This window comes from Chryseobacterium sp. G0201 (assembly GCF_003815655.1).
Lineage (GTDB): Bacteria > Bacteroidota > Bacteroidia > Flavobacteriales > Weeksellaceae > Chryseobacterium.
Genome location: NZ_CP033917.1, coordinates 3,460,285 through 3,690,970 on the forward strand (window position 1 = coordinate 3,460,285; position 230,686 = coordinate 3,690,970).

Below are 230,686 nucleotides of genomic sequence, written 5' to 3' on the forward strand. Positions count from 1 at the left end.
TAAAAGAAAGACAGCCAAATTCCGCAAATAGAGAATCTTTTACTTCGAAAGATGTTATGTATTTGATCATGCCTGACCGTTTTGCCAATGGTGATGAAAAAAATGATTCAAGCCCGAATTTAACAGAAAAGGCCAACAGAAATCTTCCAAACGGTCGACATGGCGGGGATTTGCGAGGAATCATCAACAATCTTGACTATATTCAAAACTTAGGAGCAACATCAGTTTGGTTAACTCCTGTGAATGAAGACAACGAAAAAGTTTATTCCTATCACGGTTACGCTCAAACCGATTTATATAAGATCGACGGTCGTTACGGAACCAACGAAGAATACAAAGAACTTTCCCAAAAATTAAATAAAAGGAACATGATGTTGGTGATGGATTATGTCACCAATCACTGGGGAATTTCACATTGGATGATCAAAGATCTGCCCACAAAAGATTGGATTCACTGGTTTAATGATGGCGAAAATGGTTTCAAACGCTCTAATTATAAAACAACAACGCAGTTTGATACAAACGCTTCTGAGGTCGACAAAAAATTGGCATTAGACGGTTGGTTTGATACAACAATGCCCGATATTAATCAAAAAAATCCTTTGGTTTTAAAATATTTAACCCAAAACGCAATCTGGTGGATAGAATATGCGGAATTGGGAGGTTTCCGTGTAGATACTTATCCTTACAACGATAAAGAAGCGATGGCAAAATGGGCAAAAGCGATCACCGATGAATATCCGAAATTCAATATTGTCGGAGAAACTTGGCTGAATACTGCAGCCTATATTTCAGCTTGGCAAAAGGGTTCAAAAACAGGAGAAGCAGCAAATTATAACTCAAATCTTCCGTCTGTGATGGATTTTATGCTGTATGGAGATATGCCGAAAGCTTTGAAAGAAAAAGAAGGCTGGGACAGCGGAATGAATCGAATTTACAACAGTTTAGCAAGCGATTTCCTTTATCCTGACATTAATAATGTGATGGTTTTCTTTGAAAATCATGATACAGAAAGATGGAACGAGATTTTTAATAATGATCCAAAAGCTTATAAACTTGGTTTAACATTGATTTCAACCGTTCGCGGAATTCCGCAAATTTATTATGGTTCTGAAGTTGGGATGCGTGGCGACAAAAATAAAGGTGGCGATGCCGATATTCGCAGAGATTTTCCGGGTGGCTGGAAATCGGATCAACAAAATGCTTTGAATCCTTCAACTCAAACTGCTGAACAAAAGGAATTTTATCAGTTCACACAGAAGTTATTAAATTGGAGAAAAGGAAAAGAAGTTATTCATTCCGGAAAAACTAAAAATTTCGTTCCTCAGAATAATGTTTTTGTGTACTTTAGATATAATGAAAAAGAAAATGTGATGATTGTTTTAAATAATAATGAAAAAGAGGAAAAATTAGATTTAAAGCATTTTGCAGAATCTTTAAAAGGAGTTTCAAAAGGTAAAGATGTGATTTCTGATAAAGAAATTTCGTTACAAAACAGCTTAACGATACCTGCGAAAACCTCTATGATCATTGAATTAAAGTAAAACACTAAAAACACAAATATTTACACGAATTTCCACAAATAATTAATGTAATTCGTGTAAAAATTGGTGCTCTTTGCGTTAAAAATAAAATTTTAAAAGATCAAAATTTAAATATGAAAAAAACTACAATATTCTTCACTTTAATCTTATTTGTATTGAGCTTTACAACAATTTCCGCTCAATCAAAATTTGAAAAAGAAAAAACAGAAATAGGAACAATGCTAGACGGCTTCAATATCGCTGCAGCAAAAGCTGATTTTGCGACTTATTTCAATTATTTCGCAGACGAATCTACATTCATAGGAACAGATGCAACTGAAGTTTGGGATAAAAAAGCGTTCATGGTTTGGGCAAAACCTTATTTCGACAAAAAGAAAACCTGGAATTTCACTTCATTAAAAAGAAACATTTATTTCAGCAAAGATGGAAAATTAGCTTGGTTTGATGAGGTATTAGATACTCAAATGAAGATCTGCCGCGGTTCCGGAGTTGTAGAAAAAATAAATGGAGCTTGGAAAGTGAAACAGTATGTACTTTCAATGACAATTCCAAACGATGTATCTGATAAAGTGATAGCTGAAAAGACTGCGATTGAAGATGTTCTTATTCAACAATTAAAAACACAGAAATGAGAGGAATTCAAACTGATACAAAATTTACAAAAAGAGTAAAACCAAATCTTTCCATGCCTCAAATTATCAATATGAGTATGGGATTTTTGGGAATTCAGATGGCTTTCGGCTTACAGAACGGAAACGCGAGCAGGATTTTGGCCAATTTAGGAGCTGATGTTCACGAATTATCTTGGTTCTGGCTAGTTGCGCCATTTACAGGACTGATCGTTCAGCCAATCATCGGTCACATGGGCGACAATACTTGGAGTCCATTAGGAAGAAGAAAACCATATTTTCTAATTGGTGCAATTTTATGTGCGATCGGGTTGGTATTGCTTCCTAATGCAGCAACGGTAACTCATATGTTTGCTGCAAATGCGCTTTTATTGGCGGTTGTTTTCCTTGCGATGATGGATGCTTCCGTGAATATTGCGATGGAACCTTTCAGAGCTTTGGTAGGTGATATGCTTCCGAAACATCAGGGAACATTAGGATTTTCAATTCAGACTATTTTAATTGGAATAGGGGCGGTTGTAGGTTCGTATGTTCCTAGTTTATTGACAAAATTAGGAGTCTCAAATGAAGCTCCAGAGGGTTTTGTGGGAGATAATGTGATCTATTCTTTCTATGTTGGAGCCGGATTACTGATCATAACGATACTTTACACAATTATTACAACTAAAGAATATTCTCCGAAAGAATTTGCAGAGTTTGAGGACGGAAAAGAAGTCGTAGAAGAAAAATCTAAATTCAGCGATATTTTTAAGGATTTTGCCAATATTCCTACTCAAATGAAAAAATTAGGAATCGTTCAGTTCTTCTCTTGGTTTGCTTTGTTTACGATGTGGGTTTTTACGACAAGTGCTTTGGCGACTCATCATTTCGGACTTTCTCCTGAAGATACTCATTCAAAAGCCTTTAATAATGCAGGAGATTTGACGGGTGAATTGTTCGGGATGTACAATCTTTGGGCGATTCCATTTGCTTTTTTATTAACTCCATTTGCAAAATGGATCGGGAAAAAACAAACCCACGCTCTTGCATTAGCTTGTGGCGGATTAGGATTAATTTCAATGTATTTCATTAAAGATGTCAATCATTTGTGGATGTCAATGATAGGACTAGGTTTTGCGTGGGCTAGTATTTTAGCAATGCCTTATGCGATGTTGATAGAAGTTATTCCACAAAGAAAAATGGGAGTTTACATGGGGATCTTCAACTTTTTTATTGTAATTCCTCAAATCATCAACGGACTTTTTGGAGGCCCGATTGTAAGTAATATTTTTGGAAATCAGGCAATGGATTATGTTGTCGTTGGAGGAGTTTGTATGTTGATTGGAGCATTGGTGACTATGATTTTCATTAAATCAGAAGATGAAACGCCACAGGAAATTAAAGAGGAAATTCAGCAGGTACATTTTTAATTATTTTATTTAAAGTGAAATTCTAAAATAAAAGAAGCCTTTTAAAACAACAAAAGCGGATTTGAAATAATCCGCTTTTTAATTTACTATAATCAGATGGGCTTTAGCCAAAACTTTATAATCTTAACAACTTAATTTTATCATTAATTTCAATTAAACTAATTCTTCAATTTTCGCAACTGTTTTTGCTAAATTTTCATCCTTCAATTGAGGAACCATCAATCCCTGAGATTGGAAAACTTCCACATCAGTAATTCCGATGAAAGCGAATAACGTTTTTAGATAATGCTCCATATTTTCGATCAATCCGTTTTCATAAACGCCGCCGATTGCAAAATTTAAATATAATTTTTTGCCATGAATAAGGCCTTTTGGAGTTCCGTCAGCGTAAGAGAATGTTTTTCCGCCAACCGCAATACTGTCGATCCATGATTTTAACGTTGATGGAAAAGTGAAGTTGTAAAAAGGAACACCAATCACGATAATGTCAGCTTCCTCAAGTTGTTTCAATGATTCTTCCGAATATTTTCCTGCTTCTTTTTCTTGCTCACTTTTTTCTTCGTCCGGAACTCTTGAAGCGCTAAAATGATGAATTTCCAAATGCGGAATCGGGTTTGCTGCCAAATCACGGGTTACCACTTTACTGCCAGGATTTTTTTCTAACAATTGATTGATAACAGCCTGAGAAAGTTTGTTGCTTATAGAATTTTCTCCGCTGATACTGGTTTGGATATTTAAAATATTTGCCATTTTGTTTTAACTTTTTTTTGTTTTTTATTACTGACAAAATTATTGTAAATTTACTTTCCAAAGTATAGTAGTTACCTAAAGGAAAGTGAAAAAAATGGAAAAACAACACAATCATAAAGACTGTATGCAGGCTCTGAAGCCTGTCCGCGATACCTTAGATGTTATCAATGGCAAGTGGAAACTGCAGATCATCATCTCTTTAAATCACGGAAATAAACGTTTCACAGAGATTGAAAGAAGTATTCCTAAGCTGACTTCCAAAGTTTTAGCCAAAGAATTAAGGGAACTCGAACAAAACGGCTTGGTCGAAAGAATAGTCAAAGACACTTATCCCGTAAGTATTGAATATTTCCCTACAGAACATACAAAAACACTTCATCCCGTGGTAGAATCGTTAAAAGACTGGGGTGAAAATCATCGTAAACATATTTTCGGAAGCCCAACGGAAGCGGAGAAAAGTGAATAGAAAATATTACTCATTTTTCGGGAGCTGTTTCCCGCTTTCCGTTGCAATCTTTTTTTTCAAAAAAGGATTTTCTCTTCAATCGGGGCTAGGGTATTTGTCACTATCACTAGTTTTTGTCATTGCGAGGAGCGTAGCAACGAAGCAATCTCATTAAGAAATAGATATTCTCGATATTAATAAAAACTCTATGCGTTTAAACAAGCATCCGAAAGTATCTTCATTTTTCTTATCCTACGTCAACATTTCTCAAGTCTGTACACCGTAAATTTGTACCATAAATAATCACAATATGAAAACAGTATATCATAAAGCAGATACAAGAGGTCACGCAGATCACGGTTGGTTAAATTCTTACCATACCTTCAGTTTTGCGAACTATCAAAATAGAGAAAGAAGTAACTTTGGCGTTTTAAGAGTATTGAATGACGACACCGTTTCTCAGGGAATGGGTTTCGGAACACATCCTCATAAAAATATGGAAATCATTTCCATTCCGTTAGAAGGAGATTTGGAGCACAAAGATTCTATGGGAACGACTGCTGTAATCAAAAAAGGTGAAATTCAGGTGATGAGCGCCGGAACCGGCGTTATGCACAGCGAATACAACAAAAATAAAGATGAAGCCGTAAAATTCTTACAAATCTGGATTTTCCCAACAGAAGAAAATGTTGAACCAAGATACGACCAGAAAAGCATCAAAGAAGGCGAAAAAATCAATGGATTCCAACAGATTTTATCTCCAAACAAAAATGACGACGGCGTTTGGATTCATCAGGATGCATGGTTTAATTTAGCCAATTTTACGAAAGGAAACGGCAAAAATTATACGCTTAACAAAAAAGGAAACGGCGTTTATGCTTTTGTATTAAAAGGAAGCGCAAAAGTTGGTGACAGAATTTTAAATGAAAGAGATGGTTTAGGAATCTGGGATACTCAAAGCTTTAATATCGAAGCTGTCGAAGACACAGAAATCCTTTTAATGGAAGTCCCAATGGAATTACCGTCTTATCTTAAATAATAACTAAATTTGCAAACTTTAAAACAGATAAAAATATAATGAAAATTTTAGCAGTAGCAGGAAGTAATTCTGATGCATCAATCAATAGACAATTGGTAACGTACGCCACAACATTATTCGAAAACGCAGAAGTGGAAATTGTTGATATGAACGATTTTGCAATGCCAATTTATAAACATCAAAGAGAAGTGGAAAGCGGAATTCCGCAACAGGCAGTAGATTTTGCAGCAAAAATTGATGGTGCAGATGTACTTTTGGTTGCTCTTGCTGAGCATAACGGAACCTATTCTACAGCATTTAAAAATGTGTTCGACTGGACTTCAAGAATCAAACCAAGAACAGTTTGGAACGAAGTTCCGATGTTGTTGATGGCTACAGCTCCGGGAGGAAGAGGTGGATTAGGTGTTCTGGAAGCAGCAGAAAAACGTTTTCCGTCGCATGGAGGTAACATCGTTGATACATTTACACTTCCTTTCTTTAATGATAATTTTGACAAAGTGGCTCAAAAAATTTCAAATGAAGAGAAAGACAACGAATTAAGAGAAAAAATTCAGAAGATTTCGGCTATTGAATCGATCCTTGAAAAATAGGTTTGAATATTAATTTAAAATTAATATCTTTGCAAAAAGAAAAAAGATGAAAATTCAGTCCACTTTCAAAGAATGTTTCTCCATAAAAGGAAAAACTGTGGGCACTGAAATTCTGAGATAAAATAACGGCCGATAATCTACCAAGATTGTCGGCTTTTTTATTTTCTAAAATTGATATAAAAAGTATATAAATAAAAGACAAAAAGACATCGGACGTCAGATACCAGACTAATGGTCTGAAATCTGAAATCTAACATCTAATATCTAAATAAAACATGAGCAACACGTACAAATCAGCAGGAGTAGACAAAGAAGAAGGATACAAAACCGTTGACAAGATCAAAAAAGCGGTTGGGGAAACTCACAATTCAAATGTATTGAATCATTTGGGAAGTTTTGGGGCTTTCTATGAAATCGGAGGATACAAAAATCCTGTTTTGGTTTCAGGAACTGATGGAGTAGGAACGAAGCTGAAAGTAGCTTTAGATTCTAAAAAATACGATTCTATCGGAGTAGATTGTTTTGCAATGTGTGCGAATGACATCCTTTGTCACGGTGCAAAACCATTGTTCTTTTTAGATTATTTGGCTTGCGGAAAATTGGATTCTGAGATCGCTGCTGAGATCGTTTTAGGAATGGTAGCAGCTTGTAAAGACAATAACTGCGCATTGATCGGTGGTGAAACTGCTGAAATGCCGGGGATGTACCAGCCTGGAGATTATGATGTTGCAGGATTTTGCGTAGGAATTGTTGAAAAAGATCAGATTATTGACGGTTCTAAAATCAAACCGGGTAACAAAATTATTGCGCTACCAAGTTCAGGATTCCACTCAAACGGATTCTCTTTGGTAAGAAAAGTATTCCCGAATTTCGAAGAAGAATTTGAAGGAAAACCTTTATACGAAACACTTTTAGTTCCAACTAGATTATATTACAAAGATATTCACAAGGTGATTGAAGAAGTTCAGGTTGCAGGTATCGCTCACATTACGGGTGGTGGATTGTACGAAAACATTCCAAGAATTATCGGTGATGGACTTTGTGCTTCAATCGATGCTTCAAAAATCAAAATCCCAAGTATTATGTTGGAATTGGAAAAAAGAGGTGGAGTAGCTCGTGAAGAGATGTTCGGAACATTCAACATGGGTGTCGGAATGATCGTTGTAGTTGATGCAGAACACGCAGAAAAAGTATTACACCTTCTAGACGATGCTTACGAAATCGGAGAAATTACAGAAGGAAGCGAAAAAATTGATTTAAAATTCTAAAAAGACATCAGGTTTAAGATATCAGACGCCAAACTTTTAGTCTAAAATCTAGTATCTAACCTCTAAATTAATGAAAAACATAGTTATACTTGTTTCTGGTTCAGGTTCCAATCTTCAGAGAATCATTGATACCATTGATAATGGAGAAATCCAGAATGCAAAAGTATCTTTAGTGATTGCCGACAGAGAATGTTACGGATTGGAAAGAGCGCAAAATCATAACATAGAAAATGTTCTGATTCCGAGAGGAAAAAACTTCAGTAGCGAATTGAGTAAAATTATCCCTGAAAATACCGATTTAATCGTATTGGCAGGATTTTTATCAATCTTAAAACCTGAGTTTTGTGAAAAATGGAGCGGAAAAATAATCAATATCCATCCGGCTTTACTCCCAAAATACGGAGGAAAAGGAATGTGGGGACATCATGTTCACAATGCTGTTATTGAAGCTAAGGAAAAAGAAAGTGGAGCAACCGTACATTTTGTAACTCCGGGAATCGATGAAGGAGAAGCAATTCTTCAAAAATCATTCCCAGTAACAGAAGATGATACTCCCGAAACGGTAGCGGAAAAAGTTCATTTAGTTGAATATGAAATTTTCCCAATAGCGATCAATAAAGTATTAGGAAACTAATCAGTCCTTTGCTGAGTGAAATGCCTTTGCGAACTTAAAAACATTCAGCATTAATAAAAAAACTTAGCGCTCTTTGCGTTAAAAATAATATCCAGTTTGTCATTCCGTAGGAATCTAAGCATAGTTGAGATGCTTCCAGCATGACAAACAGAACGTAAAAAACACATTTAGATTTTAAATATTTCGAAAAAAAAGCAAAAAATCTAAGTAAAATAAAGTAAAATCGGAGGTGAAAGACCCGGTTTACAGTTTGAAATAGCTGTGAAAAGTAAAAAATTGAAAGTAAAATGAGTAAAAAGAGAGTTTTAATCAGTGTTTCTGACAAAGGCGGATTGATCGAATTTGCACAGTTTTTGGAAGCCCAGAATTACGAATTAATTTCTACAGGAGGGACATTCAAACATTTGAAAGATGCTGGTTTAAATCCAATTCAGATTGATGAGGTTACTAATTTCCCTGAAATGTTGGACGGTAGAGTAAAAACTTTACACCCGAAAGTTCACGGAGGTTTGTTGGCTGTTCGTTCAAGTGAAGAACACATGAAGACGGTTAAAGAACATGGAATTGATTTGATCGACATGGTTATCGTAAACCTTTATCCTTTCTTTGAAAATGTTAACAAAGACATTTCATTACATGAAAAGGTAGAGTTTATCGATATCGGAGGTCCGTCAATGCTTCGTTCAGCAGCTAAGAATTTTGATTCTGTAACGGTTATTACTGATGTTGAAGATTACGCAGCAGTAAAAATTGAAATGGAACAAAACGGTGATACGTACATCGAAACACGTAAAAAATTAGCGGGTAAAGTATTCAATCTTACTTCGGCTTATGATGCTGCTATTTCAAGAATACTTTTAGATGAAGATTATCCAACTTATCTTAATGCATCTTACAAAAAAGTTTCTGACCTTAGATATGGTGAAAACCCACATCAGACGGCTGCTTACTATGTTTCTACTTTCGAGAACGGAGCAATGAAAGATTTCGAACAATTGGGAGGTAAAGAATTGTCTTTCAATAATCTTCGTGATATGGATCTTTGCTGGAAAGTGGTAAACGAATTCAAAGAAGAAATGGCTTGTTGTGCAGTGAAGCATTCTACACCTTGTGGAGTTGCGATCGGAACTTCAGCATTGGAAACGTACCAAAAAACTTTTGAGTGTGATCCTATTTCTATCTTTGGCGGAATTGTTGCTACCAACTACAAGGTTGACGCTGCAACAGCTGAAGAATTAAACAAAACTTTCTTGGAAATCGTTATGGCTCCTGATTTTGATGAGGATGCTTTAGAAATTTTAAGAAAAAAGAAAAATTTAAGAATTATAAAAATCGTTAACCCTGTTTCTGACAAGCAAACTTGGGTGAAGGTTGATGGCGGAATCTTAGTTCAGGACAACGACAGTATCTTCTCTGATGATATTAAAGTGGTTACTGAAACCCAGCCGACAGAAGAGCAGAAGAAAGCGTTGCTTTTCTCTCAGAGAGTAGTGAAATACGTTAAATCAAACGCAATTGTTGTTTCAAACGGAATTCAGGCTTTCGGAATTGGTGGCGGACAGGTGAACAGAATCTGGGCGACTCAACAGGCAATTGAAAGAGCGAAAGGAAAATTCACAGGAGATCTAGTTTTAGCTTCTGATGCGTTTTTCCCTTTCCGTGACGTGGTTGATTTCTGCGCTCAGGAAGGCATCACAGCTATTATCCAGCCGGGAGGAAGTGTAAAAGACCAAGACAGCATCGAAGCAGCAAATGAGCATGGCATTCCGATGATGTTTACTGGTGTTAGACATTTTTTCCATTAATTAAAATAGAATTAAAATTATATTTTGAGATTGTTTTTTTAACATTCAAAATTATATATTTGTAATATTATAGACTAGTTAATTAAATAAAGTATGAGAATATTAATCATAGGTGAAGGTGGAAGAGAGTCTGCTTTGGCAGCTAAACTTCAAAATGACTCAAGAGTTTCTAAAATGTTTTTTGCAAACGGAAACGCTACTACCGATGTAATAGGGAAAAATGTTCATTTATCAGAGATTAAAGAACTTAGAGATTTTGCCATTAAAGAAAAAGTAGATCTTACGATCGTAGGTCCTGAAGCTCCGCTTGTAGCAGGGTTGAAGGATGAGTTTAAGAAGCACGATCTTAAAGTTTTTGGTCCGAATCAAAAAGTAGCAAGTCTTGAAGGAAGTAAGGCTTTCTCTAAAAAATTCATGCAGACCTATGATATCAAGACAGCAAAAGCTGTCGTATTTGATTCATATAACGAAGCTAAAGAATATGTACAAACTCAGGAATATCCTCTAGTGATCAAGGCTAGTGGTTTGGCAGGTGGAAAAGGTGTTGTAATTTGCGACACGTTGGAAGAAGCTGAAGCTACGATCCACGATTTCATGATCAGAAGAATCTATGGAGACGCAGGTATCCGTTTGGTTATTGAAGAATTTTTAGAAGGTTTTGAAGCTTCTATTATCGCATTCTCAAACGGTGAAAAACTATTCCCTTGTATTGCTGCAAAAGATTACAAAAAAGCTGGAAACGGTGATACAGGACCGAACACAGGAGGTATGGGATCTGTGGCACCAAGCCCGGAATTTACAGCAGAACACGCTGCAGATTTCGAACAAAATATTTTAGAACCTACTGTAAAAGGTCTTAAAGCTGAAGGTTTCAGTTTCAAAGGAATTATCTTCTTCGGATTGATGGTAACTAAGAAAGGAACTTACCTTCTTGAGTACAACATGAGATTCGGTGATCCTGAAACTCAGGTATTGATGGCTTTAATGGAAAACAATCTGTTAGACGTTATCAACGACTGTATGGAAGGAAAAGACATCGAACTTAAATTTAAAGACGAAAAAGCAGTTTGTCTTGTAATGTGTTCAGGAGGTTATCCTAGAAATATTGAAACAGGTTTTGAGATCGTAGGCGAAGATAAAGTAAAACACAGTCAGCTGTTATATGCAGGAGCTATCAAAAAAGGCGACAAAGTCGTTTCCAATGGTGGTAGAGTACTCAACATTGTGGCTACAGGAGCAACTTACGATGATGCCCGCAAGAAAGTATACGAAGATGCAGGACATGTACACTTCGATTACAGTTTCTACAGAGAAGACATCGGGAAGTTTTAATAAAAATCAAAAAAAAGATTTGGAACATTTCCAAGTCTTTTTTTGTAAAACGTTTCATCAATAGGATCGGGCTGAATAAGCAAGATCTAAAGACACTTAAGGTGAGCCCTGAAGGGGCGAAACTATAATAGCTCCGGGTGAAACCCGGATAAAAATCATTTATCAATCATCATTTATCAATTATAAAATGAATAACGGTATTATCATATTAGATTTCGGATCTCAGTACAACCAGCTTATCGGAAGAAGAATCCGTGAGATGGGTGTATATTCTGAAATTTTACCTTTCAATACGCCATTAGAAACTATTTTAGAAAAGCAGCCGAGAGGAATTATTCTTTCCGGCGGTCCCAGTTCTGTGAATGCAGAAAATGCTCATTTAGTTGAAAAAGAATTATACGAGCAGGGAATTCCCGTGTTGGGAATTTGCTACGGAATGCAGTTAACAGCACACCTTTTAGGCGGAAAAGTAAATAAAGGTGAAAAAGGAGAGTACGGAAAAGCTCATTTAGATATCATTAAAGAAAGTTCTTTGTTAAAAGGGGTAACTCAAAACTCTGTAGTTTGGATGAGTCACTTTGATGAGGTTGGAGAATTGCCGACAGGTTTTGAACTGAATGCAAAATCTGGTGTAATTGCTTCTATTTCTAATGAAGATAAGAAAATCTATTGCGTACAGTTCCACCCTGAGGTTTCTCACACTGAGGAAGGAGGTAAAATGTTGGAAAATTTCGTTTTCAGCATCTGTAATGCAGGGAAAAACTGGAAACTGACCAACTATATCGAAAAAACAGTTGCAGAAATCCGTGAAACAGTAGGTGACAATAAAGTAATCCTTGGTCTTTCAGGAGGAGTAGATTCTTCTGTAGCAGCTGTTTTAATTCACAAAGCGATCGGTGATCAGTTGCAATGTATCTTTGTTGATACAGGTTTATTGAGAAAGAATGAAGACGTAAAAGTAATGGAAAATTACGGCGAGCATTTTAATATGAATATTAAATTGGTTGACGCTTCAGAAAGATTCTTATCTAAATTAGCCGGAGTTGACGATCCTGAACAAAAAAGAAAGATCATCGGAAACGAATTTATTCATGTTTTTGATGAAGAGTCTCATAAAATCGAAGGTGCTAAATTTTTAGCTCAAGGAACAATTTACCCTGACGTTATCGAAAGTCAGTCGGTAAACGGACCTTCAGCAGTGATTAAGTCTCACCACAATGTTGGCGGACTTCCGGAAGAAATGGAATTTGAGCTGTTGGAGCCTTTGAGAGAGCTTTTCAAGGATGAAGTAAGAAAGGTTGGGGAAGAATTAGGTATTCCTCATCATTTGGTACACAGGCACCCTTTCCCTGGTCCAGGTTTAGGAATCAGAATTTTGGGAGCTGTAGATGCTGAAAAAGTAAAAATTCTTCAGGAAGCTGATGATATTTTCATCGAAGAATTATATAAAAATGATCTTTACGAGAAAGTTTCTCAGGCATTCGTAGTTTTACTTCCTGTAAAATCTGTTGGAGTGATGGGTGATGAAAGAACATATGAGTATACTGCGGTTGTTCGTTCTGCCAACACCATCGACTTTATGACAGCAACGTGGAGCAGACTTCCTTACGAGTTTTTAGATACTGTTTCAAGCAGAATCATCAACGAAGTAAGAGGGATCAACAGAGTAGCTTACGATATTTCAAGCAAACCACCTGCAACGATTGAGTGGGAATAATTTTGACTTGAATTTTAAATATAAATCCTGCCTTTGGGCGGGATTTTTTTGTTTTTTAGCTTAATTATTTTTGAGGAGCAATTTGAATAAGTCGAACAGTATTATTTATTATTTGAAGCTTTTTGACTTCGTCGAATTGTGCTTTTAATATTTTTATAAGGAGCAATTTCCTGCTTTCCGCTGTATCTTTTTGGTTACGGTCTCCGCTTCGCTCCGACCGCAACCAAAAAGGATGTCGCTCCAATCAGGGCTAGGGTGTTTGTCGCTTTTCAATTTATCTAATCAATTCAATACTCTGTTTGTCATCCTGGAAGGATCTCTACATAGTATTAGCGATGTCATACTGAACGGAGTCGAAGCACCCAAACCATTGCTATAATTGGGTTTTAAAATAATACGGAAAAATTATTGTCTAAATCTATACGATATGAAAAATGTTGCGGTAACAAGAATAAAAAGGAAAAGTTAAACAGCTTTATTACTAGTTTTTTCATAATAATTAAACTTTACGAAAACTTTTATCAATTATTTTTTCCTTAAATTTAGGTAAAATTACATTAAATGCAAATAGAAACACGTCCCCTGACTGTTCAGGATTATGAAGAACTTGTCGTAACAATGAAGCGTGCTTATCCTCAAATGTCAGAATCTATATGGTCAAAAAAAAGTATAGAAAAACTGACAAGAATATTTCCTAAAGGTCAAATCTGTATCACCGTAGATGGAAAATTGGCTGCCGTTGCACTTTCCATTATCGTTAATTATAATGACTTTGGAGATGAACATACTTACAGTGATATCACAGGAAATTATACTTTCAATACCCATTTATCAACAGGAGATGTTTTGTATGGAATAGAAGTCTTTGTTGACCCGGAATATCGTGAATTACGTTTGGGAAGAAGGCTGTATGATGCCCGAAAAGAGCTTTGCGAATTACTTAATCTAAAATCCATTATTTTGGGTGGAAGAATTCCGAACTACCATAAATACAGCCACGAACTTTCGGCTAGAGATTACATCCGAAAGGTAAGAGATAAAGAGATCTATGATCCGGTTTTGTCTTTTCAGTTATCAAATAATTTTCTACCGATCAGAGTCTTGAAAAAGTATCTTCCGGAAGATGAATCCTCAAGAGAAAATGCCGTATTGCTACAATGGAATAATGTATATTACAGCAAAAAACCAAATACGATGCAGGACAGCATCATTCGTCTGGGGTTGGTTCAGTGGCAGATGAGACATTTCAAAGATATTAATGCTTTTTATGAGCAGGTTGAATTTTTTGTAAATGTGATGGGAGATTATAAGTCTGATTTCGTTCTGTTCCCTGAACTTTTCAACACGCCTTTATTAGCTCCTTTCAATAAACTTTCGGAAAGAGACAGTATGATTGAGTTGGCAAAATTATCAGAAGAGATCAAGAATAAAATATCAGAATTAGCGATCAGTTATAATGTAAATATCATTTCCGGAAGTATGCCGGTTTTTGAAAATAATGACCTTTATAATGTGAGTTATCTTCTTCACCGAGACGGAAGGATTGATGAGTACCGAAAAATTCATATTACTCCGAACGAAAGAAAATATTACGGTATGAAAGGTGGAAATGAAATAAGAGTTTTCGATACCGACTGCGGAAAAATAGGTCTAGTAATCTGTTACGATGTAGAGTTTCCTGAACTTCCGAGAATCTTGGCAGATCAGGGTATGAAGATCTTGTTTGTACCTTATCTTACCGATACACAGAATGCTTATATCAGAGTTCGCCATTGTGCGGCTGCAAGAGCAATAGAAAATGAATGTTATGTTGCGATTGCGGGTTGTGTAGGTAATCTTCCTGGGGTTAATAATATGGACATCCAGTTCGGGCAGGCTGCCGTGTTTACGCCTTCAGATTTTGCTTTTCCATCCAATGCTGTTAAAGGGGAGGCAACACCCAATACCGAAATGACATTGATCGTTGACGTGGATTTAAATTTACTGAAAGATCTTCATTACAACGGCTCTGTTCAGGTTATGAAAGACAGAAGAACTGATCTTTATGAAACCTATCTTAAGTAATCTATTTTAGCTTAAAATATAATGATCCTACTTTTTAAAAGTGGGATTTTTTATGTTTAAAATGTGACAAACTTCTTGATATCAATACAAAAAAATAAGCTCCCATTTCTGAGAGCCTATTTTATTTTAAAGATAATTTAAATATTATTCTTTGATGAATTTCTTTTGGGCAGTACCCTTAATATCTTCGATGTCTATTACGTAAACTCCGTTGATCAAATTACTTACATTGATCTTGTTGTTTAAGATAATTCCCGCCGATACTACTTGTCCTGCTGCATTGTAGATCTTATAATTAGATCTTGAACTTGTATTTTTTACATTCAATACAGTTTTTACCGGGTTAGGATAAATCATGATATCCGTCTGGTTTGTTGCATTAGGAACAGCTTGTTTCGAAATTCTCACGGTATAATCTTCAACTTCTCCGTTTGCAAAACTTGTACAGTTTACAGGAATACCGTCTCTCTGCATTGCTACTCTCATTACTACATATTTGTAATCTGTTAAGCTAACGAATGCATCAGTTGGTACACTGAACGTTCCTTTAACAGGAGTTGTTGTACTTGGAGCTGAAGCAAGGATTCTTTCATTAATATCGAAAGTTCCGTTTCTGTCGAAGTCGATCCAAACAGCAATACCTTCATTGTTGTTAGTACCTAACCAAGATTTTTCAATAGCAATCTCGTTTCCTGTAGATCCTTGAATTAATTCAATGAATTTAGTAGGAACATTTGTATAATCTGTATAAGTAGATCCTACTGAAGTATTTTCCATTAATGGCTTACCATTCGGCTTCACAGTTACTTTTGAAATAAATTCATTAGCAGCACTTGTAGAAGACATTGGGCAGTAAGTTATCGTTGGTGTTGTAAATAAGTATGGCTGAGTGAAAGTACCAGGAGTTCCACTACAGATATTTGCAACCTGCATTTCATACTTAGTTAATTCTAATAACCCTGTCAATGTAAGAGTATTCGTTGAAACTGATACATTTGTCCAGCTCGGAATACCTACTTTTCTATATCTTAAGATATAAGTTGCTCCCGGGAACGGATCCCAAACCACAACTGCTGTAGTAGGAGTAAGGTTAGTGATCGTTAATCCTGGAGGAGCTATATCACATGTTCTCTCAGTCGTAAATACTTTAGGGTTAGACCAAGGGTTAAGTGTAGTAGTTCCGTCACATTTGTTAGCGATCTGTACTTCATATGAAGTATAAACATCAAGGTTTTGAAGTGTATATGTATTTGCAGGAGCTAATGGTAAAGCTATTTCAGCATTTGGCCATCCTGTAGTACCTACTTTTCTCCATCTTAATGTATATGATGAACTAGCCGCAAGCGGAGCCCAAGTAATTAATGCTGAAGTTGTAGTAATATTACTTATTGTAACATTTGGTGGAGTAGGATCACATTTTGTTGTAAACTGATTATGTGAGAATACACCAGGTGTAGCATTACAAACTGCTGCTACTTCTACTTCGTACAATGTTGCAGATAGTAAGTTGGTTAAGTTATAAGTGTTATTTGCTGTAGTTACGGCAGCTACACTCGCTGTAGACCAAGGTGCTGTAGAACCAACAGGTCTATACCTGATGCTATAACTAGCACCACCGATATCCTGAGGCCAAGTAATAGTTGCAGAATTATAAGTGATAGAAGCAGGTGTTACTGTTACTACTGGTGTTGCATTACTACAGACACGTATTACAATATTGTCAACAGCAGCAGGAGGATTGGTACCGCCGCCGCCGTCATTTCTCCATTCGAATACAAGACGCATTGTAGTACCTGCAAAAGTGCTGATATTTAAGTTTGTATTAGAATATGACTGCCAAGTAGTTTGTTGATTATAATTAGTTCCTAACTGAACTCTTCCTGCACCGGCAGTAATTTGAGTACCGGCAACTGGCATATAAGATGCTGGAACCAACCAAACTCTTAAATAATCCCAAGTACTTTCTCCAACAGCTTTCCAATCAAATGATAAGGTAGCAATTGAAGTTCCGGCAGGAACAGTAACATCTCTGTAAGCATGAACCGTACTTGCTGCACCAGAAATAGTATAAGCATTGGTAACACCGTTATCATTTGAGATATAGATAGATTTTCCAGTGTTTCCTGTAGCAGTACCGTAGAACCATTTGTTAATCTGAGTTCCACTTGTAAATCCTAAATCATTACTGATTGTGAAATCCTGAAGATAAGGAATAGTTGCTGGTATCTGTGTTGTTGTGAAACTTGGACCGGCAACCCAAAGACTGCGATCTGTAGGGCTACAAACAGAACGTACCCACCAGTAATAAGTTGTATTCGGTGTTAATGGAGTTAAGTTTGTCGTCGTTGTAGCAGATGCTCCTGTAGGTGCTGTAGCAGCAACAGGCGGAACACTTGATGTACTTAAATAATATTGATATCCACTTGCAGGAACCTGAGTAGGAGCCGTCCAGTTAATTGTAGCATTCGTTGCTCCAACTGTTGGTACAGTCATTCCGGTAGGTACAAAACAAGTAGGAATAAACAAGTTGATATTGTCAATAGCAGCTGGAGGATTGGTACCGCCACCGCCATCATTTTTCCATTCAAATACTAAACGCATTGTTGTACCTGCAAAGCTGGTTAATGTTACGTTTGTATTAAGATAAGTCTGCCAAGCAGTTTGATTACTAAACTCACCACCAACTTGGATTCTTCCTGTTCCGGCAGTAATTGTAGTTCCGGCAACAGGCATGAAAGTTGAAGGAACCATCCAAACTTTTATGAAATCCCATCCAGTTTCACCTAGTGATTTCCAATCGAATGCTAAAGTAGCAATCGTTGTTCCGGCAGGTATCGTAATATCTCTGTAAGCGTGTACTACACTTGCAGCACCTGAAATTGTGTAAGCATTAGTTACACCATTATCGTTAGAGATATAAACTGAATTAGCAGCATTACCTGTTGCAGATCCATAAGTCCATTTATTTGTTTGACCAGTACTTGTAAATCCTAAGTCATTCGTAGTGTTGAAATTCTGAGTATATGGAAGTGTTGTAGGTATTTGCCCTGTTGTAAAGCTAGGACCGGCAACCCAAATACTGTTATCAGTAGAACTACAAACAGAACGTACCCACCAGTAATAAGTTGTATTCGGTGTTAAAGGAGTTAAGTTTGTCGTCGTTGTAGCAGAAGTTCCTGTAGGTGCTGTTGCAGCAACAGGTGGGGTACTTGATGTACTTAAATAATAAGCATATCCATTTCCAGGAACCTGAGTTGGAGCTGTCCAGCTAATAGTAGCATTTGTTGCTGCTACAGTAGGCACAGTCATTCCTGTAGGTACAAAACAAGTTGGAATAAATAAGTTGATATTATCAACAGCAGCTGGAGGAGTAGTACCGCCACCGCCATCATTTTTCCATTCAAATACTAAACGCATTGTTGCGCCTGCAAAGCTGGTTAATGTTACGTTTGTATTAAGATAAGTCTGCCAAGCAGTTTGGTTACTAAATTCACCACCAACCTGGATTCTTCCTGTTCCGGCAGTAATTTGAGTTCCGGCAACAGGCATAAAAGTTGTAGGAACCATCCAAACTTTTAAGAAATCCCATCCGCTTTCTCCTAAAGATTTCCAGTCGAATGCTAAGGTAGCAATAGTTGTACCCGCAGGAACTGTAATGTCTCTGTAAGCATGTACTACACTGGCAGCACCTGAGATTGTATAATCATTGGCAACTCCATTATTATTTGAAATATAAATAGAGTTTCCTGCATTACCTGTAGCTGAACCATAAGCCCATTTATTGGTCTGTCCGGCACTTGTAAATCCTAGATCGTTACTCGTATTGAAGTTTTGAGTATATGGGATCGTAGTTGGGATCTGTCCTGTTGTAAAACTTGCACCGGCCACCCAAATACTATTGTCAGTAGGGCTACATACAGAACGTACCCACCAGTAATAAGTAGTATTAGGAGTTAGAGGATTTAAGTTTGCAGTTGTTGTTGCAACACCTCCTGTAGGAAGCGTAGCAGAAGTAGGAGGAACACTTGATGTACTTAAATAATAAGCATATCCATTTGCAGGAACCTGAGTTGGAGCCGTCCATGAAATTGTAGCTGTCGTAGCAGTAATTGCAGACGGAGCTGTTGGTGTAGGCACAAAACAAGTTGGAATAAACAAGTTAATGTTGTCAATCGCAGCCGGAGGGTTGGTACCGCCGCCACCATCATTTCTCCACTCGAATAACAGACGCATTGTGCCTCCGGCAAAACTACTTATGTTAAGATTCGTGTTAAGATACGTTTGCCAAGCAGTCTGGTTGCTAAATTCACCACCAATCTGGATTCTTCCTGATCCTGCAGTCGTTAAAGTACCTGGTGTAGGAGTGTAGGTAGTGGGTACCATCCAAACCTTTAAATAATCCCAGCTTCCTTCACCCAAAGATTTCCAGTCAAATGTAATCGTAGCCGTAGTAGATCCTGCAGGAATTGTTATATCTCTATAAGCCTGGACTGTACTTGCTGCACCTCCAATGGTGTAAGCATTAGTAACTCCATTATCATTAGAGATATAAAGAGAATTTGCTGCATTACCTGTCGCAGAACCATAAGACCATTTGTTTGGCTGAGTTCCGTTGGTTAAGGTAAGATCATTTGCTGTCGAGAAATTTTGTGTGTAGGGGAGTGTTGCAGGTGCCTGTCCATAGGCTTTCGACAGGAAGCCTACATTAATCAGACACAGAAGAAGTACTAAAAAAGTAGAAAGTTTCTTCATAAGTTATTGTTATTAATATTAATTATGCAAATCTAAATGGTTTTTTACGAATAATAGTATATAAGACAATGTTTTTTATAAAAATTGTATAAAGAATCCATAGAGATTTTAGGACTGAAAGTTGTTAAATAATTAAATGTTGAAAGATTAACGCTCTATGTTTAATTTTAGTATTTAATTTAAAGTTAAAGTCTCATAAAAAGGCGTTTTTTATCTTTATAAAAAGTGTTTTTAATAAATTTTATTAATATTTTGTCCAGAAATATATTTTCAAAATTGAAATTAATAATAGTATTAGCAATCTCAATAATTCTTTTCAGTAAGGTCGTTGGTGAAATCTTTAATATTCGAGAAGTACTTTTAATACCCAATCCTTCCTTGGTAAGGCTGACGATTTGTGAATTAATATTTTTCTGATAAGCATGATAAGTATAATAATCTAAAAACCTTTTCTTACAATTTTTACAGAAATACTGCTGCTTTTTTGTTTTTGTAGTTCCATTTTTTATAATATTTCCGGAATAACAGTGACTACAAATTCCAGTATCACTAACTCTGAAACATCTAGTATGATCCTCAATCATTTAAATATGTTTTTTTCGACAAAAATAAACCAGAGTAGAAATTTATCTACTCTGGTTTTGGAATTTATTGTTTTAAATTTTATTTGAATTTCAATGAGTTCGTTTTTGAAATTGCTTTAATCACTAACTTTGGAACATTACCCTATTTTAAGGAATGGTTATTTTCTGGTTTATTTTTTCTATTTTTTCAATCATACAATGGGGGGCAAAGCCATTCATATAATCTACAGTATAATCTTCAATGATATAATTATCTCCTAATTTTTCTTGGAGGCTGTCAATTAACATTTTTTCTATTTTGTAACCAGAATCAAAGTAATAAAACCTAATTAGATTGGTTTCCGCCAATTTTAGATTTACGATTAGTTTAAGAGAAGGTTTTTTGCTTTCTTCTTTCTCGAAACAAAATATAGAATATTTATTTTCACCAAGTTTTTCAACAATGATTTTATTGATATTTAATTTACCATCTAATGAATATTCTTTAAAATCCGTAAAATTAATTTCACCTTTATTGGCTGAAGAATTAAATTTGTAGAAAGCAAGTTTATTTTCTTGATGCACAAAGAGTTTGCCATCTATATTATTATATAATTGCATTGTATAAGACGAATCTTTTGAATTATAATAATAGATTAAATCACCAAATTCTTTCCTTTGTTTTTTATTATACGTTGTAATTTTTAACTTGTAATCAAAAGTATATGATTGCTGAGCTTGAATAGTAAAAACTATCAATAATAAAAAAGAAAGTAATATTTTTTTTAGCATATTTTTTATCTTAAAAACCGTTACTGTCACTATCATAATGTAATGTCACTAACTTTGGAACATTCTCAATCTTTGAAATATTATCATTTATTTACACTAAATGTTTTTGAGCTTTTATTAAATATTTGAAAATTTTGAGCCTTTATATTATAAAGCAAAATTTTATATTTACCATTACTATAAAGCTTAGAAATTCTTCCTGGGTGATTATTAAGTAAATAATTTTCATTATAACTTCGCTTTTGCCAGTAAGTATTCAAGATTTTATCAATTTCAGAAGGGCTAATTTCAGATTCTATCCAATTATCAGATTCTTCTCCTTCATTTTTATAAGATGAATATATATATATTGTTTACTGTCATATTCAAAGAAGAAATTATTATCAACGATGTTCCAGTTAATGATTTTTTTTGGTAATGAAATTGAAAAATTTGTTGTGTAGTACACCTCATGATCTGCTGTAGCATTCACTTTATTTATATACTTAAAATTATTTTGGTTATTATTATAATCGAAAACTACATAATTATTATTTAGATTATTTTTAGGAACATCTATATATGATGTACATGAATTTAATAAAATGACTATAAAGATTAGATATTTCATATTATTTATTTATTTTTTCTACTGCTTTTTTAAATGTAGAGAAATCTATTTTAATAATCGAGCCTGTTGTGTTATAAAATCCTATTGTAGGTGTATATGTAGCTTGATAAGGAGCGCCTCCTCTTTGACCGATTGGCAATGTTACAGGAATTTCTGACACGCCTAAAATCCGTGATTGTAAAACAACAAAAGCGTATTCGTAAAAATATTGCAATATTATAAAAACAAAACCCACCGCAATTGCGATGGGTTAGTTTTATCTACTCAAAGTCACAGGCTTTGCGTAACGGGCATTACCACGTTATTATTTAATTCTAAATAATTCTAACATTTTGATCTTACCATTAATTTTTGTTACAATATACCAACTACCTATATATCCAACATCTGATTTAATTTTATCACTGATGTATTCTGATTTACCTGCTCTCAAATATTCATCAATTTTTTGAATATTTTCTACATCATATTTACTGACTTCAAACCCTTCGTCCTTTTCAATTAAATTATCATTGCTATCATCAGTATAATGTTTTAAACCATAGTAATTATTTTCAGTTTTCAAAATAGTCTTTGTTCTGCGTGGTATGTATATGTTATCACTGATATAATTAATAATTAAAAAATCTTTATCATTGGAAGTTTTTTTTAACATTTTTAGAGTATTATCTCTGTAGAAATTAAAATGCTCATAATAAGCAATACACTGATCATAAATATTATCAATAATCCATTCTTCAGTTTTTTTGTTTCGAAGTTCTTCACTTTCTTTATGACAATTTTGAATATCCTTATCACTAATTTTAAAAAAAGAAATAATTTCAGATTCTAAATTTTGATTATTCTGTGCTTTACAAGAAGTAACAAGAAGTAAAAAAATACCTATTAAAAAGAGTCTCATTTTTTTTGTTTTTTGGCGTTATTATAATAATTAAATCTATTCGATAAAGGTTTCCCACATCCTATACAATCCAGATAAGCATCATATGGGTCACCTGGCTTCATGTCAAAACGTATATTTTTTCCGTAATTATTATAATAAACACTGTTTCCTGTACTGTCGATTAGTATTGTTCTATGATCGACTCCATTAGCAATTTTATTATTTAAATTAACTCCATAGGAAACTCTTAGAGGTAATCCATTTTCTGCTCTGACCATATTCTCAATATGACTCGCATAGATTTCTCCTGCACTTATTGTTGGATCAGTCCAAGTTCCAAATAATACATATTTAGAGGGATCCATCTTATGTGCCAATTCATGTCCAAGGTTTACAAAAAAAGGAGATTCCTGATATCCATTTGTTTGTGGCAACTTGTTTGATATTTTTGGATCTAATCTTATTGGATCGGAGTTTTGTTTACCAGCATTAAATTCTCCTTTTGCGTACGTAAGATTTACATCATGTTTATCATTGTCAAAATAAGATACTAAATCTTTACCAGTATCTCCACCCTTTTCTAATGCTTGAAGCCCCATTATAATTTCTGTTACATTGTCAGATAGATTTATGCTTTTATCTATCGCTACCCATTTTCCGTTTACTTGGTGTTGTGTTTGTCCGTTTGAATAACGGTATTGGTTATCTCCATCTGTAATAGAAATCCACATTCCATCAGGATCAATAAATCTTATTGGGTTGTTTATTGCATAATTATAAGGTGAAAAATTATGTCCCTTTTCGCTTAAAGGATCGACAACTCCCCATCGTCCTAAGTCGGGCATATAGAATCTCGCTCCGTAATCATACATTCCATTTTCCTGCAATTCCTTTCCGTTGTACTTATATTGATATGGATTCTGAGTAGTCAAAGTATAATTATGCAACAATCAAAAAGGATAATAATTATTTACTTCTACGATTTCACCGGGCTTCCAGTAATCTATACAATTTGGCGGATTCATAGGATCCCACGGACCATCACATTCCTGCACATGGTATTGTCGAGGTTGTATCAACCCATCTTTATTGGTATCCGAATAGCTTAATCTCACGTTTCCTAAATGATCTGTATAATTGTAAATATAGGAATTATTAGTGAAATCAAAATACCCTTCAGAAGTAGGCACAAACTGTAATCCCATAGAATTCATTGGTGTAACAGAACCCGTATAGAACTTGTACTGAAATCCATCAATATAATCTGTAGTATTGGTATCTTGTATTGTACTTATTACTTTAGAAAGCTTTACCCCATCTGCTCTGTAAACACTGGATACTATTTTCCTTGTTTTACCAGGCACCCCGGTTATTAAATTTGGAAGGTTAAGATAATTGTAAGCAATAGAAGCTATAGTTTTATCCTTATGGGCAGTCATGTTGCCATTATTGTCATAAGTAATCATATTTGGAGCTGCCAGATAAGGGTAGCCATTACTGTTTCCAACTTGTTCCTCGGTTACTTTTGTCAATCTGTTTCCTAGGTAGTCGTATTTAAGATTATCGATAACCATTGCCGTATTGGTTCCTACTAAAACACCTTCCGATCTTTTTAATCTTGTGATATTTCCATTAAGATCATAATCCGGTTTTTCAAAATATTCTCCTGCCGACTCATTGCCTTCTTTTTGATAAAACCCTGCTGAAAGCCTGTTTAAATTATCATAAGAATATCCATATCTTTTTAAAGGATCATTTTCCTGTGTTAATGTTTTCCAGCTTACCTCTGCAATATTACCGTTATATTTAGGTTTTACTTTAAGATCTGAATAATCAAGATTAGGAGTTTCCAAACCTTCAACTGTATTGTAATTGATTTTATATCCAAATAGATCATTGCCTAAGTTTGCAGGATCATTAATCTTGGTCATCCAGCCCCGAATATTGTATTTATAATCAATGGTTTGAAGTGGAGTTGCGATATTGGTTCCGCCGACTTTCTTGTTTTTTAACTGCGAAAGTTCGTTATACTCGTTTTGAGCTAAGATCTCTTCGGTGTTATTATCTACTTTATGTTTGTGGACAAGTAACCTGTTCTGATGATCATAGTCGAAAGTTTCAACAATCACTCTTTCTGTGTCAGAATCTAATCTTTTGTGTCGGGTGATGTTTTGTTTGGCAACACCTGCAAAATCAAGCTCAGATTCTGTTTTGGTATAACCTCCTAAATGATTGATAGAATAACTACCAATAGCCCTTCCTTTGGTATCGTAATAAGAATAATTCTTTGTCCAGTTATCATCTTCAATATTCTTCACCAAAATTACTACAGGAAGATCTTTGGTACTTTTTCCTGTATTTGCAGGATTATCCGTCAGGGTCGGTTTTCCGATTATGGAAGCCGGGAATGTAGGATTAAAACTATAATTTGGATAGGTATCATAATAGTTTAACGATAATATCGTCACCCATTTTGTAGAATTGGGATAAGTGCTGTCCTGATTTCCATAATAGACATCCATTCCCTGTCTGCTAAAGGGTGCGGTCGATACACGGTTTACATTATTAGATCCTAATGCATCAACCATGTTTTGTTCCTCTATTCTTGATGAGCCGGTTCCGATTCCTGTAATGGCAACTCTTCCGAACTGATCATATTTGGTGTATAACCACTGGTTTTGAGTTCTTAAATTGGCGTCCTGTGTTGCCACCAAACGATCCTGTTTATCATAGACCATATATTCCCATCCTTTGCCGGGGATTTTCTTTTCAACGAGTTTATATTTGCTGTCATATCTGTACTGATAGCAGAGATTATCCAATGTAGCCAGATCTACTGACCCTGATTTTGAGGCCAGTGGCGGCATAACGTAAGCCAGCTGATTGTATTCGTTGTAAACATAATACGTATCAGCATTTTCTGTTGCAGAAATTACTTTTCTTATCAATAAGGTCTGTCCTCTGCCGTTTTTAAACTCGATGGTTTTATTTCCATCTTCATCTGTAACGGTATTCTTGTATAATTTGGCTGCCAAAAAATACTGAGGAGTTTGTAGAGAAGATACAAACATTTTATTGCCTGCATTCCATGTGGTGGAGGTTTGGTAGTTTCTTACCAGATCTTCTGCGGTATTGGCTTCGTAATCAAATTTCACGGGTTTTGCCACCCATTGTGTTCCCACCTGTATTTGCTGCTGAATTCTGTTTAAAGGAGAATTTTCCAATATCTTCTCTGCATAGATTTTTTCTGATCCGTAAATATCAGTCTGTGTAGCGTTGGCTAATGGGGTAGTGTAGATGGTTCCGTTCTGCGTTACAGATTGTGGAACAGGAAGAAAATCCTTTACCTGTCTTCCAAAACCGTCATATTCTGTATGGGTCACAACATCTTTTCCGGCAGGTGAAGCTTTTACGCTTACTGCCTGCTTAGGTCTTCCGAGTCCATCAAAATACTGAACGGTTTCTATTTGTTTTTGAGTCTGCTCCGCGGGATCAGATAAATGAACTTTTGTGTAAATGTAGTTTTCAGTGTTGCTTGGTACAGTTGTCTGTGCGTAAGATAATCCTACTACAAACAGGGCACTGATGGGGATAATAAGTTTTTTCATTCGGTGTTAGTTTTTGTAGTTATATTTGATATCCTTCAAAGGTTTTCCTTCTTCATCAGACACTTTTTCCAGCCTGTTGGAGCTGTCATATTTATAAATTTCTCTGATTCCCTGTGAAGAAGTAATACTCGTTACCCCGATCAGTGGATCATAGGTAAACGTAGAAATTTTTGTATTCTGTAATGAAGGTGATCTGCTGAAAGTATCCAAAGCTGTGATTAAAAGAGTTTCTTTGCTTGGATCGGCAGCATCTTCATCAGAAGCCGAAACTATAGCTGTAATAAGTCCTGAGCTCACCAGCTGATCGTAAGTGATTCCTTCTACTTTTGCAATAGGTTTAGCCTGATTATATCCCCAGACAATTGCTACAGGACTTCCTTCTTTGGTTCTGTATTGAAGGATATTTCCTTTGTTGTCGTATTTGTCATAGGTGATCTCTGTTGAAAAAGAATTGTTAGGAATATCATAAGATCTTACAGATAAGGGAAGTACTAAACCAGCGCTGTTATTCGTTATTTCTGCTGTGGTCTTTGGATACACCTTTTCTGATTTTGCCAATGTTTTTGTATAACCATTCATAGTTTGGCTAGTGGTTGTCTCTAGCGGAATACCGATCATGTTTTTATCAATCATTAATTGATTGGCTTTATCCTGTGCATATTGATAGTTCGTTTCTGTAACAACTCCATCTGTTGTGGCAGTTTCTTTGGTCGTTTGATAGTGATAAGGGCTTAGACTGCTGTATTGGCTTTCGGTTACTAAGTTTGCTCCGTTTACAATATCAGTTCTGGTGTTTGTAAATTCTTTTGGAAGTTCTTCAAAATTATTAAATTCATAATAAAAGAACATAAAGCCCAGATAGCTTGGTGAGAATAAAAAACCAAGGTCATACGTTGCATACTTAAAGTCCTGAGGTTTCAGGGTTCTGTCATAATCTATTCCGTAAACTCTTTGGGGTTTTTTATGCTCAGGAACATACTTTGGAAAACCTGAAGTATATTGAAATTTATTTTCAGCAAAAACAGTAGAAGCCACACGTATTTCCTTATTATTCATTGGATGTTCATAACAGGGTACGCTTGCCGAGGTAAGAAGAGCTTCACCCGTTGGATTAATAAATAAACACGACCCTAAATAATTTCCTAATCTGTTTTGGTTCTCGAAATAATGTGATGTTGTTATTTTTTCGTTGGTTAGGATATTGGTTTGGGTTTCGTCGGTTTTTAAATATTCGATCATAGTCCCACTGTTATTTTGCATAGGAAATCTACTTTGTGAGGCCACAAACATTTTATTGGCGCCAGATTGTAGAAAATCCATTTCAAAAGTAGATATTCCCGATTCTACACCTGCATCACTTTTATAAGAATATTCTCTTACCAAAGAAAGAGCATTTGATGAAGAATAGTTTTCTATTTTTTTAATTCTCAGCCCTCCGAAAGGAACTTCAAAGCCCGCTTCTGTATTTCTAGCCAATGTATTATCCAGTTCTTTCCAAAGCACACTTACGTTTGCATAATCCTGATTATAGTTAAAGTATTGGTTACCTAAGCCACCTTGCGTCCCTGCATATACTTCCACTTTTAAAATATTATTGGTTGGCGTAAACTTATTGACTGCAATTTGTAGTGTTTTTGAAGTGTTGGTAAGTAATAACTTGGGCACTAAAACTTCATTATTCCCATTAATTATAGAATAATATATAGTACAGCTTCCATGATCCGGCAAGCTGCTGTCAGCATAGATACATTTAGTTGTTTGAGTCTCTATCTGTAAATTCAGCCTTTGATAATTGGTAAGGTTGGTAAGGTTGATGTCAATAGGAACTGTAAATGTTTTGTTCAGTTGCTGTGTCGTATTTTCATTAGTAGAAAACAGCTTGGATTTTATATTGTAAGGAACAATATTATGGAATTCATTACCAATACTGGCTGAGTGCATATAATCAATACCTTTGTTGTTTTCAAAAATAAATTTGGTTTTTCCGTCAGTAGGATAAATAATTTCCTCTAATATGCCAGCTTTGCTAGACTCAAGATCTACATTTCTTTTATTCTGTTCTTCTAATACAAGATCGATACTTGGGGTTAAACCCAAATTGTCATTCTGTCCATTATAATATCCCCACCAGTAGTCACGGGCATAAGAAAAGCGGTATATATATTAAGAATAATTTGTACAGTTGCTATGTATCTAAGACTTAAAATTAAAATGATTGGCTTTACCATGTGATATTACGGTAGAACCAATCATTTTTTATAAGGATAACTTGAAATTATTGTTTAGTGAAAATCAAATCCTTTGTTTCAGGAAGATAAATTGTAGTGTCTAAAGCAGGAGGACATTTACTCGCCGTTGTAACTATATCATCTGGTCGGTATTCCCAAGAAATCTGTGTTGTATTTATTTTTTTCAGGAAAATATCTCCCCATCCTACACTACAATTAGTTCCACTATAAAAAAATATTACTGAATTTTGAGTCGATTTTATTTTGGTGCTATTAAAATCAATACCAAGATTGTTATTCTTAGTATCCTGTAAGATTGTTCCAGCAGAATTTTTGACAATATATTTTACCACCAGAGCATCTCGAAAAAACGTTTGGTCACCATAATCAAAAAATTTATCTTCTTCTTTAGTAATAAATAAAGTAATCTCGTTTCCTTCATAATTTGCTTTATAAGTACCTATATATGGTATTAATTCATTATTAGTATCTTTTACATGAGCGTTGTTTGGAATGTTTTCCAATGCTGTATATAAAGGAAGAGTTTGTGCAGAGCAAGATATGAAGCTAATAAATAAACTTAAAACTGTTAATATTTTTCTGTATGCTATTTTCATATTAATTATCAAAAAAGACTGTCATTAAGACAGCCTCTATCATTATTGTTTAGTAAAAATTAAATCTTTTGTTTCAGGGAGATAAATATTTATATCTGTTCCTTGTGGGCATTTAGTATCATCAAGAATAATATCATTTGGTCGATATTCCCAAGAAATTTGTGTTGAATTAATTTTTGTCAAATAAATGTCCCCCCAACCTACACGACAATTAGTACCGCTATAAATAAGCACTACCGAATTTTGCGATTTCATTTTAGTACTATAAATATAAATTTTAGGTATATTATTATTTTTAGTATCTTGTAGAATTGTGCCCGAAGAATTTTTCACAAGATATTTTATAACTAAAGCATCTCTATAAAATTGTTTTTTAGCCCGGCTTTCTAATTTATTATCTTCTTTAGTAATAAATAATATAATTTCATTTCCTCCATAATTAGCTTTATAAGTGCCCACGTAAGGTGCTAATTCATTATTAGTGTCTTTTACATGAGCATTGTTTGGAATGTTTTCCAATGCTGTATACAAAGGAAGAGTTTGTGCAGAGCAAGATATGAAGCTAATAAGTAAAATTAAAACTGTTAATGTTTTTCTGTATGCTATTTTCATATTAATTATCAAAAAAAGACTGTCATTAAGACAGCCTCTATCATTATTGTTTAGTAAATATTAAATCTTTTGTTTCAGGGAGATAAATATTAATATCTGTTCCTTCAGGACATTTGCTATTATCAAGAATAATATCATTTGGTCGATATTCCCAAGAAATTTGTGTAGAGCTAATTTTTTTTAATTCAATACTTCCCCAACCAACTTTACAGTTTGCGCCACCATAATTAAACCATACAATGTTTTTACTAGGATAAGTTCCTCGACTATATATTGTGTGTAGAAGTTGATTAGGCTGAAAAATCATACTTTGTGTATCTTGAAGAATATTTCCTACTGAATTTTTAATAATATATCTGATGGACAATGCGTCCTGATAAATATTTAATGATTTAAAAAATTTCATTGTTTCCTTGCTAATGAATAATTTAATTTCATTTCCTTGAAAATTAGCTTTATACTCTCCTAAATAAGGACTTAATTCATTATTTAAATCTTTTATGTAAGAGCCTTGTGGAATTTCTTCAAAATCTGTATTAAGAGGATAGGTTTGTTGTGCTTTGCACGAAATTGAAATAACAAATAAAATTAAATATTTTATATTTTTCATATTTTTTCTTTTTAAGATATTAAGGACAAGTCGTAGCGGTTGTTGTTCCGTCACTATTTTTAATTATTGTTTTTATAGTTCCATCATTTTCTATTCTTTGTAAATTGATTTTTCCATCTAATCCCATATCTTTAAGGGCTTTGAAAAAAAATCTTTCAATTGCTTCATTACTCATATCACCTGTAGAGGGTTTGTAAAGTCCGTATCTAGTTTGGTATCTATCATTATATTCGTCCAATTGCTCCTGAGAAAAATTTGTTATTGCGTCCTGATAAGTTCCGTTAAACCAAATAACATAATGCATGCCATTCGGAGCTACCATTCCTACATAAGCGTCATTTACATTTGTGGGGTTAGAAGTTGGTTGTGTTCTTGCAAAACCTAATAATTGGTCAATATCTGGTGGAGACAGCATTGGTATTCCTGTAGGAGTGTGGTTGTGATATCCTCCTGCATATCCTGTTTTATCTCCAAAGTTTACACTGTGAGCGCCACCGCTTATTGTAGAAGAAGGTGTTCCATCTACCTTAAATTTCACTCCTTTTTCACCTCCTAATGTAGATTGGTTTTTTAATTCTGTAATTTTTGCCTGTACATCTGTATTTGCTAATAAATTTTTTGTTTTCTCACACGGTGTGGCTAAAAATTGATTATAAAATTGTTCCCAAGTCAGGCTGGAGTTTTGTGTAAATAAATCTACTGCACCATTTAAAATCTCAGGTTTTGTTCCAAAAGTACTTAACAGTTTAGATACAATATACTCATCTTCATTCTGATAAAGATATAAATAAAATAGTTTAGTTCTTAATGCAGTTGGGAAGCCATAAGTATTGATATGAAAAACAGCACTGAACTGTTGATATTTTAAAAGCATCATATCAGAATCATCAGAGTAAGGTAGCGTATTATAGCCTCCCGTATTTCCTCCTGGAGAATTTGGGTCAGGATAATTTGGTATTCCTGTGTTTTCTCCTCCCGCACCTCCTGAACAAGTGTTGACAATAGAAATAATTCCTGGAGCTTGAGCCGCCCCACTTCCAGTCATATTACAAGTTTGTCCATACTGATGATGATCCATGGAAGCGCAAACGCCATTTTCCCATGTGATTTCAAAACATCCTAGAACTTCTGTAACAATTTTCTGTGTAATGCTAAGATCGTTAATTTCATAGATTTTTAGTTTGTTTGTCATATCCACTTCTTCTCCCAAAACAAAAAGGTCTTTCTCTAATGGTGTAATACCATACTGAATCAATACTCCTGAAAAAGTACCGTCAGCATTTTGTTTCAGTACAAGATTTTCAAGTCCCTTACTTTCAGAATTTCTCTTTACGGGAAAAGTATAGGTTTTCTGTGTTCCGTTTTCTACAAGTATAACCTTGTCTGTGGAAATAGTAGCCCCATCCAAAACAGAATTGTTTTTTCCTAAAATACCACTAGAAGAAAATAACTCTGACTGTAGTTGTTGAACCTTTGTAAGAAGAGCGGTGTTGCTACTGATTTCGTGAAACCTAAGCACAGAGGCTCTAAGGTCTTGTTTTTGGCGTTCATTTTCCTGATACATATCTTCACTTCGGCAGGAATGCAAAACGATGTTAAAGGCTACCAATAAGGACAGCCACAAAATAAATTTGTTTTTCATTTATATGTTTTATTAAAGGTTGTAAAAATAATTCTTTTTATTAATTATCAAAATCTTGATAAAAATAATTTGACAATAATAAATAATGCTTTTAATTTCTTGTAGAGCTATTTTCTCCATAATTCAAATGGGAGGTTTTACTATAAGTTTCTTTTTTTAGATTGTGGTTTTTTGGCAATTTCCGTCAATCCTTTTTGATGAGGTTTTTCCATAGAATTTATATTAGTTCATAATTAATTTATTATCATTTGACGTTAAACAAAAATATTATATCATGGCGACAAAGCATGTCGTATTATATATAGATGCTATTTTATTTGTTTTGGTTGGAAATTAATTGATAAAACAAAGGCACGGAGCAAAAATCAATCTGTATTAGAGGCACCGCGAAGAGCCCAACAACCAGAAAGAATTTGCCCGTGCCCATATAGGATACACGGGCGTAAGCTTATCACTTTAGGGCTGTTTTGAAAATTCGCGGTTTTCTAATACCTATATGATAGCTTACGCTTTTGTTTTATTAAAATCTGCTGCGAAGATAAAAATATTTTTTAAAAATTGTTAAAGAATTTGTCGGTGAGTAAAGCCTTGTATAGTAGTCGTTTTAATGTAAATAATGTTTTTAATTAAATTTATTAATAAAACAAGAGCTTGGGTATTGGAAAATTAATATTTTTGATTTAAGTCTATTTATATTTTTCAATGTGTTTAATTATGGTGTTTTTATTTGTTATATATGGTATGATTTGTAAATTTGAATGAATTAATCATAATTTTTTAAACGATATGGAATCAAAAAATCAAAACACATATACGAAAGCTGTTAAAAGCTCTGTAAGTGAAACAGGACACGCTAAAAATGCCGCTAATTTTCAAAGCCTCATCTCGTTCTGTATAGGATTCGGAGCTTCTTACAATCCTGTAAAAGATAGCCTTAAAGTGGCAGCACTGGAGGAACTTTTGCTGAACGTACAGAATAAACTGGACAATACAAAAGCCAAGAAAACAGGCTTTGATAATGCAACGAATAACCGTAGAAATGCTTTTACAGATTTAAGATCACTTTCCACCAAAATAGTAAATGCGTATGCCGTGTCCGGAGCAGATCAGCTTGGGATACAGAATATGAAGTCAGTCAATAGAAAAATACAGGGCTCTCCATCAAGGAAAAGCAATGTACAGGCAGAAGATCAACAGCCTGAAACCAAACAGATCTCCAATTCCCAGCAGTCATATGACAAAATGGTAGATCATTTTTCCGGAGTTATAGAGATTTTAGCGCAAAACCCATCTTACAGTCCTAATGAAAATGATCTGAAAATTGCCGCTTTACAGGAAAAGTTGCTGGATATGAAAACAAAAAACGCAGAGCTTATAGATTCATACACCCAATACAGCAATGCGATGCTGGAAAGAAATCAGATAATGTATAACCCTTTATCAGGACTTTTGCAGACAGCAAAAGAAGTTAAATTGTATGTAAAAAGTGTGTTCGGAGCATCGAGTCCGCAGTATAAACAAATTAGCGGGATAGAATTCAAAGTTCGTAAAAGTGATAAATAATAAACCTAGGACTATTTAAATATAAGGATTGTCAGATTTAATGATAATGTAGCTGAGTTTAAAATTCCTGTTAGCACTTGTAATATAACCGTTGGCGGATTCAATATTTAAGCGGGAAATTATAAATTATGCCTTGCCGGTTTTAAAATAAGATATGGTGGATATAATATAATGGATAGCCGTTTCAATATTGGCATTGGCGATCGTAAAACTGCAGATGGACTCCCTAATATTCATAAAGACCTATAAAAATATAGAATAGGAATAATTTTTGGAGTTACTTTGCAACTCAATTTTTTATTGAAAATAGAATATGTTCGATAAGCAACAAAGAAAGTTTAAAAGATCCGCGAGATTAATTTCCGTATTAAGTAAATATGGCTTTAAAGATATGCTCGCAAGAATGAACGGGAATAATAAACAGGAAGAAGATTCCTCAAATTCAGACGACATCATTTCAAAAGGAACAGTGTATGAAAGGATAAGGCTGGTATTGGAAGAACTGGGTCCTACTTTTGTAAAACTTGGACAGACATTCAGCAACAGGGAAGACTTGCTTCCGCCAGAATTGGTGCAGGAACTTCAAAAACTGCAGGATAAGGTGGATACAGTCGACATGAATATACATGAAATTCTTGAAAATGAATTTAATATTTCTGTTAATGATTATTTTCTGGAAGTTCAGAAACACCCGTTGGCAACAGCTTCTATCGCACAGGTCTACAAAGCAACCTTATTGAATGGCAATGAGGTTATTTTAAAAATAAAAAAAGCTGATGTACAGACCGTTATTGAAGATGATCTCCTGTTGATCAAAGATCTTGAAAGACTGATTTCATCTTACTCTGAGATAGGAGAGAAGCTTAACCTGAAACAGGCAATTTCAACGTTTGAAAGATCATTATTAGAAGAGGTTTCTTTAATTAATGAAAAGAATAATATCCTACAGTTTGCCCGAAACTTTAAAAATAATAAACAAACATACGTTCCGAAGATCTACGAAGAATTTTCCAACAACAATGTTCTTTGTATGGAATTTATTGACGGAATAAAAGTAACCGATAAAGCAGCATTGCTGGCCCATAATATAGATCCTGTAAAAATATCGGAAGTTGGTTTACGTTTATTTGTATCTCAGATCCTGGATTACGGATTTTTTCATGCCGATCCTCACGCAGGAAATGTTTTAGTAAAGAAAGACGGTAAAGTTGTTTTTATTGATTTTGGTGCCGTAGGAAAAATTCAGCCGAACGATAAAGAAATCCTTGAGAGTTTAATTGTAAGTTTCGTCGCAAAAAATACTCATAAAATCGTAAGATCTCTAAAAAAGATGGCCATAAGCTATGACATTCCCGATGAAAGAAGGTTTGAAAATGACGTGGAAGATATTCTCAATTTCGTTCACAGTTCTTCTTTAAAAGAGATCAATCCCCAGGCGATTATTAATAAAATGAAAGACGTCTTAAAAGATAACCGCCTCTACATGCCGGATTATTTTTACCTATTATTCAAAGGAATTAGCTTGATCGAAGGGGTAGGACGTACCATCAATCCTGATCTGGATATTGTTAAAAGTCTTAATCCGTACACCAAAAAAATTATCACCAAAAAGATAAATCCAAAGAATCTTCTCAAAAACGGAATGGATAAAATGATGAATTTCACAGATAATGTTGATGAAATTCCCAAAGAACTTCGTTCTGTTCTTCAAAAATTAGATGAAAATAAATTCACCATTTCAAGTGAAATTAAGAATATTGAAAAAACAAATCAACTCATAAAATCAAGCATTGTCAATTTGATCTTAACGATGGTTTTAGGCGCAAACATTATTGCAACCGCGATTGTTTTTGTCTCAGAATCAGGACCTAGAATCGGGGAGATATCATTGGTTGCTTTGTTGGGATTTATTTTTTCGATATTATTGGTAATCATTATTTTATTGAGAATAACTCGAAAATAAAACACAATCTTGTCATTGCGAGGAACGAAGTGACGAAGCAATCTCTACAACTTGAGATTCCTGCGGAATAACAAACTTGCATTATAAATGATTAATCTTATCAGTTTAAGTGTTAAATTTAAAACCAAAACTTTGAAAATGTTTCCTGTTTCCATCTTCCAACTCCCATCCTAATACATAAATAAATTAATTGACTATCTTTGCAAAATGGATAAAATAACTTTTGCAGATTTTGATTTACCGGTTAAGGTTCTAGATGTTTTAGCAGACCTGGAACTGTTTGAACCAACGCCTATTCAGGAAAAGAGTATAGGACCTATACTTTCCGGAAGAGATGTAATGGGAATTGCACAAACAGGTACCGGAAAAACATTAGCTTATTTGTTGCCTGTACTTAAGACTTGGAAATATAACAAAACTGGAAATCCAACGGTTGTTGTTTTAGTTCCTACAAGAGAATTAGTAGTTCAGGTAACTGAAATTGTTGAAAAATTAACAGAGAATATTACTGCAAGAGTTATCGGAATTTACGGTGGAAAAAATATCAATACGCAGAAGCTTTTATTTAACAATGGCTGTGATATTTTAGTTGGAACTCCGGGAAGAATTATGGATTTAGCTATTGATAATGCTATTTCACTGAAAGAAGTTCAGAAACTGATCATTGATGAATTTGATGAAATGCTTAATTTAGGTTTCAGACCACAGTTGACGCATATTTTCGAAATGATGAGAGACAAGAGACAAAATATTCTTTTCTCTGCAACGATGACAGATGCGGTGGACGAAATGTTGGCACAGTATTTTGCAGGTCCTATCGAAATTTCATTAGCGAAATCCGGAACACCGCTTGAAAAAATCAATCAGACTGCCTATAAAGTTGAAAACTTTAATACGAAGATCAATTTATTGGAGCATTTATTGAAATCGGACGCAGATATGTCTAAAGTCTTGATTTTTGCTAATAATAAGAAGCATTCAGATTTATTATTTACTAAAATTGATGAGCTTTTTCCTGAACAGTTTGATGTAATTCACTCAAACAAATCTCAAAACTACAGATTGAAGGCGATGAAACGCTTTGAAAATGAAGAGATCAGAGGTTTGATCACGACTGATGTTATGGCGAGAGGTTTAGATATTTCAAATATTACTCATGTAATCAATTTTGAAATTCCTGAAGTTCCTGAACAATATATTCACAGAATCGGTAGAACGGGTAGAGCGGACAAAGATGGTAAAGCGATTTCTTTTGTAGCTAAAAAAGAAGAACGTCCTGTTTTAGACATCGAATTATTGATGGATAGAGAATTAAAATTCATTGATTTCCCTGAAGGAGTGAAAATTAATCCTAAAAAAATCATTTCAGAAGAAGATGTGATCGTAATGAAAAATCCTGCCCAGGCGAAGCTGTATGATGGAGGAGGAGCTTTCCATGAGAAAAAGGATAAAAACAAAAAAGAAAACTGGGGTGGACCATCAAAAAGAAAGGAACCCAAGAAATTTGGAGCCAACAGAGCGCAACAAAAAGCGATCTCAAAATCCAAAAGAAAGAAATAAACAAAAAAGCTCCCAATTTGGGAGCTTTTGTTATTTTGTAAGAACAAGTATCATGTGATCTTCAATGTTGTCATCATTGAATTGTCCGTAATCTACAACAATTTGGATTTCGTTTGAAGTATGCTTTGCTACGTCATAACTATCTCCGTCGATAACTATCTTTTTGTTCGGCATATCGTAAGAATAAGGTGCTGTTTGTGATCCGAAATCTGTACAGTTATTGGCATCATTTTCAAAAATATGACTCGTTAACTGATTGTTTGCATTAAAATCATACGTACTCTTTTGATTGCAGGTAGAAGCCGTTTCTGTAGAAATTAGATTTCCATTACTTCCTGAAATTTTTAAAGTTTTTGATTGTCTCCATACTCCGACAATATTTATTGAGTTGTTATCATCATCATCGTTACTACACGAACTGAATACAAAAGCTGCTGATACAGCTAGAAATAAGATTTTCTTCATGGTTAGATTAGTTTTTTAATTAAGGTTCACAAAGAAATGAATTTTTTTTTAATTGCTTCAAAATTTTTTCTTGATTGTTTAAAACTAAAAAAGCTCCCAAAAATTGAGAGCTTTTGTTTATTCAAAATTGATTTTGTTATTCTTTAAAATTTCCTTGAATTTATCTGCCTTACCTTCATCTTTCATTTTCTTATATGTATCCAATGATTGCTTCAGCATCAGTTCTGTAGGGTGATTTCTGATCTGTGTAGATGTTGTAAGCTTTAGCCATATAATCCAAAGACTTTTCATAATCTTTTAAATGGTCATAGTAAACCTGACCAATTCCATAATAGACTTCAGGATCACCGGGATGTACTTTATCGAGATTCAGATAGGCATCAATTGCTTTTTGATATTCCTTTTTATACACATACGTCATAGCGATGTTTTGAAGTGGCATTTTGCCTTTAGGATCAATGGTCAAAGATTTTTTATACGCTTCGATCGCTTTATCATATTCTCCGGCTCTTCTGTAGCAGACTCCTAGATTATCCCAAGCGTAAATAAATTGAGGATCTTTCTTTACAGATTGCTCATAGTTTTTAATCGCTTCTTTCCAGTCTTCTTTTTCAGATGCTTCTACCGCTTTATTGTAAAAATCAAGAGCAACGGGATCTTTAGATAGTAGATCATGCTTACTTTCTGCAGCCGTCACCAGATCTCTAAGTCTGGAGCAATTATCCATCAAATGGCTTTCAATTTCATAATAAGCCTGTTTGTAATCTTCAGATTCAGGATTAGAATTAATACTAATATCAATTTTTTTGTTTTTGATATTTCCCTTTTCAATATCAGTTTCCGCCTTTGTCAGACTTTTACTTAGCATATAAGGCAAAACTCTTTCACTGATGCATGAGCTGACCTCATTATTAACGACATCTTTAGTTTTGTTGTAGCCATTAATAGAATCGATACATTTACAGGTGCTTTCAGAAAGCTCTTTCAAAACTTCTTTGTCTGTTGGTGTTTTTTTATCTTTAACTTTCTGAGCAAACACAAAAGAACAAATGAAAATAGGAATTAAAATGGTTAGTCGTTTTTTTATCATGGTTGAAAATTATTTCATATAAGGATTCATCACCTTCGTCCAGATCTGATAACCTTCCGGAGTCATGTGAAGCATATCTTCTACAAAAAGCTCTTTTCTTACATTTCCGTTGGCGTCTTCCATTGCTTTTGTGATATCAATGAATTCTGCATTCGGTTCTTTCTTCATAAAAGCAGCAATTTTTTTGTTGGCTTCCTTCATTTGAGGCCAAAGATTTTCTCTGCTTGGCGAGTATTTTATAGAGATATAATCAACTTCAATGTTAGGAAACTTCTCACGAATTTTTTTGTAGAATGTTTTGTATCGATTGACAACTTCTTTTGCTTTTAATTTATGATTGTCCGCAAAATCGTTTTCACCACAGTAAACAATAATTTGTTTTGGCTGATAAGGAGAAAGCAGATCATTAGCATAATAATTCAGATCCGTTAATCTTGATCCTCCAAATCCTCTGTTGATGATCGTTTTATCGGGAAAATAATTGGCAACATCTGTCCATTTTGTGAAAGATGAACTTCCGACTAAAAGAATAGCATCTTTAGCAGGTGCATTTTCCTGATCTAATTTTTTGAAATTTTGAATGTCCTGCCAGTACATCGGCTTTTTTTCCTGTGAAAAGAAAAGGGCAAAGGTCAGCAATAAGAATGCGGATAATATCTTCTTCATTTTTTAATAATTTTTAGTAATTAAAATTCTTTCTCATAAAAAAACTCCCGATAAAATCGAGAGTTTATGTTTTATCTTTTAAAAGTAGTATAAGTGAGATCGTTGATTGTATCACCGTTAAAATCTCCACTGCTAGGAACTTGCATTAGCTTTAGTTCTGAGCTGGAAAGAACGATCACTTTAAATTTCAGTTGTACATTGTCGTCGTAAGTTATTACCATATCCTTGGTTTCAGCATCATAGGTGTATTTACCCTGACCATTTTGACTGATTTGGCAATCTGCTCCTACACCGCTATAATAAGTATAAGTTGTAGAATAATCAGTTCTAAATAAAGTGGTATTTTTCAACTCACATCCTGAATAAGTATAAAGATCGAGTACTGTTTTATTGTCTTTTCCAGAAACGATTTCTGTTTTAACGTTTTTCCATTCACCTTTCAGAGTATCTAAATCATAACCTTGAACATCATCATCTTCACAAGAACTAAGCGAAGTAAGCGCCAAAGCGGAAAAGGCAAATAAAAGTAGCTGTTTTTTCATTATCACAAATTTAAGAATATGCTAAAATATAAATAAATTTGAAATATTTATAATGAAATTAAGGTTTTTTAAACGAATGTTTGTAAAAAAGATAATTTTTAAGTTGGAAGTTGGGAAGCGGGAAGATGGAAGCCTTAAAAGGTTCGGAAATTTAATGATCTGAGTCTTCAAAAACTTCCAGCATCGAGCTTCTAGCTCCCAACTTTTTAATAACTCATTTCTACAATCTTATAGGCATCTTGTGGAGTCAGTTTCTTATGCTCACCCAAACCTACCCAATTCCTTTCTGTAAAGGCTTTTTCTACTCTTTCTGCAGTACCTTTATAGTCTTCAGTATATTCTGAAAGCTTGGTTTTAATATCAAGACTGTGGAAGAATTCTTCCATTTTTTTGATTCCTAATTCAGCCTTTTCTTCAACCGTTCCGTCTTTAATTCCCCAAACTCTTTCTGCATATTGAGCTAATTTTCCTTTTTTAGACTCAAAATTATAACGGTAATGAGATGGTGCAATTACTGCCAATGTTCTTGCGTGATCAATTCCGTAATAGGCTGTTAATTCGTGACCCATGGCATGAACTGCCCAGTCTGTAATTACTCCTTTCTGAATTAAACCATTCAATGCCATTGTACAACACCACATAAAGTTTCCTGCTGCATCATAATTAAAATCATCAGCCAAAACTTTTGGAGCTGTTTCCTGTAAACTAATCAAGATACTTTCTGCAATTCTTTCCTGTAAATCAGCAGAAGACGGAGCTGTCATGTATTGTTCTAAAACATGAGTATACGCATCTGTTAAACCGTTTACGATTTGTCTTTTTGGAATTGATCTCACAACTTCAGGATCTAAAACAGAAAATTCAGGGAAAAGTCCGGGACCTCCTGAAGATAATTTTTCGTTTGTTTCTCTTCTTGAGATTACATATCCTGAGTTCATTTCAGAACCTGTTGCTGGCAATGTTAGTATAGAACCGAACGGCATTCCTTCACCTTCAAAAGTTCTTACAGGTTTTTTAAGGATTTCCCAAGGTTCACCGGTGTAATTTGCAGCTGCAGAAAGGAATTTTGTTCCGTCAATCACAGAACCGCCGCCAACAGCCAGAAGATAAGTGATATTTTTTTCTTTGATAACTTGTAAAGCTTCCACCAAAACTTCATACTCAGGATTGGCAGGAACTCCGCCGAATTCATGCACATCATAACCTTGTAAAGCTTCTTGTACCTGATTGTAAACACCGTTACTTTTGATGCTTCCACCACCATAAATCATTAATATTTTAGCGTCTTTAGGAATTTCTTTTGAAATCTTAGCGATCTCACCTTTTCCGAAAAGTATTTTTGTTGGATTTTTAAACTCGAAATTAAGCATTGTTCTTAAATTTATTTAAGCCAAATTTACGCAATGCAAAGTGAAAATTGAGTTAAGGAAGTTTTAAAATTCTTATGATTGTGTTTAATTAAAACTATTGAAATTTCAGCATTATGAATTATATGCGAATTGTCATTCAGAACGAAACGAAGTGTAGTGAAGAATCTCAACTTAATATTCTTAATCACTTAATTCAAGCTTAATGTTTAATTTAATAATAGATTCTTCCTTCGTCAGAATGACAGAGTATGGAAATTAGTAAACTCCATTACTTTTTGCATCTAATTTGCCTGTTTTTCTATTGATTTTCACTAAAAAAGACTCTTTTTGCATATCATTTTTAGATTTAGAAACATACATCGAAATATGTTGATTATCAATTTTATAAGAACTTCCCAATCTGTTACTTGTATCAACTTTAAAACCATAGGTTTCTGCAATTAAAATCGCTTCCGGTAGATTGTCAACAGATCCGATGAAATTCCTCAATTGCTGTTCATTATTAAAATATTCCGTTTTGCCGTTTTTACAGGCTAAAATATAGGAAAAACAGTCGCTTGTTGTACATTCTTGAAAGAAACCTTTCCCCGGAGCCGGATCATTGAGTGTCATAAAATCGGGCATCTGACTTTCGTAAATAACAGATTTATCAGGATCAGGATCTTCAATGTTGCGGAGAACTGACCAATATTGATATTTTGTGTCAGGTTTGATGAAAGGGTAGAGGAATTCAGTGCTATCGAAGATTTCGGGGATTTTTTTGTAATCCTCGGAAACCGTTTTTTGAGAAAGGAATAAAACTGGTATTAAAAAAGAGATGATTAAAATAATTTTCATACTTATTATTTTCCTGGACGGGATTTTCCCCATGCTCAGAGACAATTTTACTATTAGCTATTTTTATTCCAAAACAATTTTATAGTATCCTTTTTCATCCGTTACATCAATTCCGACACCTTTAAATGTTAATTTATTGATCTGGTAACCATCACAACCTCCTTTAAATTCAGACGATTGTATTGAAAAATCAAAAACTTTAAGATTGGAATAAAAAGTATAGTTTTTTGTACCATTATAAGCGCCCACATTTTCTAAAATAATTCTGTCGTCAGATGTTTTAGTCAATTGTACGCCGATTTGATTTTCGTCACTGATTGAAAAAGGAGCAAGAGTTCCATTAGTGACCAAGTTTTCACCATCAGCATCGACGAATTCAAAAGCAATAGTCTGAGGAGCATTATAGCAATCGTCACCACAGGCTGTAAAAATAAAAGCCATTACAAGGAATATGAATATTTTTTTCATGAGATGCGAATATATATTAACTTGAAAACTTTGTTTCAAGTTTTTTTATTAATAGATTTAATTTTTTATGAGCTTCATCATTAGCTGTTAGGGTTAAATTTAAATCAAGAATATTCGAATTTCCAGATAGTTCTTCATTTTTTGATTTAATTATTTTTTCTCTTATTTCAAATGGGTAATTCCAAAGCTCTTCAGCAGTATGTCTTGCTATATCGGATAGACATACTTTGAAATCCTCAAATTCAGGATCTATATAAGTACTTTTTATATCAATTATCCAATTTAGTAATTGTTCATATATTTGAGAATATTTGACAGAAGCGTAGTACAAACCTTTTATATCTGAAGGTTTGCCAGGTTCACCAATAAATTTTTGTAACATGTCACTTAAACCTATTAAGTTTGTTATAGTATTAGAGTGTGAAAAGGTTCTGCTTGAAGCCCAAGCTGGTAAATCAAAATGATCTTTTATAAAATGCTTTGGTTCTATTAAGATTGAATATTCAATATCATTTTTCAAAAATTCTTTTTTTTCTATCTCATCAATTAAGGTTTGATATAAAAATTCAAGTTCAAAAAAACTATTTTTTTCTATTAGAATTTTTAAGCATTTCTCACTCAAATTTAGTTTGAAAAAATCTGAAATATCTCTATCAAGTATATTTTTAACTTTTAAACTACTCTTAAATAAATGTGATAATTGTATTTTTAATGTCAGAATAATATCTTGTGATTGTTCAAAGGGAAATGTCCAAATCTTTTTGTTCTCTCTTATATCTGTAATAAATTCAAAAATTTCTTTATTATCTACTATATGAGAGAAATCAGCATCTTTATTATTCTTCCAGAAATTAAGAGCATTTAATGTATTTTTATCTATAAAACAAAAGATTGGAATTCCTTTTTGTTTTGCCATTAAAAACTCAGTATTAGTAATTGATTTTCCATTCTCAATAATACTCCCATATCTATTTCCCACTATTAAAACCAAAATATCGGCATTCTCTTTTACATTTTTTATACAGTTTTCAATAGAGTTTAATTCAGGAGAAATTGGAAAATTATCATATTCAGAAAGAACTGGATTATGCCCAGATTTGGTTATGAAATCGTGTAAATTAGCTCTTAATTGTGATAAATCGTAACAGGTTGAGCTCACAAAAATATTTAGGTTATTCATTTTTTATTGTGTATTGAGTCAAATTTACGTAATTATAATATTATTTAGAAATAGCAATTAAAATTTAATTATTTTTAACCTAAGAATAGAATTAATTCAAACCAAAATCCCCTACATTTGTTATATGATACACGACCAACGCGCAGAAAAATTCAGGCAGATCGTTGAAAATAAATTCCAGATCTACAATTCATTATTTATGAGCCTGCCTTATGATAAAATGACAAATATCGGGATGTTGCTTCCGTTTTTGTATGAAGAAAGTAAGAACGGCTACGAAGCAGGGAAAACGCCTGAACAGATTGTCGAAGAATTCTTTACAAGCCATACAGATCTACAGTCGGAAGAACAAAAACTCGAACTCCTTTTCAAAATCATTCAATATATAGAAAGACAGGTCGTTTTGTTCGACAGTATCGAAGATGCTGCTTTTCCAAGTCTGCATTCAGAAAGTGACAGCGGAACGGTGACCAATCTTTTTGAACGCTCACTTCTGGATCATAAACTGGAAAAAGTACGTGAGAAATTAAAGGATTTTACCGTAAAAGTTGTTTTTACGGCTCACCCAACGCAGTTTTATCCAAGTTCGGTTCAGAGAATTATTCAGGATTTGAGAACGGCTATTACGACCGATTCTGTGACGAATATCGATACCTTACTTCAACAATTAGGAAAGACACCTTTCGTGAATAAAGAAAAGCCGACGCCAATCGATGAAGCGTTGAGTATTATTTCATATTTGAGATATGTATATTATGACACGATTGGGGAATTATTTACGAAGATCAGAAACACTTTCGGAAACGGTCATTTTCACCTTCATGAAGATATTATTCAGCTTGGTTTCTGGCCGGGCGGTGACAGAGACGGAAACCCTTTTGTGACGGCTGATGTTACAAAAAGAGTATCGGAAGAACTTCGTTCAGCTATTTTAAAATCATATTACAGCCATTTGAAATTTATCAGAAGAAGATTGAGTTTCAGGGGAGTTTCAGAGGTTTTACAAAAACTGAATGACGAATTATACGGTGCGATTTTTAATAATGAAAAAATTACAACAGAAGATATTTTAAAAAGAGCCAATGAAGCCGAAAAAATCTTGGTTGAGCATCATAATTCTTTATTTTTAGAGCTATTATTGAATTTCAGAGATCGTGTGAAGATTTTCGGGACGCATTTTGCGACGTTGGATGTTCGACAGGACAGCAGAATTCATCAACAGGTAATTGATGAGGTTCATGCTAAGGTTTTTGGAAATATTGAAGTGACGAATGAAGAGAAATTCAATCAGTTAATTCAAATTTCAGATAAAGTAAATACGGATGATTTTGAAGGAATTGTTCAGGATACTTTACTGACGGTTTCTCAAATCACAGGAATCCAGCAAGCCAACGGATTTAGAGGAATGAATCGTTATATTATTTCCAATTCTGATGCGGTAAAAGATGTGATGAATGTCTATGCTTTCTTCAAAGTTTGTGGCTACAAAGATGAAGAAATCAACATGGATATTGTTCCGCTCTTTGAAACTATGGAAGGTCTTGCCAATGCTGAAAATGTGATGAATGAACTGTACCAAAATCCTATCTATAAAAAGCATCTGGAAAAAAGAGGAAATCAGCAAACAATTATGCTTGGTTTCTCGGACGGAACAAAAGATGGTGGTTATTTAAAAGCCAACTGGGAAATTTATAAAGCCAAAGAAATTTTAACTAAACTTTCCGAAGAAAGCGGAATTAAAGTAGTATTCTTCGACGGTAGAGGCGGACCTCCCGCAAGAGGTGGCGGAAAAACCCACGATTTCTATGCTTCTCAGGGAAATACGATTGCGAATAATAAGATCGAATTAACGATCCAAGGTCAGACGATCACAAGTATTTTCGGAAATAAAGAACAGGCAAAATATAATTTCGAACAACTTTTAACAGCCGGAGTTGAAAATGATGTTTTCAAGAATTCTAAAAAGGATTTAACTGAAAAAGAAAGAAAACTGATCATCGAATTGGCAGATATCAGCTATAAAAAATATTCAGATTTGAAAGCGCATCCAATGTTCGTTCCGTATTTACAGGAAATGAGTACGTTGGAATATTATGGAAAAACAAATATCGGAAGCCGTCCGTCAAAACGCGGTGGCGATAGTGAGTTGAAATTTGAAGATTTAAGAGCCATTCCGTTTGTGGGATCATGGTCGCAATTGAAACAAAATGTTCCCGGATTCTTCGGTTTCGGATTTGCGATGGAAGAAATGAAAAAACAGGGAAGGTTCGAAGAAGTAAGAGATCTGTACAAAGGTTCGGACTTCTTTAAAACTTTAGTTTTGAACTCGATGATGAGTATGAATAAATCCTATTTCCCATTAACTTATTATATTAAAAGCAATCCAAAATTCGGTGCCTTCTGGAATGTTCTTTTCGAAGAATACAACCTTTCAAAAGACATTATGCTTGAATTGACAGGTTTTAAAATGCTTCAGGAAGAAGATCCTTTGTCCAGAAAATCGGTGAAAATTCGTGAAAAAATTGTTCTACCATTATTGAGTATTCAGCAATATGCTTTAATGAAAATTCAAAAAGGAGAAGGCAATAAAGAAGCGTACGGAAAATTGGTGACGCGTTCGTTGTTTGGAAATATTAATGCGAGTAGGAATTCGGCTTAAATTAAATTTTGAACTTAAAGTTTGTCATTCAGAGCGGAACGAAGTGGAGCGTGGAATCTATGCCTACTTTTTTATAGGAGTTTAAATTCCTCCGCAATGAAAAAAATAAATACCATTAATTAAAAAAAACCTCTCGATTCGAGAGGTTTTTCTATTTTATTCCTTTATAAATTTCTCATAATAGACCTTATCCTTCGTCTGAATTTTCAGATAATAAGTTCCTTTTGCAAAATCTTCAACCTTTACAGATTTTTGATTATTAACTTTAGTAATCAATCTTCCAAGATTATCATAAATCTCTAATGATAAAACTTCGCTTTCAGAAGCAATATTTAATATGTTTTTTACAGGATTTGGGAAAATAGCAACTTGCTTTTGTTTTACAATTTCGGATGTATTTAATGTTCCGTTGTATAAACTTCCGAAATTCAGAATTCCAAATCCCATTTGATCGGTATGACTTGGAGATAGGGAAGCAGTTTGTCTTAATTTATTTCTCATCAGATCTCTATTCATCGTTGGGAATGCCTGAATCAAGCAAGCGACTCCTCCTGTAGCAATTGGTGTTGCAATAGAAGTTCCGGAAACTGTAGTTGTAGAATTATTATTAACAGTAAAAGCTCCACTTCCTCTTGTACTTCCGTCCGGTTTTACGACACCGACAGAATTGGGACCATAGGACGAAAATCCTGAAGAAGCTCCTGCAGAATCAACAGATCCAATCGTGAAAACTTTAGCATTGTCAGCGGGCGTTATGATATAATGCCACGGTTGTTGCCCCGAGTTTCCTGCTGCTACGAGAAGGAAAATTCCTTTATTAACAGCAATTTCGGAAGCTCTTGCGATGAATGAAGTGGTTCCGTTCATATTGGCATACGTATAATTGTATCTCGCATCATCGAATGTATTATATCCCAACGAAGTTGTAATAACATCAACTCCTTTTCTGTCGGCTTCCTCAGCAGCTTCGATCCAATAGAGTTCTTCTTCGGGAATTTCAGCGGTTGCATTTTCGCTTCGGTACAAATAAAAATCGGCATCGGGCGCAGAACCTACAAACGTATTTTGTATAAATCCTCCGATAGCTCCCAGAACTACAGTTCCATGCGCATTTAATGAAGGATTATAAATATCTGTACTTTTTGCAGCAAAATCATATCCGCCTTTGATCTGATTATTGGTCCATAATCTTGCGAAGGCTGAACCTGTATTTACAGTCGGGAAACCGCTGTCGATCACAGCAATGGTAATTCCGGTTCCTGTATAACCTGCAAGGTGAAGTTGTCTTAAATTAATTTGATCAATCTGGTCTGAACCAGAACCATAATCAAAAGTTGTTAATGTTTTGCTGGTTGAATAATTAGAATTAAAATCTGCCCATTTATCTATATTCGAAGTTTTGGGAACACCGGACGAATTTCTGGCAAAACTTTCCACTGAGCCAACATAAGGTTGAGCCTGAAGGGTAGTAATCTGTGCCGGAGTGGCATTTACGGCAACTCCATTCAGCCATTTAGAATAATCAGTAACGGTAAATCCCAGATTCTGAATGTTTTGAATGTAAGATTGTTCGATCGGAGCATCCTGATCATTCAGCGAAATTCCTAATGCTGTACGTCTGTTGAGGGACTTTTGGGACAGTTCTGATAATGGATTGGCGTAAAATGCAGTCTTGTTCGGTTTATCATTAAAATAAACAAAAACAAGCTGGGTTTGTGCAGAAACGGCCGAGTAACCCGTTAAGATACAAAAGAGTAAAAGTTTTTTCATGTATTTATTTTGTATAAAGATAAAACAAAATCAATAAAATTTTTGACAGGATTTTAAATTCCTTATTTTTACACAAATATTTATTTATGAAAAGAATTCAGATGGTTGACTTACAAAGTCAGTATTACAAAATAAAGAATGATGTAGATAATGCAGTTTTAAATGTAATGGATTCGGCGGCTTTTATCAATGGCCCTGAGGTAAAGTCTTTCCAGAATGAATTGGAGTCTTATTTAGAGGTAAATCATGTGATTCCTTGTGCGAACGGAACGGATGCTTTACAGATTGCTTTGATGGCTTTAGACCTGAAAGAAGGGGATGAAATAATCACTGCTGATTTTACTTTTGCAGCGACTGTGGAAGTTATTCATTTGCTTAAACTTAAATCTGTTTTGGTAGATGTAGATTACGATACATTCACGATTTCAACAGAAGCGATCAGAAAAGCGATCACTCCAAGAACAAAAGCGATCATTCCGGTTCATATTTTCGGACAGTGTGCGAATATGGAAGAAATTTTAAAAATTGCTGAAGAGCATAATTTATATGTAGTTGAAGACAACGCACAGGCAATCGGTGCAGAATTTACCTTTTCAGACGGAACAGTAAAACAAGCCGGAACAATGTCTACTGTGGGAACAACTTCATTCTTCCCATCAAAAAACCTTGGATGTTACGGAGATGGTGGTGCAATTTGTACGAATAATGATGATTTAGCGCACCGTTTAAGAGGAATCGTTAACCACGGAATGTACGAAAGATACTACCATGATGAGGTTGGAGTTAACTCTCGTTTAGACAGTATTCAGGCTGCGATTTTAAGAAAAAAACTTCCCAATCTAGATTCTTATAATGAGTCCAGAAGAAAAGCAGCTGATTATTATGACGAAGCTTTTGCTGGAAATGAAAATATTTTAACTCCAAAAAGAGCAGAAAACTCTACGCATGTATTTCACCAATATACATTGAGAATTTTGAACGGTAAACGTAACGATCTTCAAAAATTCTTAGCTGAAAAAGAAATTCCTGCAATGATCTATTATCCTGTGGCTTTGAGAAAACAAAAAGCATATTATCAGGAAAGCAATGATGCGGATTTTGTGAACACAGATAAGTTGTTGGATCAGGTAATTTCTCTTCCGATGCATACAGAATTGGATGAAGAGCAGTTGAAGTATATTACGGATGCTGTGTTGGAATTTATGGGGTAAAATATGTTGTATAAGAAAAGAATTTTCAAATATAACTTTGTTTATTTTTTAATTTTAATATTAACCTTTATTCTAAATTTATTTTTTGGTTATATTATTTTTGGAATAACTAAACATTTTGAAGAAATTAAATTATTTTCAGCTGATGGATTACAAATTTCATTAGGGATTCTTTCTTTGATTTTTAATACTACTTCTTTTATTTCATTATTTAAGAAATCTGAAAAAAGTATTTTTTTGCTGAATGTAAATTATTTTATTATTACTTTATTTTTATTTTTTGAAATTTATGTTTATTTAAATAATGGATTTTTTTTTAAAGCTATATTCATTATTTTTTTGAATAGTATTATTTTTATAGGAATAATGTTTTTTCTTATTAATTATTTCAAAATTAAAAGTAATAAAAACAAAATTTATGAAAGTGAAGAAATAGGAACACACAATGATTAAAAATAACAATTACTAAAAATGGCAATACTCGTAACGGGAGGTCTTGGATATATTGGTTCTCATACAGTTGTAGAACTTTTGAATAATAACTTCGATGTTGTTATTGTTGACGATTTATCCAATTCTGAAAAATTTATTTTAAAAAATATAGAAGAAATTGCGGGGAAAAAGCCTGTTTTTTATCCTTTTGATTTAAAAAGAAAGGAACTTCTGACGCAGGTTTTTGATGCTCATCAAATTGATGGATGTATCAACTTTGCAGCATATAAAGCGGTTGGAGAAAGCCAGGAAAGACCTGTCGATTATTATGAAAATAATTTGTTTTCTCTAATTAATATCCTTCAGGAATTTAAAACCAGAGAACTTTCTAATTTTATATTCAGTTCATCTTGTACAGTGTACGGTCAAGCAGATGAAATGCCAATTGACGAAAATACTCCATTGAAAATGCCTGAAAGTGTTTATGGTAAGACCAAACAAATGGGCGAAGAAATTCTGATTGATTTTGCAAAAGCTTACAACAGAAAAATTTCTTTGTTGAGGTATTTTAACCCGATCGGAGCGCATCCATCTGCAAAATTAGGTGAATTGCCAATTGGTATTCCAAATAATTTGGTACCTTATGTTATGCAAACTGCAGCCGGAATCCGTGAAAAACTAAGTGTTTGGGGTGATGATTATCCTACAGTAGACGGAACTGCGGTTCGTGATTATATTTACGTTGTAGATTTGGCTAAGGCTCATGTTGCGGCATTGAAAAGTTTAATGAACAATCAATCCGAAGAATCCACGATTGATATTTATAATTTAGGAACAGGGAAAGGATCATCTGTTTTGGAGGTTGTAAAAGCTTTTGAAACCGCAAATAATGTAGAAGTACCTTACAAAATCTGCGATAGGAGAGAAGGCGATATTACGATTGCTTACGCCAACGCCAATAAAGCAGAAAAAGAACTCAATTGGAAGTCTGAAACGAGTTTGGAAGAAGCGTTAAGAACCACTTGGGAGTGGCAAAAATATTTAGAATCAAGAAATAATTAAGCTTGATTTGTTTTAAATTTAATAACAATAATTATAATTAAAAATACCTTCCTGAATTTAGGTCTAATCCCTTAGAATACCCTTTATTTCAGTGAAATTTTAAATACACATTATGAAAACAGAAAGAATAGGCATTACATTTTCCTCATTTGATTTATTACATGCTGGTCACATCAAAATGTTGGAAGAAGCAAAAACGGTTTGCGATTATCTAATTGTTGGTCTTCAAATTGACCCGTCTCACGATCGTCCGACTAAAAATAAGCCGACGCAAACGATTGTTGAGCGTTATATTCAGTTGAAAGCAGTAAATGCGGTTGACGAAATTATTCCTTATTACACAGAACAGGATTTAGAAGATATTCTAAAATCTTTTGTAATAGATGTAAGGATCATCGGTGACGATTACATGGACAAAGACTTCACAGGTAAAAAATACTGCGAAGAAAAAGGCATAGAAATTTTTTACAATAAAAGAGATCACAGGTTTTCCTCGAGCGACTTAAGAAAAAGAATCTTTGAAGCCGAAATGGCAAAAGCTACAAAATAAAAAAATCCCGAAATAAATTTTATTTCGGGATTTTTTATGATTATATTTTATCTCTTACATCGGAGCTTGTTCATCCCCGCCTGTATCATTGGCGTTAATATCTTTTTTCTTCTTAGGCTGTTCTATTTTCTCTCCTTGTTTGAACCTGTATGTCAAAGCAATTGAAAACTGTCTAGGTTGCCATTGCATATAATTACGGCGAGTAAAATCACTGCTATAAGTATAAACTTCTCGGCTTCTTGTATTGAAAATATCTTGAATGTTGAAGTTAATTGTTCCATCACCTTTCCAAATAGTCTTAGAAATTCCCAAGTTCAATGCATACATATCTTGAGTATCTTGGCTTGCAGTTTTCTGAGCACCTCTGTAGAATCCTTGTAATTGAACACTAAGGGTTTTATCAAGCTTAAAAGTTGTATTTAAACGAGCTCTTGTAGAAAAGCCATCACCCGTAAAATCCATTGAATTCTGCTTCTCATTTCCTTGTGCATCTTTTGTTGTATAATAAGCTATACCTGTAGTTTTATAACCAAACACATCTAAACTACCCATTATTTTGAACCAACTGAACGGATCATAAGTAAAGTTAAGATCTAAACCATAACGATCGTCATTTCCAAGATTGATTGGTTTTGTATAGAAAACGTTTTGGCTTTCATCTGGTCTGTAAATCAACATTTTAGTATCCTCAGTAGCATGTCTGTAATAAAGAGTAGGATTAACAGTAAATTTCTTTCTTGAAATATTATAACCTACTTCGTATGAATCTACATAAGAAGGATTTAAGTCGATATTACCTTCAAAAATATTTTGATTGTTGCTGTAGTTAGGGAAAGGGATCATAAAGAAAGATCTAGGTCTGTCTATTCTTCGTGAATAGTTAACCAAGATTTGGTTATCTTTAGAAACATCATAACTTAAAAATACACTAGGGAATAAGTTATTATAATTTTTAGTTTTATTAAGAGGTACAAAATTAGGATCAAGATTGTCATAATTGATCTTCACATTTGACAGTTCATCTCTTAAGCCTAATTGGTATCCAAAGTTTCCTACTTTACTTTTGAATTGTAAATAGAACGCATTGAACATTTCTCTATATTCTGTTTTATTATTATAACTTGGAATAAAAGGATTGTTTGATGTACTGCTAACAAAATTATCGTAATCATTATTATTTACATCTATTCTGTAACCTGCTTCAAGTTTAGATTGCTCTCCAATTGGAAGTTCATAATCTGCCTTTCCTACAACAGTTTTATTGACCGATTTTCTACTTGTAATATCTTCGAATACAGGCAGATAGTTTTCAGTTTCAAGAATAGTGGAATTATTGTTACTTCTATTTCTTTGAAGACTTAATGATAATGATAAATTGTGACCATTATCATTAAATTTATGATCTAAACCTAAATCTCCTTGAAACGCTAAATTTGTATTTCTTCCAGTAGAATTTCTCTGTCCAAAAGAATTCATAGCATTCCAAGAATTTGAATCTTTATTATATCTGAAAAAATCATTATATGTATTCAAAAGCTCATTACTATCACCTTCAAAAGTTCTTACAACACCAGATAAATTAACAGATGTTTTTGGAGAAATATCATATACAAAACCAGCACTTAAGTTATAATTATTGTTGTAACTTTTATTTGTTGAGTTTTGCAATTGGTGAGATTGTATATCGTCAGGTTGTGTAAAAGGAGACGCACTCGGATTTACATTTGGGAATACGATATTATTATAGGTAGTTTCAGTATCATTCTTACTTTTATTTTCAGAATATCCTCCGCCACCATTCAGAAACCATGTCCAGTTATTCTTTCTCCAGCTTAGGTTGGTGTTAAGGTTTGTTCTAGGAAGGTATCCTAATGTACCAGTAATATTACCATTGAAGCCTACTTTTTTATTCTTTTTAAGAATGATATTTAGAATCCCGGAAGTTCCACTTGCTTCAAATTTTGAAGAAGGGTTTGTAATTACTTCAATTCTTTCAATCTGATCAGCCGGAATACTTTGTAATGCGTTAGCTCCATCGTCAATTCCTAAAAGAGCAGACGGTTTTCCGTTGATCAAAAATTTTACGTTTGTACTACCTCTCATAGAAACAGTTCCATCAGTATCCACAGAAACAGAAGGTACATTAGAAAGAACATCTTGAAGATTTCCTCCTTTACTTACAATATCCTGCGATGGATCATAGGTTCTTTTATCTAATTCAACTTTATAAGGCTTTGTAGTTGGCGCAGTAAGCACAATTCCTTCAATATCCTGAGTTTTAACGTTTGTAGCGCTTTTTTCAGGTTCGATAGATAAAGCTCCGATGTTTCCGGCTGCTGAAATTTGCTTGTTGATAAGACTTTTCTTGTAATCGATTGCCTCGATCGTAATGTCGTAATTTCCCGGAGTAAGTTCTAGCTTATACTGTCCTTTCTCATCGGTAAGGGTAGCATCACTGAATAATTTATTTTGTTTGTTACTGAATGTCACTGAAGCATAAGGAACGGGTTGGTTGCTTTTATTGACCACCGTCCCCGAAATACCTACCTTCTCCTGGCCAAAAGCAAAAGCAGCTGCCGAAAGTACAAAAGTAAGCCCTAAGGTTTTTTTTGTGAAAATGTTAATGATTTCCGTCTGATTCATAAGGTATTGTTTGTGTAAAATCGTGAAAGATCTTTCTTAATATTATGAAATCGTTAATTATGTAGATTTCAAAATAGTAAGGTTAGTTTATTATTTGTAATGTATATGTCGCTTTTGGAAGCTAAATGTTAATTATTAATTTGTTAAAATAAAGTTAAATTTATTTATTATTTTATATTTTTTGAATTCAACCAATCCTGATATGCTTTTGCATTGATGGCATGCTCTTCAGCACTTGCCGTGAATTTATGATATCCAAATCTTGCAGGATCTGCACACATAAAGATAAAGTTGTTATTTTCTGCATTTAAAACAGCATCAACTGAGCTTTTATCTACCACACAAATTGGCCCTGGTGGAATTCCTTTATTGGCATACGTATTATATGGAGACGGAGTTGTCAAATGCTTATAGAAAACTCTTTTTATAGGATCTTTAAAATTAGTTTGCTTATTGATGGCATAAATTACAGTAGGGTCAGATTGTAATTTCATTCCTTTTCTGTAACGGTTTAAATACAATCCTGCGATTGTCTTCATTTCATCCTTCTTTCCTCCCGATTCTTTATAGACAATAGAAGCCAACGCATAGATTTGATCTCTTGTTAAGCTGGATTGCTGCTCTTTAGCCTTCCTTTCGCTGTTCCAAAACTCGTTGTACTGACTGTCAAACTTGTTAAAGAATTCTTTTGGAGTTACCGTCCAGAAAAAATTATAGGTATCGATGAAGAAATATTTTTTCAGATCTTCAGCGTTATTATATCCTTTTTCTACTGCAATAGCATTAAGGTCATTCACAAATTTTAAAGAATCCAGTTCTGTTTTCTTGGTTACCTTACCAACCATTTGATAAATATCTCCAAAATCACCAATTCTAAAAGTATTCTCGGTCTGGTTTCCGGCTTTGATCATATTAACCAAGTTGGTGTTTCCTGTTCCGATTTGGATGTGGTAGCGACCGGCTTTTAAATATTTATCAAGATCTTTATCTTTTGCCACATCTTCGAAAGATTCTTTATTTTTAATATATGGAGCAATAGAATCTAATACCTGTTTAAAACTGGCATTATGAGGGATCAAAACATATCCGTCTTTTTCTACGTTGTTTCCGTAATATTTTGTATAAAATCTAAAACCAAAAAATCCTGCTATTACGATAATGAGCAGAATGATAATGAGAATAGCTTTTTTCATTATTAAAATTGATTAAAAGTTTTGTTGTTTTTAAATAAGATCTACTTTCCCTCTAAAAACCTGTTTTGCGGGACCTTCTAACCAAATATTCTGGAAAGAGTCTCCGTTTTTTTCAGCATAAACTTTAAGGTTTCCACCTAAAGTTTTAACTTTTACAGAGATTAGATTATGTTTTTGCAGAAAAGTTAAAGCAGAAGCAGTAACTCCTGTTCCGCAACTGTAAGTTTCGTCCTCAACGCCTCGTTCATAGGTTCTTACGAAAATTTCGTCATCAGCATTTTTTTCAACAAAATTGACGTTGATGCCTTCTTCTTTATAATTTTCAGAATATCTGATGTTATTTCCTTCTGCAAAAACGTTGTAATTCACAATATCTTCAACATATTTTACATAGTGTGGCGAACCGGTATTCATCACAGTATCTTCACCGTCATTGGAGATCGTTTTTACATCAATCATTTTAAGTTTAATGATTCCGTTATGGATTTCGGCTTCATGATCACCATCGATCGCGATGAATTTGCATTTATCTTCAAAAATATCAAGGAAAAAAGCAAAAGCTACAAGACATCTTCCACCATTTCCGCACATGGTGCTTTCTCCACCGTCAGAATTATAATACACCATTTTAAAATCATAACCGTCTTCATTTTCCAATAAAATAAGACCATCAGCTCCGATTCCGAAACGTCTGTCACACAATTTTTTAATTGTATTTTTGTCTTTAGGAAACTGTAGATCACGATTGTCGATCATTACAAAATCATTTCCTGTACCTTGATATTTATAAAATTCCATTTTTTTATCTACTGTTTTGTTTAAAATTTAACCATTAAGAATAGTATTAATTCAACTTCTTACTATCTAAATTAAAGTTAAAAAGATTCTAAATATTTTGCCTAAAATATAAACGTGCAAAATTACTATATTTAAAACAAAAAACGAACAGTGTTAGCTGTCCGTTTTCTTATTTATAATCGTTTTATCTAAAACCGCCTCCGGTTGATCTCGTGGGAGTTGTAGTTTGTGGAGTGCTCTGTGAGCCTGAACTGTTTCTAAATCCTCCGCTGTTGCTGTTTGACGAGCTATTGTTTCTAAATCCACCACTGTTGTTATTTTGTGGTGCGGGAGTAGTTGGTTGCTGATTTCTGAATCCTCCACTGTTGCTGTTATTCGCTGGTGGTGTACTGTTTCTAAAACCTCCATTATTACCATTACTTGCAGGCGGCGTTGTATTTCTGAAACCTCCGCTGTTATTTTGGTTAGTTCCGGAATTGGAGTTTCTGAATCCTCCGTTGTTATTTCCGTTATTTCTAAATCCGTTTCCGTTATTATTTCTGTTTGAATTTGAATTTGTAGGGAATCCGTTATTAGGACGTTGCGTAGTTGTCGTAGTTCTTCTTTCTACATAAACTTTTCTTCGGTTATCTCCGTAATAGTAAGGTCTGCCGTTATCATAATAATAATTGTAATCATTTCTGTAATAATATCCGTCATTACCATAATATCCACCACCACCGTAGTAGCCTTGTGGGGCATAATAATATCCGTTATTATAATATGGATCTCCGTAACCATTGTTTGCATATCCGTCAGAATAGGCAAGACAAGATGTTAAGCTTGTTATAACGAAAATACTTAATGCAATTTTTAATAAATTTTTCATGACTTTATTGTACTTTTTTCTTTTAAACTTTTTTTCCAACTGACGTATCCTAAGATCGCCATTCTAGTAAATACCAAATATTGAACCGAAGTGATACCAAGACCCTTAAAAATCATCATCGGCATGCAAATAAAATCTCCTATGATCCAGAAAATCCAGTTCTCAATGCGCTGTTTGGCCATAAACCACATCCCCACTAAAAATATGGAAGTGGTGATAACATCCAGCCAATTTGCCCAATCAAGATGATATAAACCTAAGTTGGTGCCCTCCATTGAAAATTGATTATCTATGTAAGGTTTATAATAATATATGATAGTAACTAAAAGTAGACTTATTATGAAAAGAAAGATTGCAAAAATCCATTCTTTTTTTGTTGCCCAAGAAACATCTACATGAATGTGATCTTTGGAATTCTTCGCCCATAGAACCCAGCCGTAAACACTCATCGCCGTATAATAAACGTTGATCATACAATCTCCCAATAATCCGAAGTTGAAAAGAATGTAAACATAAATTAATGTAGAAACAATACCGGTAGGGTACACCCAAATGTTTTTCTTGATGGAAAAATAAACACTTAAAATTCCGAAGACCGTTCCGCCGGCTTCTAACAGAATTTGTAAATCAGTATAGCTCTCATACGGTTTTACGAAAAGATCGTATAAATTCATGAGGTCAAAAATAAACAAAAATTCACACACCTGAAAATGCCTTAAATTATATGTGAATCAGATTTTTAAGTTTTAAAATTTAAAATAAATGACGAAAGTTTGCCAATAAACGTTAGTATTTCTAAATTTTTTATATTTTCGTAAATCTTTAATAAATAATAAAATATGTCTAAAATTTGGGTTAAAAAACCGATGAGCGCCTATGAAGCTGATATCAAAAAGAGTGAGCTGAAACGCGTTCTTGGAAAATGGAGCCTTACTGCTATTGGAATCGGAGCAATTATCGGAGGAGGAATTTTTGTATTGACGGGAACAGGAGCTTATTATAATGCAGGGCCTGCATTAGCTTTGTCATTTGTAATCGCAGGAATTGCCTGTGTATTTGCAGCTTTGTGTTATGCAGAATTTGCATCAATACTTCCCGTAGAAGGTTCGGCTTATGCTTACGCTTATGGAACGGTAGGAGAGATCTTCGCATGGATCATCGGTTGGGGATTGATTCTCGAATATGCAATGGGATCGATGACCGTTGCGGTATCATGGTCTGGATATTTCGCCAAACTCCTCAAAATGTTTGGGTTACATTTGCCGAATTGGCTTACGACGGATCCACAAACGTATTGGGCTGCAGGAAACACTGGTTTTTCAATGAATTTACCGGCATTTTTTATCGTTTTATTTGTAATCTCAATTTTAGTGAGAGGAACAAAAGGAGCGGCAAAAGCAAATAACTTTATCGTTATCCTTAAAGTTTCGGCTATTATTTTCGTGATTATTGCAGGATCATTTATTATTTTCGGTTCTGCTGATCCGTTTAAAAACTGGATTCCTTTCATCCCTGAAGCTACAACCATTACAGAAGGCGGAGTCTCGCATTCTGCTTACGGTATAGGTGGAGTGGTTGCAGGAGCATCTGCTATTTTCTTTGCCTATGTAGGATTTGATGCAGTTTCCACACAAGCCGGAGAAGCTATTAATCCTAAAAAGGACGTTCCTTTTGCTATTATTACTTCATTGGTAATCTGTACACTTTTATATATTTTGGTCTCTCTTGTGTTAACGGGAATGATGCATTACACAGATTTCAATCCTCTAGGTAAATATCCTGATGCCATCAAAGCTCCTGTAGCTTACGCATTTGATATTGCCGGATATGCTTGGGCTGGTTACATCATTACGATTGCAGCGACGGTTGGTTTAATCTCAGTATTAATGGTAATGATCATGGGACAATCAAGAATCTTCTTGGGAATGTCCAAAGATGGTCTTATTCCTGCTACTTTCTCAAAAGTAAACCCTAAAACTGGGGTACCAACGAAAAATCTTATTATTTTAGGAGGTGTAATTTCTGTTATTGCTTCTTTAACACCAATTAATGACCTAGCTCACATGACCAGTTTCGGAACTCTATTTGCGTTCACAATGGTTTGCGTAGCAGTTTGGGTATTAAGAGTGAAAGAACCGAACTTACAGAGGAATTTCAAAGTTCCGGCTTTACCTTTAATCGCTTGTTTAGGTATTTTAATTAATGTTTATTTGATTTTCAACTTGAGTAGAGAAGCTAAATTATATTCTTTTGCTTGGTTAATTATCGGTTTCATTATTTATTTCCTATACAGTAAAAGAAACTCAAAACTTCAAAACGGAGGTTACGGAGAAACTTTTAAAGCTGAACAGGAGCCTTTAGAAAAACCTGATTTAGATTAATTAAAAAATATTCAACGTAAAATCCACAGAATTCTGTGGATTTTTTATTTTTGCTAATATGAAAAAGCTTTTACCATTTTTATTTTCTTTTCTGGGAATACTTACGTTTTCCCAACAAGTAGAAAGTCTGACAACTATTTTAAATGACAAAATAAGCATCCGCGCTTTGGAAGTTTACGATGGGAAAGTCTGGTACAGCGGAACAGATGCAAAGTTTGGTTTTGTTGATTTAAAGAATTTTAATAATCAAAAACAGATCAAATTATCTGAAAAGAAACTTCAATTCAGAACATTAGCTCAGGATAAAACTTCATTTTATGCTATAAATATTGAAAGTCCGGCTTACTTTTTTAAGATTGATAAAAAAAGTTTGAAATCACAAACGATATTTACAGATACTATAAAAACTGCTTTTTATGATGCATTACATTTTGTAAACAATGACTTGGCATATGCATTCAGTGATTCTGATAAAGACAATAATTTAAAACTTGCTGTTTTTAATTCAAAAGGAAAAAATAAATGGTATGTGATTGAAAATGGGCGTAAATTAAATCCAGGTGAGGCCGCATTCGCTGCGAGTAACACAAATATTGCTTCAACTAAAAATTATCTGTGGATCGCAACAGGCGGAAAAGCATCGAGAATTTTAAGGTTAACATTTAAAAATGAAAAATTTGAGATATTTGAGACTTCATTTATTCAGGGAGAATCTTCTCAGGGAATGTATTCAATAGACTTTCTTAACGATAAATTCGGAGTTGCAGTTGGCGGAGATTATACAAAACAAGATGCAAATATCAATAATATTGCAACAACTAACGATGGCGGAAAAACCTGGCAGATTCAAGCCTCTGGACAGAATGCTGGATATACAACTTGTGTAAAAATTAAACCAAATTCTAAAGGAAAAGAAATTATTTCCGTTGGAGATCAACACATCAGTTATTCCTCAGATTTTGGAAAAACCTGGAAGAAAATTTCTGATGAAAAAGGATTTTTTGTCTGCAAATGGCTAAATAAAAATACAATCGTTTTGGCTGGAAAAGACAAAATATCTTTGTTTAAATTAAAATTTTAAATTTTTCATATAGAGTTTATCTCTTTGGAAACTTTTCATTAAAACTTTCTTCAACTTAATTTTGGTTAAAATTTCTGCATGAAAAACTTTAAAATATTCTTTCTTTTAATAATTCCGACTTTATTTTATACTCAAAAGATCAGAGTTTTTATTTTGGCAGGACAATCCAATATGAATGGTTTCGGTTACAATAAAGATCTTCCGAGTGATTTGAAAAATTTTAAAGATGTCTATATTTTTCAGGGAAATTCTGTTCCGGATGGGGATTTGAATGGCGGAACAGGAAAATGGGACGTTTTAAAACCAGGACACGGAACCGGATTTAAAACAGATGGAAAAACAAATATGCTTTCAGACAGATTCGGTTTAGAAATCACTTTCGCGAAAAGAATGAAAGAACTTTTCCCAAATGATAAAATTGCTTTGATAAAATATGCTAGAGAAGGAACTTCCATCGACAGCCTCGCTGCTGCCAATTTTGGATGCTGGGATGCAGATTTTAACGGAAAGAACGGAATCAATCAATACGATAACTTTTTAAAAACCGTAAAAAATGCTTTATCTGAAGCGGATATCGACGGAAACAGCAAAAAAGATGAATTGATACCTTCAGGAATTCTTTGGATGCAAGGTGAAAGTGATGCAGGTTTCACAGAAGAAATTGCCAATAATTATTATGGTCATTTAAAAGTATTGATGAATCAAATGAGAGCGACTTTATTAATCGATGATCTGCCCGTTGTGATCGGAAAAATCTCAGATTCCGGGAAGAATGAAGCCGGGAAAGTTTGGCCGACAGGCGAGTTGGTGCAATATGCTCAGGAAAAGTTTGTGAAGAATGATAAAAATGCTGCGATCATCCGATCAACGGTAAAATATAATTACGGAAATGACCCTTGGCACTATGACAGTGCGGGTTACATCGATTTGGGGAAGAATTTTGCGGATGCGGTATTTAGACTCATTATAAATTTCGAAAAGAAACCCTAATATAATTCATGATTTAAAATTCATAAGTTATATTTAATTTTGCAATATGAAATTCCTTTTGGAGTTCCATTTTAAAAATTTACATTTTCAATGAATTCTTTAATAGATAAATATAATATTCCGGGACCTCGTTACACGTCTTATCCTACTGTTCCTTATTGGGACGAAAGCACTTTTTCGCCTGAGAAATGGAAAGAAAGCGTAATACGGTCATTTAAGGAAAGTAATGCAGCGGAAGGAATTTCTATTTACATCCATTTGCCTTTCTGTGAGGCTTTGTGTACGTTTTGTGCGTGTCACAAGCGTATTACAAAACAACATAGCGTAGAAACACCTTATTTAGAAAGTGTTTTAAAAGAATGGAAGCTTTATCTGGAACTTTTTAATGAAAAACCAAAATTAAAAGAACTTCATTTAGGTGGAGGAACACCAACATTTTTCTCTCCTAAAAACTTGAAAACTTTATTGGAAGGTATTTTTGAAAGTGTAGAAATTGCAGAACATCCTGAATTTTCTTTCGAAGGTCACCCAAATAATACGACGAAAGATCATCTTCAAACTTTGTATGATCTAGGTTTCAGAAGGGTAAGTTTTGGAGTTCAGGATTATGATCCTAAAGTTCAGAAAGCGATCAACAGAATTCAGCCTTTTGAAAATGTGAAAAATGTGACGGAATGGGCTAAAGAAATTGGATACAGAGGGATCAGTCACGATTTGGTTTTCGGACTTCCGCATCAGACTTGGGAAGCGATGGAACATACAATTCGTAAAACAATGGAATTAAAGCCGGATCGTCTGGCGTTTTATTCTTATGCGCACGTTCCGTGGGTTAAAGGTGTAGGACAGAGAGGCTTTGATGAAAATGATTTGCCAAGCGGAGAAGAAAAACGTCGTTTGTATGAAGATGGGAAAAAATTATTGGAAGATTTAGGATATATTGAAGTTGGGATGGATCATTTTTCTCTTGAACATGATGATCTGTATCAATCATTGATTCAGAAAAAGCTTCACAGAAACTTTATGGGATATACTTCAAGCAATACCCAATTGATGGTTGGTCTTGGAATGTCTTCTATTTCTGATTCCTGGTATGCTTTTGCTCAGAATGTAAAAACAGTGGAAGAGTATCAGAAAACGGTTGAAGAAGGCGAAATTCCTGTGGTAAAAGGGCATATTTTAAATGAAGAAGATCTGACTGTAAGAAGGCATATTTTGAATTTAATGTGTCAGCTTGAAACAACTTTTGATGCTCAAAACTCTTTCCCTGAGCTGGAAAATGCTTTTGAAATGCTTAAAGAAATGGAAAAAGACGAGTTGGTTGAAATTCATGATAATCAGATAAAAATTACTGAAAAAGGACGAGCATTTACAAGAAACGTTGCGATGGTTTTTGACCTTAGAATGATGAGAAATAAGCCTGAGACAAGAATTTTCTCAATGACGATCTAGTCTATGAAGGGGAAAGTTCTGCTTGCTTTACTTTATTTCTATGCACTGATTTTCAGTGTTCTAAAAACGATAAGATTTCCGAATGAGTGGTCAGAAGCACATTGGTTGATCGATTATCGTTTCGGATTTATTAAAAGAGGTCTTGCAGGACAAATATTTGGTTTCTTTTTTCAGAAAAATGAATTTAATATTTTGTTGGTTTCAGCAGTAATATTATTGATTCTTTATGGATGTATATATTTTATTGTCTTAAAGCAGACGAATAATCTTTCGCAAAACATCTATCGGGTAGTATTTTATTTAGTTTTCTTTCTGTCGCAGTATATTGTTTTAAGCGCTCATATAATTGGTTACTTTGACCATATTGTTTTTTTATTGACCATATTGATTATTTATCTAATAAGAAAAAATCTGATCTTTCTTTCATCAATATTGGTCTGTATAAGTTTGCTGATTCATGAAATATCTTTTTTCCTGACAATTCCTATTTCTCTTTTTGCTTTAATTGTTGCAGCAATGTCTAATGAAAAATTTTCTTTCAACGAAGTTTTTAATTTACAATTATTAAAGAAAAGCATCTTGTTTCTGGGGCTTCCTGCTGTTTTGATGTTTTTCTTATCATATTATCAGGAAATTTATGGGAAGGAAAATTACTTAAGTCTGTTTAATTATCTTAAGGCTTCAGGATTTATTAAAAAAGATATTGCAGATCTGGTAGCAACTTCATACACTGAAAAATTTACATATTATTTAGAAACAGAGAGTAAAAGTTTTGTTATAAAAATGATTTATCATAAATCTTTTGCTTTTAGTCTTCCGATTCTGTTTTTGCTGTTTATTGTTTATAAAGAATACCAAAGAATAGGTTTGCCTTTATTTTTTCTGTTCATAATCGCTGTTTTATCGCCATTATTACTTCATTTCGTTGCTTGGGATACCTATAGAATCTGGGCTTTCCCTTATATGACGATGTTTTTGGGATATTGGATCTTGAATGTGAAATTTAAAAATAGTACAGATCAGTTTGAACAATTTCCTGTTGTATTAATGATAATTTCAGCGTTGGTAATGGTTTTCTTAGCAATAACTCAACCCGATTTATTTGACTTTGAAGTTGCAAGATTTTCTTTAATTGAAAGAATATTGATGTTAATTCCAATCCTTGCGGGATTTGGGTATTATATAAAAGCCCCAAAAAAAATATTCTGAGGCTTTTAATTTTTATTTAATAATCAATTTCTGACTGTAAGATTTCAGCTCCCCGGATTTTAAGTTAATATAATAAACTCCTGCAGGGATTCCTGTAATATCAATGCTGTTATCGCTGTTGATCTTCGCATTTTCAAGAACTTTTCTTCCTTCTGAGCTTATAATTTCGGCGGAAATATCTTTATCTTTCAAACCATCAATAAAAACTTTTTTAGAAGCAGGATTAGGATACACTTTGATTTGTTTCAAATTATTGTTTTCATTGGTAGATAAAGAAGCATCTGTTTTAATTTTAAAGATTTTCCCATTATTTACCGCTGCAACATAAAGTTCTTTTTGGCTGTCTTCTCCAAAAGTCGAAAAATTATTACCCGCAAATGAGGTTGTCCATGTAATCGCATTTCCGGAATCTAAAATCCCGATCTGCGGAGTACAGTAGTCACTGAAAATATATTTTCCCTGAAGAGCAGGATAAAGGGTTCCTCTGTAAACGTAGCCTCCGGTTATGGAGCATCTTCCTCCCGAATGATCATAAACCGCAACCGGAAAGGTCATTGTTGAAGCACTCTGGCAGCCTGATGTGTTATAAGCCGTATTTCCTTCATAACATCGCCATCCGTAGTTGATTCCGGCCTGTGTGAGCGGCATTCTGTTGATCTCTTCGATTTGCCCTTGCCCAACATCTGCGATCACTGCATTTCCTGTGGTAAGATCAAAAGACCATTTCCAGGCATTTCTAAGTCCGTAAGCCCAGATTTCGTCCAAGCCATCAACCGTTGAACCAATGAAGGGATTTCCTGCCGGGATATTGTATGCTCCTGTTGAATTAACATCAATTCTCAACATTTTTCCTAATAAAGAATTCTTGTTTTGGGCATTGTTGCCAGGGTCTCCGCCACTTCCACCATCTCCGGTGACGATCCATAAATTTCCGTCCGGTGCAAAATGAATACTTCCGCCATTGTGATTATCGAATGGTTTTGGAATGTTCAGTAAAATCTTTTCAGAATTAGGATCTGCAACATTAGGATCGGAAGTTACGGTGTATCTCGCAACGATAATATTTCCTGCTGTGTTGTTGTAATACACAAAAAAATACCCGTTCGCCGAGTATTGTGGATGGAATGCTAAACCTAAAAGTCCTCTTTCACCGCCATAAAGGATTTTAGAACCAATATTTAAGAAATTCGTGGCATTAATTGTCCCGTTTGGTTGAATAATTTTGATAATTCCGTTCTGTTGCACGACAAAAAGCCGACTGTCGTTGGCATTTGTGATTTCGACCGGAGCTGTAAGTCCGGTGGCAAATTCTTCCAAAATAATTGTTTGAGAATTAAGGATTAAGGAAGAAAAAATACTTGCCGCAAAAAGTAGTTTTTTCATAATATTTTGATATTTAGTGTGTTGAATTAAGTGCATGAAAATTCCGTACCAATCAAATTTAAAATATCATTATAATATAACATAAAAATTGATAAATCTTAAATAGAAGTGAAATAGCCGATATATCTGAAAATAAACGATTTCTGTTCTTAAAAATTCATAAAATATCAAGAAAATCATTATATTTGCCGACTTAATTTAACGTAGTTATAACAAAATGCAAGGAAAAGGACTTATTACAATTGTTGCTATTGTACTAGGGTTAATTTGCTTAAATGAGCTATTACCAACTTGGTACGCCAGCAAAATTGAAAAGCAGGCGACTGCTGTTGCAGGAGACAATCCGGAAAAGTATCAGAAAGAAATTGCAAGACTTTCTAAAGATACGCTGAACCTGGGATTCACAAAACTTTATTACACTAAAGCCAAAGACAAGGAAATGAAACTTGGTCTTGACTTGAAAGGTGGGATTAACGTTCTTTTGGAGATCAACCAAAGAGATTTGGTAAACGATCTTACAAATTACTCTACAAATCCTGTTCTTATCGAGGCTTTAAATAAAACTGATGAAGCGCAAAAGAATTCTACAAAATCTTACATCGATAATTTCTTCGATCAGTTTGATGCTGTAAACAGAGCTAAAGGAACAAATCTTAAACTTGCAGATCCGGAACTTTTCGGAAATACCAATTTATCAGAGATCAAGTATAATACTTCTGATGAGCAGGTAAAAAGCATCATTAAAAGAAGGATTGACCTTTCTGTAGGTACAGCTTTTGAGGTGATCAGAACCAGAATCGATAAAATGGGTGCGGTGCAGCCAAACGTTCAGAGAGTACCCGGTACGGCAAGAATTTCTGTTGAAATGCCTGGTATGAAAGATATCGACAAGGTGAAGAAAATGCTTCAGACTTCTGCAAAACTTCAGTTCTGGGAAGTACAACAAGCTCCTGAAGTGTATCCTTATTTCCAAACATTAGCTACGATGATCGCTGTAAAAGGTGATTCTATGGGAGTTGCTAAGAATGTCAACTTCATGAACATCATGCAGGGAGGTAAGTCTATGAGCCAAAGTGCTGTTGGAAGTGTAAAATTATCTGATACGGCTACTGTAAACAAAATCTTGAACAGCAAAGTTGGTCAGTCTTTACGTCCTTCAAACATTAAATATACACAGTTCCTTTGGGGTTACAAGCCTGAAGCTACAGATACTGAAAGTTTAGTATTGTATGCAATCAGAGGTAATATTAGCCAAAAAGCTCCTGTAGACGGTGCTGTTGAAACTGCAAGTATTAGCTATGATGAGCTAAGCAGAGTAGTAGTAGACATGCAGATGGATTCTAAAGGTGCTAAAGAATGGAAAACTTTAACTGAGAAAAACGTTGGTAAACCGGTTGCTGTAACATTGGATGGTAGAGTTTATACTGCGCCAAACGTTGTAGGCGCAATTCCTAACGGTAGAACTCAGATCTCTGGTAACTTCTCTCAGGAAGAAGCTAAAGAATTGGTTGACGTTCTAGGAGCTGGTAAATTACCTGCAGGTGCAAAAGTGGTTCAGGCTACTGTTGTAGGACCATCATTAGGACAAGAGTCTATTGATGCAGGGGTTATTTCATTTGCTATTGCATTCTTGATTATTATCGTTTATATCATTTTCTATTACGGTGGTGCAGGTGTGTACGCGGTAATTGCAATGATCATTAACTTATTCTATATTTTCGGAATCATGGATTCTGGAGACTTTACATTAACACTTCCTGGTATCGCGGGTATCGTTCTTACAATGGCCATGGCCGTGGATACGAACGTAATTATCTACGAAAGAACGAAGGAAGAATTATTTGCAGGTAAGAGCATTCTAGAAGCTTATAAAGATGGTTTCAAACATGCATTAAGTGCAATTGTTGATGGTCACTTAACGACGTTATTAACAGCAGGTGTACTATTCTTATTCGGAACGGGTCCTATTAAAGGATTTGCTTTAACGTTAGGAATTGGTATCTTAATGACATTCTTTACTTCAGTATTACTTTCAAGAGTAATGATCTTCTCAAGATTGAATAAAGGAAAACATCTTTCTGTTTGGACGCCTCCAACGAAAAACCTATTCAGAAATACTTGGATCGATTTCATCGGGAAAAGAAAATATGCATATATCATTTCTGCTGTATTAACAGTTGTTTGTATTGCTTCAATCGCTATTCACGGATTTAAATACGGAATCGACTTTACAGGTGGTAGAAACTACGTTGTAAGATTTGATAAAGCGGTAAATGCTGAGGATGTTGAACAGAACTTAGTAAAAGTTTTCAAAACTGAAGATGGTAAAAACTCTTCTGTTGAAGCTAAAACTTTTGGAAACGACATGCAATTAAAGATCTCTACAGATTATCTTATCGAAGACGAATCTTTAAAAGCTGACCAGACTGTAGAACAGAAATTATACGAAGGTTTAAAATCAAGCTTACCGGCTAATGTAACATTACATGATTTCAAATCTGCAGATAAAGAACATGCAGGAATTATTTCTTCTGAAAAAGTAGGACCTACAGTAGCAGACGATATCAAAACTCACGGTATTCTTGCAGTAGTAGCTGCATTGGGAGGTATTTTCTTATATATCTTATTAAGATTTAGAAAATGGCAATTCTCATTGGGTGCTGTTGCAGCATTGTTCCATGATGCGGTTATTATTTTGGGAGCTTATTCATTGCTTCACAAGTATATGCCTTTCAACATGGAGATCAATCAGGATTTCGTTGCAGCGATTCTTACAGTATTGGGTTATTCAATTAACGATACCGTTATTATCTTCGATAGAATTAGAGAGTATTTAAGAGAGAAGAAATCTCTGACGTTAGCAGGATTATTTGATGACTCTATTTCTAGTACATTAGGTAGAACGTTCAACACTTCATTTACAACGATCCTTGTAATTTTAGCGATCTTCATCTTTGGTGGAGATAACTTAAGAGGATTTATGTTTGCGATGTTGATCGGTATTGGATTTGGTACCTATTCATCCATATTCATTGCTTCGGCAATTGCGTATGACTTCCTTAAATCTGGAAAAGAAGATGAAGTACACGGAAAAACAACTACGACTAAAGAAGTACTTGCTTCAAAATAAGTATTACTACAATAAATAAGAAAAAGCCTTTCAATTTGAAAGGCTTTTTTTGTGGCTTAATATGTCAGTTTAATGATTATTATTTTAAAACTAATATCTAGCTTCTAAGATCTAACATCTAATTAATATAATTTAGAACCATTATTTTTCCCAATTTGATTATTTTTGCAGGATTATGGAAAATTCAAGGAAAAAAGCGGCCATAGGCTTTATATTTATAACGCTGTTGATTGACATTACAGGATGGGGAATCATCATTCCTGTTGTTCCCAAATTAATTGAGGAACTTATTCATGCAGACATCAGTGAAGCTGCCAAATATGGTGGCTGGTTAGGTTTTGCGTATGCTTTTACTCAATTTATATTTTCACCCGTTGTTGGAAATTTAAGTGATAAATATGGACGAAGACCTATTATTTTGATCTCTCTTTTCGGTTTTGCGATAGATTATATTTTCCTTGCGTTAGCTCCAACAATTTGGTGGCTCTTTTTAGGACGTATCATTGCTGGAATTACTGGAGCGAGCGTCACAACAGCCAGTGCTTACATTGCAGATATTTCTACGGATGAAGACCGAGCTAAAAACTTTGGTTTAATTGGAGCTGCTTTTGGATTAGGTTTCATTATTGGACCTGTTTTGGGTGGAGTTTTAGGACATTATGGAGCGAGAGTTCCTTTCTATGCGGCTGCAGGTTTGTGTTTGCTTAATTTCCTTTATGGATATTTCATTCTTCCCGAAAGTTTAGATAAAGATAAGCGTAGAGAATTTGATTGGAAACGTGCAAATCCTGTCGGATCATTTAAATTTTTAGGAAAGCATCCCGAAATTTCAGGATTGATTGTTGCCTTAATTTTAATCTATATTGCAGGACACGCTGTACAAAGTAATTGGAGTTTCTTTACAATGTATAAATTCAGCTGGACAGAAAGAATGGTCGGAATTTCCCTCGGAGTAGTTGGATTATTAGTAGGATTGGTTCAGGGAGTTTTAATAAGATGGACAACCCCAAGGCTAGGTGAACATAAAAGTATCTATTACGGATTAGCATTATACGCACTCGGAATGTTGTTATTTGCCTTTGCGACAGAAGGTTGGATGATGTTTGCTTTCCTGATCCCTTATTGCTTAGGTGGAATTTGTGGACCCGCACTTCAGTCGGTGATTACGAAAAGTGTTCCGGCAAATGAGCAGGGTGAGCTTCAGGGAGCATTAACGAGTTTGATGAGTGCAACTTCTATTGTTGGTCCCCCGATGATGACAAATCTGTTTTATTATTTTACGCATGATGAAGCACCTTTTAAATTCTCAGGAGCACCGTTTTTCCTAGCATTTTTATTGATGACAGCAAGTGTAGTTGCTACCTATTATGCTTTTCAAAAAAATAAAATAAAGTAACAAATCTTAAATAAATAAAAACAGGGAACCAAATTTTGGTTCCCTGTTTCGTTTGAAAGAATTTAGTAACTATGGATAAAGTGATTTTGTTCCGTTGCTTACGATGTTGCTTCCCAATCCTGAGAATGATACCGAAAAATTACTTGAATTAAAGCTTAAAGAACCCGTAGGAGTACAAAGTCCAAGAGCGTATCTGCATTGTCCGTAAGCTCCTGTTTTTTTAAGTACTTTACTTTCGCTTTTTGCTTTTCCTAAACTGATGTTTCCCCAATCGCTTACATCCACATTTGAAACAGATGATCCTGTATAGTAAATGGTAATTTGATATCCGATTTCACCTCTTTTAGATCCCCAAAGCCAATTTGCAGTCCACCATTGTTTGTACCATTTTGAAGATACTTTTGATGCTGCGTCATTTGAAACCTCAGAGTTTCCTCTTTTGTCCATCATGACCAATCCGCCAAGAATATTGTCCCAGATAATTCCCGAATCATTATAATAACATAATGTTGAGAATTTCTCTCCTTTATGATTCCAGCTGATCTCAAGCACGTTTGCGTTTGCTTTAATTTCTTCAACTGCCATTTCTTTTAATCCTTTTTGAGCGATCGATAAATCTTCACCTGAATTTAAGTTTTCTAATTTCCCGATCTTTACAGATTCCGGATCTAAAATATTTCCTGCTGCAACAAAATTGTCCTTTTGAGAAATTAAATTTTGTGAAAGAGAAACTCCTTTTTCAGTAGATAACTTGCCCAAAACAGCAATTCCTTCAATCTTTAGGTCATTCTTAAGATACTTTTCAATGTTCTTTTTCGATTCATCAAGTTGAATTTGAACAGCCTCAGGAATTACCTGTGATGATGGTATAATTTCCCTTTTTAGATCAGAAAGACTCACTTTTTCTGATGGATTTTCCTGCAAGACCTGATTGTTTTCGTCCTGACAACTGGTAAGCGTTAATACCGCTAAAACGGCAAAAACCTTACATGTAGTTAGTAGTTTTTTCATAATAAAATATTTAAATGTTTTGTGTGTAATAAATTTACTTAAAATTGTAATATAATTCTCTTTGATTGGAATTAATTATTTGTTAAATATTATAAAGTGCTAAGAAAGAATGCGTACACGATAATTTAGTCATGAAAAAAAGAATTGTTAAGAATTTTATTTAATTAAAAAAAACTTCAAATTAAAAATAGAATAGGTATTCATCAAATTTACATCAACATTAATTTCGAACCTCACGTACTGAAAAATTAAAATTTGTTTAAAATATAATATAACTTTGTCAGATATCTATAAACTTTTGTAATTTTGTATTATGGAATTAAGCTTTGGAGAAATGGCATTGATCGCAGTTGCGATTGTTGTATTATTCGGACCGGATAAACTTCCTTCGATAGCGCGTGACTTAGGCTCGGGCATAAGAAAAATGCGTGGCGCAGTGGAAGATATCAAAACTGAAATAATGAAGGAAACAGATAATCCTGTTTCTGAGATTAAGCGTGAAATAGAGAAGGTAAAAGATGCTGCTAAAGAGTATAATCCTATGAAAGATATGGAAAAAGACTTTTTACCGAATCAAACCGAATCTAATGAAACGCCTAAGCTAAAGCCTGCCGATGATGAAACTCATGAAGGGCCAGTAAGCAGATAATCCATGGAAGAAATTATTCAGGAAGATAAGAAGGTCTTTTTGTTTCTCAATAATTTGGGAGATTCTTCTTTTGATCAGTTTTGGATGTTGATTTCCAGCACTTGGATCTGGGTTCCGCTTTACATTATATTTCTTTATTTTTTATACAAAAATTACAAACTAAGGTCTTTAGTTTTTATCCTTTTATTTATTGCAATAGGAGCTACGGTTTCTGATCAGTTGGCCAGTATTTTCAAGTACGGTGTGGCTAGATTAAGACCTTGTCATGATCCTACTTTAGAGCATCACATGAGAATCGTGAAATGTGGCGGACAGTTCGGATTTTATTCTGCACATGCTTCCAATACTTTCTTTTTGGCAACTTATTTAAGTATTTTATTGAAAAAGAAGCTCAATTGGTTTCCTTATGCTATATTTGTGTGGGCTGTGGTTGTAGCATACAGCCGAATTTATTTAGGTGTGCATTTCCCGATAGATATTTTGGTGGGGGCGTTTGTTGGACTTTTATTGGGAGTGATATTTGGTGCACTTGCCAAAAAAGTAATCAATAAACAAAATATAACCTCATGAAAAAACATTTATTAATTCTGGCATTAGCCTTTTCCTCATTAAATTTTTACGCTCAAGATGCTAAAATGGCCGAAGAATGCTTTAAAAAAGCAGACTACAAATGTGCAGAAGAGCAGTATTCTAAACTCGCTGAAAAAGAACAGATTCAGAAATTTCAATCTGATTATTATAACTATTTAGGAACTTCACAGAGAAGATTAGGAAAGACTGCATTGGCTTTTAAATCCTATGAAGCTGCATTGAGAGCAAATCCTGTATCCGCTTCTGTGTATGCTAATTTGGCTTCATTAAACAGCCAAAGAGGAAGCAAAGCAAAAGCTCTGGAATACATCGATAAAGGTCTTCAGATAGAGCCTGAAAATGTTGATATGTATTTAACACGTTCTAAAATCTATGAAAGTCAGGGAAAGAAAGATCTTGCTTCAAAAGATTTAAACCAGATTTTAAGTTTTGCAGCTGATAATATTTACGCTAAAACCGGATTAGCCAATCTTAAAAAGAATAGTGGAGATCTGGAAGGTGCTTTAAAAGATTATAATCAGTTAATTTCCGAAAAGCCCGAATCTCTTTTATACAACGGAAGAGCGGATGTTTATCTTAAAATGAAAAAATCGAAAGAAGCGCTTGTTGATGTTAACAAAGCTATTTCAATAGACCCAAAATTCTCTCAATCTTACGTTACAAAAGCTTTGATCTTGTTTGATGCTGCAAAACCAAAAGAAGCTTGTACTACTTTGGATAAAGCGGTAAGTTTAGGTTACGAAAAAGGTCTTCTTGCAGATTATTATGCTAAATGTGTAACGCCTGCAAAATAATTTAAATCATTGTGAAGGTTTTCTCTGAAAAACCAGTAAAAAATAAATATGTTAAACATTGTTCTCGTAGAACCTGAAATACCGAATAATACAGGAAATATCGGACGATTATGTGTGGGTACAGAAAGTAGATTGCACTTAATTCATCCCTTTGGATTTATAATTAATGATAAAAACCTGAAACGTTCAGGTTTAGATTATTGGGTTCATCTTGATGTTTCAGAATATGCAGATGTTGATGAATGGATTCAGCAAATTCCGGATAAATCGCGTGTTTTTTTGATGAGTTCTCATGCTGAGAAATCCTATTTGGAAACTGATTTTCAGGATGGTGACTGGCTTGTCTTCGGAAAAGAAAGCATGGGGTTGAGTAAAGATGTTTTATCTCGTTTTGATAATCATTTAACGATCCCGATGTCAAATTTAATCCGAAGTTTTAATATTGCCAATTCTGTAGCTTTTGTGGTGGGTGAAGCAAAAAGACAGATTGGTTTAAAAGTTTAATATTTAATTAAATATCTGAAATTTAATCGTTATGATAAGGTTTTCCCTGTAAAATTTGGTCTGCACGATACAGTTGTTCAACAATAAATAACCGGATCATCTGGTGCGTAAATGTCATTTTAGATAATGACATTTTTTCATTGGCTCTGGTGTATATTTCTTCTGAAAAACCATAAGCCCCACCAATTAAAATATGAATTTTTTTCACTGAAGAATTCATCCAGGTGTCTATTTTTTGAGAAAACTCTCTGCTTGTGAATTGTTTTCCTTTTTCATCTAAAATCACAACCAGATCATTTTTATCGATATGATTAGAGAATAGCTTTGCTTCTTCTTTTTTCAAAAGATCTGGAGAAAGGTTTTTGGCATTTTTTACATCCGGAATTTCAATAATTTCAAAATTCCAGTGTTTGGGAAGGCGAGTAAGGTAATAATTGATCAAAGAAGTGATTTCTTTATCATCCGTTTTGCCAATGCAGAGTAAATTGATACGCATTTCTTATATTTGCTAAGCGCAAATATACTTTATGAATCTTAAAATTCCCAGCTTCATTCTAAAAATTCAGAAATTCTTTGATGATATACACATTCCTGTATTGGGAATTTCGCTTTGGGAGATGTTTCAAATCTACATTACGGGTATCTTTAAAGGAAAAATTGGACGAAAAGCGGCATCAATTTCCTGGAGTTTTACGATAAGTTTATTTCCGTTTTTACTTTTCTTATTGTCGGTTTTGCCGTATATGCCACATTATGACAAACTTCAGTTTTATATTTTTGAGGTTCTGATCCACAATGTTTTTCCATCCAATATGGAAAATGATGTGAGAGGTTATATCGAAAACAATATTATTCCTAATATGAAGGGAATCAGTAATTTAACAATTGTTTTGGCTTTGGTTTTTGCAACAAACGGTACCTTTTCTCTGATCAATGGATTTAATGAAAATTCTGATGAAAAATTAACGGATGTAAAAGAATTTATCCTCTCATTTTTTATTACCATTGGCTTTATTACGATTGTTTTTCTGGCTCTTTTTGGGGTTTATTATGTGGAAGTTGTAGTGAAATTATTTGCTCCTGTTGATAATATCTCGTGGTTGGTGAAAAATCTCTCCAGCATTATCGGATTTGTCTCGTTTCCTTTGTTTTATTTTATTCTTTTGACCATGTTTTACTGGTTGGGTACTGTAAAAATTGCAAGATTCAGACAGGCAGTTCCGGGTGCAATTTTAACAACTATTCTGTTTGTCATTACAACCTATTTTTTCGCACTATATGTTAAAAATATTGCAAGATATAATGTTTTGTATGGATCGATCGGAAGTATGATTTTGTTGATGGTCTGGGTAAATGTAAACGTTTATCTTCTTTTGTTTGGAAATGAACTTAACATGGCGCTCAGAAAACTAAGAGTGGAGAAGTTGTTGTCTGATGAGCTTAAAAAAGAAGAGCCAGGATATTATTCAAATAATACTGGGCCTAATTTAAAAAGTGATGGGAAGTAAAAACAGTAAATTATAAATTGATGAAAGTAACAATTAAGTATTTCATGATCCTATTTTCTTTATTATCAGTTTTTTAATGTCACAACATGTTCTTGATGAAATTGAACGAGATAAAAATGAAGAAAACTACACCTCTCCTTATATGGGGAAATGGAGTGGAAGTTACTCGGGAGATCTAAGCGGTACGTTAGTTTTAAATGTTACTAAAAGTGGATCAATAGAAGGAACAAAAGTTTCCCAAGGTCACCAAGAGACTTTTTATTCAGGACTTATAGGTTCATCTCTCAACAGTACACCAACATCCTCCTCAGGATTTACTTTATATGGAAATTTAGAAAGTAAATCGGGAACATGGAAAATGGGTAATTTAAGCGGAACTTGGTCTGTTTCAAAAAATTAATTCTCTATAACTTCCTTCTTTTTAGATCCTAAATTTAAAATTACATACCCTAAAACGGCAGCCAGAAAAGAAGCAATCAAAATAGCAAATTTAGCTTCATCCTGAATTTTAATTTCTTCTTTGAAGGAAAGAAGTGCAATGAAAATTGACATCGTAAAACCAATTCCTGCTAAGAAGCCGACGCCTATCATTTGCGTCCATGAGCTGTTTTGAGGAAGTGAACTTAGCTTGAATTTTATAGCAATAAAGGAGAATAAATTAATTCCGATCAATTTTCCTACAACCAAACCGCCAATTATCCCTAAACCTAATGTGCTTGTAAGACCTTCGATCATCCCATTATTAAAAGTAATATTGGTATTGGTTAAAGCAAATATCGGCATGATAAGAAAGCTCACCGGAAAATGTAATGTGTGTTCTAACTTTTCTAAAGGAGAAATTTCTACATTAGAAGCATTTGTTGGAATCGAAAATGCTAATAAAACTCCCGCAATTGTCGCATGAATTCCTGAATGGTGAAGGAAATACCACAAAAAGAGTCCCGGAATAATGTAGAAAATTATTTTTGTAACCTTTAAAAAATTTAATAAAAATAATAAAGCAGTTACTCCAAAAGATAGAAGTAAATATGTCCAGTGAATTTGTTCTGTATAAAAAATAGCGATCACTAAAATAGCCCCCAAATCATCAACAATTGCTAAAGCGGCAAGAAATATTTTAATAGAATTTGGAATTTTACTCCCCAACATCGAAATGATTGCTAAAGAAAAAGCAATATCCGTTGCCATCGGAATTCCCCAGCCATTTGCGTAAGGAGTTCCCACATTAAAAATAGTGTAGATCGCCGCCGGAATTGCCATTCCTCCGATAGCTGCGAAAATTGGGAGTGAAGCATTTTTAAAAGATGAAAGTTCGCCTTCCATCATTTCTCTTTTGATTTCAAGGCCTACCAATAGGAAGAAAACCGCCATCAATCCATCATTGATCCAAATGCTGACAGGATATTTTAAATGAAAAAGATTAACTCCTATCTCATTATCTAAAAATCTCTGAAAGTTTTCAGCCAACGAAGAATTAGCGATCAATAAAGAAATTAATACACAAAAAATGAGTATAATTCCTGATGACTGACTGCTATTGAAAAATTTTTTAAAATATATAGATAAATTCATGTTATGATTGTAATCGTCTCACTCTTGAAACTCCGTTAATATCTTTAAGTTTTTTGAATGTTTCTTCAAGTTGGTTCTTGTTTTTAACCTCAAGGTTGATATTTCCTGTAAAAATTCCGTTGTTGGACTCAATAGACATACTTTTCATATCCATTCCCATAGAGCCACTTATTACTGCAGTAATATCGTTGATCATACCCATTCTGTCAAGGCCTTCAATTTCAATTTTCACTCTGTTTTGGAAGCTTTCGGCATTTACCCACTTCGCAGGAATTACTCTGTAATCGTATTGAGCCCTAAGGTTGATGGCGTTCGGACAGTTGTCACTATGAACTTTGATCCCTTCCGAGATCGTGATAAATCCGAAAATCTTATCTCCCGGAATTACCGTACAGCATTTTGCATAGGTATAATTCAATTTTTCTTCATCTTTTCCAAAGACGATCATGTCGAGATTTACCTCTTTCGGCTCTATGTAAGCCGTATTTTTTGTTGGAGATTTTCTGAATCTCGAAAGTAAATTATTAAATACATTTTTACTTTCTATGTATTTTCTTAAACTACTTGCATCCAACTCGTTAGTCTGGAATTTAAGGAATAATTCCTGAGATGTTTTTAAGTTGAAGAATTTTTGAAGTTTATTGATTTCTTCATCATTAAAATTAATTTTTGCATGACGGAGTTTTCTCTGTAAAATCTCTTTTCCTTCTTCAACCAATTGATTTTTTTGAGAATTCAGATAGCCTTTGATCTTGGATTTGGCTTTTGATGTAACAACAAATTCCAGCCAGTCAAATTTTGGTTTTTGATTCTGAGAAGAAAGAATGTCAACCTGATCTCCGTTTTGAAGAACGTAAGAAATCGGAACTAATTTTCCATTGATTTTTGCGCCTAAACATTTCATTCCCAGATCAGAGTGAACTGAAAATGCAAAGTCTAAAGCCGTTGCATTCGTTGGTAAGATCTTAATTTCACCTTTTGGCGTGAAAACAAAAACTTCTTTTGAATATAAATTGAGTTTAATATTATCTAAAAGCTCAGAAGTGGAAAGATCCTGCTGTTGTTCAAGAACATCACGGATTTCCGCTACCCATCTTTCAAAATTCTTGTCATCAGAACTTTGTTTGTAGCCTTCTTTGTATTTGTAATGCGCCGCAACCCCCTTTTCTGCAATTTCGTCCATTCTTTCGGAACGAATTTGAACTTCGATCCATTTTTTATCCGGACCAAGAACAGTTAAATGCAAACTTTCATAACCTGTAGAACGGGGCTGGGTGATCCAGTCACGCATTCGTGAAGGATTACTGTGATAAACGTCTGTTACAATAGAATAAATTTTCCAGGCTAAGAATTTTTCGTTTTTAGCATCAGATTTATAAATAATCCTAATCGCATAATTATCAAATACTTCCTCGAAAGAAACGCCTTGTTTGAGCATTTTTCTGTAAATGGAAGAAATTGCTTTTGCACGGCCTTTTATGGTGAAATTTAATCCTTCTTCCTGTAATCTCTCAGAAGCTTCTTTTTTAAATTCATCAATATATCTTTCGCGGTTTTCTTTGGCCAGCTCTAATTTTTCCGTGATTTCGTTAAAAACTTCGGGATTATTGTATTTTAAAGATAAATCTTCAAGTTCAGATTTAATGTTATACAAACCTAAACGGTGCGCCATCGGAGCATAAATATAGACCGTTTCAGAAGCAATTTTCTTCTGTTTGTCCGGTGCCATGCTTTCCAATGTTCTCATATTGTGAAGTCGGTCGGCAATTTTGATCAAAATAACCCTGAAATCTTCGGATAAAGTCAGCAAAAGCTTTCTGTAGTTTTCAGATTGTACGGAGATATTCTGATGATTCATGATGGATATTTTGGTTAATCCATTCACGATGTTGGCTATTTTTTCTCCAAATATCTTTTTGAGATCTTCGTAAGTGTAGTCTGAATCTTCAATTACATCGTGCAATAAAGCACAGGCAATGGAAGTTGCTCCCAAACCAATTTCTGTCGCTACAATTTTCGCAACGGCAATGGGGTGGTAGATATAAGGTTCGCCGGATTTCCTCCTTTGATCCTTGTGGGCATCTAATGCTATATCAAATGCCTTTCGGATGAGTTTATTATTTTCCTCATCCAAAGTTCTGTAGGTGTTCGAAATCAGATCCTTATATCTTGCAAGAATCTCTTTGTTTTCCTGTTCTAAGTCGTAACTCATTTGTGTAAAAGCCTATATTTAAACGAAAATACGAAAATTTTTCCACTTTTCAAAGCATAAAAAAATCCGCAGAACGTTCTACGGATTTTCGGTTATTAGTAATTAATTTTGATATTAGAATTTGACTTCAGAGTCCATACCACTGTTTGAAGTTTTTATTTTAACATTGGGACTATTATGTATTTCTGCTCTGTTTCTGGCATCAATGAGCCTTTTGATATTGTTATAATCTGCCTGTTCTATACTTACATTTTCAAATAAGTAAGTTTTTACTACAGAATTTTGATTAAAAATGCTTTTTGCATTGTCTGCTTGATCCTTATCTTTTACAGAAACACTTGTCATATACTGAGAGTAATGGTGTGTATCATCAAGATATACAATGTAATCTGAACTTCCGAATCCCGAGCTTTCAAGATCAGTTTCGAGTTTCTTGTAATCGCTGTGATGTTCAAATAACCCAGCTAATATATTTGACATAAGCAGTAGTTTTAAATTTGTACTTTAAAGATAATAATAAATTTTCAAATACGTTGCATTAATTTTAATAAAATTAAGTTTATATTATTTTATCTATAAAATATTGTTAAAATTTATGAGAATGTCTATTGAATGCGTGTTTGATTTTTTGTTAATTTATAATTCATGGTTTTGACTAAAGTCGATCGATGGGATTCTTAAAAAAAAACGGGCTAAAGCCCGTTCTTGTTGATATTTGTCTTGTAAATTAAAGTTTTATTTAAAGTATTACATCTTAATAATTAAAAATTAATCTATTTTTTCGTTCTTAATTTCCTCTACAATTTCAGGATTTAAGAGAGTTGAAATATCTCCAAAGCTATTAAAATCACCTTCCGCAATTTTTCTCAAAATTCTACGCATAATCTTTCCTGAACGGGTTTTAGGAAGCCCGGAAACGAATTGTATTTTATCCAGTTTTGCAATCGGACCAATTTGATCTGAAATTAATTGATTGATCTCTTTTTTCAAATTTTCTCTTTGTCGACTTTCTCCCGTTTCCTTTAAAACTACATAGCCGTACAAAGCATTTCCTTTGATGTCGTGAGGATAGCCAACGATCGCAGATTCCGCAACGGCAGGGTGCTGATTGATGCTGTCCTCAATTGGAGCTGTCCCTAAATTATGCCCTGAAACAATAATTACATCATCCACACGACCTGTAATTCTGTAATATCCAACTTCATCTCTCAATGCGCCATCGCCGGTGAAATATTTTCCAGGAAAAGCAGTGAAATAGGTTTCTTTATACCTTTGGTGGTCACCCCAAATTGTTCTTGCAATTCCCGGCCATGGAAAACGGATACAAAGATTTCCTGTAACCTGATTTCCTGTAATTTCGTTGCGTTTATCATCCATCAAAACCGGTTGAATACCAGGAAGAGGTAGAGTAGCGTACGTAGGTTTTGTTGGAGTAATGAAAGGAAGCGGTGAAATCATAATTCCACCTGTTTCTGTCTGCCACCAAGTATCAACGATTGGACATTTTTTTCTTCCAACATGATCATTAAACCAGTGCCAAGCTTCATCATTGATCGGTTCTCCAACGGATCCGATTACTTTTAATGAACTCAAATCATGTTTATCAACCCATTCAGCACTTTCTTTCGCTAATGAACGAATGGCGGTTGGAGCAGTGTAAAATTGCGTAATTTTATGTTTTTCAATAACTTCCCAGAAACGGTCGGGCTCAGGATAAGTTGGTACACCTTCAAAAATTACGGTTGTAGCTCCATTACAAAGCGGTCCGTAAAGGATATATGAATGTCCCGTGATCCAGCCAATATCTGCGGTACACCAATAAATATCATTTTCCTGATAATTAAAAATATTTTTAAAAGTATAGGCAGTGTAAACCATGTATCCAGCGCAGGTATGAAGCATTCCTTTTGGTTTTCCTGTTGATCCGGAGGTGTATAGAATAAAAAGCGGATCTTCTGCATCCATAATTACAGTTACGAAATCCGGAGAAGCTTTTTCATAAAGGTCAGCTATCCAATGATCTCGGCCTTCTTTCATTTTGATCTCGTTGTGGGTTCTTTTTACGACTAAAACAGATTCAATTGTTGGCGTTTTTTCCAACGCTTCATCAACAATACTTTTTAAATCTAAAACCTTGCTTCCTCTGTAACTTCCGTCTGATGTGATAATCATTTTGGCTTCACAATCATTAATTCTTGACGCAACTGCGGCTGCCGAAAACCCTGCGAAAATTACAGAATGTACCGCGCCTAATTTTGCACAAGCCAACATTGTAACTGCTAATTCAGGGATCATCGGAAGGTAGATGCAAACTCTGTCACCTTTTTCGATGCCCATATCTCTAAGAATATTGGCTGTTTTGTTGACGCGAGTGTATAATTCGTTGTAAGAAATATGTTGCGCTGCTTCTTTTGGATCGTTGGGTTCCCAAATGATGGCGGTTTTTTCGCCTCTTTCGTTTAAGTGCCTGTCGATACAGTTTTTAGTGATATTTAATTTTGCATTTTTAAACCAAACGATTTTTGCTTCATTCATATCATACTTCACGACCTTGCTCCATCTTTGGTACCATACGAAGTTCTGATCTGCAATTTTGTCCCAGAATTTTTTAGGATTTTTAATAGAGTTTTTATACTCTTCAAAATAATGCGGAAGATCTTCTATTAAGTAATTTCTCATATCCCTTTCGTTTTTGAAATTTGAATTTATTTATATTTTAAATGTATGCTTAATTTCTTGTTTAAGCCCTATATTCCTCGATTTTTTGCTGAATTTCTTCAATGATTTTTTCATCATCAATCGTTGACGGAATCTGAAATTCCTTGCCGTCTAATAATGTTCTGATGAGCTTTCTTAAAATCTTTCCGGAACGTGTTTTGGGCAAACGTTTGACAATCATTACATTTTTAAGACAGGCAACGGCTCCGATTTTTTCACGAACTGATTTTATAATATCTTTTTCTACATTTTCTTTTGAAATAGTTGAACCATTCTTCAAAACAACCGTTGCAAAAGGGATCTGACCTTTCAGATCATCATCAATTCCGACAACGGCGCATTCTGCAACATCGGGATGTGACGAGACAATTTCTTCCATTTCTGAAGTGGAAAGTCTATGTCCTGCCACATTGATCACATCATCAACCCGCCCTGTGATGAAAATATAACCGTCTTCATCTTTTATGGCTCCGTCGCCAGAGAAATAATAACCTTTATATTGTGATAAATAATTGCTTTGAAATCTCTCATTATCATTCCATATTCCCAATAATGAACCTGGTGGAAGCGGAAGTTTTATAATTAAATAGCCTTCCTGATGAGCATCCAATTCATATCCGTTTTCATCGAAAATTTTAATATCATATCCCGGAATTGGTTTTCCGGCAGCTGCTCTTTTAATTTTATAGTTTTCATCAAAAGTCATTAAACCTAACATCGGCCATCCGGATTCTGTCTGCCACCAATGATCGATTGCGGGAACTCCGATATGCTTTTCAAACCAATCTAGAGTGGCAACATCACATCTTTCACCTGCCAAAAACTGTTTTTTGAAATGACTTAAATCGTATTTTTTCACCAATTCTCCGTTCGGATCTTCTTTTTTAATGGCTCGAATCGCTGTTGGAGCTGTAAACATCGCAGAAACTTTATATTCGGAAATTATTCTCCAAAATGTTCCTGCATCGGGAGTCATGATGGGTTTTCCTTCAAAAATAATCGTTGTATTTCTATTAATTAAAGGTCCATACACCGAAAAACTGTGACCAACTGCCCATCCAAAATCTGACGCTGCCCAAAAAGTGTCTCCTTCTTTAATTCCATAAACATATTTCATGGAAAATTTCAAAGCCGTGGCGTAACCTCCTGTGTCACGAGTAATTCCTTTTGGTTTTCCTGTAGTTCCTGAGGTGTACAGCAAATATAGCGGGTGAGTGGATTCAACAGAAACACAATCTAAAGGCTCTGATTTTTGAACCAATTCTTCATAGTCAATTAAACCATCGAACATTTCATGTTGATTTTCAACTAATTTTCTGTTGTAAACGATAATGTTCTCAACTTTATCCTGAGTGAGTTCAATCGCTTTTTCAACCAATGGTAAATAAGGAATTCTCTTGGAGATTTCTACTCCGGCCGTTGCTGTAATTAAAGCTTTTGGCTTGCAATCATCGATTCTTACAACCAACTCATGAGGTGCAAAACCTCCAAAAACGACATTATGAATGACTCCGATTCTTGCACAAGCCAACATTGCAAAAAGCGTCTGCGGAATCATTGGCATATAAATAACAGCCGTATCTCCTTTTGTTAAGTCTAAAGAAACTAAACCTCCCGCCAATTTTGAAATTTCCTCTTTTGCTTGATTGAAAGTGTACTGTCTTTTTTGGTTGGTAACCGGAGAATCGTAAATAATCGCAATCTGTTCTCCAAAACCGTCTTCAATGTGTTTATCAATGCATAAATAGCACATATTGAGTTTCCCATCAGAAAACCATTGGGTATAATCATTTTGGTCCTTAGAAAGAATTTGTGTAGGAAATTCAAACCAGTCGATTGCTTGAGCCTGTTCCTTCCAGAAATTCTCTTTGTCTTCTATGCTTTGTTTAAATAAACTCTCTGTATTCATATTAATTTTTTGTGTTTTGAATTAAAACACGAATGACACAAATTTTTTCACAAGGAACACAAATGGTGATTGTGTTATTAGTGAGATTTATTCGTGATATTTGTGTTTAAGTAAAATTCTATTCAAACATTTCCTCGATCTGTTGCATCAGTTTTTTGATGGAATAAGGTTTCGTTACAAACGCATCAGCTCCCATTTCCAGACCTTTTTCAATGTCTCTCGGATTGTTTTTCGCGCTCAGGAAAATGACTTTTGTATCTTTTAATTTTTTGTCTTGTTTAATGATGTCTAATGTGCTGTAACCATCAAGATTGGGCATCATAATATCAAGTAAAATTACATCGGGAATCATCGCTTTTAGAAATTCCAAAACTTCCGTACCGTCTCTTGCAATGTAAACGTCGTAGCCGTTTTTCTTGAAACTATATTCCAACGACATTAAAATTTTGTGCTCATCATCTGCAATGATTATCTTTTTCATATTGGGTTTTGATTTTGTTCAACTTCATTTTTAATCTCTTTTATTTTTTCGAAAGGGTGATCGTGAAAGTAACACCCAATCCGCTGTTTTCTGCTCTTATTGTTCCGCCTTGAGCTTGAACTATTTTCTTTGAAATTGCCAATCCAAGTCCGCTTCCTGTAGGTTTTAGTATATTTTGATTTTTAGACTGATAAAATTTATCGAAGATCATTTCCAGATCTTCTTCAGGAATATGTTTTCCTGTATTGAAAATGGTGATGATCAACTGATTTTCCTTTTCAGATAATTTTGTTTGTATTGTTCCTTGGTCGTCTGTAAATTTTAAAGCATTTCCTAAAATATTCTGAAATAATTGAATCATCCTTGCTTCATCATATTCATATAAAAATTGGTTCAGAAGATTGACTTCACTTATATGAATATCTTTCTGTTGAATTAAGTGCATAAGAGGGTTTAAAGCTTTTTTATACGTTTCAATAATATTGTTTTGCTTGATATTTAATGTAATTTCGCCATGTTCCAATTTATCCAGATACAAAATATCATTAATAATTTCACTTAATCTGTCTGATTCTGTGATAATATTATTTAAAAACTCTCTTTTAATGTCTAAAGGAATATCGTCATCATCTGCTAAAATTTCTCCGGCTGAACGAATTGCTGTGATCGGTGTTCTCAATTCATGTGCTACAGAATCAAGGAAATCATCTTTTTGACGGTCTTTGATAATTAAACTTTCGTTGGCATTTTTAAGATCATCAGAAAGTTGTTTCAGTTCTTCTGACTTTTCTGTAAGCTTTTTATTTAAAGTAATATTTTCTTTAGATTCTTCTAAAATGTTTAAAACTTCCTTTAAAGATATTTTATCTTCTTTGGTTACGCCTTCAATTAAAATTTTTGCGGAAGCAGTACCTATTCTCCCTGCTAAAAGGTTTTCCGAAAATTTAATGAACCTTGAATCGGCTGTTTCTGTCTGAGAATCAATATTATATTTTAAATTGAAAATTCTCAAAGCCTGCTCCGTTTTATTTTTACCTAAAAATCGTTCAAGAATATTTTTAATATCCGAAACATAAGCTGTTCCGCGCCAGATGAAAGCATTTTCGTGATTTTGAATGTATTTATCAATATCAACATATAACTCGGCGAAATTTCTTTCACGATAATTCCCCTTCACACTAACAGAAATCATGGCAAATAAAGCGGTATTTACAAGCATCGACCAAAAGAAAATCTGCGGAATTTTACTTAAAAAAGAGATGCTGAAAAAATCAAAAGCATTATATATTTCTCTCAAAGCTCCCTTTAATTCTTGATTATAGGAGAAATAATATTGTGGAATAATTAATCCAAAATAACAAATTGCTAATCCTGCCAGCAATCCGATAACTGCGCCTTTATATGTTCCTCTTCTCCAGAATAATGCGCCGAAAAATGCGGGTGCCAATTGCCCGATCACGACAAATGAAATCAAACCAACAGAATCCAGTGAAGTTTTTAAAATAAAATATTTATAAAAGCCAAACGCCATGATAATCAATGCGAAAATGCTGAATTTCCTGATGTTGGTAATGTTTCTGGTATTCTGAATTTCATTTTCTGATTTAAATTTCCCCAACAAACCGTAAGGAATAATCAAATTATTCGAAAGCATTATGGATAAAGTAATTGCCGAAATAATGATCATTGAAATACAAGAACTTAACCCTCCAAGAAAAACCAAAACAGTAATTAAAGTATTATCAAAATGTTGCGGTATTAAAATAGAGTAGAACTCCGGATTAACGTTTTGCCCGGCAAAAATCAATCTTCCGCCCCAAGCGATTGGGAAGATAAAAATGGTGAAAATCAATAAATATAAAGGGAAGAACCAAATAGCTGTTTTGATATGTTTTTCCTGTCTGTTCTCAATAATTGCTGTGTGAAATTGTCTCGGAAGAATACAGATTGCTGTTCCTGAAATCAGACAAAGAACCATCCAGTTCATTGCGCCTTCAATTCCGTTGAAGATATTTTTTTGTTTAAAATCTTCAAATTTACTCGCCTTTTCATAAATGTCCGAAAAACCATCAAAAGCATAATAAATTACGAATAATCCCAAAATAATAATGAAGAATAATTTTAGAAAGCTTTCCAATGCAATAGCTGAAATAATTCCTAACCGTTTTTCTGAAGCATCAACATATTTCGTTCCGTAATAGGATGAAAATAAAGCAATTAAAATAACAACAAAGGTTGCATTGTCCGTCAGAATATTTTGTGACATAGCAGTTTTTGTCACCAAGTGAAAAGTTTCTGATATCGCTTTGATCTGTAACCCAATGTATGGCACAATCGCCAAAAGACAGACGATTGTAATAATTGCACTGAAACTTCTGCTATTTCCATACCTTAATGAAATGAAATCCGCCAGGCTGCTTATTTTATTAACCCTTGAAATTCTTACAATTCGTGTATTAATGTAGATCCATGCAGGAATTACCATGATGGGGCCAATATAAATGGGAAGGTAATTGAGTCCGCTTGTAGCTGCAACACCAATGCTTCCATAGTACGTCCAAGCCGTGCAGTACACTGCTAAAGACAGCGCGTAGATGTAAGGATTGTTGATCCAGACTTTGCTTTTTTTCTTCTCTGCCAAATGAGCGACTAAGAACAAAAGTGCCAGATAGATCAAAACAACGATAAATAACGCGAAACTACTCATCATATTTTTTTACGATTACAAAAGAGATAATAATGGAAATCATCCAAATCACAAATATGTAGATCAAAATTCTCGGATAGCCAAAAACTTCCTTTTCACTGTTGAATAACAATGAAATAGGGATACTGAAAGCTATCAGAAGTCCGATGCTCAGAATAATCAGTTTTTGTTCGTGCCTTTTCTTCATAGGTGATCATTAATAAATGATAATTGATAAATTGACGGTGTTTTAACTCATCCTTTATCAATTATCATTCATGATTTATGGGTTAGACTTTATCGTCAGAATATTCTCCTGTTAAAGAATAGTAGCCGAAAATTGCTAATCCGCCGGAGATAATCGGCATCAAAACAAACAGAATAATGATTCCGAATACCAGATCTTCCTGCTTTCCTGAGGTGATTTTTGGGATTCCCATGACCGTTATTCCGAAATATCCCACCACCAAAGCGGCTAAGATCCAGATAACGCCAAATATTTTTTTTAGTGTGTCCATTTTAGTAGTATTAAAATTAATAAAAAATTGAGTGATTCAATGCTTAATCGTGAATATTATTGTTCTTATTTTTAAGATATATCATTCCGATGATGAGACAGACTGCGGCAACCCCAATCGGATACCAAAGTCCCTGAAGATACCATGTCGGATGTCCTGCATCTTTCCCGACAGTTACTAAATACGTCGCAACGGCAGGAAGAAGTCCTCCAAACACTCCATTTCCAATATGATAAGGCAGAGACATTGATGTATAACGGATTCTCACCGGGAACATTTCCACTAAGAAAGCAGCGATCGGACCGTAAACCATCGTTACAAATAGTACCTGAATGAATACCAAAAACACTAAATACCATTTTGTATTGTCGGTTAATTTCACGGTTTGAGATACTTTTGGTTCTTCAGCTTTTCCGTCTTTCATCGCAACACCGCTTGGCGACCAATGAACAACGCTGTCTTTTTTAATTAAAGTTCCGTCTGTATACAATATTTCTTTATGGAAAGTGACAAGGCTGTCCGAAGCAATATCTTTATGAATTTTCGCAGTTCTTTTTTCTGTAATTCCGTTGGCTGCGATGGTTTTGGTTTCAAGATTTACACTTTTAAACATTGAATCATAAATCGGTCTGTAAGCTAAAATTGCGACTAACATTCCGGTCATCATGATAGCTTTTCTTCCGATTTTATCTGAGAGCCAACCGAAAAATACGAAGAAGGGGGTTCCCATCAATAAGGCGGTTGCCATTAGAGAATCGACCTGTGAAGATTCTACATTCATTACTTTTTGAAGGAAACTCATGGCATAAAATTGTCCGGTGTACCAGATTACCCCTTGCCCCATTGCAGCTCCGAATAATGCCAGTAAGACAAATTTGAAGTTGTATTTATTCCCGAAACTTTCTTTTAAAGGATTTTTTGAAGTTTTTCCTTCACTTTTGGCCTTGGCGAAAAGCGGAGATTCTTTCATGTTTTTTCTGATAACGTAAGAAACGCCCACCATTAAAATCGAGATCCAGAAAGGAACTCTCCATCCCCAACCGTCAAATTCTTCTGCAGAAAGGGTATTTTTAGTAATTAAAATAACAATTAATGAAATAAAAAGTCCTGCTGTTGCAGTTGTTTGTATCCAAGAAGTCCAATAACCTCTTCTGTGAGGTTGGGCATATTCTGCAACGTAAGTCGCTGCACCTCCGTATTCTCCGCCTAGAGCCAAACCTTGTAATAATCTTAAAATTAAAACTAAAACAGGCGCAAGATATCCAATGGTTTCAAAACTAGGGATACATCCGATGAGAAAGGTTGAAAATCCCATAATTAATAAAGTAACCAAAAACGTATATTTTCTTCCGATAATATCTCCTAATCTTCCGAAGAATAGAGCTCCGAAAGGTCTTACCACAAATCCGGCAGCAAAAGTTGCCAGTGTAGATAAAAATGCTGCGGTTGGATTGTCTGACGGGAAAAATTTCGTAGCTAAAACAACGGCCAAACTTCCAAAAATGTAGAAGTCGTACCATTCTATCAATGTACCGAGGGATGAGGCAGTGATCACGCTCCAAATGGTGCGGTTTTTCTGCTTTTCGGTCATGTTTTCGTAGGTATCATGATGATTTTCGCTCATATTGCTTGATTTTGATGTTAGTTAAAATTGATATTGAGTTTTATAATTTATTTTTAATTTAACCACAAAAGAAACAAAAGATTAACACATTAGTTATTTTTAAGTTTATTATTAAACCGCCATAGGAAGAGCACATGAGTTAAAAAAATCTTTGATTTTTATTCTTTTGTAATAAATCTTTGTTTTCTAAATAGACGAATAGCTTTTGTATCTTTTGTGGTTAAGATTTTATTAGTTTTAAATTATATTAAGCTTGATAGTTTTATAAATAAATTTGAAATTGCACAATAAATTCTCCTTTTGAAGAAGGACTTTCTGTCGGGCTCGTATAAACAGGTCGTGTTGAATATTGTGTGGTAATTTTTGCATGATGCCCGTCAATAAACCAGTTAGCTCCAACATCGAATTGTGAAGATGATTTTTCTAAAGCATCGAAACTTTTATGCGTGTAAGCCGCAAAAGGCTGAATTCTTACTTTAGGTTTTTCTGCCTGATTGGGTAACAGTAAACCAGCCTGTGCATAGATAATATTACCTGTTCCGATGGTTGGTTGTAGATTTCCTGCTCCTGCAATGGCTTTATCACCGATAAAATTGGGATCGGAAGAAGCAATATTCATAATGCCTAAATTTCTGATATAATTTGGTCCGAATTGATAGTTGTAATAGCCTGCATAAGCGGAAACTGCCATTTTATTTTTAGCATTTCCCAAAGGAATATCTGCGAAAGCATCGACTGCAACAAGCGTGATGTCGTGTTTTTCTATCGCTGAATTAACGGAAGTTCTTGTTCCGTCTTTTTGATGATAAAAACCCGCTCCGAGATTGAAAACTTTCTTTGTTCCCAAATAAGAACCTACTTTGAAAGGAAGCGTATTTGATTCTTCATCAAGGAATTGATATTCAACATAACCTGCTTTTGAAAAATTAGGATTTCCGTTATTATCAACGGCAACGGCTTTTGTGGGATCAGTTACATTTGCAGGAATTAAATCTGTTGCAAAAGGTTTATTTAAACTAAAACGATATTCTAATTTGCCGTATTTTCCTTTAGCAAACATTCCTAATTGTCTGGCAAACTGGTCTGAATTGTCGATTAACGGCCAGGTGAAAATAGGGGAGTCAACGGTAAGGAAATTCAATGTAGAAGCCATTGTCATACGGGAAAGTCCCATGTAATAATGAAGTCCCGCACCTAAAGATAAACTGAATTTTCCGGCTTCTCCAGGTAAAATAACTGCGTATTCGTTCCAGGCGTCATGAAAAAACATTTGTGGCTTTTTGCCGTTCCCATAACCTCCAGTTCCGGAAGTTCCTGAACCGCCTCCGTTGATAAATGTTTGGTTATTAATCCCAAAATGAGCCAGAATCATATATCTTTTGGAAATCTGAGCGTATGCTAAAACACGTAATCGTCTGTTTCCTAAGCTCCAGGAATTATCTGTTGGTTCTCCGCCGACCATACTTCCAGGGTTCATTTGGGTATTTCTTAACCAAAACTGATCCCAGAGAATAAATCTGACGTATTTGTCGCCTTGAGGATTGAGGTTTAATTTGAGTCCGCTTCCGTAATCGGGGGAGCCTTGTGAGTATAAAGAATTACTGATTAGAGCTAATCCAATAAATGTGAGTATTTTCTTCATAATTATCAATTTTTTGGCGTTAATTTTGTGAAAGCCAAATTGTAATTAATAATTTGTTTATGAAAATTTAATATATATTAGTGGAAAGTATATAGCTATTAGTTTTAAGTTATGAATTATGAGTTCTGCTAATTGTAAATTTTTAATAATAATTTAAATTTAATATTTTGATTATTAGTTTATTAATGAATTTGTTTCAAATTTAGAAAACTCATAATTCATAACTTAAAACTCATAACTCTAAAATCCTATTTTTTAAAACGTTCCCATTTGATCAACATATATTTATCTGCAAACTGAGTGATAATAATTCCTGAATTTTTAAGATTTTCTTCTTGAGCAATATATTCAATTAATTCATTTTGCTTTAAAATTTTATATACAGGATGAAATTCAGAATGTGGTGGTCTTGTGATATTATATTTCTTGATCCATGAACTAATTGTTACATGTGAAACTCCGATAATCCTTTCTATTTCACGAAAACTTAAACCTTCAAGATACAATTGAAGTGCTTTTGTTACATAGTAATCGTCTATTTTTTTGCCTAATTTTTTAACTGTAAAATAATAATTACACTCCTTACAAAGAAACCTTTGCTTCTCATTGATGATTCCGCTTTTTACAATTTTATTGCTGTTGCATTTGGGGCAATTACTTTCCATATATAGTATTTTAGCAAATATATAATAAATTAGCAAAATTATATTTTCCTGTAAAGATAATTTTACCTGTTAATTCTATTTAAACAAAAATAATATCTTTTTTATTTGGATTTTAAAGTTATTATGCTTTAAATTTGCCAAAAAATTCAGATAAATAAATGGAAATAGAAATTTCCTCATGCGAACATTTAATGTATGTGAGTGAAATACAGCAGGAAATGTATGATTCTGCGCAGCGACGAGGGACGGGCATCGCAAAACGTTCCATAGAATATTTAAGTAAAAAGATTTCAGATGGTAATGCTGTAATAGCCACTGAAAACGGCGAATGGGTGGGTTTCTGTTATATAGAGACCTGGTCACATGGTCAGTTTGTGGCCAACTCAGGGTTGATCGTTTCTCCCAATTTTAGGAATAGAGGAGTGGCAACTTTGATAAAGAACAGGGTTTTTCAATTATCAAGAGATAAATATCCGACTGCGAAAGTTTTTGGATTGACAACAGGTCTTGCCGTAATGAAAATTAACAGTGATTTAGGCTACAAACCTGTAATTTATTCTGAATTAACACAAGATGAAGAATTTTGGAACGGTTGTAAAAACTGTGTGAATTATGAAATTTTAATGAAAAAAGAACGTAAAAACTGCCTTTGTACAGCAATGCTTTTCGTTCCTGAAAATAATAAAGTAAATGGTGTTGTAAGTAATCAACCCGAAAATCAATATAAAAATGAGCAAGAAAGTAATCTTAGCGTTTAGTGGAGGTCTAGATACCTCTTACTGTGCCAAATATTTGAGTGAAACACTTGGATATGAGGTGTATGCAGTAACTGTAAATACCGGAGGTTTTTCTAAAGAAGAGGAAAAAGAATTGGAGAAAAAAGCCTTTAATCTTGGGGTAAAAGAATACAGGTGCGTTGATGCTCAGGAAGATTATTACAATTCTTGCGTAAAATATTTGATCTTTGGAAATGTCTTGAAAAACAATACATATCCATTATCTGTAAGTGCTGAACGTACGATCCAAGCGCAGGAAATTGCAAAATATGCTATTGAAATTGGTGCTGATGCCATTGCTCACGGAAGTACAGGAGCTGGAAATGACCAGGTTCGTTTCGACTTAATTTTTCAGGTAATGTGCCCAAATGTAGAAATTATTACGCCGATTCGTGATATGTCTTTATCTCGTGAAGAAGAAATTGAGTTTTTGAAAAGCCATGGCTACGAAATGGAATTCCAGAAAGCACAATATTCTGTAAATAAAGGACTTTGGGGAACTTCAGTTGGCGGAAAAGAAACGTTGACTTCAAGAAATTATCTTCCGGAAGAAGCTTTTCCATCTCAAATTAAAGAAACTCAGCCTTCAGAACTGGAAATTGAGTTCAAGAATGGTGAAGTTGTAGCGGTAAACGGAGAAAATTTTGAACATTCGGTATATGCGATTCAAAAAATTGAAGAATTGGCTTCTGCGTACGGAATCGGTCGCGATATCCACGTTGGAGATACGATTGTTGGAATTAAAGGAAGAGTCGGTTTCGAAGCGGCGGCGGCATCTGTGATCATCAAAGCACACCATTTATTGGAAAAACATACGCTTTCAAAATATCAGCAGATGATGAAGTCTCAATTGTCTGATTGGTACGGAAACTGGCTTCACGAAGCACTTTTCTTAGATCCTGTAATGAGAAATATCGAGTCTTTTTTAGTCGATTCTCAAAAAACGGTAAGCGGAAAAGTTTTTGTGACCCTTCATCCATACAGATTTATCTTAAACGGAATTGAGTCTAAACATGATCTAATGTCCGATAAATTCGGAAGCTATGGCGAGGCGAACAGAGCATGGACGGGAGAAGATGTGAAAGGCTACACAAAAATCGTAAGCAATTCTTTAAATATATATCATCAGATTAATTCTGGATTTTAACAGAGAACCCGAAGGGTTCAATAACAATAGCCATAGGTACAACCTGTGGAAAAAATAAAATGATTGAGATTAATCAAAAAGAAATAAAAACAGCAGGAATAATCGGTGCCAACGGCTACACAGGAAGCGAATTAGTTCGTCTGTTGGCTTTTCATCCCAATGTGACTTTGAGTTTTTTATATAGTCGTTCAAATTCGGGGACAAAGATTTCAGATTTGTACCCGGATTTAGCGACGGTTTGTGAAATGGTTTTAACGGATCAGCCTGAAGATGTAGACATTTTGTTTTTATGTCTTCCTCACAAAGAAAGTCAAAATTGGCTGACTCAGAATGCTGTAAAAGATGAAACGTTAGTAATCGATTTAGGAAATGATTTTCGTTTAGATGGTAATTTAGGAAACAGAAATTTTATCTACGGTTTGCCTGAAATCAACAAAAAACAACTTTTAGGAGCAAAAAGTATTGCAAATCCGGGATGTTTTGCGACAGCGATTCAATTGGCTTTGCTTCCATTAGCTCAGAAAGGATTGTTGAATGAGGTTTACACAACGGGAATTACAGGTTCAACAGGTGCCGGTCAATCTTTACAGCCGACGACGCATTTTACCTGGAGAAACGATAATATTTCAGCCTATAAAACTTTGACACATCAGCATGTGGATGAGATTTTACAGCAGTTAGTTTCTTTTAATACGAATGAAATCAGTCTGAATTTTGTTCCATGGAGAGGAGATTTTACGAGAGGAATTTTTACAAGTTCCACGGTGAAAACAGATTTAGAACTTTCAGATATCAATCAATTGTATCAGGATTTTTATGCAGATGAGCCTTTTGTAAAGGTAAGTGAGAAAGCAATTGATTTAAAACAGGTTGTCAATACCAATCGCTGTGTGATTCATATAGAAAAGAGTGGAAATGTTGCGGTTATTCACTCAGCGATTGACAATTTGTTGAAAGGAGCTTCTGGACAGGCCGTTCAAAACATGAACATTGCAATGGGTTGGGAAGAGAATTTAGGATTGAACTTGAAGCCTGTGGCGTTTTAAATGTCAATTGTCAATAAGCCAATCGTGAATTTTTAAACTCAAAGTAAAACCGACCTAGGAAAATGGAGCGTTAAGAAAAATAGTTTTGTGAACGTTAAAGAAATTCTACTGTTCGAAGCGCGAGACAAATGCCAAATCGAAGAACAAATGTCGATTTCGCGCAAGTTTTAGAATTTTTAGAGAACAAAAATATTTTTTAGCGGAATTTTCCAGTCTTGAATTTTTGTTTCTTTTGTTTCAAGACAAAAGAAATTAATTAAAACAAAAAAAATGAATTTATTCAACGTATATCCATTATTTAATATAAATCCAGTAAAAGCTCAGGGATCATTTCTTTGGGACGATAAAGGAGAAAAATATCTTGATTTTTACGGAGGTCACGCGGTAATTTCTATCGGGCACAACCATCCGCATTATCAAACTCAATTAAAAAAGCAATTAGATAAAATATCTTTCTATTCAAACTCGGTTCAGAATGAATTGCAAACTGAATTAGCTGAGAAATTAGGAAAACTTTCAGGCTTGGAAGATTACAACTTATTTTTATGTAATTCAGGAGCCGAAGCTAACGAAAATGCTTTGAAATTGGCTTCTTTCAATAATGGAAAAAGTAAAGTGCTGTTTTTTTCAGGTTCATTTCACGGCAGAACTTCTGCGGCAGTTTCTGTAACCGATAATCCTAAAATCGTAGCTCCGGTAAATTATGATGAGAGATTCATTAAATCTGAATGGAATAATATCGAACAGCTTGAAGCAATTTTCGAAAAACAAGGAAGTGAAATTTCATCTGTAATTATAGAAGGAATTCAAGGAGTTGGAGGAATTATGATACCAACGATTGAATTTTTAACTAAAACTAAAGAACTGTGTGAAAAATACAATGCTGTTTTGATTTTGGATGAAGTTCAGTCAGGTTACGGAAGAAGCGGATATTTTTTTGCTCATCAGGAATTTGGAATTGAAGCCGATATCATCACAACAGCCAAAGGAATGGGTAATGGTTTCCCAATCGGTGGTGTTTTAATTCACCCAAAATTTCAGGCAAGCAACGGTTTGCTAGGAACAACTTTTGGCGGAAATCACTTAGCTTGTGTTGCTGCGATTGCTGTATTGGACGTAATGAAAGATGAAAATCTCATCGAAAATGCTCAGGAAATGGGCGTTTATATTGAAAATGAAATTAAAGATTTTCCACATATTAAAACCATCCGAAGGAAAGGATTGATGATTGGGATTGAACTCGACAGGGATTGCTCGGAAGTGAGGAACAGCCTGTTGTACAATCATCATATTTTCACAGGAAATTCCAATGATAAGGCTGTGTTGAGGATTCTTCCGGCGCTTAATATTAAAAAAGAAGAAACCGATATTTTTATTAATGCTTTGAAAGAAGTATTGGAGGAAATTTAAACTGTGAAAACATTACGGTCTGTCGTTCTGAATGAAACGAAGTGGAATGAAGAATCTCTTTTTATAATATTAATAGATTCTTCCTTCGTCAGAATGACAAACGCAACTTTCAATTGCTGAGTGAAACGCCCTTGCGAACGTAAAAAATCTTGGTAGTTAAAAAAAACTTTGCGACCATAGCGTTAAAAACTCAACACGAATATGTAAGATAAAAAATCTTTAAAATCAATTCAAAATGAAAAAATTCACCTCTGTAAGCGATATTGAAAACTTACAGGAAATTATAAAAAAAGCTTTACAAATTAAAGAAAATCCTCTTTCGGAAACCGAGAAAGGAAAAGGAAAAACAATAGGACTTGTATTTTTAAATTCAAGTTTGAGAACTCGTTTAAGTAGTCAGATTGCAGCACAAAATTTAGGTTTAAATGTTTTAACTTTAAATGCAGCTCAGGAAGCATGGAATCTGGAATTCGCAGACGGAGCCGTAATGAACGGCGATACGGTAGAGCATATCAAAGATGCCATTGAAGTATTAAATCAATATTGTGACATCATTGCGGTTCGTTGTTTTGCAGGAATGAAAAGCAAGGAAGATGATGTTAACGAAAGCATTTTGAGCCAGTTCGAGAAACATGCGAAAGTTCCGGTAATTTCTCTGGAATCGGCTACTCGTCATCCGTTGCAAAGCTTGGCTGATTGTATCACGATTACCGAAAACTGGAAAGAAGAGCGTAAACCAAAAGTAGTTTTAACTTGGGCGCCTCATATCAAACCGATTGCTCATGCGGTAGGAAATTCCTTCGCAGAATGGATGCAGGAAATGGATGTTGAGCTGGTAATCGCGAATCCAGAAGGCTATGATTTGGATAAAAATTTCACGAAAAATGTAAAAGTGGTTCATAATCAGGATGAGGCGTTAAAAGATGCTGATTTTATTTATGTGAAAAACTGGTCGTCTTTTGACGATTACGCAGCAATGCCTGAAGTGAAAGAAAACTGGATGTTGACGAATGAAAAATTAGCCAACACCAATCAGGCAAAAGTGATGCACTGTCTTCCGGTTCGTCGAAATGTAGAATTGAGTGATGAGGTAATGGATGGTAAAAATTCTATCATTTACCAACAGGCAAAAAACCGGATTTTCTCTGCGCAGGCTGTTTTTTCTGAAATTTTAGATGAAATTAATTCAAAATAATTAAATCATGCAAGAAAAGCTTTTTGTTGTAAAAATCGGCGGTGCTTTAATTGATGATGAGGAATTATTGAACGAATTTCTGAAGCAGTTTTCTGAAATTAAGGAGAAGAAAATTTTAGTTCACGGAGGCGGAAAATTAGCAACAACATTAGCAGATAAATTAGGTGTTGAACAGAAAATGATCAACGGACGAAGAATCACAGATAAAGATACCTTGGATATTGTGGCGATGGTGTATGCAGGAGGAATCAACAAAAATATTGTGGCAAAACTTCAGCATAAAAAATGTAAAGCAATAGGATTTTCGGGAGCTGATGCCAATTTAATTAAAGCAAAAAAAAGAGAACACGCAGAAATAGATTTCGGATTTGTAGGAGATATTGAGAAGAAAAGTGTGAATAAGAAATTGATCTCAAAATTGATTAAACTTAAATTGGTTCCAGTATTTTCAGCGATTACGCACGACAAAAAAGGAAATCTTTTCAATACCAATGCAGACACGATTGCTTCGGTAATTGCTCAGGCTTTGTCTGCAAAATATGATGTAGAATTATTGTATTGTTTTGATAAAGAAGGTGTTTTGGAGGATGTTGAAAATCCTGAATCTGTCATAAAAAATATTTCTGAAGGAGAATTTTCTGTTTTAAAAAATGAAGGAAAACTTCACAAAGGAATTCTACCAAAATTAGAAAACGCTCTTGGAGCCATAAAAAATAATGTAAATAAGGTATTCTTAATTAAAGAAACCGAATTGAAAAACCATATAGAAAACCATCATGCAGGAACTGAAATCTGTTTATAGTAAAGAAGAGTTACTGAATAACGCAGTGGATTTGTTGAAAAAACTGATTGAAATTCCATCATTCAGCAAAGATGAATATAATACGTCTGTGGAGATTGAAAACTTTTTTAAAAAGAACAATATTCCGACAAAACGTTTTAGAAATAACATCTGGGCGGTGAACAAAAATTTTGATGTGTTCAAACCGTCGATTTTGCTGAATACGCATCACGACACCGTAAAACCAAATAAAGCTTACACTTTAGATCCGTTTTTAGCGATTGAAAAGGATGGAAAGCTGTTCGGATTAGGAAGTAATGATGCTGGGGCTTCTCTGGTTTCTATGGCGCAGGTTTTTTTACATTTTTATGATAAAGAAGATTTAAAATATAATTTAGTTGTTGCTTTGACGGCTGAGGAGGAGATTTCAGGTTTTGACGGAATTGAAGCTTTATTTCCCCAACTACCAAATATCGAGCTTGCCATTGTAGGAGAACCAACGCAGATGAATCTGGCAATCGCGGAAAAAGGACTTTTGGTTATTGATGGGGAAATGAAAGGCACTCCTTCTCACGCCGCTCATCCGAATAACGATAATTCAATTGTAAAATGTATGGAAGATTTACAGCAGATTTTAAGCTTTAAATTTCCAAAGGTTTCGGATTATTTGGGTGAAGTTAAAGTTACATTGTCTGGAATTCATGCGGGAGTTCAGCATAACGTAGTTCCGGAATCTTGTGCTTTTACTTTAGATGTTAGGGTTACGGATGAATATTCTAATGAAGAAGCGTTTGAAATCATTCAATCACAGATGAAATCAACCTTAACGGCAAGATCTTTCAGGCTAAATTCTTCAAAAATCGAAATGGATCATACTTTTGTAAAAGCAGGTTTGGAAATTGGGAGGACAACTTACGGTTCACCAACTTCATCTGATCAGGCAATTATTCCGTGTACATCGGTAAAAATCGGTCCCGGTGACAGTAGGCGCTCGCACACTGCGGATGAGTACATATATATAGATGAAATAAAAGAAGGAATTGAGATTTATATCCAGATTCTAGAAAGGGTTTTATAAAACGACTTCGGAAAATGAAGCGTTAAGAAAATTAATTCTGTGAACGTTAAGAAAATTCTACTGTTTGAAGCGCGAAACAAATATTAAATTGAAAAACAAATATTGAATTCGCGCAAGTTTTAGAATTTTTAGAGAACAGAAATAATTTTTAGCTGAAGTTTCCAGTCTTGAAATAATATTCGCCGACTTTATGGAGGCAATTTTTGTTTCTTTTGTTTCAAGACAAAAGAAAAATAAAGAATTTGATTTTAGTTAGTTTTTTACTGTTTTGACTACACTCAGCAGGCAATGAAGTTTGAAATATTTTTAATAAAGATTTATGCAAAAATTAAATTAGAAATGAAAGACTTGTACAAAATAATAAGGTGTCCTGCTGGGTGGTTAAAACAAACTAAATTTTTAAAGAAAAAAATATGAAAAAGATATGGCAGAAGGATGACCTTGCCACCAATATATTAGTCAATAAATTTACAGTCGGGAAAGATCTTGACTTTGATGAGCGTTTAGCAAAATACGACGTTAAAGGTTCGATGGCGCACTGTAAAATGTTGGCAGAAGTAGGAATTATTTCCAATGAAGAGTCAAAGCAGATGTTGTCTGTTTTGGAAGAAATTTTGAAAGATATCGAAAACGAAACTTTTGAAATCGATAAAAATGCGGAAGATATCCATTCACAAGTTGAATCTATTTTAATTGAAAAACTAGGAGATACAGGAAAGAAAATTCATACGGCTCGTTCAAGAAATGACCAGGTTTTGTTGGATATAAAACTGTATCTAGTCGATGAAATCCGTGAAATTACAGCATTGACAGACGAATTCTTTCAAATATTAATCAAACTGGCAGATCAGCATAAAAATGTTCTTCTTCCTGGTTATACCCATTTACAAATCGCAATGCCTTCATCGTTTGGATTGTGGCTTGGAGCTTATGCTGAAGCTTTGTTGGATGATGTTGAAATGTTGTTCTCTGTTAAAAATATCATTAATAAAAATCCATTGGGTTCAGCGGCGGGATATGGTTCGTCTTTCCCGATTGACCGTGAGAGTACGACGTATAATTTAGGTTTTCAATCGATGAATTATAATTCTGTGTATGCTCAAATGACACGCGGGAAGTCGGAAAAAATGTTGTCGATGGCAATGGCAACTTTGGCTGGAACATTAGGAAAATTTGCGTATGATGTTTGCTTATATTTAAGTCAGAATTTTGATTTTATAAGCTTTCCAAATGAGTTTACAACGGGAAGCAGCATCATGCCACACAAGAAAAATCCGGATATTTTCGAATTGGTTCGTGCGCGTTGCAACAGAATTCAGTCGTTACCGAATGAATTTATGTTGTTAACGAGCAATCTTCCTTCAGGCTATCACAGAGATATGCAGTTAACGAAGGAAATTCTTTTCCCTGCAATCGATTCGTTGAAAGAATGTCTTGAAATTTTAAGCTATACCTTACCGAATATTCAGGTGAAAGATGGAATTTTGGAAGATGAAAAGTATAAATACCTTTTCAGTGTAGAAAAGATCAATGAAGAAGTGAAAAACGGAAGTTCATTCCGTGATGCGTACGTAAAAGTAGGGCAGGAGATTGAAAATAATGAGTTTGATTTTGAAATTGGAAATCTAAACCACACCCATCAGGGAAGTATCGGAAATCTTTGTTTGGATAAAATAGAATATCAGTTTAATAAACTGAAAAACAAATTGTTGGGTTGATTTGTTTTAAATTAAGAACTATTCTTAGATGCTTCGACTTAGCTCAGCATGACATCTCTAATACTAACCGTTTTATTAGCGATTCATTTATAGGGTTGTCGTGCTGAGCGAAGTCGAAGCATCTTTAATTTATTAGGAAAAGGCTTGATTTAAATAAAATTTTAACCTAAATCAATCTTAAACTTGGTAGATTTTTTAACCTCATGAAGAACAATAGAACTGTGATATTGTCCAATATTAGGAATATTTGAAATAATATTGACCGCAAATTCATTGTAAGAATTAATATCCTTTGCAATGATTTTCAGCATATAATCGTATTCGCCGGAAAGACTGATAATTTCCTGAACTTCATCATATTGAGTGATGTTTTTCTCGAACGTTTCCAAAACTTTTTTAGATTGTTCTTTCAGACGGACGTTGCAGTAAACAACAATATTTAAACCCAGTTTTTCGCGGTTCAAGAGACCTACATATTTCTCGATAATTCCCTGTTTCTCTAGCTGTTTGATTCTTTCATAAGTCGGAGTAAAGGTAAGACCAATCTTTTCTGAAATGTCTTTCACAGAATAAGTAGAGTCCTCCTGAATGATGCTGAGAATCATTTTGTCTTTTAAGTCCATAAACAAGGTTTGAGTTTTAACAAAAATAGTATTTAAAAATGAAAAGTAAAGAATGATTAAAGTTTTTTAATTTATTTGGAATTTTGGTTTTGTCAGTTTAAGAATTTATTGTATCTTTGCACCTAATGAATAACACAGTATTTATATCATTAGAATTACCGGGCGTAGACGCCCTTTACGATATTTATTTATAGTAAGCGAAGATATTTTCTTCGCTTTTTTTTTGTAAAAAATTTAAGATATTATGTTTACGATTACAGAACTAAGCACCGAGAGAATCAACAGTATACTGGCAGAAGCGATGGCTTTTGCGAATGGAAAAACTGCCAAAATTGAAGGAGAAGTTTTTTGCTCAAATCTCTTTTTTGAAGACAGTACAAGAACGAAAACAAGTTTTGATATTGCCGAAAGAAAATTAGGATTACAAGTGGTTCCTTTCGATGCATCTCACAGTTCGGTAAACAAAGGGGAAAGTTTGTATGATACGGTAAAAACAATTGAAAGTATAGGCGTAAATCTTGTTGTGATAAGAGATAAGAAAGACAGATATTTTGATGAATTAGAAAATATTAAGATTCCTGTCATCAACGGAGGAGACGGAACGGGAAATCACCCTTCACAATGTATGCTGGATCTAATGACAATTTATCAGGAATTCGGAAAATTTGAAGGCTTAAAAGTAGGTATTGTAGGAGATGTAAAGCACAGCCGAGTTGCCAATTCAAATGCAGAAGCATTAAGAAGATTAGGAGCTAAAGTTTACTTCTCAGGACCGGAAGATTGGTTTGACGAAGGCGCTCTAATTAATGGAACTTACTTGTCTGTGGATGAAATGATAAAAGATGTTGACGTATTAATGTTATTAAGAATCCAACATGAAAGACATGATGCAAAAATGAGTTTCTCCGCTTCAGATTACCATAGAAAATATGGTTTGACGAAAGAAAGAGAAAAGGCAATGAAAAAAGAAGCCATCATCATGCATCCAGCACCGATCAACAGAGGAGTTGAGATTGATACAGACTTAGTAGAATGCGAACGTTCAAGAGTTTTCAAACAAATGCAGAACGGAGTCTTCGCAAGAATGGCCATTTTAAAAGAAGCCTTAGAAAAAGAAGGACATACTTTTAAATAAGCTAAATAAAATTAAAAATAAATAAAATAACAGAATGCAGAAGTCTGACTTCTAAAATCTAAAATCTAATTTAAAAAATGAAGAAAAAGTTAATACTGGAATCCGGTGAAGTGTTTCATGGAGAAGGTTTCGGAACAGAATTGGAGACTGCAGGAGAGGTAGTTTTCAATACCGGAATGACGGGTTATCAAGAATTGATTTCTGATCCATCATATTGCGGTCAGATTGTTTGTATGACTTATCCGCTAATCGGAAACTATGGGATTAATAGAGATGATTATGAGAGTATCGAGCCGGCTATCAAAGGTCTTATTGTAAAAGAAGTTTGTGATTTGCCTTCAAATTTCCGTACTCAGATTACTTTAGATGAATTATTTAAAAAGAAAAACCTTTCAGGGATTTCAGGAATTGATACAAGAAGACTGACAAGAATTCTACGTAATTCCGGAGTAGTAAAAGGTAAAATTGTAAATGCTGATGCTGACGAAAATACAGTTATAGCAGAATTAAAAGGTACAACATTCCCAACAAATCAAGTGGAAACTGTTTCTACAAAAACTTCTTACGCAAATCCGGGTAGAGGTTTGAAAGTTGTGTTGGTAGATTTTGGATCTAAATTAGGGATTATCAGAGAATTATCTCAAAGAAACTGCGATATCACCGTTGTTTCTCATGATACAACAGCAGAAGAGATTTTATTAATGGATCCGGATGGAATTATGTTGTCAAATGGTCCTGGTGACCCTGAAGATAACCAACAAGCCTTAGAAATGATCCGTGGATTATTAGGAAAAGTTCCAATCTTCGGGATCTGTTTAGGACACCAATTAATCGGATTGGCTTGTGGAGCGAAAACTTTCAAGTTAAAATTCGGACACAGAGGAGGAAATCACCCAGTTTTAGATTTAGAGAAAAATAAAGTAGCAATTACTTCTCAAAACCATGGTTACGCTGTTGATCAGGAAAGTTTGAAAGGAACAGATTTAATTGAAACTCACATCGCACTGAACGACAGAACAAACGAAGGTTTGAAACATAAAATTCACCCTTGTTTCTCAGTTCAGTATCACCCGGAAGCAAGTCCAGGTCCGGAAGATGCGAATTACTTGTTTGATGATTTCATCACCTTGATGGAGGATTTCAAAAAGTAGGAAGAATTAGCAATTTAGATTTAATAGATATAAATGTCAACATTCCGTCAAATATATTATCAGATTGTATTTAGTACGAAGCATAGAAAACCTGTGTTGAGTATTGAGCATGAAGATCAATTATATAAATATATTTGGGGAATTGTCAAGAATAAAAACTGCAAACTTTATAGGATTAATGGAATGCCAGATCATATTCATTTATTTACAGATTTACATCCATCAGTTTCTTTAAGCAGTTTTGTAAAAGATATTAAGGTTTCAAGCAACTTGTGGATAAAGCAAAGTGAACTATTTCCTGATTTTGAAGAATGGCAAAATGGTTACGGCGCATTTACTTATTCGGAAAGAGAAAAAGATATGATCATGAATTATATTAAAAATCAAAAAGAGCATCATAAAACTGAATCTTTTGAGGATGAATATAAGAATTTGCTAAAATCTCATGGAGTTGAATTTGATGAAAAATATCTGTGGTAAATAATATTCAACCCATTTATGGGTTGTTGGAATGATTTAATTATCCAATCCATAGGTTTCACCTACGGCTATTAAGATTCAGCCACTTCGTGGCTGCCCAGCAAAAATATGAGGAGAACCATGAAATGGTTCAACAATAATAGCCACGGATACAATCCATGGAACAATAAAAAAGAAAAAAATGAAAAGAAACGACATAAAAACAATTTTAGTAATAGGTTCAGGACCAATCATCATCGGTCAGGCAGCAGAATTTGATTACGCAGGAACGCAGGCTTGTCTGTCTTTGAGAGAAGAAGGGTACAAGGTTATTTTGATTAATTCAAACCCTGCAACGATTATGACGGATGTTGAAATCGCTGATAAAGTATATATCGAGCCGATTTCACTTCAGTTTGTAAGTCATATCATCAGAAAAGAGCGTCCGGATGCACTTTTACCGACACTTGGTGGGCAAACGGGGTTGAACATGGCGGTAGAATTGGAAAAATCAGGAATTCTTGAAGAATGTAAAGTTGAGGTTCTTGGAACTAAACTTTCTGCGATCAACAGAGCGGAAGACAGAGATTTGTTCCGTGAATTAATGAGAGAATTGAATGAACCCGTTCCTGAATCCGACATCGTTACAACAGTTGAAGGAGCAATTAATTTTGCCAATGAAATTGGTTATCCGGTAATTGTTCGTCCTGCCTTCACAATGGGTGGAACAGGAGGAGGAATCGCTTCAAATGAAATCGAATTAAAAGAAATTGCTGAATTAGGGCTAAAATATAGCCCTGTTACACAGTGTCTTATCGAAAGATCAATCGCAGGTTTCAAGGAAATAGAATATGAGGTAATGCGTGATGCAAACGACAACGCGATTGTGGTTTGTAACATGGAAAATATAGATCCGGTTGGAGTTCACACAGGTGACTCGATCGTTGTGGCGCCTTCTCAGACACTTTCTGATAGAGAGTATCAATTATTGAGAAATGCTTCACTAAAAATCATCAGAGCATTAGGAATTGAAGGAGGATGTAACGTACAGTTGGCTTTAGACCCTCACTCATTCGAATATTACATCATCGAAGTTAACCCGAGAGTTTCTCGTTCATCAGCTTTAGCATCAAAAGCAACAGGATATCCGATTGCTAAAATTGCTGCTAAAATTGCGGTTGGATTAACTTTAGATGAAATCATGAATCCGGTTACAGGTAAAACATACGCTTGTTTTGAACCGGCTTTAGATTACGTGGTAACTAAATTCCCAAGATTCCCATTCGATAAATTCGAAACGGCAGACAGAAGATTGTCGACTCAGATGAAAGCGACAGGAGAAGTAATGGCAATCGGAAGAAATTTCGAAGAATCTTTACAGAAAGCAGTTCGTTCTTTGGAAACTGGCTTGAGACATTTAGGCTTAAAAACAAAACAGGCTGCAGCGTTAACAGACGAAGATATCGAAAGAAGAATCAGAGTTTGTGATGACGAAAGATTGTTCATCATTTGTGACGCTTTAAGAAGAGGGTACGACTGGGAACAAATCGTAGAATGGAGTAAAATTGATAAATTCTTCATCTGGAAATTAAAGAAATTAGTTGATTTCGAAAAAACAATTGCCGCCCATAAATTCGACAAAGAAATTTTAATTCAAGCTAAAAAATTAGGTTTCTCAGATCAGAATATCGCTCACTTATGGGAGTCTACTCAAAGAGAAGTGTACAACTTCAGAAAAGAGAATGGCGTAATTCCGGTTTACAAAATGGTAGACACTTGTGCTGCTGAATTTGAAAGCGAAACCCCATATTTCTACGGAACTTACGAAGAGGAAAACGAAAGTATCGTTACAGATAAAGAAAAGATCATCGTTTTAGGTTCAGGGCCAATTAGAATCGGACAAGGAGTTGAGTTTGATTATGCAACGGTTCACTCGGTTTGGGCAATCAAAGAATTGGGTTACGAAGCAATTATCATCAATAATAACCCTGAAACAGTTTCTACAGACTTCTCAATTTCAGATAAATTATACTTCGAACCTTTAACGGAAGAAGATGTAATGAGCATCATCGATCTTGAAAAACCAATGGGAGTTGTTGTTCAGTTCGGAGGTCAGACAGCAATCAATTTAGCCGATAAATTAGCAAGTTACGGAGTGAAAATCCTAGGAACTTCATTGGAAGATCTTGACAGAGCTGAAAACAGAGATAAGTTTGAAAAAGCCCTTCAGGAAATGGGAATTCCTCAGCCTTTAGGAAAAACTTCAACTTCAAAAGAAGAAGCGATAAAAATTGCTAACGAAATTGGATATCCGGTGTTGGTTCGTCCAAGCTACGTGTTAGGAGGTAGAGCAATGGAAATTGTTTACACTGAAGCTGAACTTGCTCACTACATGGAGTTTGCAGTAGATGCAAGTCCTGATCAGCCGGTTTTAGTAGACCGTTACATCACAGGAAAAGAGGTTGAGGTAGACGCAATTTGCGATGGTGAAACAGTTGTGATTCCGGGAATTATGGAGCATATCGAAAGAGCCGGAGTTCACTCAGGAGACTCAATCGCAGTGTATCCGCCACAGAATGTGACTCAGGCAGAAATCGATACTTTGGTAGATTACACTCAAAGATTAGCTAAAGGATTGAATGTGATCGGATTAATGAATATCCAATACGTTTTACTTGACGGTAATGTTTACGTGATCGAAGTAAATCCACGTTCATCAAGAACAGTTCCTTTCTTATCTAAAATCACGGAAGTTCCGATGGCAAATCTTGCTACAAAAGCAATTTTAGGTCAGAAACTGAAAGATTTAGGCTACAAAAACGGATTGGTTCCAAATAAAGAAGGAGTTTATGTAAAAGTTCCTGTATTTTCTTTCTCTAAATTAACGAAAGTTGATATCTCTCTAGGTCCAGAAATGAAATCTACAGGAGAAGTTATGGGGAAAGACACAACGCTGGAAAAAGCTCTTTACAAAGGATTGGTTGCAGCAGGAAGAAAAGTTCCAATGCACGGTTCAATCTTATTCACGGTAGCTGATAAACACAAACAGGAAGCGGCTGATTTGGCAGCAAGATTCCATGAAGTTGGTTTCAGAATCTGGGCAACGGAAGGAACTGCAAAATTCTTTGCAGAACAGGGAATTCCTTGTAAGATCGGATACAAAATCGGAGAGGACAGCGTTAACTTAATTGATCTGATCCAAAAAGGAAAAGTTCAGTATGTTGTGAACACGATGACAAAAGGAAAACAGTCTGAAAGAGACGGTTTCCAGATCAGAAGAATGAGTGTTGAGAATGGTGTTCCTTGTTTAACATCAATGGATACAGTGGAAGCAATCTTGAAAGTTATCGAAAGTATGAGTTTCAAAATGGAGACGATGTAATTTCGAAACTAAAATATAAATTTAAAACGCATCTTTTTAAAGGTGCGTTTTTTGTTTTTACTACATAGGAAAATGGAGCGTTAAGAAAATTAAAAATTAATCCGTTAAAAAATTCCCACTGTTCGAAGCGCGACACGAATATTGAACCGAAGAATCAACATTAAATTCGCACAAGTTTTGGGAATTTTAGGATTAAATTTTAATTTTTAGCGAAAGTTTCCAAGTCTTGAACTTTTGGTTCTTTTGTTTCAAGACAAAAGAATATCTGAAAATTAAATTGAATTAAAATTGAATGATGAAAATTTTTATTAATTTATTCCAAACTCCTGTCCAAATGCACATATCCGCCATCCACATGAATCAATTGCCCTGTTGTATGTGAAGATCTTTCTGATAAAAGAAAAGCAGCCATATTAGCAATTTCCTCTGAGGTCGTCATGCGGTTTTCGAATGGTATTTTTGAGGTAATACTTTTCAATTTTTCCTCCGGATTTTCAAAGGTAGAAATCCACGATTGATAAAGCGGTGTCCATGCTTCTGCAACAATAATCGCATTCACACGAATACTGTAAGGTAAAAGCTCGACCGCCCATTCTCTTGTCAAAGCATTTCTTGCACCGTTCGCAGCAGCATAGCCTGACGTTCCGCCTTGTCCGGTTTCTGCGGTCTTGCTGCCAATATTTACAATTGAACCTTTGCTTTCCTTAAGATAGGGAAATGCGTGATGCACCAAGAGATAATAATGCACAACATTTTTGTGATATGATTCAAGGAATCCTTCATACGAGCCATTTTCCAGACCAACACCATCGTTGACACCTGCATTGTTGACAATACCATCAATTTTTCCGTATTTTTTTACGACTTCATCGATGGCTTTTTTGCATTCTTCGGGTTGGGAAAGCTCGGCGGTAACGAAATCCGCTTTTCCTCCAAGATCTAGGATTTCCTGAATGGCTTTTTTGTTGTCATCTTCGTTTCTGCCAATGATTACCGGCAATGCATTTTCTTCGGCTAAGATTTGCGCAATGGCATTTCCGATGCCTTTTGCACCGCCGCTTACGATAATTATTTTATTATCAAGATTTAGGTTCATAATTTTGGGTTATGTTTTTTAACGCAAAGAGCGCAAAGATTTTTTTTAATATTGTTCTGCATATTTTTCGTTCGCAAAGGCGTTTGACTACGTCGAATCTTCGATTTCACTCAGCAAATACCATAAAGTTTTATCACGTTAATCTTTTGTCACTTTTGCGGTAATAAAAAATTATAAATTGTAAAATTTCACTGCATTTCCCGAGAAAAAAAGTTCCTGTTCTTCTTTTGAAAACTGTATCAGATATTTTGAAATCAATTCCAGCCACAAAGCGTAATTTCCGCCTAATAGCATGACGGGCCAATCACTTCCAAAAACTACACGTTTGATTCCGAATTGTAAAAAAATGAAATCCAAAATTTCAAAAATTGTTTTTTCATCAATATTATTCCAGCTTCCCTGAGTCAAAAGTCCCGAAATTTTACAATAAATGTTAGGATTTTTAGCGAGTTCAGAAATATTAGATTTCCAGTCTTTTAAATCATTTGTTTTCAAATCTGGTTTTCCGCAATGATCCAAAATAAAAGATTGATCGGGCAATTTTTCCAAAAGTTTTACTGCATCCAAAAGTTGATCCTGTCTCAACAAAATATCGAAAGTATAGGCATATTGATGAAGTGCGGAAATTCCGTTCAGTACATTTTTTTGCAGTAAAAAACCGATTTCTTCTCCTTCAGCAATATGTCTGAAACCTTTAATCAATTTTTCAGACTGATAGTTTTTAAGTGATTGTTCAAGCTTGTCAGAAGTCAAATCAATCCAGCCGATAATGCCCTTAATAAAATGATTTTCTTTAGCTAAATTTACTAGAAAAGCTGTTTCTTCATCACTTTGATCAGCCTGAACTGCAACGCAGCCATTAATGCTGTTTTCATTTAAATATAAAGAAAAATCTTCCGGCAGAAAGTCTTTTCGGATTACGGTCATATCTTTCGTAATCCATGCATCGCGAATCGGATCAAATTTCCAAAAATGTACGTGAGAATCAATAATCATTTTTAATTATTTTTTTCTGAAATCAATTTATAATGAAAATATTTTATCCATCAACTGCCACTTTTCATCGGGCTTTGAATTGGGTAACTGTTTTTGAAATTTCCACATCAATTCCTCCCATTCGTGAACTTTTGAATTGTTTTTATCTGCTTCATTTTTAGCTTCGAAAGAAAAATTTTCATCTGCTTCCACAATCATAAACAGTCTATTTTGAACACGATAAATCTCCATATTTGTAATTCCTGAATCCAAAATACTTTGTTTGACTTCAGTCCAAACGTTTTGGTGATACTTTTCGTATTCCGCAATCAATTCAGGATCATCAATTAAATCAAGGGCTAGACAAAATTTTTTCATTCTCCGTACGCTTTTACTTTTTGAGTACTGGTTCCTAAACCGTCAATTCCCAATTCTACCACATCACCCGGTTTCAGGTACCAAGGCTCAGGTTTTTGTCCCAAACCGACACCAGCAGGCGTTCCTGTACTGATCACATCCCCCGGAAGCAAAGTCATAAACTGACTGATATAGCTTATCATAAATGGAACATTAAAAATGAGATTGGAAGTATTTCCGTCCTGTAGCATTTGTCCGTTGACTTTAAGCCACAAACGAAGGTTGTGAATATCTTCAATTTCGTCAGGCGTTGCAATGAAAGGTCCGATTGGCGCAAATGTATCACAGCTTTTTCCTTTTACCCACTGTCCGTTTCTTTCCAGTTGGAAAGCTCTTTCACTATAATCGTTGTGCAAAACGTAACCTGCAACGTGTTCAAGTGCATTTTCCTCGGAAACATAACTTGCTTTTTTTCCTATAACGATACCCAATTCAACTTCCCAGTCGGTTTTTGTACTGGTTTTAGGAATAATCAAATTGTCGTTCGGACCTACGATTGCGGTAGTAGCTTTAAAAAACAAAATGGGTTCCTGCGGAATCGGAGCGTTGGTTTCAGCGGCATGATCTTTGTAATTCAGTCCGACACAGATGATTTTGGAAGGTCTTGCCAAAGGAGCTCCCAATCGTTCATCAAGCGAAATTTCAGGTAGATTCTGCGTATTTATTTCTGCTTTTAAATTTTCTATAGCATCGTCGGAGAAAAAGTTTTCATCATAATCTTTTACCAGATGGGAAACATCATATCTTTTCTCGCCGATAATTACTCCCGGTTTTTCTTGTCCCGGTTTTCCGAATTTTATTAATTTCATTTTTTACTTATATTATTTTATGAGGAGCTTTTGATTACATGGAAAAGCTATTTAATTTTTTATTTGAAGCTTTTTCCCGCTATCCACTATATCTTTTGGGTTACGGCTTCCGCTTTGCTCCAGCCGCAACCCAAAAGGATGCCGTTTCTATCGGGGCTAGGACTGCAGTCTAGTATTTAAACGTTGTAAAAATTCACAAAGTTTAAACAGATTTTAATTATTCAAAGTAGTGAAACCGCCATCAATAGGATAATCTACACCTGTTATGAATGAAGCTTCATCACTGCAAAGATAAAGTGCTAAAGAAGCAACTTCTTCAGGTTGAGCCATTCTTCCGATCGGTTGGGTTTTCGACAGTTTTTCAAACATTTCTTCGATGTTATCTGGATAATTATTCTTTAAAAATCCATCCACGAAAGGCGTGTGTACCCGCGCCGGAGAAATGGAATTACAACGAATATTTTCATTAATATAATCTTTGGCAACACTCATGGTCATTGCTTTTACGGCACCTTTAGCCATGCTGTAAGCAAAACGATCAGGAATTCCGACCAATGCGGCAATTGAAGCCATGTTAATAATCACACCGCCTCCTGATTTTCTAATCTGTGGAATGGCAGCAAAGAGACAATTGTAAACCCCTTTAATATTGACATTATAAATTCTGTCGAAATCTTCTTCTGAAGTGGTATCTGCTTTTCCAATGTGCGCAATTCCTGCATTATTGACAAGAATGTTGATCGCTCCAATTTGTTCAAAAACGGCTAAAACATCTTTCTGTTTTGAAACATCACAGGCATACACTGTAGCATTTCCTCCGGAAGATTTTATTTTTTCCAGCGTTTCCTGTCCATTTTGCTCTGTAATTTCAAGAATGTGAACTTCTGCACCATTGGCTGCAAGCTGAACCGCAATGGCTTGTCCGATTCCGCTTCCTCCGCCTGTTACAAGGGCTTTTTTATTTTTTAAAGAAAACATTTTTATATTAAATTTTATTGGTAATTTATTTTAACGCAAAGGGCGCAAAGATTTTTTTGACAACTAACTGTTTTTAAGTTCGCAATGGCGTTTCACTCAGCTAAGATTAGAAAGGTTTTATTTTTTTTAAGCTTCATGCGACTTGTCGCAACCTTTGCTTCTTAACCTTTTCATTATTATATATAAATCTGTGCGTTCAAAATTTATTCAAAGATTATAAACTTTTAAAGACTAACACCTCTTTTCCAAGGAATGAAATCATCCTGATTCAACGCTACAGCTTTAGGAATGATATTTCCACTGGCCACATCGATGCAGAAATCTAAAATATCTTCACCCATCTGCTGAATTGTTTTTTCGCCACGCACCACCGCACCCGTGTCAATATCAATAATATCCGACATCTTCGTAGCTAATACGGTATTTGTAGCTACTTTGATGACAGGGCAAACCGGATTTCCCGTAGGCGTGCCAAGACCTGTCGTAAAGAGAATTAAGGTTGCTCCCGAAGCGGCTTTTCCCGTGGTAGCTTCCACATCATTTCCCGGTGTGCAAACTAAACTCAATCCAGGTTTGGTTGCAGGTTCTGTATAATCCAAAACATCTACAACAGGGGCAGAACCTCCTTTTTTTGCAGCACCTGCAGATTTGATGGCATCTGTTATCAGTCCATCTTTAATATTTCCCGGTGACGGATTCATATAAAATCCAGAACCTACGGCGTGAGCCAATTCATCATATTCCGTCATTAACTTGATGAATTTTTCTGCCGTTGGCTGATCTACAGCACGATCTATTAACTCCTGTTCGACACCACACAATTCCGGGAACTCTGCCAGTAAAACTTTAGCACCTAAAACCGAAAGTATATCTGCCAAATGTCCTACAGCCGGATTGGCTGAAATACCGCTGAAACCGTCGCTTCCACCGCATTTTACACCAACACAAAGTTTGCTTATCGGGGCATCTTCACGCTCGATTTTATTAATTTCCAACAGTCCTTTCAAGGTTTCAAAAATGGCGTTTTTGATCATCGTTTCTTCACTGACCGCTTTTTGTTGCTCAAAAACGAGTAAAGGTTTATCAAAATCGGGATTTCTATTGTACAAATCCTTTTTAAAATTATCGATCTGCAGATGCTGACATCCTAGACTTAACAAAGTGACTCCTGCAACATTGGGATGGTCTGCATAAGACGCCAAAAGTTTGCTGAGAGTATCCGCATCCTGTCTGGTTCCACCACAACCGCCAGTGTGATTAAGAAACTTGATACCATCTACATTTTTGAAAACCCTGTCTTTTGCAGGAATATTTGAGGGTGAAAAATCAATATCATCCAAATTTTCTCCTTTAGAAATGGCTTCTACCAATTGATGGGTATAGCTTTTGTATTTTGCATCAACCGCGTATCCCAATTCATTATACAAGGATTCTTTAATAATATCAAGATTACGGTTTTCACAAAAAACGGTGGGAATAAAAAGCCAGTAATTGGCCGTACCTACATCGCCGTTTGGACGGTGATATCCTTTAAAAGTTTTATGTAAAAATCTTGATACATCGGGTTTGGTCCAGTGATAATCAACATCGCGGTAGTAGTAAGGCTCGGCAGCGTGTTTTGTATTATCTGTCGTCATTCGGGTTCCCGCTGCGAGATCGTACTGTACTTTGCCTACTAAAACACCATACATAAAGATTTCGTCGCCCTGTTTCATGTCATTCATAAAGAATTTGTGTTTAGCAGGGATTGCTTCTAAAGTGATGTAGGTGATTCCTTCGAAAATGATTTCGGTTTCTGCCGGAATATCCTGCAAAGCGACCAAAACATTGTCTTTTTGATTTATTTTTAAAATTAAATTGCTCATTGTAAGCTTCTACATTTATTATGATGAGATTTTTTTATTTCTGAATCTTAATGAAAACAGAAAAACGATGATAAAACAGACTAAAGGAACAGCATAAGAAAAATGAATATTCCCCGAAATATCTGTAATCTTACTTGCAATCGGTGGTATGATGGCCCCTCCAACAATAGACATGATTAATAAGCTTGAGGCCGGCTTTGTTTCTGCACCGGCACCTTCAATTCCTAAGGCAAAAATTGTTGGAAACATGATTGACATAAAAAATGTAAGCGCAACCAATGCATATAATGTTGAAATTCCTGATCCGGCAATAACCCAAATACTGAGAATGATACTGATCACACTATAGATACTCAACAGTTTTTGTGGTGAAATATATCTCATGAAAAAAGTTCCTGCAAAACGCCCGATCATAAATAATAATCCTGCTACACCAGCATAATATTTAGCTTCCTGACCTTTCATATTTATTGCATCTTCAGCAAAAACCAAGAGAAAACTGAAGACATAAATTTGTGCACCGATATAAAAAAACTGTGCAAGAACGCCCCATCCGACATTTTTTACGCCTAAAACCTGAAAAAAATTCTTTGTTGATTTTTCTTTACTTTCTGTTACTTCCGGTAGTTTTACCAATAAAAATAAGAACATAACCAATAAAATGATTACTCCTAAAATGATATAAGGTCCTTTTACAAGCGAAGTTTCGGCATGAATGTAAGCTAGTTTTGCTGCCTGATCAAGGCCGGCAAGTTCTTCCTGTGATTTTGGTTCTTCAACCAGAATAAAAATTCCGCCAACGATAGGAGCAATTGAAGCTGCTAAACCATTAAAAGACTGTGCGAAGTTTAATCTTTGTGTTGCTTTTTCTGGTTCGCCCAAAACGGTAATGTAAGGGTTTGCTGCGGTTTCCAAAATCGCAAGACCGCAAGACAAGACAAAAAGAGCTCCAAGAAAAAACGGATAACTAATGGTATTAGCTGCCGGAACAAACAAAAAACATCCAGCTGCGAAAAAGAACAAACCTACCAAAATCCCGGTTTTATAACCATATTTCTGAATAATCATTCCGGCGGGAATTGCCAGTAGAAAGTACGCCGCAAAAACTGATGAATCGACTAATGAAGCCTGAAAATGGTTCAAGTGAAAAGCACTTCTTAGATGTTTAATCAAGATTGGATCGAGATTATGGATAAACCCCCAAAAGAAAAACAAACTCGTGATAAGAATCAGAGGAAAGTAGTAATTTTTCTTTTTTGAAGAAGAAGAAAATGTGTTTCCGGGTTGGGTATTATTCATTGACTTATATTATTTTGTGAAATATTTTATTACATGATTTACCGCATTGGATTATGAGTATTAACGTGTTTGTTGTTATTTTAATAAAAATTAAACAAAGGTTAATCGATTGCATAACTTTTTCAACTTCCTATTGGTTTCTCAGCAAAGTATTTTATCATTTTTTAAAAGTATAAAAAAATTCCGAATAAAAAATTGATAGTACAGGATGGTACAAGATAGTTCAAATAAACTGCGAAATTATTAAGGATTTGTTATTTCACTTCTCTTCTCTATTATTTTTATTTAATAAAGATTAATTATTTGCTTAATGATGAAATTTATATAGATTCGGAAATGATAAATCCATCATTTCGTATGAACGTAGAAGCGCAAATCCAAGAGTATATTACGAGTCAAACTGAATCAAAAAGGAGTGACATTCAAGAGTTGCACCGCATCATTCTAGAAATAAAGCCGGAATGTAGATTATGGTTTTGGGATGGTAAAAATAATGAAGGTAAAGTGGTTTCCAATCACAATATTGGATATGGATTTTACACTATAAAATATGCAGACGGAAAAACCTGAGACTTTTATCAAATTGGTCTGAGTGCAAATACAACCTGAATTTCGATCTATATTTTAGGTACTGAAGATAAGAAATACTTAGCCGAAACATATGGCGAAAAAATAGGCAAGGCGATTGTAACCGGATATTGTATCAAGTTCAAAGCTTTAAAATATATTAACATTGAAATACTTGAAGCGGCGATACGAGATGGATTTGATAAAACCACATAGGAAGCTATAGCGTTAAGAAAATTCTACTGTTTGAAACGCGAGACAAATATTGAACTAAAAGGGCAATTCTTAATTCGCGCAAGTTTTAGAATTTTTAGAGAATAGAATTAATTTTTAGCGGAAGTTTCCAAGTCTTGAATTTTTGTTTCTTTTGTTTCAACACAAAAGAAATTATTTAATCTTATAATAAGCCTCAGAAAAATACTTACTAGGCTTGAAGTAAGCCTTTTTCCTTTCCGCGTCGAAAACCCAGTTGAATCTTCTTAAAAGATCTGCTCCGAAATAATTTACTTTCTGCGTTTTGAGATCTCCTGAAAAAAATCCTGCAGAAAGATCTTTTAAAACAATATTACCTAATTTTAGAAAGGGTAAAATTCCCTGTTTGGTCACAATACTTTTTCCTGCTGAATTTTTTAATGTTTTTTCGCCGGTTACGGTTAATTTTTTATCTAAATCTTTTCCGTCTACAAATTCGTTACTATAAAGAACCCCGCCTGAATATCCCGATTGTAAAAGGAAATAAACTTCCTCTTGTTTACCGCCAATAACGTTATCTGCAACAATATAAAATTGTCCGTTCTCTGAAAATAGAGGAGTTGATTCATAACCTTTAAGATCAGGTATTTTATCATAAATAAGAAATTGATTGTTGTCATAATCAATTTTAAAAGCTTTTCCTTTGAACATTTTTGTTCCTATTTTTCCGTCAGCTTCATGTCCTGTCAATTCATTATCATAAAATTTAACGTTTTTAATAGCTAATTTTCCAATTTTGACGGTATTATTTTCGCTCTCTTCATCTTTAAAAATAATATGATCGGCTTTTCTTGTACGTTCAGGAGAAATGGAAGCGTCTTCCATCGCAATTTGGAACATCAAATCCAGAGAATCTCTATCATTCACCAAAGTTTTCACGATTATATTATTGTGTTTTGTAATTCTAAACGGAATTTTTTCCTGAGCATTTACAAGTAAAAAACTGATGAAAAGAAGAACGAGAAAACTTACTTTTTTGAACATGGATGATTTGAATATGAGTTGATGTTTTGAAGGAAGTAAATTACCTTTTATTTTTGACATAAGAAGAATGTGAAAAAATACTTGTCCATTTTTCGGTTGTCCGCCAATGGGGTAAAAGATTAATTTTATCAAAAAAATAGAATGACAAATATTCAAATATTTAAAGAACTGCATCAAAATGACGAACCGTTATTGTTTGGAAACGTCTGGAATCCGCAAAGTGCCAAAGTTTATGAAAAATTAGGGTATAACGCGTTGGCAACTTCAAGTTCGGCCGTTGCACACAGCTTGGGTTATGAAGATGGCGAAAATATGAGTTTTGATGAATATCTTTATATTGTTGAAAGAATTTTAAAATCAATATCAATTCCATTAACGGTAGATCTTGAAGGCGGTTATGGAAAAACTACCGATAAAATTGTCTCAAATATTTCCAAACTCGTAAAAATAGGAGTGGTTGGTATTAATATAGAAGATAGTGTTATCACCAATGAAACAAGAACAATTTTAGATAAAGAAGAGTTTTTTGAAAAGCTAAAATCTATTGTTTTAAAGTTAAAAGAAGAGAAAATAGAAATTTTCATTAATGTAAGAACAGATAGCTTTTTATTAGGACTGGAAAATCCTGTTGATGAAACGCTAAAAAGAATCAAATTGTTTGAAGAAATTAGTGTTGATGGTATTTTTGTCCCATGCATTACTTCTGAAAAAGATATTGAAGTCATTGTAAATTCAACTAAAATTCCTGTGAATGTAATGTGTATGCCCGAATTACCAGATTTTAAAACTCTTACAGATTTAGGCGTAAAAAGAATATCATCAGGAAATTTTCTAAATGGGTATATTTATAAAAATTTAGAAGAAAAAGGCCGCGAAATTATGCAGGAACAAAGTTTTTCACCCATTTTTAAATAATAATGAAACTTACAGCAGAAAGAATGTATCAGGCATCGTTAGATAAAGATTCTTCATTTGAAGGAACGTATTGGATGGCTGTAAAAACTACCGGAATATTCTGTCGGCCAACTTGTACTGCTCGAAAGCCAAAGAAAGAAAACGTAGAATTCTTTCTAAATGCAGAAGAAGCGATTGAAAAAGGGTACAGAGCATGCAAAATATGCAAGCCTCTTGAAAAATTAAATGAAACACCTCAATATATTCAGGAATTATTGGCTGAACTGGCTAAAAATGAATCTCTAAAGATCAAAGATGCTGATCTCCTGAAAAGGAATATCGAACCGGTAACGATCCGTCGCTGGTTTCTGAAAAATCACGGAATGACCTTTCATGCTTTTCAAAGACAATTTAGGATGAATACGGCTTTCAAAAAAATAAAAAATGGAGAAAGTATTATGGAAACAGCTTTAGATTCGGGATACGAAAGTTTGAGTGGTTTTAATGATAGTTTTAAAAACATTCTCGGAGTTTCACCAAAAAACAGTAAAATACAAATGATTATTGATCTTAAAAGAATTGAAACTCCCCTCGGAACGATGCTTGCCTGTGCCGTAGATGAAGGTATTTGTCTGCTTGAATTTACAGACCGTAAGAATATGGAAAAGCAATTCACCTCATTATCCAAAGTATTAAATGCTGAAATTGTTCAGGGTGAAAACAAGCATTTTAAACAACTTGAAGAAGAATTAACAGAATATTTTGAAGGGAAAAGACAACAATTTGATGTTCCGTTATTTATTACAGGAACAGAATTTCAGAAAAATGTTTGGCAACTTCTGCGTGAAATCCCAATTGGAGAGACCAGAACCTACAAACAGCAATCCGAGTTTTTAGGAAATCCAAAAGCAATTCGTGCGGTAGGAACGGCCAACGGAATCAATAAAATAGCAATTTTAATTCCGTGTCATCGTGTAATTGGCTCAAACGGCGAATTGGTAGGTTACGCAGGCGGAATCTGGAGAAAACAAAAATTATTAGAATTGGAGAAGGCTATTTTGTTTTGATTTTCGTATTTTTAAACAAAAATTTACACGTGAAAAAGTTACTATTTGCACTTTGCATATCAGCTTCAGCTTTCAGTTTTGCACAAGACTATTCGGTACCGGCAGCAAGTCCGCGTCAACAGGTAGAGCAACAGTTCTCAATGTCTAAAATCACCATCGATTACGGAAGACCGGGAGTGAAAGGTCGTAAGATCTTTGGAGAATTGGTTCCTTACGGACAGGTTTGGAGAGCGGGAGCAAACTCATCTACAAAAATTACATTCGGACAGTCTGTGAACTTCGGTGGAAAAATTGTTGCTGCAGGAACTTACGGATTATTCATCGTTCCTACAGAAAAAGAATGGAAAGTGATCTTAAACAAAGATTTCCAACAGTGGGGAGCATATACTTATGATCCAAAACAGGATGTTGTAGATGTTACTGTTCCGGTAAACAAATTGGCAGACAAGCAAGAGTGGTTTGAAATTACTTTAAACCCAACAGACGAAAATTCTGCAAATTTAGTATTGAAATGGGATCTTGCTCAAGCAGAAGTTGCTTTAAAGCCGGCAAAACCAGAAGCAGTAACCAAAATTGCTGAAAAACTGAAAGAAATTAAGAAAATTGAGTCAGACGCAGCTAAAACAAAAAGCTAAGAAAGGAAATCACACGATTTTATCTGACTTTTAAAAATAATATTTACAGATGAATTTTTCTATTCAACCTATTTTAGAAAATCAGGAATATCAATTAATCCCCTTACAGCAAGGGGATTTTGAGTCTTTATATGAAGTGGCTTCAGATCCTAAAGTTTGGGAACAGCATCCCAATAAAGACCGCTACCAAAGAGAAGTTTTTGAAAATTTTTTCAAAGGTGCTATGGAAAGCAAAGGAGCTTTTAAAATTATAGATAAAAGTTCCGGAGATGTTTTGGGAAGTACACGTTTTTATGATTTTGATGAAAATAAAAACGGAATTTTCATTGGCTATACTTTTTACGGCACAAAATGTTGGGGGAAAGGCATTAATCCGCAGATCAAGAAATTGATGCTGGATTATATTTTCCAGTTTGTGGATAGCGCTTTCTTCCATATTGGTAAAGAAAATTTCCGTTCACAGATTGCTTTGGAAAGACTTGGCGGTGAGAAAATTGCCGAAGAAGAAGTCGCTTATTTCGGAGAGCCGACAAGAACTAATTTTGTCTACGAAATCAAAAAAGAAAATTGGTCATGAAAAAATTTAAAATCCAAAAATCACCGTTTGTAGTTCCTACCACAGACAGAAAATTAATTGAAGAACATTGGGGAAATTCTACCCAAAATTCAAATATTTCAATTGCTCACATGGTCGCTCCACCAGATTGGAATGAACCGCACCAGACTCCTCAATTTGATGAATATACCTTAATTATTTCAGGTAAAAAACAATTCGAAATCGATGGAGAAATTGTTATTTTAGAAAAAGGACAAAGCATTTTGGTTGAAAAAGGAGCAAGAGTTCGTTACAGCAATCCGTTCGCTGAACCTTGTGAATATGTTGCAATTTGTCTTCCTGCTTTTTCAATGGATTTGGTGAATAGAGAGGAAGAAATAATTTAAATATGGCATTACAAATTTGTCCAAAGTGTAAAGAAAATTCTTTCACTTGGTTTATCAACGGAAAGTCTCATTTAACAAGTTGGAGTTGTTTTAATTGCGATTATGAAGCAAAGGAAAATAAGATTGATGAATGTATCTGTGAAAATTGTGAGAAGAGAACAAAAACGAAGTTGAAAGATAAAGAAACAGAATACTGGTGGTGTTCTAATTGTAATAAAATCAGTGATTTATAAATAGAAACAACCTCGATGGTTGAGGTTGTTTTTAATTTATTGTAGTTGAATTACTTCAAGATTTCTTTTAAAAACATCAACGTGTGATTCCAAGCTCTTTTGGCCATCAATTCATTATAATCAGGTGATTTTGGATCAGTAAAAGTATGTTTTGAATGCGCATAAGTGATGATTTGCCAATCCGCATTTCCTTCATTCATTTCTTTAACCAAATTATTATAATCTTCCGGAGTTACACCTTTATCATCTGCAGGATTTTCAACTAAAATTTTAGTAGAGATCGCTCCGTTTTTTCTTGCTTGATCTTTTCCAATACTTCCGTGGATAGAAACAACGCCCACAACAGGAAGACTTCCTCTCGCAGATTCTAGAGCTCCCGTTCCTCCAAAACAATATCCGATCACGGCAATTTTATCGGAAATAGCTCCGTTTTTCTTTAATTGTTCTAAAGCCAAAGAAATTCTTTTCTGATAAGCATCATAATTCTTTTTGTAATATCCTGAAGTTTTTGCAGCAGAATCACCGTCCATCGGAATATTTCCTTCTCCATAAATATCGGCAACAAAAGCAATATAGCCCTGTTTTTCTAGTTCAGCGGCAGCAATTTTTGCTTCATCATCAATTCCTTTCCAAGCTGGAAGAATTAGAACTCCGGGAAGTTTTTTTCCGGCATTGGAAGTCACCAAACCATTCAGTTTTTGTGCACCATCCTGATAAGAAACCGTTTTAAGATTCTGACTGAAAATTGTTCCTGAAGCCATTAGAGAAGCTGTTAGTAAGATTGAACGTATCATATTTTGTAATTTATTTTTTTAGGAGCTTAATCCCGCTTTCCGTTACAATCTTTTTTTTCAAAAAAGGATTTTCTCTGCAATCGGGGCTAGGGTATTTGTCGGTTTTTTAAATTTTCACAATCAAATCAATACTTTTGTTTTTATATATAACGTCTTGTTTGTCATTCCGTAGGAATCTGAACAATAGTATTAGAGATGAATATAGAGGCTATTGCGAGGAATAAAATAGCGAAACATTTTAGATTTAAACTTTACAAAATAAGCCTAGATTCCTACGGAATGACAAACTGTGAGTTGATGTAAAATTTCTCTTAGAGATTGCTTCGTCGCTTCGCTCCTCGCAATGACGAAATCCTCATCTAAATTAAGAAAAATAACTTACAAGAAGGATTAATAAAACGTTATAAAGTATTAAGCTTTATAAAATTGATACTCTCCGTTTTCGTAATACGCATTAATATGCTGCAAACCATTCGTCAAAACAATTTCTTTTGCTCTGATAATGGAGTTATATCTCGCTGTTTGCTCAAATGTTTTTTCCGTTAATTTAATAGATGGAGCTTTGCATTCGATCAGGATTTTTGGCTGTGATTTTTCGGTAACCAAAAGGTCAATTCTCTTTGTCAAACCATTTAAAACAATCTTTTTTTCAGTAATTAGTGCTGATACAGAATAGGATTTTATGGTAAGATAATAATGTATCCAATGCTGGCGCACCCATTCTTCGGGGGTGAGCAAAAGGTAAGTTTTACGAACTACATCATAAATAAAAAACTTATCTTTGTCTTTCTTGAATTTAAAATCAAAAGTTTCCTGAAAATTCAGTTTTGGGAGTTCCATTATAGTAAGATGAAAGAATTAGATTTAATCCTCAAAAATATTAAAAATAAAGAAGTTTTACCTATTTATTTTTTCCACGGAGATGAACCTTATTTTATTGATTTAGCAGTAAAAGCTCTTGAGCACGACTTTTTGGAAGAAGATGAAAAGGCTTTCAACCAAACTGTTACTTACGGAAAAGATACGACTTATCAGGAAATTCTTTCGTTAGCAAGGCAGTTTCCGATGATGGGAGATAAGCAGGTAATTATCGTAAAAGAAGCGCAGGATTTAAAGCTGAATGAAGAAGAAGGCAGAGCCTTAGAAGCTTATGTTGAAAATCCTGTTCCGTCTACCGTTTTGGTTTTTGCCCACAAACACAAGAAGTTAGACAGTCGAAAAAAAGTTACGAAATCTTTAGACAAAGCAAAAGCTCTTTTTCTGAGCGAATCTATCAGAGAAAATAATCTTCCGAAATGGATCGCTGACGAATGTCTTAAATTAAAAATAAAAACAGCCCCGAATATTTCAAATCTTTTGGCTGAATACCTTGGAAACGATCTTTCCAGAATTGCCAATGAATTGAATAAATTAAAAATAATCCTTAAAGAAGGAGAAGTTCTTGACGGGACAATCATCGAAAATCACATCGGGATCAGTAAAGAATACAATGTTTTCGAATTACAGAAAGCTTTAGGAACAAAAAATGCCAATGCGGCTTTTAAAATTGCTCATTTTATGGGTAAGAATCCCAAAAACAACCCTTTTGTAATGATGTTGGCGAATTTGTACAGTTACTTTTCCAATGTTATCATTTACAATACGATGGCTGGTCAGCCACCCCAGGTTATCGCTTCGCAGATGGGAATTAATCCTTATTTTGTTAAAGATTATGCCGAAAGCGCAAGATTATATCCTCTAAAGCATGCCACAAGAGTGATCTCAATTTTGAGAGAATTTGATATGAAAGGGAAAGGTCTTGGAGCTGTAAATATGAGTGAAGCAGAATTAATCAAAGAATTGGTTTACAAGATTATCAATGTTGATAAGATTAAGATGAAAGTTTGATTTTGTTGCTTGTTGTTAGTTTTCAGTTGATGGGTATTAAAATCTGTCAATCAAAAACGATCAACCATTAACTATCGAAATTCGACATATTAAATATTGACAAGTATCATTAAAATAACTTTAATTACATATTAAAAATTCCGAAATTAGCAGTCGGAAATTTTTAAATCTTTTGAAAAGCAAATTATGGAGCAAAACATTTTAGATTGTGTGATCGTTGGATCTGGACCTTCTGGTTTCACAGCGGCAATTTATGCAGCAAGAGCAGACTTAAAACCTGAATTATACACAGGTTTGGAGCCAGGCGGACAATTAACAACAACTACAGAAGTTGACAACTTTCCAGGATATCCGGCAGGGATTACAGGACCGGAAATGATGATGGATTTGCAAAAACAGGCAGAAAGATTTGATACTAAAGTTCATTACGAAATGATCACTAAAGTTGAATTCTCTAAAGAAGTTGGAGGAGTTCATAAATTATATGCCGGAACCAAAGAAATTTTCGCTAAAACAGTGATTATTTCAACAGGAGCAACTGCAAAATATTTAGGTCTTGATGACGAGAAAAAGTACAATGGAGGAGGAGTTTCAGCGTGTGCTACATGTGATGGATTTTTCTACAAAGGAAAAGATGTTGTGGTAGTAGGAGCAGGTGATACTGCAGCTGAAGAAGCTACTTATCTTGCAAAGTTGGTAAATAAAGTAACGATGTTGGTGAGAAAAGGGGAGTTCAGAGCGTCAAAAGCAATGATCCACAGAGTTCAGAATACACCAAATATTGAAGTGAAGTTTTTCCATGAATTAATTGGTATTGAAGGTGAAAATAATCTGGTAGAAAGAGCAGTTGCTATCAACAACCAAACTCAGGAGAAATCTACAATTGATGTTCACGGAATTTTTATTGCGATCGGTCACAAACCGAATACCGATATTTTTGCAGGACAAATTGATCTTGATGAAAACGGATATATCGTAACTGAAAAAGGTTCTACAAGAACCAATCTTCCTGGAGTTTTTGCAGCGGGAGATGTTCAGGATCATATCTACAGACAAGCGATTACAGCTGCCGGAAGCGGATGTATGTCTGCAATGGATGCTGAAAAATATTTAGCAGAACTACATTAATAGTAACTTTAAAATATAAAACGCACCTTTTTGGTGCGTTTGTTTTTTACGATGAGAAATCTTTTCTACATATTTATTGGTGGTGGTTTAGGAAGTATTTTAAGATATCTGATATCAAGCTATACCCAAAAGCTTTGGAATGTTAATTCATTTCCGATGGGCACTTTTTTGGTGAATATTACAGGTTGTCTTCTTATTGGTTTTCTGACTTCTTATTTTGTGAAGAATGACAATTCATTAAAATTTCTTTTAATTACAGGACTTTGCGGGGGGTATACTACTTTTTCTACTTTCTCTGTAGAAAATTATACTTTGTGGCAAAATCAGCAGTACGGAATTTTATCTTTATATGTTTTGTTAAGCCTGATTTTAGGATTTGGAGCTGTAATTTTAGGAATGAAAATTCAAACTTCACTGTAGTAGTCGACGTTTATGAAAAATAATTAAGTTGATTTCTAGGTGATTATTGTTTTTTGAATAATTTTTTTTCGAAAATGTTTTGACAGAATTGAAAAACGTTCTATATTTGCACCACTGAAAACAACGATATAATCGGAGTTTAAGGAGAGATGGCAGAGTGGTCGATTGCGATAGTCTTGAAAACTATTGACTGTAACAGGTCCGGGGGTTCGAATCCCTCTCTCTCCGCTGGTTGAGAAACTAAATTTAAATTAAACCTTGTTAATCATATTATTAACAAGGTTTTTCTTTTTTATACAAAACAAACATAATCATTTACGTGTAAAACGGATGGAGCAAATTCGTTTACCATACATGTAAAATCAAGTAACCGAATTTCTCAAAAGTTTAGATGGAAGATATTTTGTAGTAACGTTAATAAGACTTATTCAATATTTGAACCTCTTGTGGAGTGGAAAAAGTTAAAATTAGAGATTTACATAACCAATTTCATTTATCATACTCATGTTAATTTTTGTCACAAAAAAAATAAAAAAAAGAAAAATGCTTGTTTTCAATAAATTATGTGTACATTTGTAAAATAATCAGGCTACTGCCGATGCTTATTCTGAATTTTTGAATTTACAATTCCTTATCAGTCTTCGCTTTTTCAGCCGCTACATTTTTGTCATCAATTTAACAGATGCAGTACCATTTCATCTTGAAACTTTCAAGATTCTAAAAAATACCAACATCATTTCTTGCTTACAAATCGATTTATTACTGTTTTGATGTAATCATCAATACCGTAATGGCAATAGCCAAAAATAATTTATCAGTGAATACAACAATTTATAATACAATACAATGCAACAAGGAACAGTAAAATTCTTTAACAATACCAAAGGATTTGGTTTTATTACACCTTCAAATGGAGGTCCAGATGTTTTCGTACATACTTCAGGTTTAGTAAATGATATTCGTGAAAACGATGTCGTAACATTTGACGTACAAAACGGAGCAAAAGGCGTTAACGCAGTTAACGTAAAAATAGCTTAAATTAAAAAACTGTTTTGGTTTCACTACCATCACAGTAATGGCAACAGCCAAAACAATTTATCAGTAAATACAACAATTTTATAATACAATACAATGCAACAAGGAACAGTAAAATTCTTTAACGATGCCAAAGGATTTGGTTTTATTACACCTTCAAATGGAGGTCCAGATGTTTTCGTACATACTTCAGGTTTAGTAAATGACATTCGTGAAAACGATGTTGTAACATTTGACGTACAAAACGGAGCAAAAGGCGTTAACGCAATTAACGTAAAAATAGCTTAAATTAAAAAAACTGTTTTGGTTTCACTATCATCACAGTAATGGCAACAGCCAAAACAATTTATCAGTAAATACAACAATTTTATAATACAATACAATGCAACAAGGAACAGTAAAATTCTTTAACGATGCCAAAGGATTTGGTTTTATTACACCTTCAAATGGAGGGCCAGATGTTTTCGTACATACTTCAGGTTTAGTAAATGATATTCGTGAAAACGATGTCGTAACATTTGATGTACAAAACGGAGCAAAAGGCGTTAACGCAATTAACGTAAAAATAGCTTAAATTAAAAAGGAAGTTTGAAAGCTTCTTTTTCAATATACTAATAATTAGCAGAGAACTATTAATGTTCTCTGCTATTTTTTTTGTTATTTAATATAAATTCTATATTAAAATTTATATACTAAAGCATTTATATTCATTCCTGCGCCGACAGAAGCAAATAGCACGATATCATTCTCCTTTATATTGTGATCCTGAAGTTCGTTATTCAAAATCATTGAAAGTAGCGTTGGTACTGTTGCAACACTGCTGTTTCCAAATTTACTTATTATCATAGGCATAATATCTTTTGGGACTGGGGTGTCATATAATTTGTAAAAACGCTTTACAATTTCTTCATCCATTTTCTCATTAGCCTGATGAATAATTATTTTACTCAATTCGTTTATCTTATATCCACTTTCGTCAAGACATTTTTTCATGGCTTCCGGTACGTGCAAAAGAGCAAATTCATATATTTTTCTTCCGGTCATCTTAATGAATTTCGTATCTGATGAATTTCCCAAATTATAGGATCTCCCAAAATTAAGATAATCCTTCTCTTTGAAAGTGTGAGAAGCCGAAACATGTGATTTTATACCGGAATCACCCTCCGCCTCCTGAAGCACTACTGCGCCAGCTCCATCTGCATAAATCATGCTGTCTCGATCATGAATATCCGAAACTCGAGATAAAGTTTCCGCTCCTATAACCAAACAGGTTTTAGCAATACCGGCTTTAATAAACGCATTGGCTTGTATTACCCCTTCAATCCATCCCGGACATCCAAATATCACATCATAAGCAACACAGTAATTATTTTTAATCCCTAATTGATGTTTAACCCTTGATGCTAAACTGGGAACAGCATCAGATTGAGTTTCACCGTAAGGAACGTCGCCAAAATTATGAGCAAATATTATATAATCTAATGTTTCAGGATTGATCATAGAACTTTTTATGGCGGCTTTTGCTGCAATAAGACCTAAATCTGAAGTAACTAATTCCTTAGATGCATACCGTCTTTCTTCTATACCCGTAATCTCTTTTAGTTTCTCGGCAATTATTGCATTATTTTGCTCCAATTTCTTACCATTTTCATCAAAAAAAAGATTTTCATTAAAAAATAAATTATCAATAACCTCTAAGGGTATATAATTTCCAACACCAATTATTTTACTTGTCATGTAATTTAACTTTATACGAATTCTATTTATTTGTTATTCAAAAAAGGTGCTAATTTATACAATTATTTAATTAGAGATGAAGATTTATTAGAGAATATTTATATTAACACAAATATTAACAAAATACTATTGAGATATCATATGTCGTAATACCTTATTCTGGATATTCAGATATAAGGCCAAATAATAGGATTGATATATTTAATTCTATAATTCAAGATTTTTTATATAAAAAGTTCATCATAATTATATTTATACCTTTGAAAATCAGTTATCTCGAATCGAACAGAAGGCACAGACGGATAAAACTCATAATTTGAGAAAAATTCCTCTTCAGATAAAATTCTGAAGACGTTTTTATTAGATATTGTTCTGGAAACATCATAATTTTTTATGACGATAATGCAGAAAACTTAAATGGAATGTCTAATGATTTCTGTTAGCTGGTAAAGAACAGATATTTTTAAACAAAATCCAGCTCATATTTAATTATGAACTGGATTTATTTATTACTTTTTATCTTTTTGATCTACCATCCTAAATAATAATCAGGGCTCAGCCAAATCGGACGATGCATTCCAAAATGTTCCTGTAGCATTTTTTCTGCTTCACAAAAAGCTCCTTCTACCCAGCCTTGTTGATCAGAATAGGCTTCTCCGATAATATGAATTTGCTCATCAGCAACAGGTTTTCTCATGTAAGGCATCACATTTTCAATTGAATATCCGGCTTTCCACGCGTGATATCCTGCGCCGAAAGGTTCGTCTGTCCAGTCTTTAAAATAGGTTACGTAAGGATCCGGAATCGTTATATCCGAACCGTGAAGTTCTCTAAGCTGATTCATTAATTCATCCACCATTAATTGGGTAGCCTGAACATCATCCAGTTGATGAAGTTCCTTCAATGATGCAGATTTAGCGGGTTTTACCTCAAAAAGTATTTTGTCATCGGTCAGTGCTTTCCAGAAAGTTTCGGTTTCCATATCTCCGTAACTTCCCAACAGCATTGAGTTATTGGTTTCAGGATCTGTACCGAAATAATAACATTGTCTCATCGGTAAATCGGTGATAGAATGTCCGGAATCAATTTTTAATTCTTTCCACCAAGGATATTGGAAGCCCATTAATATTTTAAAGGCAGGCTCCATAATCACCGAACGGATATTTTTATTGATGACTGAATTTTCATTAATATCAAAAAAGAAATTATTCTGATCCAAAAGCTCCAGAGATTTTCTAGGCATCGCAAGAACCAGCTTGTTTGCATAGACATTCCATGTCGTGTTGGTTTTCAGATTAAGAAAAGTCAGTTTGTATTTATGAGTATTTTTTAAAGAATGCTCTTTTGTGAAAGTAAGCAGCTTATTTTCAGACCAAATACAGGCTCCATCATGCTCCATATAAGAATTGGCGACTGCATACGCAATGCTGTCATATCCTTCTTCAATGGTTTTGTAAATAGTTCCGGCAGAGAAATCCCCAACCATATAAGGAAACGCTTCTGCCGAGTTCCAATTGATGGTGTTTGAATAATATCCGCCCGCGTTGGCTACAAATTCATATCCTTCCTGTGAAATTTGATCTTTAATTAAGTTCCAAAAACCTAAATCATTCACTTTACGCTGATCGTAAGGAGAATTAGGAAAATTATAGACTAATTTAGGTTTAATATCATCCCAGTCTTTGCTTGTTAATTTAAAACTGTAATCGTAAACATTATCTCCTTTGATGATCTTATCTCCGTATTTTTTAGCAACCCAAGAATCTGCCATTAAAACATCATAAATGATTTTGTTAAAAAGCTGATCTGAACTGAAACCATAATCATCATCATTCAGATAATATCTGGTTTCGAGTTTGTTACCTTCTTTCTGAGCTACATCCCATGCATCTTGTTTGAAACGTTCTTTTCTGAGATACATTAATAGCTTGGTAGGATCACCCATCGGAAATGGAACAGGAGTCATTTTATCTTTCAGAACGGGAATACGTTTGTCTGGATTTGCTTCAGAAAGAGGGTAGCCTTCAATTAATGTCGTTACAATTTCCTGAGAAGTCAGGTAGCGCATACCTCCCAATTCGCCCCAGAAATTCATTCCGGGTATCACTACGGATTCTAATCTTCCGCCAAGCTTATTATTCATGTCGAAAATTTGTACTTGGCCGGCAGTATATTTTTTATCCGTTACTAAACGGTAAGCGGTGTATAAACCGGAAGTTCCGGCACCGATAATAGCGACTTCAATTTTTAAATCAGGATGCATTCCTGGATTTAATGGGGTGTTTTTATTCATGGTGTAATACTTTTAAATGGCTTTAAAGAATTTGCGTCCTAATTGGAAATGAGAAATATCGAAATCCGTATGTCCGTCCAAGGCAAGATCAGACATGATTTTTCCTAAAAATGGGGTGAACTTTGCTGCCCATCCTGTGGCATAAACCACAATGTTTTTATGGTTGGGGACGTATTTTGGTGCAAAATCAATCAACAATTCTTTGTTGGGTATTGTACTCAGGGCAATAAGGCATGTTGAGGTATATTCAGGTTCTGTACTTAGGCCTGCCATGTGCTCTTTTATCCATTCCGAAGTATAAGCAAGCTCTTGTGGATTTGGAATTAAAGTTCTGTCACTCGGCTCTTCTAAAGGATTGATAACGAAATCCGGCGCCACACGAATATATTCCGGATGATCCCATTCAACCGATGGGAAACCATAAAATTCGTTTCCATTTTTTCCTACAGGATTCTGGAAAACAAACCATGTTGGATATTGGATGGAAGGATCAGTTTTTTTGAAATAAGCGGAAGACATATTCCAATACGTGGCTTCTATTTTAAAATCTAATAAGTTAATTACACTGTTAATGTACGGCCCCGGAATAATCGCCAGCTTTTTAGCAATATAAATTCCGTTAGGAGTTGTGATTTCAAAGAGTTCACCGTTTTGTTTGATTTCAAGAACGGGCGAATCCTCTCTCAACTCAACAGTTTCTTGTTTTTTGCATAAACTTAAAAGCGTTTCAATTGTTGCTTTAAAATTGATGCTGGCACCATCCGGCTGAAAAAGTCCGGTATAATTTTCAGGTAAATTTTTAAAATGATATTGATCTTCAATTTCCTTTGCGGTTAGGGTAGTGTAAGGAACATTTAAAGCTTTGAGGGCTTTTTCAGCTTCAGCGATATTTCCTTCGGTGGAATGTACTTCAGGATCTCCAAACCAAAGTGTACCCACTTTATCAAGCAAGGATGTTTTGGTTTCTTTTTCTAGCTCATCCCAATAAGGTTGTGCATCTAAAGCCATCTGTACCATATATTCTTCAGGATATGGAATTCGGAATTGGCGCGATACTCCTGCTGAACTTCCAAGTTGATTCACAAAAGTAAACTGCTCAAGAACTAACGTCTTTGCTTGGCGTTTGCCGAGATGGTATGCTGTTGCCAGACCAATTGCTCCTCCGCCAATAACTATTACGTCGTAGTTTTCAGTATTCATGGTTATTTGTTTTTAGGTTTTCTGCTGTTTTGAGACAAGTAAAGAATACAATATTTGAAAGATTAAATTTTAATCCTTATGTACAGGGATTTTCAAGCACATTATTGTTGTCTTTACTGTGTATTTCAAAGTAACAAAGAAGACGGAAAATGTGGTAGAGTAGAAATAATGAATTACAGCTTTAAGTAGAAATACTTAATGAAGTTTGATAGAAAGAATGTATGAGAGAAGATGAAAAAGGATTTTTTTTTGTTGGAAATCGCAAAGGCACAAAGGTTTTTGATTTTTATACTGTTTTAAGGCGCAAAAAAAATCAAAGATTTTCAGCAAATGTTAAGTGTGAACAGTATAGATTTTATCTACGATAAAATCCTTGCGTCTTAAAACAGTGTTTTAGTTATAATTTACGCCTTTGCGATTATCCAACCTTTTAAAATGGAAATTTTAAATAGTTTTGAAGCTTAATTAAATATTCAATTCAGTTTTTACTCCAATTGATGATCAAATTTTCTGAGAGTTTGAATTGTAGGCAACGGCTTTAGAATAATTTTCTTTTCGCTTTTCTTGATAATTTTATCTGAACCTAATAATTGGGCTGTTTCGGTTCTTGTCCCTTTTATAAGATCAAATTCAGTTTCGGTAGTTGTATTTTTGCCGTCCCAACTAACTTTTGAGAGGTTGATTAAGTCAAATTTTCCGTTATTGAACAAAAATTTATATTGATTTTTAACATCTTTAATTTCAGAATAGAGCGTAAAATAACCATCTTCAATAAAAACATCCGGAACTTGATCTCCGCCATATTTACCATTCGGATATTGAGGATTCATTATTTCAGTTGAAGAAATGATTAATTTAAATTTACCATTCGGCTGTAGGAAAAATATTTCCAGTTTTAAAGGCTGTTCAGCATCAATAGTATCCATCGAGACAGTCACTTTATCCCTCAAACCATCTTTATTAAGATCGCCCATCTCTTCTCGTACTTGCACAAAATGATGTTGTATTTGTTTTTGCTGCGAATAAGTAAAAATTCCGGCAAGAACTGAAAAAATCAATAATATATTTTTCATGCTTTTAAGATACATGAAATTATTTCATCATTTTGTGCTTTCTGAATAAATTTGTTAAAGTTGATCTTTAGTTACGAAATAAAATAGTATTTAATTAAGATCATAATTAGCGATAACTAAACCTAAAATGAAATGAACGTAGTCTTGTTCTGCATCTTTTCTATTGATCAGTCTGTTTTTATAATCGTAAGAATTTAATACATTTATCAATTTCTGGTAAGTTTCAAAATTATCATCTTTAATTTTTACTCTTACATTTCCTTCCCTTGTTTCGATGATTTCATTCTCCAAAGTTCTGATTTTAAACAGAGCATGACATAATTTTGGAGCGAAACGCATCTTTCCGACATACCTTTCAACTACGTTTACCTTGAATGACTCAAATACGATTGTATTGAAAACAATATTAGAGTTAGGTTCTTGCGTATTGAGCTCAAGTTTATAATTCATTAATTTATTTTTGACAAATTTAGGCAGAAGTAAAAAAAAAACAAAATAAAATATCTAATTTAAATAATTGAAAATTTATATGGGCTTAGAATAAACAAAAATTAGCGGTCAACAACAACAATTATAGATATCTCTCAGGGTATATTTTAAAAGTGAATAATTAAGTGATTATCTTTATTGAAATCTTTGTAAATCCTTATTAATAGGATGTTTTAAAAGCAATTGATATTTTGCTTATTTACGCTAATATGAAAAATATTCATTAAAAATTAAAATCTGATGTCTATATTTTGTCACGATTTTGAACATTTTAAATGACCTTTTTGATAGTGATAAAATTTTAATTACTATAATTTTACATTTATAATGATGAATAGAAAAAATAGAGTATTACTGCTGCATATCGCATTCCTTTTTGCGGTGTTATGTACAGGTTTTCACCTTTTTAAAAGTGAAAAAAATTCTTTTTCTATCAATAATAAACAAGGCAAGTTTTTACAAAAAGCAAATACACAAACTGAGGTTGATATTTACAATTTATCAGATATTCAGGATGAATTTGCATTAGAAGATCTCGATAACACATTACTTGATGTTGAAGTATTTTTAGAAAGATGGGTTGCTAATACATTTAGAATTCAGAATTCTTCTTCTCAGCCTGTTATTGCTCACAACTATTCATTTATTACTTTACCGAGGTATATACTTTACCATTCTTTACAGATACCTGGCTGTTAATTTCTTTTTTATCCATAACTAATTCCTATTAGTCCGTATTCGATGGCGGATAAGGGATTCTTATGTTCAATTTCAATTTTTTCGATACTCTGATTTGCCTTTTTTGATAAGGCAGACAGGATAACATATGTCCAATTTTTTAAATAAAAACATTTATGCATTTAACACCAAGAGAAACAGAAAAACTGATGCTCTATATGGCAGGAGAGCTTGCTTTGAAAAGAAAAGCGAGAGGTCTTAAATTAAATTACCCTGAATCAATTGCCTTAATCAGTCATTTTTTGCTGGAAGGCGCAAGAGATGGTAAAAGAGTCGCAGAACTAATGCAGGAAGGCGCACAGATTCTTACTATTGATGATGTAATGCCGGGAGTGGCAGATATGATCCATGATGTGCAGATTGAGGCAACTTTTCCGGACGGAACTAAGTTGGTAACCGTACACAACCCAATTCGTTAAAACTAAACTGTTATGATACCAGGAGAAATTTTTGTAAAAGAAGGGACTATCATCTGTAATGAAGGCAGAGAGACCGTAAAAATAAAAGTCATCAATACAGGAGACCGTGCTATCCAGATAGGATCTCATTTTCATTTTTTTGAAGTGAATAAAGCCATGAGCTTTGACAGAGAAAAAGCTTTCGGAAAGAGATTAAATATCGTTGCAAGTACGGCTGTACGATTCGAGCCGGGAGAGGAGAAGGAAGTTGAGCTTGTAGAAATAGGAGGAAATAAAAAGGCAATAGGCTTCAATAATCTTGTTGATGGATCTGTGGATTCAGCCAGTCAAAAAGAGGAAAGTTTAGCTAAAGCCAATCAATTAAATTTTAAAAATCTGTAACATGAGCTTAAACGTAGACAGAAAACAATACGCCAATATATTAGGGCCAACAGCAGGAGACAGAATAAGATTGGGCGATACAGAATTGATCATTGAGATCGAAAAAGATTTTACTTATTATGGCGACGAAGCAGTTTTCGGAGGCGGAAAAACAGTTCGTGACGGAATGGGACAAAACGTTACCGCCAAAAGAGCTGATGGTGTTTTGGATCTTTGTATCACTGGAGCAACGATCATCGACCACTGGGGAATCGTGAAAGCAGATATCGGAATTAAAGACGGCAAAATCGTCGGAATCGGTAAAGCTGGAAACCCCGATACAATGGATGGTGTAACCCCGAATATGATCATCGGAGCTTCCACAGAAGTTCATGGCGGAAAAGGATACATCGTAACAGCAGGAGGAATTGATACCCATATTCACTATATCTGTCCGCAACAGATAGAAACTTCTCTTTACAGCGGAATTACGACCATGATCGGTGGCGGAACAGGCCCTAACGACGGAACCAACGCAACAACGGTTACTCCTGGAAAATTCAACATGCAGAAAATGTTGGAAGCAGCAGAAGAATATCCTATGAATTTAGGGTTCTTCGGAAAAGGAAACTGTTCTGCAGAAGGACCAATTGAAGAACAGGTAGAAGCAGGAGCATTAGGTGTAAAAATTCATGAAGACTGGGGGGCGACTCCTGCAACGATTGACGCGGCTTTAAAAGTAGCAGATAAATATGATGTTCAGGTGGCAATACACACAGATACATTAAATGAAGGTGGCTTTTTGGAAGACACTATGAGAGCGATCAATGGCAGAGTAATTCACACTTTCCACACAGAAGGCGCAGGAGGTGGTCACGCTCCGGATATCATCAAAGCTGCGATGTATCCAAACGTTTTACCGGCTTCAACGAATCCTACGCGTCCTTATACGATCAATACGATTGATGAGCACTTGGATATGTTGATGGTTTGTCACCATTTAAGTAAAAATATTCCTGAAGATGTAGCGTTTGCAGACTCACGTATCCGTCCGGAAACGATTGCAGCAGAAGATATTTTACATGATATAGGAGTATTCAGTATCATGAGTTCCGATTCTCAGGCGATGGGAAGACCGGGAGAAGTGATTACCAGAACATGGCAGACAGCAAGTAAAATGAAAGATCAACGCGGTCAGTTGGAAGAAGATGAAAATACAGCTCATGATAACTTCCGTGCGAAACGTTATGTAGCGAAGTATACCATTAATCCGGCTATTGCTCATGGAATTTCAGAATATGTTGGTTCAATTGAAGCTGGAAAATTAGCCGATTTAGTGATCTGGAAACCTGCGTTATTCGGAGTAAAACCTGAAATGATCGTAAAAGGAGGTTTCGTAATTGCTGCAAAAATGGGTGACCCGAATGCTTCGATACCGACTCCGCAACCTGTTATTTACAGAAATATGTTTGGAGCTCACGGTCGTGCTAAATATGGAACTTGTGCCAATTTCGTTTCTCAGATTTCAATTGATAACGGAACTATTGCCGAATATAAATTAGAAAAAATGATTCTTCCTGTAAAGAATTGTAGAAATATTTCAAAAAAGGATCTTATTCATAATGATAAAACTCCGGTAATTGAGGTTAATCCTGAAAACTATAAAGTAACAGTTGACGGTGTGCATATCACATGTGAACCAGCAGATAAGCTTCCATTAACTCAATTATATTTTTTATTCTAAAAATTTCACAAGGCTCTGTGAAAAATCGGAGCCTTTTATATAATTAAGAATAAATCACAATATAAAAATTCAATATGAAATTACATGAGATCTTTATATAAAACAGGTTTTGCATTGGTGATGGCAGTTGGTCTGTTTTCATCTTCATTAAATGCACAGTTTTTAGGTGGAATGAGGTTGAAAAATGATGAAGAAGGACCAAAAGGACAATTCATGATTTATGGTTCATTAGATTATTCAAAAATTATAACGCCTTCAAGCACGAGTAGTACAGTTTCAAGCGCGCCGATTGGATTGGGATATTTTATCAATAACAATGACCTTGTCGGGGTAAATTATGCTTACTCACAAAATTCCGTTGATCATAATGTTATATACAAACAAAATGAAGCCGGAATTTGGTACAGCCCATCATTAATGCTCGGGAAATATTTTGTACTGATTGCTCAAGTTGATGCTCACTATGTTTGGGGACAGCAGGTTTCAGGAACCTCAGAATCAATGGAAAATTTTAATGGATACCGTTTGCGCGCTTATCCTTTGATTGGAATTGTTCTGGGTGGCGGTTGGGCACTCAAATTCAAATTTGCAGAGCTTTCTATGTTGCAGACCAAGGCAAAGGAAGGCTGGACGAAAACGTATGTGGCAGGAATCAGCGGTTCAACATTCGGAGTAGGGATTTCCAAAAATCTTGACTTCAGAAAAAAAACTAAAAAAAATGATAATTAACGAAACTTTAGGTAACATTTCAGAGAAGACAATTGTTGAAAAATCAATAGATTATCTCGATCTGGAATGGTTTGAATCTACAAAAAGAATTCAACGTAAAAAGACGCGTCAGGGAGAAGATGTTGCTATTAAATTTCTTAGAGAAGGTCAACGCCTCAGAGAAGGCGATATTCTTTATGAAAGCGAAGAAAAACTCATTGTTGTCAATATTTTGGAGACAGAAGCAATTGTAATTTCTCCGGATTCTATGTTGGAAATGGGAACGGTCTGTTATGAAATTGGGAACAAACATATTCCGCTTTTTATACAGGAAAATAAAGTGTTGCTGCCTTTTGAAATGCCGATGTACAGATGGCTGGAAGTAAGTGGTTTTAAACCTGAAAAACACTCTGTAAAGTTGTTGAATCTTCTCAAATCAAATGTAGAACCTCACGGACACGGAAGTCTAGGCTCATCAATTTTCACTAAAATTTTAAAAATGGCAGCTCCAAAAGATGAATAATATGAAATTTTTAGCCAGCTTATTACATATTTCGGATCCAACTTTACCGATCGGAGGGTACACGCATTCCAACGGACTGGAAACTTTCGTGCAAAAAAGAATTGTACACAACAGAGAAACCGCGCAGGAATTTGTAGAAAATATGCTCAAATATAATCTGAAATATAACGACGGGGCTTTTGTAAAATTAGCGTATGAAGCTACAGAATCTAAAGATTTAAAAACAATTTTAAGCTTGGATCAGGAATGTAACGCGTTGAAATGCCCGAAGGAAATCCGCCAGGCGAGCCAGAAATTAGGTTTGCGTTTAATCAAAATTTTTAAAAGACATGAGAATTTTGAGTTGATGGAAGCTTATGAAAAAGCCGTTCAAAATCGTGAAGCAAGTTCTCATTACAGTATTATTTTCGGAATGTATGCGAGTTTATTGAAAATTCCACTTCAGGAAGCACTTTTCGGGTTTTACTATACTTCTTCGGCGGGGATAATCACAAATGCCGTAAAGTTGGTACCTCTTGGACAGCTTGACGGACAGGATATTCTGTTCAAATTATATTCAATAATGGAAAAAACAGCGCAGGAAACCATAGAACTCGACAGAGATTTAGTAGGTCTTTGTAATACCTCTTTTGATATCCGTTGTATGCAGCATGAAAGGTTGTATTCAAGGCTTTACATGTCTTAATAAGTGAATTGTAAATATATGTAAAATTGACTTATTGACCATTCACAATTCATTTCTTCGCTGAGTGGAACGCCCTTGCGAACTTAAAAATATTCATAACTAAAATCAAAAAAATCCTTGCGGACTTTGCGATAAAAATAAAAAACAGAAGCAATTTAAAATGGAAAATAGAAAATATATAAAAGTAGGAGTTGCCGGACCTGTAGGTTCAGGAAAAACAGCTTTATTAGAAAGATTAAGCAGAAAATTATACGGAACATATGATCTTGGAGTAATTACCAATGACATTTATACAAAAGAAGATGCAGAATTTATGGCTAAAAACAGTCTTCTTCCTCATGACAGAATTATCGGGGTAGAAACAGGCGGTTGCCCTCACACTGCGATTCGTGAAGATGCAAGTATGAATTTGGAAGCGGTAGATGAATTGGCAGCCCGCTTTCCGGAGATTGAATTGATATTTATCGAAAGTGGAGGTGATAATCTGTCCGCAACATTCAGTCCGGATCTTGCTGACGTTACCATTTTTATCATTGATGTAGCGGAAGGTGAAAAAATCCCAAGAAAAGGAGGGCCTGGTATTACAAGATCTGATTTGTTAATTATCAATAAAATAGATTTAGCTCCTCACGTTGGAGCAAGCCTTGAAGTAATGGAAAATGATACCAGAAGAATGAGAAACGGAACTCCTTTCGTATTTACCAACCTTAAAACCGATGAAGGTCTTGACAAAGTGATCGGTTGGGTGAAAAAATACGCCTTATTGGAAGAAATCGAAGAACCGAATCTTGTAAGATAAATGGATAGTCGCTTACATATTATAGCTGGACACAAAGCCGGGAAATCCTATGTGAAAGATCTTTTTGTATCACCTCCTTTTCGTGTGGTTTCTGTAGGACAGCGGAAAAGTGATAATAAACTATATCAGATCATAATGAGTTCTTCCCCCGGAATTCTGGATGGTGACCGCTATCAGCTGGATATTGAGTTGGAAAAAGGTTCTGCATTACAGCTTCAGTCACAGTCTTATCAGAGATTATTCAATATGAAAGATGAAGCCGTTCAGCAGTTGAATATTTCTATGGAGGATGATACTTCTTTTGCCTATGTTCCGCATCCCGTGGTTCCGCATGAAGATTCGAATTTTAAAAGTAAAGCTAAGATCAATATTGGTGAAAACAGCCAGGTGATCATGGGTGAAATTATTACCTGCGGACGAAAGCATTACGGAGAACTTTTTAAGCTTAAAAAATTCCAGAATCTCACAGAAATTTACCATAAAGATAAATTAATGGTGAAAGATAACGTGCTTATTCAGCCTGATTTGTTTCCTATTAAAAGCATCGGCAATCTAGAAGAATATACCCATCAGGGAACTCTTATTTTTTATAGCACAAAAAAGGATTTGGATAAAAATTATTTGATCGAAATCATTTACACTCAAATAGAATCCCAAGATGAAATGGAGATAGGTATCTCAGCAATGGAAGATAACGGATTTATCATCAGAGCATTGGGAAATGGCGGAGAAGTAATGTATAATTTTTTCCTTAAAGTTCAGGAAATCCTTTGGGAATTAGAATAAATAAAATTAAAAAATGAATGCAACTATTTGGGCATTAATGCTGAGTGCCATATCCATAAGTTTTATCCATACCGCAACCGGACCGGATCATTATCTGCCATTTATTGTGTTATCAAAATCAAAAAAATGGAGCAGAAGCAGAACTATTCTGTTAACGATTGCCTGTGGTTTTGGTCACGTTTTAAGTTCTTTGGTGATAGGCGCAATCGGAGTTTTTCTTGGATGGCAGCTTAATCAGTTTGCATGGTTTCAGGATATCAGAGGGAATATTTCGGGATGGGCATTGCTTATTTTTGGGATCGCTTACCTTATTTATGGATTGATTCAGGCTGCAAGAAATAAACCTCACAAACATTTCGATGTATTGGGAGACGATGTTTACGTCTACGAGCACAATCACACCGAAATGGTAATGCCACAAAGCAGAATAAAGGTAACACCTTTTGTCCTTTTCATGATCTTCGTGATGGGACCGAGCGAGCCGCTTACTCCGCTACTTTTTTATTCAGGATTAAACCGTTCTGTAACTGAAATCTTAGCATTGGTACTTCCGTTTACCCTAACAACAGTGGCAACGATGCTTGGAATGGTTTTACTCGGCAGATATGGATATTCAACCTTATTCAATACCGAAAAACTGGAACGTTACATGGGCGTGATAAGTGGAGCAGTAGTTACGATATGCGGTGTAGGAATGGTTTTTTTAGGCTGGTAGCGAATGGTGAATAGTCAATTTGGCGTTGCCAGTGAATTTGATCCTTGTATTGACAAGCGAAGCAAATTCACTATTCACAATTCACTCTTTTAGTCTAAATCATTTATCATCTATCAATGATCATTTATAAAATTAAAACTATGGATAAATTTTTTCAAAAAATACCTTTTATAGATAATATTTTAAAGGGAATCGGGCAGATCATGCTTCAGGAAAACAGATGGACAGGGCTTTTATTCCTTATCGGGATTTTTATGGGAAGCTGGGAAGGCGGTATTGCTGTTCTGTTGTCTACAAGTGTAGGAACATTCACCGCGATGAAGCTTAACTATGATAAATCTGAAATAAATGCAGGATTATACGGCTTTAGTGCAGCTTTGGTGGGAGTTGCTTTGTCTTTTATATTTCAGATAACGATCGTTATTTGGGTTCTTATTATTTTGGGTGGAGCATTGGCGACGATTATTCAGCATTTTTTTATTGTTAAAAAAATTCCTGTATTTACTTTTCCTTTTATTTTGGTGATCTGGATCAGTGTTTTTATGTTGCATCATTTTACACAGATTCCGCCATCTGAAATGATCAGTGCGGAAGCAGAAAAGTTGGATTATGACGAACTAATCGCTCCAATTAATGGTTTTGGAGAAGTTATTTTCCAGGGAGGAATATTGTCCGGAGTTATCTTTTTTCTGGCTGTTTTTATCAGTTCTCCGGCAGCGGCTTTGTATGGTTTTGCAGGCTCTGTTTTGGGGGCTTATCTTTCTCACATCAATGGTGAGCCTGTAGATCAGGTTCATATGGGATTATTCGGTTTTAATGCGGTGCTTTCTGCTATCGTTTTTTCAGGTTTCAAAAAAATAAACGGTTTATGGGTGTTACTTTCTGTATTAATTACCGTCGGAATCGATGATTTTTTGATTGATCACAACCTATTAACTGAGGTAGGAGGCGTCCTTACTTTTCCTTTTGTGGCAGGAACGTGGATCACTTTATTAATTCAGAAAATTTTTATTCCTAAAAAAGAGAACTAAAATATTTAGACTAAAAAATCAATTAAAGAGAATATCAATGAAGAGAGCTCAAATAATGGTTGCCTTTCTTGTCTTAATAATGAACGGAGTGGCTATGGCGCAGGAAAAAGGAACGGAAAAACAATCATTTATTAAAGATGCAGATGATAAATTTCCGATTAGTGATGCTTTGATAAAATACAATCATGGGAATGATCATACGCATTCTGGATCTGACGGATCATTTAAATTTAATGTTCAGTCGTTTCCGGATACTTTGGTTATCAATCGTAACGGATATGATGAGGTGAAATTGGTGATTAATAACGATGAAGATAAAAACAAAGTTATTTTTCTTCAGCATAAGCCTTTTCAGATCTCTGAAGTAGAGATTAATCACAGTTCGTTTCTTTCGGCTATCACAAAGGTTGATTTGAACAAATTTCCTGTAAATTCTGCTCAGGATCTGTTACGAAAAGTTCCGGGACTGTTTATCGCCCAACATGCAGGAGGAGGAAAAGCAGAACAGCTTTTTTTAAGAGGTTTTGATGCCGATCACGGAACCGATGTCAGCGTAAATGTAGACGGAATGCCCGTAAATATTGTCTCACATGCTCATGGACAGGGATATTCAGATCTCCATTTTATTATTCCGGAAACGGTTAATAATATCGATTTCGGAAAAGGAGCCTACTATATTGATCGCGGAGATTTTGATACTGCAGGTTACGTTGACTTTCAGACGTATGATAAGCTGAAAAACAGCATGGTAAAGCTGGAAGGAGGTTCTTTTAACTCAAAAAGAATGTTGGGAATGTTTAATATCATCAATGATCCGAATAAAAGACAAAACGCTTATGTTGCAGCAGAATACAACTACACCGATGGTCCGTTTGATGTAAAACAAAACTTCAACAGGGTAAATATTTTCGGAAAATATAACCAATGGATTACCGATAAAGATTATTTTAATATTCAGTTTTCTACATTCAATTCTTCATGGAATGCTTCCGGACAGATTCCTGAACGTGCCGTAAATGAAGGAATTATCGATCGCTGGGGAAGTATCGATCCTACAGAAGGTGGAAGTACTTCACGAACCAATCTTCAGATGAATTACAAGCATATCATCTCTCCATCCGAGCAGATTGAAGCGATGGCTTGGTATTCTAAATATGATTTTAATCTGTATTCTGACTTTACATTTTATTTAAAAGATAAAGATCACGGCGATGAAATCGAGCAGAAAGACGGAAGAAATATATACGGAACCGAAATTAAATATACCAAAAGTTTTTCTCTGCCAAACAGCGCATTAAACTGGATCTCAGGAGTAGGATTCCGAAATGATGATATTAATACATTACAGCTTAATCATGTGTATCACAGAGATTTATTATTGGATAAAATGGCTGATGTTAACGGAACAGAAACTAATCTCCATGCTTATTCCGGATTAATCTGGAAAACAGGAAAATGGACGATTAATCCTGCCTTGAGAGTTGATCATTTTATATTTAATATGCATAATTTATTGGATTATGATCAGCTGCCTTCCGGACAGTCATCTGAAGGAACAAGATTAAGTCCAAAACTTAATTTTTCCTATGCTGCTAATGACAAGGTTATGTGGTTTTTGAAAACAGGAATGGGATTCCATTCCAACGACATGAGAGTGGTTGTTCAAGAAAAAGATGCGAAAACTTTACCATATTCTATCGGCGGAGATCTTGGAGTTAGATTACATCCTTTCAAATCGTTAATTATTACGCCGACAATCTGGTATCTGGCTTTACAACAGGAGTTTGTGTATGTGGGAGATGATGCTGTGGTTGAGCCTTCCGGAAGATCAAGACGTTACGGTGCCGATTTAGGAATCCGTTTTCAACCGTTAGAAAATCTGTATCTGAATGCCGATATTAATTATTCTCATGCCCGATTTGTGGATGAACAAAAAGGGGAGAATTATGTTCCGTTAGCTCCGGTAATAACGAGCACAGGTTCCGTAAACTGGGATTTTCTGAATGGTTTTTCTCTTGGATTACAATACCGTTATTTGGGTGATAGGCCTGCAGTTGAAGATAACAGTCTTCGTACGAAAGCTTATTTTGTGAATGATCTTGTGCTTTCTTACAATCGTGCAAAATGGGGTGCTAATCTACAGATCAACAACCTTTTCAACGTAAAATGGAATGAAGCCCAATTTGCTACAGAAACCCAATTGAAAAATGAAGCCGAACCTATTACGGATATTACCTACACTCCGGGAATTCCTTTTGGAGTAAAAATGGGTGTGTTTTATAAGTTTTAAAGTTTAAAATCGAGCAATTAAGATATTATTTAAGCTTAATATTCTTAATAATTTAAATTAAAATATTTAATGGTTGAAAAAAATATAAATCATTAATGTATTTGTGATTTAAAGAATTAATTAAACATTTAAAGTGCTTATTTTCAGCATAAAATTTGCATAACTTCGAAATTATAATTAACTGATATGGAAGTACTTTCCAATTTTCAATATAAAAAGCTTTTTCTCCCAAATATTACAGAGAAAATCCTGTCCAACAACGCAGATATACAGCTTTACAGGCTTGAGGATTATCTTAAAGGGATTCTTATGCCTGTAATTCCTTATCGAACTACTTTTAATTTTATCATTTTTATTACCAATGGTCATATCAAGCAGTATCTGGATAATCAGGAATTTCAGGCTGAGAAAGGTGGAGTTATTTATATTAAACAGGGAACGATTACGGCAACGATAGAATTGTCTGATGATGCTGAAGGTTTTTTCTTGGCTTACGAAAATAATATTTTAACCGAGCAGGAGCTTCCCAAGCATAAAACCAGTATTTTTTTCATGCCTCCTTTCATTAATTTGGATACACTTACTTATGGAACTGTCATGCAGCTTCTTACCATTATGGAACAGGAATTATGGCTTAATAGTCTGAACTTGAATGAAGTGATTGTTACCATGCTCCATCTTATTTTAGTTAAAATATTAAGTACAGATTCCAACAACCATCATAAATCTGCCAGCCGTCCAATGGAATTGTCTCTTCAGTTCCGGGAAATTTTGTTTAAATATCATGTGGGCGAAAAAAGAGTTGCTTTTTATGCAGATAAATTGTCTGTTACAGAAAATTATCTTACCAAATGCATAAAAAATGTAACACAGAAGTCACCCAAACAATGGATCAACGAAATGGATATTAATTATAGCAAAGCTTTGTTACATTCAAGTAAAGATATAGCGGAGATTGCTTATGACCTTAATTTTCATACAGCTTCCCATTTTACCCAGCTTTTTAAAAAAATTACAGGAATTACCCCTAAAGAATACAGAATACAATTTTTGAAAGATAAAATGATCGTTTCCTAAGTTAATTCTAATTAATATTCTTATTTCTCGAAAGTTGATGAGTTTAAGATATAAAGTCTTTAAATAGTAATATTTAAGGGCTTTTTTATTGATGATCAATCAATAAAAATCCAAAAATAGAAGAAAAAATATCGTTATAGAATTTAATATTTAGTTTTTTATTCATACTAAGGCAATAAATTTAGTATCAAAGTGTTTTTATTTCAAGTTGATATTTATCTTTGCAGTGAAATATCCTAAAACAGGTCTGTTAATCAGAGAAAATAACTGTTTTTTGATCATTTTTTTGCTCAATTAATTTCCTGTTTCATCCATTTAATAAACATCAATAAACTATAATTAATATTTAAGAAATTTTACTACATTAAATAATAAACTGAATGCAAACATCTTTTTTTAAAATCGCGGCGGCTTCAGCTGCGCTCTGTTTCAGTACTTTAGCTGTAGCGCAGCAGAAATACTCGGTAAGCGGAACTGTAAAAGACCAAAAAAACGGCGAATTACTGATCGGAGTGACCGTAAAAGTAGCTGAAGATCCATCAATCAACGTTGTTGCTAATGAATACGGATTCTATTCTTTATCCCTGCCGGAGGGAAATTACAGAATGATCATTTCCTATCCGGGTTACAAAGATTTTGAACAGAATATAAAAGTTGATCAGAATGTCAAGCTGGACCTTCCTTTAATTCAGGAAGAAAAACAGGAAAGAACTGCCAATATCGATGAGGTTATTATTTCCGGGGTTAAAAAAGATAAAAACCTTTCAACCGCTCAAATGGGTACAGAAACGTTGAGCATCAAAAATATAGAAAAATTGCCGGTGTTATTTGGTGAAAAAGATGTGATGAAGACAATCCAGCTTTTACCGGGGATTAAAAGTAACGGTGAAGGAAGCAGCGGATTTAGTGTAAGAGGAGGCGCAACCGATCAGAATTTAATATTATTGGATGAAGCGCCTGTTTATAATGCTTCGCACTTGCTTGGTTTTTTCAGCACTTTCAACAGTGATGCATTAAAAGATGCAAGTATCATTAAAGGAAACAGCCCGGCACAATATGGCGGACGACTTTCTTCGGTGATGGATGTTAAAATGAAGGACGGAAATAATAAAGATTACAACGTCAATGGAGGAATCGGTTTAATAAGCAGCAGACTGAGCGTGGAAGGGCCAATTCAAAAGGAAAAATCATCATTCATTGTTTCTGGAAGAAGAACGTACGCAGATTTATTTCTGAAATCAACCGACGATTTTAAAGACAGCAAACTGTATTTTTATGATCTTAATTTAAAAGCAAATTATCAGGTTAATGAAAATAACCGTCTTTATTTATCAGGATATTTTGGAAGAGACGTTTTAGGATTAGGCGATACTTTTTCGACAGATTGGGGAAATACTACGGCAACACTTCGTTGGAACAGTATTATCAATAGTAAATTATTCTCCAACACGTCTTTAATTTACAGCAACTATAATTATAAAGTAAGTTTAAAAAGCAACGACAATACATTCGGACTCGATTCTCAGATCGAAGATTGGAATCTTAAACAGGATTTCACATGGTTTGCAGGAAATAAACATTCGGTTCGTTTTGGCTTACAGTCTATTTATCATACGATTACGCCTAGCAGTGCTTCGGGAACAAGCGTGAGCAGTTTTCCGAGAAATCCCAGATCTTCATGGGAAAATGCAGTCTATATCAATGATGATTTTAAAGCAACTGAAAAATTAACTGTTAATTATGGTTTAAGGCTTTCAAGTTTCAGTGTTTTAGGGGGTGATACGTTTAATAGTTATGAAAACGGAGTTCTTACAGACAGCAGATTTTTAGAAAAAGGAAAATTCGGGAAAACATATGTAAATCTTGAACCGCGTATTACGGCAAACTACCGTATTAATGAAGTGAGCAGTGTAAAAGGAGGGTATTCCAGAAACACGCAGAACTTACATTTGTTGAGCAACAGCAGCAGCGGAAATCCTACCGATCAATGGATTGGAAGCAGTTATAGTGTAAAGCCTGAAATTGCAGATCAGATAAGTTTGGGATACAGCAGGAATTTCAATAACAATAATTATGAAATTAATGCGGAGGTGTATTACAAATCAATGCAAAATCAGATCGATTTTAAAAATGGAGCTCAAATCTCATTTGATACCGCTGCAGATGTTGAAAGTGAATTGCTCTTCGGTAAAGGAAGAGCCTATGGTTTAGAATTAATTGCTAAAAAGAAAAGCGGTAAACTAACGGGCTGGATATCTTATACCTTATCAAAAACAGAACGAAAAATAGACGGCATCAACGATAACGAATGGTACAATGCTAGAATGGATAAAACCCATGATCTTTCCATCGTTGCAACCTATGAATTGAACAAAAAATGGTCTCTTTCAGGATTATTCCTTTACAGTACAGGGAATGCGGTGACTTTCCCAACCGGAAAATATGAGCTGAACGGGCAAACAATATTCCAGTACAGCAGGAGAAATGACGACAGAATGCCTGCCTATCACAGAATGGATTTGAGCGCAACCTATGAACCGGAATCCACAAAACGTTTCAAAGGTTCTTGGTCATTCGGAATTTATAATGTTTATGGTCGTGAAAACGCCTACACGATTACTTTTGAAGATAATCCGAACAATCCGGGAACAACCCGCGCAATGCAGACGTCATTATTCCGTTGGGTACCAAACATCACTTACAATTTCAAATTTTAAATCATGAAGAATACATTTTTTATCATATTATCCCTGTTTCTATTAACGTCTTGCGAAAAAGAGATCGACTTAGACCTCGATAATAAAGCTGGAAACATCGTCATAGAAGCTAATATCACCAATCAACCCGGTCCTTATTTTGTGAGAATAACAAAATCTGTGGCCTTTACAGAAAACAATCAATATCCTGCAGTTACCAATGCTCAGGTTATTTTAAGTGATAATACAGGTCAGACCGAAACTTTACAATATGTTAGCGACGGACAATATAAAACTACAGCTTTCACCGGAGTAGTAGGAAGAACTTATACCTTGAAAATCCAAGCAGAAGGAAAAGAATATACCGCTCAAAGTACGATGCCTCAAGAAGTAAGTTTTGATGGATTGACGCAGGATTCTTTTGTGTTTGGAGGTACGACTACTTATACACTTTTACCTGTTTTTACTGATCCTCAGGCATTAGGAAATCGTTATTTATTTAATTTTACGGTTAATGACAAACCTAAAAAGACATTTGAAGTTTTTTCAGATAATGTAAATAATGGATTGCCGAATCAGCGACCTCTTTTACTTCCAAACGATGATGGCGATGATCCGGATGATGTTTTAGTTGTTGTAGGAGACACAATCCACGTTGAAATGCAGAGTATTGACAATAATATTTTTACTTTTTACAGTGCTCTTCTTCAGATTTCGGGAGATGGCGGTCCCGGTGGAGGTGTTACGCCTTCCAATCCTCCAAGTAATATTAATAACGGAGCTTTGGGATATTTTTCAGCACATACGATTAGTAAAAGAAGTATTGTGATTGAATAGAAAGATATTGTTATTGAGAAAATTTGAATGAAATCCTGACGAAAGTTGGGATTTTTTGTTTAGAATGAATTTCGCAGCCTTCACTGATTTAAATGCCTGTGAGAACATTAAAAGCATTTAATAGTCAAAAAACTCAGTAAACTTTGTGTTAAAAATTAGCAATATTAAAAAATGGATATTTAAAAAAGATTAACACAACTTTAACTCCAATTGCTAAATTTCCCGACATCTATATCCGTACAGAAAGCCGTACTTTGCAGTATAATAAAAGAACGATAAAATGGGGTTATTTGATATGTTTACGCAGGAGATCGCAATGGATCTCGGAACCGCTAATACACTAATCATACATAATAACAAGATTGTTATTGATCAACCCTCCATTGTTGCTATAGACAGAACAACAGGAAAGCCCATTGCAGTTGGTGAACAAGCCAAATTAATGCAAGGGAAGACCCACGAAAATATTAAAACAATCCGTCCCTTAAAAGATGGTGTTATTGCCGATTTTCACGCTTCGGAACATATGATCAAGGAATTTATCAAACAAATTCCGGGGATCAGAGGCAGGTTTATTCAGCCTGCACTTAGAATTGTTATCTGTATTCCTTCCGGAATCACCGAAGTTGAAAAAAGAGCCGTTAAAGACTCTGCGTTAAAGGTAAATGCCAAGGAAGTAAAGTTGATCTATGAACCAATGGCAGCAGCTATTGGAGCAGGTATTGATGTACAGAGTCCTGAAGGAAATATGATCGTTGATATAGGTGGCGGAACTACCGAAATCGCTGTTGTTGCGCTTGGAGGAATTGTTTGTGACAAATCTTTAAAAATTGCCGGTGATGTGTTTACCAATGATATTTCTTATTTTCTAAGATCATATCATAATTTATATATTGGAGAGCGAACTGCCGAAAGAATAAAAATTGAGATAGGTTCTGCGTTGGAAGAACTGGATTATCCTTTAGAAGATATTCCTGTACAGGGAAGAGATCTAATTACGGGTAAGCCAAAAGAGATCATGATCAATTATAAAGAGATCTTCAAAGCTCTGGATAAATCGATCATGAGAATTGAAGATGCTGTGATGGAAACATTGTCTCTTACTCCGCCCGAATTGGCTGCAGATATCTACAAAACAGGTATTTATCTTGCCGGAGGAGGCGCATTATTAAACGGATTGGCAGACAGATTACACAAAAAAACAGGATTGCCTGTATGTGTTGCTGAAGATCCTTTAAGAGCTGTTGTTCGTGGAACAGGAATCGCACTTAAAAACATCAATAAGTTTAGATTTTTAATGAGCAGTTAATTTTTTAATAAATTATTTTCGATTTGTACTGTTTTTATTTGGTTATTAACAAATTTCGACTCGATATTAACGGTTTATTTTAACTATAATAAAAAATATAAATCCTGACTAAAGTTAGGGTTTATATCTGTATGATTTATAACTGAGTGAAGCGCACTTGCGAACTTAAAAGCAATTAGTAGTCAAAAAAAATTTCGCTCTTTGAGTTTTTTAGCTCAAGGAGAATGATTTTAAGCATATTTTCAAGAAATTCATTTATTATTTGATGCATAATTAATTTTAAACTGATATTTTTACGGTGAATTAGTTGATGGGAATTTAGAGGCCAAGAATTATTTTAATGAATATAAAAATGATCAAAAAACCTTTACACAATTTCCATATTCCTGTGATGGGATTAGCGTATACGATAGACAGTCCTATCCGTGTCGCACAATACGGAATTTCTTCCGTTGTTTCTATAATTGATGATGATATTATAGAGAAAATGAAAAACTTTTATAATGAAAAATTCAATTTGAATTATTCAAGTATTTCAACAAAAATAGACGACTACCGTGCCAAAAGAATTACTGCTTATCTGGACATGGTGGATGATATCGTCAATGAAAAGTTTGATGCTTTCAAAGAAGAAATTGCGAAAAACAAAACCGCTTTGATGAACTTTGTGGATATGCTTCCCAACACTTCAGAGCTGAAAAACGGGTTGCAAAATCTTCTGAATCAAAAAGAAAGTTTTACATCATCAATTAAACATTTTATTGAAAAAAATCTATCTCCGGGGAGTATAGATGTCAATATCATGACGAAAGTTGATAAAGATAACTTCAAAAAAAATGAGCAATTACCTGTAATTTATAATGATGCTCATGCTTCACTGCGCGGTTTTGCCAACAGTAAATTGTCTTCATCGGTGGTGCTTTCCGCAGGGATGAATCCTCGTTTATACAGTTATATCGAAGAATTTGACGACTTTTTTCCTGATGAAAATGGTTTTCTGAAAAAGAAAATTATCCTGAAAGTCAGCGATTTCCGGTCAGCGATGATTCAGGGAAATTTTTTGGCTAAAAAAGGACTTTGGGTTTCTGAATACAGAATAGAATCAGGTTTAAATTGTGGTGGTCACGCTTTTGCAACAGAAGGTCTATTGCTAGGCCCAATCATGGAAGAATTTAAACAGAAAAAAAATGAACTGATTGAGTCTGCACATTCATTAATGATCAAAGCTTTAGAACAAAAAGGAAAAATTACTGTTTGTGAGCCTTTAGAAATGAAAATTACCGTTCAGGGTGGAGTAGGAACAGCTGAGGAACATGACTTTCTTCTGAAAGCGTATGATGTAAACAGTGTCGGCTGGGGCTCACCATTTTTGCTCGTTCCGGAAGCAACTTCAGTGGATCAAGAGACGCGGGAATTACTTTTAAATTCTAAAGAAAATGATTTTTATTTAAGTAATCTTTCACCTCTAGGAGTACCTTTCAATACAGTTAAAGGAACATCCAATGAAATTTTTAGGCAAAACAAAAACAACAAAAATCAGTACGGAAGTTCGTGCCCGAAAAAATTATTGGCTTTAAGTAAAGAGTTTTCACCGGAAGGAATTTGTACTGCTTCAAAAAAATATCAGGATATTAAACTTGAAAATTTAGAAGCAGAGAAACCAGTGATTACGCCGGAACAATTCCAAAAAAGAAAAGAAATTATCACAGAAAAAGCGTGTTTATGTGTCGGATTGGTGAACGCTGCCTACATGGAACAAAAGTTGGAAATAAAAGGAGAAAAACAGGGCGTGGTGATCTGTCCGGGACCAAATCTTGCTTTTTTCGATAAAGAAGTTTCACTTTCGCAGATGGTAAAACATATTTATGGAAATGGTAATATTCTTCCTGATAATAACCGTCCGAATATGTTCATTAATGAACTAAAAATGTATGTTGATCATTTGAAAAAAGAAATTTCAGATTTCTCGGGAACACTCACTAAATCACAGGATAAAAAATGGAAAACCTTTAAAGAAAACCTTTTTGAAGGAATTTCGTATTATGAAAACCTATTTAATCAATCAAATGTCTTTCAATCAGAATTAAATACAATTAGTAATCAGCTTCAACAATATAAAATGATGCTTTCAGAAATAGAACTTCCAATATTTGAAAAGTAATATCAGATTTTATCCTTTATTAAAAAGCAAAACCTTCAAATTTTAATTTGGAGGTTTTTGAATTTTCCATTTAAAGTTCTTATCATTGCACTCATGAAAAAAATGATGTGTGTACTGCTGTTTTTTGCTTCTATGTGGGTGTTTTCACAAATTAAAGCAAAAATTATCGGTATAAAAGATGGGGATACTGTTGTCGCTTTATTGGCAGACAACACTCAGGAAACTTTACGCTTGGCGGAAGTAGATTGTCCGGAAAAGAAACAGCCTTTTGGGAATAATGCCAAACAATTTACAAGTTCAAAAGTCTTTGGAAAAGAGGTTATATTTTACAGAATTAAAAAAGATAGATACCGAAGAACGATAGCTAAAATATTTTACGATGATGATAAATATCTTTCTGCTGAAATCATTAAATCCGGCTATGGATGGTGGTATTTTAAAGCTTCTAAAAATATTCAGTTAAAGGAATATGAAATTTTAGCAAAGAAAAAGAAACGAGGCTTGTGGGCAGATAAAAATGCAATATCTCCTTGGGATTTCAGAAAAATAAAGAAAGAAAAATCAAAAGCTGCTAAAATAAAAACCTCCAAATTAAATTCAGAGGTTTAGTATTTAAAAATTAAAATTAGCTTTCTGTAAGACCTTGCGTCACATCTAATCCTTCCATCACATCTAAATTTTGAAACTTTTGTTGTAGTTCCATGGTTTCAGGTACTTTTACCATTGAATTGACCGTAACGTGAGGCCAGTTAACAGGCTGTGCAGATCCTGTAGCCGGGAAAACCAAATTGATTGTCTGCGAATATTGCAATACCTGACTAGGGTTTCCTGCGCTGTCCACAATATCTTCGATCCAGAAGGTTGCATCCATTTTTGTGGCATTTACATTGGTCTGGATAAACGGAATATTTAAAATTCCACCATTAGCTTCCGGTGTGTCGGTAGACATTTGAATAACAGTCATATTGCTCACTCCGCCTGTTCCCACTAAACCTTCCAGAGTAGATTCAAGGAAAGCATTTGGATTGACCTGATTGAACGGCGCAAACTGTGGATTCCCAATAATCTGATCCGAATAACCAAGTTGAGTTATTCTGTCACCATTCAGTAAAGTTGGAATTGAAGAAGCCGGACTAAAGAAATCTGTTCCCGGATTACCCACTTCAATGGAACTTCCAAGAGCCAGTAATGAATTTCCATGAGGAATGGTCGACATACGGGCAATCGTGTAACCGCCGTTTGGCTGACCTAAATTTAAAAATAATCCTGTCTCAACATGAATCGTTGATCCTGCAGGGAAACCACGCTCGTTGCAAAAACTACTGTCACAAGCGCTTATAATTTGCTGCTCATACAAAAGACCAAAGATCATCTGTTCTACTTGTTGTCCGTTCACGACAGGACCACGATTTCCGGCCTGTACGACAACGGGATTAAAAGTCAATGTTTCAGTGTAAGGAATGACTTCAAAAACAAATCCTTTATCCTGTCCGGGAACCGAGATGGTATTCCAACCCGCTGAAATAGCTGTTGAAGGAACGTCGACGTTCTTCCAGGTTCCTACCAATGGTGCCAAAGCGCCAAGATCTGAGGCAGAAACTTTTTCAAGAGGAAGGACTTGTGCTCCTAATGTTAATCCTCTCATTTTGCTTTCTAGATTCATAATTTTTAGTTTTTAAGGTTAAAAGTTTTTAGTTTTAAAATTTAAAACCTTACAGGCTTCAGAAGCTTATAAGGTTTAATAATACTGAGTTTTTAATTAATCTTAACTTTTGTGATAAGGACATCCTGAAGGTGGATTGGCAATGCGCTCAGAAACTGCAGCAGTTGTTGTCATGCTCATTGCAGGAGGAGCATTGAAAAATTCCTGTTCGATTATTTTTCTCTGATCTGCAGGAATATCCTCGATTTTACGAAGCGTATTCACCTGAATATGTGGCCAGCTTGTTGTACCACCATCGTTTCCAAAATCAAATTCGAAAAATATAATTTGTTCATATTGTAGCTGAAGAATTTCTTTTCCGTCTTCAATTACAGTTTCGATCCAAAGATTAAAATCTATTTCAACAGTAGGTACAAAACGATTAACAAAAGGAACGTTTAGAATTCCACCTTGCGCTCCAGTTTTCATTTTTGATGATAACTGAACAAGTACATAATTGGCGACATTTTGTCCGCTCAATGTGTCTCTTAATCTCATATCCGGTCTTACGCAATAAGGATATAGCTCATCTGCCAATATTCTCTGCGTATAAATTTTGTTTGAACCGGGATCATTTTCATCATTTAAAGTCTCGTGAACCCATGCCGGAGCCGGTTCGTCAAGGTTAATAGCACCTCCGGCACCTCCCATAGTTGGTGAGATAGCAAGATGAGGTGGATCCCAAGTTGCAATACCGGTAGGGAATTGCGGAGCGCCGTTTCTAAGGTAATATACTTTATTATCTTTACTTTCAGGGGTAATATCTCCCAATACCGTAATCGTACTTCCGTGAGGGATAACTCCACTTCTTGAGATAGAATAATCAGGGATGAAATAAGGTCCTGTAATTCCATCCATTGGCTTTATTTCTTGTGCCGGAATAATTTCATAATATTGCTGTCCTTCTTTTAATTGGCTCAAAAGAATGTATGAAGAGCTACCGTTTTCGTCTCTTACTTCAACCAAAGGTTCGTTTCTGTATTCTCCTTTGTATCCGTATTTTTTAAAATCTTCATTAGAAAAGGCATGAATTCCACGGTCTCTTTTGATGGTTTCTTCAGTTGCAGCATAATTGTAAACGTCGCTTAACCAAAGATACATTCCGTTTTCTTCGTGAATTCCGGCGTATTGTAAATTTGGATTTCCTTCTACTTTATTTACACTTTTAATGGTTTGATCGTATTTTACAGCACCACAAAATAATTCTGTTGCACCACCACGGTTACGAACACCACCGGGAACGATTTCGAATGTTAATTTTTCGATATATTCTTCCGTATCAAAACTGAATTTTCCTGGAATTGTATTTTGATTGGTTCCTGGAGAAGGCATAATTGTCGTGTGAATTCCACTTCCTAATGATGGACGGTCGATATTTTTATTGTAATTAGCATTATAGCTTACCCATGTTCCATTTAATGCTTCTAAAACACCATACTTTACATTATTTGCAATGTCCTGTAAATTTTCTTCTCTAAAAGGGGTTACCGGATCGTCGATTAAAAGTTTCGAGTATCCTTCCATTAAATTGGCAAGATAACCTTGCTGATCCTGACTTGGTTGTGGTGCTCTTAAAAATTCACTTCCTTTTTCAAGACTTTCCTTTTTTCTTTTTAACATGATATATTGTTTTTATGGTTATTAATTAAGTTGTTGGATATTCAAAAGTTGGTCCTGCATTGTATTGAGAATCCAATGGTTGGCTCATCAATCCGATAGCCTGCTCTTTCAAAGCATACATATACATAATTGATTTTTCTAGCTCTTTAGCATCGCCTTCCACAGCAGCCTGAATCGCATCCAATAAGTTTTTATAGGTTTGATTAAATGCTTTTCCCTGCGCATACAATTGCGGATTTGACTGATAATCTGCCATTTTCGGGTTTGGTTTCATCGGATAAGCTGCATTCCAGTCCACAGGTAGTGCTTTTCCGACAGGTGGAGTAGTAACAGGCATCATTCCGTTTTCATCCATAAAAGGTTTATAGTTTCCATCCAAATAATAATGTTCATGGAAAATTTCTTTAAATCTGAAATAATGTGCCAATTCCATCCCTTCTTCAAACTGGGAAGGATCAACATCAAAAATGGTATCATCAGCACCTTCACCCTGACCTTTAATTTCCTGAAAAACAGCAATTACGCCTGATAAAGCTTCCACAGCGTGTAATTTTCCACCGCTTCCGTAATATTGCTCCGGACGGATCTGTTTTGCCGGATTTCCTGTGAAAATTCCTCCTGTATTTAATTCTTCAAATGTTTGAGGTAATTTTCCGTTGGCTTTGTAATAAGCAATGATTTGGAAAACAACGATATAAAAGAACAAAACATCATAATATTCACCAATTGTGTGAACATTTTCCATGATGAAACCTTTCATATTTTCAAGAGTCCAGAAGTTATTTTCTTCTACTGATGCACTTTTAATCAATGACTGATTTTCTTCAATATGATCATATACCGGAGCATTTACCAAAGGGCTGCTCGGACTTTCAATGGCGATAAATGTCGCGATACTGTTTGTAGAAAACGTTTCCAATCCTACGAAGAAATCAACATTCATAGGTAATTTCATCGGATAAGTAGGGTAGTTTTGAGGCTTGTTTACGGATGGCTGAATATTCACTGCATTCATCACGTTACAAACCATAATCATATGAAGCATTTCTTCCACGGCAACACTTCTGATGATTTGTGAAGCTAATAAATTCGTTCCATCTTTAATCGAATACAAAGCCGTAAGATAAGGAGGAATTGTTGAATGCTCAATAAGAATCGCTGTTTGTAAAAGGTCTTGTAACACAGAACGGTAATTCATGTTTTCTAAACCACTTTTTTTAGATGAAGGAGTCATTTTTGTATCTAATTTTTCGATACTGATCTCCTGTAAAACTGATCCGAACTGAGAATTTAAATAATCATTAAATTCTGTGATCTGATTATTTAACAATAAATTGGTTAACGTTTTACTGTGATATTTCAATCCTTCCAACCAATCTTCTCTGCTGATTTTTGTGTCGAATAATAAAGAATGTAAAGAAATTGCCTCTTCAACAAGGGTATTTTTGTCGAAAGAACCTTTTAATAAAATTTGTTCAGGTTCTGCTTTATTGATTAATCTTTGTCTCATGGTTTCAGTTTTTAAATTTGTTTTCTAAATCACTCAGAATAGATTCTACCGAACGAATCGTGAATGCTGATAAGGTTAAAGTAGGGTTCGAAGTTCCCAAAGTTGTCATATTTCCTGCGCCAACGATGTATAAATTCGGGTGATCCCAAGATTTACAATAGCTGTTGGTCACAGAATCATCCGCATTGTCGCCCATTCTGTGAGTTCCTACGATGTGGCCGGCTCCATTGTAAGAATATCTTACGTTGTTGTAGATGAAAGTGTTTTTGTCAGCCTCGGTATATTTAGTGAAATCTTCGATATTTAACCTTTTAAACATTTGATCGGAAGCTAATTTTGCCTGTTCCATTGCTTTCATTTCGTATTCCGTCAGTTCATAATTAATGACAGGACGCGGAATTCCCAAAGCATCCAGATATTGATCATTGATCGTCACTCTATTATTCGGATTGGGCAATTGTTCGATCTCAAAATGGAATAAAACCTGTCTTGAAAGTCTGTAAGCCAAAGCTTCTTTCAATTCAGCTCCAAAAAGACCTTGTCCCAAAAATTCTGAAAGATCTGATCCCGGAGAAAACGCAGGCCAGCTCCATCCCCAATTATCTAGTGGAGAAATCCACGCAGAAAATTCACTTCTGAAATTCCCGTCACGGAAAGATGAAATATTGGTAGTAGAACCTGGACCTCTATATGAATAAATCGGCTCCGGAAATAATCCCCAAGTAAGCATTACCATGTGATCCATTAAGTTTCTTCCCACCTGATCGCTTCGGTTGGCAACGGTTTTTTCAACTTTTTGTCCGTTTTCAATAACCGTATATTTTGAATTCAATAAAATTTTTGGATTTTCAAAAGCATTGGCGGCTAGAATCACAATTGAATCTAAGGTGTCAACGACTTCTTCCACAAAATCAGTTTTCTCCTTAGAAATATATCTTCTCAAATGGATTTTTGAAATTTTCTCCTGATCTGCCTGATCAACACTCAATTTATACACAACACTCTGCGCCTGAACGCTGATGAATTTATGTTTTTGAAGATTTTCGTTTTTATTGAATTTATACAAAGCTTTTTTCAACGTTTTCAATGCATTGTATTTTGCCTGAACGGGACAGATCGGAACGCATGAAGCATTTCCTTCACAACGTTCTCCCATATAAGGATTCCAGACAGAGCCTAGCGCTTTGTATTCTTCGTTTTCAATATTATTTAATGATAATTTATATCCCGAAACTGTAGAATTGGCTTTGATGATTTTCGCTTTTCCATACGCAGGATTGGGCGTAGAATTTCTTCCCTGAGGAGACGGAACCATCGTTAACGGAAACTCTTCAAAATTTAACTGAACACTCGTTCCTGTAAGGCCTTTAATGATCTTCTGATCCATATAACTTTGAGGTATTTCATCCATCGGGAAAACATAATCTTTACCATAATATTCCTCCATGCTTTCTGAAATCGGATATTCCTGCGCTGCAACATTTCCGGAAACACCGATCTCAAATTCGGCCATTTCGTAATATGGTTTTAAAGTATCGTAATCAATTGGCCAGTTGATAGGTGTTTTAACCTCAGAATCAGGTTTATTGATTTCAATACCATATTTTTCAGTCAATCTGAAATCATTCGGGAGCATTCTTGGAGTTGTTCCTAACCAGTGAAGTGTTGTTCCGCCAGCGATTCTGATGGCATCACTCGCAAACGGCATCGGACCAAACTGGACCAAATATCCTTTTTTATCCGGAAACGGAGGAATAATCTTTTCCATATCCAAAACGTCGGGTGATGGAGCCTGTTTTAAATTCGGGTAAGGAGAATTCGGAACTTTCGCTTCCTCCATATAAAATTTACGAATGTACTCGTTATAAGTTGTCAATGATGACGATGAGTCAAGTTCTAATCCGGCTTCCAGCCCAGCTTCGTACATTAAAATTGATAATTCTCTTACGTTTTCAGGATTGTCAACTTCTGCACGATAAACCATTTTGCCTTTTTCGGTATCAAAAACATGATCGGTCAAAAGCTTCGCGATCAATGATCCTGCGATCCCCGTTCCTACGATGATCACATCTTTTTTGAATTCTATATTGCTCATGAGTTGCTGTTTACAGGTTGAACGGCCCAAGATTTGAAACCAGGTTGTTTTGCTCCCGGCGGATGGGCGTGCATAACAGTCCAGACCAGACTTTCTTTGTAGGATAACTCATTCACATAAGCGCCTTCCCAAGTTCCCAAATACCACATCGTGATGATATTGTTTGACATATCCTGCATTCCCGGATCTGCCATAATTTCGGATTGAATGGCATTTCTCAATTGATCCTGACTGAAAGAATTTTCAAGGATAAATTTTGAAACATTCAGAAATTCTAAGAATGTTGCTGTTTCGATTTCACCTAAAATATGCTTGTAATAGGTCTCCGCCAAACCGGTGGATTGCAGCTCGTTCGCAGAAAATCCGGTAAGAGTTCCTGAAATCGACATAAACACGTCGTAGTAGTAATCATCGACGTTGAGGATTTTGTTAATAATCATTTCGTTTAAATTTTGATGGTTAAAGTTTTTTAAATGACAGTTATCATTTTATGTTTTGAAACATTGCTCATTTGCCATAATTATCAGTTTTTGTTTATTCAAATGTAAAGAGTTGGAATTGTTTTAATTTCAGTATTTCTACTTAATTTATATCTCCTTAATGTTATTTAAAATCAGTCTAGATAAGGCTTGAATTGAATTTTTCTGTATTAAAATTACACAATTTATCACTTGATAGAGATTAAATATGTTAACATAATAAATTTTATTTTTAGACTAAATAAGATTTATTTTCAATTAAGATTTTATAAAAATTAATTAAATTGTCCATAATTTCATAAAAAATGACTTTACGTAAAATATCTATTACATTTTTCACAATATTGAGTGTTGCAGTTACAGCGCAAAGCAGTAAAAAGCAGATGTCAAAATTGATTCAGGACGAATTTCAATTTGCTGAAAAGCAGTATAAATATTTAATGAAAGACATTCCGAACGATAAAATGCCCCAATCATTTAAAGCTTCTGAAGGAAAGTTGATTACAAAAGATATCAGTTGGTGGTGTTCTGGTTTTTATCCCGGCTCGTTATGGATGATTTATGAGCAAACCAAAGATCCCGAAATCAAAAAAGAAGCGGAAAGAACTTTAAATTTAATAGAATCAAACAAGACATTTACCCGAGATCATGATTTAGGTTTTATGATGTTTTGCAGTTTCGGAAATGCGTACAGAATTACAAAAAATCCGGTATATAAAGATGTTATTCTTACTTCTGCAGAGTCACTTTCAACCCGATTTCGACCGGGAATGCAGGCGATTTTGTCTTGGGATAAAATGGCAGATTTCAAAGGTCCTGTTATCATTGATAATATGATGAATCTTGAAATGCTGGTTTGGGCTTCGCAAAATGGAGGCAACAAAAAGACGGAAGAAATCGCAATTGCTCACGCCAATACAACGATGAAAAATCATTTTCGACCGGATTATAGCTCGTATCATGTGATTGATTATGATGTGAATACAGGGAAGGTTTTAAACAAAAAAACGTTTCAGGGATATTCCGATTCTTCGGCTTGGGCGAGAGGGCAGGGTTGGGCGTTGTACGGATACACAATGATGTATAGATTCACAAAAGATGAAAAATATTTAAATCAGGCTCAAAATATTGCGAAATTTATCCTCAATAATCCTACTTTACCAGAAGATAAAATTCCGTATTGGGATTTTAATGATCCAAAAATTCCGAATGTTCCTAGAGATGCTTCAGCGGCGGCAATTATCTCTTCTGCATTATTAGAATTAGGACAAAATACAAAAGGTGACGAAAAGGAGAATTACATAAACGTTGCCCGAAAAATGCTGACAAGCTTATCAAGCGAAAAATATCAGTCAAAATTAGGCGAAAACGGAGGTTTTCTATTAATGCACAGCACAGGCGGTTTACCGTTGAATTCTGAGATCGATGTTCCGTTAATCTATGCAGACTATTATTTTCTGGAAGCGCTAAAAAGATATAAAGATTGGTATTTGTAAAAATTTTATAAATAAATATCAACTTTGTCGAGTGAAATCGAAGATTCGAACTAGTCAAACGCCTTTGCGAACGAAAATATTCTCAATTATTAAAAAAAACTTTGTGTCTTATCTATTCACTGTTAAACCTATATTCTTAAATAAGTTGTTTTATTCTATTATTTTCTCGTTTTGATAAAATTCTAAGCTTTGATAATGAAAATGGTGAAATTTTTTCATTATTTACTGTCATTTTTGTATCAAAAAGAGGATTGTTATGAAAATATTTTCAAAAAAAATAAAATAATTTCTTGATTTTCTTATCATATTTTTAATGATAATATCAATTTATTTTAGTCCTAATTTATTTTAGTCTAAATGTCTATTTCTGAATCTCTTTGTAAAAATATATCATCATTTTTACGATAACCTTATCATATTTTTCATGGTATTGTTATCATAAAAAATAGATATGTAATGTATTGATAAGCAGTAGGTAGTGATAATTTTATTTTTTTATCTCGATTGAATTTTTATATTTGTCATGTTACGTAAATGTTAACATAGAAATGATTCCGAATTTTATTCATACGTATGTTTCTGTCGACTGTGTTGTTTTTGGTTTCGACCTTGAAAATCGACTGAACATTTTATTGGTACAGCGTCGCATGGACGATGTGCCTGCAGAAAGACAAAGAAAATTGCCGGGTAGTTTAATACTCAGCGATGAAGATGTAGACGATGCAGCTCAACGAGTGCTTCATGAATTGACTGGTATTAAGAAAATGGTTCTTAAACAGTTTAAATGTTTTGCAGATCCGTTACGGGCCAGTAATCAGGATGATATAAAGTGGATGGATACAGAGTATAAACATCACATAGACAGGATCATTACCGTGGCTTATCTTTCTCTCTGTAAGATCGACCACAAGATTAACAGTACGAAATATGATACAGTAGACTGGCATCCGATTGATGAAGTTCCGTCATTGCCGTTTGATCATAATAAAATCATCAGTGAATCTTTAATTGAGATCAGAAAATGGATAGAATCAGACTTCTCAATTATTTTCGAATTATTGCCGAAGAGATTTACGATAAGACAGCTGTATCAATTATACAGTGCTTTAAGTGAAAAACGAATTGACATTAAAAATTTTCACAAGAAGATCTCATCGTTCAGCTATATCATTCCGTTGGAGGAAATAGAAACCAACGTTTCGCATCGAGCTGCAAGATATTACAGATTTGATGCTAAAATTTATAAGAAAAATAATACCAGACTAATAAAATAATACCTTTTTTGAAATTATGTATTTACTAGGATATGACATTGGCAGTTCTTCTGTAAAAGTTTGTCTCATTGAGGCATCCAGCGGAAAAATTATTGCATCAGATTTTTCGCCTAAAAAAGAGATGAAAATTACTGCTGTAAATCCCGGTTGGGCAGAACAAAATCCTGCCGATTGGTGGTTGAATTTAAAGCTGGCTCACGAAGCTGTCATGCATGAATGCGGTATTAATGCAGAGGATATCAAAGGAATTGGTATTACGTGGCAGATGCACGGTTTGATTTTGGTAGATAAAGATCAGAACCTTTTAAGACCTTCGATTATCTGGTGCGACAGCCGTGCTGTTCCGTATGGGGAAAAGGCTTTTAAAGAAATTGGAGAAGAGAAATGTTTATCGCATTTATTGAATTCTCCGGGAAATTTTACCGCTTCAAAATTAGCCTGGGTTAAAGAAAACGAACCCGAAATTTTTGAAAAAATTGATAAAATAATGCTTCCGGGAGATTACATCGCCATGAGACTTACAGGTGAGATCGGAATGACAATTGAAGGTTTGTCGGAAGGAATTTTCTGGGATTTTAAAAACAATTGTATTTCAGAAGATATCATCAATTATTACGGAATTCCGAAAAGCTTCTTCCCTGAAATTATTCCGACTTTTGGAATCCAAGCGACTGTTTCAGCCACAGCTGCTCAAGAATTAGGCTTAAAAGAAGGAACGCCGATTTCTTACCGAGCAGGAGATCAGCCCAATAATGCATTATCATTAAATGTTTTCAATCCGGGTGAGATAGCCTCTACAGCAGGAACTTCAGGCGTTGTTTATGGTGTTTTAGATCAGCTTGAATATGATAAATTATCAAGAGTAAACACGTTTGCACACGTTAATTACACTCCGGAACAGACCAGATTAGGCGTTTTATTGTGTATCAACGGAACAGGAATTCTAAATTCCTGGTTAAAACACAATTTTGCGACTTCATTGTCTTCTTATGGAGATATGAACGACTTAGCTTCACTCTCTCCAATTGGTTCTAAAGGTTTAAGCATCATTCCTTTCGGGAACGGAGCAGAAAGAGTATTAGAAAATAAGGATACAAGCTGCTCGATGCACGGAATTAATTTTAATATTCATTCAAAAGGAGATATTCTGCGCGCAGCCCAAGAAGGAATCGTATTTTCTTATGAATACGGAATGGATATCATGAGAAATATTGGCATGGATATTCAGGTGATTCGTGCAGGAAATGCTAATATGTTTTTAAGTTCAATTTTCCGTCAGACGCTTTCCAGTGTGAGTAATGCGGTAATTGAGCTTTATGATACGGACGGAGCGGTAGGAGCTGCAAGAGCTGCAGGAATGGGAATTGGTTTCTACGCCGATTCTAAAGAAGCTTTTTCTTCCCTTGAAAAAATTGCCGTCATCGAGCCTGAACACGAAAAAAGAGATCAATATTTAGAAGCCTACTCAAGATGGACGAGACATCTTAACGAAATAGTATAATCCACCTTACAGCGGAGTTTTCCATTGTACTTACTGACTTTTCAAAATCAGTGAGCAGGGAATTCCTACGCCAAATTTTAACATTAAACTAAAAATTAAAACAAAATATATGAGCACTTTAACAAACACAAAGGAATATTTTCCGGGAATAGATCAAATCAAATTTGAAGGGAAAGAAAGCAGAAATCCAATGGCATTTCGTTACTACGATGCCGAAAAGATCATAATGGGAAAACCCATGAAAGACTGGACGCGTTTTGCAATGGCTTGGTGGCACACATTATGTGCAAACGGGAGCGATCCATTTGGCGGATCAACGATTCACCATCCCTGGGATGCTGGAAGTGATGCCGTTTCCAGAGCAATGCAAAAAATGGATGCCGGTTTTGAATTTATGTCTAAAATAGGTTTCCAATACTACTGTTTTCACGATATCGACCTGGTAGATCCTGCCAATAACTGGAAAGATTATGAAAAAAATCTTCAAACTATCGTTGAATACGCAAAGCAAAAGCAACAGGAAACAGGAATTAAACTTTTATGGGGAACAGCCAACGTTTTTACGCATGAAAGATACATGAACGGAGCTTCTACCAACCCAAATTTTGACGTAGTTGCTTGTGCCGGAACTCAGGTTAAAAACTCTATCGATGCAACGATCGCTCTTGGCGGAGAAAATTACGTTTTTTGGGGCGGGAGAGAAGGTTATATGAGCCTTTTAAACACAGATATGAAGCGTGAAAAAGATCATTTGGCTCGTTTTCTTTCAATGTCTCGTGATTATGCACGTCAGCAAGGTTTTAGAGGAACTTTTTTAATTGAACCAAAACCGATGGAGCCTACAAAACACCAGTACGACTACGATTCTGAGACGGTAATAGGATTTTTGAGACATTACGGATTAGATAAAGATTTTAAATTAAATATCGAAGTGAACCACGCAACATTGGCAGGTCATACTTTTGAGCATGAACTTCAGGCTGCTGTTGATGCAGGACTTTTAGGAAGTATTGATGCCAACCGTGGAGATTATCAGAATGGTTGGGATACAGACCAGTTTCCGATTGATTATTATGATATGGTTCAGGCTTGGCTGGTACTTCTTCCGGCAGGTGGTTTAGGAAATGGCGGAGTTAACTTTGATGCGAAAATCAGAAGAAATTCTACAGATCCGGAAGATTTATTTATCTCTCATATTTCAGGGATGGATGTTTTTGCAAAAGGACTTTTGGCCGCTGCCGATATTCTTGAAAATTCAGATTATAAAAAATTAAGAACAGACCGTTATTCTTCTTTCGACAACGGAAATGGTAAGGCTTTCGAAAACGGAACTCTTACATTGGAAGATCTTCAGAGAATTGCCCATGAAACAGGCGAACCTCAGCCAAAAAGCGGAAAACAGGAATTGTTTGAGGCGATTGTGAATATGTATATCTAATATCAGTAAAAAGGCTGCTAAACACTAAGGATTTTCAACATTGATCATTACTAACGGCCTTTTTATTCAACCCTAATTTTAAAAAATAATAATTATGAACCGATTTTATTTTGCCAAAACAAATAAAGCTGCATTGTTTTTTGCAATGGCTTTATTGCCTTCTGGCTTAGTGTATTCCCAGGTTAAAAAAGATACTGTTGAAAAAGAGAAGAAGATAGATGAGGTTGTTATAATAGGATATGGAAAGCAGAGAAAGGAATCCGTAACGGGTTCTGTAGCATCTGTGAAAGGTGATGTGGTGAGAGAAGTGCCTTCTGCGAACGTAAGTCAGGCATTGCAGGGAAGAGTGGCCGGAGTTGATATTGCGCAGACGTCCAGTAAACCGGGAGCTCCGATGCAGATAAGAATCAGAGGAACGCGCTCTTTAACGGCAGATAATGATCCGTTAATTGTTTTGGACGGAATTCCTTTTCCGGGATCATTGGCGGATATCAGTCCGAATGATATTCAAAGTATGGATATCCTGAAAGATGCTTCTGCAACGGCGATCTACGGCTCTCGTGGAGCGAATGGAGTAATTTTAATTACAACTAAAACAGGAAGAAAAAACCAAAGAGCAACCTTCAGTTATAATACATATACAGGAATTACATCTGTTTTTGCTAAATATCCGATGATGGATGCCCAGAAATTCATGAAACTTCGTGATGATGCCGGACTTTTCACGCAATACGGAGCAGATGAATCAAGAGATACCAATACAGACTGGCAGGATCTGATGTATAAAAACGGAATCGTTACCAATCATGATCTTGGTATTTCCGGAGGTACGGAAAAAAGTTCGTACAACTTTGGAATGAGTTATTACAACGAACAATCTGTTCTTCCCGGACAAAATTTTGAAAGATTTAATCTAAGAGGAAGTCTGGATCAGGATTTGGGTAAATATTTCCGGGTTGGGATCACGACAAACAATGCTTATACAGTAAATAAAGGCAGCAACCTTGGGCTTTATAACACATTGAGCTCAACTCCTATTGCGAATCCTTATAGAGCAGATGGAAGTCAAAAAGATCGCATTGTGATGTCCGCAGATACTCAATATGTGTACACTAGAGACGGCATCGAGAATTTAGGAGATGCATGGATTGATAAGGCAATTTCTTTCAGTTCTTATAATAATTTCTTCGGTGAATTTAAAATTCCGTGGGTAAAAGGCTTAACATTAAGAACAAATTTTGGTTTAAACTTTAAAACTACTAATACTGGAAGTTATACGGGAGAAGGAGTTTTCAGTTCAGAACCTAATAATTTGTCTACAGCTTCAATCGGAAATTCTTTATTGACGCATTGGGTAAACGAAAATATATTAACCTACGACAGAACTTTTGCAAGCAAGCACAAAGTAAATGTCGTGGCTTTACAGTCTCAGGAACAGAGAACATTTAACAGTTCATACATCACGGCAAGAGATATCCCTACGGATCAGTTTCAGTTTTACAATCTTGGTCACGCTCAGGGTGAAATCACCATTAATCCCGATAATCAAGGGTATTACAAAAGAGGTCTTAGATCTTGGATGGGGCGTGTAATGTACGAATATGACGGAAAATATATGTTTACGGCTTCCATTAGAGGTGATGCTTCTTCAGTATTGGCACCCGGATATCAATGGAATATTTATAATGCTTTTTCAGCGGGTTGGAATGTTGCTAAAGAGAATTTCTTAAAAGATTCAAAAGTTATTAATAATTTAAAACTACGTTTCGGATACGGAGAAACTTCCAATCAGGCTGTAGCTCCTTATTCTACTTTTGGACGTTTAACGACAGAGCCGTATAACTTCGGAAATGCCAATGCCATAGGAACGTATGTTTCTACACTGCCTAATTCAAAATTGGGTTGGGAATTTTCGGAAACGCTTAATTATGGGTTGGATTTCGGATTGTTCAGCAATAGATTAACAGGTACGGTAGAATATTACACAACGAATACTAAAAATTTACTATTGGATGTTAAATTGCCTGCAACTTCAGGAGTAGGAAGCTACACCGGAAATGTAGGATCTACAAGCAATAAAGGGATAGAAATATCATTAAACGGAGCTATTATCAGCAATCCAAATGGTTTTTCATGGGATTTTGGGGTTAATTTTTATTCAAACAAAAATAAAATCACCTCATTATCTTCGGGAGCTACAAGAGATGTTGCCAACTGGTGGTTTGTGGGAAGTTCAATCAATTCAATTTATGATTATCAGTATATTGGATTGTGGCAGGCAGGAGATCCTTACATAAATATTCTGGAGCCTACCAATATTCCGGGAGAGACAATAGGCTCCATTAAAGTTTTATATACAGGAGGTTACAACGCAGATGGATCGCCCGTAAGAGCGATCAATGCTGAAGACAGACAGATTTTAAACACAGATCCTGATTTTCAGGGTGGTTTTAATACCAGACTTGCGTACAAAAATTTTGATTTGAGCATTGTTGGAGCTTTCAAAAGCGGAGGAATTCTGATAAGCACATTGTACGGAAATACAAGTTATCTGAATATGTTAAGCGGAAGAAGAAACAACGTAGACGTTGATTATTGGACTCCCGAGAATACCGATGCCTATTACCCAAGACCGGGACACTATCAAAGCAATAATAATCCAAGATATGGCAGTACATTAGCCTATTTTGATGCTTCATATCTAAAAATCAGAACCATTACTTTAGGATATAACTTTACTCAGGGAGTGTTCAAAAAGGCGGGAATCAGCAAAATGAGAATCTACGCAACGGTGACCAATCCATTTGTATTTTTCTCTCCTTATCATAAAGCTTCTGGGATGGATCCTGAAACGAATTCCTACGGAAACGAAAATCAGGCGGTAAGCAACGAGATTCCATCAAGATTCTTAACCATCGGAACCAATACACCGTCTCTTAGAAACTATATGATTGGTTTAAACTTAACATTCTAAAAATTAATCAAATGAAAAAGTTCAGAATAAATACAGCAGCAAAAATTTTGTTATGCACCGTAGTACTTTCAAGCTGTTCAGATATATTGGAAGAAGAACCGAGAAATATTTATACACCGCAATACTTTGAGACAGAATCCGGTGTTTTAGGAGGAGTTACCTCAATGTATGCTCATTTACGATACATTTACGGAAACGGATATTGGTTAAATGCCTGCGAAACAGGAACCGACGAATACACTTACGGTCACGCCGGAGACAATAATTTCAAGGATATGGACATGTCCGGAGCAGGAAATTTAACACCCTCTTCCAGCCGTGCAGATGTTTTGTGGAATAATGCTTTCAGAAATATCAATACTGCCAACGGAGTCATCCAAAAAGGTTCCGGAGTCGGCGTTTCGGATGCAATTATTGCAGAAGCAAGATTCTTCAGAGCGTTCGATTATTTTATGTTGGCTCAGACATTCGGAGGGGTTCCTTTAGATTTAGGTTCTGGAGAATTGGCTTTCAATATCAGTACTTTCAGAGGATCAAAAAGAAATACGGTTTCTGAGGTTTATACTAAAGCAATATTTCCGGATCTAATAAAAGCTGTTCAGGATCTGCCTGTCGGAGCTCGTGTTACAGGCGGAGTAACGAAAACTGTGGCAAGATTATTTTTGGCTAAAGCTTATCTTACGTACGGATGGTGGCTTCAGAATCCAAACGGAATTCTAACCTATCCTCAGACGGATAGAGTAGATCCCAACGGTCATAATCCGCAATGGTATTTCCAACAAGCTTATGATATTGCTTTGGAAGGTATTAATTCACCGGGAGCATATGGTTTGCAGGCAACATATTACGATGTGAATTTAGCTCAGAATGATAGAAATAAAGAAATGCTTCTCTATGCAGATCACACAGAATCAAGTGAATATTATGATGGATCAAGCCATTCTTACAACACAGGCGCTTCACCCGGAAATTTTGCTGTTTGGATGACGACTTGGGATTACACGTTCCTTGAAAGTTCTCAAAGCCCATTGTGGACAGGTTCTCCTGTCAGAACTGTACAAAGAGAGGCTGCTCAAGCCTACGGAAGACCATGGAAAACGATGGCTCCAACCATTGAAGTGGTTAAAAATACATTCGCCAATAAAACTCAGGATTCCAGATATGACGGTACTTTCGTAACAACTTTCCGCGGAAATTGGAACAAAGCCGGAATTTCAACACCGACATTATACAATGCCAACGGATTACCTGTACAGCCGGGAAGCGCCATTCTTACGTTCTTAAATGACGATCCGGCGCAGACCATTGATTATTCTAATTCTGTCTACAAAAGCAACGTAGGCGCAGGAGTTCTTCCGGGAAGAGCAGATTATGTGATCGCTCCAAGCGGAATCAGCAGATATGCCTACCCAAATCTTTGGAAAATAGGAACCTACAGAACTGATAACGGAACAGGTCTTGGACAACCAAACGGAGGAATAACACGTCCATTTCCTGTTGCAAAATTCTCAGAATTTTACTTCATAGCAGCAGAAGCAGCAGTAAAAGGAGCTTCGGGAGCAATGAGCCCAAGAGATTTAATTAACGTGATCAGAGCAAGAGCGGGAAAATGGCGTTGGGACAACAATGGAAATGTAGCAAAAGTAGAAGATAACAGTGGTGCAATGATCGCTGCAACGCCTTCAACGATAACTATAGACTACATTTTAGCTGAAAGATCAAGAGAGTATTATGGTGAAGGCTACAGATGGTTCGATTTGGTAAGAACCCAAAGATGGAGTGATATCGCAAAAACATACAGCATCGGAGGAACAGCAGTTGGAAATCATACCGCTCAGACGTACACCAGAAATATACCGAATTATCTATATTTAAGACCAATCCCTCAAGGACAGATGGATGCCATGGATATGAGCTCTTCAGAATTGGCAGCCTATCAAAATCCTGGATATTAGATAGATTTTAAAATAAAATTTTTACTTTCATATCAGCAATAAAGTAGGCAATTCAATCCCGCCTGCTTTGTTTAATGAATAAGATGCTTAAAAATAATGAATATCTACAAAGAGTTATCATTGAAAAATCTTTGTGAACTTTGCTGATTAGAAAGCCTTTGCGAACTTAAAAGCATAAAGTAATTCAAAGAAAATCTTTGCGCCTCTTTGCGTTAAAAAAATAATTAAAGCAGATATAAAAAAAGATTTAGATAAAATTTAAAATCAAAAATTATGGAAAAAACATGGCGTTGGTTTGGTAAAAAAGACAAGATTAAGCTCAATATGCTCCGTCAGATCGGTGTTGAAGGCATTGTTTCAGCACTTCATGACGTTTCGAATGGAGAAATCTGGTCTTTGGAAGCCATTAATGAATATAAAAATTATATCGAAAGTTTCGGACTTCGATGGTCGGTCGTAGAAAGCCTTCCCGTAAGCGAATCCATCAAATATGGAGGTGAAAATAGAGATCAATTGATCGAAAATTACATAAAAAGTCTCGAAAACTTAGGAAAAGCTGGTGTTACAACGGTATGTTACAACTTTATGCCCGTTCTCGATTGGGCGCGTACCGATCTTTTTCATCAATGGGAAGACGGTTCATCATCTTTATATTTCGACAAGGCCAAATTCGCTTATTTTGAAATTTACATTTTAGAAAGACAAGGTGCCGAAAAAGATTACACTCCTGAAATTCTTGCTAAAGTTGAAGAATTAAAAAAGACAATCACTGAAGAGGAAAAAAACGATTTAATTGATTCAATTATCGTTAAAACACAAGGTTTTGTCAACGGAAATATTAAAGAAGGCGATCAAAATCCGGTAGCTATTTTTAAAAGTCTACTGGCTTTATATGACGGAATTGATAAAGATCAACTTCGTCAGAACATGAAATGTTTTCTAGAAAAAATAATGCCTGTCTGTGAAAAATGGAACATTCAAATGTGCGTACATCCCGATGATCCTCCATTTTCATTACTAGGTTTACCAAGAATCGTAACTTGTGAAGAAGATATCGACTGGTTTTTAAATGCCGTCGACAACCAGCACAACGGATTGACATTCTGCACAGGTTCTTTAAGTGCCGGATTGCAAAATGATGTTCCTAAATTGGCTCAAAAGTATGCTTCTCGTACAAAATTCGTTCATCTTAGAAGCACCAATGTTTTCGAAAACGGAGATTTTATAGAAGCCCATCATTTAGAAGGCAGAGGAAAAATTATCGAAGTCATTCGAATATTTGAAAAGGAAAATCCAACCTTACCCATGCGGATCGATCACGGTCGATTACTAACTGATGATATTGATAAAGGCTACAATCCCGGCTATTCATTTCTGGGAAGAATGCTTGCCCTAGGACAAATTGAAGGCGTAACGGCAGCCGTAAAAACCGAAATAAAATCAAATTAAAAGTATCGAAGGGACGGTTAAAATAGATTAGGATGCCAATCCTATCAAATCTATAAGATTAAAAAACGATCAACCATCAACAACTAACCAACAACTAAAAAAACAATGAACGAAATATTCAGCATAAAAGATAAAGTTGCAGTCATCACAGGAGCTTCCGGAGTTTTAGGCGGAACTTTAGCCAAAAGTTTCATTAAAGCAGGTGCAAAAGTGGTGGCTTTGGGAAGAAATCAGGAAACATTGGATGTTCGTGTAAAAGAATTAATAGAATCTGGCGGTGAAGCTTTTGCCGTTGAAGCCAACGTTATGAATATCGAAAGCCTTGAAAACGCATCAAAAAAGATCATTGAAAAATACGGACAAATAGATGTTTTGCTCAACATTGCAGGTGGAAATATTCCTGCGGCAACACTTTCTCCCGACCAGTCATTTTTCGATCAGAATTTGGATGGATGGGATGAGGTGACCAATCTCAACATCAACGGAACTGTTTATCCAAGCTATGTTTTCGGAAAAGTAATGGCAGAACAGGGAAGCGGAAGTATTGTCAATATTTCTTCGATGGCTGCGTATTCTGCGATTACAAGAGTGGCAGGATATTCTGCTGCAAAATCAGCGATTACCAATTTTACGCAATGGCTGGCATCAGATGTAGCATTAAAATTTGGAGATAAAATTCGTGTAAATGCCATTGCTCCAGGATTTTTTATCGGCGATCAAAACCGTGCAATTTTATTAAATCCTGATGGATCTTTAACGGATCGAAGCAAAAAAGTTATTGCAAAAACGCCAATGGGACGCTTTGGTGATGCAGAAGAATTGAACGGAGCTGTACAATTTTTATGTTCAGATGCTGCAAGTTTTATTACGGGTGCTTTATTGCCTGTTGATGGAGGTTTCAGTGCCTTTAGCGGCGTTTAAAATTAATCACAATCATTTTATATAGTTTCTAAACAAGGTCATTCATTTTTGCTTGACTAGACCTTGTTTTTTCAGTTTGAATTAAATCTAAATCACTTATTTCTATGTAAAAATGAAATATTATAAGAAATAAGTGATTTCTAAAGTAAATTTTCCTTCATCATCATCACAAAATAATATGAGAAAGTATTTCACAAAATCACTATTTGCTATTGCAACATTATTTTCATTTGAAAATATTTCTGCACAAATTTTCTCTGATTTTAACTACAAAGGAAATGACAAAATATATTCAGAAAATCCCCTTAAAACTGATGAATTTTATTCACCAATTCTTCAGGGGTGCTATCCCGATCCCAGCATCACAAGAAAAGGAAACGATTATTATTTGGTAAATTCTTCATTTTCAATGTTTCCCGGTGTGCCTATTTTTCATTCTAATGATTTGGTTAATTGGAAACAAATCGGTCACGTTTTAGACAGACCTTCTCAGTTAAAAGTCGAAACTGCTGGTGTTTCGGAAGGAATTTACGCACCAGATATTAAGTATAACAAATACAACGACACTTTCTATATGGTCACCACTCAGATTGCCAGTGGAATAGGGAATATGATCGTTAAAACTAAAGATCCCGCAAAAGGCTGGAGTGAGGTTCAAAAACTGAATTTTGACGGTATCGATCCGTCTATTTTCTTTGATGATGACGGAAAAGCATATATCGTTCATAATGACGCAACACCGAAAGGAACCGAACAATACAACGGTCATCGTGTGATCAAAATTTGGGATTACGACCTTGAAAAAGACCAAGTTGTTGCAGGAACAGATAAAATTATCGTCAATGGCGGAGTAAACATCACTCAAAAGCCAATCTGGATTGAAGGTCCACACCTTTACAAAAAGAATGGAAAATATTTTCTCATGTGTGCTGAGGGAGGAACAGGAGGAAATCACAGTGAAGTAATTTTTATGAGTGACAGCCCAAAAGGTCCGTTTATTCCGGCTGAAAATAATCCCATTTTGACGCAACGGTATTTTCCAAAAGACAGAAAAGATAAAGTAGATTGGGCAGGTCATGCAGATTTGGTAGAAACTCCCGATGGAAAGTATTACGGAGTCTTTTTGGGCGTTCGCCCCAATGAAAAAAATCGGGTGAATACGGGTAGAGAAACCTTTATTCTTCCGGTAGACTGGAGCGGAACGTATCCTGTTTTTCAAAATGGATTGGTTCCGATGAAGCCAATAGTAAAAATGCCGAAAGGAGTTAAAAACCAAACAGGGCAAAACGGATTTTTCCCGAATGGAAATTTCACTTTTTCAGATCATTTAAACAATGAATTAGACGATCGTTGGATTGCAATGCGAGGTGCACGTGAGAATTTTATAAATGTCACTAAAAATGGTGTGAAAATCAATTCTTTTGCTACAAATATCAAAGCAAAAGCTCCCGTTTCAGCACTGTTTCACAGACAGCAGCACGCATCTTTTGAAGCAACAGTTAGTTTAGATTTTAAGCCAAAATCACAAAATGATCTGGCTGGAATTACCTGTTATCAGAACGAAAAATTCAATTATGTTTTCGGATTGACCAAAAAAGATAAAGATTTTTATCTGGTATTGGAAAGAACGGAAAAAGGAAATTCAAAATTGATTTCGAGTGAAAAAATTTCACTTTCAAAAAATATAAAACTTCAAGTTGTTGCGGAAGGTGATGATTATCAATTTAATTATTCTTTGGATGAAAAGACTTTTCTCAACCTTGGAGGTCATGTTTCCGGAGATATTTTGTCAACGGATGTAGCGGGCGGTTTTACAGGAAGTTTGATTGGTTTGTATTCAACTTCAACCAATGATATTCAACCTTAATTTTTTTTATTAATTCACAAATTAAATAGTATGAATTCTTTATTTAAGTCAATTACAATGTTGGTTTTCATTTTATTCTTTGGAATTAAAATAAGATCTGCACAGCCATTTATCACCACAGAAAAAAGTTCAGAAACTATTCTGTTGAAGGATAAATCGACGAAAATTTCATTCTATTCAGACGAAGGAATTGATAGAGGGATTTTAAGAGCCATTAGTAATCTTCAATCTGATTTTCAGAAAGTAACGGGCGACTTTCCCGATCTTTTAAACCAAATTTCAACTTCTCAATCTCCATTGATTATCATCGGGACTATCGGAACAAATTCTGTGATTGATGAATTGATCAAAAAGAAAAAAATTAATGAAAATGAATTAAAGGGTAAAAATGAAAAGTTTATCATTCAGAATATAAAAGATTTAAACGGAGTTTCGGAAATGATCGTTATCGCGGGAAGTGACAAACGCGGAACTATTTATGGAATTTATGAGCTTTCGAAGCAAATCGGCGTTTCGCCATGGTATTATTGGGCAGATGTTCCCATTAAGCAAAAGGAAAATCTCTATTTTAAAAAAGGAATTTACACAGACGGCGAACCAGCCGTAGAATATCGCGGAATTTTTCTCAATGATGAAGAACCTTCGCTGGGAAGTTGGGCGAGAGCAACTTTCGGAGGGATTAATTCTAAATTTTACGAAAAAGTTTTTGAATTAATTCTTCGCTTAAAAGGAAATTACATTTGGCCAGCAATGTGGGGAAAAGCTTTCTATGATGATGATTCCGAAAACGGAGTATTGGCTGATGAAATGGGAATTATCATGGGAACTTCACACCACGAACCGATGGCATTGGCACAAACCGATTGGCATCGATACATCAAAAAGAATAATTTACCGAATATTTGGGATTATTCCAAAAATTCGGAAGTTCTTCAACAATTTTGGAAATCAGGAATCGAACGAAGTAAAAACTGGGAAAAGCTTGTCACGGTTGGAATGCGTGGTGACGGAGATGAAGCGATGGGAGACAAAACCAATATTTCATTATTGGAGAAAATTGTAAAGGATCAAAGAGAAATCATAGAAAAAGTTACAGGAAAAAAAGCGGAAAAAACACCGCAGGTCTGGGCTTTGTATAAAGAAGTTCAGGATTATTATGATGAAGGAATGCGAGCTCCGGATGATGTTATTTTGCTATTTTGTGATGATAATTGGGGAAACGTCCGCAAGCTTCCCAACTTATCTAAACCTCTCCACAAAGGCGGCTACGGGATGTATTACCATTTTGATTATGTAGGTGGACCGAGAAATTCTAAATGGATCAATATCAGCCCGATTCAAAGAGTTTGGGAACAAATGAATTTAACGTATGAATATAAGGTCAATAAACTGTGGGTGGTCAATGTTGGAGATTTAAAACCTATGGAATTTCCGATCAATTTTTTTATGGAAATGGCTTGGGATCCTCAACAATTTAATTCCGATAATTTATTAGAATACACTGAAAAATGGGCTTCAAAACAGTTTGGTTCAACATATTCAAAAGAAATCGCAAGAATGATCAATTTATACGCAAAATACAACCGTCGTGTAACTCCCGAAACCTTAAATTCTGAAACCTACAGCCTGGAAAATTACAATGAATTTGAAACGGTTGTGAATGATTATCAAAAATTATCTCTTGATGCGAACAGGCTTTACAACGAGATTCCTAATGAATATAAAGATGCTTATTTTCAATTGGTTCTTTATCCGATCGATGCCTGCAGTAATTTATATGAGCTTTATTTTAATGTAGCAAAAAACCATCAGTTAGCATCCAAAAAAGATAAGAGAGCAAATGATTTTGCAGATAAAGCAAAGAAAAACTTTGAATATGATTCCATTTTACAGGAGAAATATAACAATAAAATTTCCGGAGGAAAATGGCAACATATGATGGATCAAACCAGAATAGGTTATACAAATTGGCAACAGCCGGATAAAAATACAATGCCTGAAGTATTTTACGTTTCCAAAAGCGAAAAAAATACAATTTTTAAGGAAAAAGACGGCTACATTTCCATTGAAGCTGAAAATTTTTCACATCAAAATAATTCAGACAGAATTCAGTGGAAAATCATTCCCGATTTTGGAAAAACATTATCCGGAATTACGATTTTTCCTCAAAATATTAACCCAAAAGAAAAAGAAAATATCTATTTGGAATATGATGTTGATTTTACTTCAACAGGGACTTTTGAGGTTCAATTATTACTTGCTCCAACACTCAATTTCAACAATAATAAAGGGCTTCGATATGAAATTTCGTTTGATGGAGAAAAACCACAGATTGTTAATTTTAATGAACATTATCGTGGCGAATTGGGACAATGGCAGTCAGAGCATATTATAAAGTCTTCTACAAAACATACTATAAAGAAATCGGGTAGACATACTTTACGTTTCAGAGTGCTGGAAGCAGGAATTGTTTTAGAGAAAATCCTGATTAATACTGGTGGATTGAAGCCCTCATATTTGGGAGCTCCCGAAAGCAGTAATTAATTTAAAATTCAATATCAAAATAAAAAAACATCAAGAATCACTCAAAAAATGGAAAAAATTAAAGTTTCAGATTTTGGAATAACACAAGAAGGTGACCAAATAAAGAAATATATAGTAACCAATAAAAATGGGATGAAAGTCGAAATTATCAATTACGGTGGAATCGTTATCTCACTTACTGCTCCTAACAGAAAAGGAAATTATAAAGATGTAGTTTTAGGTTTTGTAAATCCTGAAGATTATTTTAATGAAAATTCTTATTTTTTCGGAGCGATTATAGGAAGATTTGCCAATAGAATTGCCCATGGAAAATTTAGTTTAAATGGGAAAATTTTTAATCTAAATAAAAATAATGGAGAAAATCATCTTCATGGCGGCGATAACGGTTTTTTTACAAAAGTTTGGACTGCCGAAATAGTTCCAAATTCTCAAACACTCAAACTTTCATACATCAGTAAAGATGGTGAAGAAGGCTATCCGGGAGAACTTACAACCACCGTTTTTTATACGTTAACAGATCAAAACGCACTCGAAATTTATTATGAAGCAACAACAGATCAACCTACGATCATCAATTTGACGCATCATTCATATTTCAATCTTTCAGGGGATTTTTCGAAGCAAATTGTTGATCATGAGCTTCAAATTAATGCTGAGCAATTCATTCCCATTAATAAATCGTCAATTCCGGAAAATGATTTTAAAAATGTTGCAGAAACACCTTTTGATTTCAGAAATTTTAAAGCGATCTGGAAGGATATTGATACTAAGAATGAGCAGTTGCAACGGGCAAACGGCTACGATCATTGCTGGATTCTGAACGGAAATGGAATGAGATCAGCAGGTTCGCTTTATCATTCCGAGACTGGTCGCAAACTAGATGTATGGACGGATCAGCCGGGAATTCAGGTTTATTCCGGGAATTTTTTAGATGGAAAATTTGAAACTAAAACAGGCGGGAAAAATAATCCACGAACAGGAATTTGTCTTGAAACACAGCATTTTCCGGACTCTCCAAACAGGGATTCTTTTCCATCTGTAGAACTTAAACCGGGAGAAATATATTCAACAAAAACAGTTTATCAGTTTTCAGTAAAATGATTTAAAATAAAACAATTGAATTTTAGGTTTGTGGTATCGCTTTTCAGTGATTTTTAAGAGAATAATTAATTAAATTTTGCTTGAAATCGATTAAAATGACGTGAAGTAAATGTTAAATTAATGTTAAAGTTTTTTATCAATAATTGATTCAATTTAAAATCCAAATTCCTGATGGTTATTGTTAAAAATATGATAAGTCATTCTGTTAAATTTTGAAGTCAAAGTTTAAAATATTAGTGAATGTCTTTTCCAATGCAGAATTAGGGTTTTTCAATGTTTAGTCTAATCTTATTTTTAATGATAAGGTAGATGTTTTTTATTCATTTTTTTGAGGATTTATTTTTAGAATTCGAATGTAAATTTACTCGCTGGACAAAAACTGTTTTATATATAGATACTTTCTTTTATTTTTAAAAAAACTTGAAATATTTATTTAATAAAAATGAATTTTAGAAAATGTTTTTAAGTATTATTTAATTTTTTGATGAATTTGATAAAACTATCATTAAGATCAAATATCCCTATTATGAATATAAATAAAGCTTTACTCCTTTCCGGAATTTTTCTTTCGTTTTTCACTAAGGCGCAGGAAATTCCTCGTTTGCAGAAAAAAGGAACGGCGACACAACTTGTCGTGGATAAAAAACCATTTTTGATTTTGGGTGGCGAGTTGGGAAATTCTTCTGCATCATCTTTTCAGGATATTGAAAGAGATTTTCCGAAGCTTCAGCAAATGGGACTTAATACAGTTTTAGTTCCTGCTTATTGGGATTTAATTGAGCCTGAAGAGGGAAAGTTTGATTTTAGTTTAATCGATAAAACGATTGATCAGGCAAGAAAAAACAATCTTAAAGTTGTCTTTTTATGGTTCGGTTCTTATAAAAATTCTATGAGTTGTTATGCTCCGCTTTGGTTTAAAAAAGATTATAAAAAATATCCCAGAGCTTATTCAAAATCCGGAAAACCAATGGAAATTGCGAGTTCCTTTTCTGAAAATGTATTAAAAGCTGATAAAAAAGTTTTTGGTGAATTAATGAAGCATATTTCTGTGGCTGATAAAACGCAGGGAACGGTAATTATGGTTCAGGTTGAAAACGAAATCGGAATGTTGGAAGGCGCTCGTGATTATTCTAAAGAAGCAAATGCTGCTTTCAATACACAAGTTCCGGAAACATTGATGAAATTTTTAACTAAAAATAAAAAAGAACTTCATCCTTCATTGCTTGAGAAATGGGAGAAACAAGGTTTTAAAACCAAAGGAAACTGGCAGGAAATCTTCGGAAATGATGTATTCACGGACGAATTATTTACCGCTTATTATTACGCTCAGTATGTAGAAAATTTAGCAAAAACAGCGCGTTCCATTCATAATATTCCGTTGTATGTCAACGCCGCAATGAACAGCAGAAATAGACTTCCTGGAGAATATCCTGCAGGTGGCCCGTTAGCTCATTTAATTGATATTTGGCATGCCGGAGCGCCGAGTATAGATATGCTTTCTCCGGATTTATATGATGGGGATTTTACAAGTTGGTCAGCAAAATATAGACTTCACAACAATCCGTTATTTGTTCCTGAGATCAAAATGACTCAAAATAACGGGGTACAGGCTTTTTATGCTTTTGGAGAACATGATGCGGTTGGATACAGTCCGTTTTCGATTGAAAATAATTCTGAATCGGGAAGTAAAAGATTGGCAGAAGCTTATTCAAAATTGAAAGAATTGATGCCGATTTTAACGAAATATCAAGGACAATCGCAGTCAAAAGGTTTATTGTTTGATCAAAAAAATACAGAACGTATCATCCATTATGATGACTTGAAAATTACGACAAAACATTTCTTTAGTCTTCCGTGGGATGCTCGGGCAAAAGATGGAAGCATTTGGCCGGAAGGTGGAGGATTGATTTTACGTTTGGCAAAAGATGAATACATCATCGCAGGAAGCGGAATTGTCGTAGAATTTGACAAGGAAAACGAGAAAAAAGAAATTCAAACTAAAGATTTGGGTGAAGACGGTTTTGCAGCTCAAGGCGGAAAAAATCAGACTCAAAATATTTGGGCTGGAGGAAAAAGAGTAGGAATTGGTCCCGTAGATGAAATTAGCATTGATGAAAACGGAAAATTGAGTCCGATAAGAAGGCTAAACGGTGACCAGACACATCAGGGAAGACATGTTCGGATCGGAGTTGATGATTTTCAAATTCTTCATGTAAAATTATACGAGTATCAATAAAATTATCAATAGGAGCGGGCTTTAGCCCGTTTACAAATATTCATTAAGGCTTTAGTCAAAACATATTAAAAATGAATACAATTAAACTATTAAACATTATATTTTTCTTCTTCAGCATTTGTTTTGTTGATGCTAAAATCAAACTTCCGAAATTAGTTTCAGACGGAATGGTTCTACAACGAGATGAGAAAATAAAAATCTGGGGAACGGCTGATATTGGAGAAAAAGTTCAAGTCAATTTTAAAAATAAAAAATATCATACTGTTGCTGACAATTTAGGAAAATGGAAAATCATACTTCCTAAAATGAAATCTGGCGGGCCTTTTACCATGACAATCAATGAAATTACATTAAAAAATATTTTGATTGGTGATGTGTATCTGTGTTCTGGTCAGTCCAACATGGAGCTTCCGATGCGTAGAGTAAAAACGTTGTATCCGCAGGAATTACAGAATGCTAATAACACGAATATTCGATTTTTTACGGTTCCTCAAAAGTATGATTTTAAAATAGTTCAAAATAATTTAGATGGCGGAAATTGGGAAGAAACGAATCCTCAAAATATTCAGAATTTTTCTGCGATAGCCTATTTTTTCGCAAAGGAAATGTATGAGTATAATAAAATTCCGGTTGGGATTATTAATTCAAGTTTGGGAGGTTCTCCCATTCAGGCTTGGATGGATGAAAATTCACTCAAAAAATATCCTGAATATCTTTCTGAAGCTCAAAAATGGCGAAATGATGAACTGATTTCTAAAACTGAATCTTCAGAAAAAGCATTGAGTAATGGTTGGTATGCAGAATTAGATCAATTGGATGCTGGAATAGCCAATCATTGGGAAAAACCAGAATTCGATGATTCCAATTGGAAAAAAATGAATGTTCCCGGCTCTTGGGAAGATGTAGAAAAACCTTTTGATGGAAGTATTTGGTTCAGAAAAGAAATAGATCTTCCAAAAGGAGCTGAAAAAAACACAGGATTTCTGAATTTAGGAAGAATTAAAGATGCGGATGTGACGTATATCAATGGGAAAAAAGTAGGAAATGTTACCTACGAATATCCTCCGCGTTGGTACGATATTCCTACTGGAGTTTTAAAAGAAGGTAAAAACATCATTGCTGTAAGAATCACTAACGGAAGCGGAAGAGGAGAATTTATAAAAGACAAAGACTACTTTTTACAAATCGGTTCAGAAAAAATAGATTTAAAAAGTGAATGGAAATATAAAATCGGAGCAATCATGAACAGACCGGCTCCAGGACAAACTTTCATCAGGTGGAAACCAACGGGATTATATAATGCTATGTTGAATCCTTTAATTCAATATCCAATAAAAGCAGTTTTATGGTATCAGGGTGAAAGCAATACGGCAAAACCTCAGGAATATCAGGATTTATTATCTACCATGATTTTGGATTGGAGAAATAAATGGAATCAGAAAGACTTACCTTTTTTAATTGTTCAATTGGCCAATTTTATGGAAACAAAACCTGAACCTACAGAAAGTAATTGGGCAGAATTAAGAGAACAGCAAAGAAAGGTTTCCAAAACCATCCCAAACACCGGACTTGCCGTAACCATTGACATCGGAGAATGGAATGACATTCATCCTTTAAACAAAAAAGATGTAGCAAAAAGACTCTCATTACAGGCTCAGAAAACACTTTTTGATAAAAATGTCATCGCGGACGGACCTGTTTATCAATCCATGAAAATTAAAGGTAATAAAATCATTCTTTCATTTAAAAAAGGAACAGATGACTTTTCTTCTGTTTCAGAATTAAAAGGTTTTTCAATCAAAGGAAAAGAAAGAATTTTCAAATGGGCAAAAGCAAAAATAGAAGGCAATAAAATCATCGTTTGGAATGATGAGATTAATGATCCGATTGCCGTGCGATACGCTTGGGCAGACAATCCCGATAAAGCGAATCTTAAAAATAAAAGTGGATTGCCAGCCTCACCATTTACAACAGAATAATTTTTAAAACAAAATTGAATCAATAAATATATAGAACAAAAAGACATTGGGTTTTAGCAGTTTGTTTTTAATCTAATATCTAGCATCTATTATCTAACATCTAAATTATATGAACAATTCTCAAAAAATATCAGTAATCGAAAAAATAGGCTACAGCTTGGGAGATCTTGCTGCAAATCTTGTATTTCAGACATTGGTTACCTACTTGGCGTATTTTTACACAGATATTTATGGTTTGAAGGCGGAAGACGCTTCGGTCATTACATTGATTGTAGGATTGGTTGCCGGTTTTGGTTTTAATCCATTGATTGGAGCGCTGGCAGACCGAACGAATACAAAATGGGGCAAGTTTCGTCCGTGGATTTTGTTTACGGCCGTTCCGCTTGGTGTGGCGGCAATGTTAGCTTTCAGTACACCGGATTTTTCGTACAAAGGGAAAATTATTTACGCTGCGGTTACTTATTCGGTTTTATTGCTTTTGTATGCTTCAAATAACTTGCCTTATTCGGCACTAAGTGGCGTTATTACGGGTGATATGAGCGAAAGAAACAGTATTTCTTCGTATCGTTTTGTGGCAGTAATGTTTTCACAGTTTTTTGTTCAGGTTTTCATGTTACCAATCATTTTATCAATCGGAAACGGTGATAAAGCAGCCGGAATTGAAGTTGTAATGACTTGGCTCGCCATCATCGGAAGTGTAATGTTATTGATCACTTTTTTCACAACAAAAGAAAGAGTAGTTCCCAATGCAGATCAGAAATCAAACTTAAAAGATGACTTAAAAGATTTATCTAAAAATAAACCGTGGATCATTATGTTATCGGTTACAGCTTTGATATTCATTACGTTGGCAATGAAAGGAGGTTCGTATGTCTATTACTTTAATAATTATGTGGATGAAGCGAGCTTAAAGAATTTTATTTCTCCAATTACATCATTTTTTGATTCTATTGGAATGAACTTTTTCGGAGAAAATGCAAAATCAGCAGGATTTGGTTTATTCAATGCAGGTGGAATCATTATGATGATCGTCGGGATTACTTTTTCTAAAAGATTTGCCGATAAATACGGGAAAAGAGATGTATTTATGGCATCATTATTTATCTCGACATTATTTGTTTTGATCTTCATCTTCTATCCGCCAAAAGCAGTTGGAATGATGTTTTTATCACAAATAGTACACGGTTTTTTCTATGGAATTAGTACACCCATTTTATGGGCAATGATCGCCGACGTGGCAGATTATTCGGAATGGAAAAATAAAAGAAGAGCAACCGCCATTATTTTCTCTGCAATGATGGTCGGATTAAAGGTTGGATTGAGCATCGGAAGTTCATTAGTAGCTTTAATTATAGGGAAATATGGCTATATTTCTACGGAAGGAAATCAAAATGTCATTCAGCCAGAAACGGTTGCGACAGGCGCTAAAATGTTGGTGAGTATATTTCCTGCTATTCCATTTTTTCTCGCTTGCGGATTGCTTTTCTTTTATAAAATCAACAAAAAAATGGAGGTTCAGATCGAGCAAGAATTAGCCGAAAGAAGAAATAAAAACTAAGAACATGAAACGTATTATTTTATTTAGCTTAATGACTTTTGTAGCTTCCAATTTTAATGCTCAAAAGGCTGATCATTCTTTAAAAAAAGCTTTTCAGGATAAATTTTATATCGGAACAGCGATGAATCTTGAGCAAATTCACGGAACAGATCAAAAATCAGTAGATATTATCAAGCAACAATTCAGTTCTATTGTTGCTGAAAACTGTATGAAAAGTATGTATCTCCAGCCTCAGGAAGGAAAGTTTTTCTTTGATGATGCAGATAAATTCGTTGAGTTCGGAGAGAAAAACAAGATGTTTATCATTGGACATACACTGATTTGGCATTCACAAGCTCCCGATTGGTTTTTTGTTGATAAAAATGGAAATAATGTTTCCCCAGAAGTTTTAAAACAAAGAATGAAAGAGCATATTACAACCATTGTTTCACGATATAAAGGAAGAGTAAAAGGTTGGGATGTTGTGAATGAGGCGATTATGGAAGATGGTTCTTACCGAAAATCTAAGTTTTACGAAATTTTGGGTGAAGAATTTATTCCATTAGCCTTCAAATATGCTCAGGAAGCCGATCCAGAAGCAGAATTATATTACAACGATTATAATGAATGGTATCCTGAAAAAGTAAAAACAGTCACTCAAATAGTTCAAAATTTAAAATCAAAAGGAATCCGAATTGATGGAGTAGGAATGCAGGCTCACGTCGGATTGGATTCTCCATCAATCAACGAATATGAAGAAGCAATTATTGCCTATTCTGAAAGTGGAGTAAAAGTTAATATTACCGAATTGGATATCAGCGCACTTTCCTCACCGTGGGGAACTTCTGCAAATATTGCAGATAAAGTTGAATATGACGAAAAAATGAATCCTTATAAAAAAAGTCTTCCTGGTGATGTACAATCAAAATGGGAAAACCGATATCTTGATTTCTTTAAATTATTTTTAAAACATAAAAAGGATATCAGAAGAGTCACATTATGGGGCTTAACGGATTCTCAATCCTGGAAAAATGATTTTCCCATAAAAGGCAGAACAGATTACCCATTATTATTTGACCGTCAATATAAAACTAAACCTATTGTCGAAAAAATTATAAAACTCGCAGAAAAATAATAATAAGAGATAGCCGAGGAAGCTGAAGCGTTAAAAAAGTTTGCGTTCTTAGCTAAGTGAAACGCCTTTGCGAACTAAAATATTCTCAATATTAATAAAAAAACTTTGCGCCCTTTGCGTTTAAAAAAGACACTTAAAATATAAAATTTAAAAATGAACAAATCAAAATACCTATTCCCAAAAGACTTCATGGCAGATCCATCTGTTCACGTTTTTGAAGGAAAACTCTACATTTATCCCTCTCACGACCGAGAAAGCGGAATTGAAGAAAACGACAACGGCGATCATTTTGATATGAATGATTATCATGTTTTTTCTTTAGATGATGTTGAAAACGGAGAAATTACAGATCATGGAGTGGCTCTTTCAGTGAAAGATATTCCTTGGGCGGGGCGACAGTTGTGGGATTGTGATGTAGCTTTTAAAAACGGGAAATATTACATGTATTTTCCATTAAAGGATAAAAATGATATTTTCAGAATTGGTGTTGCGGTGAGCGATAAACCTTACGGGCCTTTCATTCCTGAAAAACATCCGATGATGGGAAGTTACAGCATTGATCCGTGTATTTTCGAAGAAAACGGGAAATATTATATGTATTTCGGTGGAATCTGGGGCGGACAATTACAACGTTACCGAAATAATAAAGCATTGGAATCTGCCATAATTCCCAATAATGATGAGCGGGCAATTCCTTCAAAAGTAGCTTTGTTAAGTGATGATATGCTCGAGTTTGCAGAAGAACCAAAAGACGTTTTAATTCTTGATGAAAATGGAAACCCCTTACTTCACGGCAATGAAAAGCGCTTTTTCGAAGCTTCATGGATGCATACATATAATGGGAAATATTACTTCTCCTATTCAACAGGTGACACACATTTGTTGTGTTATGCCATCGGCGACAATCCTTATGGACCGTTTACCTATCAAGGTGTAATTTTAACTCCGGTTGTTGGTTGGACAACCCATCACAGTATTGTTGAATTCAAAGGAAAATGGTATTTATTTTTCCATGATTCTGTTCCGAGCGGCGGAAGAACGTGGCTTCGAAGCATGAAAGTTGTTGAATTAGAATATAATGAAGACGGAACTTTCAAAACAATTGAAGGTCTGCAATAATTATCAATTCCATAGAATCCGAAGGGTTCAATATCAGTAGCCTTAGGTGAAACCTATGGTGTAAATATGAATTAACATAAAAAATCTACAGACAAATCCATTTCAAATGCTAAATTTTCGAGCTCACATCCTAATATTTTTATTATTTCCATTAAGTTTTTTTGCAGAAGACGGCAGTCAATTATGGCTCCGTTTTCCGAATGTTAAAAACGGAGTTTCATCGGATAAAATCATTTCAAAAGGTAAAAATCCAACGCTTGAAATTGCGAAAAAAGAATTAATCAATTACTGGCAAGGTCAAACTGTAGAATTGCGCACGGAAAAATCTTTGAAAAACCTTAAAGACGGCTATACCATCAAGTCAAATTCAGATAAAATTATTGTTTCTGCAGGAAAAGAAAGTGGTTTGTTGTACGGGGTGTATCATATTCTCAGACTTCAAGAGACAAAATCTGATGTTAATCATTTAAATATCATAGAAAAACCATCTTATGATGTGAGAATTCTGAATCATTGGGATAATCTTGACGGAAGTGTAGAACGTGGTTACGCCGGAAAATCATTGTGGAAATGGAATGAATTGCCTAATAAAATTTCGCCCCGATACGAAGAATATGCAAGAGCGAATGCTTCAATCGGAATTAATTCTGTTGTGTTGAATAACGTCAATGCATCCCCAAATATACTCAGAACAGATTATCTTCAAAAGGTAAAAGTTCTGGCAGGCATTTTCAGACCGTATGGAATTAAAGTGTATTTATCAGTCAATTTTTCTTCACCAAAAGTATTGGGCGGACTGGAAAATTCAGATCCTTTAAATAAAAATGTTCAAAATTGGTGGAAGGATAAAGCATCAGAAATTTACAAATTGATTCCTGATTTTGGAGGTTTTTTGGTGAAAGCCAATTCAGAAGGCCAGCCAGGACCGCAGGATTATGGAAGAACCCATGCCGATGGTGCCAATATGATGGCCGATGTGTTAAAACCTTTCGGTGGAATCGTGATGTGGCGTGCTTTTGTGTACAGTCCGAGCAAAGAAGATCGTGCAAAACAGGCATATTTAGAATTTCTTCCTTTAGACGGAAAATTCAGGGATAATGTGATTGTTCAGATTAAAAATGGACCGATTGATTTTCAACCTCGTGAACCCTTTAATCCTTTATTTGGAGCGCTGAAAAAGACTTCGGAAATGGCAGAATTTCAGATCACTCAGGAGTATTTAGGGTTTTCAAATCATTTAGTTTTTCTGGCGCCTTTGTTTAAAGAAACGCTGGAAAGTGATACATATGCTGATGGTAAAGGTTCAACCGTAGACAAAATTACAGACGGAAGTTTAAGAAATAATAAAATAACGGCTATTGCAGGCGTTGCCAACATTGGGGAAGATGCGAACTGGACAGGAAATATCTTCGCACAAGCCAATTGGTACGCGTTCGGAAGATTAGCATGGAATCATGAATTAAGTTCTGAACAAATTGCTGATGAGTGGATCAAAATGACTTTCACAGATGATCAGAAATTTGTAAATCCGGTGAAAGAAATGATGCTTTCGTCAAGAGAAACCGCGGTAGATTATATGATGCCACTCGGATTGCATCATATTTTTGCATTCGATCATCATTACGGACCCGAACCTTGGGGAAATATTCCGGGAGGAAGACCGGATTGGATGCCTGTTTATTATCACAAAGCCGATGAAAATGGAGTGGGATTCGACAGAACAAAATCAGGAAGCAATGCTGTTTCACAATATTTTACTCCATTAAACACGACTTTCGGAAATATAGAAACCTGTCCGGAAAATCTTCTTCTTTGGTTTCATCATGTTCCGTGGAGGTATCAAATGAAAGACGGAAAAACGTTGTGGGAAGAATTGTGTTTTAAATATGATTCGGGTGTAAAAAATGTTCGGGAATATCAGAAAATTTGGGACAAAATGGAACCTTATGTTGATGCTGAAAGATTTAAACAAATTCAGTCAAAACTAAAAATTCAGTCGAAAGATGCGGTTTGGTGGAAAGATGCCTGTCTGCTGTATTTTCAGACGTTTTCAAAAATGCCGATTCCGTATGATATTGAAAGGCCAGTTCATGAATTGGATGATCTGAAAAAGATAAAACTAGATCTTAAGCATCATAATTAAAAAAATTAAGGCAACTCATTCTTCGTGATTTAAAAAAGAAAAGTTGCCTCAATAAATTGATTGTACGTAAAATTTTAACTCCAATATAAATACGAAAAATAAAGGAATTCTCTTAATTGTAGTTAAGAGTAACTATTTTATTAAAAACATTTCCTTTTTCCTCAACACTGATGATATATCGATCAGAAGTTTTGGGATCAAGATCAAAGGTCATGTTAAGTTCTCCGTTAGCTGCATTTTTGTTTGCATTGTAATAAACATTTCCTGAAAAGTCAGAAACAGAAATAGTTGCGCTGTTTTTCAAACCCGAAAGATGAAGCTGCGCCATATTCCCTGAAATTGTGTATTCAGGTTTATTAATTTCTGAAAATGGAGTCTTTTCAATCTCCACCGTTTTGTTATAACTAATGTTTATTTTATATTTTTCAATTTTTTGATCAGATTCTGCCACCAGATAATAAGTTCCGGATTCCAGATCTTTCAGATCATAAGATTTTGTTACATTATTTTCACTTTCCAATTTTTCAGAAAATAATTCCCCGTAAGCATCATTATAGATAACTAAGGATATGTTTTTTCCATTCAGAACGTCAAAACTGATAGTTTTTGATTCTGTTGTTTTAATTGAAAGAGAAAAATCCCTGTCTTTACTCATCAAGCTTGCTGAGATAAATAGAGACCCTACGAGAAAAGCAGATTTTAATAATTTATTCATAATGATAAGTTTTATACTGCAAATGTATGGCAGGTAATCTGCTTAAACTATAATGTAATTTTCATATTTATGTTCTATATTAACCTTAAAATTATTTAATTGAAAATTAATTGTTAATTTTGTGCATGAATTAATTTGTTAAAATGAAACATTCACATCCAGCCTTTGAAGCGGTGAAGCCCAATATTGGAAGCAGTTTCACAAGTCTGAAATTTTTTCGAAATGAAAACATCAAATCTCATGTATGGCATTATCATCCTGAGGTTGAGTTAATTTTTGTCTGCGGAGGTTCGGGAAAAAGGCAGATCGGAAGTAATATTTCTTACTTTTCGGACGGAGATCTTGTGTTGATGGGAAGCAATTTACCACATTGTGGAATGACCAATGAAAACACGAATAATGATTACGAAATGGTGATTCAGTTTAAGCCTGAATTTTTGGGCGAAACCATTTGGGAACTGCCTGAAATGCATAGAATTGCCCAATTACTCGAAAGATCAAAAGCGGGAATTGTCTTTTCTGAAAATATCAAGAAAACCATCGGTGAAAAGATTATGGAAATGCACGAATCTTCTTCTTTGGAAAGGCTTGTCAAGTTTATAGAAATACTGGATGCATTGGCTTCTACTCAGGATTACAGGATTTTGAATGCCGGAAAATATTATTTGCAAACACAGGTTGAAGATAATGAAAGGATTAATCTTATTTTCAATTATGTGAAAGATCATTTCAAGGAACAGATCACTTTGGACGAAATTTCTGAACTGGCGAATATGAGAGTGCCATCTTTCTGCCGTTATTTTAAAAAAATTACCAACAAGACTTTTACGCAGTTTGTCAATGAATATAGGATTACCCATTCATTAAAACTGTTGGCGGAAAAACCGATGAGTATTACTGAGGTTTGTTTTGAATCGGGTTTTAATAATTTTAGTTATTTTAATAAAACTTTTAAAGAATATATTCAGAAAAGCCCGTCACAATACAGAAAAGAGTTTAATTTTTTTATGGAATAAATTATGACCCAGCAAATATGAATTGAGCGTTAATGCATCTTAAATTTTATCATAAAAAAAGAATAAAAGCGCTTAGAAATTAAAAATTTAAAAATGAATTCAGTAGTTTTATACCTAAAATCTGCTGACAGATTAGTATTATGAAAGATATTAAATTAATTGTAACCGATATGGACGGAACGTTTCTGAACTCTTCACACGAAGTAAGTCCGGAGTTTCCTGAAATTTATGAAGAACTGAAAAAAAGAAATATTTTATTTGTTCCTGCAAGCGGGAGACAGATGTTGGGGATCACCAAATATTTTGGAGATATTGAGAATGAAATGGCTTTTATCGCAGAGAATGGAGGCTATATGATCTACAAAAATGAAGAATTATTTGCAGATAAATTAGGCTCTGAATATGTTGCTGAGATCATCAATACTATCCGTAATATTTCTGGTGCTACGGCTGTATTATCAGGAAAGAAAAAAGCATATTATGAAACGGATAATCAGGGTTTTGTAGATTATATTTCACAATTTTATACAGGAAATGAAAGGGTTGAGGATTTGACGCAAGCGTTGGATGACAGTATTTTTAAAATTGCCGTTTACCATCCGGAAGGTTCGGAAGAGCATTTGTATCCTTTTTTAAAGCAATTTGAAAAGTATGATCTTGAAGTGGTGGTTTCAGGTCAATATTGGCTGGATATTATGAATAAAAATATCAACAAAGGAAATGCTCTTGAAAAACTGCAGAAAGTATTGAATATCACACCTGAACAAACCATGGTTTTTGGAGATTATATGAATGATATTGAGATGCTTAAAAAAGCACATTTCTCTTATGCCATGAAAAATGCACATCCTTCCGTGAAAGAAGCGGCAAGTTTCGAAGCGTGTTCTAATGATAATTTTGGAGTGTTGAAAACAATTAAAAGTTATTTGAATAATAATTAAAATTCAAAAATTTTACGATAAATAAAAAAAACAGGATGTCTTTGCACCCTGTTTTTTTGTTATTTCATATTAGCTTTAATCCTTTCTTCGATCACTCGCCAATCATAAATATGGAAAACTTTTCCGTTGCTCATAGCGACAAACATTCCTTTTGGGAATTTAGGTCCGAGATTTACGTTGGTGACTTCCGAACCGTCACTTTCTTTTGTAGAAACAGGAATTTCTGCAATCATACCTTTTGCCGGATTTTCTCTTAAATACACATTAAAAGTATCTTTCTGCTGATTGGAAACCATGATATATCCGGTGTTTACAGAAGTAGGGTAGATGGAAATGCCTTCCACATCAGATTTGAAATCGCCTTTTCCGAAAACCAGAAGTTCTTCGTTTCCTTTTGCCGGATCCGCATAATATTGATGAACACCAAACTGTTCATCGGAATAATAAATATATCCCATTTCATCATCTACAGCGATGCTTTCAATTTCTTTCAAACCGCTGTATTTACCGAATTTACGGACAACTTCGCCTGTGATTTTTCCGTCTTTTTCAGATAACTTATACTGCCAAAGATAGCCGTCACTCGGTCCGGATTTTCTTCCTGCAATCACGAAAATTTCTTCCGTTTTCGGATTTTTATAGATTGAAATTCCCATCGGTCCGCGTTCTGTTTCACCATCAAAAACGGTGAATTCTCCAACTTCTTTTAAATCAGGAAGTGAATATAATTTTACCTTGTTGGTTTCTCTTTCGGTCACTGCTGCAAAGTCGATTTTCTTTCCGTTTAAATTAAATCCGTATTCCAGATCAACATTATTCGGACGTTTTAAACCTAAAACTTTATTAATAATTTTTCCATCTAAATCGAAAGCGTACAAACCGCCATTCGTGTCTTTATCTGTTCCGATGATGATACTTTTTGACGCGTCTTGAGGGTTGATCCAGATTGCGGGATCGTCGGTATCATACAAAACCGTTTCTGTAATCGCAGTCGGCTGTAATTTTTTTCCTAATTGATGTTGCCCAACGCAATTTACCACAAACGGCAAAGTGGAAAGAGCTATGATGTAATTTATTTTTTTCATTGAATTGATAACAATTTGTTTAAATTTTTCAACCATAAAAGACGAATATTCTTAACATTATTTCTGCCTCATCATTTATACAGTTAGTTTGTCATTCCGTAGGAATCTAGACTTTGCTTTAATAACGATGTTGAGATTCCTACGGAATGACAAACGGCACACGTTATGTTTTATTAAACTTTTGTGCCTTTTATGGTTGATATTTTTCTTTAAGTTTAATTAAAAATCAAACTTCACACCCATATTAAACTTCGGTCTGTAATATTCAACCTGCGCAGTTCTGTCCGGAATTCCCTGATAATATCTCAACGGCTGATTCGTCAAATTATTAGCTTCAGCAAAAATTCTCAACTGACTTGTAATTTTATAAGAAGCATTGGCATCAAGGAATAATTGGTTGTCGTAATAACGGTCTTCAAAAGCATTTCCGCCCAATTCATCAATGTAATGAGAAGCATAATTCATAGAAACTCTTGCTGAAAAGCGTTTGTTTTCCCAAGAAAGCGATCCGTTGAACATATGTGGAGCCGTTCCAGGAAGTCCGACATCGGTTCTTTCAACGCCGTCTTCATTGGTGATTCCTTTGGCTTTTGAATGCGTGTAGGTGTAATTTACATACACTCCCAAACCTTTCCAAAACGCTCCCGGAATAAAGTCTAATTGTCTTTGTAAAGCAACTTCAAAACCGAAAATATTTACATTTTCACCATTTCTTTGTTGGGTGAAACTCCACTTATTTTCACCTGCCGGAATCGGGTTTGACTGTCCTGCAAAATCTTGAGCAAAATTTGTTGCAGAATAATTTCTCCTTGAATACGTATAAATAAAATCCTTTAAATTCTTGTAAAATACTCCTCCTGAAAGGATTCCGACAGATTTAAAATATTTTTCCGCCATAAAATCGAAATTGTAAGCATAGGTTGCCTTCAAATTCGGATTTCCTGCAGAAATGGCTTCGTCACCTGAAATTACATTTAAATAAGGAACCAAAGCGTAATAATTCGGACGCGCCAAAGCGGTTGTAAACGCTGCACGAAGAACCAAATTCTGAACCGGAACATATTTAAATGATAAATTCGGAAGGACATTCGTATAAGTATTGGTATTGGTGATTTTTCCTACCAAATCTTCTTCGTCCAGCACGTAATTTCCTGTATAATCAATTTTTGTACTTTCGATACGGGCTCCGACAATCATTGAAAATTTATCGCTGAAATCCTGATCCCAACGGATGTATCCTGCGTAAATATTTTCTTTTGCCTTGTAATTTCCGGAAAGAAATTCTTCAGGTTTTGATTCTGAATTAAATAAATTAGGGTTAAATAAATCCAATCCACCCAAATATGGAGCTGCTGCGAAAGTTCCCGGAACGTAATTTCCCGGCTGGAAGTTGTGTCCGTCAAAATTAGTTGTCGGAACAGACAGCAAACTTCCCATATCATTGATCGGTTCGAAAGCAAAATAATCATTTTCTCTTTCTTTTTCCTTCAAACGTAAACGCGCACCCACACGGATTCTTCCTTTTTGATCTTCAATTACAGAAAACGGAAAACGGACATTAACTTTTCCTCCAAATTCTTTTTCCTGAGTGAAGCTATTTGAGTCAGAAAGATCACTTAATTCATAATTTCCCAGATTGTCGGGAGTAAGTGGTGTGATCATCGGTCTTCTCGGATCGCTGAAATTGGAAGAAAAGGTAAGACCATCATTTTCAAATTCGATATAACGTTCGTGAGGCTTCTTTTCGCTTGCGGTTGCGTAGTTCATTGACCAATCCAAATCAATTTTAGTTCCTAGAAGATGTTCTCCTCTCAAAGCATAATTTTGGACTTTTTGTCTTTCAAGACGGGTGTTGTCATTGTCGAAATCTCCACCTTTGTTTTGTCTTGTGATACTGCCTTTCCAGCCTGTAATTTCACTTTCATCATCACTGTAAACTGGCTTTATTTTGTAGCCTAAAGCATAACGGTTTTCCTTATCATTTCTGAAATTATACATAGCAGAAGCGTAGATTTTGTTTTTAGAATTAAATTCATAATCCAAATTCAAATCAAAACTGTGTCTGATACGGTGCTCGTTGTAATAACGGACTCCCATTTTGCTTATATAAGCGGTTTTTGCAGCATCATCAGCAATTGCCCATGTCGGTTCAATATTATCCGAACCAAAATTATTGTTATTATATGAAAAACTGAATACAGCGCCTAATTTTTTGTTTAAAAAACGGTCCCCATAGACCAATCCGGCTGTATAATTTCCTTTTTCACGGATTGGACTGTAGCCTCCTGCAACCGTAGCGGAAATTCTTTGTCCGTTCGGGGAAGCTCTTGTAATCAAATTAACTGAACCTCCAATGGCATCGGCATCCATATCGGGTGTCAATGTTTTATTCACCTCAATCGTAGCGATCATATCGGAAGGAATCAAATCCATCTGAACATTACGGTTATCACCTTCAGCAGACGGAATTCTATCTCCGTTCAACGTTACGGAGTTTAAGTTTGGAGCAAGTCCACGAATGATTAAATTTCTTGCTTCACCCTGATCATTTTGAATGGTAATTCCCGGAACACGCTTCAATGCATCACCGATATTGGCATCCGGAAAACGTCCGATCTGGTCGGATGAAATAACGTTGGTGATATTTGAGTTATTTTTTTGTTTATTTAAAGCTCTTGCCTGATTTTTAAGAGTTGCCCCGGCAACCACGACTTCTTCAATTGTTGTTTCTTTTCTAGCAAAAACGATATTTTGTTTGGTGTTTTTATCAGATTCTACAGAAACGGTATATTCATGAGTTCCATAACCTAAATAATCTATTTTCATAGAATAATTTCCTGCAGGAACGTTCAGAAAAACAAAATTTCCGTGTTCATCGGAAGTGGTGTAAATATTTCCCGGTGACAGAGAAATTTTTGCTCCGGGCAATGCAATTTTAGAATCGTCGTTGATATTTCCCGAAACGGTACCTGATTGAGCATAAAAATAAATTGATGCACAAAACAAAACGGATGTAAAAATTTTCTTCACTTTCTTTTCTTAGATTTAAATTCGAGCAAAATTAAAGGCTTCGAAAGAAAATGATTTGAAGTGAAGGTTACGATTGTTTTAATAAATCATGAACAGAAAGCTAATGTTCATCGTGATATTGGCTTATGATCTATTGACTAAATGTTTTATACTAATTTTTTGAAGTTTTGTAGCGTTTCTATAACCTCTTTCGGTTTTTCATTTTCAAAAATATGTGATTGATACACTCTTTCAAATGTTTCAGCAGTTCCTGAAGCGATAATGTTTGGTAAGTTTTCACTTTTTAGCATTTCGGTCAACCCTTTCATTTCATCAATTCTCCTGAAAATATGCTGCGGATAAGTTGGGGTAGTTTTTATAAGATCCTGATATGTTCCGGGAAGAAAATCCTGAAGACTTTCATTCAGTTCGTCAAGAATTCCGAAATGAGCAGCGGCAGTCATTGTTTCAAAAAATAAGGCGTTTATTCCTTTATTCACCATCGAAAAAAGCAGTTTGTAAGCTGATGCGGCTTCTGTTTTTTCGCCTGCATCTTTTATTTTGAAAACTTTTCCAAAAAGATTTAAGAAAAGATTTCTATGAGTTCCACTTACAACCAAAACTCCGGTTTCAGGAATATCTTTGGAAGCTCCCATAACGGCACCATTCACAAATTGGATATTCATTGATAAAAGTAGTTTTTCAATGGATAAAGCCATCGCAGGAGTATTAGAATTTAAATCAACATACAACGGTTTGTTTGAAGTATTTTTTAAACATGAAATGATATTTTCTGCAAGTTTCAAACTTCCTTCAGGACTTGTAAGAGAAATAATTACATCAGCTTGTTCCACTGTATTTTGCAAGGAACCTATATTTTTAATTCCGGCATTTTGGATGTTTCGAAGGGTTTTCTCAGACCTTCCTTCTCCGGCAGTGATCACTTTAAAGTTACTTTTTATAAGTGCTTTTGATATTTGAGTTCCCATATCTCCCGGAGAAAGTAGGGCAATTACCGGCTGAGTCTGCATTGCTGTTGATTTTTATTTTTTGAAAATATTAACAATACAAATCTCCTTAATTTTTTTCAATCTGTAAAACGTTTTGTTTCGATGGGATTGATTGTTGAAACCGATGGATGAGTTTAACTATATAAGTTTAAAATTGTCCTGTCAAAATCTATGAAAATGTCAATGTTTCAGGTCTGCTAATAACTTTTTCTTTTTAATAATCTATAGTTGAACTTAATTTTAATAATTTATCTTTAGCCTCGAAAAAATATCTTAATAAGCAACACCATTTCCTTTTCATATATTCAAATTTATACCTTATTATAATTTATTTTTTTGTTCCCCTGTTTTTTGGGGAATTTTTTTATCTCTTTTTTTTCTGATTTTTAATGAAAATTTCACGTACTATTTTAAGATAAGCAATTTATTTAGTTGTATCTTAGAAAAATATTTACGTTACGTGAAGCTGCTGATATTTGATTATTATGTTTTTGTTGCCATTCGCTTCGCTTTATTATATTGTTGTATAGATGGCATGCAGCGCTAAATTTCAAATCTATTATGAATGGATCCGCATCTGAAACACCTTATTCGGAGTTTCTCAACGGTTTTTCAACTTCTCTTCACAATCTTTTTCAAAAAGAAAATATTGATAAGCTAAGTCTTTCCCGAGGACTTCCACCACATGTCTGGAAGGAAATAATGAATCTGAAACCATTATCTGTAGCCATTCCGGAAGAATTTGGAGGGAGAGGAGTAAAGGTGAAGGAGTGCTTGGGTATTTTATCGGCCGCTTCTTATGAATCACTTTCGTTGTCATTAACATTTGGGATTAATATTGCCCTTTTCCTAGAACCTGTAGCCAAATACGGAAATGATCTGGTAAAGGCTGATATTTTTAAAAATTTCCTTGATCATGGAGCAATGGGAGGTTTAATGATCACTGAGCCGGATTATGGAAGTGATGCATTAAATATGAAAACCCAAAATACATTAATAGATAATGAATACCATATAAAAGGAACAAAACACTGGCAGGGATTGACAGGATTGGCAAATTATTGGCTGATAACGTCAAGAAATGCAAATTCTGAAGGAAAATTGTCCAGAGACGTAGATTTTTTCATTGCTAATACTCATTATAGAGAACAAAATATTGAAGTTTTAGAATATTATGACAATCCGGGATTGTACATGATTCCTTACGGATTAAATAAAATTGATATCCGAGTTCCGGAATATAATAAATTAACTCCCGAAACAACAGGTCTGAAAATGATGCTCGACACGCTTCATCGAAGTCGATTACAGTTTCCGGGAATGGGAATGGGTTTCCTGAAAAGAATGTTGGATGAAGCTACAAAACACTGTCAGGAAAGGGTAGTGGGAGCTTCTAACCTGTATGCTTTAGATCAGGTTCAGTATCAATTGACTAGAATGCAGTCGTTTTTCACGCTTTGTTCTGCCATGTGTGCGAAAAGTTGTAAAGTAAGCGGAATTGATCATGATGTTTCTGGAAGCGGTGCTCATGCGAACAGTATGAAGGCTTTGGTGACAGATATGATGCAGGAATCTGCTCAAGTTCTTGTTCAGCTTTCTGGTGGAAAAGGATACAGAACGACTCACATCGGAGGTCGCGGAATTATGGATAGCCGACCTTTTCAAATCTTTGAAGGTTCTAATGAGATGCTTTATACTCAAATTTCGGAAGGAATTTTAAAAGATATGAAGAAGAAAAAGATCGAAAATTTTGCCGAATATCTTGCTATTAATGAATTGACCAATAATTCAGTGAAATTATATGCTAAAGAATTGGATTTCAATATCAACACAGCGCTTTCTCAACGAAAAATGATCGATCTTGGAAAAGTTCTTGCCAGAGTAGTTACAGTGAATGATTTGTTGGAATTAAATAATTCAGGATTCAGCCAGGAACTTACAGATAGTGCTGTAGAGGTTGTGAGACAGGATATTGTAACGCTTCTTAGCTCGATGAATCAACATCAGAATTTAAATATTGTAGAACATAATAACGATAAAAGTGATTGGATGAAGTTTTCGTAAATAAACTTGAAAATTAGAGGATAAGGAACGTAAATTAATATATTTTTGATAATCAATTAATTAAAATAGCAGTTATTCGGTTTATTTGTTGTATATTTGTACAATAATTAATAATTAGGCTCTTGCCTTTGCTTTCTGTTACAGATTAGAACTAACAATTTTCTTCTTTCAGTTTTTGCTCTTTCAGCCGCGGGTTTTATAAACTGGCCAACTGAATTTCCAAACTACCGAAAACAATTAGGAAACCATTCCTAAAAGCTTTATCCTTTTTAAAAATTATTGCAAATAAATTCGACATTTTTAAAAATTGAGAATTTGTAGAATTGGCTGATGAAAAGGTCATGGAAAGTTATTGCAGGATTCAATACTATTGATGAAAGCAAAAAAATGGATGAATAAAAGAAAGTTGATTTTTCTCTTCCAATTATTCTCAAAAAAGATGATAATTTTAAATTCCTTAAAAAGTATTTGATCTTATATAACGTCGGGAGATCCGGCAAAACCCCATGAATGAATTTTAAAAATTTAAATTTAATAAATCCAATAATTCGTGCCGTTACAGAAACGGGATATTCACAACCTACAGAGATACAAAGTAGTGCTATTCCACATATTTTGGCAGGTAAAGATATCATGGGCTGTTCACCGTCAGGAACAGGGAAAACTGCAGCTTTTGCAATGCCTGTTCTTCAATTATTAAAAAAAAGAGCTCCGGAACATAAAGAAATCCGAACTTTAATATTAACACCGACTCGCGAGTTGGTAACGGAAATCGAAGAAAATCTTAAATTGCACAGCAAATATCTTCCATTATCTCAGCTTTCTATTTATGAAGGTGTTTCATTGGGAGGGCAGCTGGCAGCATTGAGAAAAACAGTTGATGTTCTTGTTGCAACACCGGGAAGATTATTGGAGTTAACGAGTCAGAGACATATTGATCTTTCCAAAATCGAGATATTGATTTTGGACGATACAGACAAAATGCTTGAAATAGGTTTTGGAAATGATGTGAAAAAAGTAATTAAACTGATTTCTCAGAAAAGACAAACGTTATTATTTTCAGCAACAATGTCAGATAATATCCGAAGTTTTGCGAGTACTATTCTAAACAATCCTGTTGAGATTATAGTATCAGCAAAAGTAGGAGTGAAAGGAAAAACAAGTTCATTTGAAGAAAATGAGCGTATGGATCTTAAAAACATCCAAAAGCAGACAGGTTTTACATTGCCGGTAAGTAAGCAAGGTAAACAGACATTTCAGTACAGTAATTAAAATATTAAAAAAATTTATGGCAGATTCTTTCTCTAAAAAGGAAAATTTCAAGAAAAAAATTCAAAAACAAAAAGAAAAAGCGATAAGACGCGAAGATCGTAAGACAAATAATAATAAAGGAAAAGGTCTTGACGATATGCTTACTTATGTGGATTCATACGGTAGATTAACTACCACACCTCCAGAAGAAAGAATGGAGATCAACCCTGAAGATATTCAGTTAGGAGCAGCTCCTATTCCTGTAGAGGAGTTAAGAAAATCAGGTATTGTTACTTTTTTCAGTGAAAAAGGTTACGGATTTATTACAGAAGACAATAGTAAAGAGAATGTATTTTTCCACAGTAACAACTGTATACATCAAGTAAAAAAAGGAAATAAAGTTTCGTTTGAAAAAGAAAGATCTCCAAAAGGATTTTCGGCTATCAATATCGAACTTGTAAAATAGAAAATAAACAACAATTTTTAATACAAATACAATGCAACAAGGCACAGTAAAATTTTTTAACGAAACAAAAGGTTTCGGATTTATCTCTCCAGCAGACGGAGGACAAGACATTTTTGTACACTCTTCAGGATTAAAGACAAGAACAATTCGTGAGAATGACAAAGTGGTTTTTGATGTACAAAAAGGTGAAAAAGGACTAAATGCAGTAAATGTAACTTTAGCTTAATTTTCAATTAATATATCGATTCAGGTAAAGCCCCTTTTTGGGGGCTTTATTTTTGTTTTCAGGTGAAAATTAATATTTTTTTTAATTTTACTTTGAAAATATTTTGTCAGAATCAAAAAGAATTATATATTTGCACCACCAAAAACAACGATACAATCGGAGTTTAAGGAGAGATGGCAGAGTGGTCGATTGCGATAGTCTTGAAAACTATTGACTGTAACAGGTCCGGGGGTTCGAATCCCTCTCTCTCCGCAACAGTACGAAAGAAGAATCTCTTCAAGCGTGGAAAAGCTAATAAAGCCTGCAATTTTTAAAAATTGCAGGCTTTTCTTTTATCCATGAAATAGCCTAAATTTTCAAAAAGACTCATAATTTATATGGCAGAATCGTGGCACTTTATTTTTTTCAATAAAAATGCCACGAGAAATCATTTAACTTACTGTAAATCAACATGTAGCAATGTGCTACGACTTGCTGCAAGGATGTTTTAGTTCTACATTTATTAACCTAAAAAATGTTGAATTATGTTAGAAAAAAGCTATGGGCTAAATTTCTTTTTGAAAAGCCCTAAAAAGAAAAGTACAACTTCCAGATATATCTATCTGAGAGTTACAGTTGATGGAATTCCTAAAGAAACTTCAACAAAGCGAAATTGGGATGCACGAAGATGGGATCAGGATGCTGGCCGAGCCATAGGTACCAAAGAAGATGCCCGTACACTTAACTTCTTCCTTGAAGCATTAATAACGAAGATTAGTCAATTTAAAACGGACTTAATCAATGCAGGAAAAACCATTACGGCCGATGAAATTTTGGATTTTGTGAAAGGAAAAACAGTTTCGAAATCCAAAGTGCTTGAGGAGTTTCAGTCGCATAATGATGAAATGCATGAATTGGTAGAGAAGAAAGAATTTGCAAAAGGAACTCACACTCGATATGTAACAGCGCGCTCCCACGTACAGGAGTTTATACTTTATAAATATAAGAAGGATGATCTTGAATTTAGGGAGCTCAACTACGAATTTGTGACAGACTATGAATTTTATTTAAAGACAGTGAGAAACTGTTCGCATAATACTACTTTAAAATATATATCTAATTTTAAAAAAATTGTACTGAGAGCAGTTGCTAAGGAAATTATACCTAAAGATCCTTTTGCCCTATTTAAGGGCAAAAAGATTAAGATCAAAAAGTATCCATTAACTAGAGTAGAATTGGACTTGATCGAAAATAAACACTTTACAAGCGAAAGACTCTCTACGATAAGAGATATATTTATTTTTCAATGTTACACAGGGCTTGCATACATAGATGTTTTTCAATTGAAAAATGAAGATATTAAGCAAGGAGTTGACGGGAAGTTATGGATTATGAGCCGGAGGCAAAAAACAAAATCTAACACTGATATACCACTGCTGCCAAAAGCTATCGAGATTATGGAAAAGTACAAGGATCATCCTGTCTGTATAGAACGTGGATCGGTTCTGCCGGTGAGATCAAACCAGAAAATGAATGCATACCTTAGCGAAGTGGCAGAGTTAAGTAAAGTTTACAGCACTCTTAACACTCATAAGGCCAGGCGTACATTTGCTAGTACTATTACGCTTAATAACGGCGTCAGCCTGCATGTGGTTAAGGAAATGTTGGGACATCATTCGATCAAGCAGACAGAGGAATATGCAATTACAGAGCAGGAATCAATTAACAAGGAAATGACACAATTGAGAGAGCGTCTATTTGAAGGAAATGAGCAGAGAAATAATCATTCTCAACAATCGATAAACAAATAACCCGAAAAAAATGCTTCAGACTATATGAATTTTAAATATTTAAAAACTCTACAGTGCTGCGGTATCCTGGATGATAGGATGGGCTATATTTTATATAGCCCAAATCCTGAAGTTGCTTAAAATATCGATGATAGGTTGTGAGAGTGTATATGTGTGATAATTCAATTAATTTACTTCGGCTTACATGTACTATTTTGTTTTCCTTTTGAAGATATGCAAGTTGAACGAGGGATAACAAAAGTGATAGATGCCAGACATTCAGCCTAGCATCCTTGCTTGCTTTCTTTAAAAACGTTAACCAATGATCAGCACTACTTGTTTCCATCTCCAAATAGTTGTAATAAATCTGTTCTACTGTAATAGTATGAACCCATAACCTTTCTGAAACGTATCTTCCCTGTAATTCGGATGTTTTGAAGTGTTGCAGGCGAGATATTCATTATTTCCCGGATTGATTTACTTCTAAGCCACTCTTGCTGTTCTATATTTGGCTTAAGTTTTATTTTTTCGTCTATAAGTTTTTCGATGTCATTTAAAAGTAGCATTCTTAGCTGGCGAAGATCATCGTGTGTAATGTTTTCCATTTTATTGTTATTTACGGTTCGTAAATGTAATAGGTGATGAATGTTCGCGATGTAATTTGGCAGTTTGTGGCTCTAAATAGCTGCGAATGGCTGCACAGGAGGGAAAACTTAGAGGATTATAATCAAGAAGGGAGAAATCAAGGTGTATTAACAAACGGCAGATAAAGAAAAACATGAGGCTATTTGAACGAATATTTTATATTAAATTTCCTTCAATATATATAATCGTGTAAACAGGAGAGAGGAACTTAGTAGTTCCAGAACTTTAATATCTTTGTGATATGACAATATCAGAACTTGAGATTTGGTTTGAAAAGGCACCTCGACCAGAGATGCCAATAATGCTGAACAATGCTACAAGGGTTAATGACTACGAGAAATTTCTAGATAGCCATTTCTCTCCGCTTAAAGCTAATCCTGATACGAAAATTAATCAGCCATTGCTTATTAGATTGAAGCAGATGAAGCTTCTAATTGAATCTAATATGTAATGCAAAATGCACCAGCACAAATGAATTAATTGGTTGTATGCTGTTTAGCATCTTTTAAGACAAAATCTAGAATGATAGAATCACCCTGTACAAGGTCGATAGTCTTAGTGGAATTAAGTTGATACCCAATATAGGTTGCACGAAGAATATGTTTACCAGGTGATAACTCAATATGATATTTACCATTCTTATCAGTGCTTGTTAAAAATGTGGTGTCAGTAGATTTTATTGTTGAGCCTGGTAATGTTCTATTATTTTTATCTGTATCGTAAACCGTTCCGACCACTACTACTTTATCACTTTTAGTTTTTAATATAGTTTGAGTATAACTGCCATTTTGTTGTACTAGAAAGCCTAATAAAGAAATTGTAATCGTTGAAAAAATAAGTGTTATTATTTGCTTTTGCATAGGATTTATTTTAACACAATAATAGACTCTTGTCATCATAAAATGCGTAAATGAAATCTATCGTGAATTTACTATTTGTTTACAAGGTCTTATTAAAAAATGAGATAACTATTTAATCCCATATAACCTCGAAAGTTCTATATTACTTAGCTGAACCCTATAGTGGTCTGATCCATATTCATAAACAAAAGAACGGCCCACAACAATTTCTGCAGAAGCATTTCCCCAAAATAGTGAAGTATAATCCCTTCCGAGGAAATCTTCTTTGGATACATTTTTTGGGAACCCCCATTCTTTTGATAACATTAGTAGATCTTCATGTTTTAAATAAAGCATCAAATAAATAGCAAATTCATCTTTAATCTTGTCATCATAAAATGCGTAAATGAAATCAATAGGGTTGCCAAAAAAAGTAAACTGTTCCTCAGAATTCTTTTTGACCATGTTGAAAAGTAAATGATCCATAGGATGATTTATCCTTTCTATAATAGTCAATGGTACAACTTTTTTAAAATGAGATTCAATAAAGCCAATAGCTTCTTTATTATTAATAAATAATTTAGACAGTTCCATTTTTTTTGGTGCGCTTTGAGCGATTGCTACGAAGCTAAAATAATTTAAAAATATAAATAAATAATATCTCATTTTTATTAATCGTAGTCTAAAGGATTGGTAATATAGCTTCTTTTTTCATCATTAAAAATAATGTTTGGACTATTTGTTCCATTAAAACCATCTGTTCCCTGATTTGCAGCTACTGTTGCATTTAAAGTATTGATAAAAATGTCCGCACAGAGGCCTCCATTGGAAAAGCATCATGTGCAAATTTTTTATAAGTTAATTCTCTTGCTAACTGTACAGCTAGTGCTGCCCTATTTGCTGCTAGACCAGGAGTTAAATCGTGTGTTGTGTTGTCAAAAACATTAGTATAGTAGGTAGGGAATCCAATAATAATTCAAATAGGTACAAGCCATATTACACGAATTGGTTACTTTCTCGGATGTATTGTCCTTCTGCAAGGACTAAACTATAAAATGTCGATAGATACGATAAGATGGGCATTGAAATTAGGGGTAATTTATTAGAAGCTTAGCGCGAAGCTATACTGCCATTTTTCTTTTTGTAATGAAAGTTCTGTCTTTTAAAAATTTTCGAAATGCTTGAGTTTGACTTGCAGCTATAGGAATGATAAGATTATTTGCCATTTTTACGGTATCAATTTCAACGCTCTGAATGTGATTGGTATTGATAATGAATGACTTGTGTATTTTCATAAAATCAGGAAATCCCTGCAAAGATTCATGCATTTCTTTTAGGGAATGATAGCCGATTGTTGCCTGAGAAGAAGTATAAACAGTTACATAATTTTTTGCAGCCTCTACAGCAATTATTGTGTCCACATTAATTTGATTAAAAGTGTTTTTGTTGGGGCCCTTTAAATAAAATAGTTTTGAAGCATCTCTGGACATCTGCTCCTGGTAAAATTCACGTATCATGTGGTTAATGACGGTAAAAAAACGAAGTTCATTAAATGGTTTGAGTAAAAATTGATCTGCATTGACCTGAAAAGCTTTGATTGCATATTTTGGGTGCGCTGTTACAATAATTACTTGTTTTGCCTGTTGTCTAACGATCGGAATTAAATCCAGGCCGGAAATGCTACCTATTTCAATATCTAAAAAAAGGAAATCAATGCTTTGGTTTTTATCCATTGATTCTAGAGCCAATATTGGATTTTGAAACGCAGCTACCAGTTGCAGGTTAAAAGACATTTCGATTAATTGAGTCAGGTATTCTATTGATTTTACATCATCATCAATGATTACACACTTGTATTTCATAATTATTATTCTAAGTACAGATGCGAGTGCATTTAAAACATACGCATGTAATTTCTAAAATATTGTTAATCAGGGATGATCAGGATGTTGGGACAAACATATTAATAATTCTATTAATTATCATATATATTAATACACACATTTATTTATGTCGAAGACAGGTACCATGCATTTATTTATTACAGTTATGGACATCATCCTATTACTTCATTAAAATAAACGTTGATTTAAGCTTATGACTTTGTTTCCTTGTTTATTGATGTGATATGCATTCTCAAGAATGGTAAAGTTTGCTCTTACTTAAATGATAAATGTTTTTGATTCTATTAGATTAAAATAGGAAAGAAACTGTTGAGATAAATTTTGTTCTGTAGTATTATGCATGAAAATGTCTATAATACAGTAGAAGGTATACATTTTTACAATTTTTGTTTGAGTATATTTTCGACTTTTATATTCTAAAATGTTTTCAAATAGAGTGTACGGCCGCTGTAATCTTATTTGATCTTGTAACTAACACAATGTGGTACACAAATTAGATGTACAAGGTGTGTGTATGTTGATAAAAAAAGTAAACATAAAACGGTAGCGAGATAATTGTGAAAAATAACTTGTGATTATTTTTTATATCTCTGTAACGAGAGTTAATTGTAAAAAATTATTAAGTTGCTGATTAAAAAGGCATCCTTGTAGGATGTAATCATTAACTAAATCCCAAATAACCATGAAAGCTTTTTACAAAACCATTCAGGAAAGAATCAAAGATGCTGAACAGCAGGTCAGTTTGGATTCTGAAAATGCCATTGAAGAATCAAGAAGAATGGCCATTTTATTAAAGGAACTGCTAAATGAGTTACGAACGCGCGTTTTAACAGTCGGATTTCAGGACGAAAGTGAGGAAATAGATTTTTTTAGGAAAATCAAACCTGAGGTTCAGGGGAAACTACTGTACTACAATAAGGTGTTCCGTATTGAAACTGGGCGGCCTGTTAATTTTGGCACCATGTATCAAACTTATTTTTTGACCCAATTGCATCGATTGGAGGAAAATTTCAAGGAACATATTTCCAATTCTGAATTTTATAGATATTATCGATCCGATAGTAGGGAGCGGGATAATTCTTATTTTACTCGTGGGAAAATGGATTTTAACACTGGCCTGCAGAGTCACTTTTTTGAATCAGATCCACTTTTTTCAACATACTATGATTATAAAGTATCTCGTATTATTGAAACCGATTTGCTTTATCAGTACCTTCTGATGCGTACGAGTAACGATCTTGAAAATACGCGGGTTTTACTATCTGATTTTGGGAACGAATCGGTTAACTGGACGGATTCCAAGAATGCACTGATTGAACTTATTTATGCACTACATGCTACGGAATGTATTGGGAATGGTAACATAGGTATTAGAAAGGTTGCCTTGGCATTTCAAAGTCTTTTTAACATTCAGCTTGGCGATGTTCATCATGCCTTCCACCGGATGAAATACAGGTCAGGAAGCCGCAGTATCTTTTTGGAACGTATGAAATCTTCTTTAGAGCAATATATGGACAAGGAATTTATGTAATTTTTTTGATTACAAATCACCTAGACTCAATAGTAAAGGCAGCTGTGCCTGTTGATTGATTATTGAAACTGCCTTTATTATCTGCTCTACAACTCTCTTTCTTTTATCGCATTTACACATGCGCTGCCCATTGGCATGTTATCATTTTTTTATGCTTCTTTAGTTATACTTCTAATTCTGGGAGAGAATTTAGTGCTTTTTCTTTGAAAACAAATTTCTCCGGCAATAGAATTACTCATCGCGAATAGTTCACTGCCCATATTCTTTTCAAAAAAACTTGGCAGAAAATGCAATACGCTCTGCTCAATTTTGTATGGCATCACCCTGATACTGTAAGAGAAGGGTTGCGGGTTTACAAAGTGAGTACAAACGAAAAAAATTAAGAGCCATGGAAATAGACAAAATGGAATTTAGCTTTTGGATGAAAAGAATTATGCAGCGATTTGATATCCTTTCTGATCAAATGAATTTGAACGCGCGAGATCGTATGGTATTGGACGATGAAGAGCTATTGGATAATCAGGATGTACTGCACACGCTTAAAATTAGTCAGCGGACGCTACAGCGCTACCGCTCTTCTGGGAAATTGAAGTATTTCACTATTAGTGGCAAATTGTATTACAAATTATCTGATGTGAGAAGTTTTATACACAATAGTTCTAACAATATGAGCCCAAAATAGGGCCAATAAAAGACAAATAGTACCACTACAAAGCCAATTCAAGGTTACAAGGTGATATGACTGATACTTTTGATCATAAATCTTAAACAATCATATCATGAGTGAAGAAGCCCAAACAACACAAACCTCTAAACAAGAAGTGCCTGGCCCGTTATCCCCGGATCAGCTGTCCGATATTTTGCTGGTTCTAAACAAGGAAAAAATGAGAATTGAAGCTGTAAAGGGAATTGGAAAAAATGGTGAGCTGGAAACTTTATCAACTGATAAGAAGAATGAGAACCAGTTTATGAGAGTGGATAAGCATGGAGATGTGTTTTCCAACTTCTTTTCCAATTTTATCAGCCAGCTTAAAAACCCGACCAAATTTTCATTTTTTAAGGTACCCTTTAAAATTGCACTTAACACTGCTGATGAAATTCAAAAGTCTATTGATGCTCCCTCTGAAAAAGGCAGTAAAATCCTTTCTAAATATCTAATAGATGCTGAGAAACAGCATGAAAATAAACCTCAAAATCAAAATAATATGGAAACGCAACAAACAAACCAGCAAGCTGGGCAAAATACGCCGGAAACCAGTCAAAATGCACCGGCTCAAACAGAAAATCGCTATAAGGCAGAAGACATCGATTGGAATACCATGTCCAAGCTTGGTCTTAATCAGGAAAAGTTAGAGAAAATGAACGTCTTGGAGGATTTATTAAAAGGCTTTAAAACAGATAAACTTATTCCTGTTAGTCTTAATCTTGGTACGGTAATCACCCGAATGGATGCTAGACTATCTCTGCAAAGGAACGCCGAGGGTGAAGTTACCGTTGCCATTCACGGAATCCGTAAAGAACCCAATTTAGACTATAAGTTCTTCGGACATGAGTTCACAAATGAAGACAAAAAGAATTTGCTGGAAACGGGAAATATGGGCCGAGTAGTTGAACTTGATAATCTTAAAAATGGAGAAAAAATTCCCTCTATCATTAGTATTGATAAGCTGACAAATGAAATCGTGGCTTTAAGAACAGATAGGATCAAGATCCCAGACAAGCTCAAAGGGCTTGTATTGAATACCGAACAAAAGCAGACTTTGATGGAAGGTAAACCCCTTTATCTGGAAGGAATGACCTCAAATAAAGGGGAGCCCTTTGACGGACGTGTGCAGTTTAATGCAGAAAAACGTTATGTGCAATTTTTGTTTGACAACACCATTGTGGCAAAACTACAGGATAATCAGGTTAAAGAAATTCCGAAAGTTTTCAGGGATAAGGAGCTAACTGATAAACAGCATGCAGATCTAAAAGATGGAAAGAGCGTGAAAATATCGGGGTTAGTGGATAAAAAAGGAAAGGAATATGAGGGTTACATCACTCTTAATATAGAAACGGGAAGAACAGATTTCACTTTTAATAATCCCAACGAGATAAAAGCAAGCGCCCAACCATCAGAAGAATACAAAACGCAGGTTGCAGTTAATTCAGAAGGAAAGACCAATGAGGCTACAAAAAATATTACAGAGCCATTAAAATCAGGACAGAAGGAGCCGGATAGTAAGAAACAAGCGGATCAACAGGCAGAGAAAAAGGAGCCCGCTAAGAAAAGAGGTCTTAAAGCATAATTCGGGTATACTAACATTAAAACCTAATTAATATGAAATTAATAATCGCAGAAAAGCCAAGTGTTGGCCGCGAAATTGCCGCCTTATTGGGCGCTTGTGAAAAACATGATGGTTATCTATCCGGAAATTCATATTGCGTAACATGGGCCTTCGGACATCTGATCACCTTAGCTATGCCTGAAGATTACGGTATAGCTGGCTTCAATAAAGAATCCCTACCGATTCTTCCCAATCCATTTGAACTGACCATTAGGAAAATAAAAAAGGAAAAGTCTTACGTAGCTGATCTTGGCGCATTAAAACAGCTTAAAGTCATTGAAAGGAAAATAAAAGAGTGTGAGAGCATTATTGTAGCAACAGATGCGGGACGCGAGGGCGAACTGATCTTCCGATATATCTATCAATACCTAAAATGCAATAAACCATTTGAACGTTTGTGGATCAGTTCTCTGACGGAAAAGGCCATCAAACAGGGCTTTATGAACCTTAAGGCGGGAAATGATTTTGATAATTTGTTTTATGCTGCACAAAGCAGGAGCCAGGCAGACTGGCTGGTAGGTATTAATGCTTCACAAGCGCTGACGATTTCTGCCGGATACGGCATCTATTCATTAGGGAGGGTTCAGACACCAACATTGGCACTGATCTGTAAAAGATTTATTGATAATAAAAATTTTTCCGTCCAGAAATACTGGCAGATTCAATTGAACCATACCAAAGAGTTGATAACTTTTAAAAGTAGCTCTCAAACCAGATGGAATGATCAGAAAAAAGCGGAGGATGCATTAAAATTAATCATTAGTAAAGGAACAGTTACGGTTAGGAGTGCTGAGACAAAAAAGGTTTCAGAGCAGTCACCGCTGTTGTTTGATTTAACCGGTTTACAAAAGGAATGCAATAAGGAGCTGAATCTTACTGCCGAAGAAACTTTAAATATTGCTCAAAGTCTTTACGAAAAGCAGTTTATTACCTATCCACGCACGGGAAGCTGCTATATTCCAGAAGATGTGTGGGTTGATGTTCCACATTTGATTAAGGCATTGAATGACCGCAAGTCTTTAATCGAAGCTGTCTCAAAATTAAAGTGGGGTCACTTTAGCAAAAGGATCGTTAATGATTTAAAGGTAACCGACCATCATGGTTTACTCATTACGGATAAAATTCCTACGGCATTGTCTGGAAACGAATCAGCCGTTTATGATATGATCGCCCTTCGCCTGTTGGAATCTGTCTGTTCACCCTGCAAAAAAGAAATTACCACAATCATTACAGAAGTTCTTCATTATGAATTTTCCTCCAAAGGCACGCAGATCATTGAACCAGGGTGGCGCATCATTCAGGGGAACTTCAGTGATGAAAGTGAAGATGGTTTAGAGCCACTTCCAGTACTTAAAGCCGGTGATGATTTAGTCATCAAGGAAGCTGGTGTTCTCGAGAAACAGACCAAAGCGCCGCCCCTGTATAGTGAGGCAAGTTTACTATCTGCTATGGAAATGTGCGGAAAGGAAATTGAAAACGATGAAGAACGTAAAGTGCTTCAAAACATTGGCATCGGTACGCCTGCAACGCGTGCGGCCATTATAGAAACTTTATTTAGCCGCGATTACATCATACGAGAAAAAAAATCACTTCTTCCAACAGAAAAGGGACTCAAAGTTTACAACTTTATTAAGGAAAAGAAGATTGCAGATGTAGCGATGACGGGCGAATGGGAACTTGCTTTACAAAAGATCGAAAACGGCGAAACCTCCAGCGAAATTTTCCAAAACGAGATCGAGCATTATACCCGCTTAATTACTGATGAATTATTATCAGCTTCTATAAGTAGTGAAAAATTACCTGAATTAATTTGTCCAAAATGTAAAACCAGGCATCTAATTATCCGGGATAAGATTGTTAAATGTCCCGATGTTGTATGTCAATGGGTCTTGTTTCGTAGTATCTGTGGGGTTCAATTAAATTTAAAGGAGGTAGAAAATCTTATTATTAAAGGAAAGACCACAATCTTAAAAGGAATGACAAGCAAGGCCGGCAAAAAATTTGATGCACGCATTGTATTGAATGAAAAAGCAGAAACAACTTTTGAATTTGAAAATAACAAATTCCTAAAAAAGTAAAACAAAATTTTAAGCAAAGCCCACTTTCATCGTGGGCTTTTAACTATGGGAAAATCCCTATGGCAAAACAGGGATTTTTTTACTTTTTAGCTTCTTCGACCGAAATTTTTCTAAAATTCTTAAATAATTTACTCAGTTCCAAAGCTGATTTACGTGCTCTTGTCCCTGCTGCTTTATTTCCTTTTTCTACTTGTAGATCAGCATCCGTTATGAATTTTTCTAACTCTACATTGATTTTTTCTAATAGTTCTTTCATGGAATTATTTTTTAGAGATGAAGTACTAAAATATCAATAAAAATTGATTTATGTCAATATTAAGCTGCGGCACAATATCTAAATATCATCTGACTGGGCACTTTTCAAGCGTAATAATTATAATCATTAAATAGAATATTTTATGAAAACAACACAAAATGACCTTTCGTATTTCACCTTAAGATTACAGGAACATATTAATAACAGTTTTCCGGAACTATCAACAGACCCGACATTTGTTTCTCTGCGGTCTGCTTTGGCTGCGAACGCCTATGAGGGTGCATTTCTTTCTGGAAATACAATTGAACAGTGTAATGAAATTGCAGATTTTATCTTATTTGAAAACCTGCATTTATCAAAGTTTGATACGATCTTGCAGGTTGTCTGTAATGAGTTCGACACGATTATGGCCGATGAGGAGTTGCGGCCATTTGCTTTACAAATGTTTCCTGTTTGTGAATCTGTTTTCAAAGGTTACGCGCTGAGCGACGACTTTGCTAATGACATACAGTATGATTTGCTGTATACAGAATTAACGGGCAGGATTCAACTCTGGATTGAAGAACATGGCCTTCAATAAAAGAGAGCATCTTCGCCATAATATTGAAGCACTTTCTACCGCCTTTAGGTTAGAGAGAGAAAAACGACCAGCTACCCAGACAGAACAGAAACATTTACTTTTATACAGCGGATTTGGAGGGTTAAAATTTATCCTCAATCCGGTGGAAAATGAGATTGATATCAACCACTGGCGAAAAACAGAACATGATCTTTTTCCACTTACGCAGGAGCTTCACCGTCTTCTAAAAAATAACACTTCCGATGAAAAGCAGTATCGCCGTTATGTTGAGAGCATGCGGGGATCTGTCCTGTCAGCATTTTATACGCCTCCAGAAGTTGTTGATGTTATAGCAGACAGTTTAGAAAGCAGAGGCGTAAACATTCAAAAGTTTCTTGAACCATCGGCCGGTATTGGCGCATTTTTAAATTCTTTTTCCAACCAAAAGATAGGCCATATTACTGCCTATGAAAAGGATCTGCTCACGGCGCTGGTGCTTAAACCGCTTTATCCTGATTATGATATCCGGAACAGTGGTTTTGAGGAGATCGACGAATCGGAGAAAAACAGCTATGATGTGGTGGCCAGTAATATTCCGTTTGGTGACATTTCTGTTTTTGACCTTTCGTTTTCCAGAAGCAGGGATGAGGCAAAAATTCAGGCAGCCAGAAACATCCATAATTATTTCTTTTTGAAAGGAGCTGATATGCTTCGTGAGGGTGGAGTTCTGGCTTTTATAACCTCGCAGGGGATACTTAACAGTGCCAAAAATGAGCCTATCCGCAGAGCTTTAATGAAGGATAATAATCTGGTGTCCGCCATTCGTCTGCCCAATAATCTGTTTTCAGATTACGCTGGAACTGAGGTTGGCAGCGATTTAATTATTCTCCAAAAAAATAGCATAAAACAGAACTTGACGGAAGCCGAAGAAATGTTTTGCCAAAGTGTCTTGACCGAGTATAATACTCCCGGCAACGCTTTTTTTGGGGATAACCGCCGAATTGTGCATAGCTCAGAGGTTGTAGGTACTGACCCTTACGGTCATCCTGCTTTGATTTATACTCACGGGGGCGGAGTAAATGGGATTTCAAGTGACCTTAAAAAAATTCTGGACGATGACTTCAGTAAATTTCTTGATTTAAAATTATATAAAGGAGACCTAAAAAATGAGGTTTCTGAAGAAATCGGAATCACACCTGAAGTAACTATTCCTGCGGTAGTAAAACCGGTCTTGAAGAGAGAACCGGAGAAAAAACCTATACTACCAGCTGCCGTTAATGAGGTACAGTTAAGCCTGTTTGAACTCTTTGAAGATCCTGTGGTAAAACCGCTAGCTGCGATTCCAGCAAACAAGTATAAAAGCCAGAAGAAAAAGGCACCCAGTTCCTATCAGTCCAACTTATTCAGTGATGTGCCGCAGTCTAAGGTTTTGCTCAGTGATCACCCAAATAATCGAAATAAAGTGCAAGCTATCGGGGATCTGTTCTCTATAAGTGGTGGTGGCCAGGGAAGCACCCAGGCTGATGCTAAAATGGGTTCTGAGCCATATAGTGGAGAAATTCAAAACTTTCACCGCAATGACAGTTTGGTAACTGATCGTGGATTAGTGGGTTATCTGAAGAGTATTAAATCGGATAGAGTAAATGCTATTTTCCAACCTTTGGCATTATCGTCTCTTCAAAAATCGCGAGCTGAAGCTTATATATTTTTAAGAGATACTTATATCGATCTCTACCAAAAAGAAGCTCAAAACCATCTTGAAGATAGGGAAGCAAGGGAAACATTGAACCGCCTCTATGATTCTTATGTGAAAATGTTTGGAAATCTAAACACCGCTGAAAATATTAAACTGATTAAAACAGACAGCGCAGGAAACGAGATGCCTTATCTGGAACGTGTTGTTGGCGGAGTCATTCATAAAGCTGATATTTTCCATCATCCGGTCAGTTTTTCTCAGGCAACCCTTGCAACAGATAACCCCGGTGAGGCATTAGCTGCCTCACTAAATCGCTATGGTAAGGTCAATCTGAGGTATATGTCCCGGATCAGTAACCTTTCTGAGGAGGAAGTGAAATCAAGACTTGAAGGAAGGATTCTGTTTAATCCTATAGAGAAAGAATACGAGATTATAGAGCAGTTCGTCTCAGGTAATGTAGTTGAAAAGATCAAAGAAATTGAAGATTATTTACTAATAAACCCAAATGATAGAGAGGCGAAAGAAAGCGTAAAAGCCTTGGAGCAGGCGATACCTCGGCGGATTGAATTTGAGGAACTGGATTTTAATTTAGGTGAACGGTGGATACAAACTGATATTTATAGCAGATTTGCCTCTCATCTTTTTGATACAGAGGTGAGGATTTATTACAATGAGAATACCGATGATTTTTCGGTTAACTGTGAGAAAAAAAATATCCTTATTAGTGAAAAGCATGCAATAAAATCAGAAAGCCGGACATTTGATGGTATTGCTCTTTTTAAAAACGCACTAGTCAACACCGCCCCTGATATTACCAAAACCATTCAGGTTGGGGATCGGGAGGTCAAAGTGCGTGACATGGAAGCTATTCAATTGGCCAACACGAAAATCGATGAAATTAGAAAAGCTTTTACGGATTGGTTACATGAGCAAAATGTAGATTTTAAAAAGGAACTCACAGATAAGTACAATGATACCTTTAACTGTTTTGTAAGACCTGGGTATGATGGAAGCCATCAGGACTTCCCCGGGCTTGACCGAAAGGCGTTAGGTATCGAAGATCTTTATGCCAGTCAAAAAGATGCGGTGTGGATGATTAAGCTCAATGCAGGGGCTATCTGCGATCATGAAGTGGGTGCAGGTAAAACATTGATTATGTGTTGTGGTGCGCATGAGATGAAGCGACTTGAACTCGCGCATAAACCGATGATTATTGGTTTAAAAGCCAATGTACACGAGATTGCCGATACCTACCGGAAAGCTTATCCACATGCTAAGATCCTGTATCCCGGCAAAGAAGATTTTACTCCAAGTAAACGCCAGCGAATTTTTGGAGATATTAAAAATAATGATTGGGACTGCATTATCCTCACCCACGATCAGTTCGGTATGATTCCACAGTCTCCGGAACTGCAAAAGGAAATTCTGGAGACAGAATTGCAAAGTGTGGAAGACAATTTAAATGCTTTAAAGGCGCAAGGCAAAGAAATCTCAGGAGCGATGCTTAAAGGAGTTATTGTTCGGAAGAAGAACCTTGAAGTAAAGCTCAAAACGCTGGAACATGATATTGAAAACCGAAAAGATGATGTTGTTGATTTCAAAATGATGGGGATCGATCATCTTTTGGTGGATGAAAGCCACAAGTTTAAAAATCTGATGTTTAATACCCGGCATGAACGGGTTTCGGGACTTGGCAATATGCAGGGGAGTCAAAAGGCAATGAACCTGCTGTTTGCCCTACGGACTATTCAGGAGAGAACCGGCAAAGACCTGGGTGCTACCTTTCTTTCCGGTACAACCATCAGCAATTCACTCACTGAACTTTATCTATTGTTCAAATACCTGCGGCCAAAAGCAATGGAGAAGCAGGGGATTACCTGCTTTGATGCCTGGGCTGCTATTTATGCAAGAAAAACCTCAGATTATGAGTTTTCTGTCGCCAATAATATTGTACAAAAAGAGCGTTTCCGTTACTTCATCAAAGTACCAGAGCTGGCGCAGTTTTACTCAGAGATTACCGATTACCGGACCGCAAAGGATATTGGTATTGACCGACCTGAAAAAAACGAGATCTTCTATAACATCCCGCCGACACCTGATCAGGAAGTTTTTATTAAAAAACTGATGCAGTTTGCAAAGACAGGAGATGCTACACTTCTTGGTCGGGCACCATTGTCAAAGTCAGAAGAAAAGGCTAAAATGCTGATTGCTACTGATTATGCCCGAAAGATGTCTTTGGATATGCGGTTAATCAGTCCGATTTATGAAGACCATCCCGATAACAAAGCCTCACACTGTGCTGCCAGTATCGCAAAGTATTATAAGGAGTTTGATGCGCAGAAAGGTACCCAATTCGTTTTTTCAGATTTAGGCACATACAAGCCCGGTGAATGGAATGTTTATTCCGAGATTAAAAGAAAACTGGTCAACGATTATGGTATTCCCACCCATGAAATACGGTTTATTCAGGAAGCTAAGAATGACAAAATGCGGAAAGAATTTATTACTGCGATGAATGAGGGACGGATCAGGGTGATGATTGGTTCGACTGAAATGCTGGGGACGGCCGTTAACGCACAGGAACGTGCTGTGGCCGTACATGACTTGGATACGCCTTGGCGTCCAAGCGACTTGGAACAACGTCACGGAAGGGCAGTACGAAAAGGTAACCGGATTGCCAAACATTTTGCTAATAATAAAGTAGATATTCTCATCTATGCGGTTGAAAAATCTTTAGACAGTTATAAGTTTAATCTTTTATTTAACAAACAGCTTTTCATCAGCCAGCTTAAAAATAATAATCTGGGAAAACGAACGATAGATGAGGGTGGGATGGATGAGCAATCAGGGATGAATTATTCTGAATATGTGGCAATACTTTCAGGAAATACCGATTTATTGGACAAGGCTAAACTAGAAAAGCAGATTGCAGGTCTGGAAAGTGAGAGACAGTCTTTTATCCGCTCGAAATTGATGTCAAAATATAAACTTGATGATACATTGAGTACATTAACAGAATCGAAATCCAGGCTGGAAAGATTTATCCTTGATTGGGACAATCTGCAAAAAAGAATACAAAAGCATAGTGATGGTAGCGTCGTAAATGCGATTGAATTAACAGGGCTGCCTGCTAATGCAGATGTAAAACAGATTGGAGCTAAGCTTAATGATCTCGCAGAAAATGCCAGAACTGGGGGGGAATACCGGGAAATTGGAACATTATATGGATTTTTGCTTCTTGTAAAAACAGAAGTTTCAGAAAAGGAAGGGGTGAATGTTAAACTGAACCGCTTCTTTGTTACGGGTGAAAGCAACCTGAAATACTCTTATAACAACGGCCAGATGGCAGCTGATCCTAAATTAGCCTCTATGAACTTTCTCAATGCGCTGGATAAAATCCCCGTTTTAATTGAAAAGGAAAAGACAGAAATTCCAGGACTAGAGAAAGATCTGTCTGTGCTTGAGGATATTGCAAATTCAACTTGGAACAAGGAAGCGCCGCTTAGTGTGCTAAAAACGGAACTGGCTGCAATAGAAAGAAAAATCATGTTATCTATTAATGCTGAAAATACAAAAGAAGAGGAGAGTAATCCACTTTCAACTAACTCAGCGCAAGATAAAAGTAAAGCTACAGATATTAATCTTTCTAACAAGGTTAGATTTTGATAAAGGAAAGTCAGAGATTAAACAATAAATAACTTTGAATTACAGATGAAAATTCGAAAATTGCAATATAAATCCCTTGAAAAATGACTAGAAAAATTGCAAGTGGCCCTATCAGGGATAAGGAAAGAACAAAGGACAAATTTTTGACCGCGGTGGGATTGATTTTAAAGGAAGAAGGTTTTACAGGTTTAAATATAACCAAGGTAGCTACAAAAGCAAATGTTGACCGGAAACTCATTTATGAATATTTTGGCGGTTTAGAAGGGCTGGTTAAAGATTACTTAAATAGTCGTGATTATTGGAGCAGCAACGGAGAGTACACTCAAGAAATTATTGAGAAAAGCAAAGATGACTTCGGGCAGCAAATGCTATGTAGTTTACTGGAAAAACAGTTGGATTCTCTTATAGATGATGAAGAATTACGTTGGATCATTAGCTGGGGAGTGTCTGAGCGTTCAGCAGCCCTTGAGGAATTAAATCAGAAACGTGAGCTATTTGGTGAGCAATTTTTAAATGAAATTGCGGATGAATACTTTAAAGACAAGGATATAAAAATTCGGCCAGTTGCAGCGCTTTTGATTGGGGGGATTTATTATATGACCTTGATAGCGCACACCAATAATGGCCTTATGTGCGGAATTGATATCAGAAAAGAGGAAGCACAAACAGAAATAAAGAAGACCCTTAAACAAATTGTTGAATGGGCTTATTTGTAGAAGGATCTTCTTTATCGATTATTTAAAACTGTAATGGAAGGCGATCTCAAACTCACCATTGCTGTATTTTTGTAAGTCTATGGTACCCGTTGTGTAAAAGCATAAAATGCGCAGCTGGTTATTGTACTGAGTACCTAAGCCAATAGTACAACTGCCTGTGCTGTGATAGATGGCGTTTATCATAAATTTTTCCTGATAGCATTCGATCTGAGTGCCAAGGTCTATCATGTTGCGGAAGTTTTCTACGCCCCGGTACATGACCTTTGGCACAATAGAGTTTATGGGATTCCCTGCAAACATAAATTTGTAACTAACCGCTCCCATGTAAAGGGAACGATCAGCCACATTTCTTTTAAAATCGCGGTCTAACAGCCTCTTTAGGTTAGATAAACTTCCCTGCAAGGTTAGTTTTTCGTTTCTGTAACTGAACCCAAAATCTCCGTCAATATATAAGGGACGGTTGTTAAAATTAGAAATACTTTGATCATCTCCCTGGGCGACGACTTCCTGATAATCAATCCATTCACTGGTAATGCCAGCAGTAATGCCGAAGTCAATAAAATTATTTTCGTTATTTAAAGGTAAATGGTAAGCATAGGTTACCCGGGCTGTATTCCGGCCGATAACGCCCGCCCGTTCCGTGTAAAAATTCAGTCCCAAACCGATTTTATTATTTAAGGTGCCATAGGCTACTGAAAAAGACTGCATAGAGGGCGCGCCTTCTATTGCTGTCCATTGGGCTTTATAACTTCCTGCCATTTGCCATCCTTTTGTTATCCCCGCCATTGCAGGATTAGCCAGATATTGGTTTTGATAATAGGAACTTCCCATTGGATTAAGCTGCGCATAGGTTTTAGTCACCAGAAATATCCCTGCTGCGATGATCATATATTTAGTGGTTTTCATTTTTCTTTGTTTTAAGTAAACTAAATTGGAGGAGATGAAGTAAACACGCCATCTTCTAATCCTTTTTGAATAATTTTTGTAATTATTATTGATTATCCCTTATAACTGAAACGGTTCCCCTAATAATGCCCAGGTTGTTACCCATATCTATGATGTAGACGTAAGCATCTTCATTGAGCTGTTTTCCATTCCAGGTCCCATTCCAATCATTATTATAAGCTGTTTTGCTAAAAAGCAGACGGCCCGCACGGTCATAAAGTCTTACTTTATTATTGGGATATTGTTCAATATTTTTAATGACCCATGTGTCGTTTTTACCGTCCCCATTGGGCGTAATTACGTTATTGGGGATTAGAGATTGGCGCTCTGTTACCTGTATAGTAATATCCATTACTTCGCTGCATCCGTGAACATTGGTAGCGATTACGGAATATGTTGCGGTTTGTAAGGGCTTGATCTGGATTGTTCCGGTATTTTGTCCGCTAATAATATTGGGGCCAATCCAGGCAAAGCTTATTCCGCCTGTTGCGGTAAGGGTAATGGTCTGTCCCTTTGGAATTGTTGTCCCCTTATCACTGGATATGGTAATTACCGGTAAAGCATTAATTGTAATCATGGTGGCTGTTTTAGACGCTAAAGACCCATCCATATAAGTATAGGTAACGGTATAGCGACCGGCCAGACTCCGCGATAAATCAATACTGCCCGTTAACTCATCAATTTTCAACGAAGGCGAAATGGCAGAATATTTTCCACCTGTTGGACCTGTATGAGTAATTTTGACCGTACCAACAGCGCAGTAATCAGAAAGTGGGTAAGCAATAATTGCGGGTGTTGAATTAATTTTTACCTTGGTATTTACAGTTGAAGAGCATACGCCGTTTGTAAAGGTATAGGTAACCAGATAAAGCTGGTTCGGCGAACTATGCGCCAAATCTACGGTTCCCGTTTTAGCATCAATGATGAGTCCCATAGGAGCGGCTGAGTACATTCCGCCAGTCTGCCCGTTTTGAATCACCTCAATATTTCCTGTTGCCTGAAATTCATTTGCACTATAACGAATGCTGGCAGTAGGCAGTGCAGGCTGTGGATTTACGTTGATAAGAGTTGGCTCGCTTATACATCCTTCACTATTTTGAGCAGTTATGGAATAATTACCAGGTGCTAAGTCAAAATGGTTGTCGGCAGAATACGGACTACCATTGATACTATAGGTAACTCCTTCATTTGGGGTAATATCAATGTGCCCGGTAATACGCTCGCAGGTTGGCTGTGATATGATCACTATGGGCTTTGGCAGACTTTCAAAAGTTACTTTAACTTCTTTTACATTACTCTCGCAGGCATTACCTCCTTTAACTGTTACCCAATACGATCTTTTTGAAAGTGGTGAAACCTGAAACACTGCGCCTGTGCCTAAAACGTTATCCTGCAAAGGATTATCATACCAGGAGAATACAGGGTTTGTAACGTTACTAGAGGGAGGTAACGATGCAGTCAAAAAGACGCTATTTTTTTTACTGCAATTGTTTACGCTTGGTGCAATTATATCCAGCTCATCTGCCTGCGGATTTGAAATAATTACAATATCATCCGACACAGAACAGTTCTCGCCATAAATGACTTTTATACGGTATGTTCCGCCGGCAGTAATGGTCTGTGTAATTTCGCTTCCTAACATCTCGCCTGTCCCTACGTTGCTCCATTGAATTTTTGAATCGCTGTTGGGCATAAATGAGCTTCCACTTACTACGATCGGAAGATTACTGGCGCAAAGGGTAATGTCCGAACCCAACACACCGATGCCTGTTCCGAGGATGGGTTGAAAAAAAATATTCTTATTATTTCCTGCATCGGTACTTTGGGGCAAAATTTTAAAAGGAAGACAGCCTGCCTCAATATCTTGTATAGATATGAAATTAAAAGTCGCATTGCCTGCTTTCAAACATATACTTGCCTGTTTGCCTGCTATCGTAGACTGCAACTGAACAGTGGCACAATTATTACCGCTCATTTGAAGAGCCTTTTCAACGGTAATGGTTTTTCCGGACTCAATTTGATAAGTGGAATTTTTGGAGGCAAAAATTAACTCATTAACGAAAATTGAACCATACAGGAAGTTGGTCTGGTTGGCTGCTGCGTCGAAAGTTACAGCATTGTAACGTGAGCCATCTTTACCCTTAAAATAATGTGCAGATAAATAAATGTGGCTTGTTCCTGCATCTAAATTATCAGCCGTATACGACCAGCCCTCGCTTCCATAGCTTAAATAAATATTGGAAGAGCCGAGTATTAAAGATTGACCCTCATTTGTATTTTGCCCATTAAAGGATAATGCAGTTACCGTTTTTCCGTTAGTATTGAGGGTTCCTTTGGTGAAATTTATTCTCGAATTTGTCGTAAAATCATCTATAAAAGTATAGCTTCCTGGAGCGGAAAAATTAATATCGTAATTGTTAGCTACAATAGCGCCATTAGTTGTTATGGTTTCCTCTTGATCTAAAGAAAGGAAATTAATTCCTCCGCTATGCGTTAGAGAAGATTGCAAGGTCATTGAACCATAACAAGAAAGTGTTCCCCCAATTGAGGGAGCCCCTTTTACACCCTCCCAACTCATATTGTGGAAATCTGCTTGTCCTGAAATGTTAACAGCAGGACTTTCGCCAGAAAAACGGTTGAAGAAAACGTTGTCAAAACGGGTAGGAATACAATTGTCACCAGATGAGGTTCCATCGCTATTGGTGGTCCAGTGTGATGGATCATTCCAATTTCCATTTCCTCCAATCCAGTACAGGTTATTCGGGGCAGGTGAAGAAAAGCTCCATCCGGCATTATTTCCCATATCTACTCCTGATGCGATAAATGATCCCTTCCCCGTAACCGAAATCCCACTTAATCTTACATGGGATAAATTAATATTTGAAGCACTAATGATTGTAGCATTAAGGATAGAATTGCAGCCCCCGTTATCAGATATACAATTATTATCAAAATCCCAGCTGCCGCAGGATGAATTGTTGATCAGTTGGTTTACGATTTGAGTAGAGCCCGCCATCAAATGGCTGTTTTTATTCACAGCAAGAGCGAGGATATTGAAAGTGTTTGATCCATTAATAGCGGACTCACCGGCAAAAGTAACAGCATTAAAGGTATTACCGATGTTGGCATCATAGCCAAGTATTTTACCGGGTAATACCGTATTCTTGAAGTTGAGGTCATTAAAAATGAGTCCGGGAGTTGATCTAAATTGGTAATTGTTTACACCTCCGTCTGAAGAATTTGATGCAGGCATACTCCCTATCATATTAATGATACTTGTACCTGCATTTATTTTTTTTATGTAACCGCCATCCCAATATCCACTTATATTAAGGGTTGATGATCCTAAAACTAAATTAGGATTTATGCCTGAGGGATCATATTCCGAATTATAATTTTCAGCATTAATAATTTGGTTGGCGGTATTAAGTGTTCCATTAATAACTCCAAAGTTTTTTACATTGAATGTATCCGATAGCCGCCATGTTCCGGAGGTATTATTAAAAAAAACGCCTTTATTTGAACGGTTAACGCCATCGTAATATAGGTGGACCCCATTTGTGGTGATGGTATTGTCAGAATTTATGCTGGAAAAATTTAGTCGTTCAACATTGAAATTCATTCCTGTTTGTAAAACCAATGAGCCTCCAATCGTAAGCGGGTTTTCGATAAGACCTTTTAAAACAGGTGTATTTCCAGTAACTTCTTCCCATTTCATGTTATTACATGAAGCAGGAATGTCGAGATTAACTGTATAATTTATTCCTGAATACTGGTTAAAGAAAACATTGTCAGCAGCGCCGGGTATACAACCGCCACCTGTACTTGAAGTTCCATCTTGGTTTAAAGACCAATGTGCAGGATCACTCCAATTTCCTGATCCACTGATCCAATAAAAGCTGCGCGTTGTTATCGGGCTAATTGAAACATTCAAATTATTTCTCCCATCTATTCCTCCCGTAACGTTTAAAGGTGAACCTGATGCATTAATATCTGTTATTTTGGCATTGGTGATTGTTGTAGGATTTATAAGATTTAATTTTGCCCTTGTACCGGATAAGTAAGAGCTGATCTCAAGCAAACCGGAACAGGCAGGACCTGAAATCAACAGCTTATCAAGCTTAACTTCCATATTTGTTCCTAAAACAAACTTTTTAGTAGCTGCCAACTTAAGGGTGTTGATGTTTAATGGGGTTGGACTACCTGTTGGATTTATATTACCACTACCGGCAAAAGTTAAAACATTGAATATGCAGGGAGTCGTTGTACTATAGGGCAATGAAGTCAAAGTCGAAAGCCCTGCGCTATTAGAAAACGTCAAATCATAGTAATTCAATCCTGAATCATAATAGAAGTTTGCTTTGCCGGATGTTAAATTGATCTGACTTTTACCCGCATTCAGATTAATGGGCGGACCGCCATAACTGATATATGCCCAATTTCCGTGAACCGTTATAATGGAATTTCCAAGAGTTAATGTGCGTACCCCTGTCCCTTTATCTAAAGGCCCAAAATTCTTTAGGGTTAGAGCCTGATCATTTATATTTAAATTGCCACTGGTCAGATTGAGATCATTGGCCGGACTTGAAAATTCATCACTAAGAACCCATCCCCCGCTGCCTGAAAAGTGAGTGTTTCCCTGAATAGTTACACCGTTAGAGGTAAGGGTTTTTCCAATATTTGAACTCCTGTAATTCGTAACAGCAACCTCATAAAGCAAGCCACTCTGCCAAACGCTTGATCCATAAATATTCAGTGCATTTGATGCGCTGGCTGAATTAAATACAGGTGTACCCGTAACATTGTTCCATGTGATATTGTTACATTCCGCGGTATTAGTATTAACAATTACCGGAGAGGCAGGAGAGATTGCACCGGAAAATTGATTGAAAAATACGTTATCGTTTCTGGTCGGTAGACATCCTCCTGAAATTGGTGTTCCATCGCTATTGGTTGTCCAGTGCAAGTGGTCTGTCCAGTTACCACCGCCTCCAATCCAATACAGATTTTTAAGGGCGCTCGAAAATGTCCAGCCTGTATTACCGCCCATATCCACACTGTTATTGGCTAAAAATGGTCCGGTTCCCGCGATTTTAATATTAGTAATCGCGGCATTTGTTAATGTAATTGGATTCGGGCTTTTTAGTGTTGATGCGGTTCCATATCCGGTTAATTCCCATTTGCTTTGACAATCCGGCGTATTATCGGTTATGAAATTAATGGTCTGGTCAGCCACTTGGTATTTTCCGCCATTGGCAAGCACTAGCTGGTTGATTACATTTGAAGTGGTAATAGCCCCCCAAGAAGCAAATGTGACTTTATTAAAAGTCATGTTGCCCTGCGCGATAGAGGGTCTGTTGTAACCCACTGGAATCGCTGTACTGGTGAAAGCCAGATTATAGTAAATATGTCCATTTTTTCCATAAAAGTCCGCTCCATAGCCATCATCGGTTGCCTGGGTTATATTGATTTGTGAAGTGCCTGCATTCAGGTTAGTGCCTGAATATACCCAAGAACCTGAACCTTGCGAGTTTCTGGAAATAAGGGTAATGGTGCTGGTTCCTAAATTTAAACTTCTTGGTTCTGTCATTGAAAAAGGGACGGAACCACAACAGCCTGATTCAGCAAAAATACCCGAAGTAATATTACTGGAACCAAAATCCAGTGATCCCCTTGTAAAATAAATTCTTCCAGTATTCACCAATGAACCTGAAACCAGCCAGGAACCGCTGCCATTAAAATAAAAATTGGCTGTTCCTGTTACACCATCATTAAAGGCAATCAGGTTTCTATTCGCAGATGAAGTAAAATAAATCTGATTATTCAGCGTGGTTCCTGTCTGATAGTAAGCACTACCTTTTATTTCAAGAACACCACCGTCAAATACTGGGCTTACTGTACTTCCTGCAACAGTAATTGTATTGCAAACAGAAGTTTGATTGATGATAACCGTTTTACTGTTGGGAGTAAAACCAGCGTTTTTATCAAAGATTACGTGATCACCAGACTGCGGAATACTAGGTGATAAACTTTCGCCTGCATTCCCCGATGATAGCGACCAATGGTTGAGGTCACTCCAATTGCCCGAGCCTCCAATCCAATACAGATCGGCGGCTTTTGTAACAGATGCAAGCAGAAGAAGTATGAAAAATAATGCAGGTATTTTAAAAAAAATACCTGCATGTGAATGACACGAATTATTTATAGGTCGTAAAGTCATGATTGAAAAATTAATGTTGAAAAAATAGAAGCATCGCGGATGTTTTTTACTGTATGAGCATCAAAACCCATAAATGATTCAGTGGGGGCTTTCTGCTTGGCTTCAATAGATTAATGGGTTTGCTGTGAATGAGTAAGCCATTTATGGCGATTATCTTTCGAAATTAACTGTGGTCTAATTTCATAGTGTTGAGTTTGTAGGTATTACCATCCCTGAATATTGTTTATGCTCCCATGCAGGGTTTTATGGGAGATTGGCTACTGAATAAGGTGCTTGAGGTCAGGATCATTTTTTATCCTTTCCATTTCCTCGGTGATAATGAGTACGATATCCTTTTTGATCTGCTTGTAATTAGCTTCAATGGTGTCTTTCATTGTATCTTCACCCTGCTCGTTTTCAAAGGATCGGATCTGCGGTATTTTTTGGTAAGCTTTTGTTTCTTCCGTTACTTTTTCATTATCCACCACAATCTCCGCATGAAAGATTTTCTGCTCAATCCGTTCATCAAAATTGTCAGATACCGCACCCACGAACACCCCTTGAGTCAGGGTAGATATTTTTGAAGCAGGTATTAAGCTATCCAGTTGAGTAGAAATAGAGGTGGATTTGTCCGTGCGATTTATACTGAGGCTTTGGCGTTTTTGCAGTACTTTTCCAAAACGTTCTGATAAGCTTTTTGCCGTTTCTCCAACCACCTGCCCGCTAAATACATTCCCAATTGTATTTTGAATAACCTTACTTTCTTTATCCCCGTAATCGCGGGTTAACTGTGAGTAATCCTGAAAGCCAAGGCAGACGGCAACCTTATTGCTTCTTGCTGTTGCGATAAGATTATCCAGTCCACGGAAATAAATTGTGGGAAGTTCATCGATAATTACGGAGCTTTTTAGCTGCCCTTTTTTATTTATGAGCTTTACTATTCTTGAGTTGTATAAACCCAGCGCAGCAGAATAGATATTTTGACGGTCCGGATTATTCCCGACGCAAAGTATTTTGGGTTCTTTGGGATTATTGATATCCAGAGAAAAATCGTCCCCCGTCATTACCCAGTATAATTGCGGTGAGATCATTCTAGAAAGTGGAATTTTAGCTGAAGCAATCTGACCTTGCAACTGATCCTGAGCACCGCCCTGCCATGCGTCCATAAAAGGGGAGAGGTAATTTTCCAGATCGGGGTAAGAGGTCAGAACGGTAAAGATGTCGGCGTACTTCTTATTTAATAGTTCTATAGCGTGCGGAAAGGTGCAGTATTTGCCATCCTGATATATTTTCAAAAACCAGATAATTGCGGCGAAAAGAATAATTGGTGACTCGACGAAAAAATCCCCTTGCTTCTGAATCCACGACCTATTAAGATTTAGCATGATCGTATATGCAGATTCGTAAGCATCTGAAATATCTGTCATGAAAGAAGGATTGATCGGATTGCAGCGATGGCTCTTACGGGGATCATCAAAATTTATCACATAGAATTTTGGTTTTACTTGGTATTTATCGGTATGCTTTAAAAGATGGTTATAGGCAATGGTAGAAAGATCGTCGAACTTGAAATCGTAGATATACATGGCGAATCCTTTCTCAATTTGTTGTTTGATAAAATTGTTGACTATTGCATAAGATTTACCTGAGCCCGGGGTGCCCAGCACCAATGTCGCACGAAAAGGATTGACGATGTTTATCCAGCCATCATGCTGCTTTTTATTATACCAAAATTTAGTTGGAAGGTTAACAGAATACTCATTTTCCATGAGTTTGGTCTCCTGCATGAAGCTTTCATTTTCGATATTGAATACATCCTCCATCAGATTGGTTTTTAGGAGTCTGCTCATCCATACGCCAGCCTTCAATAGTGCAATGAAACCTAAGCCCAGAGTTAGAATATAGAGGAGTGTAGCTACATTCAAAGACAGGTGTAGCAAGGGCGTATTTAGGAAGAACAGGATAAAACCGACTGATAAAGCAGTATAGATTTTTGGCCATGTTATTTTCTCATTTTTTACCCCTTTGGTTCCCAAACAGCTTAAAGCAAGTAATGCTAAAGCGAAAATTTTGGTATAAAGCGGGTGAGAGAACAATCCTGCGGTACGCTCGAAATTGGTTAGTATTTTATCAATGATGGATAGTTGACATCCCTGTTCCCGAAAAAACTCATAACAGTACCAATAGCTGTGCATCAGTACTAACAGGATACTTACTGCGCGCATAAATTCTACAATTTTGGCCAGTCCCCTTAAATCATCTTCTCCCTGCATTACTTTAGATTTAATGTTAGAAAAGTGAAAGTAAAGTGAGATTATAGCATTTATTGCCTATTGGCAGCCAGTGGCTTTATATGGCTTTTATTGGCTTTACTTTATTGAGAAAAGGAGTCACAATTACGGTTATTACTCGGAGGAAAGAATTCAAATTAGCAATCGAGATCAGATGCATTTTAGAAATTTGTTCGCATTGTAATAAGAACATGCGGTCATAGGTAGTGTTATTTATTAGTATGGGAATTACGAATCTCGGTGAAATAAGCTTTTCATCCGGCCTACTACCGCGTACGTCCTGAATACAGGCAGTTTGGTCCTTTTGACTGTTTTCCCGCTTGGATTTGTAGTTAAGACTTTGAATATTACGCCGGATTTGAATAAAGCTATTTAGCGTATCCGATCCTGAAGAATAAATCAAAAAACTAAATGAAGAAAAAATTAACTCTTTCAAAGGGTAGAGTTGCCCTTTGCCTAATTCTGTTATGTTTTGTGATGCAATCTTGCAGAAAAGACCATTTAATGCCAGGTCAGGGAATCTTAGATCAAAACCTAAAAAGTGTCAGCGAAGCCAGGCAGCATTTTGAGCGGAACGTGGGGAACCGGAAGGGGAACGCTGAACTGAATGCATATTTGAAAACCAAAACCCCTGTTTGGAAAAATTCATATTTTGTCACAGTTGATGGTTTAAGTGTTCTTAAGGTACCTTTAAAATTTGATAATATCTTTTGGGTTTTAGACGAGAAAACTCATGCCACAATGCCCTACGATAATTTAAATTATTTATATTTCTATAAAGACTCAACGTTCAATATTAAGACAGAATGGGTAAGCCTTTTTCCTGATGCAGCCTGGTGCTATGGAGCAAGGGATAGCTATACAGGCCGTGCTGTTATTAGAGACTGGGATGGAAACTTATTAAAGGCATATTCCTATGAAAAGGGACAGCAACCGGTAGCTTATCATGTTAAATCTACGCCAGTAAAAACTACTTTAAGCAGTAAAGGTACATCAGGTAAGGGAAAAATAATGTCTGCGGAAAATGAGGAGCCTTTAGGTATCACTTGCTGGTCTAATCCGATTACGCAGTGTTCTACCTGTCCTGTAGTGCAGACAGCACCTTCAAATGGAAATACATGCGCGCTTCCAGGCCAAACCACTACAGTTTGTACGACTGTTGGATATGATGTGAATTGTGTTTCTGGTCCATTTTATCCAAATCCCATAACTTCACTTCCATCTGGCGGGAGTAGTTCAGGCTCAAACCCGGGAGCTGAACCGAGTTCAGGCTCTTCTGGAGGTGGGGGCGGGTATGCACCGAATGCTCCTTGTAGTTCCAGTATTACGCAGGCAGTCCAAGGTCCCAATGGTTTAATTATACCGTGTTCATGGACAGTACCATTTATACCTGCAAGCTTAGAAGATGACGGCAGTTATACTTATCAACTTACAGATGAAGATTTGCAGATTATTAGGGATGTTCAGACTGAAAATGGAGTCGCGGACGCTTTTATAGCGAATCCAAGCGATTGTTATGGTACAAACAGAATGGGGAATGTGAAATTTAATGGTACATTGGAACATTGGATGATCCAGTTTGAATATTTAGCTGAACACCCGTACGTCGGTTTGCGGGAATATTCTATTCCAGGAAGCGGTCCGACTGGTGGCAGGGGATTTGCCGATATTGTAAATATAAGTTCTAGTGAAATATTTGAAATTAAACCTATTACCACATCTGTAGCCACAGCTACAGCGGAAGTTGAAAATTATATTAACCACGCAAAAATAAGCTGCCAATCTTCAGCAGGTCCTTGGAGAGAAGGATATAATTATCCAATAAGGGTATGGCCACACCCGACTAAACCGGGAAAATTTTTGAAAGTTGAGCTTACGTCCCTGGGTGTGATCCAATACAGTACGGAAGAGACTTATAACCTGCCGCAGACCTTGCCGGTATTTATGCCACAGAGTTATGCTGATAAACTAAAGAATTTTGTTCGGTCATTGGCACAAAATACCAGTAATCTAGAAGCTAAAGTAATTACTTATTTAAGGCAAAACCCTGAAATGGTGGCCTACATTAAAGGAGCTGCAATTGGAATTGTGATAGCAACAATTGTTGAAGATATTATTACTTTAGGGGTGGGAATAGCAGATGATTGGGCGAGTTTTGTAATCGCCAGAACCATGTGGCGTGTAGCCGCTGCAATTTAATAACATAGATGTATAAAAATATGACTTTAATAGATGTAGATCTTTGGAGCAAATTATTAAAGATGGATTTTAGCCTTGAGGTATCGACGGAATTTTTAAAAATTGCCGATACCCAGCTTTCTTCGATTTTTGAAAAAGAAACTGGACTAAAGGTAGGGCATAATATGCAAATTAATTGGTCTGCGAGAGAGGGTATTTTTATTCAAGGCGGTATTCCTGTTTGTTCTGCAGTAAGTAACCAAGTTGTTATGTTAGAGAATGGGCGGCTGTCCATTTATTCTAAGATTTCTGCGCAACTGTCTTTTAAATATGGTCGCTTAAATATTTTTATATGTTGGTCTTCTAAAACTGGATTGTCCTATACGCTTGGGTCAACCGGTATTGATACTGACGACATAGAATTTTGGATTGAGGGGCTTGACGTCGAAAAATGCCATAGCTATATAAATCCTGATTTGGCTAATTTAATTGTATGGCCTGATCTTTTTGCTGCTGATTTTCAAAAGAAAATGGATGTGGCAATCAGTATTCCTTTTGTTGAATGTATGAATGCACAACTTACTCCCATATTTGAAAATAGAACTGGCATAAAGGTTAAGAACCTGATTTCATTGTACATCAATAAAGATTATCCTTTTCTTTACGAAAAATCTGAAATTAGTAAATTGTCAATAGCTTTGAATGTTAACAGTCATATTAGTGCAATTGATATTTTATGGAAATCAAAGTCAAAAAAAATCTATGGTTTACAAGATGGTGATATTGATTGCCAAGACATTGAGTTTTGGTTTGGTAATTTGAATATTATTGAATACCATAAACAAATGAATCCATACGGTTATACATTGCCTTTTAAGCTTAAGGATTTAAGTTATAGGCTTATCGTTAATAGGATACAAATAGAATGTTATGTGACATTGACGCTAAAAAAAGAAGAAACTGATAATGCAGATAAGTATGCTACTGAAATTACCAGTTTTATCGGAATGTTTAATGAGAAAGCCCTCGCAAAAAGTAAAGAAAACGGGGTTGTACATAACTTTAGTTTTAGTATAAAGGAGAATATAATTGACCTCCAAATTGATATTGGTAGTGCAGGTGCCGATTTTTTCAAGAAGCTATTTAGATATCTTTCAGATTTGAACGTTTTTGACGAAGTAGTGGTTGACTAGCTATTGAAACATAAAGGGCTACCTTCGGAAGCCCTTTATGTCTTTCACTTTTAATGTAAATTTAATTATGACTTATTTTTTTTCGTATTTCTGAAATATCACTCCCAATGTATTTTATTTTTCCTTTTGGATCAATAACTAAGTTATACGGAATTTCTTTCACGTTGTACGATATTGGCAGCTTTGAACCAAATCCTTCTAAATCAGATAAGTTTACCCACGGCATTTTTTCTTGCTTTAACGCTGTAATCCATGCGGCCCTATTGTCATCCAGGGATATGCTGATAAATTCAACCCTTTTGTTCTGAGAGGTTTTTTTATATATTTTTTTTAGCTCTTGAATTTCATTTCTGCAGGGAATGCACCAACTTGCCCAAAAATTCACGACAACATATTTACCGCGGTAATCTTTTAATTTTTTAACAGATCCTGATCTAGTTAAAGATGTAAAATCGGGTGCTTTTTCACCAACTGATAGTATTTTTTTACCACTTTTTATTTTGGCTTCGATCACTTTGCCCAAGGAATTTTTTCTTAAATCAGGAGATAACTCATCAAACAACCTTTTAGTGACCGCAAGTTCAAAATTGTCAAAATTATCATCTAATACGTAGAGAGCCCAATACTTATTTGGATTACTCCTTACTATTGAATCTTCAATAAACTTATTTTCTATTAATTGGTAAGCTCTTTTTTGCCCGTCCAGTTTTCTATATTCACTAATATTATTGACCTTTTTAGATCTTTTTAATTTATCATCAATCAATTCTGTTAATGAATCCAATATGTTTTTTCTTTTAGACCATAGCTCATGAATAGGATTCTCTCCATTGTCTTCAATTTTGATGTTTTTTATATCATTAAAGTCGCCGTAAATTTTTATGAGTCCGTCTTTTATGACAAAACTAGCTATAAACTTACTGCCTATAATTGCATAAATTCCTGCTTCATCAACAGATCCTTCAATTTTGAAAATACCATCGATTGTCTGTAGAGAATGTATTTTTTTTTCTGAGCCTAACTTATACAAAGATACTTTACCACTTAGGTTT

At 35.2% G+C, this 230,686-nt stretch carries 182 protein-coding genes, 2 tRNA genes and 1 pseudogene (2 of these 185 running past the window's edge); 111 read left to right on the plus strand and 74 right to left on the minus strand.

The features are described 5' to 3' along the window. The 3 genes from EG348_RS15610 to EG348_RS15620 form a co-directional block, all read left to right on the plus strand. On the plus strand, window positions 1–1,544 hold the 3' portion of the coding sequence (locus tag EG348_RS15610) for a glycoside hydrolase family 13 protein (RefSeq protein ID WP_123983913.1). Its footprint begins 313 nt before the window's first position; the window shows 1,544 of its 1,857 coding nt (coding positions 314–1,857); its start codon lies beyond the left edge, outside the window; the stop codon is at window positions 1,542–1,544. A gap of 113 nt (window positions 1,545–1,657) precedes the next feature. After that, entirely contained in the window at window positions 1,658–2,176 is a 519-nt protein-coding gene (locus tag EG348_RS15615) for a nuclear transport factor 2 family protein (RefSeq protein WP_123983914.1), read from the plus strand. Then, complete coding sequence (locus EG348_RS15620) at window positions 2,173–3,582, plus strand: MFS transporter (protein WP_123983915.1); 1,410 nt, start codon at window positions 2,173–2,175, stop codon at window positions 3,580–3,582. Before EG348_RS15615 ends, EG348_RS15620 begins: the two co-directional genes overlap by 4 nt. A 153-nt stretch (window positions 3,583–3,735) precedes the next feature. On the opposite strand, the gene EG348_RS15625 is transcribed toward EG348_RS15620, so the two are convergent. Further along, window positions 3,736–4,332, minus strand: coding sequence for an FMN-dependent NADH-azoreductase (locus EG348_RS15625; RefSeq protein WP_123983916.1), 597 nt, complete (start codon window positions 4,330–4,332; stop codon window positions 3,736–3,738). Between the two features lie 94 nt (window positions 4,333–4,426). Here EG348_RS15625 and EG348_RS15630 point away from each other — a divergent pair, with 94 nt between their 5' ends. From EG348_RS15630 to EG348_RS15670, 9 genes are all read left to right on the plus strand, one after another. Further along, window positions 4,427–4,798 (plus strand): winged helix-turn-helix transcriptional regulator, encoded by a 372-nt coding sequence (locus EG348_RS15630; RefSeq protein ID WP_123983917.1) that lies wholly within the window; start codon window positions 4,427–4,429, stop codon window positions 4,796–4,798. 289 nt (window positions 4,799–5,087) lie between these two features. Then, window positions 5,088–5,816 carry a pirin family protein gene (locus EG348_RS15635; RefSeq protein ID WP_123983918.1) on the plus strand — a complete coding sequence of 243 codons (729 nt, stop codon included), beginning with the start codon at window positions 5,088–5,090 and terminating at the stop codon, window positions 5,814–5,816. A gap of 38 nt (window positions 5,817–5,854) precedes the next feature. Then, on the plus strand, window positions 5,855–6,406 hold the full coding sequence (locus tag EG348_RS15640) for an NADPH-dependent FMN reductase (protein ID WP_123983919.1): 552 nt from the start codon (window positions 5,855–5,857) through the stop codon (window positions 6,404–6,406). Between the two features lie 275 nt (window positions 6,407–6,681). Next, window positions 6,682–7,674, plus strand: coding sequence for a phosphoribosylformylglycinamidine cyclo-ligase (purM, locus tag EG348_RS15645; RefSeq protein WP_123983920.1), 993 nt, complete (start codon window positions 6,682–6,684; stop codon window positions 7,672–7,674). 70 nt (window positions 7,675–7,744) lie between these two features. Then, the gene (gene purN / locus EG348_RS15650; RefSeq protein ID WP_123983921.1) at window positions 7,745–8,308 is read left to right on the plus strand and encodes a phosphoribosylglycinamide formyltransferase; all 564 of its coding nucleotides are present in this window, start codon (window positions 7,745–7,747) and stop codon (window positions 8,306–8,308) included. A gap of 287 nt (window positions 8,309–8,595) precedes the next feature. Further along, window positions 8,596–10,113, plus strand: a complete 1,518-nt coding sequence (gene purH / locus EG348_RS15655) for a bifunctional phosphoribosylaminoimidazolecarboxamide formyltransferase/IMP cyclohydrolase (protein ID WP_123983922.1) — start codon at window positions 8,596–8,598, stop codon at window positions 10,111–10,113. 93 nt (window positions 10,114–10,206) lie between these two features. After that, window positions 10,207–11,445 carry a phosphoribosylamine--glycine ligase gene (gene purD, locus EG348_RS15660; RefSeq protein ID WP_123983923.1) on the plus strand — a complete coding sequence of 413 codons (1,239 nt, stop codon included), beginning with the start codon at window positions 10,207–10,209 and terminating at the stop codon, window positions 11,443–11,445. 187 nt (window positions 11,446–11,632) lie between these two features. Then, entirely contained in the window at window positions 11,633–13,162 is a 1,530-nt protein-coding gene (gene guaA / locus EG348_RS15665; protein ID WP_123983924.1) for a glutamine-hydrolyzing GMP synthase, read from the plus strand. Between the two features lie 561 nt (window positions 13,163–13,723). Continuing rightward, a complete protein-coding gene (locus EG348_RS15670) occupies window positions 13,724–15,226 on the plus strand; it encodes a carbon-nitrogen hydrolase family protein (protein ID WP_123983925.1) in 1,503 nt (500 codons plus the stop codon). A gap of 144 nt (window positions 15,227–15,370) precedes the next feature. On the opposite strand, the gene EG348_RS15675 is transcribed toward EG348_RS15670, so the two are convergent. The 10 genes and pseudogenes from EG348_RS15675 to EG348_RS15730 all read right to left on the minus strand — a co-directional run bounded on the left by EG348_RS15675 (window position 15,371) and on the right by EG348_RS15730 (window position 32,143). Next, window positions 15,371–19,978 carry a fibronectin type III domain-containing protein gene (locus EG348_RS15675; RefSeq protein ID WP_123983926.1) on the minus strand — a complete coding sequence of 1,536 codons (4,608 nt, stop codon included), beginning with the start codon at window positions 19,976–19,978 and terminating at the stop codon, window positions 15,371–15,373. 731 nt (window positions 19,979–20,709) lie between these two features. Next, window positions 20,710–21,333, minus strand: a complete 624-nt coding sequence (locus tag EG348_RS15680; protein ID WP_164463308.1) for a hypothetical protein — start codon at window positions 21,331–21,333, stop codon at window positions 20,710–20,712. Between the two features lie 295 nt (window positions 21,334–21,628). Beyond that, entirely contained in the window at window positions 21,629–21,943 is a 315-nt protein-coding gene (locus EG348_RS15685) for a hypothetical protein (protein WP_123983928.1), read from the minus strand. A 304-nt stretch (window positions 21,944–22,247) separates the two neighbouring features. Continuing rightward, window positions 22,248–22,844, minus strand: coding sequence for a hypothetical protein (locus tag EG348_RS15695; RefSeq protein WP_123983930.1), 597 nt, complete (start codon window positions 22,842–22,844; stop codon window positions 22,248–22,250). Between the two features lie 710 nt (window positions 22,845–23,554). Continuing rightward, window positions 23,555–26,434, minus strand: a pseudogene (locus EG348_RS15705) (DUF6443 domain-containing protein); the annotation flags it as partial. Between the two features lie 6 nt (window positions 26,435–26,440). After that, window positions 26,441–28,531 (minus strand): hypothetical protein, encoded by a 2,091-nt coding sequence (locus EG348_RS15710; protein ID WP_123983933.1) that lies wholly within the window; start codon window positions 28,529–28,531, stop codon window positions 26,441–26,443. 178 nt (window positions 28,532–28,709) lie between these two features. Then, window positions 28,710–29,279, minus strand: a complete 570-nt coding sequence (locus EG348_RS15715) for a DUF6705 family protein (RefSeq protein WP_123983934.1) — start codon at window positions 29,277–29,279, stop codon at window positions 28,710–28,712. Window positions 29,280–29,321: 42 nt separating this feature from the next. Beyond that, window positions 29,322–29,891, minus strand: a complete 570-nt coding sequence (locus tag EG348_RS15720; RefSeq protein WP_123983935.1) for a DUF6705 family protein — start codon at window positions 29,889–29,891, stop codon at window positions 29,322–29,324. Window positions 29,892–29,934: 43 nt separating this feature from the next. Further along, window positions 29,935–30,501 carry a DUF6705 family protein gene (locus tag EG348_RS15725; protein WP_123983936.1) on the minus strand — a complete coding sequence of 189 codons (567 nt, stop codon included), beginning with the start codon at window positions 30,499–30,501 and terminating at the stop codon, window positions 29,935–29,937. Window positions 30,502–30,520: 19 nt separating this feature from the next. Next, a complete protein-coding gene (locus EG348_RS15730) occupies window positions 30,521–32,143 on the minus strand; it encodes a hypothetical protein (protein WP_123983937.1) in 1,623 nt (540 codons plus the stop codon). A gap of 786 nt (window positions 32,144–32,929) precedes the next feature. Here EG348_RS15730 and EG348_RS15735 point away from each other — a divergent pair. The 3 genes from EG348_RS15735 (at window position 32,930) to EG348_RS15745 (ending at window position 37,229) form a co-directional block, all read left to right on the plus strand. Beyond that, complete coding sequence (locus EG348_RS15735; RefSeq protein ID WP_123983938.1) at window positions 32,930–33,706, plus strand: hypothetical protein; 777 nt, start codon at window positions 32,930–32,932, stop codon at window positions 33,704–33,706. Between the two features lie 313 nt (window positions 33,707–34,019). Beyond that, a complete protein-coding gene (locus tag EG348_RS15740; RefSeq protein ID WP_123983939.1) occupies window positions 34,020–35,669 on the plus strand; it encodes an ABC1 kinase family protein in 1,650 nt (549 codons plus the stop codon). A 207-nt stretch (window positions 35,670–35,876) separates the two neighbouring features. Further along, on the plus strand, window positions 35,877–37,229 hold the full coding sequence (locus tag EG348_RS15745) for a DEAD/DEAH box helicase (RefSeq protein WP_123983940.1): 1,353 nt from the start codon (window positions 35,877–35,879) through the stop codon (window positions 37,227–37,229). A gap of 30 nt (window positions 37,230–37,259) precedes the next feature. Here the strand turns inward: EG348_RS15745 and EG348_RS15750 are convergent, their stop codons facing one another. The 8 genes from EG348_RS15750 to EG348_RS15785 form a co-directional block, all read right to left on the minus strand. Further along, window positions 37,260–37,694 carry a lipocalin family protein gene (locus EG348_RS15750; protein ID WP_123983941.1) on the minus strand — a complete coding sequence of 145 codons (435 nt, stop codon included), beginning with the start codon at window positions 37,692–37,694 and terminating at the stop codon, window positions 37,260–37,262. 190 nt (window positions 37,695–37,884) lie between these two features. Continuing rightward, on the minus strand, window positions 37,885–38,784 hold the full coding sequence (locus EG348_RS15755) for a tetratricopeptide repeat protein (RefSeq protein ID WP_123983942.1): 900 nt from the start codon (window positions 38,782–38,784) through the stop codon (window positions 37,885–37,887). Between the two features lie 9 nt (window positions 38,785–38,793). After that, window positions 38,794–39,450, minus strand: coding sequence for a GDSL-type esterase/lipase family protein (locus tag EG348_RS15760; RefSeq protein ID WP_123983943.1), 657 nt, complete (start codon window positions 39,448–39,450; stop codon window positions 38,794–38,796). A 71-nt stretch (window positions 39,451–39,521) separates the two neighbouring features. Beyond that, window positions 39,522–39,992, minus strand: a complete 471-nt coding sequence (locus EG348_RS15765; RefSeq protein WP_123983944.1) for a lipocalin family protein — start codon at window positions 39,990–39,992, stop codon at window positions 39,522–39,524. 206 nt (window positions 39,993–40,198) lie between these two features. Continuing rightward, a complete protein-coding gene (locus EG348_RS15770; protein ID WP_123983945.1) occupies window positions 40,199–41,362 on the minus strand; it encodes an iron-containing alcohol dehydrogenase in 1,164 nt (387 codons plus the stop codon). A gap of 255 nt (window positions 41,363–41,617) precedes the next feature. After that, entirely contained in the window at window positions 41,618–42,199 is a 582-nt protein-coding gene (locus EG348_RS15775; RefSeq protein WP_123983946.1) for a hypothetical protein, read from the minus strand. Between the two features lie 63 nt (window positions 42,200–42,262). Next, window positions 42,263–42,667, minus strand: coding sequence for a hypothetical protein (locus EG348_RS15780; RefSeq protein ID WP_123983947.1), 405 nt, complete (start codon window positions 42,665–42,667; stop codon window positions 42,263–42,265). A 16-nt stretch (window positions 42,668–42,683) separates the two neighbouring features. Beyond that, complete coding sequence (locus EG348_RS15785) at window positions 42,684–43,847, minus strand: DUF4062 domain-containing protein (RefSeq protein ID WP_123983948.1); 1,164 nt, start codon at window positions 43,845–43,847, stop codon at window positions 42,684–42,686. Window positions 43,848–43,971: 124 nt separating this feature from the next. Between EG348_RS15785 and EG348_RS15790 the strand changes: the two genes are divergently transcribed. Beyond that, window positions 43,972–46,506 carry a phosphoenolpyruvate carboxylase gene (locus EG348_RS15790; protein WP_123983949.1) on the plus strand — a complete coding sequence of 845 codons (2,535 nt, stop codon included), beginning with the start codon at window positions 43,972–43,974 and terminating at the stop codon, window positions 46,504–46,506. 156 nt (window positions 46,507–46,662) lie between these two features. On the opposite strand, the gene EG348_RS15795 is transcribed toward EG348_RS15790, so the two are convergent. Continuing rightward, window positions 46,663–48,276: a S8/S53 family peptidase gene (locus EG348_RS15795; protein ID WP_123983950.1), complete on the minus strand. Its 1,614-nt coding sequence runs from the start codon at window positions 48,274–48,276 to the stop codon at window positions 46,663–46,665. Window positions 48,277–48,362: 86 nt separating this feature from the next. Between EG348_RS15795 and EG348_RS15800 the strand changes: the two genes are divergently transcribed. The 4 genes from EG348_RS15800 to EG348_RS15815 all read left to right on the plus strand — a co-directional run bounded on the left by EG348_RS15800 (window position 48,363) and on the right by EG348_RS15815 (window position 51,531). Then, window positions 48,363–49,487, plus strand: a complete 1,125-nt coding sequence (locus EG348_RS15800; protein ID WP_123983951.1) for a DegT/DnrJ/EryC1/StrS family aminotransferase — start codon at window positions 48,363–48,365, stop codon at window positions 49,485–49,487. A 3-nt stretch (window positions 49,488–49,490) separates the two neighbouring features. Beyond that, entirely contained in the window at window positions 49,491–49,940 is a 450-nt protein-coding gene (locus EG348_RS15805) for a hypothetical protein (RefSeq protein WP_123983952.1), read from the plus strand. An 18-nt stretch (window positions 49,941–49,958) separates the two neighbouring features. Then, entirely contained in the window at window positions 49,959–50,981 is a 1,023-nt protein-coding gene (gene galE, locus EG348_RS15810) for a UDP-glucose 4-epimerase GalE (protein WP_123983953.1), read from the plus strand. A gap of 112 nt (window positions 50,982–51,093) precedes the next feature. Then, window positions 51,094–51,531, plus strand: a complete 438-nt coding sequence (locus EG348_RS15815) for an adenylyltransferase/cytidyltransferase family protein (protein ID WP_066750249.1) — start codon at window positions 51,094–51,096, stop codon at window positions 51,529–51,531. Between the two features lie 54 nt (window positions 51,532–51,585). Here EG348_RS15815 and EG348_RS15820 read toward each other — a convergent pair whose 3' ends face one another. From EG348_RS15820 to pnuC, 5 genes are all read right to left on the minus strand, one after another. After that, a complete protein-coding gene (locus EG348_RS15820) occupies window positions 51,586–54,174 on the minus strand; it encodes a TonB-dependent receptor domain-containing protein (protein WP_123983954.1) in 2,589 nt (862 codons plus the stop codon). A gap of 167 nt (window positions 54,175–54,341) precedes the next feature. Further along, a complete protein-coding gene (mltG, locus tag EG348_RS15825) occupies window positions 54,342–55,367 on the minus strand; it encodes an endolytic transglycosylase MltG (protein WP_123983955.1) in 1,026 nt (341 codons plus the stop codon). Window positions 55,368–55,397: 30 nt separating this feature from the next. Then, window positions 55,398–56,165, minus strand: a complete 768-nt coding sequence (dapF, locus tag EG348_RS15830) for a diaminopimelate epimerase (RefSeq protein ID WP_123983956.1) — start codon at window positions 56,163–56,165, stop codon at window positions 55,398–55,400. Window positions 56,166–56,349: 184 nt separating this feature from the next. Beyond that, window positions 56,350–57,033 carry a hypothetical protein gene (locus tag EG348_RS15835; RefSeq protein ID WP_123983957.1) on the minus strand — a complete coding sequence of 228 codons (684 nt, stop codon included), beginning with the start codon at window positions 57,031–57,033 and terminating at the stop codon, window positions 56,350–56,352. Continuing rightward, window positions 57,030–57,707 carry a nicotinamide riboside transporter PnuC gene (pnuC, locus tag EG348_RS15840; RefSeq protein WP_123983958.1) on the minus strand — a complete coding sequence of 226 codons (678 nt, stop codon included), beginning with the start codon at window positions 57,705–57,707 and terminating at the stop codon, window positions 57,030–57,032. Before pnuC ends, EG348_RS15835 begins: the two co-directional genes overlap by 4 nt. Before the next feature lie 165 nt (window positions 57,708–57,872). Here pnuC and EG348_RS15845 point away from each other — a divergent pair, with 165 nt between their 5' ends. The 5 genes from EG348_RS15845 to EG348_RS15865 all read left to right on the plus strand — a co-directional run bounded on the left by EG348_RS15845 (window position 57,873) and on the right by EG348_RS15865 (window position 64,143). Continuing rightward, a complete protein-coding gene (locus EG348_RS15845; RefSeq protein ID WP_123983959.1) occupies window positions 57,873–59,414 on the plus strand; it encodes an APC family permease in 1,542 nt (513 codons plus the stop codon). 58 nt (window positions 59,415–59,472) lie between these two features. Beyond that, the gene (locus EG348_RS15850; RefSeq protein WP_123983960.1) at window positions 59,473–60,495 is read left to right on the plus strand and encodes a WD40/YVTN/BNR-like repeat-containing protein; all 1,023 of its coding nucleotides are present in this window, start codon (window positions 59,473–59,475) and stop codon (window positions 60,493–60,495) included. Between the two features lie 78 nt (window positions 60,496–60,573). Beyond that, entirely contained in the window at window positions 60,574–61,485 is a 912-nt protein-coding gene (locus EG348_RS15855; RefSeq protein WP_123983961.1) for a sialate O-acetylesterase, read from the plus strand. A gap of 90 nt (window positions 61,486–61,575) precedes the next feature. After that, complete coding sequence (hemN, locus tag EG348_RS15860) at window positions 61,576–62,934, plus strand: oxygen-independent coproporphyrinogen III oxidase (RefSeq protein ID WP_123983962.1); 1,359 nt, start codon at window positions 61,576–61,578, stop codon at window positions 62,932–62,934. Between the two features lie 3 nt (window positions 62,935–62,937). Beyond that, a complete protein-coding gene (locus EG348_RS15865) occupies window positions 62,938–64,143 on the plus strand; it encodes a hypothetical protein (protein ID WP_123983963.1) in 1,206 nt (401 codons plus the stop codon). 12 nt (window positions 64,144–64,155) lie between these two features. On the opposite strand, the gene EG348_RS15870 is transcribed toward EG348_RS15865, so the two are convergent. Beyond that, a complete protein-coding gene (locus EG348_RS15870) occupies window positions 64,156–65,526 on the minus strand; it encodes a PQQ-dependent sugar dehydrogenase (protein ID WP_123983964.1) in 1,371 nt (456 codons plus the stop codon). A 217-nt stretch (window positions 65,527–65,743) separates the two neighbouring features. On the opposite strand from EG348_RS15870, the gene secD reads away from it, so the two are divergent. Both secD and EG348_RS15880 read left to right on the plus strand, forming a co-directional pair. Further along, the gene (gene secD, locus EG348_RS15875) at window positions 65,744–68,656 is read left to right on the plus strand and encodes a protein translocase subunit SecD (RefSeq protein ID WP_123983965.1); all 2,913 of its coding nucleotides are present in this window, start codon (window positions 65,744–65,746) and stop codon (window positions 68,654–68,656) included. 175 nt (window positions 68,657–68,831) lie between these two features. Then, on the plus strand, window positions 68,832–70,052 hold the full coding sequence (locus tag EG348_RS15880) for a TCR/Tet family MFS transporter (protein ID WP_123983966.1): 1,221 nt from the start codon (window positions 68,832–68,834) through the stop codon (window positions 70,050–70,052). A gap of 69 nt (window positions 70,053–70,121) precedes the next feature. Here the strand turns inward: EG348_RS15880 and EG348_RS15885 are convergent, their stop codons facing one another. Then, window positions 70,122–71,063, minus strand: coding sequence for a hypothetical protein (locus EG348_RS15885; protein ID WP_123983967.1), 942 nt, complete (start codon window positions 71,061–71,063; stop codon window positions 70,122–70,124). A gap of 313 nt (window positions 71,064–71,376) precedes the next feature. On the opposite strand from EG348_RS15885, the gene EG348_RS15890 reads away from it, so the two are divergent. Genes EG348_RS15890 through EG348_RS15905 form a run of 4 tightly spaced genes read left to right on the plus strand, consistent with a single transcriptional unit; the run spans window position 71,377 to window position 73,601 of the window. Beyond that, entirely contained in the window at window positions 71,377–71,712 is a 336-nt protein-coding gene (locus EG348_RS15890; RefSeq protein WP_123983968.1) for a twin-arginine translocase TatA/TatE family subunit, read from the plus strand. 3 nt (window positions 71,713–71,715) lie between these two features. Then, on the plus strand, window positions 71,716–72,282 hold the full coding sequence (locus EG348_RS15895) for a phosphatase PAP2 family protein (RefSeq protein ID WP_123983969.1): 567 nt from the start codon (window positions 71,716–71,718) through the stop codon (window positions 72,280–72,282). Beyond that, window positions 72,279–73,097 (plus strand): tetratricopeptide repeat protein, encoded by an 819-nt coding sequence (locus EG348_RS15900; RefSeq protein ID WP_123983970.1) that lies wholly within the window; start codon window positions 72,279–72,281, stop codon window positions 73,095–73,097. Before EG348_RS15895 ends, EG348_RS15900 begins: the two co-directional genes overlap by 4 nt. Before the next feature lie 48 nt (window positions 73,098–73,145). Beyond that, window positions 73,146–73,601, plus strand: a complete 456-nt coding sequence (locus tag EG348_RS15905; RefSeq protein ID WP_123983971.1) for a tRNA (cytidine(34)-2'-O)-methyltransferase — start codon at window positions 73,146–73,148, stop codon at window positions 73,599–73,601. Window positions 73,602–73,623: 22 nt separating this feature from the next. Here the strand turns inward: EG348_RS15905 and EG348_RS15910 are convergent, their stop codons facing one another. Further along, entirely contained in the window at window positions 73,624–74,097 is a 474-nt protein-coding gene (locus tag EG348_RS15910; protein WP_123983972.1) for a 23S rRNA (pseudouridine(1915)-N(3))-methyltransferase RlmH, read from the minus strand. A 31-nt stretch (window positions 74,098–74,128) separates the two neighbouring features. Here EG348_RS15910 and EG348_RS15915 point away from each other — a divergent pair, with 31 nt between their 5' ends. Both EG348_RS15915 and EG348_RS15920 read left to right on the plus strand, forming a co-directional pair. Next, entirely contained in the window at window positions 74,129–75,109 is a 981-nt protein-coding gene (locus EG348_RS15915) for a YihY/virulence factor BrkB family protein (protein WP_123983973.1), read from the plus strand. Window positions 75,110–75,185: 76 nt separating this feature from the next. Next, complete coding sequence (locus EG348_RS15920) at window positions 75,186–75,509, plus strand: hypothetical protein (RefSeq protein ID WP_123983974.1); 324 nt, start codon at window positions 75,186–75,188, stop codon at window positions 75,507–75,509. Here the strand turns inward: EG348_RS15920 and nhaA are convergent. The 12 genes from nhaA to EG348_RS15980 all read right to left on the minus strand — a co-directional run bounded on the left by nhaA (window position 75,506) and on the right by EG348_RS15980 (window position 91,136). Further along, window positions 75,506–76,681: a Na+/H+ antiporter NhaA gene (gene nhaA, locus EG348_RS15925; RefSeq protein ID WP_123983975.1), complete on the minus strand. Its 1,176-nt coding sequence runs from the start codon at window positions 76,679–76,681 to the stop codon at window positions 75,506–75,508. The genes EG348_RS15920 and nhaA overlap by 4 nt on opposite strands. Window position 76,682: 1 nt before the next feature. Continuing rightward, window positions 76,683–78,893: a RelA/SpoT family protein gene (locus tag EG348_RS15930; protein WP_123983976.1), complete on the minus strand. Its 2,211-nt coding sequence runs from the start codon at window positions 78,891–78,893 to the stop codon at window positions 76,683–76,685. Window positions 78,894–79,007: 114 nt separating this feature from the next. Then, the gene (locus EG348_RS15935; RefSeq protein WP_123983977.1) at window positions 79,008–79,373 is read right to left on the minus strand and encodes a hypothetical protein; all 366 of its coding nucleotides are present in this window, start codon (window positions 79,371–79,373) and stop codon (window positions 79,008–79,010) included. 288 nt (window positions 79,374–79,661) lie between these two features. Next, the gene (gene acs, locus EG348_RS15940) at window positions 79,662–81,572 is read right to left on the minus strand and encodes an acetate--CoA ligase (RefSeq protein WP_123983978.1); all 1,911 of its coding nucleotides are present in this window, start codon (window positions 81,570–81,572) and stop codon (window positions 79,662–79,664) included. 61 nt (window positions 81,573–81,633) lie between these two features. Then, window positions 81,634–83,520 carry an AMP-binding protein gene (locus EG348_RS15945; RefSeq protein ID WP_123983979.1) on the minus strand — a complete coding sequence of 629 codons (1,887 nt, stop codon included), beginning with the start codon at window positions 83,518–83,520 and terminating at the stop codon, window positions 81,634–81,636. A 118-nt stretch (window positions 83,521–83,638) separates the two neighbouring features. Then, on the minus strand, window positions 83,639–84,001 hold the full coding sequence (locus EG348_RS15950; RefSeq protein ID WP_123983980.1) for a response regulator transcription factor: 363 nt from the start codon (window positions 83,999–84,001) through the stop codon (window positions 83,639–83,641). 40 nt (window positions 84,002–84,041) lie between these two features. Next, a complete protein-coding gene (locus EG348_RS15955) occupies window positions 84,042–86,711 on the minus strand; it encodes an ATP-binding protein (protein ID WP_123983981.1) in 2,670 nt (889 codons plus the stop codon). Then, window positions 86,701–86,895, minus strand: coding sequence for a hypothetical protein (locus EG348_RS15960; RefSeq protein WP_123983982.1), 195 nt, complete (start codon window positions 86,893–86,895; stop codon window positions 86,701–86,703). The genes EG348_RS15955 and EG348_RS15960 overlap by 11 nt, the downstream gene beginning before the upstream one ends. A gap of 82 nt (window positions 86,896–86,977) precedes the next feature. Further along, window positions 86,978–87,205 carry a DUF6814 family protein gene (locus tag EG348_RS15965; protein ID WP_123983983.1) on the minus strand — a complete coding sequence of 76 codons (228 nt, stop codon included), beginning with the start codon at window positions 87,203–87,205 and terminating at the stop codon, window positions 86,978–86,980. Window positions 87,206–87,248: 43 nt separating this feature from the next. Next, on the minus strand, window positions 87,249–88,829 hold the full coding sequence (locus EG348_RS15970; RefSeq protein ID WP_123983984.1) for an MFS transporter: 1,581 nt from the start codon (window positions 88,827–88,829) through the stop codon (window positions 87,249–87,251). Between the two features lie 262 nt (window positions 88,830–89,091). Then, a complete protein-coding gene (locus tag EG348_RS15975; RefSeq protein ID WP_123983985.1) occupies window positions 89,092–90,471 on the minus strand; it encodes a porin in 1,380 nt (459 codons plus the stop codon). Window positions 90,472–90,719: 248 nt separating this feature from the next. After that, window positions 90,720–91,136: a terminase gpP N-terminus-related DNA-binding protein gene (locus EG348_RS15980; RefSeq protein WP_123983986.1), complete on the minus strand. Its 417-nt coding sequence runs from the start codon at window positions 91,134–91,136 to the stop codon at window positions 90,720–90,722. Window positions 91,137–91,294: 158 nt separating this feature from the next. Between EG348_RS15980 and EG348_RS15985 the strand changes: the two genes are divergently transcribed. From EG348_RS15985 to argH, 8 genes are all read left to right on the plus strand, one after another. After that, window positions 91,295–91,894: a GNAT family N-acetyltransferase gene (locus tag EG348_RS15985; protein WP_228414761.1), complete on the plus strand. Its 600-nt coding sequence runs from the start codon at window positions 91,295–91,297 to the stop codon at window positions 91,892–91,894. Next, window positions 91,866–93,059: an argininosuccinate synthase gene (gene argG, locus EG348_RS15990; RefSeq protein WP_123983987.1), complete on the plus strand. Its 1,194-nt coding sequence runs from the start codon at window positions 91,866–91,868 to the stop codon at window positions 93,057–93,059. The genes EG348_RS15985 and argG overlap by 29 nt, the downstream gene beginning before the upstream one ends. Before the next feature lie 59 nt (window positions 93,060–93,118). Beyond that, window positions 93,119–94,105 (plus strand): N-acetyl-gamma-glutamyl-phosphate reductase, encoded by a 987-nt coding sequence (argC, locus tag EG348_RS15995; protein WP_123983988.1) that lies wholly within the window; start codon window positions 93,119–93,121, stop codon window positions 94,103–94,105. 270 nt (window positions 94,106–94,375) lie between these two features. Then, on the plus strand, window positions 94,376–95,515 hold the full coding sequence (locus EG348_RS16000) for an aspartate aminotransferase family protein (RefSeq protein ID WP_123983989.1): 1,140 nt from the start codon (window positions 94,376–94,378) through the stop codon (window positions 95,513–95,515). Window positions 95,516–95,750: 235 nt separating this feature from the next. Further along, window positions 95,751–96,710 carry an N-acetylornithine carbamoyltransferase gene (locus EG348_RS16005; protein ID WP_123983990.1) on the plus strand — a complete coding sequence of 320 codons (960 nt, stop codon included), beginning with the start codon at window positions 95,751–95,753 and terminating at the stop codon, window positions 96,708–96,710. A gap of 7 nt (window positions 96,711–96,717) precedes the next feature. Beyond that, window positions 96,718–97,512, plus strand: coding sequence for an acetylglutamate kinase (gene argB / locus EG348_RS16010; RefSeq protein ID WP_123983991.1), 795 nt, complete (start codon window positions 96,718–96,720; stop codon window positions 97,510–97,512). Beyond that, complete coding sequence (locus tag EG348_RS16015) at window positions 97,487–98,569, plus strand: M20 family metallo-hydrolase (RefSeq protein ID WP_123983992.1); 1,083 nt, start codon at window positions 97,487–97,489, stop codon at window positions 98,567–98,569. The genes argB and EG348_RS16015 overlap by 26 nt, the downstream gene beginning before the upstream one ends. A gap of 413 nt (window positions 98,570–98,982) precedes the next feature. Continuing rightward, on the plus strand, window positions 98,983–100,287 hold the full coding sequence (gene argH / locus EG348_RS16020) for an argininosuccinate lyase (protein ID WP_123983993.1): 1,305 nt from the start codon (window positions 98,983–98,985) through the stop codon (window positions 100,285–100,287). A 161-nt stretch (window positions 100,288–100,448) separates the two neighbouring features. Here argH and EG348_RS16025 read toward each other — a convergent pair whose 3' ends face one another. Beyond that, window positions 100,449–100,910, minus strand: a complete 462-nt coding sequence (locus EG348_RS16025) for an Lrp/AsnC family transcriptional regulator (RefSeq protein ID WP_123983994.1) — start codon at window positions 100,908–100,910, stop codon at window positions 100,449–100,451. 244 nt (window positions 100,911–101,154) lie between these two features. Here EG348_RS16025 and EG348_RS16030 point away from each other — a divergent pair, with 244 nt between their 5' ends. The 4 genes from EG348_RS16030 to carB all read left to right on the plus strand — a co-directional run bounded on the left by EG348_RS16030 (window position 101,155) and on the right by carB (window position 107,037). Further along, the gene (locus EG348_RS16030) at window positions 101,155–102,045 is read left to right on the plus strand and encodes an aspartate carbamoyltransferase catalytic subunit (RefSeq protein WP_123983995.1); all 891 of its coding nucleotides are present in this window, start codon (window positions 101,155–101,157) and stop codon (window positions 102,043–102,045) included. Between the two features lie 77 nt (window positions 102,046–102,122). Continuing rightward, complete coding sequence (locus tag EG348_RS16035; protein WP_123983996.1) at window positions 102,123–103,196, plus strand: carbamoyl phosphate synthase small subunit; 1,074 nt, start codon at window positions 102,123–102,125, stop codon at window positions 103,194–103,196. Window positions 103,197–103,229: 33 nt separating this feature from the next. Then, window positions 103,230–103,676: an IS200/IS605 family transposase gene (gene tnpA / locus EG348_RS16040; RefSeq protein ID WP_123983997.1), complete on the plus strand. Its 447-nt coding sequence runs from the start codon at window positions 103,230–103,232 to the stop codon at window positions 103,674–103,676. Window positions 103,677–103,857: 181 nt separating this feature from the next. Further along, a complete protein-coding gene (carB, locus tag EG348_RS16045; RefSeq protein WP_123983998.1) occupies window positions 103,858–107,037 on the plus strand; it encodes a carbamoyl-phosphate synthase large subunit in 3,180 nt (1,059 codons plus the stop codon). 313 nt (window positions 107,038–107,350) lie between these two features. Here carB and EG348_RS16050 read toward each other — a convergent pair whose 3' ends face one another. The 7 genes from EG348_RS16050 to fucP all read right to left on the minus strand — a co-directional run bounded on the left by EG348_RS16050 (window position 107,351) and on the right by fucP (window position 114,476). After that, window positions 107,351–108,133 carry an SDR family oxidoreductase gene (locus tag EG348_RS16050; RefSeq protein ID WP_123983999.1) on the minus strand — a complete coding sequence of 261 codons (783 nt, stop codon included), beginning with the start codon at window positions 108,131–108,133 and terminating at the stop codon, window positions 107,351–107,353. Between the two features lie 171 nt (window positions 108,134–108,304). Next, window positions 108,305–109,129 carry an amidohydrolase family protein gene (locus tag EG348_RS16055; protein WP_123984000.1) on the minus strand — a complete coding sequence of 275 codons (825 nt, stop codon included), beginning with the start codon at window positions 109,127–109,129 and terminating at the stop codon, window positions 108,305–108,307. A gap of 27 nt (window positions 109,130–109,156) precedes the next feature. Then, window positions 109,157–109,486, minus strand: a complete 330-nt coding sequence (locus EG348_RS16060; RefSeq protein WP_123984001.1) for an L-rhamnose mutarotase — start codon at window positions 109,484–109,486, stop codon at window positions 109,157–109,159. Further along, a complete protein-coding gene (locus EG348_RS16065; protein WP_123984002.1) occupies window positions 109,483–110,334 on the minus strand; it encodes a fumarylacetoacetate hydrolase family protein in 852 nt (283 codons plus the stop codon). The genes EG348_RS16060 and EG348_RS16065 overlap by 4 nt, the downstream gene beginning before the upstream one ends. 213 nt (window positions 110,335–110,547) lie before the next feature. Further along, a complete protein-coding gene (locus EG348_RS16070; RefSeq protein ID WP_123984003.1) occupies window positions 110,548–111,312 on the minus strand; it encodes an SDR family NAD(P)-dependent oxidoreductase in 765 nt (254 codons plus the stop codon). Window positions 111,313–111,536: 224 nt separating this feature from the next. Then, on the minus strand, window positions 111,537–113,177 hold the full coding sequence (locus EG348_RS16075; protein ID WP_123984004.1) for a UxaA family hydrolase: 1,641 nt from the start codon (window positions 113,175–113,177) through the stop codon (window positions 111,537–111,539). A gap of 18 nt (window positions 113,178–113,195) precedes the next feature. Then, on the minus strand, window positions 113,196–114,476 hold the full coding sequence (fucP, locus tag EG348_RS16080; RefSeq protein WP_123984005.1) for an L-fucose:H+ symporter permease: 1,281 nt from the start codon (window positions 114,474–114,476) through the stop codon (window positions 113,196–113,198). Between the two features lie 357 nt (window positions 114,477–114,833). Here fucP and EG348_RS21925 point away from each other — a divergent pair, with 357 nt between their 5' ends. Then, entirely contained in the window at window positions 114,834–115,046 is a 213-nt protein-coding gene (locus tag EG348_RS21925) for a hypothetical protein (protein WP_228414762.1), read from the plus strand. A gap of 384 nt (window positions 115,047–115,430) precedes the next feature. Here the strand turns inward: EG348_RS21925 and EG348_RS16090 are convergent, their stop codons facing one another. Next, on the minus strand, window positions 115,431–116,339 hold the full coding sequence (locus tag EG348_RS16090) for a hypothetical protein (RefSeq protein WP_228414763.1): 909 nt from the start codon (window positions 116,337–116,339) through the stop codon (window positions 115,431–115,433). 81 nt (window positions 116,340–116,420) lie between these two features. On the opposite strand from EG348_RS16090, the gene EG348_RS16095 reads away from it, so the two are divergent. Genes EG348_RS16095 through EG348_RS16115 form a run of 5 tightly spaced genes read left to right on the plus strand, consistent with a single transcriptional unit; the run spans window position 116,421 to window position 119,817 of the window. Next, window positions 116,421–117,194 (plus strand): isocitrate lyase/phosphoenolpyruvate mutase family protein, encoded by a 774-nt coding sequence (locus EG348_RS16095; RefSeq protein WP_123984006.1) that lies wholly within the window; start codon window positions 116,421–116,423, stop codon window positions 117,192–117,194. Window positions 117,195–117,196: 2 nt separating this feature from the next. Next, window positions 117,197–118,240 carry a bifunctional transcriptional activator/DNA repair enzyme AdaA gene (locus tag EG348_RS16100; protein WP_123984007.1) on the plus strand — a complete coding sequence of 348 codons (1,044 nt, stop codon included), beginning with the start codon at window positions 117,197–117,199 and terminating at the stop codon, window positions 118,238–118,240. Window positions 118,241–118,269: 29 nt separating this feature from the next. Then, window positions 118,270–118,875: a DUF2911 domain-containing protein gene (locus tag EG348_RS16105; RefSeq protein WP_123984008.1), complete on the plus strand. Its 606-nt coding sequence runs from the start codon at window positions 118,270–118,272 to the stop codon at window positions 118,873–118,875. 49 nt (window positions 118,876–118,924) lie between these two features. Further along, on the plus strand, window positions 118,925–119,452 hold the full coding sequence (locus EG348_RS16110) for a GNAT family N-acetyltransferase (protein WP_123984009.1): 528 nt from the start codon (window positions 118,925–118,927) through the stop codon (window positions 119,450–119,452). Next, window positions 119,449–119,817, plus strand: coding sequence for a cupin domain-containing protein (locus EG348_RS16115; protein WP_123984010.1), 369 nt, complete (start codon window positions 119,449–119,451; stop codon window positions 119,815–119,817). Before EG348_RS16110 ends, EG348_RS16115 begins: the two co-directional genes overlap by 4 nt. A gap of 283 nt (window positions 119,818–120,100) precedes the next feature. Here the strand turns inward: EG348_RS16115 and EG348_RS16120 are convergent, their stop codons facing one another. Together EG348_RS16120 and EG348_RS16125 are read right to left on the minus strand one after the other, a co-directional pair. Next, window positions 120,101–120,844: a dienelactone hydrolase family protein gene (locus EG348_RS16120; RefSeq protein ID WP_123984011.1), complete on the minus strand. Its 744-nt coding sequence runs from the start codon at window positions 120,842–120,844 to the stop codon at window positions 120,101–120,103. A 411-nt stretch (window positions 120,845–121,255) separates the two neighbouring features. Further along, the gene (locus EG348_RS16125) at window positions 121,256–121,684 is read right to left on the minus strand and encodes a type I restriction enzyme HsdR N-terminal domain-containing protein (RefSeq protein WP_123984012.1); all 429 of its coding nucleotides are present in this window, start codon (window positions 121,682–121,684) and stop codon (window positions 121,256–121,258) included. Between the two features lie 9 nt (window positions 121,685–121,693). Between EG348_RS16125 and holA the strand changes: the two genes are divergently transcribed. The 7 genes from holA (at window position 121,694) to EG348_RS16160 (ending at window position 125,888) form a co-directional block, all read left to right on the plus strand. Further along, window positions 121,694–122,731 (plus strand): DNA polymerase III subunit delta, encoded by a 1,038-nt coding sequence (holA, locus tag EG348_RS16130; protein ID WP_123984013.1) that lies wholly within the window; start codon window positions 121,694–121,696, stop codon window positions 122,729–122,731. A 186-nt stretch (window positions 122,732–122,917) separates the two neighbouring features. Then, on the plus strand, window positions 122,918–123,859 hold the full coding sequence (trxB, locus tag EG348_RS16135; RefSeq protein ID WP_123984014.1) for a thioredoxin-disulfide reductase: 942 nt from the start codon (window positions 122,918–122,920) through the stop codon (window positions 123,857–123,859). Window positions 123,860–123,892: 33 nt separating this feature from the next. Beyond that, window positions 123,893–124,279 carry a fluoride efflux transporter CrcB gene (crcB, locus tag EG348_RS16140; protein ID WP_228414764.1) on the plus strand — a complete coding sequence of 129 codons (387 nt, stop codon included), beginning with the start codon at window positions 123,893–123,895 and terminating at the stop codon, window positions 124,277–124,279. A gap of 143 nt (window positions 124,280–124,422) precedes the next feature. Continuing rightward, window positions 124,423–124,507, plus strand: a tRNA-Ser gene (locus EG348_RS16145). Between the two features lie 618 nt (window positions 124,508–125,125). Beyond that, window positions 125,126–125,317 carry a cold-shock protein gene (locus EG348_RS16150; RefSeq protein ID WP_123984015.1) on the plus strand — a complete coding sequence of 64 codons (192 nt, stop codon included), beginning with the start codon at window positions 125,126–125,128 and terminating at the stop codon, window positions 125,315–125,317. Window positions 125,318–125,410: 93 nt separating this feature from the next. Further along, window positions 125,411–125,602, plus strand: a complete 192-nt coding sequence (locus tag EG348_RS16155; RefSeq protein ID WP_123984016.1) for a cold-shock protein — start codon at window positions 125,411–125,413, stop codon at window positions 125,600–125,602. Window positions 125,603–125,696: 94 nt separating this feature from the next. Then, window positions 125,697–125,888 carry a cold-shock protein gene (locus tag EG348_RS16160; protein ID WP_123984016.1) on the plus strand — a complete coding sequence of 64 codons (192 nt, stop codon included), beginning with the start codon at window positions 125,697–125,699 and terminating at the stop codon, window positions 125,886–125,888. A gap of 104 nt (window positions 125,889–125,992) precedes the next feature. Here EG348_RS16160 and EG348_RS16165 read toward each other — a convergent pair whose 3' ends face one another. The 5 genes from EG348_RS16165 to EG348_RS16185 all read right to left on the minus strand — a co-directional run bounded on the left by EG348_RS16165 (window position 125,993) and on the right by EG348_RS16185 (window position 132,067). Beyond that, a complete protein-coding gene (locus EG348_RS16165; protein WP_123984017.1) occupies window positions 125,993–127,051 on the minus strand; it encodes a 3-oxoacyl-ACP synthase III family protein in 1,059 nt (352 codons plus the stop codon). Between the two features lie 529 nt (window positions 127,052–127,580). Next, the gene (locus EG348_RS16170; RefSeq protein WP_123984018.1) at window positions 127,581–129,344 is read right to left on the minus strand and encodes a flavin monoamine oxidase family protein; all 1,764 of its coding nucleotides are present in this window, start codon (window positions 129,342–129,344) and stop codon (window positions 127,581–127,583) included. Window positions 129,345–129,356: 12 nt separating this feature from the next. After that, the gene (locus tag EG348_RS16175) at window positions 129,357–130,544 is read right to left on the minus strand and encodes an FAD-dependent oxidoreductase (RefSeq protein ID WP_123984019.1); all 1,188 of its coding nucleotides are present in this window, start codon (window positions 130,542–130,544) and stop codon (window positions 129,357–129,359) included. A gap of 485 nt (window positions 130,545–131,029) precedes the next feature. Continuing rightward, complete coding sequence (locus tag EG348_RS16180; RefSeq protein ID WP_123984020.1) at window positions 131,030–131,617, minus strand: hypothetical protein; 588 nt, start codon at window positions 131,615–131,617, stop codon at window positions 131,030–131,032. Window positions 131,618–131,707: 90 nt separating this feature from the next. Then, complete coding sequence (locus tag EG348_RS16185) at window positions 131,708–132,067, minus strand: prevent-host-death protein (protein WP_123984021.1); 360 nt, start codon at window positions 132,065–132,067, stop codon at window positions 131,708–131,710. Window positions 132,068–132,433: 366 nt separating this feature from the next. On the opposite strand from EG348_RS16185, the gene EG348_RS16190 reads away from it, so the two are divergent. The 18 genes from EG348_RS16190 (at window position 132,434) to EG348_RS16275 (ending at window position 151,593) form a co-directional block, all read left to right on the plus strand. After that, on the plus strand, window positions 132,434–132,805 hold the full coding sequence (locus tag EG348_RS16190; RefSeq protein WP_123984022.1) for a hypothetical protein: 372 nt from the start codon (window positions 132,434–132,436) through the stop codon (window positions 132,803–132,805). A 155-nt stretch (window positions 132,806–132,960) separates the two neighbouring features. After that, the gene (gene ureA / locus EG348_RS16195) at window positions 132,961–133,263 is read left to right on the plus strand and encodes an urease subunit gamma (protein WP_072408448.1); all 303 of its coding nucleotides are present in this window, start codon (window positions 132,961–132,963) and stop codon (window positions 133,261–133,263) included. 12 nt (window positions 133,264–133,275) lie between these two features. Next, complete coding sequence (gene ureB, locus EG348_RS16200; RefSeq protein WP_123984023.1) at window positions 133,276–133,644, plus strand: urease subunit beta; 369 nt, start codon at window positions 133,276–133,278, stop codon at window positions 133,642–133,644. Window position 133,645: 1 nt separating this feature from the next. Next, complete coding sequence (gene ureC, locus EG348_RS16205; RefSeq protein ID WP_123984024.1) at window positions 133,646–135,367, plus strand: urease subunit alpha; 1,722 nt, start codon at window positions 133,646–133,648, stop codon at window positions 135,365–135,367. An 84-nt stretch (window positions 135,368–135,451) separates the two neighbouring features. Then, window positions 135,452–136,096, plus strand: a complete 645-nt coding sequence (locus EG348_RS16210) for a hypothetical protein (protein WP_123984025.1) — start codon at window positions 135,452–135,454, stop codon at window positions 136,094–136,096. After that, window positions 136,086–136,598 (plus strand): urease accessory protein UreE, encoded by a 513-nt coding sequence (ureE, locus tag EG348_RS16215; protein WP_123984026.1) that lies wholly within the window; start codon window positions 136,086–136,088, stop codon window positions 136,596–136,598. The genes EG348_RS16210 and ureE overlap by 11 nt, the downstream gene beginning before the upstream one ends. A 1-nt stretch (window position 136,599) precedes the next feature. After that, the gene (locus EG348_RS16220; protein WP_410494130.1) at window positions 136,600–137,283 is read left to right on the plus strand and encodes an urease accessory protein UreF; all 684 of its coding nucleotides are present in this window, start codon (window positions 136,600–136,602) and stop codon (window positions 137,281–137,283) included. Between the two features lie 160 nt (window positions 137,284–137,443). Then, window positions 137,444–138,082, plus strand: a complete 639-nt coding sequence (ureG, locus tag EG348_RS16225) for an urease accessory protein UreG (RefSeq protein WP_123984028.1) — start codon at window positions 137,444–137,446, stop codon at window positions 138,080–138,082. Next, a complete protein-coding gene (locus EG348_RS16230; protein ID WP_123984029.1) occupies window positions 138,083–138,868 on the plus strand; it encodes an urease accessory protein UreD in 786 nt (261 codons plus the stop codon). Between the two features lie 13 nt (window positions 138,869–138,881). Continuing rightward, window positions 138,882–139,583 carry a hypothetical protein gene (locus EG348_RS16235; RefSeq protein ID WP_072408459.1) on the plus strand — a complete coding sequence of 234 codons (702 nt, stop codon included), beginning with the start codon at window positions 138,882–138,884 and terminating at the stop codon, window positions 139,581–139,583. A gap of 140 nt (window positions 139,584–139,723) precedes the next feature. Continuing rightward, the gene (locus tag EG348_RS16240; RefSeq protein ID WP_123984030.1) at window positions 139,724–140,614 is read left to right on the plus strand and encodes an urea transporter; all 891 of its coding nucleotides are present in this window, start codon (window positions 139,724–139,726) and stop codon (window positions 140,612–140,614) included. Window positions 140,615–140,651: 37 nt separating this feature from the next. Beyond that, window positions 140,652–142,904, plus strand: coding sequence for a TonB-dependent receptor (locus EG348_RS16245; RefSeq protein ID WP_123984031.1), 2,253 nt, complete (start codon window positions 140,652–140,654; stop codon window positions 142,902–142,904). Between the two features lie 186 nt (window positions 142,905–143,090). Next, window positions 143,091–143,981: a helix-turn-helix domain-containing protein gene (locus tag EG348_RS16250; protein WP_123984032.1), complete on the plus strand. Its 891-nt coding sequence runs from the start codon at window positions 143,091–143,093 to the stop codon at window positions 143,979–143,981. A gap of 380 nt (window positions 143,982–144,361) precedes the next feature. Beyond that, window positions 144,362–146,698 (plus strand): TonB-dependent receptor, encoded by a 2,337-nt coding sequence (locus EG348_RS16255; RefSeq protein WP_123984033.1) that lies wholly within the window; start codon window positions 144,362–144,364, stop codon window positions 146,696–146,698. A 3-nt stretch (window positions 146,699–146,701) separates the two neighbouring features. Beyond that, window positions 146,702–147,514, plus strand: a complete 813-nt coding sequence (locus tag EG348_RS16260) for a DUF4249 domain-containing protein (protein ID WP_123984034.1) — start codon at window positions 146,702–146,704, stop codon at window positions 147,512–147,514. A gap of 280 nt (window positions 147,515–147,794) precedes the next feature. Beyond that, window positions 147,795–148,823, plus strand: coding sequence for a rod shape-determining protein (locus tag EG348_RS16265; RefSeq protein WP_066749971.1), 1,029 nt, complete (start codon window positions 147,795–147,797; stop codon window positions 148,821–148,823). 352 nt (window positions 148,824–149,175) lie between these two features. Then, window positions 149,176–150,984: a hypothetical protein gene (locus EG348_RS16270; RefSeq protein WP_123984035.1), complete on the plus strand. Its 1,809-nt coding sequence runs from the start codon at window positions 149,176–149,178 to the stop codon at window positions 150,982–150,984. A 57-nt stretch (window positions 150,985–151,041) separates the two neighbouring features. After that, window positions 151,042–151,593 carry a thermonuclease family protein gene (locus tag EG348_RS16275; protein WP_228414765.1) on the plus strand — a complete coding sequence of 184 codons (552 nt, stop codon included), beginning with the start codon at window positions 151,042–151,044 and terminating at the stop codon, window positions 151,591–151,593. Window positions 151,594–151,609: 16 nt separating this feature from the next. On the opposite strand, the gene EG348_RS16280 is transcribed toward EG348_RS16275, so the two are convergent. From EG348_RS16280 to EG348_RS16300, 5 genes are all read right to left on the minus strand, one after another. Beyond that, entirely contained in the window at window positions 151,610–152,647 is a 1,038-nt protein-coding gene (locus EG348_RS16280) for a heme-binding protein (RefSeq protein ID WP_123984037.1), read from the minus strand. Between the two features lie 102 nt (window positions 152,648–152,749). Next, entirely contained in the window at window positions 152,750–154,306 is a 1,557-nt protein-coding gene (locus EG348_RS16285) for a peroxidase, FMP-type (RefSeq protein ID WP_228414766.1), read from the minus strand. A gap of 25 nt (window positions 154,307–154,331) precedes the next feature. Next, complete coding sequence (locus tag EG348_RS16290) at window positions 154,332–155,816, minus strand: ferritin-like domain-containing protein (protein ID WP_123984038.1); 1,485 nt, start codon at window positions 155,814–155,816, stop codon at window positions 154,332–154,334. Window positions 155,817–155,820: 4 nt separating this feature from the next. Next, window positions 155,821–157,911, minus strand: a complete 2,091-nt coding sequence (locus tag EG348_RS16295; RefSeq protein ID WP_123984039.1) for a GMC oxidoreductase — start codon at window positions 157,909–157,911, stop codon at window positions 155,821–155,823. Further along, window positions 157,908–158,351, minus strand: coding sequence for a sugar dehydrogenase complex small subunit (locus EG348_RS16300; protein WP_123984040.1), 444 nt, complete (start codon window positions 158,349–158,351; stop codon window positions 157,908–157,910). The genes EG348_RS16295 and EG348_RS16300 overlap by 4 nt, the downstream gene beginning before the upstream one ends. A 344-nt stretch (window positions 158,352–158,695) precedes the next feature. Here EG348_RS16300 and EG348_RS16305 point away from each other — a divergent pair, with 344 nt between their 5' ends. The 17 genes from EG348_RS16305 to EG348_RS16385 all read left to right on the plus strand — a co-directional run bounded on the left by EG348_RS16305 (window position 158,696) and on the right by EG348_RS16385 (window position 187,059). After that, window positions 158,696–159,886, plus strand: a complete 1,191-nt coding sequence (locus EG348_RS16305; protein ID WP_123984041.1) for a glycoside hydrolase family 88 protein — start codon at window positions 158,696–158,698, stop codon at window positions 159,884–159,886. A 548-nt stretch (window positions 159,887–160,434) separates the two neighbouring features. Then, on the plus strand, window positions 160,435–161,160 hold the full coding sequence (locus tag EG348_RS16310) for an NUDIX hydrolase (protein ID WP_072408487.1): 726 nt from the start codon (window positions 160,435–160,437) through the stop codon (window positions 161,158–161,160). A gap of 16 nt (window positions 161,161–161,176) precedes the next feature. Beyond that, a complete protein-coding gene (locus tag EG348_RS16315) occupies window positions 161,177–162,661 on the plus strand; it encodes a xylulokinase (protein WP_123984042.1) in 1,485 nt (494 codons plus the stop codon). A 109-nt stretch (window positions 162,662–162,770) separates the two neighbouring features. Next, a complete protein-coding gene (xylA, locus tag EG348_RS16320; RefSeq protein ID WP_123984043.1) occupies window positions 162,771–164,099 on the plus strand; it encodes a xylose isomerase in 1,329 nt (442 codons plus the stop codon). 94 nt (window positions 164,100–164,193) lie between these two features. Beyond that, complete coding sequence (locus tag EG348_RS16325; protein WP_123984044.1) at window positions 164,194–167,073, plus strand: SusC/RagA family TonB-linked outer membrane protein; 2,880 nt, start codon at window positions 164,194–164,196, stop codon at window positions 167,071–167,073. Window positions 167,074–167,084: 11 nt separating this feature from the next. Beyond that, entirely contained in the window at window positions 167,085–169,028 is a 1,944-nt protein-coding gene (locus EG348_RS16330) for a RagB/SusD family nutrient uptake outer membrane protein (protein WP_123984045.1), read from the plus strand. Window positions 169,029–169,301: 273 nt separating this feature from the next. Further along, window positions 169,302–170,477, plus strand: a complete 1,176-nt coding sequence (gene uxuA / locus EG348_RS16335) for a mannonate dehydratase (RefSeq protein ID WP_123984046.1) — start codon at window positions 169,302–169,304, stop codon at window positions 170,475–170,477. Between the two features lie 105 nt (window positions 170,478–170,582). Continuing rightward, entirely contained in the window at window positions 170,583–171,398 is an 816-nt protein-coding gene (locus tag EG348_RS16340; RefSeq protein ID WP_123984047.1) for an SDR family oxidoreductase, read from the plus strand. A gap of 178 nt (window positions 171,399–171,576) precedes the next feature. Continuing rightward, complete coding sequence (locus EG348_RS16345; RefSeq protein WP_123984048.1) at window positions 171,577–173,265, plus strand: glycoside hydrolase family 43 protein; 1,689 nt, start codon at window positions 171,577–171,579, stop codon at window positions 173,263–173,265. A 30-nt stretch (window positions 173,266–173,295) separates the two neighbouring features. Next, entirely contained in the window at window positions 173,296–175,809 is a 2,514-nt protein-coding gene (locus EG348_RS16350) for a glycosyl hydrolase 115 family protein (protein WP_123984049.1), read from the plus strand. Between the two features lie 48 nt (window positions 175,810–175,857). Beyond that, window positions 175,858–176,910, plus strand: a complete 1,053-nt coding sequence (locus tag EG348_RS16355) for an aldose epimerase family protein (protein WP_123984050.1) — start codon at window positions 175,858–175,860, stop codon at window positions 176,908–176,910. 526 nt (window positions 176,911–177,436) lie between these two features. Further along, window positions 177,437–179,146 carry a DUF5597 domain-containing protein gene (locus EG348_RS16360; RefSeq protein ID WP_123984051.1) on the plus strand — a complete coding sequence of 570 codons (1,710 nt, stop codon included), beginning with the start codon at window positions 177,437–177,439 and terminating at the stop codon, window positions 179,144–179,146. A gap of 71 nt (window positions 179,147–179,217) precedes the next feature. Then, the gene (locus EG348_RS16365; RefSeq protein ID WP_123984052.1) at window positions 179,218–181,125 is read left to right on the plus strand and encodes a sialate O-acetylesterase; all 1,908 of its coding nucleotides are present in this window, start codon (window positions 179,218–179,220) and stop codon (window positions 181,123–181,125) included. Between the two features lie 109 nt (window positions 181,126–181,234). Continuing rightward, window positions 181,235–182,683: an MFS transporter gene (locus EG348_RS16370; RefSeq protein WP_123984053.1), complete on the plus strand. Its 1,449-nt coding sequence runs from the start codon at window positions 181,235–181,237 to the stop codon at window positions 182,681–182,683. A 4-nt stretch (window positions 182,684–182,687) separates the two neighbouring features. Next, entirely contained in the window at window positions 182,688–183,797 is a 1,110-nt protein-coding gene (locus tag EG348_RS16375) for an endo-1,4-beta-xylanase (protein ID WP_123984054.1), read from the plus strand. Between the two features lie 153 nt (window positions 183,798–183,950). Then, on the plus strand, window positions 183,951–184,916 hold the full coding sequence (locus EG348_RS16380; protein ID WP_123984055.1) for a glycoside hydrolase family 43 protein: 966 nt from the start codon (window positions 183,951–183,953) through the stop codon (window positions 184,914–184,916). A gap of 106 nt (window positions 184,917–185,022) precedes the next feature. Next, window positions 185,023–187,059 (plus strand): alpha-glucuronidase, encoded by a 2,037-nt coding sequence (locus EG348_RS16385; RefSeq protein WP_123984056.1) that lies wholly within the window; start codon window positions 185,023–185,025, stop codon window positions 187,057–187,059. A gap of 112 nt (window positions 187,060–187,171) precedes the next feature. Here the strand turns inward: EG348_RS16385 and EG348_RS16390 are convergent, their stop codons facing one another. Next, window positions 187,172–187,774, minus strand: a complete 603-nt coding sequence (locus EG348_RS16390) for a hypothetical protein (RefSeq protein ID WP_123984057.1) — start codon at window positions 187,772–187,774, stop codon at window positions 187,172–187,174. 143 nt (window positions 187,775–187,917) lie between these two features. Here EG348_RS16390 and EG348_RS16395 point away from each other — a divergent pair, with 143 nt between their 5' ends. Further along, window positions 187,918–188,790, plus strand: coding sequence for an AraC family transcriptional regulator (locus EG348_RS16395; protein WP_123984058.1), 873 nt, complete (start codon window positions 187,918–187,920; stop codon window positions 188,788–188,790). 140 nt (window positions 188,791–188,930) lie between these two features. Next, window positions 188,931–189,731 carry a Cof-type HAD-IIB family hydrolase gene (locus EG348_RS16400; protein WP_123984059.1) on the plus strand — a complete coding sequence of 267 codons (801 nt, stop codon included), beginning with the start codon at window positions 188,931–188,933 and terminating at the stop codon, window positions 189,729–189,731. A 59-nt stretch (window positions 189,732–189,790) separates the two neighbouring features. Here the strand turns inward: EG348_RS16400 and EG348_RS16405 are convergent, their stop codons facing one another. The 3 genes from EG348_RS16405 to EG348_RS16415 form a co-directional block, all read right to left on the minus strand. After that, a complete protein-coding gene (locus tag EG348_RS16405; RefSeq protein ID WP_123984060.1) occupies window positions 189,791–190,816 on the minus strand; it encodes a phytase in 1,026 nt (341 codons plus the stop codon). Window positions 190,817–191,035: 219 nt separating this feature from the next. Continuing rightward, entirely contained in the window at window positions 191,036–193,846 is a 2,811-nt protein-coding gene (locus EG348_RS16410; RefSeq protein ID WP_123984061.1) for a TonB-dependent receptor, read from the minus strand. Between the two features lie 146 nt (window positions 193,847–193,992). Further along, entirely contained in the window at window positions 193,993–194,856 is an 864-nt protein-coding gene (locus EG348_RS16415) for an NAD(P)-dependent oxidoreductase (protein WP_123984062.1), read from the minus strand. Window positions 194,857–195,396: 540 nt separating this feature from the next. On the opposite strand from EG348_RS16415, the gene EG348_RS16420 reads away from it, so the two are divergent. The 6 genes from EG348_RS16420 to EG348_RS16445 all read left to right on the plus strand — a co-directional run bounded on the left by EG348_RS16420 (window position 195,397) and on the right by EG348_RS16445 (window position 200,632). Then, entirely contained in the window at window positions 195,397–196,899 is a 1,503-nt protein-coding gene (locus EG348_RS16420) for an acyl-CoA dehydrogenase family protein (RefSeq protein ID WP_123984063.1), read from the plus strand. Window positions 196,900–197,409: 510 nt separating this feature from the next. Beyond that, the gene (locus EG348_RS16425) at window positions 197,410–198,171 is read left to right on the plus strand and encodes a DEAD/DEAH box helicase (RefSeq protein WP_123984064.1); all 762 of its coding nucleotides are present in this window, start codon (window positions 197,410–197,412) and stop codon (window positions 198,169–198,171) included. Window positions 198,172–198,187: 16 nt separating this feature from the next. Then, window positions 198,188–198,616: a cold-shock protein gene (locus tag EG348_RS16430; RefSeq protein ID WP_066749907.1), complete on the plus strand. Its 429-nt coding sequence runs from the start codon at window positions 198,188–198,190 to the stop codon at window positions 198,614–198,616. A 31-nt stretch (window positions 198,617–198,647) separates the two neighbouring features. Then, window positions 198,648–198,842 (plus strand): cold-shock protein, encoded by a 195-nt coding sequence (locus EG348_RS16435; RefSeq protein ID WP_054510986.1) that lies wholly within the window; start codon window positions 198,648–198,650, stop codon window positions 198,840–198,842. 167 nt (window positions 198,843–199,009) lie between these two features. Continuing rightward, a tRNA-Ser gene (locus tag EG348_RS16440) sits at window positions 199,010–199,094 on the plus strand. A 272-nt stretch (window positions 199,095–199,366) separates the two neighbouring features. After that, the gene (locus EG348_RS16445) at window positions 199,367–200,632 is read left to right on the plus strand and encodes a site-specific integrase (RefSeq protein WP_123984065.1); all 1,266 of its coding nucleotides are present in this window, start codon (window positions 199,367–199,369) and stop codon (window positions 200,630–200,632) included. Between the two features lie 311 nt (window positions 200,633–200,943). On the opposite strand, the gene EG348_RS16455 is transcribed toward EG348_RS16445, so the two are convergent. After that, window positions 200,944–201,216 carry a helix-turn-helix domain-containing protein gene (locus EG348_RS16455; protein WP_123984066.1) on the minus strand — a complete coding sequence of 91 codons (273 nt, stop codon included), beginning with the start codon at window positions 201,214–201,216 and terminating at the stop codon, window positions 200,944–200,946. Window positions 201,217–201,557: 341 nt separating this feature from the next. Here EG348_RS16455 and EG348_RS22100 point away from each other — a divergent pair, with 341 nt between their 5' ends. Further along, complete coding sequence (locus tag EG348_RS22100; RefSeq protein ID WP_410494151.1) at window positions 201,558–201,707, plus strand: DUF6965 family protein; 150 nt, start codon at window positions 201,558–201,560, stop codon at window positions 201,705–201,707. A 25-nt stretch (window positions 201,708–201,732) separates the two neighbouring features. Here the strand turns inward: EG348_RS22100 and EG348_RS16465 are convergent, their stop codons facing one another. The 3 genes from EG348_RS16465 to EG348_RS16475 form a co-directional block, all read right to left on the minus strand. Beyond that, window positions 201,733–202,116 carry a carboxypeptidase-like regulatory domain-containing protein gene (locus EG348_RS16465; protein ID WP_164463309.1) on the minus strand — a complete coding sequence of 128 codons (384 nt, stop codon included), beginning with the start codon at window positions 202,114–202,116 and terminating at the stop codon, window positions 201,733–201,735. Between the two features lie 108 nt (window positions 202,117–202,224). Then, entirely contained in the window at window positions 202,225–202,761 is a 537-nt protein-coding gene (locus tag EG348_RS16470; RefSeq protein ID WP_123984069.1) for a hypothetical protein, read from the minus strand. A 455-nt stretch (window positions 202,762–203,216) separates the two neighbouring features. Beyond that, window positions 203,217–203,957 (minus strand): LytR/AlgR family response regulator transcription factor, encoded by a 741-nt coding sequence (locus EG348_RS16475; RefSeq protein WP_123984070.1) that lies wholly within the window; start codon window positions 203,955–203,957, stop codon window positions 203,217–203,219. A gap of 724 nt (window positions 203,958–204,681) precedes the next feature. On the opposite strand from EG348_RS16475, the gene EG348_RS16480 reads away from it, so the two are divergent. The 4 genes from EG348_RS16480 (at window position 204,682) to EG348_RS16495 (ending at window position 209,935) form a co-directional block, all read left to right on the plus strand. Next, window positions 204,682–205,530 carry an RteC domain-containing protein gene (locus EG348_RS16480; protein ID WP_123984071.1) on the plus strand — a complete coding sequence of 283 codons (849 nt, stop codon included), beginning with the start codon at window positions 204,682–204,684 and terminating at the stop codon, window positions 205,528–205,530. A gap of 388 nt (window positions 205,531–205,918) precedes the next feature. Further along, on the plus strand, window positions 205,919–206,212 hold the full coding sequence (locus EG348_RS16485; protein WP_054510997.1) for a helix-turn-helix domain-containing protein: 294 nt from the start codon (window positions 205,919–205,921) through the stop codon (window positions 206,210–206,212). A gap of 97 nt (window positions 206,213–206,309) precedes the next feature. Beyond that, the gene (locus EG348_RS16490) at window positions 206,310–207,818 is read left to right on the plus strand and encodes a DUF4099 domain-containing protein (protein ID WP_123984072.1); all 1,509 of its coding nucleotides are present in this window, start codon (window positions 206,310–206,312) and stop codon (window positions 207,816–207,818) included. A gap of 32 nt (window positions 207,819–207,850) precedes the next feature. Continuing rightward, a complete protein-coding gene (locus EG348_RS16495) occupies window positions 207,851–209,935 on the plus strand; it encodes a type IA DNA topoisomerase (protein WP_123984073.1) in 2,085 nt (694 codons plus the stop codon). 79 nt (window positions 209,936–210,014) lie between these two features. On the opposite strand, the gene EG348_RS16500 is transcribed toward EG348_RS16495, so the two are convergent. Continuing rightward, the gene (locus tag EG348_RS16500; protein ID WP_123984074.1) at window positions 210,015–210,191 is read right to left on the minus strand and encodes a histone H1; all 177 of its coding nucleotides are present in this window, start codon (window positions 210,189–210,191) and stop codon (window positions 210,015–210,017) included. Window positions 210,192–210,333: 142 nt separating this feature from the next. Between EG348_RS16500 and EG348_RS16505 the strand changes: the two genes are divergently transcribed. The 3 genes from EG348_RS16505 (at window position 210,334) to EG348_RS16515 (ending at window position 216,828) form a co-directional block, all read left to right on the plus strand. Beyond that, window positions 210,334–210,771 (plus strand): DUF1896 domain-containing protein, encoded by a 438-nt coding sequence (locus EG348_RS16505; RefSeq protein ID WP_123984075.1) that lies wholly within the window; start codon window positions 210,334–210,336, stop codon window positions 210,769–210,771. Further along, window positions 210,758–216,112: an N-6 DNA methylase gene (locus EG348_RS16510; protein ID WP_123984076.1), complete on the plus strand. Its 5,355-nt coding sequence runs from the start codon at window positions 210,758–210,760 to the stop codon at window positions 216,110–216,112. Before EG348_RS16505 ends, EG348_RS16510 begins: the two co-directional genes overlap by 14 nt. Before the next feature lie 83 nt (window positions 216,113–216,195). Then, window positions 216,196–216,828, plus strand: coding sequence for a TetR/AcrR family transcriptional regulator (locus EG348_RS16515; RefSeq protein ID WP_123984077.1), 633 nt, complete (start codon window positions 216,196–216,198; stop codon window positions 216,826–216,828). Between the two features lie 18 nt (window positions 216,829–216,846). Here EG348_RS16515 and EG348_RS16520 read toward each other — a convergent pair whose 3' ends face one another. The 3 genes from EG348_RS16520 to mobC all read right to left on the minus strand — a co-directional run bounded on the left by EG348_RS16520 (window position 216,847) and on the right by mobC (window position 226,245). Continuing rightward, the gene (locus EG348_RS16520) at window positions 216,847–217,734 is read right to left on the minus strand and encodes a PorP/SprF family type IX secretion system membrane protein (RefSeq protein ID WP_228414767.1); all 888 of its coding nucleotides are present in this window, start codon (window positions 217,732–217,734) and stop codon (window positions 216,847–216,849) included. Between the two features lie 85 nt (window positions 217,735–217,819). Further along, window positions 217,820–223,993, minus strand: coding sequence for a gliding motility-associated C-terminal domain-containing protein (locus EG348_RS16525; RefSeq protein WP_123984078.1), 6,174 nt, complete (start codon window positions 223,991–223,993; stop codon window positions 217,820–217,822). A 257-nt stretch (window positions 223,994–224,250) separates the two neighbouring features. Continuing rightward, window positions 224,251–226,245, minus strand: a complete 1,995-nt coding sequence (mobC, locus tag EG348_RS16530) for a conjugal transfer protein MobC (protein ID WP_123984079.1) — start codon at window positions 226,243–226,245, stop codon at window positions 224,251–224,253. Window positions 226,246–226,878: 633 nt separating this feature from the next. Between mobC and EG348_RS16535 the strand changes: the two genes are divergently transcribed. Both EG348_RS16535 and EG348_RS16540 read left to right on the plus strand, forming a co-directional pair. Continuing rightward, window positions 226,879–228,462, plus strand: coding sequence for a hypothetical protein (locus tag EG348_RS16535; RefSeq protein WP_164463310.1), 1,584 nt, complete (start codon window positions 226,879–226,881; stop codon window positions 228,460–228,462). A 20-nt stretch (window positions 228,463–228,482) separates the two neighbouring features. Next, a complete protein-coding gene (locus tag EG348_RS16540; protein WP_123984081.1) occupies window positions 228,483–229,634 on the plus strand; it encodes a hypothetical protein in 1,152 nt (383 codons plus the stop codon). A gap of 61 nt (window positions 229,635–229,695) precedes the next feature. Here the strand turns inward: EG348_RS16540 and EG348_RS16545 are convergent, their stop codons facing one another. Continuing rightward, window positions 229,696–230,686: the 3' portion of a TlpA disulfide reductase family protein gene (locus EG348_RS16545; protein ID WP_164463311.1), read on the minus strand. It continues 74 nt past the right edge of the window; the window shows 991 of its 1,065 coding nt (coding positions 75–1,065); its start codon lies off the right edge, out of view; it ends in the stop codon at window positions 229,696–229,698.

Bases quoted from the DNA above. Each gene is read 5' to 3' on its own strand.
- EG348_RS15615 (WP_123983914.1), top strand. From the start codon at position 1,658: ATGAAAAAAACTACAATATTCTTCACTTTAATCTTATTTGTATTGAGC.
- EG348_RS15620 (WP_123983915.1), top strand. From the start codon at position 2,173: ATGAGAGGAATTCAAACTGATACAAAATTTACAAAAAGAGTAAAACCA.
- EG348_RS15625 (WP_123983916.1), bottom strand. From the start codon at position 4,332: ATGGCAAATATTTTAAATATCCAAACCAGTATCAGCGGAGAAAATTCT.
- EG348_RS15630 (WP_123983917.1), top strand. From the start codon at position 4,427: ATGGAAAAACAACACAATCATAAAGACTGTATGCAGGCTCTGAAGCCT.
- EG348_RS15635 (WP_123983918.1), top strand. From the start codon at position 5,088: ATGAAAACAGTATATCATAAAGCAGATACAAGAGGTCACGCAGATCAC.
- EG348_RS15640 (WP_123983919.1), top strand. From the start codon at position 5,855: ATGAAAATTTTAGCAGTAGCAGGAAGTAATTCTGATGCATCAATCAAT.
- purM (WP_123983920.1), top strand. From the start codon at position 6,682: ATGAGCAACACGTACAAATCAGCAGGAGTAGACAAAGAAGAAGGATAC.
- purN (WP_123983921.1), top strand. From the start codon at position 7,745: ATGAAAAACATAGTTATACTTGTTTCTGGTTCAGGTTCCAATCTTCAG.
- purH (WP_123983922.1), top strand. From the start codon at position 8,596: ATGAGTAAAAAGAGAGTTTTAATCAGTGTTTCTGACAAAGGCGGATTG.
- purD (WP_123983923.1), top strand. From the start codon at position 10,207: ATGAGAATATTAATCATAGGTGAAGGTGGAAGAGAGTCTGCTTTGGCA.
- guaA (WP_123983924.1), top strand. From the start codon at position 11,633: ATGAATAACGGTATTATCATATTAGATTTCGGATCTCAGTACAACCAG.
- EG348_RS15670 (WP_123983925.1), top strand. From the start codon at position 13,724: ATGCAAATAGAAACACGTCCCCTGACTGTTCAGGATTATGAAGAACTT.
- EG348_RS15675 (WP_123983926.1), bottom strand. From the start codon at position 19,978: ATGAAGAAACTTTCTACTTTTTTAGTACTTCTTCTGTGTCTGATTAAT.
- EG348_RS15680 (WP_164463308.1), bottom strand. From the start codon at position 21,333: ATGCTAAAAAAAATATTACTTTCTTTTTTATTATTGATAGTTTTTACT.
- EG348_RS15685 (WP_123983928.1), bottom strand. From the start codon at position 21,943: ATGAAATATCTAATCTTTATAGTCATTTTATTAAATTCATGTACATCA.
- EG348_RS15695 (WP_123983930.1), bottom strand. From the start codon at position 22,844: ATGAGACTCTTTTTAATAGGTATTTTTTTACTTCTTGTTACTTCTTGT.
- EG348_RS15715 (WP_123983934.1), bottom strand. From the start codon at position 29,279: ATGAAAATAGCATACAGAAAAATATTAACAGTTTTAAGTTTATTTATT.
- EG348_RS15720 (WP_123983935.1), bottom strand. From the start codon at position 29,891: ATGAAAATAGCATACAGAAAAACATTAACAGTTTTAATTTTACTTATT.
- EG348_RS15725 (WP_123983936.1), bottom strand. From the start codon at position 30,501: ATGAAAAATATAAAATATTTAATTTTATTTGTTATTTCAATTTCGTGC.
- EG348_RS15730 (WP_123983937.1), bottom strand. From the start codon at position 32,143: ATGAAAAACAAATTTATTTTGTGGCTGTCCTTATTGGTAGCCTTTAAC.
- EG348_RS15735 (WP_123983938.1), top strand. From the start codon at position 32,930: ATGGAATCAAAAAATCAAAACACATATACGAAAGCTGTTAAAAGCTCT.
- EG348_RS15740 (WP_123983939.1), top strand. From the start codon at position 34,020: ATGTTCGATAAGCAACAAAGAAAGTTTAAAAGATCCGCGAGATTAATT.
- EG348_RS15745 (WP_123983940.1), top strand. From the start codon at position 35,877: ATGGATAAAATAACTTTTGCAGATTTTGATTTACCGGTTAAGGTTCTA.
- EG348_RS15750 (WP_123983941.1), bottom strand. From the start codon at position 37,694: ATGAAGAAAATCTTATTTCTAGCTGTATCAGCAGCTTTTGTATTCAGT.
- EG348_RS15755 (WP_123983942.1), bottom strand. From the start codon at position 38,784: ATGATAAAAAAACGACTAACCATTTTAATTCCTATTTTCATTTGTTCT.
- EG348_RS15760 (WP_123983943.1), bottom strand. From the start codon at position 39,450: ATGAAGAAGATATTATCCGCATTCTTATTGCTGACCTTTGCCCTTTTC.
- EG348_RS15765 (WP_123983944.1), bottom strand. From the start codon at position 39,992: ATGAAAAAACAGCTACTTTTATTTGCCTTTTCCGCTTTGGCGCTTACT.
- EG348_RS15770 (WP_123983945.1), bottom strand. From the start codon at position 41,362: ATGCTTAATTTCGAGTTTAAAAATCCAACAAAAATACTTTTCGGAAAA.
- EG348_RS15775 (WP_123983946.1), bottom strand. From the start codon at position 42,199: ATGAAAATTATTTTAATCATCTCTTTTTTAATACCAGTTTTATTCCTT.
- EG348_RS15780 (WP_123983947.1), bottom strand. From the start codon at position 42,667: ATGAAAAAAATATTCATATTCCTTGTAATGGCTTTTATTTTTACAGCC.
- EG348_RS15785 (WP_123983948.1), bottom strand. From the start codon at position 43,847: ATGAATAACCTAAATATTTTTGTGAGCTCAACCTGTTACGATTTATCA.
- EG348_RS15790 (WP_123983949.1), top strand. From the start codon at position 43,972: ATGATACACGACCAACGCGCAGAAAAATTCAGGCAGATCGTTGAAAAT.
- EG348_RS15795 (WP_123983950.1), bottom strand. From the start codon at position 48,276: ATGAAAAAACTTTTACTCTTTTGTATCTTAACGGGTTACTCGGCCGTT.
- EG348_RS15800 (WP_123983951.1), top strand. From the start codon at position 48,363: ATGAAAAGAATTCAGATGGTTGACTTACAAAGTCAGTATTACAAAATA.
- EG348_RS15805 (WP_123983952.1), top strand. From the start codon at position 49,491: ATGTTGTATAAGAAAAGAATTTTCAAATATAACTTTGTTTATTTTTTA.
- galE (WP_123983953.1), top strand. From the start codon at position 49,959: ATGGCAATACTCGTAACGGGAGGTCTTGGATATATTGGTTCTCATACA.
- EG348_RS15815 (WP_066750249.1), top strand. From the start codon at position 51,094: ATGAAAACAGAAAGAATAGGCATTACATTTTCCTCATTTGATTTATTA.
- EG348_RS15820 (WP_123983954.1), bottom strand. From the start codon at position 54,174: ATGAATCAGACGGAAATCATTAACATTTTCACAAAAAAAACCTTAGGG.
- mltG (WP_123983955.1), bottom strand. From the start codon at position 55,367: ATGAAAAAAGCTATTCTCATTATCATTCTGCTCATTATCGTAATAGCA.
- dapF (WP_123983956.1), bottom strand. From the start codon at position 56,165: ATGGAATTTTATAAATATCAAGGTACAGGAAATGATTTTGTAATGATC.
- EG348_RS15835 (WP_123983957.1), bottom strand. From the start codon at position 57,033: ATGAAAAATTTATTAAAAATTGCATTAAGTATTTTCGTTATAACAAGC.
- pnuC (WP_123983958.1), bottom strand. From the start codon at position 57,707: ATGAATTTATACGATCTTTTCGTAAAACCGTATGAGAGCTATACTGAT.
- EG348_RS15845 (WP_123983959.1), top strand. From the start codon at position 57,873: ATGTCTAAAATTTGGGTTAAAAAACCGATGAGCGCCTATGAAGCTGAT.
- EG348_RS15850 (WP_123983960.1), top strand. From the start codon at position 59,473: ATGAAAAAGCTTTTACCATTTTTATTTTCTTTTCTGGGAATACTTACG.
- EG348_RS15855 (WP_123983961.1), top strand. From the start codon at position 60,574: ATGAAAAACTTTAAAATATTCTTTCTTTTAATAATTCCGACTTTATTT.
- hemN (WP_123983962.1), top strand. From the start codon at position 61,576: ATGAATTCTTTAATAGATAAATATAATATTCCGGGACCTCGTTACACG.
- EG348_RS15865 (WP_123983963.1), top strand. From the start codon at position 62,938: ATGAAGGGGAAAGTTCTGCTTGCTTTACTTTATTTCTATGCACTGATT.
- EG348_RS15870 (WP_123983964.1), bottom strand. From the start codon at position 65,526: ATGAAAAAACTACTTTTTGCGGCAAGTATTTTTTCTTCCTTAATCCTT.
- secD (WP_123983965.1), top strand. From the start codon at position 65,744: ATGCAAGGAAAAGGACTTATTACAATTGTTGCTATTGTACTAGGGTTA.
- EG348_RS15880 (WP_123983966.1), top strand. From the start codon at position 68,832: ATGGAAAATTCAAGGAAAAAAGCGGCCATAGGCTTTATATTTATAACG.
- EG348_RS15885 (WP_123983967.1), bottom strand. From the start codon at position 71,063: ATGAAAAAACTACTAACTACATGTAAGGTTTTTGCCGTTTTAGCGGTA.
- EG348_RS15890 (WP_123983968.1), top strand. From the start codon at position 71,377: ATGGAATTAAGCTTTGGAGAAATGGCATTGATCGCAGTTGCGATTGTT.
- EG348_RS15895 (WP_123983969.1), top strand. From the start codon at position 71,716: ATGGAAGAAATTATTCAGGAAGATAAGAAGGTCTTTTTGTTTCTCAAT.
- EG348_RS15900 (WP_123983970.1), top strand. From the start codon at position 72,279: ATGAAAAAACATTTATTAATTCTGGCATTAGCCTTTTCCTCATTAAAT.
- EG348_RS15905 (WP_123983971.1), top strand. From the start codon at position 73,146: ATGTTAAACATTGTTCTCGTAGAACCTGAAATACCGAATAATACAGGA.
- EG348_RS15910 (WP_123983972.1), bottom strand. From the start codon at position 74,097: ATGCGTATCAATTTACTCTGCATTGGCAAAACGGATGATAAAGAAATC.
- EG348_RS15915 (WP_123983973.1), top strand. From the start codon at position 74,129: ATGAATCTTAAAATTCCCAGCTTCATTCTAAAAATTCAGAAATTCTTT.
- EG348_RS15920 (WP_123983974.1), top strand. From the start codon at position 75,186: ATGTCACAACATGTTCTTGATGAAATTGAACGAGATAAAAATGAAGAA.
- nhaA (WP_123983975.1), bottom strand. From the start codon at position 76,681: ATGAATTTATCTATATATTTTAAAAAATTTTTCAATAGCAGTCAGTCA.
- EG348_RS15930 (WP_123983976.1), bottom strand. From the start codon at position 78,893: ATGAGTTACGACTTAGAACAGGAAAACAAAGAGATTCTTGCAAGATAT.
- EG348_RS15935 (WP_123983977.1), bottom strand. From the start codon at position 79,373: ATGTCAAATATATTAGCTGGGTTATTTGAACATCACAGCGATTACAAG.
- acs (WP_123983978.1), bottom strand. From the start codon at position 81,572: ATGAGAAATTACTTAATAGAAGATCTTCCGCATTATTTTGAAGAGTAT.
- EG348_RS15945 (WP_123983979.1), bottom strand. From the start codon at position 83,520: ATGAATACAGAGAGTTTATTTAAACAAAGCATAGAAGACAAAGAGAAT.
- EG348_RS15950 (WP_123983980.1), bottom strand. From the start codon at position 84,001: ATGAAAAAGATAATCATTGCAGATGATGAGCACAAAATTTTAATGTCG.
- EG348_RS15955 (WP_123983981.1), bottom strand. From the start codon at position 86,711: ATGATGAGTAGTTTCGCGTTATTTATCGTTGTTTTGATCTATCTGGCA.
- EG348_RS15960 (WP_123983982.1), bottom strand. From the start codon at position 86,895: ATGAAGAAAAGGCACGAACAAAAACTGATTATTCTGAGCATCGGACTT.
- EG348_RS15965 (WP_123983983.1), bottom strand. From the start codon at position 87,205: ATGGACACACTAAAAAAAATATTTGGCGTTATCTGGATCTTAGCCGCT.
- EG348_RS15970 (WP_123983984.1), bottom strand. From the start codon at position 88,829: ATGAGCGAAAATCATCATGATACCTACGAAAACATGACCGAAAAGCAG.
- EG348_RS15975 (WP_123983985.1), bottom strand. From the start codon at position 90,471: ATGAAGAAAATACTCACATTTATTGGATTAGCTCTAATCAGTAATTCT.
- EG348_RS15980 (WP_123983986.1), bottom strand. From the start codon at position 91,136: ATGGAAAGTAATTGCCCCAAATGCAACAGCAATAAAATTGTAAAAAGC.
- EG348_RS15985 (WP_228414761.1), top strand. From the start codon at position 91,295: ATGGAAATAGAAATTTCCTCATGCGAACATTTAATGTATGTGAGTGAA.
- argG (WP_123983987.1), top strand. From the start codon at position 91,866: ATGAGCAAGAAAGTAATCTTAGCGTTTAGTGGAGGTCTAGATACCTCT.
- argC (WP_123983988.1), top strand. From the start codon at position 93,119: ATGATTGAGATTAATCAAAAAGAAATAAAAACAGCAGGAATAATCGGT.
- EG348_RS16000 (WP_123983989.1), top strand. From the start codon at position 94,376: ATGAATTTATTCAACGTATATCCATTATTTAATATAAATCCAGTAAAA.
- EG348_RS16005 (WP_123983990.1), top strand. From the start codon at position 95,751: ATGAAAAAATTCACCTCTGTAAGCGATATTGAAAACTTACAGGAAATT.
- argB (WP_123983991.1), top strand. From the start codon at position 96,718: ATGCAAGAAAAGCTTTTTGTTGTAAAAATCGGCGGTGCTTTAATTGAT.
- EG348_RS16015 (WP_123983992.1), top strand. From the start codon at position 97,487: ATGCAGGAACTGAAATCTGTTTATAGTAAAGAAGAGTTACTGAATAAC.
- argH (WP_123983993.1), top strand. From the start codon at position 98,983: ATGAAAAAGATATGGCAGAAGGATGACCTTGCCACCAATATATTAGTC.
- EG348_RS16025 (WP_123983994.1), bottom strand. From the start codon at position 100,910: ATGGACTTAAAAGACAAAATGATTCTCAGCATCATTCAGGAGGACTCT.
- EG348_RS16030 (WP_123983995.1), top strand. From the start codon at position 101,155: ATGTTTACGATTACAGAACTAAGCACCGAGAGAATCAACAGTATACTG.
- EG348_RS16035 (WP_123983996.1), top strand. From the start codon at position 102,123: ATGAAGAAAAAGTTAATACTGGAATCCGGTGAAGTGTTTCATGGAGAA.
- tnpA (WP_123983997.1), top strand. From the start codon at position 103,230: ATGTCAACATTCCGTCAAATATATTATCAGATTGTATTTAGTACGAAG.
- carB (WP_123983998.1), top strand. From the start codon at position 103,858: ATGAAAAGAAACGACATAAAAACAATTTTAGTAATAGGTTCAGGACCA.
- EG348_RS16050 (WP_123983999.1), bottom strand. From the start codon at position 108,133: ATGAACCTAAATCTTGATAATAAAATAATTATCGTAAGCGGCGGTGCA.
- EG348_RS16055 (WP_123984000.1), bottom strand. From the start codon at position 109,129: ATGATTATTGATTCTCACGTACATTTTTGGAAATTTGATCCGATTCGC.
- EG348_RS16060 (WP_123984001.1), bottom strand. From the start codon at position 109,486: ATGAAAAAATTTTGTCTAGCCCTTGATTTAATTGATGATCCTGAATTG.
- EG348_RS16065 (WP_123984002.1), bottom strand. From the start codon at position 110,334: ATGAAATTAATAAAATTCGGAAAACCGGGACAAGAAAAACCGGGAGTA.
- EG348_RS16070 (WP_123984003.1), bottom strand. From the start codon at position 111,312: ATGTTTTCTTTAAAAAATAAAAAAGCCCTTGTAACAGGCGGAGGAAGC.
- EG348_RS16075 (WP_123984004.1), bottom strand. From the start codon at position 113,177: ATGAGCAATTTAATTTTAAAAATAAATCAAAAAGACAATGTTTTGGTC.
- fucP (WP_123984005.1), bottom strand. From the start codon at position 114,476: ATGAATAATACCCAACCCGGAAACACATTTTCTTCTTCTTCAAAAAAG.
- EG348_RS21925 (WP_228414762.1), top strand. From the start codon at position 114,834: ATGAACGTAGAAGCGCAAATCCAAGAGTATATTACGAGTCAAACTGAA.
- EG348_RS16090 (WP_228414763.1), bottom strand. From the start codon at position 116,339: ATGTCAAAAATAAAAGGTAATTTACTTCCTTCAAAACATCAACTCATA.
- EG348_RS16095 (WP_123984006.1), top strand. From the start codon at position 116,421: ATGACAAATATTCAAATATTTAAAGAACTGCATCAAAATGACGAACCG.
- EG348_RS16100 (WP_123984007.1), top strand. From the start codon at position 117,197: ATGAAACTTACAGCAGAAAGAATGTATCAGGCATCGTTAGATAAAGAT.
- EG348_RS16110 (WP_123984009.1), top strand. From the start codon at position 118,925: ATGAATTTTTCTATTCAACCTATTTTAGAAAATCAGGAATATCAATTA.
- EG348_RS16115 (WP_123984010.1), top strand. From the start codon at position 119,449: ATGAAAAAATTTAAAATCCAAAAATCACCGTTTGTAGTTCCTACCACA.
- EG348_RS16120 (WP_123984011.1), bottom strand. From the start codon at position 120,844: ATGATACGTTCAATCTTACTAACAGCTTCTCTAATGGCTTCAGGAACA.
- EG348_RS16125 (WP_123984012.1), bottom strand. From the start codon at position 121,684: ATGGAACTCCCAAAACTGAATTTTCAGGAAACTTTTGATTTTAAATTC.
- holA (WP_123984013.1), top strand. From the start codon at position 121,694: ATGAAAGAATTAGATTTAATCCTCAAAAATATTAAAAATAAAGAAGTT.
- trxB (WP_123984014.1), top strand. From the start codon at position 122,918: ATGGAGCAAAACATTTTAGATTGTGTGATCGTTGGATCTGGACCTTCT.
- EG348_RS16150 (WP_123984015.1), top strand. From the start codon at position 125,126: ATGCAACAAGGAACAGTAAAATTCTTTAACAATACCAAAGGATTTGGT.
- EG348_RS16155 (WP_123984016.1), top strand. From the start codon at position 125,411: ATGCAACAAGGAACAGTAAAATTCTTTAACGATGCCAAAGGATTTGGT.
- EG348_RS16160 (WP_123984016.1), top strand. From the start codon at position 125,697: ATGCAACAAGGAACAGTAAAATTCTTTAACGATGCCAAAGGATTTGGT.
- EG348_RS16165 (WP_123984017.1), bottom strand. From the start codon at position 127,051: ATGACAAGTAAAATAATTGGTGTTGGAAATTATATACCCTTAGAGGTT.
- EG348_RS16170 (WP_123984018.1), bottom strand. From the start codon at position 129,344: ATGAATAAAAACACCCCATTAAATCCAGGAATGCATCCTGATTTAAAA.
- EG348_RS16175 (WP_123984019.1), bottom strand. From the start codon at position 130,544: ATGAATACTGAAAACTACGACGTAATAGTTATTGGCGGAGGAGCAATT.
- EG348_RS16180 (WP_123984020.1), bottom strand. From the start codon at position 131,617: ATGAAAAATATATTATTGATTTTTTCAGTTCTTGCCGGAATTTTTACT.
- EG348_RS16185 (WP_123984021.1), bottom strand. From the start codon at position 132,067: ATGAATTATAAACTTGAGCTCAATACGCAAGAACCTAACTCTAATATT.
- EG348_RS16190 (WP_123984022.1), top strand. From the start codon at position 132,434: ATGATGAATAGAAAAAATAGAGTATTACTGCTGCATATCGCATTCCTT.
- ureA (WP_072408448.1), top strand. From the start codon at position 132,961: ATGCATTTAACACCAAGAGAAACAGAAAAACTGATGCTCTATATGGCA.
- ureB (WP_123984023.1), top strand. From the start codon at position 133,276: ATGATACCAGGAGAAATTTTTGTAAAAGAAGGGACTATCATCTGTAAT.
- ureC (WP_123984024.1), top strand. From the start codon at position 133,646: ATGAGCTTAAACGTAGACAGAAAACAATACGCCAATATATTAGGGCCA.
- EG348_RS16210 (WP_123984025.1), top strand. From the start codon at position 135,452: ATGAGATCTTTATATAAAACAGGTTTTGCATTGGTGATGGCAGTTGGT.
- ureE (WP_123984026.1), top strand. From the start codon at position 136,086: ATGATAATTAACGAAACTTTAGGTAACATTTCAGAGAAGACAATTGTT.
- EG348_RS16220 (WP_410494130.1), top strand. From the start codon at position 136,600: ATGAAATTTTTAGCCAGCTTATTACATATTTCGGATCCAACTTTACCG.
- ureG (WP_123984028.1), top strand. From the start codon at position 137,444: ATGGAAAATAGAAAATATATAAAAGTAGGAGTTGCCGGACCTGTAGGT.
- EG348_RS16230 (WP_123984029.1), top strand. From the start codon at position 138,083: ATGGATAGTCGCTTACATATTATAGCTGGACACAAAGCCGGGAAATCC.
- EG348_RS16235 (WP_072408459.1), top strand. From the start codon at position 138,882: ATGAATGCAACTATTTGGGCATTAATGCTGAGTGCCATATCCATAAGT.
- EG348_RS16240 (WP_123984030.1), top strand. From the start codon at position 139,724: ATGGATAAATTTTTTCAAAAAATACCTTTTATAGATAATATTTTAAAG.
- EG348_RS16245 (WP_123984031.1), top strand. From the start codon at position 140,652: ATGAAGAGAGCTCAAATAATGGTTGCCTTTCTTGTCTTAATAATGAAC.
- EG348_RS16250 (WP_123984032.1), top strand. From the start codon at position 143,091: ATGGAAGTACTTTCCAATTTTCAATATAAAAAGCTTTTTCTCCCAAAT.
- EG348_RS16255 (WP_123984033.1), top strand. From the start codon at position 144,362: ATGCAAACATCTTTTTTTAAAATCGCGGCGGCTTCAGCTGCGCTCTGT.
- EG348_RS16260 (WP_123984034.1), top strand. From the start codon at position 146,702: ATGAAGAATACATTTTTTATCATATTATCCCTGTTTCTATTAACGTCT.
- EG348_RS16265 (WP_066749971.1), top strand. From the start codon at position 147,795: ATGGGGTTATTTGATATGTTTACGCAGGAGATCGCAATGGATCTCGGA.
- EG348_RS16270 (WP_123984035.1), top strand. From the start codon at position 149,176: ATGATCAAAAAACCTTTACACAATTTCCATATTCCTGTGATGGGATTA.
- EG348_RS16280 (WP_123984037.1), bottom strand. From the start codon at position 152,647: ATGAATCTAGAAAGCAAAATGAGAGGATTAACATTAGGAGCACAAGTC.
- EG348_RS16285 (WP_228414766.1), bottom strand. From the start codon at position 154,306: ATGTTAAAAAGAAAAAAGGAAAGTCTTGAAAAAGGAAGTGAATTTTTA.
- EG348_RS16290 (WP_123984038.1), bottom strand. From the start codon at position 155,816: ATGAGACAAAGATTAATCAATAAAGCAGAACCTGAACAAATTTTATTA.
- EG348_RS16295 (WP_123984039.1), bottom strand. From the start codon at position 157,911: ATGAGCAATATAGAATTCAAAAAAGATGTGATCATCGTAGGAACGGGG.
- EG348_RS16300 (WP_123984040.1), bottom strand. From the start codon at position 158,351: ATGATTATTAACAAAATCCTCAACGTCGATGATTACTACTACGACGTG.
- EG348_RS16305 (WP_123984041.1), top strand. From the start codon at position 158,696: ATGACTTTACGTAAAATATCTATTACATTTTTCACAATATTGAGTGTT.
- EG348_RS16310 (WP_072408487.1), top strand. From the start codon at position 160,435: ATGATTCCGAATTTTATTCATACGTATGTTTCTGTCGACTGTGTTGTT.
- EG348_RS16315 (WP_123984042.1), top strand. From the start codon at position 161,177: ATGTATTTACTAGGATATGACATTGGCAGTTCTTCTGTAAAAGTTTGT.
- xylA (WP_123984043.1), top strand. From the start codon at position 162,771: ATGAGCACTTTAACAAACACAAAGGAATATTTTCCGGGAATAGATCAA.
- EG348_RS16325 (WP_123984044.1), top strand. From the start codon at position 164,194: ATGAACCGATTTTATTTTGCCAAAACAAATAAAGCTGCATTGTTTTTT.
- EG348_RS16330 (WP_123984045.1), top strand. From the start codon at position 167,085: ATGAAAAAGTTCAGAATAAATACAGCAGCAAAAATTTTGTTATGCACC.
- uxuA (WP_123984046.1), top strand. From the start codon at position 169,302: ATGGAAAAAACATGGCGTTGGTTTGGTAAAAAAGACAAGATTAAGCTC.
- EG348_RS16340 (WP_123984047.1), top strand. From the start codon at position 170,583: ATGAACGAAATATTCAGCATAAAAGATAAAGTTGCAGTCATCACAGGA.
- EG348_RS16345 (WP_123984048.1), top strand. From the start codon at position 171,577: ATGAGAAAGTATTTCACAAAATCACTATTTGCTATTGCAACATTATTT.
- EG348_RS16350 (WP_123984049.1), top strand. From the start codon at position 173,296: ATGAATTCTTTATTTAAGTCAATTACAATGTTGGTTTTCATTTTATTC.
- EG348_RS16355 (WP_123984050.1), top strand. From the start codon at position 175,858: ATGGAAAAAATTAAAGTTTCAGATTTTGGAATAACACAAGAAGGTGAC.
- EG348_RS16360 (WP_123984051.1), top strand. From the start codon at position 177,437: ATGAATATAAATAAAGCTTTACTCCTTTCCGGAATTTTTCTTTCGTTT.
- EG348_RS16365 (WP_123984052.1), top strand. From the start codon at position 179,218: ATGAATACAATTAAACTATTAAACATTATATTTTTCTTCTTCAGCATT.
- EG348_RS16370 (WP_123984053.1), top strand. From the start codon at position 181,235: ATGAACAATTCTCAAAAAATATCAGTAATCGAAAAAATAGGCTACAGC.
- EG348_RS16375 (WP_123984054.1), top strand. From the start codon at position 182,688: ATGAAACGTATTATTTTATTTAGCTTAATGACTTTTGTAGCTTCCAAT.
- EG348_RS16380 (WP_123984055.1), top strand. From the start codon at position 183,951: ATGAACAAATCAAAATACCTATTCCCAAAAGACTTCATGGCAGATCCA.
- EG348_RS16385 (WP_123984056.1), top strand. From the start codon at position 185,023: ATGCTAAATTTTCGAGCTCACATCCTAATATTTTTATTATTTCCATTA.
- EG348_RS16390 (WP_123984057.1), bottom strand. From the start codon at position 187,774: ATGAATAAATTATTAAAATCTGCTTTTCTCGTAGGGTCTCTATTTATC.
- EG348_RS16395 (WP_123984058.1), top strand. From the start codon at position 187,918: ATGAAACATTCACATCCAGCCTTTGAAGCGGTGAAGCCCAATATTGGA.
- EG348_RS16400 (WP_123984059.1), top strand. From the start codon at position 188,931: ATGAAAGATATTAAATTAATTGTAACCGATATGGACGGAACGTTTCTG.
- EG348_RS16405 (WP_123984060.1), bottom strand. From the start codon at position 190,816: ATGAAAAAAATAAATTACATCATAGCTCTTTCCACTTTGCCGTTTGTG.
- EG348_RS16415 (WP_123984062.1), bottom strand. From the start codon at position 194,856: ATGCAGACTCAGCCGGTAATTGCCCTACTTTCTCCGGGAGATATGGGA.
- EG348_RS16420 (WP_123984063.1), top strand. From the start codon at position 195,397: ATGAATGGATCCGCATCTGAAACACCTTATTCGGAGTTTCTCAACGGT.
- EG348_RS16425 (WP_123984064.1), top strand. From the start codon at position 197,410: ATGAATTTTAAAAATTTAAATTTAATAAATCCAATAATTCGTGCCGTT.
- EG348_RS16430 (WP_066749907.1), top strand. From the start codon at position 198,188: ATGGCAGATTCTTTCTCTAAAAAGGAAAATTTCAAGAAAAAAATTCAA.
- EG348_RS16435 (WP_054510986.1), top strand. From the start codon at position 198,648: ATGCAACAAGGCACAGTAAAATTTTTTAACGAAACAAAAGGTTTCGGA.
- EG348_RS16445 (WP_123984065.1), top strand. From the start codon at position 199,367: ATGTTAGAAAAAAGCTATGGGCTAAATTTCTTTTTGAAAAGCCCTAAA.
- EG348_RS16455 (WP_123984066.1), bottom strand. From the start codon at position 201,216: ATGGAAAACATTACACACGATGATCTTCGCCAGCTAAGAATGCTACTT.
- EG348_RS22100 (WP_410494151.1), top strand. From the start codon at position 201,558: ATGCTGAACAATGCTACAAGGGTTAATGACTACGAGAAATTTCTAGAT.
- EG348_RS16465 (WP_164463309.1), bottom strand. From the start codon at position 202,116: ATGCAAAAGCAAATAATAACACTTATTTTTTCAACGATTACAATTTCT.
- EG348_RS16470 (WP_123984069.1), bottom strand. From the start codon at position 202,761: ATGAGATATTATTTATTTATATTTTTAAATTATTTTAGCTTCGTAGCA.
- EG348_RS16475 (WP_123984070.1), bottom strand. From the start codon at position 203,957: ATGAAATACAAGTGTGTAATCATTGATGATGATGTAAAATCAATAGAA.
- EG348_RS16480 (WP_123984071.1), top strand. From the start codon at position 204,682: ATGAAAGCTTTTTACAAAACCATTCAGGAAAGAATCAAAGATGCTGAA.
- EG348_RS16485 (WP_054510997.1), top strand. From the start codon at position 205,919: ATGGAAATAGACAAAATGGAATTTAGCTTTTGGATGAAAAGAATTATG.
- EG348_RS16490 (WP_123984072.1), top strand. From the start codon at position 206,310: ATGAGTGAAGAAGCCCAAACAACACAAACCTCTAAACAAGAAGTGCCT.
- EG348_RS16495 (WP_123984073.1), top strand. From the start codon at position 207,851: ATGAAATTAATAATCGCAGAAAAGCCAAGTGTTGGCCGCGAAATTGCC.
- EG348_RS16500 (WP_123984074.1), bottom strand. From the start codon at position 210,191: ATGAAAGAACTATTAGAAAAAATCAATGTAGAGTTAGAAAAATTCATA.
- EG348_RS16505 (WP_123984075.1), top strand. From the start codon at position 210,334: ATGAAAACAACACAAAATGACCTTTCGTATTTCACCTTAAGATTACAG.
- EG348_RS16510 (WP_123984076.1), top strand. From the start codon at position 210,758: ATGGCCTTCAATAAAAGAGAGCATCTTCGCCATAATATTGAAGCACTT.
- EG348_RS16515 (WP_123984077.1), top strand. From the start codon at position 216,196: ATGACTAGAAAAATTGCAAGTGGCCCTATCAGGGATAAGGAAAGAACA.
- EG348_RS16520 (WP_228414767.1), bottom strand. From the start codon at position 217,734: ATGAAAACCACTAAATATATGATCATCGCAGCAGGGATATTTCTGGTG.
- EG348_RS16525 (WP_123984078.1), bottom strand. From the start codon at position 223,993: ATGACTTTACGACCTATAAATAATTCGTGTCATTCACATGCAGGTATT.
- mobC (WP_123984079.1), bottom strand. From the start codon at position 226,245: ATGCAGGGAGAAGATGATTTAAGGGGACTGGCCAAAATTGTAGAATTT.
- EG348_RS16540 (WP_123984081.1), top strand. From the start codon at position 228,483: ATGACTTTAATAGATGTAGATCTTTGGAGCAAATTATTAAAGATGGAT.